Source organism: Nitrosospira multiformis, assembly GCF_900103165.1.
Classification (GTDB): domain Bacteria; phylum Pseudomonadota; class Gammaproteobacteria; order Burkholderiales; family Nitrosomonadaceae; genus Nitrosospira; species Nitrosospira multiformis_D.
Map to the genome: position 1 here is coordinate 749,731 of NZ_FNKY01000001.1, position 230,686 is coordinate 980,416.

Below are 230,686 nucleotides of genomic sequence, written 5' to 3' on the forward strand. Positions count from 1 at the left end.
CGGGAATCAATGCCGCAGGAAATCGGCGCTCGATCCAGTCAAGCGATAGTGTCGGGCAATGGAGGGCGATCCACAACATTGCATTCACGCATGAGCTAAGGTGGCTGAAGAAGTCATGAAGCGGGGGAAAGGTCTGGCGGGCAGGGTGATGTAAATGGGCAAGTCAGTCGGGTTGCCCCTGCGCTTCAGCAAGCGCACGGAAAGCATATGCTGTCGTACTGAACCGAGCAATATTCTTAGCGAGGCTGCGGAGGGTTCGAATTGTGCGCCCGCCGGCCTGAATAAAAAAATCAGGCTGGCGGCAGTCCGCGCAATAATTTGAAGCCTGCGCGTCATTGGCTGGTTTATGCCGGGCAGCCAGCCGATGACAGCCCCAAAGGCGGCACTTTTGATGCCTTGCTCGAGCACCCATAACCGCTCGGCCGGTCTGTCAACGCTGACCATCACAATGCGCCGGCTATCGATATTCAGATTTTCCCACGCATGCATATAGGGAATATGAGGCGGCCCCACCAATAGAATATGCCTGCCATTCCGGGTGACTTGCTCAAGCGAGGGACTCAATAATGTTATTTCTCCCAGCCCTTCCGCCGGCAACAACAATTCCGTCAGACTGTGAAGCGACCATCCTTTTCCCGGCAACGCTTTATCCAGTTCATTGAAGCCACTGGAAATGACCTGATCAGGTGCAAACCCTGATGGGTCGCCCCGCCATATCCGGTCCCGGAATCGGGTTTCGATTTGTAAAAGCGATAGCGGTGCCAAGGGTAAGGATGGAGAAGCAAGCGTTGGCATGGCTAAGGGTGTTCATCTATCAACGATTGGAACCAAGGGGATATCCGGAAGTACGGGCTTTTCGAATGAGGCCCACATACAACCCATAGATTTCCAGTCCCTGCTCAGGCCGGATGGGCGGATAGTCCCGGGCTCGGCTATGGTTGCGCGCTTCGAGGTAATAACCTCTTGTATCCTTGGCCAGGACTTTGAGCGTGAATTCGTTATCCACGATTGCCAATACTACTTGACCGGATGAAGGGGAATTGCCGCGTTCGATAATCACCATATCGCCCTCGAATATTCCCAGATCAATCATCGAATCGCCTTTCACGGGAAACAGGATGGTTTGGGAAGGTTTCTCGATAAGATAATCATCAATGCGCAGCAATTCAGGCTGGACGTCGGCGGCCTGTTGAGGCATTCCTGCCCGTACCGCATGTCCGACTGTTCGCTCGAAAAAGCGGGGTCCGGGACGTGACCGGCCACCTGGCGCATTTTCGAGAAAGCCTTCTTCCTTCAAACGCTGAACGATCTGATGTGTCCAGGAACGCGCCTTTCCGTTCCAAAGCGCAGACAATTCGGTTATTGAAGGGATAACGCTTTCCCTGGCATAGTAATCCTGCAGTTTGCCAAGATAAGAGGAAATATCGAGCTGTTGCATAATAATCAAGTATGAAGAACGATCGCTTTTATTATAGAGAACAACTGTTCTGTATTCAAGCGAACTGAAACGCTGACTATCTATCCGGCGGAAATACCCCGAATCTCGTCACTCGGGGCCTGACCCGGAATCCGGTTCAAGCCGGCAGTAGCGCGTTTTGAACGCCGCTGGATACCGGCTTCCGCCGGTATGATGCCTGTATTGTTTGCCCACCGGATCAATAGTGTGTTGCCAGTATCAAAGAAAACGGCCATCAACTGATGGCCGTTACCTGACAACGAGGTTTTAGAGAATTATTGACCAGGGTTTTGTTGTGCGGGTGTCAACTGTCCCTTCCATTCTTCAGGCAGGTTCTTGACCCAGGTATTGTATACATTGGGGATAGCAAGAACCCCTTGACCACCGTAACCCGGCAGGCTGCTGATGCGATCATCAGTGGGGGTGCTACTATCGCCTACCAGGGAAACCCTGCCCGCTATTTTGGCGTCGGACGGATTGCCGTCATTGTTGGGGTCGGCGTCAACCACGATAAGTTCATTGGAGAACTTGCTCGTAACATAGGCATAGTATCCCCCGCCTTTTTTGGCCCCAAAATTCGCCCCATGGCAACCTGGATCGCAGGGCAACATCTTAACCACCTTATCGGTTTTCGTATCAATGACAATTATCGACGGAGTGCCCATATTCGCGACCACTACGGCGCTGCCATCGGGGGAAACGGGTAACTGGACGGGAAGTACGCCAACGGTGGCCTGTCCGTCTCCATCGCGGTCCACTATAGTGCCGTCAATGGGATCGTAATCCGCGATCAGGTTGATGGTTTTTTCCAGAGTTCCATCCTTGTTGATGACACTCACGCTATGATGCAGCAGATTGGCCGCATAGAATTTGCTGGAGTCCGGCATCATGCCGATAGCGATGGGGTGAGCCCCTGGGGCAGAGTTTCCTGTGGGCGTTCTTTCCAGGACGGTTCCGCTGTCGGTGCTGTAGAATCCTACATCACCGGTAAAGATGTTGGGGGTAATGATCTTACTCCCATCTCCGCTGATCCAATGCCCATGGGGATTGGTAGCAAGCTGACCGGATTTTTGCGTGGGAATCATCTTGCTGACTTCAGTTGTTCCCGCCAGGATGATGGACATGCCATCTTCGCCGTTATTGCTGACCGTGATATCTTCGTTATCAGGGCGAGTCATGACATGAGCGGGCGCCTCGCCCACCTGGATGTTCTTGATCAAAGCTCCCGTCTTTTTATTGATCATCGTAAGTTTATTGTCGAACCATTGGGTCTGGTAAACAATCGATTGATCTTTGTTGGTCCACATATTGTGGGGGTTGTTCATATTGATCTGTGGCAGCGAGATCTTGCGAACAATCTTCCAGGTGGTTGTGTCGATGGCGGTAATGGTTCCGGGCTTGGTCTTGCCAGCGGTTTTTTCAAATTGAGTATCAACCCACACTTCACCCACGCCGGGGATTGACGGAGGCACAGGTGCCGATAAGACCGTATTATTGCCATATCTGGCGATTAAAACCTCCGATAGATTGGCGACCGCTCCGCCAGTGATGCGGACGGGAACACTGGGGTAGGTCAATTTCCAGGGCGTGGGAGGCGTATAATTTTGCCAGTTGTTAGGGGCGGTGGCGATAAAGAAGATCCTCAACAGCCGGGTGGCAAGATCGCTGCTGGTAGGTAGATTTTTCACGCCAGTCGCCAGGTCGATAGTTTCTCCGAGGTCAAGTCCTTCAGTTTCCGGATCATCCACTATTACCGCAGCAAACATGTAAGGATGCACCTTGCAGGTGAATACGTACAAACCCGGTGTTGTCAGCTTGACGAGGCCACCGCCTTTGTAGGCCCTGCTCTGGTCAAAGGGCATGGAGGCATGTTTTGTATGGTCGGTTCCGCGTCCTCTGCTTTTACCTTTACCGTGATGGGGGTGATTCCCATCGCCTGCCTCGCTTGGCCATAACAGGCTGGTCATGGTGTGGACCGTGTTGGTTTCCGCCATGATGAAATTAACGCTGCTGCCAGGGGGAATCACTTCCAGGGACCGGGTGCTGCCGGTAATGCCGAAAATGGTTTCGCTCCGGGCGCTCCGGTACCAGCTTCCCGGCTCATCCGAGATCACGAAAGTGACGAGGCCGGGGTCAGTGCTTGTGCTTCCGTAAATGGCACCATAGGGGGAGGCGCCAGCGATGCTGTGACCCATTCCCTTATTATGACCTTTAGTGGCGTCGACTCTAAAAGTGCTGTGCATGCCCGCTTCCATGTGGGAAAACAGATGGCAGTGGTACTGCCAGTTACCGGCACCGACGCCAGTGCCGGCTTTAACGGTGAAAGTATGGCTGTCGGAAACGTCGTCCATTAACTTGGTATCGATTACGCTTGTGGTTCCGGGTTCCAGCCAGCGATGCGCATGCAGGTGAAAGGTGTGTCCGGGCCCAACTGACAGGATATGAAATCTGACGATGTCATCCTCGACAGCCCCGAGAATCGGGTTGGTCCACAGGGGTGTTTGTGTTCCGGCTTTGGATATTTCTGTTGCCCAGAAGGTCGAGCCGACCATAAACAGCACATACTGCTTGTCCAGTTGTCCCGCTTTGACCGATTTGAGGGCGCCATTGTCGTCGACATACCGTTCTACATTCCCATCCGTTCTATCGACCACAATAGCGCCAAACAAGCCAAGTAATTCCTGTCCATCGCCGTAGTAGGGATAGGCGCCGGTTTTGGTGGCGGTGAAGGTATAGCTCAGTGTTCCTCCATTCGGGGCCGCCTTCGCGGCGCTGCCGGTTGAGAGACCGGGCACCTTGAAACCTGCCGGTTTATCCGTATTGTTGGTGACCGTGACACTGACGGTATCGCCCTGTTTTACGAAAAGGGTGGGTCCCGGGATAACCGCCTGACCATCCCCTCTTTTATAGCCATACTGGCCGTTGGGTAACACCTCCGCCGACAGCGCGAGGTCATGATTTGCCGCCTGGGCCATGGGTGGAGCCAGTAGCAGCATGGCCGCGAGCAGCGCGCATGCTGTCCCTATCGCCGCGGGTATTTTCAGTCCAAAGATATTTTTGCTCATTTAGTTTTATCCTCTTGATCTATCTGCCTGTTCATTAAGGAGCGCCGCTCGTGACATTGAAGCTGCCCCTCATGCCCATTAATTTGCGCGAAAAATTCGCGTTCATATAGTTCGCGCTGCCTAAGGCCTTGATGGTAAAAGCGTGATTCTCAAGAGGGCCGATATCTTTCGCGACAATCAATTTTGTCGTTCCGGGATCGACCCACTGATAGCCTTCGAGCTGAAATCGATTCAGATAGGTGCCCATGGCGATAAGATGGAACCTCACATTGTCACCCCCTTTCGCGGTCAGAATAGGGTTGACCCCAAGCGGGATTTGTTGCTTGCTGGCGCCGTCTATTTCCATTCCCCAGAAAGCATCGTCAGCCAGGTAAAGCACATAGTCTTTTTTAATACTACTAACGGGTAAGCTTGAGATGCTGCTGCCATTGCTTGCGGTCACTGAGCCCGATGCCGGATTAACTATGACGGTACCAAAAAGCCCCCTGTCTTCGGAGCCGTTGTGGGTTTCAAAATTGTGATCGTGGTACGGCCAGGTGCCGGCGGTGCCCGGCGCCACGTCCCAGAGATAGGTATAGAAGCGTCCGCCGTGATCAGGATAGGCGCCCTCATCTTCAACCTTGTTGATAATCTTGAGGGTGCCATCGCTCAAGATGGTGTAATGCACACCGTGCACATGGACGCTGATTTGCTGATCAGGGCTGACGGTAACGCCGTTGCGGATGGTAAGTCTGACCTTGTCGCCTTCCGTGAGAACTATCGTCGGTCCGGGAATGGTGGCCTGCGTACTGTATCGGGAAGTAATGTTAACGCCATCAACCTGATGCTCGACCATGCGGTAGGCAAGCAAACCGTCTTCTGTTTCTTCCGCGATCATTTCAATGTGGTGCTTAGCACCATTCTTTTTATCGGAATCGCGTTCGGCCCCGATGCTTTCCGCGGAAGATAGAAAAAACATCCCAAGAGACAGGATAAGCGCAATCCCTGGCTTGATGAACAAGCACCCAAATCGCCGTACGATTGGAGAGTATTGAGTTTGATCAGAAGCTGTAAAACCCCCCACAGCATAGCTATGTTGATACTTCATTATCGCGAGGCTCCTCTAGGTTATGGCTTGGTCTTGGTAAAGTGAAGTACGGATTACGCGATTTGAGCCACGTCATATCGAGTCGTCAGACTGCAATCAAAACGTTCATGGCTCAATGGATAGGTCTCAATAACTGGGTATTGCCCGCATTCGGGTACGAGTCGCGGTGAAAAGGGTTATCCGTTTCACTTCGATGTCATTATTCCTGACGCTGCGGATTATGAATTAAGACCTGTTCGGGCACTACGGGAGTGTTGTCCTTATTTGGATAAGGATGTGTACCTTGTTTTTATCTGAAATCGGTACATTTGCACCAGATGGCGCGAGGGCTCGGAATTGCCGGGCAAGAGAATGGATGCTGCCCGCAATCAGTTATAAACGGCTTGCGGGAGACTCAGATCGAGCGCATGTCACACTGAACTGATGATGGTGGAGTTTGGCAAACATGAAAAGATCAAAGCGGTTCGTGATCTCCAATTTGCTGAAAATAGACGTCAGATGGTTCCGCAGGGTCTGTTCGCTAATATCCAGCGTGCGCGCGATTTTCTTGTTTGAAGCGCCTGCCTCATTCGCGAAAGCATTGACGATCATGCGTTCTTTGCGCGTAAGCGCAATGATTTTCCCCGTGACGGGGTCGACAGGTGTTTTTTGACCCGCACGTAAAAAGTTGATAAAGACACGTCCGGTAGTCCGCCGGTCAAGCCACAGCTCGCCATCGTGAACCTTCTGGATGGCCTTGAGGATGGTTTGCGTAGGCTCCTTTTTGTACACGACGCCCCGTGCGCCATTGAACAAAGCCACGTCGATAGCGGTCTGGTCGTGAATCTCGGTAAAGATGATGATGTGAAAATGTCTTTCCCGCAACAAATCGGGGATAAGGTCCACGCCCTTTTCTCCGCCAAGGTCAAGGTCGAGTAAAACTATATCGGGTCGACTCTCTCTGGCCAGCCGCCTGGCGTCCGCGCCATTGGTCGCCTTGCCGGCGATTTCCATGCGCGGAGACTCGCTGTTTATGAGTTTTTCCAGTCCCCATAGAACAATCTGATGACTGTCGATCAGCAGGACGCGGATGGGTATGTGAGAGGAGGGGTACATGAATTAGTGTTCTGCCAACCTCTGGAATTGTAAAAAAAGCATAGTACGGTTTTATTGATTATGCAACTCAACCAGCGTGGCCCGCGGAGAGAAAATAAACGCTTCGCTTGACCATATTCGCACAGATTGTTTTATCTTGATACTGCTTGCGACATTATGTGGAGGCATATATGATTCGCACAAATTCATCTATGAACTAGCCTGAGTCCTGTAGCGAGTCCCCCCGAGAAGTGAAGGTAAGTGTGAAAAAAACATTTACAGATCATGATGCTATACGAAAAAATAGGCGATTAACCGCTGGATTCAGGTTCAGGCATTTCATCCATCTCGTCGACTCTGGTAATCTTTTTGTCATGTGAGACCCATACACTCTGTACCATGCAAGTCTATGAACAGATCAAGAAATACTAAAATGAGATATTGGAGTATCCGGCGCCGTGCACAAGCGGAAAATGGATTCACGCTACTTGAGTTGCTGGTCGTCATGGTCATCATTGGACTGCTGGCCGGTTATGTGGCGCCCAAGTATTTTTCCCAAGTGGGCAAGTCCGAAGTCAAAGCAGCTCAGGCGCAAATCGATGCCATAGAAAAGGCGCTGGATCAGTATCGCCTGGATATCGGCCGCTACCCCGCCACCGAGCAAGGGTTGGCCGCACTGGTGACACGTCCGGGCAATGAACTGAGATGGCAGGGGCCTTATCTGAAAAAGGCAGTACCGCCTGATCCATGGGGGCGGCCATATATTTATAAAAATCCGGGCGAACGCTCGGAGTTCGATTTGTACTCCCAGGGCAAGGACGGCCAGCCTGGCGGGACGGGCGACGCGGCGGATATCACGAACTGGTAGACTGAGATGCGTTACGAAGTGAAAGCTGTGCTTACCGGAAAAGGCACGGTATTCCTCGAACTCGATGCGGAGAACGAGGATGACGCTCGTCTCCAGGTAACGTCGCAGGGCGGCATGGTTTTGAATGTGCGCCGAAGGCTTACTGGCTGGATGCCAAAATCCCGGCTGCGTTTTCCGCTGGCGCATTTCAGCCAGGAGTTATTGTCCCTGCTGGAAGCGGGACTCAGCCTGGTGGAGAGTATCGAGACGCTATTGGATAAAGAGCAGGATACCGCCGTGCGAAAAGTTATCGAGGGTCTGCTGGCGCGGCTCTATGAAGGCATCACTTTATCGCGCGCACTGGAGCTATATCCTCAAGCATTTCCCCCCCTGTATGTCGCGACTGCGCGGGCCAGCGAGCGCACCGGCGATCTGCCCGAAGCGCTGACGCGTTTCATCAGCTATCAGACGCAGATGGATCTGGTCCGCAAGAAACTGATCGGCGCTTCCATTTATCCGGTTCTTTTGCTGGTGATCGGGCTGCTGGTGGCAATGTTTCTGCTGGTTTTTGTCGTACCGAAGTTCAGCGCCATTTATGAGGACATGGGCTCCGACCTGCCCTGGCTTTCCGTCATGCTGATTGAATGGGGGCATTTCGTGCATGAACAGGGCGAACTATTGGCAGTCACCGGTACGGCCGCGCTTGGCGTTGTTATTTACGGCATAACGCGGCCATTGTTCAGAGTGTGGCTGGCTCAGCAATTATGGCGTATCCCCGCTATTGGAGAACGTATGCGGGTTTATCAGCTTGCCCGTTTCTATCGGACGCTGGGCATGTTGTTGCGCGGCGGCATTCCGATAACAAAAGCGCTGGAAATGGTCAGCGGCCTGCTGGAGCCGCATTTCCGGCCCAGGGTGAAGGCGGCTGCCGCTCGCATAAGCGAGGGAAAAACAATCTCCAGCGCGATGGAAGCAGAGGGGCTGACCACTGCGGTTGGCGATCGCATGCTGCGGGTCGGAGAAAGAACCGGTCTCATGGGAGAAATGATGGAGCGCATCGGCAACTTTCACGATGAAGAAATTGCACGCTGGGTCGAGTGGATGACGAAGCTGATCGAACCCTTGCTCATGGCAGTGATTGGCGGCGTGATCGGTGGAATTATCATACTCATGTATATGCCGATATTCCAGTTGGCGGGAAGCGTCAATTGAGTCAATTGGCTGAAGCCGCCGTACCGTTACCGTTGGCTGCAACGCTGCCGGTGGATGTGCTTTCCGAAAATATGGCTGACGCGGCGCGTGATCTCGCGTTCCCCTCGGCTGCAACGCCGCTGGTGGATGCGCGTCGGCTTGAGCAGGCGCGCGGAGAGGCTTTGATCCAAGGCGTTTCAGTGATGGCGGTTCTGGAAGAAACCTGCGGCCTTGCGCCCGATCAGCTGATTGCGGAACTCGGCCGTCTATTCCGGATGCCCGTATTGACGATGGAAGGTTTGCGGGCATTTCATCCTGCGTTTGAGACATTGTCTTTTAATGAGGCGGTTACACGGGAATGTGTATTGCTCCGGCGGGAGAAACAATACGTTCTTGCCGTGGGCAATCCATTCTCGCCTAACCTGAGATCGTGGGCGGAAGACCGGTTTGATGTCGCGGCAGCATGGCATCTGGTGCATCCCGCCGACCTGGCCGCTTTTTTTGCGCTGCAGGAAAAGACAATGCGCGCAATGGATAGTGTGCTCCCCGCAACGGAACGCGGGACCACGAAGGCGGGTGAGGAAGATCTTTCACTCAAGACGATTAATGAAGGCAGCAGCCCGGTGGTGCGGCTGGTGCATTCCACGCTGTATGACGCCCATAAGTCGCAGGCAAGCGATATTCACCTCGAAATGGTGACGGGCGCACTATCGATCAAATACCGGATCGATGGTGTGCTGAGCCTGATCGGTGTGGTGCAGGGCCCAGACCTGGCCGAGCAAGTGATTTCCCGGATCAAGGTGATGTCCGATCTGGACATTGCCGAACGCCGCGTACCGCAGGATGGCCGTTTCAAGATCTCGATCCAGGGACGGGAGATCGATTTCCGCGTTTCGATCATGCCGAGTATTTTTGGCGAGGATGCTGTGCTGCGCATTCTCGACCGGCAGGCGCTTGCCGACCATGTCGAGGGACTGACATTGAACCATCTTGGTTTCAATCAGGCTGCCATAGCGAGTTTCCGCCGTCTCAGTTCCGAACCGTATGGCATGTTGCTGGTTACCGGTCCTACCGGCAGCGGTAAGACTACAACACTGTACGCCGCAATTTCGGAAGTCAATGATGGGCAGGACAAAATTATCACTATAGAGGACCCAATCGAATACCAGCTACCCGGTGTGCTGCAGATTCCGGTCAACGAAAAAAAGGGGCTGACTTTTGTACGTGGTTTGCGCTCGATTTTGCGGCACGATCCGGACAAAATCATGGTTGGCGAAATCCGTGACCCCGAAACGGCGCAGATCGCCATACAAGCGGCGTTGACGGGCCATCTTGTATTTACCACGGTGCATGCCAATAACGTGTTCGACGTCATTGGCCGCTTCTCGCATATGGGGGTGGACCCCTATAGTTTTGTCTCCGCCTTGAACGGAATCGCCGCGCAACGGCTGATTCGTCTGCTTTGCTCACATTGCGCGGTGGAAGAACGGCCGGACGAGCAACTGATCACGGAATCCGGCATTACTTCCGAGCAAGCCGGCGAATTCCGGTTCCGCGTCGGCAAAGGTTGCGGCCAGTGCCGGGGGAGCGGTTACCGTGGGCGAAATGCAATCGCGGAAATGCTGGTATTGAACGATGAAATCCGTGAACTCATCATAGCGCGGGAGCCCATACGCCGGATAAAAGAGGCGGCGCGGCGCGGCGGTACCCGTTTCCTGCGTGAAGCGGCGCTGGAGATGGTGAAAACCGGGCAAACAAGTCTGCAGGAGGCCAATCGTGTCACCATTGTGGCGTGATCAGATGCGGATTTTTTTCGCGCCGGGCCGGGTCGAGCTGGTGCGTTCTTGCCGCGGAATAAAGCCGGTGCAGGCTGCCAGGCTGGCGGCGGCTTGCGAGCGCGATCCGGATTCGCCTGCCTGGGAGCAGCCGCTTAGGCAATTGGATCAGATGATCAGGGATGCCGCCGGCGTGGATATGACCATCACGATTTCCAACGACTTTGTGCGATACGCGGTGGTATCACCGCAAGCACAAATCCTGACTCCCGCCGAGTTGTACGCCTACGCGGCTTTTCACATGCGTGAGGTGTACGGAGAGAGAGCCGGGGCATGGACACTGAGCATGAGTGCCTGGGACCCATGCAACGGGGGCGTCTGCGCTGCGATAGAAAGTACCCTGCTTCAACGATTGAACGAACTCGCAACGCAACGCAAAGTCAGGTTAAAAAGTATAGTGCCGTACCTGTCGGGCGCCTTCGATCAATGGTGCAAACGATTCAAGGGGGACCGGATATGGTTTGCTCTCATGGAAACCGGGCGCCTTTGCCTCGTCTCGTTATCGAACGGCGTCTGGCAGGGGATACGCAACCAGCGTATGTTGCATAACGCGGAAGACGAGCTGCTTGCTGCGCTGGATCAGGAAGCGATATTGTTTTCAGCGCGCAAGGAAACCGTCGAGCAGGTCTATCTATTTGCGCCGGAGCATCCGGAATTGGCATTACCGGGAGATTGCGGCTGGCGGATTATTCCATTGCAGACCGAGAGTATGCCTGCACCGCCGCACTATCCGCTCGCTGTCGCGGCTCCAGACGGGAAAAGCTGATGCGTAGCCTGGGTCTGAAATTTCCTGACGGCGGGCAGGAAGCACGAAGTGCCGGATACATCATGCTGGCGCTGGGTATGCTTGCTTTAGCCGGTGTGCTCTATCAATATCAAGGGGCAACGGACGAAGTGGCCTACTGGGATTTGCGCATCGCCTCAATGGATGCACGGACGGGAAGGAAGACGAAGCCACTGGTTTCTCCAGCACAGGGAGGAGGGGAAATAAAGCAGGAAATTAGAAGAGCCAACGCGGTGCTGAGCGAGATCGACTTGCCGTGGGGTGCGCTCTTTGATTCTGTCGAATATGCAACAAGTCCCGAGGTGGCTCTGCTGGCGTTCCAGCCGGATGCCGCCGGCCGAACGATGCGAATGGGAGGTGAAGCAAAGAGTATGGCGGCACTGCTTGACTTCGTCAGCGCCCTGGAGCGCGAACCGGTCCTCAAGGATGCCTATCTGCTTAAGTATGAAATCAAGCAGGACGATCCGCAGCGGCCGATTATTTTTTCTGTTATGGCATCATGGATCGAAGCGTCCTGACAAATACATTGCTGCGGGTACGCTGGCAAACGGAGCGGCTTGGCAGTGCTGGAAAAATCGGCTTCGGGCTGCTGGTTTTCTCGGTTGTGTTTTTCTTTTCGGCGGTATTGCCGCGCCAGGCCGAGTCAAGCGCACTCATGGAGAAAGCCGAAATGATGCGATTGCATTTCCGGGCGGAACCGGTGCGTGTGTCAGGCAGAAAAATGCAAAGCGATCAAGGACTGGGGGATTTCTATGCTTTTTTCCCGAATATTGATTCATCACCGTTCTGGATCAAGGAACTGGTGCAGGTTGCGGAAGCAGCCAACGTGGAGATCAGCGGTAGCGAGTATCGTATGGTGCGCGACAAGGGATGGAAGCTTGCGCGCTATGAAATGATGCTGCCGGTTCGGGGCGGTTATCCGCAAATACGCGCTTTTATCGCCGATGCCTTGCGCGTTGTTCCCGCCATCGCGCTCGTGGATATTGTGATCAAACGTGAAGGCGTGGAGTCCGATTTGCTCGAAGCGAGTCTCAAGTTTCATCTTTATTTGAACGAAGGCAAGAGATGAAGACAACAGGACGGGGGCGCGTAGTGTGGCTGGGAGGCGCGTTGTTGGCGACACTTCTCGCTACCCAGTGGGTGAGCGGTGGAGATGGAGGCACGGATCCGGTAGCCGCCGTTCCCGAACAAAAGGCGCAAAGGGAGATAACAGGGGAGATGAAGGATTTGCGTGCCGCCGAAGATGACACCGCGCAACTGGAACTGGAGCGGCTGGAACGCAGAAAATTCAGTGCACAGGCGGGCGACCTTTTTAGCCGTCAATCGTGGATACCGCCCCCTCCCCCCGCGAAACCCCAGCCGCCCTCCCCGCCGCCCCTTATGTTCAAATATCTCGGCAAGGTGACCGAAGGGGATCAAACACAGGTCTTTCTCGCTTTGGCTGAACGCAACTATGTCGTCAAAGTGGGAGATAAAATAGATAACCAATATCGAGTGGATGAGGTGACCGATCACGCCATCACCCTGACTTATATACCGCTCAATGCCAAGCAGGTGCTTTCGACAGGCGGCGGAGTATAAAGAAACCCGTGATGAAAACTGGAAGGTATATTTTGATCGTGATGATCCCGGCCATATTTGCCGGATGCGCGACAAATAAGGATTTTGACGAGGGCAAGCAGCTTATTGCCCAAGGCAAGATGGATACCGGCCTGGCAAGCCTGGAAAAGGCGGCACGCGAAGAACCGGACAATCTGGAGATTCGCGCGGTGCTCGCGCGTCAGCGCGAGGCGGTAGCGGGACGCTTGCTCATCGAGGCCCAGAATGCCCGGTCCTCGGGCGATCTCGATGCCGCGGAGCAGAAATTTCGCCAAGTACTTGAAGTGAATCAGCGCAATGAACGTGCGCAGGTGGGTTTGGCGGCCATCGACATGGACCGCCGTCATATCGAGGCGTTGAAGCAGGCGGAAGCATTGCTTGAGCGCAATGACTATCCCGCCGCCGAAGCCGGGATCCGGTCGGTATTGCAGGAAAATCCGATGCAAGGGGATGCCCGCCGGCTGATAAGACAGCTTACCGAACTTCAGTTGCGAGACGGGGCGTCCATGGAGCCCACCTTGTTAAAAACAGGTTTCAAGCAACCGATTACCCTCGAGTTTCGCGATACCGGTTTGAAATCGATATTCGAAATCATGGCGCGTACCGCAGGAATCAACTTTGTATTCGACAAGGACGTCAAGCAGGATACCAAAACCACCGTTTTTTTGCGTAATACCCATATTGAGGATGTGTTCAAGCTGCTGCTCATGACAAATCAGCTGACACACAAAGTGCTGAACGAAAATTCAGTATTGATTTATCCCAATACGCCCGCCAAGCAGAAGGAATACCAGGACCTGGCGGTACGCAGTTTCTATGTCGCGAACGTGGATGTGAAACAAATGGTCGCCATGGTCAAGGGTCTGGTCAAAACCAAGGATATCCATGTGGACGAGGCGCTAAACCTCTTCGTCATGAAAGACACGCCGGACGCGATTCGACTCGTCGAGCGGCTGGTTACATTGAATGATCTGGCCGATCCCGAAGTCATGCTGGAAGTCGAGGTACTGGAAATCGGACGTAATAAACTGCAAAATCTTGGTTTACAGTACCCCGACAAGATCAATGTGAACATGCTCACCGCGGGCGGTGTGGCCGCCGGCATTCCTGCAACCTGGACGATTAATAGCACCGGGATCAACGACCTCGGCTGGAGCGCCGAGGGATTAACCGGATTTATTGCCAATCCCGCAGTGATCGTCAACCTCAAGCAGCAGGATGGGATCATCAATGTCCTCGCCAATCCACGCATTCGTGTCAAGAACCGCGAGAAAGCAAAAATTCTCATTGGCGACAAGGTTCCCGTCGTGACCACGACCGCCACCGCCAATGTCGGTGTGGCCTCATCGGTGAGTTATCTTGACGTGGGGCTCAAGCTGGATGTCGAATCCACGGTTTCGCTTCAGGATGAGGTATCCATGAAGGTCAGTCTCGAAGTCAGCAATATTGTCAAGGAAGTGCCCGTGACCGGGGGTGGGCTCGCCTATCAGGTGGGCACCCGTACCGCGGCGACCACGCTGATGCTGAGGGATGGTGAAACCCAGGTTCTGGCGGGATTGATCAGCGACGATGAGCGCATCACCATCACCAAGGTTCCCGGGTTGGGGGATTTGCCCTGGATTGGTAAATTATTTTCGAGTCAGAGTCTTACACGCAACAAGACCGAGATCGCGCTGTTGATAACGCCACGTATTCTGCGCAATATTTCACGGCGGACAAAAACAGATAGTGAGTTCCATTTTGGCACAGAGAACACTGCGGGCATGCTGCCGGTAAGGATCAGCAAGGTTGCGGCGCGATCGCTGGCGATATCATCCACGCCCACGGGAGGCGTGGCGGCGACTCAGAGGGATTTTCTGCGCCCTCCTCTCGATGAGTCTCGGCCGGTCCGTGAGGCCGCCGCGGCCGCCCCTCAAGTCGCGCCGGCGGTGCTATCTTTGAACGTGCCGGAACAGGTTGCGCCTGGCAAGGATTTCACCGTTAGCGTGAATCTTGCCGGTGCGGAAAACCTGCCCGCCGCCGACCTGGAACTGGATTACGACGCGGCCCAGCTTGAAGTGCTGGATGAGGGAGAAAAATCCGGGACACGCCAGTTGAAACTGGGCAAGGGCGGGGGGATGGCGAGTCTGACGTTCAAGATCATTGCGCAAAAATCGGGCACGGCTCAGGTCAGTGTCAGGAGCGTTACATTTCAGGGAGACAGCGAGGGTGCGCCACCCGAAGTTAAATTACCCCCTGCGGCGAATATCGAGATCCGTTGAGTGCATGGCGAAAATAATTCCGGCCGTAGGCCCAGCGGGAAACGGTGGTTTTTCCCTGGTCGAGTTGACAGTCGTGATGGCCATCATGGCGGTTCTGGTCTCCTCGGCCATGCCGTTGTATGAACTCACTGCGCAGCGCGAGAAAGAAAAAGAATTGAGGGTGGGACTAAGGCAGATCCGGGAAGCGCTCGATGCTTATAAAAGGGCGGTGAATGACGGGCGCATCGCTAGAAAAGCGGACGAATCGGACTATCCGCGCAAACTGGAAGATCTGGTCGCCGGGGTACCCGATGCCAAGGATCCGGAAAAGCGCAAGATCTATTTTTTGCGGCGACTGCCTCGTGATCCCATGTCCACCGACCCGGCGCTGCCGGATGCCGAAACCTGGGGCAAGCGTTCTTATGAAAGCCCGCCGGACAATCCGCAGGAGGGTAACGATGTTTTTGATGTGTACTCCCGTTCGCAACAGATTGGCTTGAATGGCATTGCTTACGACAGGTGGTGAGAGATGCGCAAAGCTTATTCCGCCTTCACTTTGAGAATCAGGCAAAGTGCCGGAAAAGCCGGCAGGTTTTCGGCAAAGAATTGGGGGTACTCCGGCTTTACCCTGATCGAATTACTGGTCGTAATGGCTATCATTGCAACCTTATTAAGTATTGTGGTGCCCCGGTATTTTAATTCGCTCGACAGATCCAAAGAAGTGGTGCTGCGGCAGGATCTCCACGTCATGCGCGATGCGATTGATAAATTTTATAGTGATACCGGAAAATACCCGAGCGAACTGAACGAATTGGTGGAGAAGCGATATTTGCGCGCTATTCCGGTCGACCCGCTGACGGAAAGCGCGGCAACATGGGTTGCCGTGCCTCCCCCCCGTGATGGCGGAGGGGTTTATGACGTGCGTAGCGGTTCACCTGAGCAGGCAAAAGATGGCACACTTTACGAGGCGTGGTAAAAAAGGGATCTGAGGCATGGGTGCGGAAAGAGGATTCACCTATATCTGGATACTCTTCACCGTCGCGCTGGCAGGTATTGTTCTGGCTGCCGCGGGACAACTATGGCAAACCGAAGCGCGACGGGAAAAAGAAGTGGAGCTTATGTTCGTGGGAGAACAGTTCAGACAGGCGATCGGGTCATACTACGAGAGTTCTCCGGGCATGCCCAAGCGTTTTCCGGATTCGGAGCAGAAATTGCTTTTCGATGACCGTTTCCCGATACCCAAACGGCATTTGCGCAAAATCTATTTCGATCCCATGACGGGCAGAGCAGAGTGGGGATTGATCAGAAAGCCCGGCATCGGAATTGTCGGAGTCCATAGTTTTTCGACCCGGAAACCATTTAAACGGGCAAATTTTCACGAGCGTTATGCGAAGTTCGCCGACGCAGCGAGTTATCAGGACTGGGCGTTCGTCTATACGCCGGGAGAGGCTGGCGGCATTCCGCAGCAACCGGGATCACAACCCCAATCTCCGTCTCCATCCAAGTCTCAGCCTTCACCTCAATCGCAACCCAAACCCCCATTCCAGCCGCAATCCTCGGCGCAACCGGAAGCATCACCCCCTTCACCCTCACCTGATCCATCGGCCGCGGCGGGTTCAGTTTCCCCGCCGCCCGCTTACTGAACCCACAGCAACTATTCCTCGCAACGGCAAGGGATGTCCCGACCGCGTTACATCCCTATGCGGTGCCGTCCCACTACAGGATCGCGCCATTCCGTTGTTGTATCTTGCCCGATTCAGGTTGAACGATCTTTTGACTCCGGATCTGCGCCGCGGCGCCATGAATGCCCGTATGCCGTCTGACATGATCCTTTCTGCCTGCATCATATTCACGAATTTGACACACGACCTTAATGATTCTGTCATCCAGAGCGCTGAAAATAGCCGGGCTCCGAAGTTGAGTAAGAATACAACTTTACCGATGTTGTGGCCGGGTATGCGACACAAATAAAATCAAGGCATAAGAGGCATCATGGGGGGAACCATTACTCTCACGGAACGAGAAATGGAATATCTGTTCCGGATCATCGACTCATCAACCTGTATTTTCCGGCGCCATCAATTCTTCCTCTGGTCACAAGGCGAGCTACAAAGCCTTTTGCCGCACGGCATGCTCATATGCGTGTTCGATGAGGGGTCCGGCCAATCGATCAGCATCGAAAAATTCAGCCGTACTGAAATAAGCGAGATTCTGTTTTCCGAGCTTTGCCGGCCGGATGGGGGCATCGTATTCCGTGTCATGTCGGCATGGAGCGCGGGCAAGAACCAGCCATTTCTACTTTGCCCTAATAATCCCAATGGCATTGCCTACAAGCATTTTGTGAATGATCTCAAGCGCGGTAATCTGGAGCGCGTCGCGGCGCACGGAATGTTCGATGCCAATGGCCGGACGAGCAGTCTGTTTGCCTTTACGCAAATTTCCGGTGTGTTAACCGAGCGCCACGCATACTTTCTCGAACTGCTGGCGCCTCATATGCATATGGCACTGGTACGAATGCTATTCCATGAACGGCATCACCAGCCCGGCGCCATGGTGGAAAAAAGCAGAAAACTCATCACGGACCGGGAGACGGAAGTTCTGCGCTATGTGCAGATGGGAAAGAGCAATCTTGAAATCGGGAGTTTGCTCAAAATCAGCCCCCTTACCGTTAAAAACCATATTCAAAAAATCCTGCGCAAATTGAATGTCAACAACCGGGCGCATGCGGTGGCCAAGGCGATGGCGTTGAAGATCACGCTCTAGCCGCTAGCGAGTCGTTGAGACATCCGGACACGAGCGGCTGCGTAGTCCGAACGCCTTATGAAAAATTCATCGACCTATCTATTTAACGTCACATCGGGTCTTTAACCTAAGAGGGCAGCATGAAAAAGGATTGATATGGATCAGGTGTCGTTCCGGTACGGAAAAATGAACAGGAAGGACTACAGAAACTACGGTCGAGCTTCATAAGCGCTTAACCATCACTGCATATAGTGGCAAGGGTCCGGCAGAAAGTGCAAGCACTTCACGCCAGACGGGAACAAAGCCAAACCCGTTGCGAGGCGGGGACGGAAAGCCGCGGGCCTAAGCGTTAGCGGAGGTAGCCGGGTTGCTCCAGGATGGCTGATCAGATGGGCCACGAGCCGCATGGGTCAGCCGGTTGAAATCGGATATCAGGCGCAACTCATTTAACTTTTTAGGGAGTATCAGTAATGAAAATGAACTTCAAGCTTAAGGCACTCGCGGTCGCCGCCATCATGGCAGCCTCGGCGCCGGCTTTTGCCGCTATCGACGGTGGCGTGACCGGCAACGGTGAACTCCTGCTCAACGTACGCTATTACGGTGGCGATTCCGCTACCACCGGTGGGGATGATATCTCGGCCTTGTTCGATCTGGGCTTAAAAATGAACGATGCGCTCGCCGCGAACAGCAGCCTGACCGGCCTTACTGGAACGTGGAACCTTAACTCCGGTGCCTACGGCGCTTCCTGGAATCAGCTGGTGAGTTTTGTCGGTGCGGCTAACGTAGGTCAAATCGAATTCAATGTGATTGCGCTGGATGACACCGACCGGAATATCGGCGGCGGTTCGCGTTATTTGACCACGGGCAGCGTGGATGCCTGGCCAAGTCAAGGGAATACGAATGTGAAAGCATTTAACGGCATGGATTCGTATGTCAACGCTAATAACAGCCGCGGCACCCATGCCACCGATGCCAACGGTGCCAGTGTTGCCATGCCGACGGATGCAGTCAGCACTTTCTTTGGCGCAATTGGTAGTGGTGTGCCGTCGCAGGGGGACAATTGGTTGACGAAGACCAGCGTCGACACCACCCAGGTGTTGGGCTCCGAGCAGAACTTCTGGTTCCTGACGACTTCCTCCGCTTCCAATCTTGCCCAGGCCACCAAGACTCCTTTCGGTGTTGATCTGAATCACGACGGCGTTATTGGCGCGGGCGAATTCACAAAAATTACGTTGAGTGATGCCGGTATCCTCAGCATCACCAGCCCGGTGCCGGAAGCCGATACTTGGGCCATGCTGCTGGCTGGGCTCGGCATGCTCGGCGCGATGGTCCGCCGCCGGACAGGCGCCTGAAACCACCGCCACTCGCTTCTTCGATCCGCTTCCGCCTCCCTTTGGGGAGGTGGGACAGGAACAAATACGCTATCAACCAGTTAAAAGGATATCGAGATGAAAATGAAACTGAGTAAAATCGCGCTGGCCATGGCGGCGCTGGGCACGGTCCCGGCCGCGTTCGCCCTCACCCCCGCACAGATTGCTGCCGGCCCCACTACCTACGTATGGTTGTCCGGTGCGTCCGCCCCCAGCAATGCCGTATTCCGCAGTGTGATGTCGCTCTGCAATGGCCTGGCCGGCAACGGCGGCGCCAATGACGCCCACATGTACCTGGAAAGCACCGGCACCGAGCCCGGCAAGAGCAGCGGCGACCGGGTCGCCTATGCCTGCACCATGAGTGCCGCCGCCGGTTCGCTGGCGGGCAAGAAAGTGGTGGTGTACCACACAGTTGAAGCAGGTTCCTTCAACGCCTACGCCCCGCATCTGAGCATGGCGGGCGAGCCCAATCCCAATGGTTACCTGCCGGGCAATATCAAACGCGTCAATAATCTGGCATTGCTGGGCGCTGCCGGTAAATGCGCCGCAGGCGCTGCCGGCAGCACCAACGTCGTCCTGAACGGTGTGTCCTATGCCATCGGCCGTTACAACAACTGTAGCGACACGGTTACCAAGACCTTCACCACCACGCTCAAAGGCGATGCCTCGGGTCTTCCCGGCCAGAGCTATCCCGATGGCGGTTTTTCCGACACCGAGTACACGATCAACAAGCAGAACCTGGAGATCGGACGGGATCTGGCCGCAATCGGTAGCGAGGTGGCAACCAACATCGGCCAGACCTTCGGCGTGGCGGTAAGCTACCCGCTGTACCTCCAGCTGCAAAAGAATGACGTGGCCGACGGTTTGCTGGCCGCGACGTGCGACGATGGCACGCCCACCGCCCCTAATCTCACCCCTGCCTGCCAGCCGAGCATGCCCGTCCAGCGCTATACCGCTGTTGCCGGCCAAGCTACGATTGGCAGCGTGGACGGCAGCATCTTCGGTGGACCTGCCGGTTCCGTGGTCAACCTGGCGCGCCGCGTGCCTACCTCCGGTACCCAGTCCGCTTCCAATATACGCTTCCTGGCCAAGCCTTGCGCCCCGGGCGCGCTGGAACCGGCGCGTGCCACCGACGGCACGTCTACCGCGGTTGTGACCGAGCAGTCCAGCACCGGCGGCGTGAAAACCGCACTGAACACGGCAACCGGCGCGGGCCAATTCGCCCTGGGTGTGGTATCCATGGAAAACACCCCAGCGCCCACCGCCACAGCGGATCGCTGGGCTTTCGTCAAACTGAATCGTGTATCCCCCAACTCCGATGCCCAGCAGCGCGAGGAAGCGATGGATGGGTCTTACGACTTCTGGTATGAAATGGCGGCGTTTACCGCCGGCGGTTCGGTCAGTCCTGCCAGCGCCAGTGGCGCCGCACTGATCGCGGCAGTCACCGGTACCCTGGGGGAGAGCGATCTGAAGGGCATCTTCGCTACACCGGTGGCCGGTTCCAGCGGCCCCACCTCCAAGGGTGCGCGTCTTGGCAACTCCTGCCAGCCTGCGGTCCAGTAGTAATCGCGTTTGACAGGCGGTGCAATGCCGCCGGTAGAGGTAGTGTTCGGGACAACCCTTTCGAGGGTTGTCCCATTTGTACATATGGAAGCCGGGTGGTCAAAGTGGGTTTGGATGTTGCGAATGATTAGGGAACCGCTGAATCAGTCTCCAATTTTGCTGGCAGGCGGTAAGCCTTGGCACAGGGGGACCGGCTACGTCCCCAGTTTTCTTTGGGGTGGGCGGCGTGATTCTACCGCTCTTGCGAGCGGTGCGCGCCGTGGAGGGCTGATTCAGCGGTTCCTTCGTAATGCGCTGCGTACGGGATACCTGGCGTATCTGGTTTGCCTGATGGGATGGATGCCCGCATCCCACGCGCAAGATGCGCGATTCGATATATTTGAATATCGGGTCCAGGGTGCGACATTGTTGCCTGTCACGATGATAGAGCAAGCGGTTTATCCCTACATGGGCGAGAAAAAATCCTTGGAGGAGGTGGAGCAGGCGCGTGATGCGCTGGAACGCGCCTATCATGACTCGGGCTATCTCACGGTTCTGGTGAGCATTCCACAGCAAAAAGTCCAAGATGGAGTTGTCAACCTGACAGTCACCGAAGCGCCGGTGAAACGCCTGCGTGTGGTCGATTCGCGCTATTTCAGCCCGGCTGATATCAAAGCCGCGGTACCGGAGCTGGCGGAGGGGAACGTGCCGAACTTCACTGAGATGCAGAAACAGCTTGCATCCCTGAATCGCACAGCCGATCGCGGGGTCACCCCGGTTTTAAGGGCGGGTAAAACGCCCGGCACGGTGGAAGTCGATCTGAAAGTGAAGGATCAGTTGCCATTGCACGGCAGCATAGAGCTGAACAGCCGGCAGATTCCGAATACGACACTGACGCGGCTCAGTGCGAATGTAAGCTGGGACAATCTGTGGCACAAGCAGCACAGTCTCGGGGTGACCGCACTCATTACGCCGCAGAACCCCGACCAGAGCAAGGTGATTTCAGGCAACTACACCATGCCCATGGCGTTTGGTGGCTTTCTCGCCTTGTATAGCGTCTATTCCGCGTCCGACGTGGCGTCGGTGGGCGCGCTCAATGTGCTGGGCAATGGCTTGATAGTCGGGGGGCGCTACATCCTGCCGCTGCCGGGAGGTCAAACATTCTTCCATACCGCAACGCTGGGGGTGGACTACAAGGATTTTGGCCAGGCAGTGAATCTTCTTGACGGCGGCAGCTTTAATACGCCCATCAGCTATCTGCCCTTTACCGTGGGGTGGGACGGTACCTGGGTAGGAGAAAGGCGTAATACCAAACTTGGACTATCGCTGAATTTCCATGTGCGCGGGCTGGTCGGGGATGAAGCGGAATTTGCCAACAAGCGGTTCAAGGCACACTCCAATTACATGTTTCTGCGCGGTAATTTTTCCCATACCGAAACTTTCCGCCAAGGATGGGGTTTGTATGGGCGCGCCAGCTGGCAGATCGCGGACCAACCGCTTATCAATAATGAGCAGTCCATCGTCGGCGGGATAAGTACCGTGCGCGGCTATTTCGAAGTCGCGGCTTTGGGTGACGACAGTGCCACGGGAGGGCTGGAAGCTTTTACGCCCAATTATGCGAAGCATCTGACCACCGCGCTGGAAGAATTCCATCTGCTGGCTTTCATAGACGGAGGTTATGTGCGGGTGAAGCAACCATTGCCCGGCCAGATCGACCATTTCAATCTGCTCGGTACCGGAACGGGTTTGCGCCTCAAGGCCCGGCACGGTTTTACGGCTGAATTCAGCTGGGCGGTGGCGCTGGAAGATGTGAACAGAACGAAAGCAGGGGATAAGCGTGTGCATTTTCTGGTGCGGCAGGCGTGGTGATGCCGATTGAGACAAAGTTTATTTTTGTCATCGTATGACCGATATCGAAGCCGTATTCAGAAAACCGGCATAAGCGCGCAAGACACTGCATTCGGCCGGATTACAAAAAAAGCGGGGAGAATATGAATCGCAAACTATACAGACTAATTTTCAGCACCGGCCTGAGCATGCTGGTACCCGCGGCGGAAACCGTACGCAGCCGTGGCAAGGCGGGAAGTGGCGCCGCGCTGCTGACAGGGTTGTTACTGGCAGAGTTACTGCTGAGTGCGTCGGCGCAGGCCGAGTTGCCCGTGCCTTGTGCGGGCGGCAGTTGCGGCGGCGGGATACCGGATTTCGTCACCGCCGGGCAGGCAAATTATCATGTCCATGACCACCAGGCCATTGTTAACCAGGTGGGCGACAAGGCCATTCTCAATTGGGAAAGTTTTAATGTCAGCCCCGGCCATTCGGTGCAGTTCCAGCAGGTAGAGAGCCTCGCCGCACAGAATCTGGTGCAGGGCGCGAACTTCACCACGCTCAACCGCGTCTGGGACAATGATCCCAGCGTGATCGCCGGCATCCTCAGCCAGGCAGTTGGGCAGAATGCAAATATCATCCTGGTCAACACCAATGGCATCGCTTTCATGGGTTCCTCGCAGGTGAACCTCGGCAGCTTCACCGCCAGCAGTCTGGATATTGCCGACAGCTTCATCCTTAATTCCTTCCTGACCACGCAGAAGACGACCCCGCAATTTGAGGGCACGGGTGGTTTCATCAAGGTGTTCGAGGGCGCACGCATCACGGCGGGCAGCCAGGGCCGGGTGATGCTGATCGCGCCGACAGTGATCAATAAAGGCACGGTGGCAGCGCCCGACGGACAGGTGATCGCGGCGGCGGGCACCAGGGTGTTTTTGCGTTCGGCTTCGGCTGAACCCAAAGATGTCAATGTGCGCGGCCTGCTGGTGGAAGTGGACAGCCCGGCCGGCCTCGCTGATTTCGAAACGGCCAACACTGGTGTCAAGGATGGCAAGCTGGATGGCCAGACCGTGGCACTGAAAGAGTCTGCCTTGGACAAGCTCGGCCATGTCACCAATCTGGGCGAGCTGAGCACGCCGCGCGGCAACGTCACCATGGTGGGATATGCGGTCAACCAGCAGGGCATCGCACGGGCGACGACCTCGGTAATTGCCAATGGCTCGGTGTACCTGCTGGCGAAGGATGCGGCAACGGGGCAGGACAATTCCACGCGTGGTGGCCGCGCGGTACTCGGCGCCGGCAGCCTGACCGAGGTATTGCCGGACGTATCCGACTCTACTGGCGTGCTGGATGGGCTGACCGGCACCGGACTGGTACTCTCCTCCCAGGTGAAAGTGGTGGGGCAGGATGTGCGGATGGAGGGCGGCGCGGCGATCAATGCGCCGGCGGGTGAAGTGAATTTCATCGCTGTGGACAATCCCAGCTTGCTATTTACCAATGATCCGGTCACGCAGATGTTTGATGCGCCCGTCTCTGATGCTGCCCGTGTTCATATTGCCAGCGGTGCGCGCATCAATGTGGCCGGATTGGAAAATGTGGCTGTTTCCACGGCGCGCAATGGGGTGGAAGTCGAACTGCGGGGGGATGAGCTGAAAGACTCTCCGGTCAATCGCGACGGCCCGCTTCGCAGTCAGAAGGTTTTTGTCGATATCAATCGTGCCCTGGCCAACGCTAACGCGGGTAAACCCACGCTCATCGCCAAGGACAGTCTGCAATCCTATCAGGCGCGCCTGGAACGGAGCGTGGCCGAACGCTCGACCGAGGGGGGGACTGTGCGTGTAAGCTCTCAGGGCGAGGCCATCATCGAATCCGGCGCGGTGATTGACCTGTCGGGCGGCAGCCTGAATTATACTCCGGCCAGCGTGCCTACCACGCTGCTCATGTCCCGTGGCGTATTGACCGACATCGCCAATGCCCGCGCTGATGTGCGTTATGACGGCATTGCCACCCGCTATGTGCAGGACTTCGGCCGCTGGAACATAAAAGAGGTGATCGACCTGGGGCAGAGCTTCAACTATGACCCCGGCTATGCCGAGGGCAAGAATGCCGGCGCACTGGAAGTTATCGGTCTGCGGGCGAGCGTGATGCAGGCTGATATTCAGGGCCGCACCATCGTTGGCGAAGTACAGCGCGACCTTGGCATCATGCCTGCTGGCGCGCGTTTGAGGGTGGGCTACGACCCAGTGGCTGCTCCCCTTCTCGGGGGAAGTATTGAATTCAAACTTAACCAGTTGGTCGAGTTGAGCAGCAGCGGCGCCCTCCTGCCGGCGGGATTCAAGTTTGGCGATGCGTTATCATCCGATCTCATCAATACCCTAAGCCTCAATCCCGCATTGCTAGGCAAGGATAAAGTTGCCAACCTGGAAGTTTTCAGTAACAAGGCGGTGGCAGTGCGTGAAGTTCTGCGTGTCCCGCAGGGAGGCAGCGTGCATATCACGGCGGAGGGTATATCGGTCGGCGCCGATATCGAGGCCCCAAGCGGCTCGATTGTGCTCGATGCACATAGAAACGAGCTACCCGGTCGCTCACCAGATCCATTAAATGTTGTGGTGGCCGATGGCGTGGTGCTGTCGGCACGAGGGGCCTGGGTGAATGAATTACGCGGCGTGCCGACGGGTTCGGGCGAGGTCGCACTGGTGCATGGCGGTAAAATCATGCTTACCGCGGTTGACAATGTTGCGCTGGGACAAAACACGCTGCTGGATGTCACTGGCGGCGGCCGGCTCAGGGTCGATGGCCGCGGCAGTGTCATCGCCGGCGATGGCGGCGAGATCAGCCTGTCGGGCCACGCAGTGTCGGGTGTCACCGAGGAGAATATGCATGGCTACGGCATCGGCAAAGGTGGCATGCTGACTGTTTTCAGCAATAAAATCCGGATCGGCGGCACGCCGGACAGCACTGCCGGCACGGTCAACCTGGGCGCCGGATTTTTTGAGCGTGGCGGGTTTGCCGATGTCAATCTTGCGGGGATTGACAATGTGACCTTATCCGAGGGTGTCCGGATCAAGCCGGCTGTCCTTAGCCTGGAATTGCAGCCTGACTATACCCTGCGCTCCAGCGGCGGCAGGGTGGAGGATTTTACCCGCCAGGTAAAGCTGGATGACCTGGTGCGCCAACCAGCGAATTTGAGCCTGACGGCAAAAAATACCGCGGATGGGACGGGTGATTTGTCGATCGGCACGGGCGCACGCATCGAGGCCGATCCCAGGGCAAACATCACGCTGTCGGCCGGGCGCCTGCTGGATATACAAGGGAGCATCAGCGCGCCCGGCGGCAGCATTGCGGCGACGCTCGATCATGACCAGAGCTTTGATTTCAATGCAAGCAATAGTCTGTGGCTGGGCAAGCAGGCGGTTCTCGATGTATCAGGCGCAGCGCTGACTTTTCTTGACAACAATCGCCTTACACAGGGCGAAGTGCTGAATGGTGGCACCGTTGCTTTGAATGCACAATATGGCTATGTTGTGGCTGAGGCGGGTTCGAGTATCAAGATGGCGGGGGCTGCGCCGGTACGGCTGGATATTCTGAATGAGGCGGGGGGGCTGGGGCAGTGGGTGGGCAGCGACGCGGGTTCGCTCGGTATTATCGCACGCGAGGGAATTCTGCTGGACGGGACCCTGCTGGCGCAGGCGGGTGGTGTATTCAATCGCGGTGGAACGTTTGACCTTGTTCTGGGACTTGAAGATGTGGGTGATGCGCTCACTAAAGGCTTTCCACTTGGAGAGCGCGTGCTGAGTCTGGCACCGGCAGTGGCGCCGCTGGCAGGCGGACTGGCTCCGGGCGCCGCCATCCCCGGCGGGTTGAACGGGCAGGCAAAGGTTGGCACTACAGCGCTGGAAACGGCAGGTTTCGATCGCATCACACTCAAAAGCCGCGACGCTATCCGGCTGGAAGACAATCTGAATCTGGGCGCCAATCGGGCATTATCATTGAAAGAGGTAGTGCTCGACGCGCCGCGTATCGAAACGGCGGGAGGGAATGCCGCACTGAAGGCGGAGACCCTGCGATTGGGAAATTACGACATAAACCGTGTGGATGTGGTCAACACGCCGGTTGCCGGCAGCGGCACACTCAAGGCGGCTGCACAATTGCTGGAACTCGCGGGCAACCTGACCCTGACCGGCATGGCACGCGCCGAACTGAACGGCACCCAGGAAGTCAGGCTGTCGGGGGTAAGCAGCGGCGGCTTGCCGCGTCCGACAGGCACGCTCGCGAGCGCGTCCGATCTGCTTTTCAGCGGTGCGGTGATCGCCCCCACAACCTATAGCCAGATCAACATCCAGGCGCCGGGGCAAACGGTTGCATTCAGCCGCAATACCCTGCCGCCATCACTGCCGCTATCCGCCCTGGGCAGCCTTACGGTTACGGCCGCGAATATCGTGCAGGACGGCAATGTGTGGGCGCCGTTCGGCCAACTCGCTTTCAACGCCACCGATACCTTGACGTTCAAGGAAGGCAGCCTGACCTCGATCTCCGCCACGCCCGGCAGCCTGATTTCGTTTGGCATGCTGGTGAATGGCCGCAGCTGGGTGTACAGGCCCGACTCGAACGAAATCCCGCAGTCTGGCTTGACCGAAAAATCCATACGCACCCAGGCGGCGAATATCGACATGCAGGCTGGCGCAACTCTGGATCTCGCCGGCGGCGGCGACTTGCAGGCCTACGAGTTCAGCGTGGGTCCAGGGGGGTCGCGCGATATCCTGAACGATGCCCATACCTATGCCATCCTGCCGGGCTATGCGAGCGGATTCGCCCCAGGCGACAGGCAGGAGAGCACTGGTTTCGACCGCGCGGCGGGGGATGCCGTGTATCTCTCCGGCATACCGGGTCTGCCGGCAGGTGTGTACACCTTGCTGCCCGCGCACTATGCACTGCTGCCCGGCGCGTATGCGGTAAGGCTGCACACGGACGTGCATAACCTGTTGCCGGGTCAGGCTTACAGCAGGCAGGATGGCACCCAGGTCGTGCCGGGTTATGTCACGGACAGCCGGGCACCGGTAGGGGGGCCGCGTGACGCCTTGTGGAGCGGATTTGAAGTGCTGACCCGTGAGCAGGTTTTGCAGCGGTCGGAAATTACGCTGACCCGTGCTTCGGACTTTTTCGCCGCCAACCCTGTTCGCCCGCAGGACGGTGGGCTTCTCTCCATCGATACCGCGGGCGGGCTGCAGCTGGATGCCCTTTTCAAACTGGGCGCGGCCGGGGGCGGCCGGGGGGCGGCGGTGGATATCAGCGCGTTTAAAATCGCCATCACCAACGGCACGTCGTCCGGAACGCAGGGAATCGATCCGCTGGCCACGCGTATCGCGGCCAGCACGCTCAACGCCATGGGTGCGGCCAGCCTGTTCCTGGGTGGCACGCGCAGCCTCGCCCTGGGTAGCGCCAGCACACTCCTCACGGTTAATGCCGAGGAGGTGATATTGGCCAACGACGCCAATCACGCCCTGAAGGGCGACGAAATCATCCTGGCGGCGAAGGATACCCTGACGCTGAAAGCCGGTAGCGCTATCGAGACGCAAGACCCTACGCCCGGTGCGGGGGGCGATGCGAATAACACAAATCGCTACGAAACCGCCGGCAATGGCGCCCTGGTACGGGTCGCGTCAACGTCCGCCAGCTTTTCGCGTACCGGTAGCCCGGATCGCAGCGTGGGTACGCTGGCGGGTGAAACCGGCAGCACGATCCGTTCGGCAAATTCGATCACGCTGGACGCCACACTGCAGAATGCGTTTACGGGCACCACCCTTTTTGCTGACGATAAGGGTAATCCGGTCGCCGGAAATTTGACAATAGGCGCGACCCGCGTCAATTTTGGCAATGCGTCGGCGGGTGCCGAAGGCCTGATATTCAGCCAGGCGGAACTGGACAGCCTGAACAGCCTGAATTCGTTGACGCTGACAAGTTACACCACCTTTGATCTGTATGGCGATGTCAGCGTGGGCGGTGTGAATGCCGAGGGCAAGCCGACTCTGCAAGCCTTGAATCTGTCGGGTGCCGGGCTGGCCGGGCTGAACAACGGCGGTAAAACCGCAAATCTGCGCGCAACCAGCATCGTACTCTCCAACCCGGCGGCAGCGGTATTCACCGCCGGTAGCACACCCAGCAACGGCGTACTGGCGATCCAGGCGGACAAACTGGTGCTGGGCGAAGGCGCCAAAGCCATCCAGGGATTTTCCCAGGTCGACATCCGCGCCAATGAACTCATCGGGCGCGGCTCGGGCAGCACCGATATCGCCGCCGCAACTGCAAACCTGAATGTCGCGCGCCTCAGTGGCGAGCTGGGGGCCAACCAGACCCTGACCACAACCGGCTCGCTCAGCGTAGCCGACACGGCGGCAGACCGTGCGCTCGCGCCAGTGACTGCGCTGGGGGCGAGATGGGCGCTGTCGGGCACGGATTTGATGTTCGATACCGAGGCCATCTTGCCCTCGGGGCAGCTCCAACTGACAGCGACGTCCGGCAATCTTACGCTGGGCGCGAACGCGGTAGCGAGCGCTGCCGGACGTTCGGTGGCTTTTTTCGACGTCGAGCGCGCCTCGCCCGGCGGTACCGTCGAGCTGGCCAGCGATAACGGAAACGTGGTGGTGCAAACCGGCGCCCAGGTGAATGTCTCCGCGTCGCCGGGCGGCGACGCGGGCAAGGTGATCGTGCGCGCAGCCAATGGTACGGCGGACATAGCAGCCGGCAGTTTGCAGGGCGCGGCCCTGGCGAATGCTGGCGGCGTCCGGGGCGAGGGCGGGCGCTTCGACCTGGATGTGGCTGCGCTGACCGACTTCTCCGCGCTGAACACGGCGCTCAACCAGGGCGTATTCGATGGCGCGAGGACGCTGCGTGTGCGCACCGGCGATGTCAGCCTGGCTGCAACCGATACGGTCAAGGCCAAGGACATCCATATTGCCGTGGATGGCGGCAAGCTCGATGTCGCGGGGCATGTCGATGCCTCGGGTGGCGATGCGGGCAACATCCGTCTTTATGCAAAGAACGATGTAACGGTGCTGGCAAGTGCAAAGCTGGATGCCTACGCCACCGGCAATGGTAAGCATGGCGGTGAAGTGGAAATCGGCACCACCGCAGGGAGGCTGAATCTCGCTGCGGGCAGTACCCTGGACGTGCATGGAGGTAGTGGCGCCCAGGCGAGCGAGGGAGGAGAGGTGTTGCTGCGCGCACCCCGCACCGGCGGCGGCGCAGGCAGCGACGTGGCGGTGGGCAGCATCAACAGCAACATCAGCGGTGCTCGATCAGTAGTGGTCGAAGCGGTCAAGGTCTACGACAATATTACCACCCTTACCGGTAGCGGTGCGAGCAGCGGCACGACGCTGAGCCTGGATACGGTGAACACCGACAACACCAGCTTCGCGTCTCACGCTGCCGCGATAACCTCGCGGCTGGGCAAGGCCGGCGATCCTGTCTTCCATGTGCGCACCGGGGTTGAAGTGCGTTCGGCCGGAGACCTCGCGCTCAGCAATAACTGGAATCTCGCCGCCCGCCCCGCGGGGGAAGAGCCGGGCATGCTGACCCTGCGGGCGGCGGGCAACCTCAATCTCGATAACAATCTGTCGGATGGATTTAATGTGGCGACGCCATTCAGCAGCGGCACCACGCCGGCTACGCTGTTGCCTGGTGATTCCTGGGGTTACCGGCTGGTTGCGGGAGCGGATGCCGAGGCGGCCAATCCGCTGGCGGTCAGGGCGGGCAGCGGTGACGTCACGTTGGCGGCAGGCAAGCTCGTGCGCACCGGCACCGGTGACATCCGCATTGCGGCGGGGCGCGATATCAGGCTGGCTGACGAAAAAGCGGTGATTTATACCGCAGGCCGGATTGCTGATTTGGCTAATGGGTTTGTCGTACCCGCCAATGCGCAGTTCAGCCAGGGCGGCGGCGACGTGAGCCTGGCGGCGGCAGGCGATATCGTGGGCATACCGTCGAAACAGCTCTATTCCAACTGGCTGTTTCGCCAGGGAAAGTTGAATGATGCCACTGGCGAATATACGCTCCAGCCTGCCTGGTGGGTGCGTTTCGACCAGTTCCAGCAGGGGATCGGTGCGCTGGGCGGCGGCAATGTCACGCTCACTGCCGGCGGTAAGGTGGAAAACGTTTCCGCCAGTACGCCGACGCAGGCGCGCATGATGGCGACTGCGCCGGATGCCGGTCAACTGGTGAAAACCGGCGGCGGTGATGTGCGGGTGGAGACCGGTGGCGATTTGCTGGGTGGCCAATATTATGCCGACCGTGGCGGCTTGGTACTGAAGGCGGGTGGCAAGGTGGACAGCGGGCAAGATGTGAGCGGTAGTCCACTTTACACCATCCTGGCGCTGGGTGACGCGCAGGCGCGGGTGCAGGCGCAGGGCGATGTCAATATCCACACGGTGCTGAATCCGCATCTGGTAGTTCAGTCATCTGGCAACAGTGCGGTGTTTAATATTAACAATGCAAACAATCCTGGCTGGAGCCTGTTTTCGACTTACGGCGCGGACAGCGGCGTGGATATGCAAAGCCTGGATGGCAAGGTGGCGCTTCACAATGGTGGAGGGGGAAGTACGGATATTGCGAGTAACCAGGGAGCTTACAGTAAAAACCAAGGTCCCAATGGCCCAGGGCTCAACTTCGGCATCTCCGGTAGCAGATGGCGACCGACGCTGCTTTCCCTTCTGCCGCCCAACCTGTCAGCCACGGCGTTTCAGAATGACATTTTCCTGAACGACGGTAACACCGACATCGTGTTAAGTCCCTCGGCGCGCGCGCAGTTGACGTTGCTGGCGGCAAATTCGATCAATATTCCCGCGAGTATAGTCATGAGCGACCGGGATCCTGCGCTGATACCGGATGCGATCAGGCCCGGCACAGAATACACCCAGTTTCCGACTACTCAACTGAGGCCCGAAGATGTTGTCCTTACTCATGCCGCCGTTCCCGTCCATACTGGTGATACCCAGCCGGCACGGGTCTACGCGGTGGCGGGGGATATCCGGGGCAACCAGGAGGGGCCTCCCAACCTGGACTTGGCCAAGGCAGTTCGGGTACGTGCGGGTCAGGATGTGCGCGATGTGGGCATTCTGGCGCAGCACGCCAATGCCGGCGATCTCAGCCAGGTGGTGGCGGGCAGGGATGTGGCCTTTATTTCGGGAAACGCCCGGACAGATAACGCCAAAATCTGGGTGGGTGGCCTGGGACGGCTGGAGGTGACCGCGGGACGTAATATCGACCTTGGAACATCGGCGGGCATCGTCAGCCGGGGCGACCTCGACAATGCCGAACTGCCCAGGGGCGGTGCCGATATTCATGTGGCGGCAGGGGTGGGTGCGCAGGGAATCGACTATACCGGCGCCGTTGACCGGCTGGCCGCCGAATTGGAAAAAGCAGGTAGCAACCCGGATGATGCCTTGCTATGGCAGGCACGCTGGCTGGTGGGGAACGCCGATTTGAACGGCGCCGATGCACTGGCGGCGGTCCAGGCGGTTCAGGCACTGGATGCGGATACCCAGCGCGGCATGGTGCGCGAGATGGTCTATACCGCCTTGCTGGTCACCGGTCGCGACACGAACAATCCTAACAGTCCGTTCGCGGGAGATTTTGAACGTGGCTATGCGACGCTGGATCTGGTGTTTCCGGGGATGCGCGAGAAGAATGACGATGGCAGCTTCAAGAATTACCAAGGGGAGATCAACCTGTTCGCCAGCCGCATCAAGACCGAGCGTGGCGGCAATATCGAATTCATGGTGCCTGGCGGCGACCTGATCGTCGGTCTCAGCAATACGCCGGCAGTGCTGGTGGATACCGGCAATGATGTCCTGGGTATGCTCACGGTGGCCGACGGTAATGTGCGTGGATTCACCCGCAACAATATCCTGGTCAATCAGTCGCGCATTCTGACCGTGGGCGGGGGGGATGTGCTGCTGTGGTCGAGCGAGGGCGATATCGACGCCGGCAAAGGCAAGAAGACGGCGACCGCGGTGCCGCCGCCGATCATCAAGGTGGATTCGCAGGGCAACGTGACGCAGGAATTGCAGGGCGCCGCTTCCGGCAGCGGGATCGGTGCGCTTTCCAGCGGCGGCAAGGTCGCGGGCGACATCGACCTGATCGCACCCAAGGGAACAGTGAATGCGGGCGACGCCGGCATCCGGGCGAACAACCTCAATATCGCCGCTTCGGTCGTGCTGGGCGCGGACAATATTGCCGTGGCCGGGACTTCCACCGGCACCCCGGTAGCGGATGCCAGCGCGGTCAGTGCCACTACCTCGGGCGCTGCTTCGCAAGGAGATGATGTATCCAAGGCGACGGCGGCTTTGTCTCAGAATCTGTCGGATGCCGCACGGACTGCCGACGCGATGAGAAAAATCAAACCCACCTTTATTTCAGCCGAGGTGATCGGGCGCGGGGAATAGAAGGAATAGGGATAGTATGGAACGCGCTGCTGCCTTGGAAAATCGGCAGCGCGTCACCGCCTCTTTCATTATTCCGGGCTTGACCCTGAATCCAGCCTGAACCTTTATCGGCTTCCGCCGTAGAGCGAATTCGCCAAGACAGAAAGCCTTAGCGAATCATCGCTAATGGAGGACGAGTGGTCAACCGGCGGATTCCGGGTTATTGCTGCTTATTGCGGTCTTACGGCGGCGAGCTGTCCAACCTACAAGGCCCAATCCCGCCAGGAGCATGGCGTATGCCTCCGGTTCCGGGATCGGAGTTGCAAATGTCACGTCGTCGACCACCAGCCCTTGCCCGCTGAACGAAATCGAGCGAATGTCGGCGCTCGTCCGCGTGATGCCGAAGAAGCTCCCTGAATTGAGGCCATCCGGTGTATCCATACTAACGGTATGAGACTCAATGATTTGGTGGTTATCGCCCAAAATACTGATGACTACGGGGCTGCCGTCGTAGCTGTTAAGAAAGGCTCCCGCGGCTTGGGTCAGTCCATTGACGAAGGTGAAATTAAGCGTGCCGATAATATCCGTGCCAGCAAAATGATTGCCCGCGCCCCATATGCCATTGCTCCCCAGATCGGCGATATACGCGCCCAGGATGGAGTTCGGGGTGCCGGTGAAGCTTACGCCGGGTGCGACGATCTCCGGGCCGCTGGTGATAAGGCCGTCAAAATTCTCGAAATCGATGCTTTGCGGATCAAGGATATCGGTGGCGCTTGAGGTGAGTGCGGCATGAGCCGGCAGGGCAAGGCTCATGGTGCAGGCTATGAACAGGGCTTTCAGCTTCATGAGGTTTCTTCCTTTATCGAGACGCGATGATTTTAGCCATTGCGGGGTGAATTAAACGGCTGCTCAAGTGCCAATCACGCCGCCGCCGTCCTTGGTGATGACCACCACCGCGGAGCGTGGCTTGAATGCGGATGGAGAGCCGCTGGCCGTGGTCGGGCCATTGATACCGCTATCGGGCCAGGTGGAGTTCTCGGTGTAATGGGTCTGCCAATCCTCGCCAGGGTGCTGGATGCCGATGAGCAGGGTTTTGCCATCCGGGGTATGGGTGACGCCGGTGACTTCGCAGTTTTTCGGCGCGGTGAGAAACCGGCGGGTTTCTCCAGTAGAGGGGTCGGCGCATAGCATCACGTTTCCGCCGATGTTGGCCCAGTCGCCGGTCGCATTGCCAATCTGGTCGGTCTCGATCCACAAGCGGCCGTCCTGGTCGAACCAGAGGCCATCCGGGGCGCCATAGTCGTCACCGATTATGTTCCCCCTGTGGTGAGGCTGCGAGGCAAGCTTGTCGCCGCATTCGACAAAAATATCCCACTCGAAATCCGTAGCGTCGACCTTACCCATGCTTTCGCGCCAACGAATGATGTGGCCATAGCGGTTGTCCGGTCTCGGATTCGCGGCGTCCACCGGCGGCCGGGCGCTGCCCGCGCCGGTGGTGCCGTCCGGATTGTTGCCGGAGGGAGGGCTGCTGCCACGGCGGTTGTTGTTGGTGAGGGTCATGTAGACTTCGCGCGTGACGGGATGAGAGGCTATCCACTCCGGACGGTCCATCATGGTGGCGCCCAGGCGATCGGCGGCCTGGCGGGTCTTGATCAGCACTTCGGCCTGGTCGGCAAAGCCGTTTTCCGGTACCAGGCCATTCTGGCCCCACGTAAGCGGCAGCCAGAGGCCGCTGCCGCCGGCGTCGAACCGGGCGACGAAAAGCGTGCCGGAATCCAGCAGATCGCGATTGGCGGCGCGGTTCGTGGGGTTGTATTTATTGGCGCAGACAAACTTATAGAGATACTCATTGCGCTCATCGTCACCCATGTATATGGCGACTGTGTTGTCGGCGCCCACCACGCTCCAGGCGTTTTCATGCTTGATGCGGCCCAGCGCGGTGCGCTTGATGGGAGTGCTTTTTGGGTTCCAGGGGTCGATTTCCACCACCCAGCCGAAACGATGCGGCTCATTCGGGTTGAGGTCGGCGCGGAAGCGCTGATCGACCTCGTGCCAGCGGTAGCCGGAGCCTCCCTTGGCTACGCCGTAGCGTGCCTGGCCGGCAAGAATCTGCTGTTTCTGTTGCGGGTCCGATACGCCGACCGCATCCCCGGTCTCATTGGAGAAATAGCCATTCCAGTTTTCCTCGCAGGTGAGGTAGGTGTCCCAGGGGGTATAGCCGTTGGAGCAGTTATTCAGCGTACCGAGCACTTTCGTGCCGCTGGGGTCGGCGGCAGTCTTCATCAAATCGTGGCCGGCGGCCGGACCGCTGAGCTTGCAGGGAGTGTTGCCGGTGATGCGCCGGTTAAAGGCGGAGGGACGCTTGACTTCCCAGATGCCGTCTTTTTTCCATATCTCGACCACGCTTATGCCATGCGCGGCCTGCTGGGCGCGTATCATGTCAAGGGTGATGGCAGCGGCCGCGTAGCCGGATGCGGGAGTGATATTATTGACCAGGGGAGGATCGACGTACTCATGGTTGGTTACCAGCAGACCGCGAGTATTGGCGATGCCGGCTGCGCCCGTGGCGGGGAAAGGGAACAGGTGCATGCCGTCGATATGGGCGCCGAAAGTATGCAACTGTATCGCTTCGGTCATCGCGCCCGAAGAGTCCCAATGCGGCGCATCGGTGAGGGAATCGCCCCAGGCGGCCAGTACCCGGGCAGTGTAGCCGGCGGGTACGGTGACCCTGTCATCCCCCGCCGAAAGATATAAATTGGCGGGCACCGAACTGAAGCCGATGCCGTTCAGAGGGGCGGGTGCCGCATAGGCATACTTGACCAGGCCATCGAACAAAGAACCGCCGAATGCGGCCATCGCCGTGATGCCCAGGGAACCTTGAAGGAAGGTCCGGCGCGATAGTTTGCGCGCTTCGATCAGATCATGGAGGGACGGGTTGTTGGATTCGTTACTGCTGGTACGGCAGGGATTTGTTTTTCTATCGGGGTGCAGGGCGCTGCTCATCATATCTCCTTGCAGGTGTCAGGGGTGTTCGGTGAGTGGCTTGAATTGAACCCACAGTTGTTCTACATGGGTTTATTTTCATATTTTCGTGTTACAAATGTTGTATTGCCATATCGGCTAATGGGCTAATCTTGTTCTGGACAGATCGAACGCCCCGTAGCGGTAGCAGGTCGGATTAGGTCAGTATAATCCGGCAAAAGGCTTCAGACGGGCCTGCCAGATTGCGGTATTCAGTCTTTTTGACCTTGCCGGATCCGCTACCCTAAGTACCCCCTAAGTACTCTGAGGCCGGCCTACCAGTAACCCTCCGCCCCGCGCAACGGCGCCATTTCGCGCCGTTGCGCCTTACTCCGTACCCTGAAAGCCGCGGGATCCGGGAATTATTTGAGTTTCATGCAGTTGGCATAGTAACTCACGGTGGCGGCCCAATCGCTGAATATGCCGCGAATGCCGACATCCCTGGCCAGAACGTCCAGCACTTTCATCATGTCGCCTTCGCGCTTGATGGCGGAATCAAAAGTCTGATAATAAAAGTCGTTGTTGCCATCAGCCAGAATGCCGGAACGCTCCAGGGTCCAGGTGATAATGTCGAGTCCAGCGGCCTTGGCGTGACGGGCATATCGGGAGGCCACAATGTTGCCGTTGCCATCGATATCCAGCAGCGCAAACATGGGTGGGGCGACGATATTGATGCCCTCGGCCTTGTAGGCGGCCAATTGCGCGGCATTGGGCAGTTCAGCTACGATATTGGCGTCGTCAAGGTAAACCGCCTGTTTGCCGAACTGCGGTTCGTTGGCGATCCAATAGCGCACGTCGCGAATGTCGAAGGACTGGGCATACACATTCCGGGGCTTGACGTTCGCCGCCTTGTATTCGTCAATCATCTGTTGAGCATAGTGCGCCTGCGTATAGTCGCCCACACCATCACCATCGCTGTCATAAGGCATCGTCACGCTGGCATTTTTGAGTTCGGGCGTCATTTTCACGCCCAGCGTCTTGAATAGCTGGATACTCTCCTTGTGGGTAAGCAGGGTGCCGCTGGTGGGACCGGCATACAGGTCCGTGCGCCAGTTGGGTGTGCCGCCCAGATACTCCGCAACGCTTGTCGCAGCGGGGTTAAAGGCATCCATTTTGCCTTTAAGGCTCTTGAATTCCTCCACAGTGATATCGCTGGTGCAACACTGTGCCGAAGCCTCCTGAATAATGTTTCCGGCGGCATCCACCTGCGCTGGTGTGAATGGCCTGGTGCATTTTTCAGCCAGTGGTGTAGCAAGAATATTGGTGGTGGTGTGCAGATCGCACTGCGAATGGCGGCAAACCAGTTCCTTGTCCTTGGTGAAGGTCACGTCGCACTCCACAATACCCGCCCCCATGCGAGCGGCCGCTTCGTAAGATTCTTTCGTATGTTCCGGAAACTGCAAAGCGGCACCCCTGTGGCCAATGGAGAAATCGGTCTTACGGAACGGGCCATCGCCGCAATGTTTGAGTCTGTTCTTGAGAGCGCTGGGCTCCATGTCATTGACGAGGAAGAAAGGACGCGGACCGAGCTGGATATTCATACTGTTTCTCGATTCGCCATCATCCCCATCTTCATCGTGCCGGTTTGCGGAAGAGGCAATGTCGATGATGGATAGCGTAGCCAGCAGGGCAAAAGCCGCCAGTGCGAAAGCTGAATTTTTGGCAGACATGTCGGGCTCCCGGTAAATAAAAACTGTGGTAGTGACATTTACGATCGATGGTAGGCTCTGACGCTACCTGCTTTCTTTTTCATTTTGACGTGGCTGTTGTTAATCCAAACGGATCAAAGCGAGAAAATCGTACCCCAAAAAAACCTGCCTGTAACAGCGGGAAATATCTGAACAAGTCCGGCCTGGACGTAGCCCGCAAGCGGGGAATAAAAGCCGGAGCCAACACCAAAGAAATTCTTTCTGCCCCTCTCGCAGGGGCAAAATCCCCCGGACAAAAATCTCCATTTCGATGGGACGACAGTCGCCAGTTCAATGCAAATTCTAATGGGCTGGCTCATCGTCCTATGTTACAAAACCCTATCGATATTGCAGGCTAAGCCTGAGTCAAACAGACTAGACGCGATTAGTCGGGTTCCTGCCCGCGATGGCCGTGGATATTACTTCTCCAACCTTAAACGCGTTCCGTCGTCCAGGGAACAGTCATGATGCGTTCGGATCATTATCGCTACTAATGTCTGTAATCTGGGACGCGCATAATCCTCGCTCGTTTATACCCAGGTTGATAGACCCATGCGTGTCGTTACGTTCCTGCTTGCGTTTGCTTTATGCACCGTTTCTTTATCCAGTCACGCTTGGTGGAATGACGAATGGACCGGCCGCAAGAAAATCACACTGACCAATCCAGCGGGTGAAGTCGCGGATGCGCCGGTACTGATCCGCTTGCACACGGGAAACTTTGATTTTTTCTCGGCCAATGATAACGGCAGCGACCTGCGTCTGATCGCCGGAGATGACAAGACCGAACTGAAATTCCATTTTGAGAAATGGGATGTAGGGAATGAGTTGGCGCTGGTATGGGTTAACGTGCCTAAATTGTTATCGCAGACAGAAATATTCCTTTATTTCGGTAACGAGAAGGCGACCTCCGCAGCGAATCCGAAAGCCACTTACGATGCCGCCAGCGTCGTCTATCATTTTGCGGAGCCGGACGGAAATCCCCAGGACAGCGGAGTAAACAGCCTGCATGCGGTGCAGTCCTCCGTCCAGCGGGTAGCCGCCTCCTTCTCGAACGGTGGTGCCGGATTTAACGGGTCACAAAGCATCACGCTTCCCGCCGTGAATGCAAGCAGCGGATTCAGTTTCGCCGTATGGATCAAGCCAGCTTCGCTGGATGGTGTCATCGTTCAATCCGATGGTCTGCGCGTCTCATTGGAAGGCGGCATGGTCAAGGTGCAATCGGGCGCGTCAAGCCTGGTGTCCAGCACGGCGGTGAGCCTGGGTAAATGGCATCACCTCGGGTTAACGGTATCGAATGCGCTACGCATATATGTGGACGGTAAGCCGGCGGGCGAAGCGCCGGGCGCGGTATTGCCAACCGGCGGCGCAACGCTGGGGACTGGATTTCGGGGTGAGATGGACGAGTTGCAGGTGTCGGGCGTGGCGCGCAATGCTGACTGGATTGCGGTGCAGGCCGCGCAGGGACAGGACGGTAAACTGGTCACCCTGGGCGAGGATGAGGCGGGCGAAGGCGGTGAAGAAGCCTCGCACCTGGGCATTATCCTCAAATCATTGACAGTGGATGGGTGGGTTGCGATCGGTTTCCTGGCGATCATGCTAATGATCGCCATATGGGTGATGTACAGCAAGGCTGTCTACATTAACCGGGTGGATAAGTCCAATCACCGCTTTATGACCAAATTCCGCGAACTATCGACCGATCTCGCGGTGATAGACAAAGCCAAGGGGTTGGGAAAAGAGTTCGAACATTCGTCGATCTACCGTATTTATCATATTGGCGCAGTTGAATTGGCGCATCGCTTCGATGATACCGATGCGACCCATATTGACAAGTCGCTGTCGCCGCAATCGCTTAATGCGATTCGCGCCAGCCTGGACGCCGGGCTGGTGGAAGAAATTCAGCGCATGAACAAATTCATGGTACTGCTCACCATCGCCATCTCCGGCGGGCCCTTCATCGGCCTGCTGGGCACGGTAATGGGGGTCATGATCACGTTTGCGGCGATTGCGGCCGCTGGTGATGTCAATGTCAACGCCATTGCGCCCGGCATCGCGGCGGCCCTGGCGGCGACGGTGGCGGGGATGGGGGTAGCGATCCCCTCACTGTTTGGCTATAACTACCTGGCTTCACGCATCAAGGCCATCGTATCGAGAATGCATATTTTTGTCGATGAGTTTATTACCAAGCTTGCCGAAAATTACAGCCGCTGACAGGGAATGGCATGAAGGTACAGGAAGACAACGAGCTTTACGACGAGATCAATGTGGTGCCCATGCTGGATCTCGCCTACGTGTTGCTGGTGATTTTCATTATCATGACGACGGCATCGGTACAGGGTATAAAAGTCAACCTGCCCAAAGCCAGCAGTTCCCCCAGTCTGGCTAAACCGCAAACCAAAGCGATCACGATCAACGAAAGCGGGCAAATATTTCTGGATGCTTATCCCGTGACGCTGGACGAGCTTCGAACCCGCCTGGGTCAATTGAAAGCGGCTAATCCAGAATTGCCGGTCGTAGTCAAGGGGGATACGGTAGTGCAGTACGGCAAGGTGATGGATGTACTTGAATTACTGGGTCAGCTGGATATCACGCAGTTGGGCTTGGTAACCCAGCGCCTGGTGAAATAATGCCATGGAAGACCCCAAGGAAGAGAAAAAACCAGCCTCCTGGAGGCGTTGGGCAGGTGTTGCGGTTTGTGCAGTTGTCCTGGTCGGATCGGGACTGTGGTTGAAACATTTTCTGGGCGACGATACGCCGCACAAAAAGCCGTCGCTTCAGCAGATTACTTTGATCAAACCGCCGCCTCCCCCGCCGCCACCGGAAAAACCGCCGGAACCGGTGGTGAAGGAAGAAATAAAGCTGGCCGAACCTGAGCCAGAGCCGATGGATCAGGCCGATGAGCCGCCGCCGGGGCCGGATCTGGGTGTCGATGCCGAGGGAACAGGCGCGGGTGACGGATTTGGGCTCGTAGGGAGGAAAGGCGGGGCGGATCTTATCGGCGGCTCCAGAGGAAACCCTTGGGCCTGGTATGACGCCATAGTGAACGACGCGGTGAACTCCGCTTTTCAGGATGCGCTGGCGCGTGAGAACGCGCTCAAAGACAAGACTTACAGGGTGGTGGTGAAAGTATGGATTGACCTTAACGGGAAGGTATCACGAATAGCGGTGGTTGATAAAACAGGTGATCCGAAAGTCGATGAATTGATCCAGGATGTGCTGAAGAACCTGCGGGCCCTGCGTGAGAATCCACCCGCCGACATGCCACAACCGTTGAAGATACGCGTGACCTCGCGTGCCTGATTTTGTATAAGAAAAAAAATTATAATGAATATACGATTGATACTCACTTTTGCCGCCATGACAGCGATATTTGCGGGCGGTGTGCACGCAAAACCCGATGAGCGCGAGAAGGTTGAAGTTCTGTATGAAACCACCTTGAATCTGATCCGGTTGCTGGTGGAGCAAGGCGTGATCAAGCAGGAAGTGGCCGACGAAATGATTAAAAAGGCGGAACTGAAGGCAAGGGCTTCCCTGCAGCAAGCACAGGGGGCCGCGCAACCGGCCACTGGCGAGCCGAAAAAAGGTGAGGTACGGGTTCCTTACATACCCGAGCATGTCAAAAAGGAAATTCGCGATGAGTTACGCCAAGAAGTGGTGGGTCAGGCCAAGCAGGAACGCTGGGGCGACGTGAATGCGGTTCCCGAGTGGGTTAACCGTTTTACGATGGAAGGAGATATACGGCTGCGCGAACAAGCCGACTTCTACGGCAGCAACAACGCTCCCGCAGCCAATTTTCAGGCGAACGGCCAGAATATCGACAATACCACCGAGGACAGCTATCATCGGGAACGGGTGCGCTTCCGGCTCGGCATCAACGCCAACGTCACCCGCGGAGTGGATCTTGGGTTGCGCCTAACCACCGGTAATGTCAATGATCCGCCGCTAACCGGAGATGTATTGGGCCCCCCCCCGATATCCATAGGATCGCCGGTCTCTACCCTGCAGACATTTGGGACTTTTAACAGCAAATTCGCCGTGGTGCTGGATCAGGTTTACCTCAAACTCACGCCCTTAGATTGGGTTACGGTCAGTGCCGGACGTATTCCCAATCCTTTCTTTGTCGGCACAGTCGGAAATATCTACACGGGGACACTCAGGACTGGGCCACATACCGTACCCACGGCCGGAGTCGTACACACCGATCTGTTATGGGACGTTGACCTGAACTTTGAAGGGCTGGCGATCAATCTTCACCCTTGGCTGAAAGAGGAAAGGACCATCAAGCCGTTCCTCAACGCCGGGGTATTTCCATTGCAGCAAATCAATCAGAGCGAGACCGTCAAGGCCAAGGACAAATGGTTCTTCGGGGCTCAGGCCGGATTGGAGTGGGCACCCGAGAATACCGACACCAAGTTCAGGCTGGGAGCCGCCTATTATGACTACCGCAATATTAACGGCGTCCGCAACCCGAACTTTGGCGATACTCTGTTCAATCAGAGCGCCCCGCTGTTCAGGCAAAAAGGTAACAGTCTTTTCAACATCGACAACGATGGTGACCCCACCACTAATCTATGGGCTTTGGCGGCCGATTACCGGCTTGCCAACTTGACCATGGTGGCTGACTATTCCAGATTCAAGCCCATCCATGTTATTGGCACTGCGGACTACGTACGCAACGTGGGTTATGACGAGAATAAAATTTTTGCCCGCACTGGGCAGAACATCAAGCCGGAGATCGATGCTTATCAGCTCCGTCTCACCGTTGGTTACCCAGTAATCGCGGAGCGGCACCAGTGGCAGGTTTTCGGATTTTATCGCCGCTCCGAGCGGGATTCGATGCTGGATGCCTTCACTGATTCCAACTATCTCATGGGCGGAACCAACCACAAGGGCTACACTATCCAGGGCCTGTACGGCGTGGCGCATAACACCTGGCTTGGCCTCCGCTATATGTCATACGATCAAGTCAGCGGCTTGCCTCTGTCCATCGATTCGATCAATCTGGACCTGAATGCCCGGTTCTGACTTTCTGAGCGGGAGTGGGGCCGCGAGTTTCCGGCTGGCAGGGAAATGCGGGATCCAAAAGGTGTGCTTACCACGCACGTATCGTGGTGGTGGGTTCAACGCCCATACCGTTTCCTGTGAGAGACATTAATTGGATAAAAAAACTCTGCTGACAATCGAAAGCTTTTGCATGAATAACCGTAAGAAAATGATTCCACGATGGTTGTGCCAAGGAATCGCCGTCGTATTGCTGGCGGGAGCCTTGTCCCCCCCTTCCCTGGCTGCAAGCGCCGCCGGCAATGCGGATCAAAAAAAAGAGCGGCAGGCATTACGCCGCATGCAGCAGCAATTGAACGAGGTACAGCAGCAGAAATCGGCATTGGATCAGGAAAAAACAGTGCTGGAAGAAACACTGAAAAAAACCAGTAACGAAACGGAATCCCACAAACGATCTGCGGCGAGCGCGGCGGCCAAAGCGTCCCGGCTTGAGCGGGATATCGAAGCGGCGAACAAGGAAACAGCCGAATTGCGCACCCAGCTTGATGGAGCGGGCAAGCGGAATGAAGAACTGTCCGGTCAACGCAAACAATTGGAACAGGATCTGAAGAATATGACAGCTGCTCTTACAAAACAGAATGAGCAAACAAAACTTTGCGAAACGCATAACGGCGAGCTTTATCGGATAGGCCGGGAACTGTCCGATTGGTATACCAGCAAAGGCGCCGTAAACGCCATACTGGAGGCGGAGCCATTTACAGCGATGAAACGCGTCGAAATGGAAAACCTGCTTGAAACCTATCGGGACAAGATTGAGGGTCAGCGTCTAGAACGTTCCATTCATTAAGGATGCTTCGGGTAATCCCTGTGCCTTTCCCGGGGGGGCTTGCCGGGGTTTGAAGCCTCCCCCCTTACCTTCATCCTGTCCCATCTGCCCGGACACCGGGTAATGAGAGATTCACAATCTCTTTCTCGAGCGGATTATTTTTTAATCTTCTGAATCTTCAAATGATACGCTGCTGCGGTGTTGGCGACCGGTCACAATTGCGCCGGGCCCTCTTTTACTTGTGCAGCGTACCAGTTACTTTTTTTGGCTTTGGTTTTGGCCTTGGTTTTGGCGTGCTGTTCGGAAGAAAGGTGGTCAGTTTGATGCTTTTAAAGCATCAGATAAGAGGAGGCGAATGGCGGTCACCGTGTTCTCTACACCCATGTCAAAATGCTCTGAAATATTTGAGTCCAAACACTCCACTCGAATAAGTTCCACTTCTTTCTCAAAATCATTTCGCAAGTTTTTCCGTTTATCGGTTGGCAACGAATTTATGAAGCAAATCAGTAAACAAAGCATAGCGAAATTCTCGCCTTTTGCTTCGCTCAGTCTTGCCAAGGCATCCCTTAAGGTTTCCAAAGTGTCCCCCTCCATAATGAGACAACGTGCGCTTGGGAAAGTCGCGTGATAGCTCTTCGGCACTCGTCTATAAGATAAATAAGATCATACTCGAAACATTATTTTCTGACCGTGAGCAATAAGATCACCTAAGAGCTTAGCAACTATGCGATTAGTTTCTACAGTCATCTCCAACCCGAAGTGGTGTGTACTATTGATTTCAAACCATAGTGTTTCAAAAGCCACCATGGTGGATTATGGGGAGGGAATTCTGACGTGAAGATGGCGAAATTATTACAAATCTGTAATGTTCGGGGAAGGGCTGTACACACCCCATAGTGATATGGAGAATGCTTTGCGAAGCCGGGGGTATGAGCCCTGCTTGTCCGTCGGATAAAGCTATGACGTACGGTTATGCTGGAAAGAAAAGCCGCACTGCCGTGCCTTCGCCGATGACGCTCTGTACAGTGATGTTACCGCCATGCAGGCCGATAATCGATTTGACGATAGCCAGTCCGAGTCCCGCGCCCTCTGCTTCCCCGTTACGCGAAGGGTTGATGCGGTAAAAACGGTCGAATATTTTTGGCAGATGTTCCTGGGCAATGCCTATGCCACTATCGCGGCAGATGATCCCGGTTCCTCGCTCCTGGCTGGAATCTATGGAAAAAATGATGGAACCACCATCAGGGGTGTGATATAGGGCGTTGGCAAGCAGATTACTGATGGCTCTCTGGAAAAGATCTGGATCGACTTTAGTCGTTGCATCTCCTTCGCACAGTACCCTGATACTTTTCTCCGTGGACACCGCCTCATAAAATACGATTATTTTCTCGATTTCCGTGCGCGCGTTAATGAGCGAAAGTGCAATCACGGCCTGCTCGCTGTCTGCTCTAGCCAAGAACAGCAGGCTGTCCAGCATCCGTGACATGCGGTCGTATTCTTCCAGACTGGATGCGAGTATTTCGCGATACTCATGGGCCTCGCGCGGCTTGGATAAAGCCACTTCCGCTTCGCCGCGCAAATTATTGAGCGGGGTGCGCAACTCGTGCGCCAAATCGGCGGAGAATTGCGAAAGACGATTAAATGAATCCTCCAGTCGGCCAAGCATGCTGTCCAATGCTCGTGTCAGTAAAGCCAGTTCCCGGGGCCATGGTGCGCTATTGAGACGTTCGTGCAGTTGGCTGGCAGTAATGCGTTCCGCGGCACCGGTAATATCCGCAAGTGGTTTCATGCTGCGTTGCGTAATCAGAATACCGATGATCACGGATACTAGAATACCAACCAATAATATGTCGAATAAATAATACTCATACCGGGTGATCAGCAGCTCCTCTTCTGTCTCATCCAGGGCTACCTGGATTTGCCGCCGGGAGCCGCTGAGGGAATTGTCTTCTGCCCATGTGGCGATCAGCCAATAGGTTTTATTGGTGTCGGAGCGCCATCTTTTTGCCTTTGGGGGGCGCGTCTCGGGAGAAGGAAATGCGCTGGTGGGGATTTCCTGTTTCATACCACGGGACTCGTGCAGCGTACGACCGGATTCGTCTAATATCCGGCTATGCGTGAGATGCTGGGATCCGGCGAATGCGATGTTTTCCTCGGTGATCTCGCGCTCCAGTACCTGAGTATCTCCCGGCTGTTCCCGCAAAATAGTCTCAAGAATGTTAAGTCGACTGCGCAGAAAATGCTCATCCTCCTGTTCCAACGTCGTGATAAGAACCCAGTACAGGAACCCCGAGGTGAAGAAGAGCATGGCAGAAGCCGATAGTGCATACAGCCATGCCAGCTTCCGGGAAATCGATCCGTGCGTGGAGCCGGTATTCGACTGAAAGAGATTATCGGTTCTCAAGCACGTACCCCACACCACGAATGGTATGGATCAATTTCTGCTCGAAAGGATCATCGACCTTGCTGCGCAACCGGCGTATCGCCACGTCAATGACGTTGGTATCACTGTCGAAATTGATGTCCCAGACCATCTCGGCAATCAGTGTGCGGGATAATACCTCTCCCGTGCGCCGCATTAGCAGCGATAGAAGTGCAAATTCCTTGGGGGTAAGGTCGAGGCGGCTCCCATTGCGTGTGACTTTTTGGCGTCCAAGCACTATTTCCAGATCGGCAATTTTCAGGATTTCACTATACAGGACCGGCGTGCGCCTCAGTAGCCGACGAACTCTTGCCAGCAGTTCGGAAAAAGCAAATGGTTTTATCAGGTAATCGTCGGCACCGAGCTCCAGTCCTTTTACCCGGTCGCTCACAGTATCCCGGGCAGTCAGGAAAAGTACGGGTGTCCGCTTGTCTTCCTTGCAGCGCAGCACCGAAAGTATAGACCAGCCATCCCGCTCCGGCAGCATTACGTCCAGGATAATGAGGTCATAGTCTATGTCAAGCGCAAGAAGCAGACCTTCATCACCATCCTCGGAAGTGTCGACAACATACCCAGCTTCAGACAATCCCTTCTTAAGAAAGGAAGCGGTTTTTTTTTCGTCTTCGATAATTAAAATATGCATTGATATAATTAACGTATAAGCACCTTACGATCACATTCATTGAGAAGGTTTTTTCTGGTATCAGAAATTTTGTAGAGCTTAGACAATAGTTTATACCAGAGCGTGGTAGAGCATAAATTAGATCGAATTTAACCGTACTTTTGTTGCTGGATCAAGCAAATGGGGTGATATCAGCCTACGTAGGGCCGGGATTAAATACTCCCGTCTACCCAAGGAGAACGACTTGTCCTGTTAAGAGATTCAAACCGTTTCGAATCGAGAATCATCTGCGTTGGAAGCCGCTAAAAATAACCACGGCCAGATCCCCATCTGGAACTTCTGGTATATTCTAAAACTAACTAGGAGATAATGACGTATTTGGCTTTGGGTCAAAGCCAGCGGTATCTCAAGAAAAAGCGGGTAATGAGGAACTGACATTGGTTTCTGGACGAATAAAATCAAATAGATAGCGGTGATATGCTGTTGATGATCGATAATTACGATTCCTTTACTTACAACCTGGTGCAATATTTTGGTGAGCTGGGCGAGGAAGTGAGGGTGTTTCGCAACGATGAAATCACGCCTGATGAAGTTGCACGGTTAAGGCCCGCGCGCATTGTCATTTCGCCCGGCCCTTGTACGCCCAGCAAGGCGGGGATATCGATACCGCTGATTGAACTTTACAATAGCCAGGTTCCCATACTGGGGGTCTGCCTCGGCCATCAAAGCATAGGCCAGGCATTTGGTGGCAAGATCGTTCATGCCAGAAAACTCATGCATGGCAAAACTTCGCCCATTTTCCACAAAGGCACAGGTATGTTTCGAGATCTGCCGAGTCCGTTTACGGCGACGCGTTATCATTCCCTTGTCATTGAACGTGAAAGTCTTCCGGATTGTCTTGAAATCACTGCCTGGACGGAGGATGGCGAAATCATGGGCGTACGCCATAAGACTCTGGCGGTTGAAGGTCTCCAGTTTCATCCGGAATCCATCCTGACCGAGCACGGACACAAATTGCTGAAAAACTTTCTGAATCAGTGAGAGCCATGTCTCCGCATCTGGCTGTGCGCTTCAAACGCCGCACAATCCACCCTGGCCAGCCCTTGGATTCGGGATCATGAGCCCGCAGGAGGCGCTGACGCGCATTATCGAGCACCGCGAAATATTTCATGACGAGATGCTTTCGCTCATGCGTCAGATCATGCGGGGAGAGTTGTCGCCAGTGCTCATCGCGGCCATTATCACCGGACTGCGGGTGAAGAAAGAAACCATCGGCGAAATTACCGCCGCGGCACAGGTAATGCGCGAATTTGCCACCCGGGTAGAGGTGGCGGATCATCGGTATCTTGTGGATACATGCGGAACCGGCGGGGATGCCGCGCATACTTTCAATATTTCCACCACCGCCGCTTTTGTCGCCGCCGCTGCTGGAGCGCGTGTCGCCAAACACGGCGGGCGCTCCGTATCCAGCAAATCGGGAAGCGCCGATGTGCTTGAGGCCTTGGGCGTCAACCTTGATCAGACACCCGGACAAATAGCGGAGGATATAAGGGAAATCGGTCTCGGCTTCATGTTCGCTCCCAATTTTCATAGTGCGATGAAGCATGCCGCGCCGGTGCGGCGAGATCTGGGGGTGCGCACATTGTTCAACATCCTGGGGCCATTGACCAATCCCGCCGGGGCGAAAAATCAGGTGCTGGGTGTATTTCATCCCGATCTTGTCGGTATTCTCGCGCGGGTGTTGCAGCGCCTGGGCAGTGATCATGTAATGGTGGTCCATGGCGGGAACGGGCAAGGCGGTCTGGATGAAATCACCATAGCGGGTGAGACTCGTATCGGTGAACTCAGGCGCGGTGAGGTGACCGAATATACTGTCAAACCGGAGGACTTCGGTTTGAAGGCGGCCGCGATTGAAACGATACAGGCGCAAGACAGCGTACAATCCAGGGAAATGTTGATATCGGTGCTGGATAATCAACCAGGCCCCGCGCTTGATGTTGTGCTGCTCAATGCGGGGGCGGCGATTTATGTCGCAGGGGTGGCGAAATCGCTGGTGCAGGGTGTGGAAAAAGCTCGCGCCGCGATAGAAAGCGGTGCGGCCAAGGCAAAGCTGCGGGAGCTGATCAAGTTCTCAAATCGGAATAGCGTCTTGCCAGGTTAGTCATGTCCAATATTCTGCAAGAGATTCTGACCGTCAAAGTACAGGAAATTGCCGCAGCAAGAGCGATCAAACCGCTATCCGCGATGCGTCAGGAAGCGGAAGCGGCCCCGCCGCCGCGTGACTTCACGGGAGCGATCCGCGCTAGAATTGCCGCCGGCCTGCCCGCGGTCATTGCGGAAATCAAGAAAGCCAGCCCTAGCCGGGGCGTGCTGCGTGAGCGCTTCGATCCTGCCACGATCGCCGCGAGTTACGCGTCGCATGGCGCAGCCTGCCTGTCGGTGTTGACCGACAGGCAATTTTTTGGCGGTGGCACGGAATACCTCAAGCAGGCCCGGGCCGCTTGCAACCTGCCGGTGCTGCGCAAAGATTTTATGCTGGACGAATATCAGGTGATCGAAGCCCGTGCGATGGGAGCGGACTGCATTCTGATCATTGTCGCGGTGTTTTGCATGCCTTCGTCTTTGACCGGACAACGCCGCTCAGAAAACGAAATCGTTGCGGGAATGCGCAAGCTCGAATCGCTTGCCCGGGAATTGGGCATGGGGGTATTGATTGAAGTTCACGATCGTGTGGAACTGGAACTCGCGTTACAGTTATATTCCCCCCTGATTGGCATCAACAACCGTAACTTGCGCACGTTCGAGACACAGCTGGATACTACGCTGCAAATGCTTGAGCATATTCCGCCGGCGCGTATCGTGATTACCGAAAGCGGGATTCACGCGCCGGCCGATGTGATATTGATGCGTAATCACCAAGTTGATGCTTTCCTGGTGGGTGAAGCGTTCATGCGCGCCGATGATCCGGGGGTTGAACTGGAACGATTATTCGTGTAGGGTTTAAGTCATTGAAAATGGCCGAACAGGCCTTCTTCTCTAGGTGTATGCGTTGTGAATCGCGGTATAATCAATTTTGTTGCAAAAAAGCAACACAAGTTTCTCCCGTATTCCGAAAGTTTCTTGATTTCCTTGCTACGCGTTGTTGCTTTGGGCACAATCTCTCTCAACCTTCTCACTTTGAGAGGTCCAAGTAGCGGGACGCACTTTACCGAAAATAGGGTCGGTGAGATGGCCCCACCGTTTCAACTTTAAAGGAGATTTTCCACATGAAAAAGAAACTGATTGCACTGGCTGTCGCCGGGGCACTCGCAGCCCCGGTGGTTGCATCCGCTCAGGGGACGAATGTCACGATATTTGGCCGGGTGCAAGCTGAATATAGCCTGGTCGATTTTTCCGGTTCGCCCAGCCAGGGATCGTTGCAGGACAATTCCCGTTCGTCACGTTGGGGTCTGCATATCACCGAAGATCTGGGCAATGGGTTTAAGGCCAATGCCCGTTTGGAACAGGGCTTGAATGCCGGTTCCGGTTCGGCTACCACCCCGCGTGAGCAATGGGTTGGTCTTTCCAGCAATCAATGGGGCGATATCAAATTCGGCCGTGTTCAGTCTCCATTCAAGGACTTCGCGGGCGGCATGACGATTGATCCGTTTGCCTACACCACACTGCAAGCCGGCGGTTCCGGCGGCACCATGACTGCAAGCGCCAATGGTATGGGTTCCGGTGCGAATACGTTCGTCAACAGCGCGATCCGTTACGATTCCGCTAACATAGAAGGTTTCTCCTTCTCAGGTTTATTGATGCCCGGCGACGCAAATACGCTTAATCCTCTCCAACAGGGCGGCATTTTCTCCGGCATAGCCCCCGGCGGCTTGGGTAGCAATGGTAATACCGGCGGTAGAAATGGCGAATTCGATGGCCAGGCCGCTGCCAAATACCATATGGATTACATGGGCATGGGTTTTGATATATTCGGTGGCTATTCCAGGGACAATGCCAACCAGACACAGAAGGCCATAGGTTTGAAGACCGAAGAAGTATGGCGTGTTGGTGCCTCTTGGGCTTTCGAAAACTTCAAGCTTAGCGGTCAATATGAAGACATCAACAATGCTATTGGCGCCGCAACCTGTAGCACTGCTGCTTCCCTGACGGCTAATCCGCTGGATGCTCCTGGAGCCGGTTCAGGACAATGTAATTCCGCCATGAACGCCGGTGGGGACGGAAATATCTGGTTTGCCAGTGCCCAATACAGATGGGGTAATACTACTTTAGTGGCTCAAGGCGGTATGACCAAGGCACATGCGGGTGGCATCAATTCAGCAGCGAAACGCAGCGCTGACAGCTTTACGGTAGGTGCCATCCACAACCTGAGCAAGCGCACCAGTATTTTCGGTGGCTATCAGCACGTGTATGTGACTAACCCCAACGCTGCGTCAGCAAATGATATCGGTGGTATGGTGGCTCCCAGCTATGCAACGGGTAGCCGCGCTACCTACACGGTTGGTGTTCGTCACAACTTTTAATTGAATCAAATCAGTTGAAATGGGGCGCTTCGGCGCCCCATTTTTTTGGCCGGATTTGTGATGAAATATGCTGTGCGGGAACTTCCGGACCAAGGCACAAACAAGACTCGTGCATTAACCCTAAAGTGGCTGTGTGTTTAGTTTATGAGCCATACGTGCTAATATACTGATGCAATAAAATGTCGCCAGGAAGTAACAAAAAAGAGAGATGACATAGGCCGCCAGCGCAGTGTAAAAGATTTTATGAATTTTAGAATAATAAGAAAAGTGATTTCTGTGCGGCTATCAGTCAGTTTATTGAAGTTTTTTGGAGGATTTACTGATGGGAGTTCCTTTACGTCAACAGATAGCTGTCGGTAGCTATCTACTCAAGCAAAAGCTGAAAGGAGTAAAAAAATATCCTTTGGTCCTGATGTTGGAGCCTTTGTTCCGCTGTAACCTGGCCTGTGCGGGTTGCGGCAAGATTGATTATCCGGAAGATGTTCTTGACCAGCGCCTTTCATTTGAGCAATGCATGCAGGCTGTTGATGAATGTGGCGCACCGATGGTATCGATTCCCGGTGGCGAACCACTGATACACAAGGAGATGCCACAAATTATCGCGGGTATCATTGCCCGGAAGAAGTATGTGTATCTCTGCACGAATGCGCTTTTGTTGAAAAAAAGGATTGATGACTATACGCCGTCACCTTTTCTGACTTTCTCCATCCATCTGGATGGCATGAAAGAGAGACATGATGCCTCGGTTTGTCAGGACGGCGTTTTTGATCGTGCGGTTGAGGCAATCAAATTGTGCGTGGCAAAAGGATTTAGAGTTACCGTGAACTGTACCCTGTTTCAGGGTGAAACCCCGGAGGACGTTGCCGAATTCCTGGATTATGCCATGGAGCTAGGCATTGAGGGCGCAACGATTGCACCGGGGTTCAGCTATGAACGTGCGCCGAAACAGGATATCTTTATTAAGGGACAAGATACCAAGAAACTATTTCGGGGTATTTTTGAAATCGGCAAGAAGCGCGACTGGAAATTGAATCATTCCAAGCTTTATCTTGATTTTCTGGCCGGCAATCAGGATTACGAGTGCACCCCATGGGGTAATCCGACGCGTAACATATTCGGCTGGCAGAAACCCTGCTATTTATTACCGGATGAGGGATATGCGGCCAGTTTCCAGGAGTTGCTGGATGATACTCCCTGGGAGAAATACGGGAACAGCAGCAATCCCAAATGTGCGCAATGCATGGCTCACTGCGGTTACGAAGCGACGGCCGTTGAAGATACATTGCAGCATCCGCTGAAGGCATTGCTCGCCTCGCTCAAAGGTCCGAGAACGACCGGTCCAATGGTGGCCGAGCCTACACCTAAATGGGTAACCGAAGAACTGAAAGCTCGCAAAACAATTGGCGGAATTCCTGTCAGGGTGGAGCGATAGAAGATCCAGTCAGCGAGTTGGCGCGGAGCATTCACGTGGGTTCGGTGGCGTGTCAGAGCGCCATCGAATTCGCGAGTTATTGCCAGCGTGTAGTTCCGGCGAGGAATTTCTCTGGGCCATGACAAGGATTTCGGTGCTTCGTTACAGCGCGGTCAGCACATTTGCGGTAAAGGTAGTCAATATGAAAGTCCTGCGTGCAATCAAGTCTGTATTGCAATTCCAGATAATAGTAGCGGCCATGCTGATGGTTACGCCCGTATCCTGGGCCGAGACGATGGATTCCGGCAGCCCGGAGCAGGTCGTCAGTCATCTGCACGAGTCCCTGATCAAGGCAATGCGCGAAGGCGCAAAACTCGGCTATCGAGGCCGTCTCGAACTTCTGACCCCCGTCATCAATCAAACTCACGATCTGGACTTTATCGCACGTACCACTTTGGGTCCCAACTGGACTCAGCTGAGTACCGCTCAGCAGCAGACTTTCACGGATGTTTTCCGGAAGCTCAGCATTGGCACCTATGCGGGGTGGTTTAAAAGTCATGAGGGTGAGCGTTTTGAATTTCTGGAGCGGCAGGTCATGCCGCGAGAGCAGATAATGGTGCGCAGCAGGCTCGTTCCATTGAAGGGCGAGCCTGTACGTTTCGACTATATTTTGCGTCAGGGGAAGGAGGGGTGGCGCATTGTCAATATCCTTGCCGACGGCGTCAGTGACCTTGCGCTCAAGCGTGTTGAATACCGTGCTATCCTTCAGCGTGACGGTTTTCAGACGCTCATCGACATGCTCAAGAAAAAGATCGCCTTGACCGAAGAAGAATAAGAAAATCACGCAGCACCAAGGGCCGATCGCTCCAAATTCTTCCTGAAGGATGACTATTTCCGCCAAAGCTTCTCACAGCCGCATCTATGATATTTTTGCGCGCTGGTCCACCATCTCCTACCGTTACGGCGCCTGGATTCTTTTTGGAGCGTTGTTGACCGCTGTGGCATCCAGCGTCTATGTTTCGCGTAACCTCGGCATGAATACCGATACCACAGACATGCTCTCCGAGCATCTGCCGTTTCGCGTCAACATGAAGCACTACAATAAAACCTTCCCGCAAGACATGGAAACTCTGCTGGTGGTGCTGGATGCGCCCACACCCGAGCAGGCCTATATGGCAGCAGACCGTCTTGTGGCGCGTTTAAAAGAGGACACCACAAACTTTCATGATGTCTATCCCCCAAACGTAAATGACTTCTTCGCGCGCAATGGCTTGCTCTATCAAAACCTCCCGGAACTGGAGCAGATCACTGACAGTCTGGCCGCGGCACAGCCGTTAATAGCGCATATCGTCAGAGATCCCACCCTGCCCGCTTTTGTTTCTGTACTTTCCGGTGCGGTGGACGAATTACGCAAGGGGCGCAGCATGGAGCTTCAACCTGTGCTAAGCGGGTTGAGTACGACTCTGGATGCGCGGCTCGCGAGTGCGCCCAGGGTGTTGTCATGGCAATCCCTATTCCATGGCGAACCCCAGAAAAGCAAATACCAGGAACTAATCGTCGTAAAACCGAGACTGGATTACACCCTGATGTTCCCGGCCGAGCAATCCATCGCAGCGCTGCATGCCGCCGCGAAAGATACTGGCGTAACGAAAGATGGGCCGGTGCGGTTGCGCATCACCGGTGAGGTAGCCCTGGCCGAAGAGGAGCTCAACAGTTCGCTTCGCGGGATGGAATATGCCGGGATGATTACATTTATCCTGGTGGCGGTGGTACTTTATTTCGCGATGCGCACCGCTGGACTGATATTCAACGTGCTACTTTGCCTGACAATGGGTCTGATTCTCACCGCGGCCTTCGCTACTGCTGTAGTCGGTCACCTGAATCTGATTTCCATTGCTTTTGCGGTGTTATACATTGGTTTGGGGGCGGATTTTGCAATCCACTTTCTGCTGCGGTATCGCGAGGTTCTGGAAAATGGTCTTCCGCCCACAGAGGCCGCGCATATATCTGGCGGGGATGCAGGCGCCGCATTGACTGCGTGTACCATCACCAACGCCATTGGGTTCTACGCATTCATGCCCACCGATTATAGCGGAGTAGCGGAGTTGGGGATCATCTCCGGTACCGGCATGATCATCAGTCTGCTGGTCACCCTTACTTTGGGGCCTGCCCTCCTGCGTTATCTGCCGAAACGGCCGCCAAAGACTTCCATCACAAAGGGTTCTGTCGGCAAAGTGCTCGAATGGTCATTAAAATGGCACAAGTTGACCTATGCCGCTACGGCAGTGGCAGCCATTGCCGCGATTGCTCTATTGCCCCAGGTAAGATTTGACTACAATCTGCTGAATATGCAAGATCAGACTGGGGAAGCGGTGCGGACTTTCCGGGAGCTTCTTGCGGATACCGACCATTCACCCTGGCACGCGGTTGTATTGGCCAAAGATCACCAGGAAACGAAACGCCTGGCGCAGCGATTGGCTGAGCTTCCCGAAGTGAGCAAGGTGATCACGATTCTCGATTTCGTGCCGGCGGAGCAAGAGGAGAAACTCCAGCTTGTCGAGGAAATGGCACTGACGATGGGACCGATCTCGGTTTCAAGCAAGGCCCAGGCTACCGGGGAAGATACCTCGCTGCGGCAGCGAAAGGCGCTTGATGAACTGGCCGCCGCATTAGATCGATTCATAGCCGAGCGTCCTGGTCATCCCGCGTCTGGAACCGTACGAACCCTCAAGGCGTCTCTGACTTCGCTGTTCGTCCAGCTCGATGCAGCCAGCACAGACGAAAAACGCAAGCTGCTGAATGCCATTGAGGAAGATCTGCTTGCGACGCTGCCTATTGCTTTGCGGAGTTTGCACACTGCCACGGAAGCCGCTCCATTTAAGGAACAGGATCTGCCCGCATCGCTTGGGGGGCGCTGGCATAGCCAGTCAGGTGAATATCGGCTGGCGGTTTATCCTGCGGAAGATCTCAACGACAATGAGGCATTGCGACGTTTTGTGCGGGCGGTTCAGGAAGTGGCGCCCAATGCAACCGGGGCACCCATAGTGAGTCTTGATGCAGGCGAGGCCGTCGTGAAGGCATTCGTTCAGGCGTTCTTGCTGGCGCTGCTGGGGATTGTCGTCGCATTGCTGATAATACTGCGCAGTGTGAAATACATGTTGCTCGTGCTGACCCCGCTTTTGTTATCCAGTTTGTTCACCGCCGCATTCACCATCCTGTTGAATGTCCCATTCAATTTCGCCAATATTATCGCTCTGCCATTGTTGCTGGGTCTTGGTATCGACAGCAGTCTGCACATGGTGCACCGAAGTCTGAACAATGAAATGGTGAGCGAAGTTTTGATTCACACCAGTACCGCACGCGCCATTTTTTATAGCGCTCTGACCGCTTTGGTGGATTTCGCAAGTCTTATGCTTTCATCGCACCAGGGCACCGCCAGTATTGGAATAATGCTGACGGTGGGACTGACTTTTACTTTGATCTGTACACTCGTTATATTGCCGGCGATACTGCGTACCCCCGTCCGGAGCGCGAATTCCACTTCGCCGTAAGGGCGGTCGGGGAGACATTTCTGTCATTGGCATAAGCCTTCTCCGGCGAACGTCGCATCCATGGAGTTATAATCCGGATGTTTTATGAATTGACGCGCATTCCCGCTGGTCTTTTGTTTCGTATGGAAATTTTGTTCAATCTGGCATATGAATAACTATGCCACTCAATTGCAAAATATCATTACAAAACAATTTTTATTAAATTTTAGCGTGAATTTAAGAAAAATCCGGGAAAGAAAGTTATGCGCCAATTTGACAATAATTGTTTATACTGCGCACCTTGAATTATTATGCTATGTTGCAAAAATGTTACTGCCCCGGGAGATTTACGATTAACAAGGTTGGTTTACGCCTTACTTGATTATGACGCATACACCGGCAACCATTCTATTACTAGTATGTGCGGTGCTGTTTACCGGTTGCGCCACCGTGCGTCCGAACGACACAGGCATGGATTCGATCGATCCCAACGAGAAAACCAATCGCAAGTTTTATGATTTCACCGATATGGTTGACCGGAACGTTCTGGCGCCGGTTGCCGATGTTTATATCAAGTATATTCCCAATCCCATGCAACGTTCGATCGGAAATTTCTATGACAATCTTGCATACCCGAACGTTATTCTGAATGCTTTTTTGCAGGGCAAGGGTCGCCAGGGACTCCAGGACAGTTTGCGTTTTGTGGTTAATACGACCATTGGACTGGGAGGACTTTTTGATATGGCAACGCCCATGGGTCTGGTGCAGCACGACGAAGATTTTGGGCAGACGCTCGGCGTGTGGGGGGTTAATACAGGATCTTATCTGTTTGTTCCCCTGATTGGGCCCAGCAGCTATCGGGATGCGCCCGGCATTCCCGTAAGCGTTTTCAGCAATCTTTTATTTTATGCGGGGACTGTTGCCAGTACCGCCATTGTGGGGCCCGTCACCGTTCTGGGTATTATTGACAAGCGGGCGAGATTATCCGGTCCCATGCGCGTACGCGACCAGGCGGCGCTTGATCCTTATCTATTTGTACGTGAGGGGTTTTTACAACAACGTAAGCATCTGATTTATGACGGTGATCCGCCACCGGAGGTCTACGATGACCCGATCGACGACGATCCCGCCCAGAATAAGCCTACGGTCAAGCCATTACTCTGAAAATTAATTTCAAGCGAGTATAATAGAACATTAGATCGGCATCAGTTCTTTCTGCGATGTGGCAGGCATTCTGGAATGCCGGTTGTCGGCAGGTGGTAGCTCATGGTTCATTCGCAAGGGAAAACCGACCATGCAACCCACTTCCTGCATCGCCGGAGGTTACCATCGGGATTCAATGATGGATATGCCGATGGATCCACGTAGTACGGTAATAGGTAAAAACGAATGAAAAGATTGGAGCGTACCGCCAGATTGTCTTCGCAAGATAGATTCCTGAGTTCAACGGCGCTGGAAGATGGATTGACCGCGGCGCGCGAGGCCATGCTTTCCCTGCAGAAAGAGGATGGCCACTGGTGTTTTCCGTTGGAGGCGGACTGTACAATTCCGGCGGAGTATGTGCTAATGATGCATTTCATGGATGATGTGGACAGGGATCTCGAAGTCAGGCTCGCCCGATTCATCCGTGAAAAACAGGATCCCGCGCATGATGGCTGGCCGTTATACTACGGCGGCCATTTCGATCAAAGCTGTACGGTCAAAGCCTACTACGCCCTGAAGCTTGTGGGCGACTCTCCCGACGCGCCGCACATGATACGCGCACGCGCAGCTATTCTGGAACATGGAGGCGCGGCACGGGCAAACGTATTTACGCGGATACTGCTTGCCATGTATGGCCAGATTCCCTGGCGTGGTGTTCCGTTTGTGCCGGTCGAGATCATATTGTTGCCTCGCTGGTTTCCGTTCCATTTAAGCAAAATCGCGTACTGGTCACGTGCCGTCACGGTACCGTTATCCATTCTTTGCAGCTTGAAAGCGCGTGCCGCGAATCCGCGCAATATCCATATTCAAGAGCTGTTTACAGTGTCTCCGGAAAATGAACGGGGTTACTTTCCGGTACGCACCCGGCTGAATTGGCTATTTCTGATGATTGAGCGTATTGCCTCGCCATTCGAGCGATTTATTCCGTCTTTTCTGCGGCGCATCGCATTAAAGCGGGCGGAGCGCTGGACAGTGGAGCGGCTTAACGGCGAGTGCGGACTGGGAGCGATTTTCCCGGCGATGGTAAATGCCAGCGAGGCGCTGGCATTGCTGGGCTACCCCTATGAGCATCCGTATCGAGAGCAGTGCCGCAACGCACTCAAGGGGTTGCTGGTGGACGAAGGCGAGCGTGTCTGGTGTCAGCCATGCACATCGCCGGTATGGGATACCGTGCTGACAGGCCTTGCACTACAGGAGGGCGCGGGCAGAGATGAGAGGCCCATCCGCAAGGCCCTTGACTGGTTGATTCCCAATCAGATACTTGACGCACCCGCCGACTGGCAGGAAGAGCACCCTGGCCTGGCGGGCGGTGGCTGGGCTTTTCAGTACGCTAATCCCCATTACCCGGATCTGGATGATACTGCCGCGGTGGGATGGGCATTGCATCAGGCGGATCCCGAGGGTTATCGCGAAAGCATTATACGCGCGGCGGACTGGCTCGCCGGCATGCAATCCCGCAACGGCGGTTTTGCGGCTTTCGATAGCGATAATACCTATTACTACCTGAACGAAATTCCGTTTGCCGACCATGGTGCCTTGCTTGATCCCCCCAGCAGCGACGTCACTGCCCGCTGTACCGGTTTTCTGGCATTACACGGCGACCCCAGACATAAGAATGCGGTGGAACGGGGTTTGACTTACCTGTTTCGCGAGCAGGAACCCAGCGGAGCCTGGTTCGGACGCTGGGGGAGCAATTACATATATGGTACCTGGGCGGTATTGGAGGCTTTCCAGCTGGCGCGTGTGGATTACGGTCATCTTGCTATTCGTCGCGCGGTACAGTGGTTAAAGTCCGTGCAGCGTGATGACGGAGGCTGGGGTGAGGGCAACGATTCTTACTCCGAACCACAACAAGCGGGGCGTTTTGAGACGAGCACATCCTTCCAGACAGCGTGGGCGCTACTTGGTCTGATGGCGGCAGGTGAGGGGCAGAGCCATGAAGTATCCCGAGGTATAGCATACCTGCTGCATGAGCAGGATAGCGATGGCCTATGGCATGAGCCCTGGTTTACCGCGCCGGGCTTCCCGCGGGTTTTCTATCTTAAATATCATGGGTACACGAGTTATTTTCCGCTGTGGGCTTTGGCTAGATTTCATGCGCTGACCCGGAAGACCTCTGCGTGAGGGGGGTGGGTATCGTCACCGCAATGCGGGTGGAAGCTCGCTGCGTTACCCCACTTCGCTTGCCGTTTAACAAAAGAATCAGCCTGGGGGAGAGCGCGGCGATATGGCTCTGCGGGATAGGCGCGGAGGCGGCTCGCGAAGCGGCGGAAGGCCTGAAAGCCGGCGGGGCTACCGCTCTGATGAGTTTCGGGCTCGCCGGCGCATTGGACTCCAGCCTGCGGCCGGGCGATCTGGTGTTGCCGGAGTCGATTTACGGCGGTCGCTTGTTGCCAATTGATTTGGGCTGGCGTGCCCGGCTGCGACAGCTTCTTCCTGCCCGCTTACGGGTGGCGGGTGGCATGTTGGCGGCGAGTACGCAGGTGCTGACTTCAGCAACCGCAAAGCGCGAGTTGGCGCAGGCTACCGGAGCTTGCGCAGTGGATATGGAAAGCGGCGCGGTGGCGGAGGCCGCCGCCCATGCCGGGTTGCCATTCCTGACGGTGCGGGCAATCTCGGACCCGGTGGAGTTTTCACCCCCCTCGATTCTGCTTAGCGCGATACGCCGCGACGGCAGTCCCGACATGATGCGTCTGCTGCCATTATTGCTGCGGCGATCCGTGCCGCTCGGCACGCTACTGCGTCTCGGAGTGGACTCCCGTGCTGCGTGCTCCACGTTATCCGCAGTGGTACGCCACGCGGACAGGGAAATGGGGCTTGTCTCGACGCATTCCGCCCATGAAGCGGATTAGTAGCATGGATAAAGATATTGAAATCCCAGGTGGCTTCCTGGCTGCGCAAGTGGGTGATATTTGTACCAAAGAAGATTTTCGTCATGGAAGATCAATAGGCACCAGTTGTTCAAGTCACATCAGCGATAAAATAAAGTCATCATATTACTTGAGAATTCACGCTGTTAAAGAGTAAAATACCGGCCTTTCGTATCAAGCATTTAATGGAGAGCACGCATGCCAATCACAACCGATCAAAAAGCACAAGTGGTGCGCGAGTATCAGCGTGCCACTGGAGATACGGGTTCTCCCGAAGTGCAGGTGGCATTATTGACCACTCGTATCAATGATCTGGCAAATCATTTCAAAGCGCACGTCAAGGATCATCACTCCCGCCGTGGGTTATTGCGTATGGTCAGCCGCCGTCGCAAGCTGCTCGATTATCTCAAGCGCAGCAGCGCTGATAGCTATCGTACGTTGATCGAGCGTCTTGGCTTGCGCAAATAGACTATCGATCCGTAATTACGACGGAAATCTGCGGAGCACATGAAAATTCTTGTCTCTTGCGATAAACGATAGTACGCGTCTCATGCTGGAACGGGTTGATCGCAAATGGACGGGAACGTTTTTTTGAAAAAAAGGGCAGTTAATTGAAATCAATCAAGAAAAGTATTAGCTACGGGCGTCATCAACTAACGCTGGAAACCGGGGAGATAGCAAGACAAGCGCACGGGGCGGTGATGGTTACCATGGACGACACCGTGGTTCTGGTGACTGTGGTGGGTGCAAAAAATGCCAAGCAGGGTCAGGATTTTTTTCCGTTGACGGTGGATTATCAGGAAAGAAGCTATGCCGCCGGTAGAATACCCGGCAGCTTCTTCAAGCGTGAGGGTCGCCCTTCCGAAAAAGAGATCCTTACTTCCCGTCTGATTGATCGTCCTATCCGTCCTCTGTTTCCAGAACGTTTTTACAATGAAGTACAGATCGTGGCCACCGTCCTGTCGTCCGATAATGAAGTGGATGCGGATATACCCGCACTGGTAGGTGCCTCGGCTGCGCTTGTGCTTTCCGGTATCCCCTTCGATGGTCCTGTTGGTGCTGCGCGGGTGGGCTACATCAACGGGGAGTATATCCTGAATCCCACCACGACCGAACTGAAACAAACCCAGTTGAATCTGGTGGTGGCGGGTACTCAGCAAGCTGTGCTGATGGTGGAATCCGAGGCATTGGAATTGTCCGAAGACATCATGCTGGGCGCGGTTATGTACGGTCATCAGCAAATGCAAGCGGTAATCAACGCCATCAATGAATTGGCCGACGAAGCAGGCGTTACTGCATGGGACTGGACACCAGCGGAAACGGATATCGCGCTGACTGAGAAAATCGCCGGTCTGGCGGAAACGGATTTGCGCGATGCATTCCAATTGAGGCAGAAGCAGACTCGATCCGAGGCTATCGACAACATCTGGAGAAAAGTTTTTGCTGAAGTCGGTGTCGACACAGAGGGTGGGCCGGATGGGCAAGTTGTAAAGGAGGTTTGTTTTGCTCTCGAGTCAAAAATAGTACGTTCCCAGATTCTCGATGGCGAGCCTCGCATAGACGGACGTGATACGCGTACCGTTCGTCCCATTACAATCCGCAACGGCTTGTTGCCGCGTACTCACGGCTCCGCCTTGTTTACTCGGGGGGAAACCCAGGCGCTGGTGATTGCAACCCTGGGCACGGGGCGAGACGAACAGAAAATCGATGCCTTGCAGGGAGATTATTCCGAGCGCTTCATGCTCCACTACAATATGCCGCCCTACGCCACCGGCGAAACCGGCCGTGTAGGCACGCCCAAGCGCCGCGAAATCGGACATGGACGTCTGGCCAAAAGGGCTTTGGTTGCGGTATTGCCTTCCGCCGAAGAATTTGGGTATTCGCTAAGGGTCGTATCGGAGATTACCGAATCGAATGGTTCGAGTTCCATGGCCTCGGTCTGTGGCGGCTGCCTTGCATTAATGGATGCGGGCGTACCATTGAAAGCGCATGTGGCGGGTATTGCCATGGGGCTCATTAAAGAGGGCAACCGGTTTGCCGTGCTGACCGATATTCTCGGGGATGAAGATCACTTGGGCGACATGGACTTCAAGGTAGCGGGCACCGAGAAGGGCATTACCGCGCTGCAGATGGATATCAAGATTCAGGGCATCACCAAAGATATTCTGCATGCCGCACTGATACAGGCCAAGGAAGGCCGCATGCACATTCTTCAAATTATGAAGCAGGCGCTGCCTTCAACACGCGAAGATATTTCCGAACATGCGCCGCGCATCATCAAAATTAAAATCAATCCCGAAAAAATTCGTGACGTAATTGGCAAAGGTGGTGCGGTAATCCGTGCACTGACTGAAGAAACCGGGACCACCATCGATATCGCCGACGATGGTACCGTTATGATAGCCTGTATTAACGCCGAAGGCGGCGAAGTGGCGAAAAAACGGATCGAAGACATCACCGCTGAGGTGGAGGTGGGCAGAATATACGACGGGACCGTATTGAAACTTCTGGATTTCGGCGCGATTGTTAGCGTTCTTCCAGGCAAAGATGGTTTGTTGCATATCTCGCAAATCGCCAACGAGCGCGTCAATAGTGTCGCCGATCATCTCAAGGAAGGTCAGGCAGTGCGGGTCAAGGTCCTGGAGGCGGACGACAAGGGACGGCTACGTCTAAGTATGAAAGCCGTTACCGTGGAGGGTGTTGACAACACTGTTTCATAAGCTTTAGCCGAGAAAATACGACTTTATGTTGTCATTTCTTTACGGTTGATTATAAAAAAGCCCCTATCGCGCGATAGGGGCTTTTTTACGGGAAGAAACAAGTTTGCGACAACAGGCAGATGCAAATAGGCCTGCGGAAAACACATCAATTTCACTTAGCTACCTGTTTTTCCCTTATCTCGTCAAGAGTCTTGCAGTCTATGCAGAGAGTGGCAGTGGGCCGGGCTTCAAGGCGCTTCAGGCCAATTTCAATGCCGCAACTATCGCAATAACCATAATCGCCAGTGTCTATTTTGGCAATGGTCTCATCAATTTTCTTGATTAATTTACGCTCGCGGTCACGATTGCGTAATTCCAGCGCCATGTCTGACTCCTGGCTGGCACGATCGTTAGGATCGGCGAAAATCGTCGCTTCATCCTGCATGGTATGCACCGTGCGATCGATATCCTGCCCTAATTCAATTTTAATACCTTCCAGTATGTTGCGAAAATGCATAAGCTGCCTGGAACTCATGTAGCTTTCCCCCTTCTTCAGCTTATAAGGGGTCGCTGGTTTACGCAGTTCTTGCGGCATTTTTAATATCCCTTTTATATTTCAGGTGACGTATAAAGGTACTTTTACAGAAAAGAATATTATACAGCAATACGCTTGCTATTCGTCCGCCGCGACATGCGGCTAAAGTCAATTCTAACCCATATAAGAGTTTGTAGATAACTTCGGAGTCAGTCAGTTTGCATGAACCCCACCCGCACGAAAGCACGAATTTTTGCAGAATTCCTATTGCTTGGATACCCCTGGAATAAAATAAATGCCACATTTCTCAAAATCGTCCATAAACGATGACCATCGCTATGAGTATTCTTCTCGTGGTTACCGCGCCGTGACCGGCCAGGTGCGACAATTTGTCGCACCTGGCCGAAAATTGTGCTATGTTACTTATGGCCATTATTTGCTCTGCCGGGTGCTTCAATAATGGTTGAGATTGTTTAGGGTATCCGCGCGCGTCGAGACCTGGTTGCAGAAGAAAGAGAGCAAGTTTGTGGGTTGCTACGACAAGTGCGGTTTTCTATCAGAGTGCAACGCAACATCCCCCTATATATACAGGAGAAGAAAATCATGTCTAACAGAAAATCCGTTATTTCCATAGCCGTTGGTTCTGCTTTCGTTGCTAGCCTTGGTGGTGCACCGGTCGTTTCCGCGGCTGACAGCCCCTTTGCCGTGCAATCTCTCGACAGGGGCTACATGGTAGCCGATGCGCATAAATATGGCGAAAAGAAGGGTGGAGAAGGTAAATGCGGTGGTCAGGGTGCATGTGGCGAAGGGAGGTGTGGCGCGGCTATGGCGGATGCAAACAATGATGGTAAGATCAGCAAAGAAGAATGGACCACGCATCACAACGCCATGTTCGAAAATATGGATGCCAATAAAGACGGCTTTGTCAGCAAAGATGAGATAAAGGGGAAAACGAAAGACGGCAAGTGTGGAGGCAGCAAGTAAGAGATAATTTTTCGAGCTGGGGGCGATTTTTCTGAGCGCGGTTTTCACACGGGAAGTCGACCCCTAGCTAAGCCCGTCCTCCAATCTCCAATTCCTCTTGAATTGTGACATAATATTTCATCCAAAATTTAGGAGAAAATATCATGCGCAATAAGAAAACCATGATTTCCCTGGCTGTGGGTTCCGCTTTTGCAGCTACGCTCGGTGCGGCGCCACTCGCCTCGGCGACTGATAATCCTTTCATCGCGCAATCCCTGGATAAAGGCATCATGCTCGCGTATGCCGATAAAGTGGATCCCAATAAATATGGGGGTGGAGCAAAATCCGGTGAAGGCCGATGCGGCATGTCGATGGTGGACACCAACAAGGATGGCAAAGTCACGAAGCAGGAATTCCTGAAACATCACGAGGTCATATTTGACAGGATGGATACCAACAAGGATGGCGCTGTCGATCAGCCTGAGGCTGACAGCTATGGAGGAGCCAAACCCGCCGCACCCCATGCGCCCGGCGCACCCAGTACAGCGCCCCATGGCGGGATGAAGAAGTAATTCCCGATCCGTGGTGGAATCCCTGTGCCGTGCCAGCGTAGGGCTGGGCTTTCGGCGGGAATTAATTCCTGAGCTAGAAAAGTGTGTTCCCGCCGCTATCGACTTCTTTGAAATCGCGCCGGAAAACTGGATCGATTTCGGTGGTGTGACGGGGCGGGATTTGCGCCGCTTCACGGAGCGTTACCCCTTTGTCTGTCATGGACTCTCACTCTCCATTGGTAGCCCGGCGCCGTTGGATGAGGAGTTGCTGCACAAGATCCGGCAATTCCTGGATCAGCATCAGATTTCCCTTTATACAGAACATCTCTCGTACTGTTCCGATGATGGTCATCTCTATGATTTGCTTCCCATACCCTTTACCGAAGAAGCAGTGAAATATGTTGCCGCACGCATTCGCCGTGCTCAAGATATCCTGGGGCGTCGCATTGCGCTGGAAAATGCCTCGTTTTACGTGCGATCGCCTATTACCGAAATGAGTGAAGCAGACTTTATCCGCGCTGTATTAACCGAAGCGGATTGCGACCTGCATCTTGACATCAACAACGTGTACGTCAACAGCGTTAATCATGCTTATGATCCCATCGAATTTATCTGCGCGATGCCTACGGAACGCATTGTCTACATGCATATGGCCGGACATTACCATGAAGCGGAAAATCTGATTATCGACACTCATGGCGCGGACGTAATCGATCCGGTATGGTCATTGCTGGATCAAACTTACCGCATTCACGGCATAGCGCCCACGTTGCTGGAGCGTGACTTCAATATTCCCCCCCTGCATGAACTGATGCATGAGGTCGAGCGCATCGGTCTGGCTCAGACTCGATATGCGGGTGCGAACCATGTCCGCGCCGCTTCCTGAATTTCAGCGCTTCCAGTACGCCTTTACCGCACATATCCGTGACCCTAAGGCGAACGCTTGTCCGCGTGGCGTTGAAGCAGCGCGTATGCGGATATATAGAAGGCTGGTTTACAACAACGTTGAGAGCTTCCTGTTGACCTGCTTTCCCGTACTCAGAAAAGTACTTGGAACGCGTCGTTGGAGGAGGCTCGTGCGTGCGTTCCTTGCCATGCATCGCAGCCGCTCGCCTTTTTTCAGGGAAATACCTGATGAGTTTATTCAGTTCCTGCAAACGGAATGGACGTCACCGGCGGATTATCCGGAATTCATGCTGGAACTTGCGCATTATGAATGGGTGGAACTGGTGCTATCCGTCTCAACGGATACTCCGGATTGGGACCGCATCGATCCCGGCGGCAGCCTGCTGGAACAATGTCCCGCTCTAAACCCGGCACTCGCCAATCTTTGTTACCGGTGGCCCGTGCATCGTATCAGCCCGCGCGCACGAACCATGCCAATAGAAACCTATTTACTGGTATTCCGCGATAACAGCGATCAGATTCGATTCACCGAAATCAACGCATTTACCTCGCGGCTAATGAGCCTGTTAGAAACCGCCGAGCATACAGGTCAAACGGCACTCGAAATTGTTGCCACGGAAAGTCATCATCCCTCGCCTGAAGTCGTGATTCAGGGAGGGCTGGCAATTATGCGTGATTTACAGGCGCGGGGCGCGCTGCTGGGTGTTCTGCGTTAGGGGACACAATGTAATGCGCCGGGTTTCTCCGTAACTCGAAGCGAGTTTCCCGCATTCCCGGGCAGTATGAATACCCCCAACGCGGAAATCAGAGACCTCCCGCCGAACACCGGAGTTTGCATCTCTGAGCATCGTATTTCTCTCGTTTCTGCAAATTGGGGTATGAGATATGACAAAAACTTGATCATTATGACGGCACATACGAACATCACATGAAGCTCGACCCGCTGGACCTGAAGAATATTTCTTCCCTTACGCTCGCCCACTACAACGAGCACGCTGAGCATTTCTGGGAAGGAACGAAAGATCATGACGTCGGCCAGAATATCGCGGCGTTGCTGAAATACATCGAGGGTAAATCACCTTATACCATACTGGATTTTGGCTGCGGACCGGGCCGTGATCTCAAGGTATTTACCGAACTCGGCCATATCGCGATCGGACTTGAGGGTGCACCGCGCTTCGTTGAGATGGCTCGCAGTCATACCGGCTGTGAAGTGTGGCACCAGGATTTTCTCGGACTCGATTTGCCGCATGAATACTTCGACGGCATATTCGCTAATGCTTCGCTGTTTCATGTTCCCGGCAGTGAGCTGCCACGTGTGCTGACGGAGTTGTGTAACACGCTGAAACCGGGCGGCGTGCTGTTCAGTTCCAACCCGCGCGGGAACGACGAAGAGGGCTGGACCCACGGGCGTTATGGCGTATATCATGATATTGAAAGGTGGCGAGGCTATATGGCCGCTGCCGAATTCGTCGAAATTACCCACTATTACCGTCCCGTCGGCCGGCCGTGCGCGCAGCAGCCGTGGTTTGCCAGCGTATGGCGCAAGGTGGGGGAGTAGCACCTGCCGGATCCAGTTCAGTTACATCGAATGAAAATAAAAAAGGATGTAATAGTGATAGGCGCTGGAGCGGCCGGGATGATGTGCGCGATCGAGGCCGGTAAGCGCGGACGCTCGGTCATGCTGTTGGATCATGCATCGAAGCTTGCGGAAAAAATTCGTATTTCCGGTGGGGGACGGTGTAATTTCACCAATCGCCACACCAGGCCGGAAAATTTCCTGTCACACAATCCGCATTTCTGCCGATCCGCGTTGGCACGCTTCACCCCGCAAAACTTTATCACGCTGGTGGAGAAGCATGGCATCCATTATCACGAAAAGAAACTGGGGCAATTATTTTGCGACAGCAGCTCGCAGCAAATAATTGACTTGTTGCGGCATGAGTGCGATGCGGCGGGCGTCGAATGGCAAATGCCATGTCGAGTGAACAACATAAGCCGCATCCATGCCGGTACAGCCCCCGGCAGATTCATGCTGGAAACCGACCGCGGCATCTTGATGGCCGATTCATTGGTCATCGCAACAGGGGGCTTGTCCATCCCACAAATCGGTGCAAGCCCCTTTGGCTATCGTGTCGCCGGGCAATTTGGCATTACTGTTACGCCGCTGCAGCCAGCACTTGTTCCACTGACTTTCGCGCAGGGTCAGCTAGCCAGCAGCGTCGCAGGGCTTCCAGGTGTCGCAATTGACGCGGCGGTGAGTTGTAATGGGGCCTGCTTTCGGGAGAATCTATTACTCACACACCGCGGTTTGAGCGGTCCCGCAATATTGCAGATTTCTTCCTATTGGCAACCGGGAATCCCAATTCATATCAATCTGCTGCCGGATCTCGACGCGGCGGCGTGGCTGCTCGATCACAGGCACAGCACGGGACTGCTATCCAAGCTGATAACGCAATATCTACCCAGACGCTTTGCACAGGCCTGGTGCGACGATATTATGCGGGATCAGCCTGCCCAGCCGATAAACCGGTACAGTGAAACCGGATTGAGGCAGATTGCCGCGCAATTGCATAATTGGCAAATCACACCCAGCGGCACCGCGGGATATAAAAAAGCGGAAGTGACACTGGGCGGGGTGGACACCCGTGAATTGTCATCCAAGACGATGGAAGCAAGAAAAATACCCGGATTATATTTTATCGGCGAAGTCGTGGATGTGACGGGACATCTGGGTGGATTCAATTTTCAGTGGGCTTGGGCGTCTGGTCATGCGGCGGGTCAGTTCGTGTAATTCAGACGCTGGCTGCCATCGTGCCTTGCATCACATTGTAACGAGAACAAATCGGATTAACGGCCACGCCCGCCCGAACGATGCAGCGTGGGTATGCGACCCGCAGCGGGTTTTGCGGGTATCCTGACTGCTGGTGGTTTGGTACCTGGCTGGCTCTTTCGTTGGGTACGGCCATGCCGTCCCGGTAGCCCGGGTGGTGTGCGGCGTTGCCCGCCGTTGCTCCCATTCATAATCGGTTCGGCTTTAATGCGCGGGTCGGGCTCGAAACCCGCGATGATCTGTTGAGATAATTCTCGCTTGATCAGCCTTTCAATGTCAGTCAACAGTTTAAATTCATCCACACAGACCAGCGACACGGCATCGCCGTCAGACCCGGCACGGCCGGTGCGTCCGATGCGATGGACGTAATCCTCCGGCACGTTAGGCAACTCGAAGTTGACCACATGGGGTAGTTCGGAAATATCTATTCCACGCGCCGCGATGTCGGTTGCCACCAGCACCTGCAGGCTACCCGTCTTGAATTCAGCCAGTGCGCGGGTGCGCGCCGATTGGCTTTTGTTGCCATGTATGGCAAGTGACGGGATACCGCTTTTGATCAGATACTCCGCCAGCTTGTTGGCGCCATGCTTGGTGCGGGTAAACACGAGCACCTGCGACCAATGGTGCTTCTTAATGAGGTAGGCAAGCAGATCACGCTTTCTTTCACGGTCTACCGGATGGACCGCATGCGTTACATTGTCGGCAGTGGCGTTGCGGCGCGCCGCTTCAATTTTCACCGGCTTGTTCAGCAAACTGGTAGCCAGCGTCTGGATTTCGTCGGAGAAAGTTGCCGAGAAAAGCAGACTCTGCCGCTGTTTAGGCAGTAGCGCGAGTATTTTTCTGATTTCGCGAATGAAGCCCATGTCGAGCATACGGTCCGCTTCATCCAGTACCAGGATTTCAACACGTGACAAGTCGACAGTTCGTTGCTGCACATGATCCAGCAAGCGCCCCGGAGTGGCTACAAGAATGTCCACACGGCTCTTCAGGCGAGTAATCTGGGGATTAATACTGACCCCGCCGATCATCGTCATCGAATTCAGCTTCAAGTATTTGCCGTACTCCCGGATGCTTTCCTCCACCTGTGCCGCCAGTTCGCGCGTGGGAACGAGAATGAGTGCACGTATCGGCGGACGGCCGCTGGATGGTCCTTTCACGCTTTTATCGGACAAACGATGCAGGATGGGCAAGGTGAAGCCGGCGGTTTTGCCAGTGCCGGTTTGAGCCCCGGCCATTAAGTCGCCGCCAGCGAGCACGGCGGGGATCGCTTGCAGCTGAATGGGTGTTGGGTCGGTATAGCCGCATTCAGTCACGGCACGAATGATTTCATCGGACAGGCCGAAGATAGAGAAAGACATAAAACTCCTGGGGTAACATCGGCCTGTCGCCCGGGTAACGAGGCGCCAGTCTTAGGCAGACGGATATAGTTTGAAAAACAGAGTGGGCGGCGTGAAGACTTGGAGCAAACGCCGCAGGTTGGGATTGTAACAGATCACACCCTGGCGCGCGCTGTTTGGCTGAGATGCGCGAAGCCAGGATCAAGAGCTACCGAATAAATCCCGAATTTATGAAACGTCCGGGTTAAAGTACGTAGCGGGCTAAATCTTCGCTTTGGGATAGGCTATTGAGTCGTACATCCACGTATGCGGCATCAATGACGACGGTATCGCCGCTATGTTTCTCGGCATCAAAGGAAACGTCTTCCAGAAGTTTTTCCATCACGGTGTAAAGACGTCTCGCGCCGATATTCTCGGTTTTTTCGTTAACCGCAAAAGCGATTTCCGCCAGGCGTTTAACCGCATCGGGTGTAAATTCCAGCTTGATTCCCTCAGTTTCCAGCAGTGCCTCATATTGGCGTGTCAGACAGGCATCGGTATTGGTGAGGATTTGTACAAAGTCTTGAGCGCTAAGACTGGCCAGTTCGACGCGAATGGGGAAACGGCCCTGCAATTCGGGAATCAGATCGGAAGGCTTGGCGAGATGGAATGCGCCGCTGGCGATGAACAGGATATGATCAGTTTTGATCATGCCGTATTTCGTGGAAACCGTGGTGCCCTCCACCAGCGGCAACAGGTCCCGTTGTACGCCCTGGCGCGATACATCCGCTCCGGAAGTCTCCGAGCGGCTGGTGATCTTGTCGATTTCGTCGAGGAACACAATACCGTTCTGTTCAACATTCTGCACTGAGCGAAGTTTCAACTCCTCATCATTGACGAGTTTGGAGGCTTCTTCATCGGTAATAAGTTTCATTGCCTCACGGATTCTCAGCTTACGGGTTTTTTTTCTTTCCCCGCCCAGATTCTGGAACATACCTTGAATTTGCGTGGTCAGCTCTTCCATTCCCGGCGGCGCAAAAATTTCCATGTGGGCATGCGCCGCTGAAATTTCGATTTCAATTTCTTTGTCGTTGAGTTCGCCTTCGCGCAGTTTCTTGCGGAATTTCTGCCGGGTGGTATTGTCGCCTTCATCCGCTTCCATTTGAGAACCCATCTCTCTCGCCGCTGGCAGCAACGCGTCGAGGATACGCTCTTCAGCATGGTCTTCCGCGCGAGCCCTCATCTTCTGGGTTTCCTGTTCGCGGGATTGCTTGATGGCGGATTCCACCAGATCGCGAATGATGGAGTCCACATCGCGCCCTACATAACCGACTTCAGTGAACTTGGTGGCTTCCACCTTGATGAATGGCGCATCGGCGAGTTTCGCGAGACGGCGTGCGATCTCGGTCTTGCCGACTCCAGTAGGACCGATCATCAAAATATTTTTCGGCGTGATTTCCTGCCGTAGAGGATCCATTACCTGCTGCCTGCGCCAGCGATTTCTGAGCGCAATGGCCACCGAGCGCTTGGCGGCATCTTGGCCGATAATGTGCTTGTCCAGTTCATGGACGATTTCCTGCGGAGTCAGTTGGGACATGGTTTCAGGGTATCAGTGATAAAGTGGCGGGATAGGTGAAACCTAAGATGAGAAGCAGGTTTAAGCGGATATACGGGAGTAAAGGATGCTTCGCCGGAGGCGTTCGGTAAAAGATACCGTATCTACTCTTGTATTCACTACGTCTCACCGTTTGTGTTGAGCTTGCACATTACTCCAGAACTTCGATTATATGGTTCTGATTAGTATAGATACACAAGTCGCCCGCTATGGTAAGCGACTTCTTGACGATTTCCAGCGGCATCAGGCTGGTGTTTTCCAGGAGCGCGCGCGCCGCGGAGTGAGCGTAAGAGCCTCCGCTGCCGATCGCAGCAAGCCCCAGTTCGGGCTCAATCACATCACCCGATCCCGTAATGATCAGTGTGGTTTCGGGATCCGCAACAACCAGCATTGCTTCCAGCCGGCGTAAAATGCGGTCAGTGCGCCAATCCTTCGCCAGTTCCACCGCCGAACGCATGAGATGTCCCTGATGTTTCTCAAGCTTGCCTTCAAACCGTTCGAACAAGGTAAAAGCGTCGGCTGTGCCACCCGCAAATCCCGCAAGAATTTTGTCATGGTAGAGTCTGCGCACCTTGCGAGCGCTGGCCTTGGCTACGATGGCGCCCAAGGTTACCTGGCCATCGCCTCCGAGCGCCACTTGCGTGCCGCGCCGCGCCGAAAGTATGGTGGTACCGCGAAGTTCTGGCATGTATTAGCGCAATATGAGTGAGAGCGCAGATTATACCTAAATCCGGTGGTTGATCGCTCATTTTTAAGCCATTTCTCAGTTTAAGCGCTATGACTAGGTGGACTATCAGGATCCGCGCTACCTCTCCAGGTTCAACCTTTCTCTTTCTTCTTCCTGGCACGCGGATGCGCCGCATCGTAGACTTTCGCCAAATGCTGGAAATCAAGATGGGTATAAATTTGCGTGGTGCTGATACTGGCGTGTCCCAGCATCTCCTGCACTGCGCGCAAGTCGCCGCTGGATTGCAGCAGATGGGAGGCAAATGAATGCCGCAGAACGTGGGGATGAATATTGGTGCCGATTCCCTGCCGCGCCGCCTGAATTTTTAACCGCTGACCGATGGATCGCGGACTGATGTTTCTTCCGTACCGCGACAAGAATAGCGCGGTCGCGCCGGGTTTGATCAGCACTTCGCGCAATTTCAGCCATTCGCGCAGGATGCGCGCCGCCTGGCTGCCTATGGGCACTATACGGATCTTGCCGCCTTTGCCGGTAACGCGCGCTGCGCCGTCGGAAAAACTCACATCCCTGGGCTGCAGGCCAGTAAGCTCCGCCAGCCGGAGTCCCGAGGAATAACACAGCTCAAACATGGCCTTGTCTCGTAATGCCATGGGGTCATTATCAACAGGGAAGTCCAGCAGCTTCGCGGCCTCGTCGGGTGAAAGCGTATGGGGCAAGCTTCGGGGCGATTTTGGGGCGTGGACCCCGGCGCACGGATTGCAAGCATAGCCGTAATCACGTGCCAGGTAGCGGTAAAAGCCACGCCATGCTGATAGCATTCTGGCCAGACTTTTTCCGGAAAATCCTTTTCCATGGCGTTGCGCGACAAAGCGGCGAATATGATGAATTCGCAATTGATCGAGCGATGTTTCATGCGCGAAGTTGAGCAGGACGGCAATATCACGCGCATAACTTTCGCAAGTGAGCGATGACAAGCGCCGTTCATTGACAAGATGGGAAAGATAGGCGGCGGCTAGCGCAGCCTGGTTATCTCCGGACGTCATAGTGGCCATTATGCCGGCGTTATTTTCGGATATTCATACGTTTTTTCGATTTCTAGAATTGTCCAGCGGGTCTGTATCGGACCAATGCGGCGCTTACCAGTTCGCCAAGCTGTGTCAGATACAGAGTTCCCATTTCCGGATAAAAGCGCTGGGGGTCTTCGCTTCCCATTACCAGCAGACCGATGGTTTGCTCCGCTCGCAGAGGCATCATCGCAAACGAACGCAGGCGAACAGCGCTTTCCCCGAACCAATCTTTGATTTCATCCAGTACATGGGGGCCGCAATAAGGATGCAGCAGACTCTCCACCACGATGTGAACATCAGCACTCGTTTGAGTAAATTCCGGAAGCGCCGGATCTTCGGCGGTTATATTCCATAATCTTAGCGCCATATGAGGTATGGAGAAATCCTCCCGCAGATTAAAATTCAGTCGATGTAGTAAATCATTCAGACACGTGAAAGTAAGCAGCATGACGGCGAGACGATGCATTTTTTGATTGATGGCGCTATTTTCCTCGCCAAATCTGATCAATTCACCTAACTTGCTCTGCAGGATGTGGTTTTTATCCCGTAGTGCGACGATTTGCCGCTCGCTGATGGGAATGGCTCTGCCATCATGCGCGTAAGGAACCTGAATATCCGCCAGCATGCCGGCATACTCGTCAAAAAATTGGGGGTATTCCCGTAGATATTGGGCGACTTCTTCCGAGCTGAGTTTCATGTTTTCCCCTGGTTAAACTTTAAGGAACCCCTATATATCCTCGCGCTTCCGGCGGACTTATTCAGCGATCCCCAAATTGATCTCTCCGTCAAACACGGTAATAGCGGGACCCGTCATCCAGACCGGTTGATTCTCGCCTTCCCAGCGGATGAATAAATCGCCGCTGCGAAAACTGACTGTAACCGCTGATTCCAGTAACCCGCGTTGAATACCCGTCACCACGGCGGCGCAAGCTCCTGTGCCGCAAGCCAGTGTTTCACCCGCACCGCGCTCATACACTCGTAACCGGATATGACCGCGATCTATCACCTGCATATATCCGGCGTTGACCCGCCTGGGGAAACGGGGATGGCGCTCAATCAGCACACCTTCAGTCAATACTGGAGCATGATCCACGTCTGCTACCCATTGCACTGCGTGAGGGTTACCCATGGAAACGGCGCTGATTTCTATCTGCCTGCCGCCGATATCGAGTGGATAAGTCAGTGCGCGTTTTTCGGCGATAAAGGGAATTTCCTCTGGTTCAAACCTCGGTGTGCCCATATTGACGGTAACTTCGCCGTTGGCCTCCAACCGGGGAACGATCAGGCCGCCATGTGTTTCCACGCGAATTTCATTTTTATTTGTCAGCCCCCGGTCATGCACATAGCGAACGAAGCAGCGCGCGCCGTTACCGCATTGTTCCACCTCGCCGCCATCAGCATTGAAAATGCGATAGCGAAAATCAGCGTCGCCTTCAGCAGCCTCTATCAACAGAATCTGATCACAGCCGATGCCAAAATGACGATCGGCGAGCAGCCGCAATTGCTCCGGCTTCAGAAATGGGGATTGATTTATCCCGTCAATAACGACAAAATCATTGCCCAGCCCATGCATTTTAGTAAACTTGAGTTTCATTAATAAGCCGCCGGTTTCATTGGACGATTCATCGATTCTCAGCGGAAAGCCAACGAATATATATTCCCCAGCGTGAGTTTGTTACAGGAAGATACCCCTGTCAATCGGCTGCTGCGCTGGCACTATCAATTCCTTCGCTATAAATCCGGTTGAGGATGAAGTGCGGTCAGCGGAGTGGGTGTGTTGCGCGGCGGGGATGCGGAAAGAGAAAGATCGAGTATACAATTTAAGCTTGGCAAGGACCGTGGCTACCTATACTGTACGAAAGAGAAGTTCAACACTGCGCGGATATGCGGGAAGAGCAGCCCCGTGGGTTGTACTATAGTCTGTCTTCTTAATATGCACGTAATTTGGTATCCTACAGTCCCTTTATAAAACTATATGCGGCTGGACAATATGAGTGAATATCTTTTTACCTCCGAATCCGTGTCTGAAGGTCATCCCGACAAGGTGGCCGATCAGATTTCCGACTCAATCCTGGATGCCATCCTGGCCCAGGATGCCAATGCCCGAGTAGCTTGCGAGACCCTGTGCAGCACGGGTCTGATCGTTATGTCGGGTGAAATTACCACTGAAGCCAACGTCGATTATATGCAAGTCGCGCGCGCGGCCGTCAAGCGTATCGGTTACAACAGCTCCGATATCGGATTTGACTATCATACTTGTGCTGTATTGACTGCCTTCAACAAACAGTCCGCTGATATTGCGCAAGGGGTAAATCGCACCAAAGAAGAAGAAATGGATCAGGGGGCGGGCGATCAGGGATTGATGTTTGGCTACGCATGCGACGAGACGCCGCAACTGATGCCGATGCCGATTTACTATGCTCATCGCCTGATGGAACGGCAAGCAGAACTGAGAAAAGATGGGCGTCTGCCATGGCTGCGTCCGGATGCCAAGTCGCAGGTGTCAGTGCGCTATCTGAACGGGAAGCCGCAACGCATCGAAACTGTGGTGATATCCACCCAGCACAATCCGGACATTCCCCACGCGGAACTGAGTGAAGCGGTCATCGAGGAAATCATTAAACCGGTACTTCCGAAAGATATGCTGAATAGCCAGACCCGTTACCTGGTCAACCCTACCGGCCGCTTCGTCGTGGGGGGACCGATGGGCGACTGCGGATTGACTGGCCGCAAGATTATCGTCGACAGCTATGGTGGGACAGCCCATCATGGCGGCGGCGCTTTCTCAGGTAAGGATCCCTCCAAGGTGGATCGCTCCGCGGCCTATGCCGGGCGTTATGTAGCCAAGAATATCGTTGCCGCAGGGATCGCCAGCAGGTGCGAAGTACAGATAGCCTATGCTATTGGTGTGGCGCGCCCGGTTTCGCTAATGGTTGATACTTACGGAACCGGCAAAATTTCCGACGATAAAATCGTCAAGCTGATCGAACGGCATTTCGATTTGCGTCCGCGTGCTATTATTCATACGCTCAATCTGCTGCGGCCAATTTACCAGAAAACAGCTGCCTATGGCCACTTTGGTCGGGATGAACCGGAATTCACCTGGGAGGCTACCGACAAAGCCGCGCAACTTCGCACCGATGCGGGGATCGAGATAGCGGTTGAAGCATAAGCAATAGGTTCACGTCAGTTTAAATCCCTCCCCGGTTGAGGAGCGCTGCAGCGGGCAGAGTCCCGTGAGGCTCGGCGGGGGAGGATCGCAATAACGGCGCTCGTTCATTTTTCAGGAGATTATTCCATGAACGCTGTGCTCAGTCCATCTACACCTATACCCGCTTCTACGCTTACCAATAGCGAATTTACCGATTATAAAGTCGCCGATATGTCCCTGGCGGGATGGGGGCGCAAGGAAATAGCCATCGCCGAAACCGAAATGCCCGGTCTGATGGCGCTACGTGAAGAGTATGCCGATGCGAAACCTCTGGCAGGTGCGCGTATTGCCGGTTCCCTCCATATGACTATTCAGACGGCGGTACTGATCGAGACCCTGATCAGGTTGGGTGCGGAAGTGCGCTGGGCTTCGTGCAATATTTTTTCCACCCAGGATCATGCAGCGGCGGCGATCGCAGCGGAAGGCATTCCGGTGTTTGCCTACAAGGGTGAGTCGCTGGATGACTATTGGGAATATACCCACCGTATCTTTGAATGGTCCGGTGACGGGAAATCGAGTGTGAACAGTACGCCCAATATGATTCTGGACGATGGTGGCGATGCAACGCTGCTGATCATTCTCGGCAGCAGGGCGGAAAAAGACCCGTCGGTCATCGCTAATCCCGCCAATGAAGAAGAACACGCATTGTTCGCGGCAATCCGGAAAAGGCTGGATACTCAGCCTGGCTGGTATTCCAGCAGACTCGCCAATATTCGTGGTGTGACGGAGGAAACCACTACTGGCGTTCACCGTTTGTACGAAATGCAAAAGAAAGGCGAACTGCCATTTCCGGCATTCAACGTCAACGATTCGGTCACCAAGTCCAAGTTCGATAATCTTTATGGTTGCCGTGAGTCGCTGGTGGACGGTATCAAGCGTGCTACCGATGTAATGATTGCCGGCAAGATTGCGCTGGTGTGTGGCTATGGGGATGTGGGTAAAGGCTGCGCTCAATCCCTGCGTGGTTTGGGGGCGACCGTGTGGATTACCGAGATTGATCCGATTTGCGCGCTGCAAGCCGCCATGGAAGGTTATCGTGTCGTCACCATGGACGAAGTTTGCGATCAGGCTGACATTTTCGTTACTGCCACGGGCAATCTGCGCGTCATTACCCATGATCACATGCTGAGAATGAAAGACCAGGCCATCGTTTGCAATATCGGCCATTTCGATTCTGAAATAGACATTGCCTCCGTCCAGAAATACCAATGGGAAAACATCAAGCCGCAAGTGGATCATGTCATTTTCCCAACAGGCCGGCGTATTATCGTGTTGGCGCAGGGACGTCTGGTGAATCTGGGTTGCGCCACCGGCCACCCCTCATTTGTCATGTCCAGTTCATTTACCAATCAAGTGCTCGCACAAATGGAGCTTTGGCAAAATGGCGCCAACTACCAAAAGAATGTCTATGTGCTGCCCAAGCACCTGGATGAAAAGGTGGCGCGACTGCACATCAAGAAGCTGGGAGTCAGACTTACCGAACTGACTGACGAACAGGCAAAATACTTGAATCTGGATAAAAACGGACCCTATAAGCCGGCAATGTACCGGTATTGATTTTAGGGCAAAATCGCGCGCCCCTGCTGGCAAGCAGGGGCTTATCCGGTTTTCTGGGTTATGAAGCGTACGGAGCTGATGAGGGATAGATAATCTCTATCTTTCACCTTTTATCATCTCTATGTCTTTGCATCGCCGCAACTGACAAACAATGGAATCACAAAAAAAATTCGCTCCCACTTTCAGTTTCGAGTTTTTCCCACCGCAAACGCGGGAGGGGATAGAGAAGCTGCGTGCTACGCGCAAACAATTGGCGCAACTTAACCCAAAGTTTTTTTCGGTGACATTTGGCGCGGGAGGTTCGACCCGGGACCGCACCCTTGAAACAGTGCTGGAAATTCAGGCGGAAGGATATGCGGCCGCCCCCCATCTTTCCTGCATCGGTTCGACCAGAGAGAATATTCGTACCATGTTGCAAAAATATCGAGACGGGGGTATTCGTCATATTGTCGCCTTGCGTGGCGACTTGCCCTCAGGCATGGCGCAGTGGGGAGAATTTCGCTACGCAGATGAACTGGTGAGCTTCATCCGTAAGGAATTTGGTAATGCGTTTCATATCGAAGTGGCTTCATATCCGGAATGTCATCCTCAGGCGGACTCGGCACAGGATGACTTGCTGAACTTCAAGCGCAAGGTGGAGGCAGGAGCGGATTCCGTTATCACCCAGTATTTCTACAATGCCGATGCCTACTTCAATTTCATTGAAGCGTGTGAAGAGATGGGTATCGGCGTTCCAATCGTGCCCGGTATCATGCCAATCAATAAATTTTCCCAGCTGGCGAGATTCTCGGATTCCTGCGGTGCGGAGATCCCGCGCTGGATCAGGAAAAAACTGGAAGGATATGGAGATGACAGTGCATCAATACGCGCGTTCGGGCTGGATGTCGTGACCGACTTATGCGACAGGCTGCTTAGCGCAGGCGCGCCGGGATTGCACTTTTATACGTTGAATTCAGCGGGGTTGACAACTACCATCTGGCAACGCTTGGGATTGTAACGCCAAATTGAGCAGACAACATCTCTCCCTCTTATTGCGTAGGGAGGGAGAAATGGGTCTGTCTGGCCTGGTATTATTAATCAAGCCACCGCTACAGCTTTTACCGGAGCGGCCTGCCGAGGCAGGGGATTGGCCGCATAAGCGTAATGCGCCGCCGACTCGGCTGTACCGTATTCAATTTTCTTACCCATGTCAGAGAATACCGTTTCCAGCGCGTTCAGGCATAGCATCACGTTTTCCATTTTGCTCGAGTAGCCCATCAGACCGAAACGCCAGATCTTTCCGGCGAGGTCGCCCAGCCCCGCGCCGATTTCCAGACTATAATCTGCGAGCAACCGGCGGCGTACTTCCTTCTCATCGATGCCGTCCGGCACGTAGACCGAATTGAGCTGGGGCAGGCGGGATTTCTCTTCCACCAGATACTCGATACCGAGCGTTTCCAGCCCCGCTTTCAGCGCCGTGTGGTTACGCTGATGACGCGCCCAGGAATGTTCCAGCCCTTCCTCATACAGCATGACCAGAGCCTCATGCAATGCATAGAGCGCATTGGTGGGAGCGGTGTGATGGTAAGTGCGGGTGGTGCCCCAGTAACCGAGCAACAGGTTCAAATCCATAAACCAGCTTTGTACTTTACCCTTGCGATTCTTGACCAGTTCCACCACACGCTCCGAAAAGCTTACAGGCGATAAACCTGGCGGGCATGACAGGCATTTCTGGCTGCCGGAATAAATGGCGTCGATCTTCCATTCGTCAACCTTGAGGGGGGAACCGGCCAGCGAGGTGACGGTATCCACAATGGTGAGGCAATTATGGCGATGCGCAATTTCGCATAGTAATTTCGCATCCGACAGCGCGCCGGTGGATGTTTCAGCATGAACGAAAGCAACGATCTTCGTATCGGGATTCTGTTTCAGTGCATCTTCCACTTTTTGCGGATCAACCGGGGCTCCCCACTTGTCTTCCACCACCACTGCGATACCGCCGCAGCGTTGCACGTTCTCGATCATGCGCCCGCCAAATACGCCGTTGCGGCACACAATCACCTTATCGCCGGGGTTGACCATGTTGACGAAACACATTTCCATCCCGACCGAGCCCGGACCGGAAACCGGAAAAGTCAGTAAATTAGAGGTCTGAAAGGTATAACGCAGCAGGCTCTTCAATTCCTCCATCATATCCGTGAACACCGGATCAAGGTGACCCAGTGTCGGGCGGGCCATGGCGGATAATACGCGGGGATGGGTATCCGACGGTCCCGGCCCCATCAAAACACGTTGGGGGGGATAGAACGTGCTAACTTTTTTGGCGGGATAAAAATGTTTGGCGGTCATGAATGATCCTGATGTAGTGGTGAGCTGAATTGGTTGGAGAAGAATCTTGATTTTATCAAGTGACGGGAGATTTTGCTATCGGCAAATGAAGCCAGACCGGCATCGGTTTTTTTCCTAAACACAAAGGTGCGGGTCCGTGATGTAAAAAATTATTACAGGACATAGTGTTAAACTGAAAGATGCACGGTTAACAGCCGGATTTAGGTCCAAGCTTTGGTACTGCCGGGTTAATAAAAGGAATCGGACGTGGCGCTACCGGCCAACGCATGAAACTTGGTGTTTCTCGGCCATTCTGTTTACGCAAGATTTCTGGATATGAGCTATGCTTAAAATGAAAGGACGGCATATTCCTGATGATCGATCAGGATTATCAACTTTTTATCAAGAGAGCTATGATACGGTAGTCATGGAACATCTTTCAGTTTGGTGCGTATGGCATATAGTCGTCTTGCAGGAGTATTTCTTTGATTAAGAGGCCCGACCTTACCAGTAATTTGCTCAGCGTGCTCGTCATCAGCCTGCTAATCGCGGGTAGTCTGTGGGTGATGGAGCCATTTTTGCCCGCGGCGATCTGGGCGACCATGATAGTCGTGGCAACGTGGCCGATCATGATTATGGTGCAGCGGCGTTTGGGTGGGCGGCGGGGTCCAGCGGTGGCGGTAATGGTATTGGCCATGACAGTGATTATTGGACTGCCTTTAGCCATGGCGATCAGCACGATCATTGATAATGCCGTCAACGTGGCCAATCTGGTAAAAAACTTGCCGAACTATCATTTGCCGGTTCCACCAGACTGGTTGCGTGGCATTCCGCTAGTGGGCGAGCGCCTCTGGAATGAATGGCAAGCCATCTCGAATGCGGGTGCCGCCAGCCTTACCGACAAAATCCAGCCTTATGCCAGCAGAATTGCCAACTGGGCGCTAAGCCAGATGAATAGTGTGGCCATGCTGTTTATTCACCTGCTACTCACTTTAATAGTTTCTGCTATTTTTTATGCCCGCGGTGAAATAGCAGTTGCCGGTGTCGCCCGCTTTGCCAGGCGTCTGGCTGGTCCACGCGGTGAGGATGCGGTTCAACTCGCCGGTCAATCCATTCGCGCCGTCGCATTAGGTATCGTTTTCACCGCCATTGCTCAGTCGGCGCTGGGCGGCCTTGGCCTATGGACTGCCGGGGTGCCGTTTGCCGGTGTGCTGACTGCCATTATGCTGTTCTTTTGTATTATCCAGGTAGGCCCGGGCATACCATTACTGGGCGGGGTTATCTGGCTGTTTTATCAAGGCGATCAAACATGGGGTTTCATACTGCTGGTGTGGGCCATTCTTGTCGGCTTGATGGACAATGTCTTGCGCCCTGTCTTGATCAGACGGGGTGCCAATTTGCCGATACTTCTGATTCTGATAGGCGTGCTGGGTGGCATCCTTACCTTCGGCATCATTGGTCTGTTTATTGGTCCGGTCATTCTTGCGGTAACTTACACGCTGACGAATGCCTGGATCGCTGATGGAGAGGCGAAGGAAGCGGAGGCGGAACTGCCGCCGAGTAGCCTATGACCACTGCTCAGCAGTACCCGGGGCGAACCAAATATAAATTTCCTGCCGCTGACATGATCATACGTCAACGTTAAAGAACATGTCCTTAACGTGTGGCAGGTTGTGTTCCCAAGACCTCCGAGTCAAACAGGCGGCTTGGATTAATTGGATGGCAAGGCGGCGGGAAATTACAGTTAATCCCCCTTTGCCTTTTCGTTTTCCAGCGCCTTGGCGGTAATTTCATGGTACATGTGTATCACTTGACAAACCAGGGGTTCGTATTCCGGATGCTTGCCGACCATCGTCCTGATGTTGGCGAATTCTCTAAAAATCGTTTCAAGGAATGTAATATCGAACTCATCGAGTAATCCACCTTGATCAATTCTTTCTTTGATTGCAAGCGCTCGTGGAAGCCTTTGCGTTTGGAATCTCTCCAGCAGAGCCAGTACGACCCCCTTTTCTTCCGTCGATTCATCCATGGTCTAATCCTCCTCGGTTGAATGAATTATCCTGAATCCTGAACTTTCTGAAACGTTCTTCAATTTTTGACTGGCACCGCTTGCTTCGATACCTGGTCGGCCTCGGCTACCCATCCCCCGCCAAGTACCATGTAGAGATTGATGAGTGAACCGAATACCGTGCCCTGAATTTGCGCGAAGCTGGTTTCGGCCTCGAACAGGCTGCGCTCGGAATCAAGCACCTCGATATAACTGGTATAGCCTTCGTCGTAGCGTAACCGAGCCATCTCGTTATAATCACGTAGCGCGTCGACCCGGCGACCCTGAGGAGTGAGCTGCTCACGTGTTTTCTGCACGGATATGAGTGCATCCTCCACTTCTTTAAATGCAACCAGGATTGCTTGCTCATACTGCAACAGTGCTTGTTGATGCCGTCCTTCAGCTTGCTTTACCTGGCCGGCGATACCGCCAGCGGTAAAAATCGGTATCGAAGTCATTACGCCAAAAGCGGCAATGCGCGCAGGACTGGAAAACATGCCTGAAAGATGGTTGCTCGCTACGCCGAGTAGACCTGTCAGGGAAATTCTCGGCAAGTATAGTGCGCGCGCCGCGCCAATTTCCGCGTTGGCTGCGATCAATTTCTGTTCTGCTTGCTGAAGGTCAGGGCGGCGCACGAGCAATTCGGAGGGCAACCCTGCCGACACCACCGGCAGACTGAGTTCCTTGAGCTCCCTTCCGCGCGGGATCGGGCCGGGAGGACGGCCGAGCAACACCGAGAGTGCGTTTTCCTGCTGCGCGATCTGGGATTCAAGCGGGGGAATCGCAGCTGCGGCCACTTCGTATTGCGACCGGATTTGTGAAAGCTCCATCTGCGAAATGACGCCACCGGCAAAACGCAGCTCGAACACCTCCACCGATTGCGCACGGCTCACCGCCGTCCTTTTTGCGATATCGAGCTGCCGATCCAGCGCCAGCAGATTGATATAAGACGACGCGACCGAAGAGACAAGCGTCAATATGGTCGCACGGCGACCTTCTTCCGAAGCAAGCAGCTGCGCACGCGCAGCCTCGCTCAGCCGTCGTATGCGCCCCCAGATATCGAGTTCCCAGCTCGCGTTGATCGATACGGTGTAAAGATTCCATGATCGAGTGATATCGGATGCGAGGGGGGGAGGCAGCGTAAGCGAGTTGATATTGTTGTGCCTCGCGCCAACTTGTCCGCCAATCTGCGGAAACAGTTCCGAGCGTGTGGCGCCGTAGTGGCCCTGAAATTCCATGATGCGCGCGGCGGCGACCCCTACGTTCTTGTTTTCCGCAAGCGCTGCCTTGATCAGATCGTTCATGACGGGATCCTGGAATTGCTCCCACCACATGGTATCGGCAATATCCTGTGTTTGCTTGTTGTCGAAACGGAATGTCTTCGGTATCTCAGTTTCGGGGCGCCGGTAGTCAGGCCCAAACATGCAACCGCCAAGCATGAGCATGAGTGTCAGGCAGAGCAGGCGTGTACGCGAAAAGACGGGAGTCGGCATTCAGTCTCCCTCACTCGTATTCTTTGGAACGGCTTCAGGAGCCATTACAGGAGCTGGGCTGCCTGTAGCTGAGGCTTTCCGCTTGCTACCCATTTTTTCGGACAGCGTTTCAATCGCCCAGTAGAACATCGGGATGAAGAATACCGCGATCACCGTGGCACCCAGCATACCGCCAATGACCCCGGTCCCAATTGAATGCTTGCTGTTGGCGGAGACGCCCATTGAGATCGCCAGCGGCACGCAACCCAGGATGAAGGCGAGCGAGGTCATCACGATTGGCCGTAGCCGGTCCCGCGCCGAGTTGATGGCGGAATCATAGATTGATTGGCCCGCTTCGCGGTTCATCACCGCATATTCGAAGATCAGGATCGCATTCTTGGCCGCAAGCGCGACCAGCATCGTCAGCCCGATCTGGAAGTAGATGTCATTGTTAAGGCCGCGCAGCAGGATCGCAAGCAATGCTCCGAACAACGCGAAGGGGACCGCGGTCAGCACACCCAGCGGCAACGACCATTTCTCGTATTGTGCCGCAAGGATCAGGAATACCATGATCAGGCCAAACACGAACACTATAGACGAGGCACCGCCAGATTTCTTTTCTTCATAGGTTTGGCCGCTCCACTCGCTACCAAATTCAAGGGGCAAGACCTCCGCCGCGGTTTCTTCCATTGCCGCAATAGCCTGTCCCGAACTGAAGCCTGGCGCGGGCTCGGCTGTAATTTTTACCGCTGGAAAGTTGTTGAAGCGCGTGACCATATCCGGTCCCGTGATGAAATGCGTGGTGGCGACCGCGCTGAGGGGCACCATGCTGCCATCTTTGCTGCGCACATAGATACGGTCGATATCCTTTGCCGTCAAGCGGTAAGCAGGCGCTCCCTGGATAATCACCTGAAACAGGCGGCTGAATTTGGCGAATTGCGATACGTAGAGTGAGCCGAACATTGTCTGCATCGCGGTATAAACATCCTGTACCGGCACACCCAGCGTTTCTGCCTTTTCACGATCGACATCGACGCGCAACTGTTGCGCGAATGCGTTGTAAGTCGAGGCAACTTTGGTCAATTCCGGGCGCTCCTTGGCCTTGGCCAGGTATTTCTGTACGATCTCCGCGATCTGGGCGCTATTGGCATCGCCCTTGCTCAGGATATACATTTCCATGCCGCCGGTTGTGCCCAGCCCCGGGATCGAAGGCGGGTTGATCGGTAGGATAAGCCCCTCCTTGACGCCTGAGAAAGTTTTGAAAGCATCCATCATCACGGCACGCGCGTTCTGGGTGCGGATGTTATCGGACGAGTAACGTTCTTCAAAATCCTTGAAACCCACAAAAAATACCGCGGCGTTGCTTTTATTCTGACTATCGAGCAGGCTAAAGCCATCTATGACCACGATGGATTTGGTCGCCGGGCTCTTCATGAAGTAGTCGGTTGCGTGTCGACTGACGTTGCTGGTGCGGTCGAGGCCCGCGGCATCGGGCATGATAACCGCCCCGAGTAAGTACCCCTGATCCTCCGGCGGCAAAAACGAACCCGGAATGTGTTTTATCAGCCCGAAGGCAATGGCGAGCATGCCGGCGAACAGCATGAGTGCCAGGCTGACGCGTTTAATCATAAAACGCACGCCGTGAACGTAGCCTTCAGTCATACGCGCGAATTTGGCATCGAACCATTTAAAAAAACGATTCTTTTCGCCGTGGCCAGGTTTGAGCAGCAGCGTCGCGAGGGCGGGCGACAGTGTCAGCGCCACGATGCCGGATAGCACCACTGAAATCGCGATCGTGATCGCGAACTGCTTGTAGAGTTGGCCGGTAATGCCGGGTATGAACGCAACAGGAATGAACACGGCACACAATACCAGCACGATTGCGATCAGCGCGCCACCGACTTCGTCCATCGCCTTTCTTGCCGCATCACGCGGAGACAAGCCATACTTGGCCATGTTGTGTTCGACCGCCTCGATGACCACGATCGCATCGTCGACGACAATACCGATTGCAAGCACCATGCCAAACAACGTAAGCATATTGATCGAAAAACCCAACGCGGTCATTCCGATCGCCGTGCCGATGATGGAGATCGGTACCGCGATAACCGGAATCAGGGTGGCGCGCAGGTTTTGCAGGAACAGGAACACCACCATCACGACGAGTACCAGCGCTTCGAAGAAAGTATGGATCACGGATTCGATCGACGCGCGCGTGAACGCGGTAGTGTCCATGATGATTTCATACTCGATACCTTGAGGGAACGAGCTTTCCATCCCTTTCAGCGTCGCGCGTACCGCCTTTGAGACGTCGAGCGCGTTGGCGCCTGGCTGCTGGTAGACAGCAATCGCCGTTGCAGGCCTGCCCTGGCGAGTGGTGCGCAGGGAGTAATCTTTTTGGCCAAGCTCCGCGTGGCCGACATCTTTCAACCGCACAATCGCAGCGCCTCCACTGGCGGCACGGATGATGATATTGTCGAATTCGGCCGGCGTGCTCAAACGGCCTTCGGTGGTGATGGCGAACGATTGCTCGACCGCACCCTTGGTCGGCGACTGGCCGATGCTGCCGACCGCGAATTGCTCGTTCTGATTGGCAACCGCCTGCTGTACATCGGTGGCGGTGACACCCAATGCGGCCATGCGGTCCGGCTTGAGCCAGATGCGCATCGCATAGTCGGGCATGCCGAAGATGGAAGCCTGACCAGCGCCGGGGATGCGTTTTATGGCATCGAGCACATAAATACTTGCATAATTTGCGATGTAACCCGGATCGTAGCGCTCGTCGGGGGAGTAGACCGCAATCACCATCATGAATGCAGAAGATTTCTTCTGCACCGAGACACCTTGAGCCTGCACCGAGGAGGGAAGCTGCGGCAATGCCAGGTTCACACGGTTTTGTACATCCACCTGCGCGAGCGATGGATCAACGTCAATCTCAAAAAAAGCGGACAACGTCATGAGGCCGGCCGACGAACTCGTCGACGACATGTACAGTAGTTTGTCTGCGCCATTGACCTGCTGTTCGATCGGAGCCGCGACATTCTGTGCGGCTACTTCGGCTGATGCCCCAGGATAGGTAGCCGTCACTGAAATCTGTACCGGCGTGATGTCCGGATACTGCGCAACCGGCAGGTTGTACAATGCCACCGCGCCCGCCAGTGTAATGACGATCGAAATGACCGATGCGAATATCGGCCGGTCGATGCAATAGTGCGAGATGCTCATCTAGTACGCTCGCTTATTCCGCCGGTTTCTCACTGGAGGACGGCGGTTTAGGTTGGGACTCTTCCTGTTCCGGCGATGAACTGAGCGTTTCATTGGGTGAGCTCTTTACCGCATCAGCGGGTATCGTGGCGCCCGTAGTGGCGGGCGTGACAACCACCTTGAGCGTGGCACCCGGTGAAACCCTGATCGCGCCGTCGACCACGATGCGCTCCCCAGCGTTCAGACCCTGACTGATGAACCAGTCATCTCCCTGCCAGTCCCCGGCCTCAACTTCACGTTTTTCAGCCTTGCCATCCTTGTCTATGATCCATACGTAATGGCCTTTCGCACCTTGCAGCACCGCGCGCTGCGGGATCAGAATGCCGTTGGGCCGTATCGCGCCTTTGACGTGAGCACGCACAAACTGTCCTGGACGTAATTCGCCCTTGGAATTGGCAAGCTCCGTGCGTACCAGGAAAGTACCCGTTTCCTTGGAAAACGATGGCTCGGCAAAACTGATGCGCCCGAGATTCGGAAACACCGAACCGTCGGCCAGAGTTACCTCAACTTCGAAAAGACTGCGAGGGGGAAACTTGAGCCGTCCTTTGGCGATTTCATCACGCAACTTGAGCATTTCATTCTCGGAGATGCTGAAGTTGACCCATATTGGGTCGAGTTGCGCTACATACGTCAGCAACCCACCCTCACCGGGGGTCAAAAAGCTGCCTTCCTGTTTTTTGGTGAAGCTCGATAGTCCGGTGAGTGGAGAAGAGAGCGTGGTATAACTCAAATTCAGTTGTGCGGTTTGTACTTCTCCCTGCGCCGCGAATACCGCCGCTTTTGCCTGTTGCTCGTTACCCACCGCGTCGTCAAGGTCCTTTTTACTGAGTGCGTTTTTCTCAGTCAACGGTCTTACCCGTGCGAGGGTTGCTTCAGCCACACTCAGCCGTGCCTGTTGTTGTGCCAGTTGACCTTTGGCCGACTGCAGCGCGGCCTCGAACGGTTTACGGTCCATCTGGAACATTTTCTGTCCCGCCTTCACCAGTTCGCCCTCAGTATACAGACGCTTTTCGAGGAAGCCCTCAACCCGGGCGCGAATCTCGACTTCGCGCGAACTCTGCGTTTGCGCCACGAATTCAAACTCGACCGGAGTATCCCGTGGCGCGACAGTGACGGCGGTTACCTCTACCGATGGCGGGCTGGCCGGGGGTGGCGGCTTGCTGCAACCCGTAAACAGCGTAAAAATCATGCCAGCCAGCAGTAGCGAAGTGCCGTGCGGCGAACATGGATGGAGAGTGCGTCGCTCTAACGGAAGGATGTTCATAAAGTGGACCCCTCGATCAAGACAATATCAAGCCCAGTTTAAGAGGGAAACCGATCACGCGCAGCGGAATGGCGCTGCCCCGGTGTTGCTCTTTTCTTTTCTTCTCGCCTACCGAGACTTTACTGAATTCATAGGTTTCCGCCGCTTGCTGTCCATTACCTTCACTTCTTGCCGCCGAGCATGCCGCTAACGTTAAGCCATTATCAGAAAATGGGCTTACTATACTGATATTTTTATGAAGTAACAATGCATCAAGCTCAAGCATATCCGGACTTGGCTCTCCCCCCATCGCCCCGCCCTGCTTGGAATCCCGTCAGAATTTCTCAGGTATATAGCGATAAGGATGTTGCGAGGGCTGGTAACCATCCGATTTTTGTCGCGGCGGCAATTTTACTTTCTTTTGCGGTAAATCCTTGTAGGGGATCAGGCTTAACAGATGAGAAATGCAATTAAGCCGTGCACGCCGCTTGTTGTCCGATTTAACTACGTGCCAGGGAGCATGTTCACTGTCGGTGGCGGCAAACATCTCATCGCGTGCACGGGAAAAATCGTACCAGCGGCGGTGTGCCTCCAGATCCATCGGCGACAGCTTCCACGGCTTGCGTGGATCCTCGATTCGTTGTTTGAAGCGCCGGGTCTGTTCTTCCATCCCCACCTCAAACCAGTACTTCACCAGGATGATACCAGCATCAACGATGTACTTTTCGAATGTGGGTACCAGTTCGAGAAAACGTTTGCACTTGGCTTCGCTGGTGAACCCCATGACGCGCTCGACGCCGGCCCGGTTGTACCAGCTGCGATCAAAGATCACTATCTCGCCTCCGGCGGGATAATGTGCAAGGTAGCGCTGCATGTACATCTGGGTCTTTTCGCGCTCGGTTGGCGCTGGCAGCGCTACCGTACGAAATATGCGCGGATTCACGCGTTCAGTGATTCGCTTGATAACTCCGCCCTTGCCGGCGGCATCGCGCCCCTCGAATATTACGATCACCCGTGCGCCGGTTTCCTGTGCCCAGAATTGTAGTTTGACCAATTCGGCGTGAAGCTTGAACATCTCCTGCTCATATTCCTTGAGCTTGATCTTTTTGGTTGTGCCGCCGGGTCCACCGGTTACAGTTTGTGCTTGTTTTTTGTCCTTCTTCGTTTTCTTGTCCATGGCAATTCCTTTCATTCAGGTTGATGATGAGGTGGAAGTAGGTGCTGCTGCAACGGGACTACTATTAAGAAAAGCTTGTACTGCGCTCCGGATTGAGGGAAAGATGTGATTGCTGCCGATCCGGTCAGCCAGGCCGGATCGTTTCAGCATGCTCAGGAATCGACCGCGCGGACGGGCGATAGCAAATGTAATCCCATGCTCAGCGAGTTCAGCGCGCAGCGATTCCAAGGACTCCACGCCGGTCACATCAAGGAAATTCGCTGGCTCAGCCACATAAAGAAACCAGCGCAAATCCGGACCCGCTTCGGCCACCCGAGCGCGGACACGGCGCTTCAGGTAATCCGCGTTAAAGAAAAGCGGCGCCCCGTCGAACCGGTATATGAGAAGGCCAGGGATGGTTTCCGCACCCGCTTGCCCGGTGATTTCGTTATAGCCATCGAGTCCCGGTACTCGGCCAATAATAGCTTCATTGGGGCGCGAAGCCGCCTGCAATAACTTTGCTATGGCCAGGCTGATTGCCAGCAGAATGCCCGGCACGATACCCAGCGCAATCACAGCTACAGTGGTCACGATGGAATGCCAGAATTCGAATCGGCTGAGAAAATAGACTTTCCGCAGGCTGCGGATATCCAGAAGCTTGAAGCCGGCAACGAGCAACACCGCACCCAGGGCCGCTACAGGAACAAAAGCCAGCGGCGCAGTAAGAAAAAGCAGCACCAATGCGGTGCATCCTGCTGCAACCAGGCTCGTTATCTGGGTCTTGCCACCCACCAGGTCATTTACCGCAGTGCGCGAGTCAGCGCCGCTGATGACAAATCCATGTGACAGGCCAGTCATGACATTGGCAGCGCCGAGCGCGACAAGGTCACGGTTGGCATCGATTACATAGTGGTTTTTGGCTGCAAAAATACGGGCTGTCAGCACTGCGCTACAGAAGCTTACAACCGCTATACCGAGCGCCCCGCTCAGGAGTGCTTCGATTTCGTCTAGACCGGCTGCTGGCAGTGATAAGGATGGCAATCCAGCAGGCACTGATCCTACTAGTTTCAAGTCGTACGCACCAAGGTTCAGCAGATAAACCGCCAGTCCGCCGAAAACAATACCTGCAAGCGGTCCCGGTACCCGCGGCGCCTTCTTCCCCAGTAACAGAATCAGCGCCAGGACTCCACCGCCGAGCGCCAGCGTCGGTAAGTGCGTTTCCCGCAAGCGGGACGCAAACTCCAGAATGATAAGAGAAAATCGGTGTGCCTCTGCGGAGAACCCCAGAACCTTTCCCAGTTGGCCTACGATAATACTTAAAGCGATTCCGTTCATTAAGCCGGTCAGAACCGGCCGAGATAGGAAGTCCGCAAGAAAACCCAGCCGTGTTATGCCCCCCAGAATGCAGAGCCCGCCTACAAGTAGTCCTAAAATAGCAGAGAAGACAGCATATTTTTCCGGATCGCCTGCGGCGAGCGGCACCAGTACCGCTGCTACGATGGCGCAAGTCGCGGCATCCGGACCGACGATCAGTTGCCGCGAGCTGCCAAACAATGCGTAGGCGACTAACGGCAGCATACTTGCGTACAGTCCTACCTCAGGCCCGAAACCAGCAAGCTGGGCGTAGGCGATAGCGGTAGGTATCTGAATTGCTGCCACCGACATTCCCGCTACAAAGTCATTACGCAGCCATTCAACGCGATAAGTACGAACAGTATGAAGGAGTGGCACCCAGTATTCGAGCTTTGCTAATAACATCAAGCTACCCCGCTACAGGTTCTACCTGGATCTTGACGGAATCTGCTTTTATATCAAATTCAATGCAACATCAATTACACCCTGCTATTCGTTGGCAGGAACTGATGAGCGGATAGCTATTATTAAAGAAGACTTCTTTCGAAAAATCAAGGTTGGTGCAAATTCTATCGTTTCATCCATCGCATAAATTCCTGGTGCCGATAACGGGGAGAACTGCCTCCTTCGAGCCCATCATGATTATGTCGTGCAGGCCAATAGACCGGAGCGATCTTAGTTCGGGGTGTTGTCTATAGTCGGGGTGAGTCCCTATCCAACCCAGTTGACTATATTCGAGCGGCTCAGGGTAGTGCAGGCTGAATGATGCGAAGAATGTATGGCGGATAGATTATGTTTCCGGGTGACTCATGAAATAGATGAGTCACACATGGGAATTTATCGTACCAGCAACATCGGTTTGATGGAGAGCGTCTGGGCAATTTTATCGGCCGCCTGCCTGGCTAGCAGTCGATCGGAATAAGGGCCGGCATGGACTTTGAACAAGCCATCTTTCGCAATGATGCCCAGGATGTTGGTCAAGGAAGGAAGCTCTGCGCGCATGTGCGTGAGGAAATTATCCGCATTGTCGTAGGCGCTGAATGCGCCCAATTGCAGGTAGATCCCGCTTACATCGTTAGCGGTAGCGACGGGAGAAGTATCGGAAGCAGCTGCATCCGCATAGGCGGGTACGGGGATTGCTCTCGGCAAGTCTGGTTTGGCTTCGCTATTTCGTTTCTCTGTAACAAACGAAAGTTGAGGAGATACTTTCTCACGAGCAGTGACCGGCGCCAGCGCATCAACGGGAGCCGGAGTAATCCGCGCAATTGATTCCGTGTTAGGAAGGATGCTTTCCACTTCCACCCAGGCGCTACCACCATCCAGCACGCCGAGTTTGTGAGCCGCAGTATAGGAAAGATCGATCAGGCGATCAGAATGAAACGGTCCACGGTCATTGATGCGCACGATCACGGATTTTCCGCTCTGGATGTTGGTGACGCGGGCGTAGCTGGGTAACGGCAACGTGGGGTGAGCGGCAGTCATGGTGTACATATCGTAGACTTCGCCGGATGCTGTTTTCTGTCCGTGGTAACGGCGGCCATACCAGGACGCCACCCCGCGTTTCCGGTACGATTCCCGGGTGGTCATCGGCGTGTAGGATTTCCCTAGCGCCACGTAAGGCCGCATGTTGGCTGGGCGCAGAGGCTCATCCCGCGGCACGGCGTCGGGAATGGAAGCAAGGTCGGCTGGTGGATTGTCGCCGGGGCCGTCATCCAGATAATAGCCGCCCTTTCTCGCCGCAACACTCGATTTTGCCGAGGTGGCGGAAGGTGTTTTTTCCACGGTATCACGTTTCAAGGCACTGCTGCAGCCCGCAATGAAAACGATCATGGCTACCGCGATAATCCTCAAAATCTGTTCTTGACCCGTCATTTTTTCGCTTTGATTCTTCAAGTCCGGCGGACTGCCAGAATAGTGAACGACACGCTTCTTGATCCCGAATCGCTATTCCTCACGTTTTCACCAGCTTAGGATGCGTCTGTATGCTCATCAAAATACCAAATCCCAGTAACATTGTCACCATTGACGTGCCGCCGTAGCTGATCAGCGGCAGCGGTACGCCCACCACGGGCAGAATACCGATAACCATCCCGATATTGACGAAAATATACGTGAAGAAAGTCAGCGTGATCGAGCCGGCGATAAGACGCGTAAACTGGGTCGGGGCATTGGCGGCAATAATCATGCCGCGCCCTATTACCAATAGATATAGCAGCAACAGCAATGAATTACCGATCAGGCCGAATTCCTCCGAGAATACCGCGAAGATGAAATCGGTACTTTTCTCGGGGAGAAAATCGAGATGGGTCTGAGTTCCGTTCTGCCAGCCTTTGCCAAGGACACCCCCGGATCCTATGGCAATGGTGGACTGGATGGTATGGTAGCCGGCTCCCAGCGCATCCTGCGTCGGATCGAGCAGTGTCATGACACGCCGGCGCTGGTAATCGTGCATCATTGACCACAGGATTGGCAGACTCCCGGCGCCGGCGATCACCAGGGCGGCCATAATGCGCCACGACAACCCGGTCAGGAACAGAACGTAGAAACCGCTGGAGGCGATCAGCAATGCGGTACCCAGATCTGGTTGACGCATGATCATCACGACCGGGATCAGCAGCAGCAACGTAGCGACCGCGTAATCCCTCAGCCGCAGGGTGGCTTCATGTTTGTCAAAATACCACGCCATCATCAGCGGCACCGCTATTTTCATCAATTCGGAAGGCTGGATACGCGTCACACCAATGTTCAGCCAGCGCCGCGCACCGTTGTTGATTTCACCGAATAGCGCCACGCCAAGCAACAGGAAAAGACCGGCTATGTATATCGGGAGAGCGATACGCATGATATGCTGCAACGGAATATTCGCGATCAGCCACATGATGCCAAGCGCCACCAGCATGTTGATCGCCTGATTAGTGACGCGACTCAGGTTTGCGTCGGTGGCGCTATACAGCGTGGCGAGGCCAGTCAGCATCAGCAGCAGAATCCCGCTCAGCAAGAAACCATCTACATAGCGCGTGAGGTAGTGCCATAAGCGCAATGGCTTAATCATGCGCGCCTTCCTCATCTTCGGGAATGGTCTTTGCCGCGGCTTCTTCCGGCAACTTGCCGAGCAGATGGTAATCCATTACCAGCCTGGCGACGGGTGCGGCGGTAGCGCCGCCGTGACCGCCGTTTTCCACCAGCACCGCCAGCGCTATTCTGGGGTTTTCCGTGGGGGCGTAGGCAACGAACAGCGCATGGTCGCGATGGCGTTCCTGAACCTTGCTTTCCACATATTTCTCCCCTTGCTTCATGCCGACCACTTGCGATGTACCCGTCTTCCCCGCAAAGGTATAGGCGGCATCCGCGCCGGCGAGTGCCGCGGTGCCACCGGGCCGGGTCACCGCTATCAGCGCGTTTTGAACGTGCGTCAGATTAGCGGGATTGAGGTTGAGGGTGTATAGAGGTTGCGTGACGATTTCCCGGACCTCTCCATTCTTGTTATTGTGAACCTGCTTTACCAGATGCGGACGGAAGGCGGTACCCTTGCTGGCGAGGATCGCAGTCGCGAAAGCCAGCTGCAGGGGGGTGGTCAGATTGTAGCCTTGGCCGATACCCACGGAAATAGTGTCACCCGCGTACCATTTCTGCTTGTATCGTTTCATTTTCCATTCTTGCGAGGGCAATAATCCACTGGCTTCGCCGTCGATATCGATCCCGGTTTTCTTCCCCAACCCGAACTGACCGGTAAAATTGAAAATGTTGTCTATACCGAGGTCATTGGCAAGCCCGTAATAATAGGTGTCACACGACACGACCAGGGATTTGTGCAGATCCACATAGCCATGGCCACCCGCCTTCCAGTCACGGAAGCGGTGGGTGCTGCCAGGCAGGCTGAAGTATCCGGGATCACTGATTCCTTGCTGGGGAGTGCGTTTCTTCAGCTCCAGGCCGGCCAGCGCCATGAAGGGCTTGAACGTGGAACCTGGGGGATACAATCCGCGCAAAGCCCGGTTGTTCAGCGGCCTGTCGATGGAGTTATTCAGTAAATCCCAGTTCTCGGAGTCGATACCATCGACAAACAGATTGGGATCGAAGCCCGGCTTGCTGACGAACGCCAGTACATCGCCCGTGGCGGGATCAATCGCTACCAGCGCGCCGCGCCGGTTTCCAAATGCTTTTTCCGCAACCTCCTGCAACTTGATATCGAGCGATAACGTCAGATTATTGCCCGAGATTGGCGGGGTACGGGATATGACCCTTATTACCCGGCCAGCCGCGTCGGTTTCCATTTCCTCGAAGCCGGTAATACCGTGCAGTTCCTTCTCGTAGCTTTGTTCGATGCCGATTTTGCCCATATACAGCGAGCCGCGATAGTTGGCCAGATTTTCGTTAGCCTCCAGCTGCTCCAGATTTTTGTCGTTGATGCGGCCAATATAACCCACCACATGTGACGCAATTTCCCCTTTTGGATACTGGCGGAACAAGCGCGCTTTAATTTCCACTCCCGGAAAACGATAGCGGTTGGCGGCGAAGCGCGCGACTTCCACATCCGATAAACGAGTCCGAATGGGCAGGCTTTCAAACCGCTTGCTTTCGTCCATCAGTTTCTTGAACCGCTTGCGGTCTCTCGCTGCTATCTCGATTACGGTGGACAGCTCATTGATGAGAGCTTCCAGATCGGTCACCTTGCTTGGCACGATCTCGAGCGTATAGGCTGAGTAGTTATGTGCTAATACCTCGCCATTACGGTCGAAAATCAACCCCCTGTTAGGGACGATAGGTGCGATGGATATCCGGTTGGCTTCCGCCAGAGTGTGATAGTGGTCGCGCTGCGATACCTGCAAGTAAAAGAATCGGGAAAATAGCAGAAGGAACAGCAGCAGCACGAACACGGCGCCAATGGCAAGCCGTACCCGGAAATGATGCAGTTCACGGGGGTGATTACGAAGCTCTACCGTTCGCTTCATAACATATTGGAATCAGACTTGGGCCTTTGGGGTATTCTCAATAACGAGGAGAGCAGCGGCCACAATGCGGTGCCGGTAGCGCTGGCAAGAAAGAAATTCCAACCGGGAAAATCCGCCCCATCCAGTAGCCAGGTCAGAAGCATGACAGATTGCCCCATGAGCAATATCAGGCCCATCTGGGGGGCCTGCTTCAGCAGACCAAAATTATATAAGCGCCGCTGGAATAGCAACGCGGCAAAAGCCATGATGCTGTATGCCAGGGCATGCTGGCCGAGTGTCCCGGCATTGCCGATATCCATTAACAGGCCCATGCCAAAAGCGGTACTCATGCCAACCCGCTGCGGTTGATTGATACACCAGTAAAGTATCGTCAGTGCGGTGAAATCAGGCCATAACGTCAGTAGTGCATCCTTGAGCGGCAACAGATTCAGCAGCAGCGCTGCCATCAAGCTGAGGAAGATGAATGAGCCTTTGACAGGCCGCAGAATTTCCTGCCTGGGATGGTCAGCGAATGCCAACTTTTTCCCTCTTCTTGCTCTCGAGTTTGGGCTTGGTTTCGAATACGTCCACCGGATTTTCCATAGCGGGTGTCATCGCGGACAATATCAGCAGTTGCCGGTGACGGCCCACTCCAGCGGCGGGTGTGCAGATAACACGTGCAAAGATATAAGTCGGATTGCGCTCGATTTTCGATACTACCGCCACGGGAAGACCGGGCGGATAAACACCATCTATACCGGAAGTCACCAGCATATCGCCCTCTTCGATATCGGTGTTGACCGCTACATAACGCAGTTCCAGCGTTCCATCCTTGCCTGTGCCGGATACCACCGAGCGTAAGCCGTTACGGACGATCTGCACCGGCACTGAGTGATCCTTATCGGTAATGAGCGTGACTTCGGACAACCATGGAGAGTTGCGAGTAATCTGTCCCACCACGCCTGCATCGTCCACCACTACCTGGCCTGGCTGAATACCGCTCTGACTGCCTTTATCAAGTATGACCTTGCGGTTGAATGGATCGCGCGGGACGTGCAGAATTTCGGCCATGACAGCTTTACTTTCCATACGTTGTGCGGCTTCCAGCAGTTTACGCAGCTGTGTGTTCTCGGCCTCCAGTGCCTGTAGCTGCTGGAGTTGTCCACGGTCGGCAAGGTACCGCTGCTTGAGATATTCGTTTTCGTCTGTCAGATGCTGACTGACGAAAAATTCCGTGCCCGTGTCATAGATTGTTGCGGGTACATTGGCCAGTTTTTGTAATGGATAAATCACTACGCTGAACGCCTGGCGAATTTCGGAGAGATATTTAAACCGGGTATCAGCCGCCATCAGCAGCAAGGACAGTAATACAAAAAACCCCAGTCGAGCCAGCAAACTGGGGCCTTGCCTGAAAAACTGCGGGGCCGTTTCCATTACGTCTCAGTTTCGGGGGTTCCCAATACAGAGTGCGTTCCGCCAGGGGTTGAAGGGGATGCGCCGACCCATTTAATCACTGGCAAATATACCAACCAAATGGTCCATATTCTCCAGCGCGACGCCCGATCCGCGCACGACGCAGGTAAGCGGGTCTTCCGCAATGATTACCGACAAGCCGGTTTCTTCCATCAGCAGGCGATCGATATCACGCAGCAATGCGCCACCGCCGGTTAGCACCATACCTTTTTCAGCGATATCCGCTCCGAGCTCGGGCAGCGTGTGTTCCAGCGCGGATTTGACCGCACTGACGATACTATTCAGGGGATCGGTCAGTGCTTCAAGGATTTCGTTGCTGGAAATGGCAAAGCTGCGTGGAATCCCTTCCGCAAGATTGCGCCCCTTGACTTCCATTTCACGTACTTCCGATCCCGGGAAGGCGGAGCCAATCTCTTTTTTGATCAATTCGGCGGTGACTTCACCGATCAGCATGCCATAGTTGCGGCGAATGTAATTGATAATAGCCTCGTCGAACTTGTCGCCTCCAACGCGTACCGAGTTCGAATAAACGATGCCGCCGAGTGATATCACACCCACTTCCGTAGTGCCGCCGCCAATATCGACCACCATCGAGCCGGTGGCCTCCTCGACCGGCAAGTTGGCACCGATAGCGGCAGCCATCGGTTCTTCGATCAATTCCACTTTGCGCGCACCGGCACCATAAGCCGCTTCGCGGATGGCGCGGCGCTCCACCTGGGTGGAGCCGAAAGGAACGCAAATGACAATGCGTGGATTGGCGGAAAACAGTCGAGGCGGGTTTACCTTCTTGATAAAGTGCTTCAGCATCTGTTCGGTAACGGTGAAGTCGGCAATTACGCCATCCTTCATGGGGCGGATCGCAGTGATATTGCCGGGTGTGCGTCCCAGCATCTGCTTGGCCGCCAGTCCTACCTGCTGAATTATTTTCTTGCCGTTGGGACCGCCATCCTGACGTATTGCCACCACCGAGGGCTCGTTGAGCACGATGCCCTGACCACGAACGTAAATCAGGGTATTGGCGGTACCCAGATCAATCGCCATGTCAGTAGAAAAATAGCCCTTCAGTATGTTGTTGTTTATAAAATTAAGCATGTAAACGAAATCCGTTGGAGATGACAGTGATAAAAAGCGCGCGAAAAGAATGCGTCGGTCAGGTCGGCTATGATACTCTATTAGCTATTTGAATATAAGGGTTTTGGCGGTAATGTCACTGTCTCTGGATGATGTAAAACGCGTCGCAAACTTGGCCCGCATTGAGGTGAGCGAGGATGAGGCACGCACTGTGCTGGCGCAATTATCGGATATCTTCGGTCTGATCCAGGAAATGCAGGCAGTGAATACGTCTGCGATAAAACCTGTGTCTCATGCTCAGGATGTTATGCAGCGCCTCCGCGCGGATGTGGTGACCGAGATCGATCAGCGTGAATTGTTCCAGTCAATAGCGCCCAAGGTAGAGGCAGGGCTTTACCTGGTGCCGAAAGTCATCGAGTGATTCTGAACAAGTCTCCGGGATCGCCAGCGACGCGCTTCACGGAGGATTTATTCGGAGGCCCTTTTAGCATACCCCGGAACCCTCCTGTCATCTTTCCATGATCTGCTTCGTTCCAAAAATACCATGTTGAACTTCGGTCTTACGCAACTTTCCGCCTTGCTTGCGGCAAAAAAAATTTCCAGCGCTGAACTGACCGCCGAGTTTCTTGGGCGCTCGAAGTCACTGAATCCGGACTACAACGCTTTCATTACAACCGATGAAGAAACAAGCCTTGCCCAGGCACGAGCCGCCGATGCCATGATCGCGGCCGGTCAGGCGCACCCATTGACCGGTATTCCTATCGCCCAGAAGGATATTTTCTGTACCAAGGGATGGGTTACCACCTGTGGATCGAGGATGCTGTCGAACTTCATTTCGCCTTACGATGCTCATGTGATCGAGCGTTTCAATGCGGCCGGGGCGGTGAATATCGGCAAAACCAATATGGATGAGTTCGCCATGGGGTCGAGCAACGAAACTTCCTTTTATGGGCCGGTAAAAAATCCATGGGACATTACGGCCGTACCGGGAGGCAGTTCGGGCGGCTCCGCCTGCGCGGTCGCTGCGCGCATGGCTCCCGCCGCGACCGGCACCGATACAGGCGGTTCAATCCGCCAGCCCGCAGCGCTATGCGGAATCTCAGGCATCAAGCCCACTTACGGACTGGTATCGCGCTACGGCATGATCGCGTTTGCTTCCAGCCTCGACCAGGGTGGGCCAATGGCGAAATCAGCGGATGATCTGGCATTGATGCTGAACGTCATGGCAGGATTCGATGCGCGTGATTCAACCAGTCTACAGCGTGAACCCGAAGACTACGCGCGCGATCTGGAAAAGCCGCTGGAGGGCCTGCGTATCGGTCTGCCGAAGGAATACTTCGTCAAGGAAATAAACGATGACGTGGCGCGTGCCGTGGAAGCGGCTATCGCGGAATACCGCAAGCTGGGTGCCAAAACGGTGGAAGTGTCGCTGCCCGCTACGAAACTTTCAGTGCCAGTTTATTACGTATTGGCCCCGGCGGAGGCGTCGAGTAACCTCTCTCGTTTCGACGGCGTGCGTTACGGTTACCGCGCTCCGGAATATATCGACCTCAACGACATGTACCGTAAAAGCCGCGCCCAGGGTTTCGGCGCGGAAGTGAAGCGCCGCATTCTGATTGGCACTTACGTGCTATCGCACGGGTACTACGACGCATACTACATCCAGGCACAGAAACTGCGCCGTCTGATCGCACAGGATTTTATCGAGGCATTCAAACAATGCGACATTATCATGGGGCCGACTTCACCCACGGTTGCATTCAATCTGGGAGAGAAAAGCAGCGATCCGGTGCAGATGTATTTGTCCGATGCCTACACCATCGCGGTTAACCTCGCCGGGTTGCCGGCCATGTCCATTCCTGCGGGTTTTGGCAACAAAAACAGGCCGGTGGGATTGCATATTATCGGTAATTATTTTGCGGAAGCGCAAATGCTGAATGTGGCTCATCAATACCAGCGGGCAACTGACTGGCATATTCGGATGCCCATTCCGCTATAGGCTTGATCTGTCACCCCAGACCCCGCGAATAATCCGATGATTGTTCCAGTTTTCTCCGGGTGTCGGGGTTAGAGTTGTTGGATAAGAAAAGGATACTCGCAATGCAATGGGAAATCGTTGTCGGTCTTGAAGTGCATACCCAGCTCTCGACCCAATCAAAAATATTCTCCGGCGCCTCGACCGCATTTGGCGCGGCGCCCAACACCGAGGCTTGCGCGGTCGATCTCGCGTTGCCGGGTGTGCTGCCGGTATTGAATCGCGGCGCGGTGGAGCGGGCGATCAAACTGGGTCTGGCGGTGGGTGGCAAAATCAGTTCACCCTCAATTTTTGCCCGTAAGAATTATTTCTATCCCGATTTGCCCAAAGGTTACCAGATCAGCCAGTACGAATTACCGGTGGTTGAAGGCGGCAGCATCACGATTCAATCTGGCGAGGTTGAAAGAGTCATTCGCCTCACCCGCGCACACCTGGAAGAGGATGCGGGCAAGTCACTCCATGAGGATTTTCATGGCATGACCGGCATCGATCTGAACCGTGCCGGCACCCCCCTGCTGGAGATCGTTTCCGAGCCGGATATGCGCAGCAGCGCGGAAGCGGTGGTGTATGCCAAAACACTGCATTCGCTGGTGCGCTGGATCGGCATCTGCGACGGCAACATGCAGGAAGGATCGTTCCGGTGCGACGCCAATGTATCCGTTCGTCCCCAGGGATCGGACAAACTTGGCACCCGCTGCGAGATAAAAAACCTCAACTCGTTCCGGTTTCTTGAGAAAGCGATTGATTACGAGGCCAGACGGCAGGTAGAAATCCTTGAAGATGGCGGAACCATACAACAGCAAACCCGGCTCTACGATTCGGATAAGGATGAAACCCGTGCCATGCGCAGCAAAGAAGACGCGCAGGATTACCGCTACTTCCCTGATCCGGATTTGTTGCCACTGGAAATCGGGGAAGACTGGATTGCGGAAGTGCGGCGTGGGTTACCCGAATTGCCGCAGCAAATGCGAGCCCGCCTTGAACGCGACCATGGGCTTTCCACCTATGACGCGGCGGCTCTGACCGGCGATCGGGAAATTGCAGAGTACTACGAAGCGGTTATCGAAAAGCTCCCTTCCGACCCCAAACTTTGCGCAAACTGGGTAATGGGCGATATCTCCGCCTATCTGAATGACGAAGGAAAGTTTTTTGATAGTTGCCCGCTATCTCCGGAGCAACTTGCACAGCTTCTGGCGCGTATCAAGGATGGCACTATCTCCGGCAAGATTGCGAAGGAGGTATTCAAACAGATGTGGGTCAAGGTGAGCGCGCAGCCGGTGACCTGGAAGCGCCACGATCCGGGGTTGGGTACGAATCTCGCCGACCAGATCATCGAATCGCAGGGTTTGAAGCAGATCTCCGACTCAGGCGAACTGGAAAAATTGGTCGACGAAGTGATCGCCGCGAATACGAAATCCGTCGAAGAATTTAAAGCCGGCAAGGAGAAAGCCTTTAATGCTCTGGTTGGCCAGATAATGAAGGCCGCCAAAGGCAAGGCCAACCCGGCGCAGGTGAATGAGATATTGAAGAAGAAGCTGATGGAATAAGTGTAGGTTGGGGTAAGGCACGCACTCCAACATATCATGGCATTGGAAATAAACGTTGGGGTTCCTTCGTCACCCCAACCTACATTTATTACAGATTCACGCTGCGTCCACCATCCACCGCGATGATCTGACCGGTGATATACGGTGCGTCGGCAATCAGGAAAGCCACCGTTCTGGCGATGTCATCCGGCTCACCCGTACGTTTCAGGAGCGTCCTCTCGATAATATGCTCGCGTGCTGCTTCCTCCTTCCATTCGCCATTTTCCGGCCACAGAATGGGACCGGGTGAGATGCCGTTTACGCGGATTTCCGGCCCCAGCTCCTGGGCCAGTGATCGGGTAAGCGCCGCCAGGCCGCCTTTGGCGGCGTTGTATACCACGTATCTTTTCAGCGGCCACTCTGCATGGATATCGACGATATTGACGATGCAGCCATGCTGTTTTCTGAGTTCTGGTGTTGCTGCCTGAGACAGGAATAGAGGGGCCTTCAGGTTGCTGCCGATGAGGTCGTCCCACATCTTTTCCGTGATTTCTCCCAGTGGTGTGGGGAAAAAGCTGGAGGCATTATTGACCAGGGCATCGAGTTTTCCAAAATGAGTCACGGTTTCGTCAATCAGGCCGGGTAGCTGTGCGATATCGAGCAGATCGGCTTGCACCAGTGCCACCGAGCCGGGACGGATTTGATTCAGTTCAGCCTGCAACGCCTGTGCTTCCCCCGCTGATGCCCGATAATGCACGATCAGATCTGCGCCTCGCGCGTGCAGCCTGCGGCAGGTCGCAGCACCTACCCGCTTAGCTCCGCCGGTGATGAGTATCACTTTTCCTTGCATCGGTATCTCCCCTACACTTGTCCCTGTACACTTGCGCAACAATCATTAATTTAACACAGCGCCAATGCAGCCACTACCGCCACTACCTGTTCCGAGCGAAGCAGCCCTTCAGCATAGCCGCGCCGTAAAGGAACTCATTGATGCTGAGCTCACTGCCGCTGGTGGCTGGATTTCGTTTGCACATTATATGAAGTTGGCGTTATACGCGCCGGGATTGGGTTACTACAGCGGCGGTGCAGCTAAGTTCGGGCAGGAAGGAGATTTTGTCACCGCGCCGGAAATCTCACCGCTGTTCGGCCGGGCGGTGGCGCGACAGGCGGTGCAAGTGCTGGAACTCACGGATGGCGCTGGCGATATTCTGGAATTCGGGGCAGGCACCGGCAAGCTCGCGTTCGATTTGCTGCTTGAACTGGAAAGACTCGGTCGCTTGCCAAGGCTGTATTTTATTCTTGAGGTCAGTGCGGAACTGCAACAGCGGCAACGTCAATTATTTGAACGATACGCACCACATCTCTTGTTGCGGGTTGTATGGCTGGAATGTTTGCCCGCCAAGTTTAATGGGCTGATACTGGCCAATGAGGTCCTTGATGCAATGCCGGTACATCTGGTAGCGTGGCGCAATGCCGGTCTATTCGAGCGCGGTGTGACGTCGAGTGTATCGAGTGGCGATGAATTCGAGTGGAGCGAACGCCCGCTCGGGGAAGGAGAACTTTTCGAGGCTGCGCGCGAATTGACTCCCAGGATTGCATCCGGCAACGGCAATATCGGCAACGGCAATATCGGCAACGATGTGGATGAATACGTCAGCGAAATCAGTTTGGCCACACGGGGGTTTATGGCCAGCCTCGCGAATATTTTGGAGCGGGGAGCCATAGTGCTGATCGACTACGGTTTCGGGCGCGGGGAGTACTACCATCCCCAGCGCAGCCATGGAACACTGATGTGCCATTATCGTCACCACGCGCATGACAATCCGTTTTATCTGCCGGGCTTGCAGGACATTACCAGTCATGTGGACTTCAGCGCCATTGCCGAAGCGGGTACAAACGCCGGATTGGATCTGCTGGGTTATACCACTCAGGCATATCTCCTTATCAACTGCGGGATAACTGAAATTCTGGCGCGAATGCCGGTGGAGAACGTAAAAGAATATTTGCCGCTGGCAAATCAGCTACAGAAGCTGGTGAGTCCCGCTGAAATGGGTGAACTTTTCAAGGCCATTGCTTTCGGCAAGAATATTTCTCAACCACTTTTCGGATTCACCAATGGCGATAAAAGCCGTCTTTTGTAAAAATGTGGCAGGTGCCGTGGCAATGCTGCTTCCATAGACATACCTATGGGGACAAGCTGCCCAAGTTTTTTCTTTGCCGTGTTATGATTGAATGAGCTTGATCAGCAAGTTTTCGGATATTTTAAACTGAAGCGTGGGGAATGGTGCCATGGCGACTGTAAGGCAATTACTGCAAGGCAAGGGATACGAAGTTGCGAGCGTCAAGCCGGATAAATCAGTGTACGATGCGATGCAATTGATGGCCGCCAAGAACATTGGCGCACTGCTGGTGCTGGAGAATGGAAAATTGGCCGGTATTTTTACTGAAAGAGATTATTCGCGTAAGGCGTACCTGCTGGATAAATCCGCGAAGGACATTCAGGTAAAAGAACTGATGACCGCACAGGTAGCGTACGTAAGTCCCGACTATACAGCCGAGGATTGCATGGCATTGGTCACGGAGATGCGGGTACGCCACTTGCCGGTGCTTGAAAACAATGAAGTAGCCGGCATTATTTCCATCGGCGATCTGGTCAAGGACGCGATTTCCGGCCAGGAATTCATCATCAACCAACTCGAACGTTATATCCACGGCATCCGCTGACTGAAATAAGCTCCGCTATCAGTGTTCGCGGCTCACGATTTGGCGCTATCAATAGGGCCCCGCGCCGCCAGACAGCGACCAGACGCCCATCAGCAAGAATGAGGCCGCCGCGAACCATCGTACCCACTTCATGTTGATACGGTCAGCAAGTGCCTCGCCGATCCAGACAGCGGGCGCGTTGGCGAGCATCATGCCGAGTGTGGTTCCCAGTACGACCGCCGTCAGCGCATCATAGCGCGCTGCCAGTGCCACCGTCGCAAACTGTGTCTTGTCTCCCATTTCCGCCACGAAGAAAGCGATCAGCGTGGTTATGAACACACCGGCACTGAAAATGCGCGGATTTTCATCGAGCGTGTCGGGCTTCAGCACCCACAAACCGAAACCGATGAACGACAGTCCGACGATCCAGTTGAGCGATTGCGGAGAGATCAGGCTTGCCAGCCAGGCGCCGACCGAAGCCGCCAACGCGTGATTAAGCAAAGTGGCAACGAAAATACCCGCCATGATGGGATAAGGCCGCCGTAGTTTGGCAGCCAGAACAAATGAAAGAAGCTGGGTCTTGTCGCCGATTTCGGCAAGAGCAACCAGCAGGGTGGAGGTAAAAAAGGCTTCCAAGATTGAAGGTGTGGAGAGAAGAACGGTCGGGGAATTGTAGCGCGATTCTGCTGTCACATATCGTTCCTTGATTCAATAAGTGATTCAAATGATCGATATTGCATGCCCATAAGTTGTCCGATGATGATATCGGATCTATTCTGTACCTTGATTCCGCGATGCCGGTGAAGAGTCCCTTTGTCTTTGCAGGTGTTAGGGGGTAGACTCTTCGAATGTGCTGCGGTTCTAACAAAAGCGGGTCTACGATCGTTCTGTTCAGCGGAGATGATCATCAAGCCTTCTGATCTTCCACCCGATTTTTCTGTCGATACACTCATCGCTGAAGCTAATCGCTGCGTCGCATGCGGGCTTTGTCTGCCGCATTGTCCGACGTACCGTATCACACAGTCTGAAGCTGACTCGCCCCGCGGACGCATTGCCCTGATGAGCGGCGTCGCCAGCAATCGCATTCCGATGAATGCGCGCTTTGTTTTGCACATAGACCGCTGCCTTACCTGCCGCGCTTGCGAGGCAGTGTGCCCGAACCACGTCAGCTACGGGAAACTGGTGGACGGAACCCGCGCCATGATTTCGTCATCATTCCTGGATCTTCCAAGCGAGAAAACAGCGACGCGAAAATCCCGGTTTCGGCGATGGGTGGAGAATGAAATACTCGCCAAATCCAGCCGTCTGGACGCATTACGCCCGCTCCTGCGTTTTTATGAAAGATCAGGCTTGCAAAAGATCGTTCGAAGATCCGGCGTGCTTGGGAAAACAAGGCTCGCCGTGTTGGAGGGGCAATTGCCGCCCGTCGGCACACCTTGCTCCTTATCCGGTAGAGGCGGCGTGGCCAATACATGGCAAGCCGTTTATCCCGCAATCGGGAATCCGCGCGGCGAAGTCGGGCTGTTTCTCGGCTGTGTCGCGCGGTTGACGGATGTCGCAACGCTCAATTCGACAATATTCGTGCTTAACCATCTGGGTTACACGGTACATGTGCCGTCCACGCAGACATGTTGCGGTGCCTTGCATCAACATGGCGGGGACAGGCAAACGGCAACGCAACTGGCGCGACAGAATATGAGGGCTTTTGAGGGACTGGGACTGAATTTGCACGCAATCATCAGCACTGCGTCGGGTTGCGGCGTGCAATTGACGGAATACCCTTCTCATAATGTATCAGAAACGCCGCAACAGTCGATTCTTCAATCATTGCATGCGGAAGAGGAAGCCGGGAAATTTTCCGCTAAAATCATGGATATCAGTGCATTTCTGGCAAAGGCGGAGGGATGGGGCAACATAAAGCCCCAGCCATTGCCGCATAAAATCGCGGTGCATGAGCCATGCAGTCTGCGCAATGTCTTGCGCGGTTCGGCACATCCCTATGCGTTGCTGGCGCGCATTCCGGACGCGCAGATTACTCCGCTGGCGGGAAACGATCAGTGCTGCGGTGCGGCGGGAACCTATTTTCTGGATCAAGCAGAGATGGCGCAGGTGTTGCTGCGTGATAAAATAACCATGCTGGATGCAAGCGGCGCGCGTTACCTTGCCACATCCAATGTGGGTTGCGCCATGCACATTGCCGGCGCGTTGCGTGAGGCAGGCTCGCAGATCGAGGTGCTGCATCCGGTAACACTGCTGGCGCGGCAGATGGGTATGCCAACATAATCTACGTTTACTGGGAAATTATGCCGAATCTGGATAAATTCATCATCGGTTTCGATCATGCACTGCGCACATTGTTGACGCCTGCGCAAACATTGCGTCCGGTTCCAGGGACTGAGTTACCAGAGGTGGGGCTGAGCGATTCAGAGAAAAGTGAATCCACCGCACTGATGCGCGTCAACCATGTCGGTGAAATTTGCGCACAAGCGCTATATCAGGGACAGGCGCTTACCGCGCGTAACGCGGAGGTGCAGCACACTCTGAAGCAATCAGCGCGTGAGGAAGTCGAGCATCTTGCCTGGACCGAGCGGCGCATCGCAGAACTGAATGGGCGCAAGAGTCTCCTGAATCCCCTGTGGTACAGCGGATCATTCGCCATTGGCGCATTTGCGGGCATGCTGGGTGACAAATGGAATCTGGGTTTTCTCGCGGAGACCGAACGCCAGGTAGAAGTCCATCTGGCAGGGCATTTGAAGCGCTTGCCGCATCACGACGAGAAAAGCCGTGCTATCGTCGCACAGATGCAGGTGGATGAAGCCGGGCATGCTACAGCCGCCATGTCCCATGGCGGCGTGGAATTACCCATGCCCGTGAAGCTGGCGATGAAGCTGGGATCAAAAGTCATGACAAAAACCGCATATTGGGTTTGACGAAAGATTTCATGCCTCCACGATTTTGAAGTCGTGGGTTAATTCTGCCGTTTTCCCCAGCATGATCGAGGCTGAGCAATATTTTTCCGCAGAGAGTTTGATTGCCCGTTCCACTTGTTCGGGCTTCAGTTGCTTTCCGGTCACGATAAAATGAAAATGAATGCGGGTGAATACCTTGGGCTCTTCCGGTGCCCGTTCCGCTTCGATTTCCACCACGCAATCGCTGATATCCTGACGGCTTTTTTTAAGAATCAATACCACGTCAAAAGCTGCACAACCGCCGGTTCCCATCAGCAACATTTCCATAGGGCGTGGCCCCCGATTCTTACCGCCCGCTTCCGGCGGCCCGTCCATCAGCACACTGTGGCCGCTGCCGGACTCACCCAGAAAGCTCATTCCTTCCTTCCATTCGATGCGTGCTTTCATGCGATCCCTTTCCGAAGAGTCCAAAAATGTTATTTTAATCCGGTTCGGGCGGATAGAGAATGACATCACGAAGTGGTGGGGGCCGGGCTCAGTCGATACCACCACATTCCAATGACTTCATGCAAGAACAGCCAACTCTTTTGCAGTGCGCCAGCGGTGGGAATGAATGAGAAGACATCCGTCCTATATCGTGTGGTGTATGCAGTGGCAGCAGGAACAACCTTAAATCCGGCCTGTTCGAACTCTCTGAATGCTCTCGGCATGTGCCAGGCGTGAGTGACTAGCGCGATATGGCTGACCCCATCCTTTTTGAGTATTGCAAAGCTCTTGTAAGCATTCTCACGGGTGTTGCGCGAGCCCTCTTCCATCCATTTAACCGGAACCTCAAATTCCTTTTCGAGCACCGCCTTCATTTGCGTTGCCTCAGAAGAATTGCTCCCGAGGGGAAATCCGCCTGCCGCCAACATAGGCTTACCCGTGAGCCGATATAGTCGCGCGGCATAACGGATGCGCTCCAGGCCGAGCCGGTTCACGGTGTTACCGTCATATTCTGGCGCGTTGAAATAGGTACCCGCACCCAGTACTACAATAGCCTGAATGCTATCGAGGGAATGGAGTGTAGATGGAGTCTCCAGTTTTTGCAGTGCGGTTTCAGCGACAAATGGAGTGGATAGCAGATAAAGCAGAGTCAGCGCGAACATCACCAAGAGCTTGCCTGTTCTCGGGTGGCGCTTGAGAAGGAAAACCCCTATCGCCCCCAACAGGATAAGATTTAATGGAGGAAGCAGAAATGCACTTACCAGGTTAGTCGTGAACCAGCCCATGATTAATTGGTGAACAAGAGCTCAATCTCCAGTTATTGATGTAGCATAGGTACGCGCGATATTTACATTGCTCTTTCCCTAGACTACTCTGCGATGGAGAAATAAAAAAGCCGGCGCATTGATGCGCCGGCTTTTTCCATAAACAAAATCCGGTTTACTTGAGGGATAGAATAAACGATACCAGGGTTTTGATATTGGCGTCACTGACATTGGAATTCGGTGGCATCGCAATCGGTCCCCATACGCCCGTGCTGCCTTTCTTCACTTTCTCTTCCAACTTGGCTTGGGCACCTGCGTCATCCTTATACTTGGCCGCGATATCCTTTAATGCGGGCCCGACCAGTTTTTTGTCAACTGTGTGACAGTTCATGCAACCGCTGGCTTTCGCCAAGTCCGCGTTCGCTTGCGCGGTACCCACCATCAGCAAGGCTGATGCCGCAACCACTCCCATCCAGGCAGCTTTCATGCTTACTCCTTTTATCCGTTAATTATAGAAGAACCAATCTTACCTTGAATTTCACAGACGCGCAGCAATTCCTGCAAGTCGGAGATCTCCGGTAGGCATTTAACGCCTTGGCAGACCCAGGCGTTGACGGTGTTATCCCTTGCCGCCGGTTTATTCAGACCCGGCGGCAGCCCAAGAAGTTCCAACGGTACAGCAAATACCAAGGTGTACGGGGACCCGCACCCCAATGCTTTTTTCCATTCCGTCAAAGCAGGCGCCTGACCACGAAGTATAACAATTTGCGGGGGCGCGAGCGATTGTTCGAGGGTTACCAACAAACTGCAGCAGGCGCTGGCGTAGCGGGATAAGGTGGGGTAGAACAACCCCAAAGCACGTTCGGCGGCCTGTAAATAGCGAAATTCCCCGAGCAGATGCCCCAGCCGCTGAAGTGCATAAGCCGCCACGCCGTTACCCGAAGGCGTGGCGTTATCAAGACCCGGCTTGGGGCGATGTATCAATCTTTCATGGTCGTGGCTGGTAAAGAAAAACCCCCCTGCCTGTTTGTCCTCGAATTGCTCCAGCAGCACATCGGCCAGTGCAACGGCAAAATCCAGATCAACTTGACGAAACTCCGCCTGCATCAGTTCCAGCAAACCATCCAGCAGGAAGGCATAATCGTCCAGATAGGCATTGAGATGCGCCTTGCCATCCTTGCAGGTTGCCAACAGGCGGTTATTTTTCCATAGCGTGGAACGAATAAAATCCACCGCAAGGGCTGCCGATTGAACCCAGTCGCCGCGTTCGAAGACACGGCCAGCGCGTGCCATTCCCTTGATCATGAGCCCGTTCCAGCTGGTAAGAATTTTCTCGTCGCGGCCCGGATGTACGCGTAATTCGCGTTCAATAAAAAGTTTTCTGCGTGCTGATGCAAGTTTTTGCTGTGCTTCCTCATGCTGGATGCCGATAGCCACAGCAGCTTCCGCAAGCGGCTGGGTGATCTCCAGATTCCAGTGTTTTTGCTCGAAGTTTGGAGTACGCAGGAGTCCGTAATAGGGTGCAACCACGGCATATTCTTCGGGTGGCAGAATCTGTGCTATTTGAGCGCGATCCCATACATAGAACTTGCCTTCCTCCTCTTCGGAATCGGCATCCAGTGTCGAGTAATAACCGCCCCCGCCTCGCATGTCTGTGCTTGCACTCACCGATGGTTGCATTTCCCGCATCACCCATTCAGCCGTTTCCTCCACCACCCGTTTGAATAATGGGTCTTCGGTGGCAAGCCAGGCATCGGTGTAGAGTCGCAGCAACGGCCCGTTGTCATAAAGCATTTTTTCGAAATGTGGAATGCTCCAGTGCTGATCCGTGCTGTAGCGGCAGAAACCGCCGCCTAACTGATCGTAGATGCCGCCCTCTGCCATTTTCTTCAGGGTGTGCACCACCATGTGCAACGTCTCCGCATTGCCTGTGGCAAAGTAGCGGCGCACACAGAACTCCAGTTCCGTGGGATGAAGGAATTTCGGCACATCGCCGAAACCGCCGTTTACGGAGTCAAACCGGTCCTCTAACTCGGTCAGTGCCTGATCAAGCGGCTGTTCCGAAAACGCCGGGGTTGCCAGGCTCGCCGACGGCAGCATATTGGCGAATGATCGCAATAGTGAGGCGCTCTGCCGCTCGATTTCTTCACCGCGGGCATAATAAGCCTCGGCGACGCGTGGCAATAGATCCAGGAAACCCGGTAAACCGTGGCGGGGTGCTTTAGGAAAATATGTGCCGCCGAAAAATGGTTTCTGGTCAGGTGTCAGAAACAGCGTCAGCGGCCAGCCGCCATGGCGCTGGGTTAGCATGTGAAGTGCGGTTTGATAAATCTGATCGAGATCAGGGCGTTCTTCGCGATCCACCTTGATATTGATGAAATGCTGGTTCATCGCTGTGGCAACTTCCGCATCTTCAAAAGATTCGTGTGCCATGACATGGCACCAGTGACAGGCCGAGTAACCAATGGAAAGCAATATCGGCTTATTCCCGGTGCGGGCCAGCGTCAGTGCCTCATCTCCCCAAGGATACCAGTCCACCGGGTTTTCCACATGTTGAAGCAGGTATGGACTGGTTTCGCCGGAGAGATGATTAGGCATGGGTTCCTGGTCAAGATAGGTTGCGATTAATCCGTCACCGCTCCCTGACTGGCTGTGGAAACCAATTTTGCGTATTTCGCCAGCACGCCCCGCGTATAACGCGGTTGGGGCTGCTTCCATTTGGCGCGGCGCTGCGCAATTTCTTCCTCTGAAACATTGAGTTGCAGCAGGCGCTGTTCGGCGTCTATGGTAACGGAATCTCCTTCCTGCACCAGCGCGATAGTTCCTCCCACAAACGCTTCGGGTGAGACATGGCCCACCACCATTCCGTAAGTGCCGCCCGAGAAGCGTCCGTCGGTGATAAGTCCCACCGAATCCCCGAGGCCTTCGCCGATGAGGGCGGAAGTGGGCGAAAGCATTTCACGCATGCCAGGGCCTCCCCTGGGTCCTTCATAGCGTATGACAACCACGTCACCGGGCTGGATTTGCCGCGCAAGTATTGCCGCCATGCAGGTTTCTTCCGACTCGAATACGCGTGCCGGGCCAGTGATTTTAGGCGTTTTCACGCCGGTAATCTTGGCGACGCAACCCTCAGTTGAGAGATTGCCTTTGAGTATGGCGAGGTGACCCTGCGCATACATGGGATTTTCCCATTGCCGGATGACATCCTGATCCTCGCGCGGCGTTGCGGGAATGTCATGCAATACTTCCGCCACAGTCTGGCCGCTGATGGTGATGCAATCGCCATGCAGCAGACCATGTTCAAGCAGCATCTTCATTACCTGGGGAACGCCTCCTGCCTTGTGCAGATCGGTAGCCACGTAGCGGCCCGATGGCTTTAAATCACACAACACCGGTACTTTGCCGCGCATCCGTTCAAAATCATCGATAGTAAGATCCACCTCCGCCGCGTGGGCGATGGCGAGGAAATGCAATACCGCATTGGTCGAACCGCCGACCGCCATGATCACGGCAATCGCATTCTCAATGGATTTTCGGGTGATGACGTCACGCGGACGGATCTGCGCCCTGATCGCATCGACCAGTACTTCCGCGGAGCGAGCGGCACTCACACGCTTCTCGTCATCCTCCGCCGCCATGGTGGAAGAGTAAGGCAGACTCATCCCGATCGCTTCAAATGCCGACGACATGGTATTGGCGGTAAACATGCCGCCGCAAGAGCCAGCTCCCGGACAGGCATGGCGTTCTACCTCAAGTAATTCCTGTTCGTCGATCTTGTGCGCCGTATACTGACCGACCGCTTCGAAGGCACTGACAATGGTCAGATCTCTTCCCTTATAGCGGCCAGGCTTGATGGTGCCGCCGTAGACGAAAATGGCCGGGACATTCATTCGTGCCATCGCGATCATCGCACCCGGCATGTTCTTGTCACAGCCACCGATCGCAATGACCCCGTCCATACTTTCCCCTTGCACCGCGGTTTCAATCGAATCTGCAATCACTTCGCGAGACACCAGCGAATACTTCATGCCTTCCGTACCCATCGAGATGCCGTCGGATATGGTGATGGTGCCAAACATCTGTGGCATTGCACCCGATTCCTTCAATGCGCTCTCGGCACTTATGGCCAGCTCATTCAATCCCTTATTGCAGGGTGTGATAGTGGAGAAACCATTGGCCACGCCGACGATGGGTTTGTCGAAATCCTTGTCACTGAAACCCACCGCCCGCAGCATGGCACGATTGGGGGAACGCTGCGCGCCCTGGGTGATGGCCTGGCTGCGTTTGTTGTCTGGCATGAAAACTCCTAGAGAAAGTTGAAAAACCGGAAAATCTTTAAATCACAGGGCACGCAGCGGCGCCTCGAGTTTTGAACCGTAATATCAGAAAGAAGGAAAGACGAGACTAGTGCAAATTATATCTTTGTTCGATTTTCTTACATGAACGGCATGAAGGAATCTCTCTGTCGAGCCCGCGTGGAACTTATTCAGAGGTTCCTTAACGTATAATCCATCATTTTACCGCAAAAAAGCCGAACCCTATGCTCGTTCACCCGCAGTTCGACCCTGTCGCCATCTACCTTGGGCCCCTTGCCGTCCGATGGTACGGGCTCATGTACCTCCTGGGATTTGCGCAGTTCATACTGCTGGGGCGTTATCGTATCAAGCGCCACCCTGAGAGGGCATTCACCAACAGCATGCTCGACGATATGCTGTTTTTTGGTGTCCTGGGCGTCATACTGGGCGGCCGCCTGGGGTATGTGATATTTTATCAGCCCAGCTACTTCCTGGCGCATCCGCTGGAAATCTTTGCTGTGTGGCAAGGGGGGATGTCGTTTCACGGCGGTTTTCTTGGCGTGATAACCGCGATGGCGCTGATAGCCAGAAAATATAAACTGCGCTGGCTGGCTGTCACCGATTTTATCGCGCCGCTGGTACCGTTGGGGCTGGGGGCGGGCCGTCTCGGTAATTTCATCAATGCGGAGTTGTGGGGACGCCCCACCGACGTGCCCTGGGGCGTGATTTTTCCTCATGTGGACGAACTTTCCCGCCATCCTTCCCAGCTCTATGAGTTTGCGCTGGAAGGACTGGCATTCTTTGCATTGATGTGGATTTATTCCGCCAAACCGCGGCCGGTAGCCGCAGTTTCCGGTATGTTCCTGATCGGATATGGAGTGTTTCGTTCGTTTGCAGAGTTTTATCGTGAACCGGATAATGGCTTTCTGGGTGTGCTGACGCTGGGTATCAGCATGGGGCAATGGCTGTCGCTACCGATGATTGTGGCAGGTGCCGGTATGCTGGTTTGGGCTTACCGGGCGCAGCGAAGCATGCCGCCCGGTTTGGAGCCGGCGGCTAAACCAGTTAGGCCAGATAAGCCGGATAAATCGAATAAGCTGGAGCGAAAGAAGGGCGGACGAAGCCTGAAGTAAGATTCTCATGTCCCTGCGTCATTCCTACACGATTATTGCTCCACTTTATGACGCTTTGCTCGAGACGGCGGGTACGGGAGTGCGCGCGGCAAGCCTCGGTCAACTGCCGCAACAAGGCGATCTCAATGTCCTCATCAGTGGCATCGGCTCCGGCCTGGATTTGCCTTATCTCCCCTCATGCCATCGTTATACAGGCCTGGATCTGACCGCCGCCATGTTGCGCCGCGCAAAATCCCGCACCGGAAGCCTGCGCATGAACCTGATTCAGGGCAACAGTATGTCACTGCCGTTTGGGGACGGGTACTTCGATCACGTGGTGCTGCATCTGATTCTCGCCATCGTTCCCGATGCATCTGCCTGTTTGCGCGAAAGCGCCCGTGTGCTGAAACCCGGCGGAAGCGTACTGATACTCGACAAATTCCTCAAGCCGGGTGAAACCGCGTGGATCAGACGAACATTGAATCTGCTGTCACAGCATATCGTTACCCGGCTGGATGTGGTGTTCGAGGAGGTGCTGGCGGGCGTTCCGGAGCTGAAAGTGGAAGCGGATATGCCGGTGCTGGCCGGTGGATGGTTCCGTAATATCCGCTTGATCAAAAACTGATCTGGAATGCAGAATAGAAGTAGAATTCTTAACCCGGTGTTAAAATCATCAACCAGATATTTATCGAAAATCCCATGCGTTTCCTCGCCATTTCCGTTATCGTTGCCCTATTTGCTGCTTCATCCGTGCAGGCACTTGACATGAAAAGCCCTGGAGCGGATTGGACCGAAGCCTATCGCAAGGGCGAGCTTGTCATCTTTACCAAGGATGTGGAAGCGGGACGCAGAATTGTGGCAATTGCGGAAGTGAGTGCTCCGCCAGAGGTTGTTTTCAACGTCCTCACCGACTTTGATCACTACCCGGATTTCATGCCTTACGTGAAGGAATCAAAGGTGCTAAGCCGCATGGGGGATAGCGAGGTTGTCACTTACGCACGCATTGCACCGCCGTTCGTGAGCGAGCGCGACTACCCCCTCAAGGTCAGGATGACGCGTGGCACACCGATGAATGGGGGTATGTTCAAGGTCGAATGGACTGCGAGTCCCGAAGCCCGGCCAGAAGTCGAGGGTGTCGTGCGCGTCAAACTCAACGAAGGCTCGTGGTTGGTTGAACCGCTTCAGGATGGCAAGTATACGCGGCTCACCTACACGTTGCTCACGAATCCTGGGGGCCTGATTCCGGCCGTTGTCGTGAATATGTCAAATACAATCGCAATCCCGGAGCTCTTTAAGGCTGTGGCAATACGCTCGGCCGAAAAAGCGGCTGCGGAGAAGTAAACGACTGTGCCAATTGGCGTTAGGTATTGCCTACGTTTCAGAGAGCCTGCAATTCCTGTGTATGGGTCATTAATAAGAGGTGATTCATGGCAAATAATACAGTGAAAGTCGTAGCAAGAATAACCGCACAGCCTGATAAGATTGAGGAAGTAAAATCCCTCCTGCTGGGTCTGGTGGGAGACACACGCAAGGAAAATGGCTGTATCAGCTATCAGCTTCTCCAAAATAAAGCTGACCCCGGCGATTTTACCTTCGTGGAAGAATGGGAAAGCGATTCCGCTATCGATACTCATTTTATAACACCGCATATGCGAAATGCTTTTTTAAAGGCTGAGCCACTGCTCGCAAAAGAGCCCGATATACGCAGGTATCTTGTTATAAGCAGCGTGGAAAGCTGACAAAGAAACGTGTTTGAGTTAAAAACCCTTTTTCTTTTCATGGCTACCGCGATCGCCGAAATCGTCGGTTGCTATTTGCCTTATCTCTGGCTCAAGCAGGGCCAGAGCGCGTGGCTTCTTATCCCTGCTGCCGCGAGTCTCGCGTTGTTTGCATGGCTGCTCACACTCCATCCCACAGCCGCGGGCCGGACTTACGCCGCGTACGGGGGTGTCTACATTTTCGTGGCGGTGCTCTGGCTCTGGTCCGTCGAGGGTGTTAGGCCCACGGCGTGGGATTTGGCGGGTTCTCTGGTTGCGCTGGTGGGGATGGCCATTATCATGTTTGGTCCAAGACATGCATAGGGGAGTAAGCGAGTGCATTAATGTATTTGCCACCCCATAGATGTCGTAGTAGTCTGGCTGGGACCATCCATTTTGCCAAGCCTGTCTTATGACAATTGGCTGACATGGTTGACATGATTGACTTGAGCGCTTGAAACCGTAGAGTCCTCTTGGCATCCACCTTTTAAACGAAACATGGAAGGTTTTCATAGGAGAGAGATAGATGGTCGCGAAAATGACTGCTGCATTGTCAGTACTTCTTCTTGTTGGCTGTTCGGCGACTTCAACAACGCGGGAAGGAAAAGCCGTTGAACTTGTGACTGTGAAACCCTCCGGTAACTGCAAGCCGCTTGGCGACGTCGTTGGCTCCCAGGGTAATTGGATTACAGGCGACTACACGTCCAATAAAAATCTGCTCATCGGAGCCAGAAACGACCTGCGCAACCAGGCGGCCGAAATGGGAGGAAACTTCGTGTGGGTACAAGATTCGAATAATACCAACGCATGGGGTAGTACAGGCACTACAAACACCACCGTCCTGGGTGTTGTCTATCGCTGTGAGTAAATATCTGCCTGAGACTTGCGTTTAAACCATTTAGGTTTATGGTTCCATCTGAATTGAATATGCGAGAACCGCAATATGTCCAGCAAGGTTTACTACAACAGCGCATGCCCGGTTTGCAATGCGGGAATCAAAGATCAGCGCCAACGCATGGAAGCGTGCGGCATTAAGGATATCGAGTGGGTCGATGTGGACGCGCATCCAGAGGCCGTGTCGGAGGTAGGCGCTTCCTTGGAACAAGTACGGGAGCGGTTGTATGTCAAAGACGCCGATGGCGAGCTCAATATCGGAGTGGATGCATTCACGCAGCTATGGTCAGAAACACCCAGCCAGCGCTGGCTGGCAAGCCTGTTGCGATTACCCGTCCTCAAGCAGCTTACGCATCTGGCGTACAACGTCTTTGCCCGGCTACTTTACCAGTGGAATCGCGCCAAGAGACACTGGTAACGTTTACACTTGATCAAGTGCTTCGCGAAGCGCGCGCTGTCAACGTGGCAAGAATCGTAGACGTAAATAACAGGACGGTGTGGCGCTTCCTGTTCACTCCTATCAGGTGCAAAGAATCTCGAGCAGGTCGTCGCCGTAGCTCTCCAGTTTACGTACACCCATACCGGGTATCTGACGCAGTTCGTTTTTTGTCCGCGGATGCAGGCGCACCAGTTCCGCCAGCGTTGCATCATGAAACACGACATAAGCGGGAACGCCGTGCTTCTTTGCAACCTCAGTGCGCCATGCGCGCAGGCGTGCCCATAGTGCACGAGCCGCCGGATCAAGCATGGCAAGCTTGTCCTCGCGCGCGACCGTAGTCTTGGCTGTGGTCTTTTTGCGCTCCGGCTGCAGGCGCAGAGACACCGTTTGACTTCCGTTCAGTACTGCGCGGCTGGCTGCGGTGAGGCACAGCGAACCATGACCCTCACTGTCCGCGGTGAGCAAGCCGAGCGCCGCCAGTTGGCGGAATACCGCGCGCCAGGCCTTATCGTCCAATTCCTTGCCAATACCGAAGGTACTGACCTTGGTGTGACCCCACTGCGTCACGCGCCCGGTCTCATTGCCGCGCAGCACGTCGATCAGATGCCCGGCACCGAAGCGCTGACCAGTACGGAAGGCGCAAGACAACGCCTTTTGTGCCGCTACCGTGCCGTCCCACACTTGCGGCGGATTAAGACAGACATCGCAATTACCGCAAGCGATACCGGCTGCGGCTTCGCCAAAATACTCCAGCAGGCGCGCGCGGCGGCAGGTGGTGGCCTCGCACAGCGCCAGCAGCGCATCGAGTTTGGTTGAGGCTACCCGTTTAAACTGCGCGTCCGCCTCGGAACCTTCAATCATGCGTCGTTGCTGTACCACATCACCCAAACCATAAGCCATCCATGCGTTGGCCGCTTGACCGTCGCGGCCGGCGCGGCCGGTTTCCTGGTAATAGCCTTCCACACTTTTGGGCAGGTCGAGATGCGCGACGAAGCGTACGTCCGGCTTGTCTATGCCCATACCGAACGCGATAGTGGCGACCATTACAATGCCATCTTCGCGCAGAAATTTTTCCTGGTTACGGCTGCGATCTTCCGTGCTCATGCCGGCGTGATACGCAAGCGCGCATACGCCTTTTTCGACCAGCCATGCCGCTGTTTCTTCGACTTTCTTGCGCGATAGACAATAAACAATACCGGCGTCGCCATCATGTTCCGCATGGATAAAAGTAAGCAATTGCACCTTTCCGTTCACCTTGTCCACGATCTGGTAACGAATATTGGGACGGTCGAAACTGGAAATGAAAATCTGCGCGCCATTGAGGCCAAGGCGCTCAACGATTTCCCTCCGCGTCACGCTATCCGCAGTCGCCGTCAATGCGATGCGCGGTACACGGGGAAATCGCTCATGCAGAATCGAGAGCTGGATGTATTCGGGGCGGAAGTCATGCCCCCATTGCGACACGCAGTGCGCCTCATCAATGGCGAACAGCGAAAGCGGTGTGCGCGCCAGAAGATCGAGAAAGCGCGGCGTCAGCAATCTCTCGGGTGCCACATACACCAGATCGTATGCACCCGAAAGCATGCCGCGTTCGACGGCCGTGGCTTCCATTTGTGACAAGGAAGAATTGAGAAATGCAGCGCGCACCCCGGCTTCATGTAACGCCGCGACCTGATTCTGCATGAGCGCAATCAGCGGCGAAACCACCACTGCGACGCCGTCACGCAATAACGCCGGAATCTGGTAACACAACGATTTGCCACCCCCGGTCGGCATCAGCACCAGGCAATCGCCACCCCCGGCCACATGCGTGATTACCTCAGCCTGCCGTCCGCGAAAAGCAGGATAGCCGAAGATGTCTTTGAGAAGAGCTAGAGCATGGGACATCTCAAGGAATTTGAAAAATTGTCACGCTAAATCCAGAATGAGTTGACAGAAAGGTTGAAGTTACCCTGCTCGGGTGTCATACGATACATCAATCCATTATTTTCCAGGCCAGGCTTTCCCCCGCCCGTAATGGAATCAGTATGTCATCCGCAAATTCCAGATTTGCCGGTACGGACCAATTTTCTTTTTTCAGCGTAATGCGCTCCTTGTTGCGAGGCAGCTGATAGAAATCGGCACCATGAAAACTGGCAAAGGCTTCAAGTTTATCCAGTGCATCGGCTTGTTCAAAAGCTTCCGCATACAGTTCAATCGCCGCGTGTGCGGTATAAATGCCTGCGCAGCCGCAGGCCGTTTCCTTGGTGGATCGGGAATGCGGCGCGCTGTCGGTGCCGAGAAAAAATTTCGGGTTGCCGCTGGTGGCGGCCTCGAGCAACATACGGCGATGCGTTTCGCGCTTCAGTACCGGAAGGCAATAGTGGTGCGGCCGGATACCTCCCTGAAATAGCGCGTTGCGATTGAGCAGCAGGTGATGGGCAGTAATGGTGGCGGCAATATAACTTGAAGCGTCCCTGACGAATTCCACCGCTTCCCGCGTGGTGATGTGCTCGAATACGATCCGCAATCGCGGGAAGCGTTGCGTGAGGGGGATCAGCACCCGTTCCAGAAATATTTTTTCCTTGTCGAACACATCCACTTCAGGATCAGTGACTTCACCATGCACCAGCAGCGGCATGCCCACCTGTTCCATCGTTTCAAGCGTAGTGTAGCACTTGGCAATATCGGTAACACCCGCCGCGGAATTTGTGGTGGCGCCAGCGGGATAATACTTTACGGCCTGTATTGCCCCGCTTCTCCTGGCCTCGATAATTTCCGCGGGCACGGTATTATCGGTAAGGTATAGCGTCATCAGCGGCTCGAAGCGCATTCCTTGAGGCAAAGCGGCAAGAATACGCTCACGGTATGCCAATGCCATATCGGTCGTCACTGCCGGTGGCTTGAGGTTTGGCATGACGATGGCACGGGCGAAGCGCCGCGCGGTGTCCGGCAGCACTGCGCGCATCTGCTCTCCGTCGCGCAGGTGGAGGTGCCAGTCGTCCGGGCGAATGAGGGTTAACGTTATCAAGGGGATGTGTGGCAGGGTTGTCGCCCAATGACTCTTCAAGTCCCGCAGGCTGCTAGTCCGTAATTCTTCCCTCCAGCGTCGCGCGCGAGTGCGTGGCTTTTTCCGCAATTAACTGGGTGGCGGCGGCAACTTGTCCCCACGTATTCCAGAGCAGGACACCGCGCACCTGCTCATCGCGTAAATAGTAAATCACGCCTTTGCGGAAGGGTTCTTTCCAGTCTTCGATAATATCGAGGCTGGCATCCAGCTCTCCCACCGCTTCGTAACCCAGGTCAAACAGATCGGAATAAAAGAAAGGCTGGTGACGATAGCTGCCCGATTGTCCCGCCATGTTTCTGCCTGCCATCTCGCCCATGACATTAGCGTTGTCCTCATGTTCCACGCGTACACGTTTATCCAACACGGCGCTATGGAAGTTCGCCACATCGCCTGCCGCATAGATGTCGGGATTGCTCGTGCGCAGTTGCTCGTCCACGACGATGCCGTTGTCCACTGCAAGTCCGGCCTGAACGGCCAAGTCGGTGTTAGGCAGAATGCCCAGCCCGGCCACAACTCCATCGGCGGAAATCTCCGTGCCATTCCCTGTGATCACAATAGTCTTGTCACCCGCAGTCCGCACAGATTTGACGGTTTCCGATGCGAGTATGGTGATCCCTTTTTCGCGATAATAGGAATTTATGAATTCAACCAGAGGCCTCGGATAAACGCGCGCGCCGATACCATTTTCCGGGAAAATCATTGTGACCCGTTTGCCGTTCATTCCCAGCGCCGCGCCGATTTCGGAACCGATGAAACCCCCGCCGATCACAACAAAATCCGAACCCCGTTCACTCAATTCACGCAGCTTGCGATAGTCGTCGGCAGTTCTGAAATAGATGATGCTCTCGCCGAAATCGGGAAAGCGCCGTACCGAACCCCCGGTGGCGAGTAAAAGCTTTTCATAGGTATAAACGTTACCGGCATCGTCGGTCGCCGTTTTTTTTGATGGATCGAGAGCGACAATTCTTTTGCTCACATGTACTGCGACATTGAGGCCATGGGCGTTACGCCAAATGGATTCATACGGCGTATCCTTCCACAGCGACTTGGAAAGGGGTGGACGATCATAAGGCAGATGACGCTCCTCGCAAATCATGGCAATGGCGCCATCTTGATCGACTTTGCGGATACCGTGAACAGCGGAATCGGCGGTCATGCCGCCACCGACGATTAGGTACTTATGATGTTTCATGACAGTTTCCCTTTAGAGATACGCATCAGCGCATATTGAAGATTGACCAAATTATAATATTGCGAAGTTTTTCCCATGTCTGATTTGTGAAAAATGTTAAGGCGTTATCGCGGAACATCTGGCTCTAGCTATCAAACAGTGCGGAATGGAACCGAAAATTCGCGCCATTGCGGTCAAAGCGCTATCGCCACACTGGACGACTCAGTTTTTTTCAACGGGCCCTATACCAGTATAGCCAGTATATAATGGGTTCCTCTACAAATTCAAAGTTAGGGCCGGGCATAGCCCCATAATTACGACAATGAATGACACGAAAACTGACGCGGAAACGACTGGGATTGATATCTGCGTACAACATGCGCGAGAGATACTGGCTTCCCAGCTTGCAATAATTAAGGACAAGGGATATGACTTTGCGCCGCAGTTCAGACAAATGACAATTCAGCTGTACCTGCTGGGTGTCATGTGGCGCCGGGGCGAGAGTCTCAGCTTATCAACCAATGCACGTGACCATGCTTTCGCAGCACTTCAAGCAATGCTTATCAGCGACGGCATGAGCAAAAAGCAGGCTCAACAGCGAATCGTATTTCTGAAAAACATGTCTCGGACAGAAGATGGTGTCGACGCGCATGCCTTAACCATGGGCTACAAGGCTGAGCCGAATGATGATAGTCTGGCACTGGTTTTTGATGGGTATCGGGACGAGATAAGGGTTTCTGGCTCACTGTGGCGTTTTTACGAGCGTGGCAAAAAAATCATGTTTATCGGTGGTGCGGCAGCAGCCTTTGTAACGGTTTGGGCAGTGACGATCTTCCTTCCAAAAACTGATGGAATTGATGTGCTGGCGGCAGGACTCTTGGCGGCTACCCTGGTTGTTATTCCGACATTCTTGATTGGATTATTGATTTATAAGTCGAAAATTAAAAAATCAGAACTGACTAGTTCGCCTCCCCCGTGATCGCGGAGAACGCCCCGACTATGGGATTGCTCGTGGTTTACTCGTGGTCAGCGCCGCAGTTTGGTCGCTGTTTGCATGTGCATCCCTAGACGCCGTCATGATAAGTCGTTCGGAGGGTGAAGGCCTCAAGCGGACAACGTATAATCGTCCTTGTATCAATCCCGCAATATTGTTGATTCGAGCAGATAATGAGTGCCACAATCATGGATGGCAATGCGTTAGCCAGAGAAGTGCGGGCCGAATGGAAGATTCGGGCCGAGCGCTTAACGGAAAATGGCGTGCAGCCGGGGTTGGCTGTGGTCATTGTGGGCGACAATCCGGCTTCGAGCATCTATGTGCGAAACAAGGCCAAGGCTTGCAGCGAGACTGGAATCTATTCGGAAATACATGCATTCCCGGAAAGGGCGAGCCAGGACGAGGTGATACAGCGCATTCAGGAACTGAACAGGAGCCCGAAGATCCACGGTATTCTGGTGCAACTGCCGCTACCTCGGCATTTCGAGAGCAGCAAGATCATTGCATCCATCGCGGTGGAAAAAGATGCGGATGGATTCCATCTTTACAATGTCGGCGCATTGGTTACCGGCAATACGGTTTTTCCGCCTTGTACTCCCTATGGTGTAATGAAAATGCTGGAAAAATGTGGCATTCCGGTTGAGGGCAAGCATGCGGTGGTGGTTGGCCGCAGCAACATCGTCGGTAAGCCGATGGCGCTTATGCTGTTGCAACACGGGGCAACCGTCACCATCTGCACGTCAAAGACACTTGATCTGACCGAGCACACGAAACGGGCCGACATTCTGGTGGTGGCCGTTGGAAAGCCGCGCATGATCACCGCCGGCATGGTGAAGTCAGGTGCAACGATAATAGATGTCGGCATCAATCGCATGCCTGACGGTAAGCTTGCGGGTGATGTGGATTTTGAAACGGTCAAGGAGAAAGTGGGTCACATCACGCCTGTGCCGGGCGGAGTGGGGCCAATGACCATCACCATGTTGCTGTGTAATACCATAGCGGCTGCGGAACGCGCCCAAACCATTCAGGCAAGGGTTTAGCCGCAGCGTAATACGGTAAAGCCTCCAACATATGCGAGATGAAACATGGAACCCATACCAGACATAGATCCAACTGAAACAAAGGAATGGCTCGACGCGCTGGAATCCGTACTCACACACGAGGGGACGGAACGGGCGCATTATCTGCTGGAAAGACTGGTGGAGAAGGCCCGCCGTTCCGGCGCATATCTTCCTTATAGCGCCACCACCGCCTATATCAACACGATTCCCCCCGGCAAGGAGGACCGCTCGCCCGGTAATCATGCGCTGGAGCACCGTATCCGTTCCTATGTGCGCTGGAACTCCCTGGCGATGGTGCTGCGCGCCAACAAACATTCCAATGTTGGCGGCCATATTGCCAGCTTTGCATCTGCCGCGACACTCTACGACGTAGGCTACAATCACTTCTGGCATGCACGCTCCAAGGATCATGGTGGTGACCTGATATTCGCCCAGGGGCATTCCTCCCCCGGTCTTTATGCCTATGCTTTTCTGCTGGGGGAATTGTCGGAGGAACAACTCGATAATTTCCGCCAGGAGGTTGACGGGAAGGGCATATCCTCTTATCCGCATCCATGGCTGATGCCTGATTTCTGGCAGTTCCCGACGGTTTCAATGGGGCTGGGGCCATTAATGGCAATCTATCAGGCGCGTTTCATGAAATATCTGGACAGCCGGGGGCTGGTCCAGACCAAGGGACGCAAGGTCTGGGCTTTTCTGGGCGACGGTGAAATGGATGAACCGGAATCCCTGGGCGCGATTTCGCTGGCTTCGCGGGAAAATCTGGACAATCTGATTTTTGTCGTCAACTGCAATCTTCAGCGCCTTGATGGCCCGGTGCGTGGCAATGGCAAGATTATCCAGGAGCTGGAAGCTGCTTTTCGCGGTTCCGGCTGGAACGTCATCAAGGTAATCTGGGGTTCCTACTGGGATTCCTTGTTGGCCAAGGATACCAAAGGCCTGTTGCAGCAACGCATGATGGAATGCGTGGATGGTGAATACCAGAATTTCAAGTCCCGAGACGGTGCTTACGTGCGCGAACACTTCTTCGGCAAATATCCGGAATTGCTGGAAATGGTCGCTAACATGTCGGACGATGATATCTGGCGTTTGAACCGCGGGGGTCACGATCCGCATAAGGTCTACGCTGCTTACACCGCCGCCGCCAGGCACACTGGACAGCCGACTGTGATACTTGCCAAAACCATCAAGGGTTATGGTATGGGTGAGGCGGGCGAAGCGCAGAACATCACCCATCAGCAGAAAAAAATGGGCACGACGTCGCTGAAAGCATTTCGTAACCGTTTCGGGTTGCCCATTGCGGATGACAAGATAGACGACGTACCGTATCTGAAATTTGACAAAGACTCCCCCGAGTTCGTCTATATGCAGCAGCGGCGGCAGGCGCTGGGTGGATTCATCCATCGCCGCCAGCGCAAAGCCGAGGCGCTGCTGATACCGCCGTTATCCGCGTTCGATACATTGCTCAAGGCAAGCGGCGAGGGAAGGGAATCCTCCACGACCATGGCGTTTGTGCGTATCCTCAATATTCTCGTGAAAGACAAGAATATAGGCAAACATGTGGTACCGATCGTTGCGGATGAGTCGCGTACTTTTGGCATGGAAGGCATGTTCCGGCAGCTGGGCATCTGGTCGTCAACAGGACAGCTCTACACGCCGCAAGATGCCGATCAGTTGATGTATTACAAAGAAGACAAGAGCGGTCAGATTCTGCAGGAAGGCATCAATGAAGCAGGTGCCATGTCATCATGGATGGCCGTCGCTACGGCCTACAGCACTCACGGTGTGCAGATGATCCCGTTCTACATTTTCTACTCCATGTTCGGCTTTCAGCGCATCGGTGACCTGGCCTGGGCAGCGGGAGATATGCGCTGCCGTGGATTTTTATTGGGAGGCACGGCCGGACGCACAACACTGAATGGAGAGGGATTGCAGCATGAAGACGGTCATAGCCATCTGTCCGCATCGACCATTCCCAATTGTGTATCCTACGATCCCACATTTGCGTATGAGCTCGCGGTTATTATCCAGGATGGGTTGCGCCGCATGTATGACACGCAGGAAGACGTTTATTACTACATTACCGTGATGAACGAAAATTACCCGCATCCGGAAATGCCGGTGAATGCGGAACAAGGTATATTGAAAGGCATGTACCTGTTCCGGACAGGGAATCGGACAGAGGGGGAGTATTCCGGGTTGCGGGTGCAATTGCTCGGTTCCGGCACCATTTTGCGCGAAGTTATCGCGGCGGCAGAAATACTGGAGAAGGAGTATGGCATTGCCGCCGACATTTGGAGTGTTACCAGCTTTAACGAATTGAGGCGTGAAGCGCTGGATGTAACGCGCTGGAACATGCTGCATCCCGCCGAGCCGGTAAAGTTATCTTATGTGGGATCATGTTTCAAAGATCATGAAGGACCTGTGGTGGCGGCCACGGACTATATGAAAATATTCGCCGATCAGATACGTGAATTTGTGCCGGGGTGCTATAAAGTGTTGGGTACGGACGGTTTTGGCCGTTCCGATACACGTGAGAAACTGCGCCGATTCTTCGAAGTGGATCGCTATTACGTCACCGTGGCTGCGCTCAAGGCATTGGCCGAGGAAGGTAAAATACCGGCGAAAGAGGTGGCGCGAGCGATAGGCAAGTTCGGCATTGATCCGGACAAGCCAAACCCGGTGACTGTATGAGCGAACGTATGCGTGAATGGACGCTTGCCCCAAGACACATAGAGGTGCGTACCTCGGTCGGCCGTGATTTATTATCGGTGCGGGTGACGAAATTGCTGGATTGCGCGCCGCCAGCCCTTATTTCCAAATCGGGATTAATGTAAACACGAAGGAAAGAAGCGTGGCAGAGACTAAACAGGTATTGATTCCGGACATCGGTGACTTTAAAGACGTTCCCGTGATAGAAGTGCTGGTGAAAGCCGGCGACTCGATCAAGGTGGAGGACTCGCTGATCGTGCTGGAATCGGATAAGGCGACAATAGAGGTGCCCTCCCCTTTTGCGGGTGTAGCCGGGGAAGTACTTGTAAAAGTGGGTGATAAGGTCTCTGAAGGTATGCCCATTTTAGTGATGCAAGTCGCTGAAACGGACAATTCGGTGAAAACTTCTCAAACCGCGCCATCATCAGGCACAGCTTCACAGCAGGCTTCCGAGCCGCAATCTCTTTCCGCACCTGTCCGGCACGCCGATTCTTCGGCAAATTCAGAGGCGGAGACCTCTCGATCGGCGCAGGCCTCAATTCCGCAGGCAACCCATCAATCCTCTACACGTCCACCGATAGACGAAGCCGCCTTCGTAAAGGCCCATGCGAGTCCCTCGGTGCGGCGAGTTGCGCGCGAACTGGGCGTGAATCTGGGATTGATAAGCGGCAGCGGCCCGAAACAGCGCATACTCAGGGAAGACGTACAGGCCTATGTCAAGGCTGAATTATCAAAACCACGCGGTGGCAATGGCGCGGAACTCAATCTGCTGCCTTGGCCGCAAGTAAATTTTGCGAAATTCGGTCCGGTGGAGTTGAAGCCGTTGTCGCGTATCAAAAAAATATCCGGAGCGAATCTGCACCGTAACTGGGTAATGATTCCACATGTGACACAATTCGACGAGGCTGACATTACGGAATTGGAAGCCCTGCGCAAGGAGTCCAATGAGGCGTCAAAAAAAGATGGCGTAAAGGTCACGATACTTGCCTTTTTGATGCGAGCATCGATAGCAGCATTAAAGAAATTTCCTGAATTCAATGCCTCACTGGATAGTGCTTCGCTTGACAGTGCTGGCGGCGAAATAAATCTGGTAATGAAGCACTATTACCACCTTGGTTTTGCGGCGGATACGCCAAATGGGCTAGTGGTGCCGGTCATTCGCGATGTTGATCAGAAAGGTGTGATCGACATCGGTAAGGAAATGGCCAATCTTGCGGTACTGGCTCGCGAAGGTAAGCTGAAGCCCACTGAAATGCAGGGCGCAAGCTTCACTATCTCGAGTCTGGGAGGTATCGGCGGCACCGCATTCACGCCCATCATCAACGCGCCGGAGGTGGCAATTCTCGGCGTATCCCGTGCCAGCATAAAACCTGTTTATCGCGATGGCCAGCTTGTTCCCCGTTTAATGCTGCCGTTATCCCTGTCTTATGACCATCGCGTAATCGATGGCGCAACCGCCGCGCGCTTCACTGCACACCTGGTCGAGGTGCTGGCCGATATGCGCCGGGTACTGTTGTGAGAAAGAGTTCGCCGCAGCGAAATGCCAGAATAAAGAATTTCAATCCAACTCCCGCCAAACCGAGAAATGAGCGATCAACTACCGGATTCAGGTCGACAGGAAACTGTTTCCGCACTCCCTCATCTCGGGTCTTTTCAGTCAATGAGATCCGAGTTTCCGCTCATTGGTATTTTTGGCGGTACCTTCGATCCGATTCATTACGGCCACCTGCGTGTGGCTGAAGAAATTGCCGAGACGATCAGCCTGCGAGAACTGCGCTTCGTACCCGCCGGTGTTCCGCGGTTGCGTTGTGCTCCCGCCGCATCGCTTCAACACCGTGCCGCGATCGTGCGTATTGCGATTAGGGGCAATTCCAGATTTGTACTGGACGAGCGCGAAGTTCGCCGTCATGGTGTAAGTTACAGTGTGGAATCGCTGCGCGAGCTTAGGCGGGAGATGAGGGAGCGCGCCATACTATGTTTCGTCATCGGGGCGGACGCGTTCATGAAACTCGCCGAGTGGCATAGCTGGCGTGAACTGTTCGGGTTATGCCATTTCATCATTGTGGCTCGACCGGGTTATGCGTTAGCATCGAATCTGCCGCAAGAATTGGAAGAGGAGTGCGCGCAACGCTGGGTATCCAGCGCGGATAGCCTTAAATATACATCCAGTGGACTGGTTTTTATCGCGCCGACGACTTTACTCGATATTTCCGCAACGACCATTCGTGCGCATATCGCCGCTGGAAAAAGCGTCCGTTACCTGATGCCCGACGAGGCTCTCGATTATATTGCAGCGAATCACTTGTATTCAGGAGAAGGATGACACTCGCTAAATTGGTCAAAATAGTTGTTGCCGCGCTGGAAGAAATAAAAGCGCACGATATCGAAGCGCTGGATGTAACCCGGATAACCACTTTGTTCGACCGCATGATTATCGCAAGTGGGGATTCCAATCGCCACACCAGGGCTATTGCGAACAATGTGGTGGAGAAAGTCAAAACCGGTGGCGGTACGGTTTATGGCATGGAGGGTGAGCAAACCGGAGAATGGGTACTGGTGGATTTGGGAGACGTGCTGGTACACATCATGCAAACCACGGTGCGTGCCCACTACAATCTGGAAGAATTATGGGCAGAAGCGAAAAAGAAAAAGATAAGCAAGGCAAAGGCCGGTGCCGGTGAAAGCAAGGTTCTTCTTGAACCTCTTGTTGTCAAGTCATCGACTGCCAAGCCATCGACTGCCAAACCACGCAAAGCCTCTGCTAAATTGGCTTCACCGATCAGGAAAAAATCTCCCAAGCCTAGCGACGCTAGCTAAATCTGAGCATTTCGTATGAAATTTCTTGTTTGTGCGGTGGGTCACAAAATGCCGCAGTGGATTTCGGCGGGTTTTGAAGAGTACACCAGGCGCATGCCACATGAAGTCACCATTGAATTGCTGGAAATCAAGCCGGAAAAGCGTAGCGGGAAGAAACTGGAACAGCTGCTGGCTGCCGAGGCTGTTCGCATCCTGGCGGCCCTACCCCCCAGGTGCCGGATGGTGGCGATGGATGAACGTGGTAAACAATTGACTACTGCCAAGCTGGCGGATTCCATTACGGAATGGATGAGAAATGGCGGTGATACCGCCTTTATCGTGGGTGGAGCGGACGGGTTGGACGCCGGTATCAAGAGTTCGGCGGATGAGGTTTTGGCGCTATCCGCACTGACACTGCCGCATGGTTTGGCGCGGATACTGCTGGCGGAACAACTGTATCGCGCGGTATCCCTTATCAAGGGGCATCCTTACCACCGGGTGTAGCAGGCACAGGCCGTAAACATTTGAACCCAAATCCGGCAGTCGACCGCTCATTGAGTAGATCAGTATTATGATTAATGACAATATTTCGTATTATTTGACGCCCATCATTCAGGTGAGCCCGCTCCAATTGCCGAATTTGGATTGAATAGAGTATTCACAGAAAATATGACTCTACCGGAGAATCGCATTTATCTTGCTTCCCGCAGCCCCCGCCGGCGGGAGCTGTTGAAACAGATCGGAGTAAATTTCGCAACGCTATTACTGCGTGAAGCCTTACCCCGCATGGCGGATGTTGATGAGACTTCAATGCCGGATGAGGCGCCGGAAATTTACACCTCCCGTATCGCCCGGACCAAGGCCGGGACAGGGTGGATGCAGATTATGCAGCGCAAGCTGCCACAGCTCCCGGTGCTCGCTGCCGACACGATAGTGGTCCTGAAGGGCCGTGTTTTTGGCAAGCCGGAGAGCGCTGCCCATGCGCAAGAGATGCTCCGTGCGCTTTCGGGCCAGACTCATCAGGTATTGACCGCGGTCGCGGTAGCTGCGCAAAACGGAATACATGTGCGCACCTCCGCTTCCACGGTACGATTCCGCCACATCAGCGAACGCGAAATTCGACTGTACCTTGCCAGCGACGAACCGCATGACAAAGCCGGCGGCTATGCGATTCAAGGGATAGCGGCAGTTTTTGTAGCGGAGATTTCCGGCAGCTATAGTGGCGTGATGGGGCTGCCGCTGTTCGAGACCGGGCAACTGCTGGAAGAATCGGGTATAAAAATATTTCCCTAGGGCCTGTTAACACTTATTTCGCATCCGCGTTTTTTGTGCGCAACCCGAAGGGACGGGACGGATTCCATCCAGCCCTTCGTTACTCGCCGCTTACGGAGGCCTGCTCCGCTGCGCGGCTCATGCCTCGTGCTGGATGAAATCCGTCGCCGTCGCGGGTGCAAAATAAGTGTTAACAGGCCCTAGGTAAAAAGGTAAAGATTTATTGACGAAAAGAGACCCTGCGGTTCATGGCGCTCCACTGAATAACGAGCTAATCAATGAACAGTCAACTGCCGGATTCAGGATTAATGACTAGCGAAATTCTTGTCAATGTCACGCCGCAAGAGACCCGTGTTGCCGTAATGGAGCACGGTGCGGTGCAAGAACTGCATATAGAGCGTACCAGCAGCCGCGGAATTGTCGGCAACATTTACAATGGGCGCGTCACACGGGTACTGCCGGGGATGCAATCGGCTTTCGTGGATATCGGTCTGGATCGCGCCGCCTTTCTCCATCTGGCCGATATTTGGAGGCTGCGCCAAAGCGAGGATGCCGATAAGCCCATTGAAAGACTACTGTACGAGGGAAAAAATATTCTCGTCCAGGTCATCAAGGATTCCATTAGCACCAAGGGTGCGCGATTGTCCACTCAAGTGAGTATTGCCGGGCGGATGCTGGTATATCTGCCGCAGGTGTCCCATATCGGGATTTCACAGCGTATCGAGGATGAAACCGAGCGCAAGCTATTACGCGAAAAGTTGAAACACCTGCTGCTGCCAGGCGAAAAAGGTGGCTTTATCGTTCGCACCATGGCGGAAGCCGCCAGTGAGCAAGATTTGCAGACAGATATCGATTACCTGTACAAGCTATGGCACGACATTGAAGAGAAATCCTCAACCGGTATGCCCGGACTACTTTACCAGGATTTGAATCTTAGCCATCGTGTATTGCGCGATTTCGTGGATGACGGCACGGCGCGTATTCTGGTGGATTCACGCGAAACCTTTCAGAAAATGATTGTTTTTGCGCGAGACTATATGGCGAATGTGACGGAACGAGTCGATCACTATGCCGGAGAGCGCCCCTTATTCGATCTGTATGGCGTCGAAGATGAGATTGAAAAATGTTTGGCGCGACGGGTAAACCTTAAATCCGGTGGCTACCTCATCATTGATCAGACCGAGGCGCTCACCACCGTGGATGTCAACACCGGCGGGTTTGTCGGCGTGCGGAGCTTCGACGACACCATTTTCAAAACCAACCTGGAAGCGGCGCAGGTCATCGCACGCCAGTTGCGCCTGCGAAATCTGGGCGGCATTATCATTATTGATTTTATCGATATGGAAAGCGCGGAGCATAAAAATGCCGTGCTCACCGAATTCAAAAAGTCGCTGATGAAAGACCGTACGCGCATGACCGTCAATGGCTTCACCGCGCTCGGGTTGGTGGAAATGACGCGCAAACGCACACGAGAAAGCCTTGCCCATATTCTGTGCGAAACATGTCCTACCTGCCAGGGGCGCAGCGAGGTCAGAACCGCGCAAACGATGTGTTACGAAATCCTGCGCGAATTATTGCGCGAATCCCGTCAATTTGATGCCCGCGAGTTCCGTATTCTGGCTTCACAACAGGTCATCGATCTATTCCTTGACGAGGAATCCCAAAGCCTGGCCCAACTTGGCGATTTTATCGCCAAGCCCATCAGCCTGCAGGTAGAAGCCGCTTATACACAGGAACAATATGATGTCATTCTGATGTAGCGGTTGTCCATGCTACCGAAAATTCAGCAGCCATCCGTTCCGCTTCCTGGCATCGTTTATTCAAGATTCCTCAGGTTCGTATCTCGATTTAGTGTCCCCCTCCCATACCCTTGATTTCAGGAGGTGCGACATGAGTGAATTCCTCACTGTCCTCGTAGGCTAGATGTGTCGTCCCTGTGGCTTTGATCGCTGCACCGGCGATGAGTCCGGCAACGAAGGCGAACACTACGCTGAAAGTAATACCAATGAGCTGAGATGCCGCGATACCCGGCACTACCATGATGGCAATCAATGCACCTAACAATCCGGGCATCCCATGCAGATTATGGACGCCGCAGGTATCAACGATTTTGAAGCGTCTTTCCAATGCTGGTTGAATGAATACATACCCGATGACGCTGACAGCACCCGCCAACAGACCAATTGCGAAAGCGCCTGAAGGAGATACGATATTGCATGTCGATCCAATGGCTACTCCCCCGGCCAGCGCCGCATTCGCCATGTCGACCATCGATGTCTTGCCTTTGTGGAAATACGTACTCAGGAAATAGGTGCTGAGTGTCGCTCCGCAAAGCGCCAGCACAGTGTTGACGACCGTTTGCGGCATCTGCTCGAAAGGTACGATAGCAGTGGCGAAACTGGGCCAGAAAAGCCACAGTACCATTGAACCAATCATCGCGAAGCGATCAGAAGTCTCGTCGGATTCAATCGGTTGACTACGTTGTCGGGAGGTGGTCAAAGCAAGGGATAACCCCAAGCCAAAATAGGCGCCAAAGGCGTGAATAATGACCGACCCGGCAGTGTCCTGATACCCCTCCGTCAGGCCCATCCCGTTGTCCAGCACCAGGTATTCGTTCATCAGATAGGCGGGAACCAGGAAAAGTGCCAGTAATGCATACTGGAAAACCCGTAAGCGACCCAGCACGGCTCCCATGGCAATCAATGCTGTCGCCACCGCGAATTCGGCGAAAAGCAAAGCCTTTACGGTGTTTGGCGCAATTTCGTGGCCCAGGATTCCGTTGGCGCGCAGCAGCATGTAAAGGGGAAGACCCACTGCCACTACTAGATAGGTGCCGGTTGTGGCGCCAAATCCATATCTTCGTACAAACACCATGAGGAAACCGAAGCCTACCAGCAACATCGCCAGGATATGAATCACGTAGTTATACTGAGCCACTTGCCGTGCCTCGCTGAGCTCGGAGCCAGCGCTCTCACTCGCCCAGGCACTGAAACATAGAAGAAACAGACTGGCCGCACCACACAGCGTCAAGCAGAAGCTTTTTCTCATTTGACTCTCCCTGTTTTTTTGCAGTTTATTGAGCCCTACCCATGCATGAGTGTGAACCTCAATAGCCTTAAATACAATAGGGATATGGAGTCTCATTGAGAGGTGTAACTTATTGCTGCAAAAAGACATGCGATAGAGTGACACCAGCCGCGGGAGTCTGCTGGAAAGCTGTAATGAAGCTTGATTGGACGTAGGGCAGGGTTGTGGTTTTAAGATACGCGGGGCGAAGTCATACAAGCCTCGTATATGTCCTATTCCATAAGCTTTTGTTTGAAGTCATTCGCAAAGAGTTTGTCATGGTGTGCCGTCTTCTACATCTGCTGCGATGGTGCGGTAAAGCGAACGAAACATGCGTCGCATATTATTGATGATGCCGCTGATACTCATCATTGAGGGTATACGTTTACCGTGATGCTCAACCGGGCTTCCGATGGTTTGAATCTTGACACCCAGTTTCCCAAAATGAGCCGCCTGGCGTTCCTCTGTCAAAACGAACAGGGTATCAATTCCATTCAGGCGCGCCAATTCGATAGTGCCGATGTAAAGACCGATCGGAATGTAGGGAAAGCGCGGGAGATCGGGTGTCCCGAAATCCTCATCCGAAATGCCGACGGTTTTAGTGGCTTCGCCTTTACGCCTGCGGTAGCGCGAAATAACTGCGAGCCGTGACACTTCGGCAATGCTCTGACGCGGCAATTTCGCCGGATCGACGATCGAAAGGTCCAGTGCATTGGTACAGGCTATCTCGAAAGGCAGGGAATGCTGGTGATTTTCCGGATCGGTGCGGACAATGCGGGTACAACCGATGAATTCATGTGTACTTACGTTGCGTATCAGGAGGTGCAGCGAACAAGCGTCATATTCATCGATTTCACGCCCATCCAGCCGCATCGGCTCAAATTTCAGATCTTCGCAATAAACCTGATGCCGCACGCGATATACTTCATCTTTCAATGCTTCCGAATAAGCCGGTACAATTTCAAAATACTGTTTGAAGGCATTGCCCAGATCAAATATTTTTGGTAAAAACATGGCGAGCGCGCTCCTGAAACACTGTTATTCGTAGTAATTCCAACTTTTTCAAGCTTCTAATATGCATGTTGCAATCAATCAGTCATTCTGTGTTCTTTTGCAAAGTTAGCTTGCCAGACATCACACATTTTTGTGAGCATAGCCCGGCTTGAGCATATTTACAAACGCTATAGCCCGGCGAGCGGGAGATCCAAGCGCGCTAAAGTATTTCGATGAGTTCCAAAGATGGTGCTTCCTTCGCTGCGATTGACCGGGCGCTGGTGACGCAACCCAATGCTATGTTAGCGGGTGAGTTGACCGCCACCTGATCAAAAAGTGAACATTCAAGCATTCTGCAGCCTGATGAAAGATATGAACGGCGATTTCAAGGCGAACTTTATTTTTTCAGCCCCGCTTACTTATCAGGGCGATATCGGTCGATGGGTGCATAACGAGCCGGCCGAATCGGAAACCAGGGGTCGAGGTGCACGAGAAATCAGTCACGAATGGTTGGGTTGTTTTTCATTAAATTGGTCACGCTACGGTTGAATGTGTTAGTGCGCGGCTGGCTTCGCGGCGCATGAGTCGCATCCTAAGTTGGTTACTCTGGAGATACAGACAATGAAGACTCAATTCGAAACAACCACGGATTTACAGAGCCTGCCGCTGCCGCCTGGAATTCCCATACTCGGAAACCTGCTGCAGCTTGAGGCAACGCGCCTTCATTTGATCCTTGAAGATTGGTCCCGGAGGTATGGTGATTTTTACCGGTTAAAGGTGGCGGCCCGCACCGCGCTGGTGGTCTCCGACTGGCGGGCGGTTTCCGAGATTCTCCGGGCGCGGCCGGAAACGTTCCGCCGTTTTTCCTCAATCGAGACCGTCTTTGGAGACATGGGAATTTCAGGCGTATTATCGGCGGAGGGTGAGCAATGGTATCGGCAGCGAAAACTGACAATGCGCGCGTTTGACCCCGGCCATCTGCGTAACTATTTTCCAAGCCTCGTAAAGATTACCGAACGGCTACGGCAACGCTGGCTACGGGCGGCGGAGCAGGGAGAATCCATTGACATTCTGGCGGATCTGATGTGCTACTCCCTCGATGTTACCGCTGGTTTGGCATTTGGTAGTGAGATCAATACTATAGACGGGAAGGATGCCGCACTTCAAAAATCTTTGGATATGATCTTCCCGGCTATCAATCGCCGGCTTAACACACCTTTTCCTTACTGGCGCTATTTCAAGTTACCATCGGATCATGCACTTGATAACAATCTCCGTACATTGCGCGACAAAGTTGATACTTTTATAGTACAAACAAGGGTTCGTATGAATGCCGACTCTTCGCTGTTCGACCAGCCGCGCAATCTGATTGAAGCATTTGTTGCCGTACGCGATCAGCCGGATTCAGAGTTCACGGATGAGGATGTTTATGGCAACGTCTTCACGACTCTGCTCGTTGGAGCGGATAGCACAGCGAATGTATTCGCGTGGATCAGTTACTTTCTTTGCGAGGATTATGATGTTCAAGCCGCGGTGCAGGCTGAAGCCGCCGCCGTGCTTGAGGATCAGACCGTACTACAGGATTTTGGCCGCATCTCATCGCTCCGGTATATCGAAGCAGTGGCGCAGGAGGCGATGCGTTTGAAACCGTCGGGACCGGTTGTCTTTCTTGAAGCGAAATGCGACACCATGGTGGGTCATGTCAGCGTAGCTCAAGGCACGCCGATCCTCGCTCTCATGCGACTTGGGGGGCTAGATTCACAAAACTTCCCTGACCCGCAACGATTTGATCCAAAGCGATGGGATGGGACAAGCAATCACGCCGAGATGGGGGCATCGGCTAAGCGGATTGTAATGCCGTTTGGGGCAGGACCACGTTTATGCCCTGGCCGCTATCTGGCGTTGCTTCAGATCAAAATGCTGGCTTCTATGCTAGGTCGAAACTTTATTATGGAGCGGGTGGACCAGGTATCAATCGAAGAAAGATTCAAATTCACGATGGAACCCGTGAACCTTAAGGTTAAATTGACAAAACGATAAACCTCGCACAGACTGAAAACTCACTTCGCATCAATCCACATTGACCCCGGATCTATCCTGAAATAAAGAAGGTTGCGATTTTAATACACGCCGCCGGAAGAAGTCACCATACCCATATAACACACTTTCTTTATGTACAAGCCCAGCCTCCATGTACATACGATGTACAAGGGGCAAAGTTGAGAACGACAGGCCGGGATACATATGATGGTAATGGTGCAAGGTAAAATTCAGGTTGGGCAAGAGCGCACGTTCCCACCATGAAAGCTCAATCAGGTGTGTGGAGTCATTGAGTTCTGTCGAATTGACATTGTATTTATGTTCGCTTAGCGCCCCAAGGCGCACCAGGCACTGAGCAACCGTAAGAAGCGGCAAAATCCAGTATAAAAGAAAGTAAGACCAGCCTCCGCTTAAGGATAACGCGGCTGCGACTATCATCCAGAATGCGAAGCGTACCCACTTTGGTGTCGGGTTTCGCCGCCGGAATTCATCACGCATACCGGCGGCTTCGGGCCGCTTTCCACGAATCAAGCGCCAAATGTTGAGCCCAAAGATGTCACCAAAAAATAGACGCATGAGTTGCCGCCGTGACATCGGAATGCTCCATTCAGGTCCGGATTTACGGGCAAAGTCAGGATCCTTGTCTGTATAGAAGTACTTGTGATGCGCCAAATGTACTTGGGCATAACCCTCAACCGATAGCACGAGCAATGGGTAAGCGGCAAATAAATTAGTGATCAGATCGCCATAGCGTCCGCGCGATCCTAGTCTATGAACTTGCTCATGCACAAGTAGGCCCAGCAAATTCTGGCGGGTACCCACCAGAAAAATAGCAAGCAGACTCACCCATATACTCTCTGCCCAGATCGCGAGTGTGATCGCGGCGGCGATCACACACCATGCGCTAAACAACTGCCATATGAATAAAAGAGGACGCGCTCCTACTAGGCTTCTGATATGGGTTTTTATCTCGGCTTCTCGTATTCGATCACCTGATTTTATTATAGGAGGTAGAGCCTCTCTGTTAATAAGGGATATATCCATACCACTTGAGCTCCTTGGATACCGAAGGCGCTTTTTAGAAAGAAGAGCCTGTCGTAATGCGATCAGCGTTTGTCCAGTCCAGGTTTACTGTTTATCCGTGCCAAGCTTAAAGGCTAACACCGATCGCAGGTTTTTATCGCTAAAAATTATTGCTCCCAGGATCAAGCAAATGATCATCAATATGGAGCTTGTCTAAGAACAAAAGAAAAACCAGGAAACCATTAAAAGATTTTTCTGGCTAGTATTAATATATACGCTGGATATTCCGGCTCTAATTGGGATAATACCCGGAATTCCGGCTCTATTTTCTCAATTGCTCCATGTGCGGACGTGCTAGGGGTGTGAAATTTGATGGCGTCTGTAGCGAGCAATTTATTGAACAGACGGCATCGAACGATGCCATCCTTTCCGCTGACTATATATTGTAATACTTAAAGATGGAGTGCGTCTATGATCCTTCCAGCTTATTTGGGGCCTCACCGTGGAGTCTTCAGAAATTTTGCCATAGTACTTCTGTCATAGTACTTCTCTAAGGGAGTGTATAGCTATCTCGACGCCTTACTGGTAGAGTCTCCAAGTATACTCGCCAAACATGATCACCCAGTTTTAACTTCAGTCCAGAAACAAGGATTGTTCGATCATGCGTGTATCCGTGTCAGTATCTACCGTCTGCAGTCGCGAGAGAATTTCCGAGCCCGGATTCGTTTTGGATTTCACGTTTTCATCCATCATCATCAGCCCACTGCGAGGATTCCGCCAGTTGCTGCCTACATGAGAAGTAGACGCTGCGTGTCGTTGCACCTGTCTGATGGCCCGTAAAATATTGCTATTTCAGCATCGATTTCTCTGGAGACAATTTTTATGGATCGCGAAAGTCAATACAAATTATTCCTTGAGAGGGTGGCTGACGAACTCGGATCGGATCGGGTGTTCGGCCAGTTAGCGGCCGAAGTCAAATATAGTGTTTGCACTACCGGTGTACACCGGACTATCCCGGGAGCCGTTTGTCCTGTGTCCCAAGGACAGATTAAGGTCATCATCAAAGCATCACGAGAGCTAGGGGTACCGCTGTACCCTGTCAGTACGGGTAATAATTGGGGTTATGGCAGCGCAAATCCGGCTATCGATGGGTGTGTAATTGTTGATCTTTCAGGTATGACTGGCATTACGCTGGATGTCGAAACCGGACTGGCCACGCTTGAACCGGGTGTCACCCAGCGACTTCTGCAGAAGTATCTTGATGAAAACTCACTCAGATTTCTTTGTCCAGTCACTGGTGCCGGTCCTGATTGCAGTCTGGTTGGAAACGCGCTTGAACGCGGTTATGGCATGGTCCCGCATGCTGACCACTTTCTATCGGTGACGTCTCTTGAGGCGGTACTTTCCGATGGCAGAATTTACAAGCCTCCGCTTGCCGAACTGGGCTGCGTTGAAGTAGACAGGGCCTTCAAATGGGGAATTGGACCATTTCTCGATGGCATCTTCTCTCAGGGCGCATTTGGTATCGTCACGCAGATGACAATTGCGCTTGCACCGGTTCCCGAGCGGGTGGAGGCTTTCTTCTTTGGATTGCCACACGATGCCGACATCGAACGCGCGGTGGAAGCCGTGCGTGCTTTATTAAGCGAAGTTGGCGGGTCGCTTGGTTTAATCAACCTGCTGAATACACGCAGGGTGTTATCGATGATGGAGCCCTACCCCCGCGATCAGCTTGATCAAAATGGTCTCATTGACGAACAGTATCTTTTAAAAATGGCTCGCCGAAATCAGGTCATGCCCTGGATGGGGACGGGCGCAATATATGGTAATGCCAGCGTGGTTCGCGCCGTCAAGTCCGTGATAAAAAAAAGGCTCTCCGGTATCGTCAAGAAATTGGTTTTTTTCACACCGGAGTCGGTAGGCAATCTTAAACGGCTAAGTCGTCTTATCCCTGGTGAATCGGGCTTGGGGCTGCAAAACATGTTTGGTCTGCTTGACAAGACCTTGCAGGCACTATCGGGCAAGCCTAGCGAGATTGCCCTTCCTTTGGCTTACTGGGTTTCGGGTAAGCGGCCGGAAGATAACACTCCGATGAACCCGGCGCGGGATGGTTGCGGCTTGATATGGTATTCGCCCCTGGTGCCCATGCGTGCGGACAGGGTTCGGGAGTATACGAAGATGGTGCACGAGGTCTGCATTGCGCATCGTCTTGAACCTCTCATCACGCTGACCAGTCTATCCGATCGCTGCTTCAATAGCACAGTGCCATTGCTCTTCGATCGCGCCAGTGAAGAAGCAATAGAGCGCGCCAGGCAATGTTATAACGCACTATTCGAGGCGGGACGCGCAATCGGCTGTATTCCGTATCGCGCCACCGTGGATTCGATGCAGCATTTTATAGACCCTGAAACGCCTTATTGGCAGACTGTCGCCGCCCTCAAACGAGAGCTCGACCCTCACGGATTGATAGCGCCGGGGAGATATTCGCAGAGTTGAGTCTGTAGAAGTCTTATTGTCGTGGCAAAAAAAACGCACCCACATAGTGAGCGCGTTTTTTTAGTGGCCAAGCTATTACTGCGGTATTGCCGCTGATCAGGCCTTGCGGCGACGAGCTGCTGAACCCAATCCGAGAAGACCGATGCCGACTAGTGCGAGTATGCCGGGTTCGGGGATCTGGGTGTCGCCACGCAGATTTGCCGTTCCTTGAAAGCACCACGCTCCTGCCACAGCCGTTCCATTCTGGCAACCGTTGGCAAAACCATGCAACTGATCGAAAGGATTCAGGACCCTATTGTTAAATGAACTGGTCAGCACGATGTCTGTGGGATTACCCGCAGCATCTAACACACCATTCGCGTTGAGATATGAGATTACCGAAGCATCTCCGGGGCCTGATACATCAAATAAGCCAAAACCCGTACCGCTTGCGGTTGCGCCAGTCAAGACGCCGCCACCATTCACTACCGCCAGAGGATCGGCGATACCACCGAGATTGCCGTGACCTGTCAGCGTTACCCAGGGATTCCCACCGTTAAGTGCCAGGATTGTCGCGAGATTGGTCGGCGAGTCATGATTCAGCAAGTTGAAAGGTGAGGTATCGCTTAGAAAAACCGAAACCGTTGCGCTGGTGAACTCTACGTAAGAGGAACTGAAGTTCTGTGAATTGTTGAAGTTCGCAACATAAAACAACCCGCAATTACCGCTTCCATCGGCGCAATAGCTACTATCTCCATTAAGAGTAGTGATGTAACCGTAAGCGGTAGCGTTCTGCCCGTTTCCATTGATAAAGGTTTGGGCCAGAGTGGCGGTTTCCAGGTGTATGTTGATAGGATTTGCCCCCAATGCTCCGAAATCAACACCGCCGACAATAATCGCCGATGCTGGAGCCGATGCCGCGATGCCTATTGCGGCAAGAAGCGTTGTTATAGTTTTGTTCATCATGTGATCCTTAAAAGGTTATAGAAGTAACATTATTTTGGTTCCAACCCCACTGGGGAATTTGAATTTCACTGAACCTTTTGAGCTGCTACTAACTTATAAGCAATCTCCGTGCCCGATATAAAATTATTTATTATCTTATTGATATATAACAAATAAGTCATATATATGGAGTAGTTCGGTGAGATCTCATCTGTCAGAGTGTCAAAACCTGTGACAGAAGTACTGAATTTTGATAGTACTTTGGTACAGGTGAAATAGCCGCGCAGATGACCGTTGGTGTTTGCACCTGGTCCTCGGTGGTTGGCGCGGATCGCGCGCGTACCGAACAAATCGGGGTGGATTTTCCCACTCCGGTCGACAGCACCAAGTTCGCCGGCATGGCATCGTGCTTCATTTGAGCGGGGGCAAAGCCCACGGTTGGCGGATAGCAGGATTGGTCGTAGCAGCCGTGGAGTTTGCGGGCAGTTCCTAACCGTCATGCGACGGCGCGCCAGAAGCACCATCTTTGGACTCTGGTGGCCGGGGGCTCCAAGTGTTGGGCGAGACGAACTGTTCAATCGGTTGCCGAAGTTGATGTCGGCATCCATTGAAAGTTGCTTCGATAATCCGGCATTCAAGACGCCAAATCCTATTTGGCGAGCGGGCGTATTTCGGCATCGGTGCAACAGCGCCTCCAAAATTGCCGAAAGCTCGATTCTACGAAGTTGTGCACGCTGCGCTGGAATGGGGGGCTGGAGATCCACCTAGCGCAGCCGTTACGAAGCTCACCAGGCAATGCTACAAAGCATTATTTGCGTGCGGGGGTAAGATCGCTGTATTCCGTATCGAGCCATTGTAGATTCAATACAGCCTCTTATAAAGCCTGAGACGCCTTACGGTAGGCTGTCACCACACACTCAAAAACAGGAGCTGGATCCTAGCGGATTAACGGATGTTTTCATAAATTCGCTTGATTATTGCGCAGGATTTCGTGTTATAGGGGATTTTGTAAAAAAGTGGCGTAGCTATTCATGCGCGCCCGACTGAACAAAATTTCCATACGAAACAAAGACCAGAGAGGATCTCTGAATTTATGAACATTCGGATTATTAGTGCCAAGGAGATTCTCGCAGGGTTGAATCTGCTGAAACTGTGGTGGTGGCGCATAAAAAAACGCGCCCACCATAGTGGGCGCGTTTATCTTTGGTTATAAAAGTTCGTTACTTCGACATAGCGACTAATCAGGCTTTCCGGCGGCGAACTGCTGCGCCCAATCCGAGAAGACCAATACCGACCAGCCCGAGTATGCCGGGTTCCGGAATCTGAGTGTCTCCGCGTATATTTGATGTGCCTTGAAAGCACCAGGCTCCTGGCGCGGCTGTCCCATCCTGGCAACCATTGGCAAAACCGTTCGCCACGTCGAAAGAATTCAGCACGGTGTTACTAAATGAACTGGTCAGCACAATGTCTGTTGTACCACCCGCGGCATCCAGCACACCGTTTGCATTGAGGAAAGAGATCACCGATGCGTCGCCGGGACCCGATACATCAAATAAGCCGAAACCCGTACCGCCTACGGTTGCACCGGTCAAGATACCACCACCATTAACAACCGCCAAGGGATCGGCGATACCGCCGAGATTGCCGTGGCCCGTCAGCGTTACCCAGGGATTTCCGCCATTAAGCGCCTGAATTGTCGCGATATTGGTTGGCGAGTCCTGATTCAGTAAATTGATAGGTGCGGCATTGCTAAAAAAAACCGAAATGGTTGCACTGGTGAATTCAACGTAAGAGGAACTGAAGTTCTGCGAGTTATTAAAGGTCGCGGTATAAAACAGTCCGCAATTTCCGCTTCCGTCGGCGCAATAGGTGTTATCGCCATTGACGGTGGTGATGAACCCGTAGATAGATGCATTTTGCCCGTTACCATTTATGAAGGTTTGGGCAAGGGTGGCTGTCTCGATGTGAGTCCGGGTCGGATCTGCCCCCAATACCCCGAAATCAATACCGCCGACGATAACCGCAGATGCCGGAGCAGATGCTGCAATGCCGATTGCGGCAAGAACCGAAGTTATAGTTTTATTCATGATGTGACCCTCAAAAGATTAAAAGTAATTGCTTGGTTCCCAGCTCCGCTTGGGAGTTTGAATTTCCCGAGCCTTGATGCTCACTTTTATATAAGCAAACCTCGTACCTAAAATGTATAACATTTCTTAACTAGCTAATATTAATATGAAAGATGGTATCTTTTAAACAATTCAGTGAGATCCTTTTTATTAAACTATTAAAATTCTCGACAGAAGTACTGAATCTCGACTCTTCCAGAGTGTTGACTTGCATTGAACCCCATGGCCGTCAGCCCATGCCGCTGAAGAGCATGTTGCGCCTCTATTGCATGCATCTACCGTGGCCTGGTGAAGCTGTACTTGCTGTGTGTGGCAGCGGTTGATGGTCGCCTAAAGGGTGAAAGTACGTCCGCAGCACCCCAAAGCGGACAATGAAGCAGAAAAAAAAACTCGGCGACGAACGCACCGAAGAATGGGCTGCCGGTCGATCTGTATTCAAAAAACCGGCAGTAGTACCCAAGAATCTGGAAGCCACTCTTTGTTCAGCGCTTCCTTAATTAAAGTTGTAGCCATCATACAAACAGACGCGCCCACTCTAAGTGGGCGCGTCTGTTTGTGTAAAGCTTGTTACCGCGGTATTGCGGCTGATCAGGCTTTGCGGCGGCGGGCTGCTGCGCCCAATCCAAGAAGACCGATGCCGACCAACCCGAGTATGCCGGGTTCGGGGATTTGAGTGTCGCCACGCAAATTTGCCGTCCCTTGAAAGCACCAGGCGCCCACCGCAGCTGTCCCATTCTGGCAACCGGTGGCAAAACCATTCGCTACGTCGAAAGCATTCAGCACTGCGTTGTTAAATGAGCTGGTCAGCGCAATGTCCGTTGCACCACCCACGGCGTCCAGCACGCCGTTTGCGTTGAGGAATGAAATCACCGAAGCATCGCCTGGACCTGTCACATCAAACAGGCCAAAACCCGTACCACTCAAAGTTCCACCGGTCAAGATACCGCCGCCATTCACTACCGCCAAAGGATCGGCGATACCGCCGAGATTGCCGTGACCCGTCAGCGTCACCCAGGGATTTCCGCCATTAAGTCCGTTAATAAATGCAACATTGGTCGGCGAGTCCTGAGTCAGCAAATTGAGAGGGGAGACATTGCTATAAAAAACCGAAACGGTTGCACTGGTGAATTCGACGTAGGACGAGCTGAAGTTTTGCGAACCGCTAAAGGTCGCGGTATAGAACAGCCCGCAATTACCGCTTCCGTCAGCGCAATAGGTATTATCGCCATTGACGGTCGTAATGTACCCATAGACAGTATTACTTTGCCCATTACCATTTACGAAGGTTTGGGCAAGCGTGGCGGTCTCCAGATGTGTACGGGTGGGATCTCCCCCCAACACCCCGAAATCAATGCCACCGACGATGATCGCCGATGCCGGAGCCGATGCTGCAAGGCCGATTGCGGCGAGAACCGAAGTTATAGTTTTATTCATGATGTGACCCTCAAAAGATTAAAAATAATTATTGGTTTCAACCCTGCTGTGGGAATTCAAATTCCCCGAACCTTTGTACCCATCTTCATATAAGCAAACCTTGTGCCTGAGATAGCTATCTTTCAATAAGTTAATGATTTATATATGAATAAAAAATTGCCATAAACAATCCTGGGGTGATTTTTTTATCGAAGTGTAAAAATACTCGACAAAATTCTGAACTTTTCGCAGTGGCTATCTTATAAGAATGCCTTATGTTAATAATGAAAGGATTTTATAAGTATATGATATTACAATGGTAACATTGATTTTTAAATGAAATACCCCGCAGATCTCTCATATCCTGGTGTAAAAATATGCGACAAGAAGAATCGGGAAGCCGCTGCAGCAGTATTCAGGGGTTTGTTAAGAATTTCAGCGAATGGGTAGCTTGATTTATCAAATTGCCCATTACGGGATTTCTTACATGAAGAGCGTTCCTAAAACAACGTTTTCCTGAAATCCCCGTTTTTCCAGTACCTTGATTTTCAATCATAATCCTGATCGACACATGAGGTCTGGTGAGAAGTAATCACTACATACTGCTATTGCTGTAAGCAGATTATGGTTTGGGTTGCAAACTTTTAAACATGGCTCGCCCATAGTGATTATGGATAAAAGTCGTGGGATGCATCAAATCCCAGAAAGCGAAAGGTTGTGCCAAGTCGGCAGTCACGTCAACATCCGGACAGGTTGCGGGGTTAATGAAAAAGCAACTGGCGGCACCGGTTCCGCCAGGAAGCGTTTCAACGGCGGGCGGAGTGGTGACGATGGGATTTTCGCTTTCATTCAGCAGGTCTTGTGATACCTGAAACAGGTCGACGAAGAAAATCTTGATGCCCGGTAGCCGGGGAGCAAGTCCATTTAGCGCTTGAACCAATAAGGCGTTATGGCTTTGGGTAAGCAGCAGGAATTCTGCTCCCAGCCCTTTTTCCTGCATAAAAGGAGTTAAGCCCAGATCAGGGAGGTTCGGTACGACGAAATGACGTGCACCAAGGGAATGGAGTGTTTTTATAGCCTGGGTGATATTTGCCACGACCTCTCCGGGCGGCGGCGGGCTCGCTCCCTCTTCCAGGAGCAGAAGATAGTCGTTCGCTCCCGTCCAAACCGTGTATAGCGCGGTGGCTTTGGCCCGCTTGCCTTTTAATGCTTTGCGAAATAATTCTATTTGACCGAGCGCTCCCGGCACATAAATCCCGCCGGGCATCTGGTTCAAATAGTCTGACTTTGATCCGCCAAATGCAAAGTTGATGCCTCCTTGTGCGGGAAGATTAATATTGGCAAGAAAAGGGTTAAGCGACACACTATTGTTACCCCGCAACAGGCGCCATAAGTACTCGACCGCAACCGGACCATTGGAGAAACGGCCATTATAGTAGGTTCGGTGAGGACTCTCCGAAGGGGGTATAGGGGGCTTAATTCTCTGAATTCTGGTGAGAATAAGGTCATTACCGGTGTCAGACAAGCTATCGCCAAACACGTAAAGCGAGTCGTATTTGGGTGGCTCAGCCGATGCGACAGGTAGAACGAATACGGTTATCAGCAGTAAACATACGCCGAGTATCTTTCTCATTCCACGCTCCAGTATGATTTTTCTGCTCTGGAGGGTTATTGTATAGACGTCGAATGAAGGCAGCAATCAAAACTATCTACCAGGTCACAATCGGGCGAATTTCGATTTCCGGTTATATTCTAGCTCTAAGACCCCGCACAGTAGCGGGTCAGTTATTATGCCACTGAAGCCTTCTGGCTAACCCTGCTTCCTCATGCCGGGAAAAGAAATAAGGATAGAGAGATCTTTCGCCGGATTTGTATGAGCCTGCCAGGGAAGCAATCTGGGTATCCACGTATCCCAGTTCCAAGTGCATGAGTACCGCTGGTGCCTGGACGCGCCGGCAGGTTCGTTCCTCTCCGATCTGGTGGAGTCCCAGCATGCGCTTGTAGAATCCGGCATGACGCGGATTAACCTCGATAAATAAATCCGTCGCTTTGTGGATATTGCGACCGAAGATATAAGCGAGGTGGAAAAGTGACGCCAGCATTTCTTTTGAACTGTACTCGGAATCTATAGCGAGCTTCGAGAGTTCGCAGACCTTTTTACCTTTCCCACGAAAACTATTGATTTCCCGTGCATAAAGTTCATCAGCGAGCAGACCCTCTTCGGAGTCCATGCCCAGTGTTAACGTCCCAAAGATCTGATGTTCGCTGGATGCCTCGAGCGTAAGTCGGTTGATATTACCCGGCATCGCCGCCGCAGCGGTGTCTGTGTGGTAACCTCGCCATGAGTACATGCGCTCAATGAGCATGCCGGCCCTGATGCGTTGTCTGGGCGTATCCACCAGACGAATATTGTAACCGCTGCGCTTCAGCACGAATTCTTCATCGGGGGTTTCATCAAGAAGCCAGTCAATCGACAAAGGGTGCGGCGCGGGATAGTTCTCGTTAACCCTCGCTGGGAAGTGTGAGCGGTTGGGGTAGGGATATTCCTTCGTATTTAATTGCATGGCAGAGAGTCCAGAGATTTAGTCGGAGTCATTCACATCCGGGATGCAATACCTCAGACGTATTAGATTAGGTATGCACACAAATTTCAGTATGGCCGCCATTTCCCTGATAAATAGATCGCACAAAAAATAACCAGGTTGTACTCATCATGGAAGGGGCGCTTGTTTGGGTACGCCACACAGCGTAGAAAATTCTTGTGTTGGGCTAACCGAATCAATTGCACTACAAATAAGCACAATCCATGCCATTAAATTTAGTGGTTAATAATCATCGAGTTATAGGTTATGCTATATGAATTTTGTCGCCATATCCTATAAACTCATTTATATTTTTTATTAACTTGCTGTTTATTAATATATTTTTTTGTCGTCGAAAGGAGACAGTTTTTATCCGGTTGCTTATAAAAAGCAGCTACTAATAGGGAACGAATGTTCAGGGAGGGGAAGCTGATTGAAATGCGGCAGAAAATAATCGACTTCTGCTTGATTTCATAGATGCCCGGTTGGGAAGGCCCTAGACTTGCGTTTGAAGAAAAGGAGTTGATTTACCGATGCGCTCGCACCCAATCTCGCCATTGTAGGAAAAGGCCTTGATCAAGTGCAGCGATGACCGGGCGTTGCCAGAGCGGTTCCGCCCAGAAATCATCTTGCTCGAAACCGCACATGTGTCCTCCCGCCTCTTCCAGGATAAGGCAACCGGCGGCGTAATCCCACAGTTTCTGTCCGCCGTGCAGGGAGAGATCAAATCGTCCGGCGGCGGTGTAACACCATTCCAGCGCGCACGACCCATAATTACGCTGAGAAGAGAAAGGCCGCTCAGTGCAGACTCCTGCCGCAAGTTTGGCGCTAAGCCGTTTTAAATCGACGTTCGCCATCGCACTTCTGAGTAGCGGGACATGTTCCTTGATGGGTAGTTTCTCGCCATTGAGATAGGCTCCGCTGCCTTGCTCCGCGTAGAACATTTCGTCCGCAACCGGGTTATAGACGACACCAAGAATGCTTCTTCCCTGCCGCATCAGTGCCACCGACACCGCAAAATAGGGCAGGCCATTGACGAAATTGGAGGTTCCATCTATCGGGTCCATGCACCACAGCCCCGCATCTCCAGCAAGCCATTGGTCAATCTGGTCCTGTTCCGTCATTTCTTCCCCCACCACGGCGCCAGGGCAAATTTTTCGCAACTCGCGCGACAGCGCTTCCTGCGTGGCAAGATCTGCTTCGGTAATCAGGCTGCCATCAGTCTTGCGCTGACGCGTAACTCTTAGATAGCGTGGTATGATCTCCTGTTGCGCAACCGCCCTGACTGCGGCAATGACTGCATCGAGCACCTGTTATTCCGTCCGCCATTTGATCGAACAGCCGATGCTGGGGATCTGCTCATCAGGCCCATGACCGGTTTCCGCAACCTGAAGCATACCCTCGAACAGGTCGCGGCGCGCGTCAGTGGGGGCGGCCTCTTTGCGCGAGGCATCCAACCGGCCGCGGTACTGCAATTCAAGCTTGTCGTTAAAACCAAAGAAATCTGGCGTACACACCGCACCATACGTCTTCGCGACCTGCTGGGTTTCGTCCCACACGTAGGGGAAAGGAAAATTGTATTCCCTTGCTACCTGTGCCATGTTATCGAATGAGTCCTCGGGATAATCCGCCGGATCGTTGGACATGATGGCGATGGCTCCTATACCGTATTTCCGTAATTCTTTCACGTCGCGGATAATGCGATCCCGTATCGCTTTTACATAAGGGCAGTGGTTGCAGATAAACATCACCAGCAACCCTTTTTCGCCTATTATGGATGTTAAGTTGTAGCGCTTTCCATCCACTCCCGGTAAATCAAAATCCACCGCCTTCCAGCCGAAATTACAAACAGGCGTTTCCAGACTGGCCATGTTTTCCCTCCTGAATAAATAACAAAATGCTTTTACACGTCCATCGCAAGCCAAAAATCCCAGGCAGGAATCAGCATGAATAATAAGCCCACCATATATAATCCTGAATCCGGCAGTCGACCGCTCAGTGCTTGAATGGCATCATTTGGACAAAATTCAGGCTTGCTAGGATACCGTTATATTATCATGAGAGACGATCATTAATTGCTGCGCCCCGGAAACGATGGCACTTCCCCGTTTTTACTGTCCTGAGCCAATGACTGCCGGCCAGATCATCGAGTTGCCTGCCAGCGTCGCGCACCATGCTTTACGCGTATTGAGACTGGAACAAGGCGACGAATTGATTTTATTCGATGGCAATACGGGCGAATTCCAGGCGACTATCGGGCGTATCGGAAAACATGGCGCGGCAGCGGTAATTGCAAAGTATCTGGATATTGAAAGAGAGTCGCCACTTGCCATCACACTCGCGCAGGCGGTATGCGCCAGCGAAAAAATGGACTGGATTTTACAAAAAGCGGTGGAACTGGGCGTTTCCCGCATTCAGCCCCTCATCGCAAAGTTGAGCACGGTGAAGCTCTCAGGCGAGCGAGTGGAACGACGTATGAAGCACTGGCAACAAGTTGTTATTTCCGCCTGCGAGCAGTGCGGCAGAAATCGCGTTCCCCAAGTGCTGCCGTTGATATCGCTGCCTCACTGGCTTGGCTCGCAGATCGATGAGTGGAAGAATTCAAGCGATGGAGGCGCCCCTCCCAATCCATGCTTTATGCTCTCACCCTCCGCACAGAAGGGATTGCATGATTTTCGCGAACCCTCCGCTACCGCTGCCATCACTCTATTGGTGGGGCCGGAAGGTGGTTTTGCGCCGGAGGAAGAGGCCGCCGCTCTGGTGGCTGGATTTATTCCGCTGCGTCTGGGGGGGCGCATACTCCGCACTGAGAGCGCCGCATTGGCGGCAATCGCGGCGATGCAAGCGCTATGGGGAGATTATTGACTCACCATGTCCGGGGCGGACATGACGTAAAGCCTCTGTATAGTCTCCCTAGCGGGGATTGGCAGCTATAAACTAGAATTGCATGGACATTCCATTCCATTTGCCATAATACTGGCATAAATCGACAAAATTTTTTCAACCCGGATAATCCACTAGGACGCAAGATGACCGTCAGCACTTGGGTAGGCTCGGAGAGCCGCCTAATAGATTATCCGGGCTCACTATATTAAAACGTAAGCATGAAGCCGCACACCGATTTTGTAACCTGGTTCCGTTCAGTGGCACCTTATATCAACGCGTTCCGTGGCAAGACGTTTGTCGTTGCTTTCGGCGGCGAAGTGGTGGCCGATGGAAAGTTTGTCGAGCTTGTCCATGATCTCAATTTGCTGGCGAGCCTCGGTGTGCGGCTGGTACTGGTGCATGGTGCACGCCCGCAGATCGAAGCGCGGTTGAACGAGCGCCGGTTGCAGACCATATATGTCAGGGGAATGCGCGTTACCGATGCCGCCACGTTGCAATGCGTGAAGGAATCCATAGGGCGGGTCCGCGTCGAAATCGAGGCCCTGCTGTCGATGGGATTGCCAAACTCGCCCATGGCCAACGCTGACATCCGCGTCGCCAGCGGAAACTTCGTCACCGCTCGTCCGGTGGGCGTGATAGAGGGTATTGATCTGATGCATACCGGCGAGGTGCGCAAGATGGATATCGCGGCAATCCGCTCCCGTCTGGAACAGGGTGAGGTTGCGCTGCTTTCGCCGCTGGGATACTCACCCACCGGCGAGATCTTTAATCTGACCCTTGAAAATGTTGCGGCTGAAGCGGCGATTGCGCTCAAAGCCGAGAAGCTTGTTTTTTTGATGGATACCGCGGGCATAGAAAAGGAATGCCCCGATAGCTCTGAGCCATCGCTGTTGCGCGAACTGACCGTGGCCGAGGGCAAGGCGCTGCTCGTGAAACTTGCAAACAAGACCACCAAACTTTCCGATGATGCCCAGTTGTATCTGCCCTTCGCCGTAAGGGCCTGTGAAGGTGGCGTATCGCGTGTTCATCTTATCAGCCGTCATGTGGATGGCGCGATGCTACAGGAATTGTTCACTCACAGCGGTATCGGAAGCATGATATCGGAGGGTCCGTTGCAAAACCTGCGGAAAGCGGGAATAGAGGACGTGGGCAGCATCCTGCAATTAATCGAGCCGCTTGAAATCGATGGAACACTGGTACGGCGGAACCGCGAATTGCTGGAAATGGAAATAGATCGCTTTGTCGTGGTCGAGCATGACGGCATGATAGTAGGGTGCGCGGCTCTTTACCCTTTTCCCGACGACAATGCGGGCGAGCTTGCCTGCCTCACCGTGCACTCCGATTATCGTAGCGCCGGATGTGGTGATGCGTTGCTCAGGAATATTGAGACCAAGGCCCGGTCTCAAGGCGGTAAAAAATTATTTGTCCTCACCACCCGGACTGCCCACTGGTTTGTCGAGCGAGGTTTTATCGAAACCGATGTAGATGAATTACCAAAAGCGAAGCAGGGACTCTACAATTATCAGCGCCGTTCCAAGGTATTTGTAAAGGAAATATAATCACACCGGTTGATTGGCTGCTCAGGGCAATTCTTCGTTTGGACGCACCCCGGCTTCGTTGATGGACGGCTGGCTATGCATGCTGTGGTTTACGTGACCGGACGAAATAGCCATAATGCATCCGCAATTTCTTTTTTGGAGGCAATCAATGGCAAGGCTTGTTAAATGCGTTAAACTCGGGCGGGAAGCGGAAGGGCTGGATTTCCAGCCTTATCCGGGCGAGCTGGGGAAGCGTATTGTCGATAATGTATCGAAAGAGGCATGGTCCGGGTGGATCAAACACCAGACCATGCTGGTCAATGAAAATCGCTTGAATCTCGCGGAGATCAAAGCCCGCAAATATCTGAGCGAACAGATGGAGGCATATTTTTTTGGAGCCGGGGCGGAACAGCCTGCAGGCTATGTGCCGCCCACGAAATGAAAAATGGCAGGGAGAATGGCCGCATCTTTCGCGCGTGAAGGCAGTATGCCTGCCATTACTGTCTATCCATAACTGAATTCGTTTAGAACGAACTCCTTTTCATGCCAAATTCCTCAATCGGCAGTCAATTTATCAATCGCGAACTCGGTCAGATCGAATTTAACCGGCGAGTCCTTGCGCAGGCCGACAATAAGAACAATCCTCTTCTGGAGCGGCTGAAATTTCTTTGCATCGTCAGCAGTAATCTCGATGAGTTTTTCGAGGTTCGCGTCGCCGGATTAAAGGAGCAGATCACTCTGGATACGCATGGTTTCGGACCAGACGGCATGTTGCCGCAGCAGGTATTCAAGCTGGTCGCTGAGCAAGCTCATTCGCTGGTGGCGCGTCAATACCGGTTGTTGAATCAAGATGTCTTGCCCGGACTTGCAAATGAGGGTATCCGCTTCCTGCGCCGCGCCGCCTGGAATGACGCTCAGCGCGAGTGGATTAAGGCTTTTTTCTTTCGTGAACTGATGCCGGTACTTACTCCCATCGGCCTTGATATCTCGCATCCTTTTCCGCGTGTACTCAACAAGAGTTTGAATTTTGCAATCGAACTGGAAGGAAAGGACGCTTTTGGGCGCAGTTCGGGAACGGCTATCGTGCAAGCGCCGCGGGTATTGCCGCGCGTAATTCTTCTGCCGGGTGAAATCAGTACCAGCGAATATAACTTCGTATTTCTATCATCGATTCTGCATGCCCACGTGGGTGAATTATTCTCCGGCATGAGTGTGCTGGGCTGCTACCAATTCCGCGCAACCCGGAATAGCGACTTGTTCGTGGACGAGGAGGAGGTTAAAAACCTGCGCGTCGCGCTGCAGGGAGAATTGCCTCAGCGCCATTTCGGCAACGCGGTACGGCTGGAAGTGGCGGACAATTGCCCGCAACACATGGCGGATTTCTTGCTGGAGCAACTGGGTCTCACCCGTGATGACTTCTATCAGGTGGAAGGACCGGTGAATCTTGTGCGGCTGATGCAGGTTCCTGATCGTATTGACCGTCCCGATCTGAAATATCCGCCATTCATTCCCGGTCTTCCGCTTACGTTGCAAAAGAAAAAGGCCGTCGACATTTTTCAGATAATTCGCAAGAATGATGTTCTCCTGCATCACCCTTATCAATCGTTCCAGCCAGTGATTCACTTCATTCAACAGGCGTCGACGGACCCCGACGTGGTGGCAATCAAGCAAACCGTATATCGTACGGGAACGGATTCGCTGGTAATGACCGCGCTCATAGCCGCGGCGAGCAGTGGTAAAGAAGTCACGGTAGTGGTGGAATTATTGGCACGTTTCGATGAGGAAGCCAACATAAACTGGGCCAGCCGTCTGGAGGAAGTCGGTGCGCACGTGGTATATGGCGTTGTGGGCCACAAGACTCACGCCAAGATGGCGATGGTGGTGCGGCGCGAAGAAGGCAAACTGCGGCGTTATGTGCATGTGGGTACCGGTAATTATCATCCCAGTACCGCCCGGTTCTATACCGATTTCGGGTTGTTTACCTGCAACGAGGAAGTTTGCGCCGACGTGAATGAAGTCTTCATGCAACTAACCGGCCTCGGCAAGGCGGGAAAATTAAAACATCTATGGCAATCTCCATTCAGCTTTCACAGTCAGACGCTGATCGCTATCGGTAACGAAGCGCAGAACGCCAAAGCGGGAAAACCGACGCGCATCATCGCCAAAATGAATGCATTACTTGAGCCGGAAGTTATTAAAGCGCTCTATGCTGCTTCAGGTGCCGGGGTGAAAATCGATCTCATCGTTCGCGGCGTGTGCGCCTTGCGCCCCGGCATTGCGGGGTTATCAGAAAATATCCGGGTACGTTCGATAATTGGCCGTTTCCTTGAACACACCCGGATTTTCTATTTCCGTAGTGGTGGCACCCACGCCATGTATCTCTCCAGCGCTGACTGGATGGATCGGAATTTCTTCCGCCGTATTGAAATATGTTTTCCTGTGCTGGACCCCAGATTGAAAAAACGTGTGCTCGTCGAAGGTTTGAATACTTACCTCAGGGACAATACACAGGCATGGGAAATGGATAGCAACGGTAATTATCGTCTCAGGTCTGCCCGTGCCAGCAAGAAACTCTGTGCTCAGGAGGCGCTGCTTGCGGAGCTCGCGGTAGCGAGGCAGCCTGAGGGACAGTAGCGGGTCCGCAGCCACGAAGCAATGCCTACCGAGATCGAACTCAAGTTGCGCTTGCCACCGGACGCTATCGCCCGATTGCAGCATAACTCATTGCTGAAATCGTTAAGTCTATCAAATTCCGTCACGCGAAAACTTTACAGCATTTACTATGACACGCCTGATTTTGATCTCAGGCGTAATGGTGTCGCATTCCGGTTGCGCCGTGAGGGTAAACGGTGGATGCAGTCCATCAAAGGTGGAGGTAGCGTCGCGACGGGACTGCATCAGCGTGACGAATGGGAAGCGCCGGTACTGAAAGCACAACCCGATTTTACCAAAATCTCCGATCCTTCGCTTGTTAGACTGTTTAGCACCGCCAGCCTGCGTGAGCAACTGCGACCATTGTTTACTACCGTATTCAACCGTAGCACGCGCACACTGCGCCTGCCCGGTGGCAGCGAAGCAGAATTTTGTCTTGATCGGGGAGAAATTATTGCCGGGGGTGCCAGTGTGCCCATTTGCGAAATTGAACTGGAATTGAAATCGGGCAGTCCGTTGCCATTATTTCAGTTTGCGCAGGATCTGCTGCACAATATTCCCGTCAGGCTGGAAAATGTGAGTAAGGCAGAGCGTGGTTATGCGCTTGCTTCCGGCTCCAGATCCCCGCCGCTCAAAGCCCGGCCGGTCCCGCTTGTGGCGGAAATGGGTGTCAGTGAAGCATTCAAGGCGATAACATGGAATTGCCTCGGTCATTTGCACAGCAACGAAGCCGGCATGCTGGAAGGATGCGACATTGAATATCTGCATCAAATGCGTGTTGCTTTGCGCAGGCAACGTTCGGCCTTGAGTATTTTTTCCAAGGCGTTTTCCAAGGCGGCGTTTACTCCGACAGCACAGGAATTGAAGTGGCTGGCCGGGCAATTTGGCCCGGCGCGGGATTGGGACGTATTCGTCACGGAAACATTGGCTACGGTTCACCTTGCCTTTCCCGATCATCAGGGGATGTCGGCGCTACGGGAAAAGTGTGAGCAGCTACGCCGCAATCACAATGAAGCAGCGCGCAACGCTGTGGAATCCGGGCACTATACGGAGTTGATGCTGAGGCTGGGCGCGTGGCTATGCGCAGAACCCTGGCTTGCCCAGCCAGATTTGCCAGTGTCGGACGATTCCCCCGGAGCCGGATCTGGCATGACAGTGAAAGAATTTGCCGGAACGCTGCTGGCGCGCCGCCATCGTCAACTCAAAAAATATGACGGAAAACTGGCGAATCTCAGCGTGCCGGAATTACACGCTCTGCGCATCGTCGCCAAGAAACAACGCTACGCCGTTGAGTTTTTTACCGGGTTTTATCCGCATAAGGCGACGAAACGTTACATTCAGTCTTTATCTACTCTTCAAGATATTCTGGGTACGATGAACGACACTGCCATTGCTGAACGTCTGCTGAGCGAAGTACCTATCGCTAAAGATGAAAGTGATCAGCATGAAGCCGCCGGTATCATCCGGGGTTGGGGTGTGAGCCTGGCACTGATCAAGAAGCTGGAACTGAATAATGCCTGGAGGCATTTCAATAGAAATGACCCATTCTGGTAAAAGTTTTACTTGATGGTCCTTTTGGGCTGCCCCGTGCAGCCCGCCAATAAAATGCACGCAGCTTGCCCACCGGCAGACTTGTATTGCCGGCAAACAAAAAGGCGATCAATGCTGAGCGCCTTTTTGTATATCCGGACCCCTGTCACCTTTCATGTCCCGAAGGAGAAGTGCGACTTGGGCCAGTCATTCACTTCATTTATTTGATAACGGCTTTCAATTCACCCTTGGCATATTTGTTTGCCATGTTGTCCAGCATGACGGGTTTGATCTTGCCAGCCTGACCGGCGCAGCCAAATGCCTCAAAGCGTGCCTTGCAAATATCCTTCGCGGCTGCAGTCGCATCCTTGAGAAATTTGCGCGGGTCGAATTCGCTCTTGTTTTTGGCAAGATGACGGCGGATTGCACCCGTCATGGCGAGGCGGATGTCGGTATCGATATTGATCTTGCGCACGCCATGCTTAATGCCTTCCTGGATTTCCTCCACCGGCACGCCATACGTTTCCTTCATTTCTCCACCATATTCGCGGATGATGTCAAGCCATTCCTGCGGCACGGAACTGGAGCCGTGCATCACCAGGTGCGTATTGGGAATACGCTGATGAATTTCCTTGACGCGCTCGATTGCGAGAATGTCGCCAGTTGGTTTACGCGTGAATTTGTACGCGCCATGGGAGGTTCCGATAGCGATAGCCAGCGCATCCACGCCTGTTTGTTTGACGAAGTCGGCGGCCTGCTCCGGATCGGTCAGCAGTTGATCATGAGATAGCTTTCCTTCGGCTCCGTGCCCGTCTTCCGCTTCACCCATGCCGGATTCGAGCGAACCCAGGCAGCCCAGCTCGCCTTCGACGGAAACGCCGACTGCATGCGCCATCTCCACCACCTTGGCAGTGACCTCGACGTTGTATTCATAGGATGATGGCGTCTTGGCGTCCGCCTCCAGCGAGCCATCCATCATCACACTGGAAAAACCGCTGCGGATGGCGTTAATACATACCGCCGGGGATGCACCGTGATCTTGATGCATGACGATGGGGATATGCGGATAAGACTCCACCGCCGCTGCAATCAGGTGGCGTAAAAAGGCTTCCCCCGCATATTTGCGCGCACCCGCAGAACCCTGCATGATGACCGGACTGTTGCATTCATCGGCCGCTTGCATGATGGCCTGAATCTGCTCCAGATTATTTACATTGAAAGCGGGCAGACCATAGCCATTTTCCGCCGCATGATCCAAAAGTTGACGCAATGATACGAGTGCCATTTGAGCCTCCTCCAAGTTAGAATCTGTGTAGAGTGAATCGTATAAGGTGAGCCGTTAGTGTAAGTCAGAAATAGCGCTGCCTTGAAATGACATGGCAAGCAGTGTTCCTGTTACTCAGATTTCAGGCTTCGCCGAAGCCTTTCTGTATTCTCCCACCTTGACAATTTTCATGGTATTGGTACCGCCCGCCTTGCCCACCGGTTCGCCGATAGTCATGATAATCAGATCGCCGTTGCGCACCACTCCTCGCTTGAGAAGCTCGTTTTCCGCATGATTCAGGATGATCTCGGGATCATTCGAGCCCCCACCGAATTTTATCGGGTAAACACCGCGAAACAAGGTCATTTTGCGGCGGGTATCCTCTTGCGGGCTTAAAGCAAATATGGGCACATTGGAGCTTCTGCGTGACATCAGCAATACCGTTCTGCCGCTTTGCGTAAGCGCGGCAATGGCACGGAGTTTCAGACCGCCGGCGGTAAACATGGTGGCGCGGGCGATCGCTTCCTCGATGGTGTCCGGAATGCCACCCTGAAGCCGACGGAGTTCGCTGCTCGCCAGATATTCCTTTTCCGCCTCGAGGCAAACCCTGGCCATGGCCGCAACGGCTTCGACAGGGTATTGGCCCGCGGCGGATTCCGCGGACAGCATGACCGCATCGGTGCCATCCAGCACCGCATTCGCGACATCGGATACTTCGGCACGGGTGGGCACCGGACTGGTGACCATTGACTCCATCATCTGCGTGGCGGTTACCACCAGTTTATTGTTGGCGCGCGCCGTGCGGATCATACGTTTCTGCAGCGCCGGCACTACCGCGTCGCCTACTTCTACCGCAAGATCACCGCGCGCCACCATAATGGCGTCGGATGCCTGCAGAATATCATCCAGCGCCAGAATTGCCTCGGATCGCTCAATTTTCGCCATCAACAAACTCTTGCCACCGGCTTCGTGCATCACTTCACGCGCCCAGCGCATATCGTCTCCGGAGCGCGGGAAGGATACTGCGAGGTAATCCGCCTTGAGCGCCGCGGCAGTCCTGATGTCTTCCACGTCCTTACTGGTCAATGCAGGAGCGCTGAGTCCGCCGCCTTTGCGGTTGATACCTTTGTTGTTGGATAGCACGCCGCCCTGTTCAACCACGCAATACACCCGGGACCCTTGGACATCGGAGACGCCGAGCACGATACGGCCATCATCCAGGATCAGTGTCGCACCCGTTTCGACATCATTGGGCAGCTCTTTATAATCCAGTCCTACTCGTTCCTGGTCGCCCAACGCACATTCGGCGTCGAGTATAAATTTGTCACCGGTCTTGAGTGCGATTTTTCCTTTTTCAAATTTGCCAATCCGGATCTTCGGGCCTTGTAAATCCGCCAGCACCCCCACGGCATGGCCTGCGGCACGTGCCAGCGAACGGGTCAGCTCGGCACACTCGATGTGCTCCTCCCGTGTGCCATGAGAAAAATTGATGCGTACCACGTCCACTCCGGCATTTATCATGCGCTCCAGAATTTTGGGATCCCTGGATGCGGGGCCGAGCGTAGCGACGATCTTCGTTCTTCGAATCATTCTAAATCCGGTAGTTGTAGCAAACCCACTAAAGAGGTAAGGGTCGCACGATGCGAAAATACTTTGTCAATCATAGTGCCGGACTTAAAAGATGAGCGAAAAATGAACCACTAATCGCTGGATTCAGGATCATTTCCAGGTAGATGGGCCGCATCGGTTAACCGTACAAAAATCAGCGTGCACGCTGCTCGAGTATATCCACGGCCGGCAGTTTCTTGCCTTCCAGAAACTCCAGGAAGGCACCGCCAGCGGTGGAAATGTACGATATCTTGTCATAAATACCATATTTCTGGATTGCGGCGATGGTGTCGCCACCACCAGCCAGGGTAAATGCTTTGGTATCGGCAATTGCCATGGCGATGGTTTTGGTTCCGGCGCCAAATTGATCGAACTCGAATACGCCAACGGGGCCATTCCATACCACCGTGCCGGCTTTCATGATGATATCCGCCAACTCTTGCGCGCTCTTCGGGCCAATATCAAAAATCATTTCGTCATCGGCCACCGAATCGGCGTCTTTCAATATCGCCGGTTCGCTTGCCTCGAATTTCTTTCCCACCACGACATCCACCGCGATAGGGATGGAAGCGTTGCGCCTCGCCATCTTATCCATCAGTGTCTTCGCGGTAGGAACCAGGTCATTTTCGCATAAAGACTTTCCGGTATTCTTGCCGGCAGCTTTGAGGAAGGTATTGGCGATACCGCCGCCAACCACCATCTGGTCCACTTTTTCGGAGAGGGACTCAAGCACGGTAAGCTTGGTCGACACCTTGGAACCGCCGACGATGGCGACCATGGGGCGCGCCGGATTCAGCAGGGCCTTGGTCAGCGCGTCCAGTTCCTCCGTCAGCAGAATACCGGCGCAAGCAATCGGCGCATACTTGGCAATACCATGGGTGGAGGCTTCGGCACGATGTGCGGTGCCGAAGGCGTCCATGACAAATACATCGCACAGCTTGGCATACTTCTGTGCAGTCTCATCAACATTCTTCTTTTCGCCTTTGTTGATACGGCAGTTTTCCAGAACGACCAATTCACCTTCCGCGACCTCGAATCCGTTTTCTACCCAATCTTTGATCAGGCGCACGGGCTTGCCCAGACGGGCAGCGATATTTTCGGCAACCGGCCTGAGTGAATTCTCCTCAGACCATACGCCTTCCTCGGGACGGCCCAGATGCGAAGTCACCATCACTTTAGCCCCCTGTTTCAGGCAGTGATTGATGGTAGCCATGGAAGCGGTAATACGCGCATCAGATGTAACCTTGCCATCTTTAACGGGTACATTCAAATCGGCACGAATGAATACACGCTTGCCTTTAAGATCGAGATCGATGAGTTTAATGACGGACACGGGAAGCTCCAGATTTATGCGGCATAAGGAACGGCTTGCGGCCTATTCCTTATGCCCGGTCGAAGTAGAAAATGAAGGTGAAAAGCGGATCAGACAGACTTCTTTATGTCCCGGCGATTCTCAACCCCTCACCGCCCATTACTTGGCGGCGGCAACGCGGACCATTTCCAGAATCTTGCTGGAATAACCCCATTCGTTGTCGTACCAGGAAACAACCTTTACGAAACTGCCATCCAAAGACATGCCAGCCTCCGCATCAAAGATGGAGGTGCAACTGTCCCCGCGAAAATCAGTGGAAACGACCTTTTCATCCGTATAGCCGAGCACCCCCTTCATCGATCCCTCCGATGCTTTCTTCATGGCGGCGCAGATTTCCTCGTAGGTGGCATCCTTATTCAACTCGACGGTGAGGTCGACCACCGATACGTCGGAAGTCGGCACGCGGAAGGCCATGCCGGTGAGTTTCTTGTTCAGTTCCGGAATAACCACGCCAACTGCTTTGGCGGCGCCGGTCGAGGATGGAATGATGTTTTCAAGAATACCGCGTCCTCCGCGCCAATCCTTGTTGGAAGGGCCATCGACCGTCTTCTGTGTGGCGGTGGCGGCATGTACGGTAGTCATCAAGCCGCGCTTGATACCGAAGGTGTCGTTCAATACCTTGGCGACAGGGGCAAGACAGTTGGTGGTACACGACGCATTGGAAATAATAGACTGTCCAGCATACGTTTTATCATTCACGCCATAAACAAACATGGGCGTGTCATCCTTGGAAGGTGCTGACATGATGACTTTTTTAGCACCGGCCGTAATGTGTTTCTGGCAGGTTTCCTTAGTCAGAAAAAGACCCGTAGACTCAACGACAACATCGGCACCTACCTCGTTCCACTTCAGTTCAGCCGGATCCTTGATGGCGGTCAGGCGGATCTTCTTGCCATTGACGACCAGGGTGTCGTCACCCTCGATAGAGACATCTCCCTTGAAGCGGCCATGCACGGAGTCGTGTTGCAGCATATAAGCCAGGTAGTCTGGTTCGAGCAGATCATTAATCGCGACGACTTCGATGTCTTCGAAATTTTGTATTGCCGCACGAAACACCATGCGTCCAATACGGCCAAACCCATTGATACCGACTTTGATTGTCATATTTTGAACTCCTTGGATAAAAAAATCGAACCGTAGCGCAAAGAAATCCCCATACCGCAAGTTCTCCCGAGGGAATTAAATAACGCTATTCACCGCTTTTATCACATTCTCGACGGTGAAGCCGAAATGCTTGAACAGATCGCTGGCAGGCGCTGATTCGCCAAATGTATCCATGCCGACCACCGCGCCTTCAAGTCCAACATATTTGCGCCAGTAATCGGTGACACCCGCCTCCACCGCTACGCGCCCAATACCTTTGGGTAATACGCTATCCCTATAAGCCGGGTCCTGGCGGTCAAACAGGTTTGTACAAGGCATTGAAACCACGCGCACGTGGACACCTGTTTCAGCAAGTGCCTTTTGTGCCATTATTGCCAGTCCCACTTCAGAACCGGTGGCGATAATGATGGCTTGTGGCTTGTCGTCCGCGGCCTCGGAGAGGATATAACCGCCCTTGTCGATCAGTTTGACAGTGGCGGCGTCGCGTTTCTGGAATGGCAGATTCTGGCGGCTGAAAATCAGTGTTGAAGGGCCGTCCTTGCGTTCAATTGCGCGTGCCCAGGCGACCGTGGATTCAACGGTATCACAGGGCCGCCATACATACATATTGGGAATGTAACGTAACGTCGCGGTCTGTTCCACCGCTTGATGTGTCGGACCATCTTCGCCCAAGCCGATCGAATCATGGGTAAACACGAATAAAGTGCGGATTTTCATCAGCGCGGCCATGCGCAAGGCATTGCGGGCATATTCCGAAAACATCAGAAAGGTCGCGCCGTACGGGATGATGCCACCATGCAGGGACAGCCCGTTCATCATTGCGCTCATGCCGAATTCACGCACGCCGTAATAAATATAGTTGCCTCCGTTCTCCCGGTTGTAGCCTTTTGACCCAGACCAGAGGGTAAGATTGGACCCCGCCAGATCCGCGGAACCGCCGACCAGCTCCGGCAATGCTGATGCCAGGCCTTCAATGGCGTTTTGTGAAGCTTTGCGGGTGGCAATCGTTTCCTGCTTGGCATCGACGCGGCCGATCAAGCCATCCACGTGCTCGCGCCAGCCGTCCGGCAATTCTCCCGACATACGCCGCGTGAACTCGGCGGCCTCGGCGGGATACTTCTCGCTATACTCGGCGAACTTGCGGTTCCACTCGCTCTCCAGTTTTTCGCCTTTTGCGCGGCCATCCCACATTGCATAGACATCGTTGGGGATTTCGAATGGCAAATGATGCCAGCCGATATGTGGCCGGGTAGCGGCTATCTCCGCGTCACCCAGCGCGGCACCATGGACTTCATGAGTATCGGCCTTGTTGGGAGAGCCCATGCCGATGACGGTTTTGCAGCAGATCATCGAAGGTTTTCCGCCAGCTTGCTTGGCCGCCTCGATCGCCGCCTCGATTGCTACCGGGTCATGCCCGTTGACATTGGGAACGACATGCCAGCCATAAGCCTCGAAACGCTTGGGTGTGTCGTCTGTGAACCAGCCTTCCACATGACCGTCGATGGAAATGCCGTTGTCGTCGTAAAAACAGATCAGCTTACCGAGCCCCAGCGTACCCGCCAGCGAACAGGCCTCATGAGAAATTCCTTCCATAAGACAGCCATCGCCAAGAAATACGTAGGTGTAATGATTGACAATATCAAAGCCGGGCCGGTTAAAATCCGCGGCGAGTATTTTTTCGGCCAGCGCCATGCCTACCGCGTTGGCGAGTCCCTGTCCCAAGGGGCCGGTGGTGGTTTCCACGCCTGGCGTGTAACCATATTCAGGATGGCCAGGCGTCTTGGAATGAAGCTGACGGAAGCGTTTGATTTCCTCCATCGGCAAATCGTAGCCGGTAAGATGCAACAAGGCATAAATCAACATCGAGCCATGTCCGTTGGACAATACGAACCGGTCGCGGTCCATCCATTTGGGGTTGGCAGGGTTGTGGCGTAAATGATGAATCCATAATACTTCGGCTATCTCCGCCATACCCATCGGCATACCGGGGTGACCCGAATTGGCTTTTTGCACAGCGTCCATAGCCAGCGCGCGGATAGCGCTGGTAAGATTCTTGAACACCGGCGCATCAAAATCTCTAAATGTTCCCATGGACACAAACTCCCTCGTTCAATGGATATTATTGCAATAAAAATACCACCCCCTAACCTGAGTAAGGGTGCGGGTCGGCAAAAACCATTATTATCGCTTAAGATACGATGTCAGACAACTTTGCGTTGATACTAATGCAAGATTTCAAATGTGGCGAATTGCAGTTAACGCTAAAAGCGCTATGGGAGCCACCGACGCGAATGGTCGTGAACTCATATCTATTAACAGGCCCTAGATGGTCCCGATAACTTCTGGGCGTGATATAAACGGAAAATTTCTTCCCGTTTAGTGATTGCGCAGCTTGATTCCCAGCAGTTTAAGCTTGCGGTAAAGATGAGTGCGCTCTAACCCGGCCCGCTCCGCCACACGAGTCATGTTGCTGTTTTCCTGATCAATGAGCTGTTCAAAATAAATTTTCTCAAACATGTCGCGTGCCTCGCGTAGTGGAATATTAAGCGGAACACCTGCCACCGCTTGGGTCGGAGATGAGGAGACCAGTATCTGCTTTACATCATCCGCCGATATCTCATCGCCAGCGCAGGTAAGCGCCAGAGAGTGAACCGCGCCGGTAAGTTGCGCAAGGTTGCCGGGCCAGTCATGATTCCGCAAGCCGTTAAGCGCGGCGGTACTGAATTGTCGCAGGGGTACTTCGCCTGACTCAATGCAGCGCGACAGAATCTGGCTGGCCAGTTCGGGAATATCTTCCCGATGCTCCCTCAGCGCGGGAACATTGATGCAAAGACCACTCAAAATTTCATATAACCTCTGATCATAGGCGCCTTGAGCAGTCAGTCCTGCTAACGGCATGGAGGTGGCGCATACCAGCCGTACACTGTATTTTTCCAGTTTGCCCAACAGCAACAGCAGGCCTTTTTGTGCCAATCTGTTGAGATCCCCGATCTCCTTGAGAAACAGCAAGCCACCTTTTGCACGTTCAAGTAGATCAAACGGGGCATTCGTAAGGGCAGCAAGGGTGTCCGGCTCCACCCAGGGAGTGTTTGGGCGGTGTAGAAAGCGTGCACACAAATCCGCCCCGGTTCCTGGTTCGCCGGTGAGCAATAACGGCGTTCTAAGATTGGCTACCTGTTCCAGCCGTTTCTTCAGGTCGGCGATCAATGGGCCTCTGCCCAGGCTGGCGAGCGGAAGTATCGTGAGTGGTTTGCCTTGCCCCCCACGTAGTGCGCGCCCTACCGTATTCAATAATTTTTGCAGCGGAACCGGTTTTTCCAGATAGCCGGATGCGCCCATCCGTGTTGCCTCTACTGCGGTGTCTATGGTCCCATGTCCCGACATCATCACCACCGGCATGGTGAGCAGTCCGCCACTTGCCCATTCTTTCAGAAGCGTGATACCGTCAGTATCCGGCATCCAGATGTCGAGTAATACCAGGTCGGGTCGCGCTTGCTTACGCCAGTTGCGTGCCTGCCCGGCATTTTCCGCAAGGGCCACTTGATAACCTTCATCACGCAAGATCTCGGACAATAGCTCACGTATGCCGACTTCGTCATCAACGACAAGTATCGTATTGTTGCTCATAATTTAGCTGAATTCGTGAGTTGGACAGAGTACGATCCGTCCTGTAGCGAATTCACCAGAAAGATGGAGATCAAGTTGGGTGGAAAGTCATTACAGATCATAGTGCTTAGCTAAGAAGTCCTAAAAAATGAATAGTCAATTGCCGGGTTCAGGTGCCAGAGCCGGATCTCTTTTGCAAACACAGGGGAATCCACCCTGCTAGTGGGGACTGAGTGCGAATTATCAAAGCGGGTGCTTCCCAAGATGGAAGATACATTCATAGTGGATAGTGGTTATGTATTTTTATGATAAACCGTCAAATTGCTTGCCTGGCCGGAAAGGTAATTGAAACTCGCGCGCCGCGAGGCTGGATATTCTCTATTTCAATCACACCGCTGTGTTCCTCAACGATTTTTTTAACAATGGGTAGTCCGAGTCCCGTACCTCTGGACTTGGTGGTAACGTAGGGTTCGAACACCCGGGCTCGGACTTGTTCGGGGAATCCCGCACCGTTATCACTCACGCTAAATCGCATTCCATTTGACACAATTTCGGTTCGAACCATGATAGCGGGTTCCGGGACGCCCATCAGTGTATCCTGAGCATTCTGCAAGAGATTGTGAATAACCTGTCGTAACCGCGCGGAGTCACCCCTCACCGCCGGCAGATCTGAAGCCAGGGCCAAATCGATGTGAGGCTGCCGATCTCCAGGCACCCCTGTGCTCGCAGCCTCATATAATGCAAGCACTTCCCGCACCAGGCCGTTGAAATCCAGCATATGAAATTCCAGTTCGGGTGCCCGCGCATATTCACTGAATTCATTGACCATTTTTTTAAGTGCTTCGACCTGATTGACGATCGTTTCGGTGGACCGCCGCAAGATATGGGCATCCTGCGTACTTAATTTCTCCGCGAGCTTGTGCTGCATACGCTCGGCCGAAAGCTGTATCGGTGTGAGCGGATTTTTGATTTCGTGGGCCAGGCGCCGTGCCACCTCGCCCCAGGCGGCGGTACGCTGAGCCTGCAATAAACTGGTAATATCATCAAACACCACGACACCGCCGCTGCCCGATACGTGCGGCAGACGTGTCCCGCGAAGCAGCAATACCTGATTGGTGCCATCCCTCGTGCGTTCCACCTGACACTGCCATTCGCCCCTTTTACCAGAATGAAATCCTTCAAGAATTTCCGCCTTGAAAGAATTCAGTTGAGGTTCGCGCACTGCGCATTCTTCAATGGTTAATCCCTGGAGACCCATCAGTGGAACCTTCAGGATTTGCTCGGCGCTAAGATTAGCGGTGCGCATACGCAGGTTTTCGTCAAATACCAGAACGCCGGATGAGAGGTTGGCCAGTATGTTTTCCAGATAAGCCCGGGCGCTTTCCACCTCTTGCTGATTGCGCTCGGCTGTAACGCGAGCTTCCTCCAACTGCTGAGTCATGAGATTAAATGATTCGGTCAGCACGCCCAGCTCATCGCGGCTCTGGACGGGATGGCGCCTGCTGAAGTCGCCTTGTGCTACGGCTCGGGTACCTTCGGCCAGCATGCCCAATGGTGCGCTCAGCCGCTCACTGATAAGGAACGCCGCCGCCAGCGCGGAAAAAAGCGAAAGCAACAACGCGAGTGTGAGCGTCACGCCATACAATCCCTTCAGTCCTTCGCGCGAGAGCAGCAATTCCTGATAGTCGCGATACGCCGCCTGCACTATTTCCGCATCTTCGGTTAGCTGCTTCGGTACCGGTTGCAATAATTGCAACATCCACCCATCACCTTTCATGCCTGTTGCATCGATAGGCGCCACCACCCTTAAATACAAACCTTTGTCGGGAATGGATTCAACCGTACTGTAGATATTCTCTGTTCTCACCTGTCGCATTACCGCAGCACTGAGCGTGTCCGGGAATAATCTCGTGTCATGTAAGCCAGCAAATACCATTTGCTTTCCATTCTGATCAAACAACGTGGCTTCCTGGATTTGGGATTGATTCAGCAACTGCTCCAGCATCGGTAGCGGCGAGGCGGACTCTTCAGCCAGGGTAAGGGTGACAGACTGAGCTTTGTTGCGCAGTTCCACCAGGAGATTGTCGAGAATGGTACGTCCGAGGTTCAATCCTCCCTCGAGCGCACGATCCACTTTGACATCAAACCAGGATTCGATACTTTTCCCGAGGAACTGCACAGAGACGCCATACACCAGCGCACCCGGGAGAATCGCCATCAGGGAGAAGATCAGCAACAGGCGTAGCGCCAGCCTGGAACCGAATACGCCGGCCTTGAGCCTGCGTTTGAGTCTCCACAGCAAATATCCCACCACCGCCATGAGAAACAACACGAAGCCGACATTGACCCGGATCAGAAGTCTATATTTTCGTTCAAAGAGCCCTGTGTCGGCACCCGCGGTGGCGAGCAGAAACAGCATGACCGCACCCAGTCCCGCACCGATGATGATGACGTATTTCACGGCCGGGTATTATCTTGAAGCTTTGGCAACGGCAACCTTGTGCTCCACTGGAGTGTGCCAGTGCTGAGATCCCATTCCCTGGAGCCAAGCGTTTCCACCTGAAAAGGTTTAGGCAATGCCGAGATATCAAGTCGCATCCGCAATTCCACCGTGTATTCCATATCCGGTTTTAGCTCGGAACTTGCGATAAGAGGACGGTCGCGCACCCGGCTAAGCGCCTGTAGCGCTTCCTTAAGTGTGTTGAAGTTCTGCGACAGCGTTCCGCGACTCAAACGGTACTGACGAGTCAGCGCGTAATAGCTCAATCCTTCACGTACTCTGCTTTGTGCAACTCTTTCACCCAGCCAGTACCAACGGAATTTCATCAGATTGAGTTCAGTAACGAAATAAAGCACGATACCTTTCTCAAGTGCGCGTTCCAGCTTGGGGTTAAGCGCGATCTCGAAATCAGCGTCAAACTGATAACCTTCGTCCGTCGCATCGATCACGATGGATTTTATCTGTATGCTTTCCGCATGCACGGTAGTGCTCAGCGGCAGTGCCATACTCAGCAGTATTACTGCCGCCGCCTGCAGCACGCGCGCAAAGGAATCAGGCCTTGTGCAGCAGAGCATAAAAGAAACCGTCATGATGAGAGTTCGGCAATAGTTGCCCATCGATTGTTTCAACCTGGGACAGAGGCAACAGACGGGCGTCTGAATGATGGCGCAGAAACTTCTCCACTTGCAGCTTGTTTTCCTCGGCGAATACCGAACAGGTGGCATAGAGCAATTTACCATCTCTGGTCAGGATCTGCCACAAGGCATCCAGGATTTTGCGCTGCTTTTCACCAAACCGGGAGAGGTCACTTTCACGTCTCAGCCATTTGATGTCGGGGTGGCGGCACACCACGCCCGAGGCGGAGCAGGGCACATCGGCTAAAATACGATCGAATTTCCTGCCATCCCACCATTCCGCCGGGTGCGCGGCATCTCCGCAAATGATGCGGTGGATATCGAGTTCCAGACGAGAGAGATTTTCTGTTATGCGGGCGACCCGTACGCTGTCATTATCCAACGCGGTTAATTCCACTTTCGCTAATTCCAGCAAATGCGCGCTTTTGCCTCCGGGCGCGGCGCAAGCATCCAGGACACGCATGCCGTCGTGCGCGTCCAGCAATGGTGCGGCAAGTTGGGCGCCCGCATCCTGTACCGACACCAGCCCTTGTGTGAATCCCAGGAGCCTGTCAATTGCGACCGGTTGTGCCAGCTCGAGCGCGTCATTCCACAATCGCTGCGTATCCATGCCGTTTTGGTTGAGACGTTTCTCGTATTCCGCCACGCTGATTTTGCGCCGGTTGACCCTCAACGTCATGGGTGGATGCTGATTGCCGGCCTCCAATATTGCCTGATAGCTTTGCGGGTAGTGTACGTGAAGTTTGTCTATCCACCACTGTGGATGAGAATACCGTCCCACCTCGTTTTCAGCCGCCCGTTCCAGAAGATATGCGCGCTGTCGCACAAAGTTGCGCAATACCGCGTTGACCAGTCCTTGGGCACCTTTGTTACCATTCATCACTTGAGTAGCGGATACGGCATGATCCACAATTGCATGCACGGAAGCTTTGCTGTATCCCAGTTGATACAGGCCCACCAATAATAAATAACGTATATTCCGGTCCCGCAATGGCTTGTTCAGTAATAAGCCAAGCAACCTGTCGAGTTGACCATAAAAACGTAGTACACCGTAGCTTAAATCCTGAATGGCTCCGCGTTGCTGGCCAGAAAGGTCAACGTGGGTACGCCAGACCTCCTGCAATACCTCGGTCAGGCTCGCGCCAGCCAGTACTTTACCCACCGTTGCGGCGGCCAAACACTGAGTTTTAATCATTCCGGCATTCAACCTAAATCCGGCAGTTGTAGCGGGTTTATCAAGAAGCTGAAATTCGAGTGTGACAAAAAATCATTATGGATCATGGCATTGAGCAGTAAAATAAAAGATCAACCGCTAAGTTTGGGTTCAAACCGGTCGCCCGGCCGCAATGGATGCCCCGAGAGAAATTCTGCCGCACTCATCTTTTTTCCATCAGATCTCTGCAAGACTTCCAGTATGAGCGCCCCTTCGCCACAGACCACCACGATTCCGTCGCGTCCTGTTGCCACAATTTCTCCCGGTTGGCCAGCGGCATCCGCAGTGACCCTTGTCTGCCATATTTTCATAGCGATTCCACGTACCCGCGAATAAGCGCCGGGGCGAGGATTGAACGCCCGTACTACACGGTTGATGTTCTCCGCGCTTAGTTGCCAGTCAATTTCCGCTTCATTTTTTTCCAGTTTCGGTGCGTAAGTCGCGGCAATTTCATTCTGAGGAACTCCGGAAAGCATATCTTCACGCAAATGCGCCAATGCTTCCACGATGCAAACTGCTCCCAATAAGGCAAGCCTATCATGCAGAGTTTGCGCGGTGTCATCCTCTGCAATTGCGTCGCTTCGCTGCAACAGCATTGCGCCCGTATCCAGGCCGCGATCCATTTGTATGATGGTGATCCCGGTCTCCCGGTCTCCCGCTAATATTGCCCGCTGGATTGGGGCGGCTCCCCGCCAGCGGGGCAGCAAGGAAGCATGGATGTTAAGACAACCCAGGCGGGGGATGCTCAAAACAGCTGAAGGCAGAATCAGTCCATAGGCGACAACCACCATGACATCCGCACCGATGGCAGCGAGTTGCGCGTGCAACTCCGGTTGTTTAAGCGAATAGGGCTGCAGCAAGGTAAATGTGCGTTGTTGTGCCAGCAATTTGATCGCGCTTGCGGTGGGCTTCATGCCCCGTCCGGAAGGGCGGTCTGGCTGGGTCAGCACCAATGCAATCTCATGCCCGGCATTTGCCAAGGCTTCAAGCGCGGGAACGGAGAATGGCGGGGTGCCCGCAAAAATAATTTTCAACCTAAATCCGGCAGTTGGGTGAAGTGGAATAGGTACAGGGCAAGGCGTTGCAGCGCGGCCGTGTGCCGCAAGAACCGTGTAACCCATCCTTTAGCGAACTCGCCCGGAAGGTGAAGGTCAAGGGAGGCAAAAAGTTATTACGGGTCATGGTGCCTAGTTGGCAAAGGAGCTAAAGAATGAGCGGTCAACTGCCGGATTCAGGTTCATATAGAACGCGGTTTAGCCAGGAGCGTACACGAAGAAGACCCGCCGAAGAGGCGTGGCCGCCTCCCATCAGGACCGCTGGGCAAATACCTTGCAGGTGCACCTCGCGCGATGCGTCTTGGCGTCGTAGATCAAGCCCGCGTCGTACGTCCTGTGATTTCCGTTTTTGCCAGCAACGCACTTGACAACCCGCCGGATCTATTCAGATGCCTCTCAAATTCAGCGGTCAATGATTCACACTTGCCGGTGGCCGGGAAACCGGCCCTCACATTACTTTGCGCTGCTGCTTTTTAAACTTGGTTTGAATGCGCGATTGTTTCATCCGCGACCAGTATTCAACAAACACTTTGCCTACCAAATGATCCATCTCGTGTTGAATGCATACTGCCAGCAAGCCATCGGCATCGAGCACGAACGGATTGCCATCGCGATCCCATGCCTCGACCGTGACCCGCTCCGCGCGTTCCACCTTTCCGAATATTCCCGGTACGGACAGACAGCCTTCTTCATAGTCAGATTCACCGCTGCGGGCGGTGATTTCAGGGTTGATCAACACATGCAGCTGGTTACGGGTATCGGAGATGTCGATTACGATGACACGCTGATGCACGTCAACCTGGGTTGCCGCCAGTCCAATTCCAGGAGCGGAATACATGGTTTCCGCCATATCGTCCACCAAAGCACGAGTCTCGTCAGTAACCTTCGGTACTCGGTCTGCCACGGTGTGCAGCCGTTCATCCGGGTATTGTAGTATCTTCAGGAGTGCCATAAAAAGACTTGCGCATTTAATAATCTAAATGCAAAATTTAAACCGTATCATTATGATATTCCGTTTGATCCCTATCTTGGGTCTATGTCTGGGGTCTCTTGCCGGTAATTCTCCAAGCATAGGTCCATTATATCCTGATTTGGGCCGGAGGCTTGAGTCCGGCCAGCCCGTCGAAGACACCGATACGAAATCTCGGACAGTCTGACTGCCAATTTGTTGATCCAGACAATCGCTTAGAGGCCTCGCCGCGAGCTTTCTGAAAGAATCAATGGGTTCCTCTCGGTAATCAAAAAATGTTGTGAACTTGGGCCATTACGCAGTGCGATCACCGTACCATCCATTTGCACCTAAATCCGGCAGTTGGCCGCCCATTCATCAATCTGGAATTATGATCCGTAGAGAATTTTTGTGCCATTTTTGATTCTTGCTTCCTGGGTGCGTTCGCCCCGTCCAACTACCGGATTTAGGTTAAATCCATCTAAGTTAACTCACCAAAGCGAAGGTCAAGTGATGCAAAAAATTATTCCGGGTTATGGCGCCTGGAAATGGGCTGGAAAATGAGCGATCAAACTGCCGGATTCATGGATCGACTAAAATGAAGCCAATAGAGGATATCGAATCCTGGCTTGCACTTGGCTTGATTGATGGTCTTGGTGATGAGTCAATCCGGCGATTGCTGGTGGCTTTCGGCAGTCCCGCCGGTATTTTTTCCGCAAAAGCTGCCGCACTTGAGCGCCTGGTGAAGAAAAAGATAGCGGACAGCATTGTACAAGGGGGGGACAGAAAAAAAGTTGCGGTAACGCTTAAATGGCTCGAAGATCCTGCAAACTCGATTATGACGCTGGCTGATCCCGATTATTCTTCGATGCTGCTCAATATCGCGGATCCTCCTCCGCTTCTCTATCTCAAGGGGAAACGGGAGTTGCTGAGCTCACCCGCACTTGCTGTGGTCGGTAGCCGCAATGCCACACCTCAAGGGCTTTCCAACGCGGAAGCTTTTGCCGAGGCTGCAAGTCACGCGGGACTTTGCATTGTGAGTGGAATGGCGCTCGGTGTGGATGCCGCGGCTCATCGTGGGGGTCTGCGTGGCGCAGCAGCCAGCATCGCGGTAGTGGGGACTGGCCTGGACGTCGTTTATCCCGCACGCAATCGCGATCTTGCCCATGAGCTGGCGGAAAAGGGAGTGCTTGTTTCCGAGTTTCCATTGGGCACCCCCGCCGTAGGTAGCAATTTTCCGCGCCGCAACCGCATCATTAGCGGCATGAGCCGGGGTTGCCTGGTGGTGGAAGCCGCGCTGCAAAGTGGTTCTCTTATTACCGCCCGGCAGGCGCTGGAGCAGGGACGGGACGTATTTGCCATTCCCGGTTCGATTCATTCCCCCTTATCAAAGGGTTGTCACGCACTTATCAAACAAGGAGCGAAACTGGTTGAAAGCGCCGAAGATATTCTGGATGAGCTGGGATATCAGTTAGTACGAAGTACGGTCAACGACACGGATGAACCTGTCGCAGAAGAATCGCTGCTGCTGAAATATCTCGGCCATGACGTCGCCAACATCGATACACTGTGCACCCGTAGTGGCTTGACGGCGGAAACAGTATCAGCGATGCTATTATCGCTTGAACTGGATGGCGTGGTCGCCACGCTGCCGGGTGGATGCTACCAGCGGCTGCGGTAGTTATCACGGCGGATAGTCCAATCGTTCTCGCCATCCGTGTAATCCCGAAAAGGCAATTGAGCGTAAAGTAATTGTAATGCTTACGTAAATTGGACTGCGCCGCCCGATAATCGGGTGTGTGCTTTCTCAGAACTGCACCCCAACCACGGAATGTTCACAGGAGTTTCATGGGAAAAACCTTAATCATCGCCGAGAAGCCTTCCGTTGCCGCCGATATCGCGCGGGTATTAGGGGGTTTTACCAAGCACACCGATTACTTCGAGAGTGATCAGTATGTGTTGTCATCGGCTGTCGGCCATTTGCTTGAGCTTGCGGTACCGGAGCAATACGAAGTCAAACGCGGGAAATGGAGTTTTTCCAATTTACCGGTAATTCCACCGTACTTTGACCTTAATCCCATCGAGAAAACAGAGTCGCGCCTGAAGCTTTTAACCAAGCTCATCAAACGCAAGGACGTGAACGAGCTTATCAATGCCTGTGACGCGGGACGGGAAGGGGAATTGATTTTTCGTTACATTGCGCGTCACGCGGGAACCACGAAACCGGTGAAACGGCTTTGGCTGCAATCCATGACCCCTGCCTCAATTCGCGAGGGATTTACCAAATTGCTTGATGATGCTGCTGTTCAGCCGCTGGCGGAAGCAGCTGTGAGCCGCTCGGAAGCCGACTGGCTCGTGGGTATAAATGGCACTCGCGCCATGACCGCGTTCAATTCTCAGGAAGGCGGATTTCATAAGACCACTGTGGGACGAGTGCAAACCCCGACTCTGGCAATCCTGATTGAGCGGGAAGACACGATCAGGAAATTTGTTCCCCGCAATTACTGGGAAGTACACGGCACGTTTGCCGCTAAAGCAGGCATGTATAACGGACGCTGGTTCGACGAAAAGTTTTCAAAAGACAAAAAGGATAGCGAACAAAAAGCCGAGCGATTGTGGGATCAGGGCAAGGCTGAGGCTATCCGCGCCAAATGTCAGGATAAACCCGGTACCGTCAGCGAAGAAAGCAAGCCCACCACGGAAATCTGCCCGCTACTGTATGACCTTACCAGTTTGCAGCGCGATGCTAATGGGCGCTTTGGTTTCTCCGCCAAAACAACGTTAGGGCTGGCCCAGGCGTTATATGAGAAGCATAAGGCGTTAACCTACCCGCGCACAGACTCGCGTGCGCTACCGGAAGATTATATTGGAACCGTCAAGGATACCCTCAATTCATTGGAACAGACCCGTTACAGTATATTTGCCAAACAGATTCTCAAAGCGGACTGGGTCAAACCCAATAAGCGGGTGTTTAACAACGCAAAGATTTCCGATCACTTCGCCATTATTCCAACCTCGCTTGAACCCAAGGGTCTGAACGATGCGGAAGCGAAACTTTATGATCTCGTGACCAAGCGGTTCTTGGCCATTTTTTATCCTGCCGCCGAATTTCTTGTTACGACTCGAATCACCCGTGTGGAGAACGAGCCATTCAAAACCGAAGGTAAGGTAATGGTCAATCCTGGCTGGCAGGCGGTCTACGGCAAGGAAATTCATGCCGAGAGCGCAAATGCTGACTCGACTCTGGTTGCGGTGAATCCGGATGAACCGGTGCTTGCCAGGGAAGTTAACGTCGTCGCCAGTAAGACCCGGCCCCCCGCCAGATTCAATGAAGCCACGTTGCTGTCGGCCATGGAAGGCGCGGGTAAACTGGTGGAAGACGAAGATCTTCGGGAAGCCATGAGTGCGAAAGGACTGGGCACGCCCGCCACTCGGGCTTCGATTATCGAAGGCCTGGTGTTCGAAAACTATATGCAACGCGTGGGACGGGAATTGCAGCCTACCGCCAAGGCATTTTCACTGATTACATTATTGCGTGGACTGAAGGTGCCTGAATTGACCTCACCGGAATTAACGGGTGACTGGGAATTCAAACTCCGTCAGATCGAGCAGGGCAAACTCGAACGCCACAAATTCATGGAAGAAATCGCCGGCATGACGAATCATATGGTGACACAGGCGAAAAGTCATCGCGGTGAAACCATAAGCGGAGATTTTTCCACGCTTAAGTCCCCTTGCCCCAAATGCAGTGGCATCGTGCAGGAGACTTACAAGAAATTTCAGTGTCAGAAATGCGATTTTGCGTTATGGAAAATTCTGGCCGGGCGGCAATTCGAAACTGAGGAAATGGAGCAACTGATCACCCGGCGCGAAGTGGGTCCGTTGCAAGGCTTTCGTAGCAAAATGGGGCGGCTGTTTAATGCTAACATCAAGCTTACCGACGAATTTGAAATGAAATTTGATTTTGGTAGCGACAATGAGGAAAGCGCCGAAATTATCGACTTTTCCGGCCAGGAATCACTGGGGAAATGTCCTCGCTGCGGTGGCAGGGTATTCGATCATGGTATGAGCTACACGTGTGAGAAAGCTGTCGGTTCGGCGCGCACCTGCAATTTCAAAATTGGAAAAATAATCCTTATGCGTCCTCTTGAACGCGAGCAGGTCGAAAAACTGTTACGTACCGGTAAAACCGATTTGTTGCCAAAATTCATATCCAAGAAAGGAAGGCCATTCTCAGCTTATCTGGTGGCGGGTGCCGAGGGAAAAGTGGGATTCGAGTTTGAGCCCAGGGAATCAAAAACAAAAACAACAGCGGCAACCACAGTAACTAAGGCGGCAAGACCAAAATCCAGGACATCCGCCGTTAAGAAAACTACTGTCCGGAAATCATGATAGTTTCGATAGGCTACGCTGGAACGCTGCAAATGCTTGTTGGGTGCCTCATTCCTCGGTAGACGGTACCTGATTTTTTTCAATATAGGACACAATATCTCCGACGCAGGTAAATCCTTTCGCTTCTTCGCTATCAAAATTAATACCGAATGTATCTTCCGCATCGAACAAAAGTTGAATCGTATCCATGGAGTCAAGTCCGAGGTCTTCAAATTTCGAAGACCTGTTTATGGTGGAAGCATCCAGGTTCTCCACTTTCGTCGCGATAAACTGTATTACCTTTGCTTCAATATCCACTGTATCCATAGTCTGGTTCCGTTCCTTCATTCAAGGGTTGTGAAGATAATACTTGCATTGTTGCCGCCAAATCCAAAAGCATTACATAGGGCGCTCCGTGGGTTCCTCTGTTGTGCGCGGTTGGGTATGTAATCAAGATCGCATTCCGGATCAGCCTCATCAAGATTGATAGTCGGATGTACCGTACCGGTATGAAGAGCCATGATAGCAGCGATGCTGCCGATGGCAGCCGATGCGCCGATAGAATGTCCAACCATGGATTTGGTGGCACTGATGGCAATATCTCCGGCCCGGTCGCCAAAGAGATTTTTAATGGCACGGGTTTCCACGGTATCTCCAAGGGGGGTGGATGTCGCGTGTGCATTGATATGGTCGATGGAGTCGGTGTTCATGCCGGCGTCCATAACTGCCGCCCGCATTGCGGTTATCTGGCCTTCCATGTCCGGCATTACGATATGCGTCGCATCGCATGCCTGTCCATAGCCAGCCAGGCAGGCATATATTTTTGCCCCTCGATGTTGGGCCTGTTCTTCCCTCTCCAGGATAAGTACGCCCGCGCCTTCCGCCATAACGAATCCATCCCGGCCCTTGGCGAAAGGCCGGGATGCTCGTGCTGGATCAGTGTTGGAGCCGATAGTCAGCGCATGCAATGCTTCGAAACCCGTCATGGTCAGCGGTAATACGCAACCTTCCGCGCCCCCGGCAATCACGGCGTCGGCTCTTCCCGTCCGTAAAAGGTCAAGAGCCATGCCGATTGCGTTGGCTCCGGAAGAGCATGCCGTGCTGCAGGTCAGATTCACCCCTTTCAATTGATGTTTGATCGCGATCCAGGCAGCCGCGGAATTTGCCATGGTTCGAGGTACCGTGAACGGCGGTATAGGCTGATTTCGAAACTTGCGCATGGCGGAAGATTCAAAGGTGGCGAATCCGCCCATTCCTGAACCTATGCTTACGGCCAAACGCTGCGGTGCATACGCATCCAGGCCACCCGCGTCTTCCAGCGCGAGTTTGGTGGCCAGTAGCGCCAGTTGGGTGAATCTGTCCGTTTGCTCCATATACTTGGCTGTCAGAAAACTGGCGGGATCGAACCCCGGGATCTCTCCCGCCACTCGAGAGCGCTGACTGGATGCATCGAAACCCGTAATCTTTCGGATACCACTGACACCATTGACAGCCGCTGTCCAAAATTGGTCAACGCCTATGCCAATTGGCGAAACAATACCCATTCCCGTAACGACTATGCGCATACACAACCAGGATTAGTCATCAAATTCGAAAAACAGCGCAAGAAAGAAATAAAGTGGACAGTTTTGCGCGACAAAATCAGCGATTCTATCTGTCGCAGTTCTGAAATTAAAAGGACTATTTGATCTTCGAGCCTGCTATCGGGTTTCTTGAAATCGCGAATTACTGCGCATTAAATATGACGGGGAACAGGTACCTCAATACAGCCCCCATGATCCAGATAATAAGTATTAGACTACCGATAACGGCCAATCCCTCGGCAATTGCCGATATGAGCGTTGCACCAAGGCTGTCGAATTCCTGATCCCCGGATTCGTTACGCCGGCGGACTCGACGGTGTCTCACCCACATCTGCAACATAAAGACGACAGGGATAAGAGCCAGAGAAATTAACAGGCTATATTCAGGACTATCCATCAATCATTAACCTCTTTGTAAAGTATGGCCAGGGAATTTTAACTATTTTTCTTGTGGCCTGTAAGGCTGTTAATAATCACTTTCCCTCTATTTTTCACTTGCGGGTAACTACTCAGCATTGTATTTGTTAAGTAGAAGGAACAGCGCTTCTTTTGAAGATTCAGACGAGGCGTTATCGCCCCTGACCTGCATACTCGCGAATTAAGCGCCTTTGTCACAAGTAAATGATATCGCAAATGCCCCAATGGTAAAATTAACAAAAGTATGAATTTCAATGCCCAATCTTGGCCCGATGAGCAATAGAAGGTTTGTTGAAATCCGGTTTGCCGTTAATCAGTAATTATAATAGCACACGTCATCAATGTGCCATCGAGTTAACGCACCGGGCGTCAAACGGACGTTGATAATGGGTAAGGCCGAATGAACGAAACTCAATAGCCGATTAAGTTTGCCTGGGCTCTAACCGGATACTGTGGTCTTTGACATACGATATTTTAGCGTAATGGTTTCCTTGATTATTCATATTCCGTCATGAATGAAAAGCCTGGTCTGCCAATAGGCGGTGCTGTAGTCGTACGCCCGGTCACAAGTTATCGTGAGATGGGGATATTTATCGATATTCCCTGGCGCATATATGCGGATGACCCGATGTGGGTACCCCCTCTGCGCCTGGAGCGGCGACTGCATTTCTCCCGATTCAATCCATTTTTCAAACACGGAGAATGGCAAGCATGGATTGCATACCGGAACAATCAGCCGGTGGGGAGGATCTGTGCCCAAATTGATCAACTGCACCGGCAGCGCTATGGTGAGGATACGGGTCATTTTGGTTCGCTGGAAGGGATGGATGACACGGAGGTATTCGCTGCGCTTCTACATACTGCTGAGGAGTGGCTGACTGCCCGGCATACCCGGCATGTCAGCGGACCATTCAATTTATCCATCAATCAGGAGTGCGGCATCCTGGTGGAGGGTTTCGATACGCCGCCGATGGTGATGATGCCGCATTCCCGCGTATGGTACGGTCGATTACTCGAAGAGCAAGGCTATCAACCGTTGCGGGATCTGCTTGCCTATTGGGCGGAGGTTGACCATAAGATGCCCCGATTGATGAATACCGTGATTGAAAGATTTTCCGGACAGGTACGGTTACGTACACTACGCCGCGACAAATTTGGCGAAGAGATGGAAATATTGCGTGATATATTCAATGATGCCTGGTCGGAGAATTGGGGCTTCGTTCCTTTTACCAAAGCCGAATTTGCCGAGCTTGGCAGCAGTCTTCGTCTGCTTGTGCCCGATGAGTTCATTCAGATTGCCGAAGTTGAGGGTCACCCGGCGGCATTTATGGTCGGATTGCCCAACCTTAACGAAATATTCGCCGAGCTTAATGGCAGTTTGTTTCCATTCGGCTGGATGCGAATGATCAACTACCTTAAATCCAGAGGGGTTTGTACCGGCCGGATACCGTTGATGGGAGTACGCAAGCAATTTCAGAGCTCCCCGATCGGCATGGCGCTGGCGATTATGATAATCGATGCGCCGCGGCAGGCAGCGCTTTCCAGAGGGATCCAGGCGGTTGAACTGTCATGGATACTTGAGGATAACAAGGCAATGCGTGCAATCCTTGATTACCTGGGTTGCCGGCAGTACAAGCGTTACCGGATTTTTGGCAAGACGTTGTAATCGATAGTTGACGAACAAGATGGTGTCAGAGTGAGAATCAAAGCGTGCGATGAATAAAACTGATCAATTTACCGCCATCGTGCTGGCCGCGGACCGCGCAGCGGGTGACCCGGTGGCGGCTAAAACGGGCATGGCCTGCAAGGCGTTTGCACCGATCTATGGAACACCGATGATCATTCGCGTGCTGGATGCGCTGGAAGCCAGTAATATGGTGAAGACGATCATCATATGTGGACCGCCCAAGTCCGCAATCCCCGGTTGTCCCGAGCTGGAAAGGCGAATCGCAAGCGGGCGGGTCATCTGGCTGCCGAACCTGGATTCCCCCAGCCGCAGCGCCGATAGCGGACTCATGCACATCGATCAGAACGCTCCGGTATTACTGACGACAGCCGATCATGCTTTATTGACGCCTTCAATTGTGCGCTACTTCTTAGGTGAGTCGCAAAAGGCGGATAGCGACGCCACGGTGGGGGTGGTTAAATATGAAGATGTCGCCGCTGCATTTCCCGGCGTAAAGCGAACCGTCATACGTCTGCGGGATGGCGGCGTCTGCGGCTGCAATCTTTATGCATTTCTTAATCCTCGTGGCCGTGGTTTGGTGTCGTTCTGGCAGCGGGCGGAAGACCTGCGCAAACATCCGGGAAAATTGATCGCACAGACTTTCGGCCTTACGCCTGTATTCCTGTACCTATTTGGGTTATTGACGCTCGACCGCGGGTTAAAAGCTGTTTTGGCCAAAACCGGGATCAAGGTACAGCCGGTATTTTTACCTTTTCCCCAGGCCGGCGTTGATGTCGACAAGGTGGAGGACATGCTGCTTGTGGAGTCCGTCCTGGCGGGAGCAGTGACGCTTGCTCAAAAGAAAACAGACTCGCCTGACCAGTTTCCATAGCATATGGCCGTTTCAGCACCACCTGGCGAGAAGAATCCGTGAAAATAATAGAACGATATATTACGCGTGAATTGTTGATACCGTTTACGGTAGTGATCATCATTTTGGCGGCATTATTCTCAAGTTTCAGCAGTGCTCGTTTTCTGTCAGCTGCTGTCACAGAATCGCTGGGTATTGCCGCCATGCTGAAGCTGATACTGCTGCGGACGCTGATTGCCCTGGAAGTACTGATGCCGATCGCTCTTTACGTCGCTATTGTCATGGGTCTTGGGCGGCTGCACAGGGATCAGGAAATTAATGTATTACGTTCCGCCGGTGTCAGCGATAACCGCATAATTTATGCTGTACTCATCGTTGCCATTCCCGTGGGAATTATCAGTGGTGTACTTTCTATCTTCGTACGTCCATGGGCCTATGAAGAAAGCTATATCCTGAATGCGCAGGCGGAGGCTGAATTAAATATGGATCGATTCCAGGCCGGGCGTTTCTATGGAAGCGAAGGCAGCGGCAGAGTCATCTATCTTCAGACCAAGGATAGCACCGGCAAGGAGATGAAGAATGTATTTCATTACATCAGAAAGAAAGACAGCAGCGAGATTATTGTAGCCAAAGAGGCTCATCCGCAGGAGCCGGCAGCCGGCCAACGCCCTCAAATTAATTTGCTTGATGGCGCTACTTACCGGCTGATGCATTCCGAAACGAGAGATATGGTGGTCCGGTTCGAGAAGCTGGTATATTTTACCGATAGCGGCAATGTGCTGGATTACAAACGCAAGGCCGCCACCACCATGGTGTTGCAGAAATCTGATCAGCCACGCGATATTGCGGAATTCCAGTGGCGGCTTTCACGTCCCATTGCCACCATTCTGCTGGCACTTATTGCCATCCCATTCAGCCGCGCCTCACCTCGCCAGGATAAGGGTGAAAAAACTTATTATGTTGCAGCTTTGGTTTTTGCGATTTACTACATCCTGAATGGATTGGCTCAAACATGGGTGGAGCAGGGAGCCATCGGCAGAGTACCGGGTGTCTGGTGGCTTTACGTCTTGATGTCCATGGTTGCGTTCAGCTTGCTATCGCCCGGTTTCTGGCGGAAGCTATTCCGGCGCCAATGAAAATAATTAATCGCTACCTTGCCCTACAGGTTTTAATGGGGCTGGGCATCGCTACCGCGGTACTCTTGCCGTTATTCAGCTTTCTCGACCTGTTGGATCAGCTGGACGATGTAGGAAAAGGGACTTATCGCATCCAGGATGCGTTCCTGCATACCGCGCTATTGCTGCCACGCAGGTTTGTCCAACTTGCACCTTTTATTGCGCTGCTGGGCAATGTGATTGCGTTGGGACGGCTGGCTGTTAACTCCGAACTGACCGCATTACGGGTAGCGGGTGTTTCTCCCATTCGTATCAGTCTCGCTCCACTGGGAGTTGGACTGATTCTCTTATTATTCATGGCCGTACTGGAACAATTTGTCGCGCCGCAACTTCAGCAGAGGGCTATTTCGTCCCGTGCGGTTGCGCTTGACAAGAGCGCGGCTCTTGGCAAGAATTTGGGCATCTGGACCCGGGATGAGCGGAATATATTACGTATCGGTGAGATGCTGCATGCAAAAAAGGCTGCGGATATCGAGGTAATGCATTTTGACGATAACGGGTTCCTGCTCACCTATACCTATGCCAAGTATGCGGATATCATCGCTGATCATCTATGGGAATTAAGCGACGTCACCATCAAGACATTTACTGAACAACGCATCGAGTCCGCGAGTACAAAATCGATGAACTGGAGATCATTTCTGAATCCGGATGATATTTCGACACTGACCAAGTCACCTGAGAGTCTTTCTCCCATCGAGTTGTTTCTGCATGTGCGTTTCTTGCGCGCGACCGGTCAGGAGGCGGATGCCTATGCACTGGCTTTGTGGCGGAAGGCGGGCGGAGCATTGACAACCATTGCAATGTTGTTGCTTTCCATTCCCTTTGTTTTCGGATCGGTACGGACGGGCCTTGGCAATAAGCTGGTGCTCGCATCCATGCTTGGAATCAGTGTTTACCTGTTTGATCAGGTTATCGCGAATGTGGGTTTATTGCTGCATTTGAATCCTGCGCTAACTGCTCTCGGTCCTGGGCTACTGTTGATTGCCCTTGCTAATTTCTGGTTGCGGCGGGTTTTTTAGCCGCTTGCTTATTATTTCCCATTAGAGTAAAAGGATTCGGCACTCGTTCCGGATGGCGTATTGCCGTGGCAGTGAGACGGCATATATTTCGATCTGTGCGTCCCTCCACACGACCAGCAGCCACTACGAACATAGCAGGTCATTCAATGATTTCAAATCCAGACACAGACAACGACCCGGAATATCCCAGTGATAACCTACATCTATATCCTCGGAGATAGTGAGACGAATATCTGGGGCCTGAGTGGCCGCGAGCGACTGCAACGGATGTTAAAGGCATTTAAGCAGACCAGAGTGATCGATAGTCCCGAGCAGATTCCAGCACGTGCGCCAGCATTATTCTTACGGGCAGATCATTTGTTTGATGCCAGAGTCCTGATGGCGTTAGTTAACACGCAAGTGAACCTGGTGCTTAGCAGTGACGCAGGCCAGCCGGTCGCAATCCGGATTACTGATGGAGATATGCACCATGCGCTGGCGAGTTTCATGGACGGGGGGAAAGGAGAGTCTTTCTCCACCTTGCCTCGTTATACCCTAAGAGATTTGAATCTGTTGGGTCTTCAGCAAACTCTCAAGAAAAGGGATCTGCCCTACCTATTACCTATCAGTAGAGATAACTGCCGGCGGCTGGAGTCAGAACTCTTTGCCCGATCGTACAAAGGCGTGACCGACCTCGTGACGAAATGGCTCTGGCCCATACCCGCATCCTGGGCTGTTCGCGTTTGTGTGCGCTTCGGTATACGGCCAAACCAGGTTACGCTGCTCAGTCTTGTGTTTGCAGTGCTGGCTGGGGTTGCCTTCTGGTACGGCCACTATGGCATAGGTCTGGTGATGGGATGGCTGATGACCTTTATGGATACGGTCGATGGGAAGCTGGCGCGAGTAACCGTCACCTCAAGCCGTGTTGGAGATGTGCTCGATCACGGCCTGGATATTATTCATCCACCGCTATGGTATATGGCCTGGGGTGTAGGCTTGACAGCAGCACTAACGCAGACAGCCGACTTGCCAATGATGTTCTCGTTGATACTCATCGGTTATGTGGGTGGCCGATTGTGTGAAGGAGTTTTCCAGTTTTGGATCGCATCATTTGATATTTTTATCTGGCGCCCACTGGATTCATTTAACCGGCTCATTACCGCACGGCGTAATCCTAACCTGATCCTGTTGACATTCGGCTGGTTTATAGACCGGCCGGACATCGGGCTCTGGTTGGTAATTATCTGGCATCTTCTCTCCACCCTCTTTCTTGCTGTTCGGGTAATGATGGGTTGGCAAGCACGGCGGGCGCACGGGCCTTTACGATCATGGTTTGAGGACATTGTACCTGGCGAGGATGAAGGGAAACTGGCGGTTCGTATTTTTGCACCCTTGGCAGTTAGGAAAAATGATAGAAAATTCACGGATAGATAGATTGAGATCTGGGGGGGCTATGATCGGATTGCTTTTCAATCCTCTCAGCGGACGTATTCGCAAGCGCAAGGATGCAATAAGGCGGGTACTCGCCGAGATTCCGGGTGCAACCTGCAGTGAAGTCACGAACGAACCTGAGATTAACGCATCGGTGGATGCTTTTGTACGGGCAGATGTTGATTTGCTGGTAATTATTGGTGGAGATGGTACCGTACAGGGAGTCTTGTGTCATTTGTTTGCAACGCAACCACTCGCAAGATGGCCTGCACTAACGATTATCCCGGGCGGTACCACCAACATGACAGCGCTGGATCTGGGTATCTGCGGTAAACCGGAATTTATTCTCCAGCAATTGAAGGGGGATCTGCTGAAGCAAATCCCCCCGGTATTTTTACAGCGCCATGTGCTGTGCATTGAACAAGCCGGGGTGGCAAAGGTTTATGGAATGTTTTTTGGTGTCGGATTGATTGCCCGCGCTGTGATATTTTCTCAGAGCAAGATAAAACAGTTGGGCATTACCGGAGAAATTTATTCAGGTCTTATTACAGTTGTTTATCTTATTGGCCTGATTTTCGGGCGTCGTCACGGAGCCTGGGCACCGGTCCGGATGTCAATTATCGAGAGGAATATTGAGCTGCATCATGGAACCTATGCATTTCTCTTCGCCAGCACCCTGGATCGCTTGTTGTTTGGCATGCGTCCGTACTGGGGAAAAGAGGAGGAACCGCTTCATATAACATTTGTTCGGCAGAAACCGAATCGTCCCTTACGTTCGCTATTGGCGCTACTTTCAGGCCACGGAGGCTCCCTTAAAGAGCAAGACGGTTATCATAGTTGCAATACCGGGGCGCTGGAGCTGTTGATCGATGACGATTACATCGTCGATGGCGAATCCTACCGGGCATCAAGCGAGAATGGACCATTGCGTATTACAGCAGCCGGTCCAATTACCTTCTTGGGAGCCGGTAAGGTAAACTCACAGTCATGACAGACCACGCCTCGATATTTGATCAACCCATTCCCAACAATCTAGTCGCCGAGATTGCTTCGCTGAGCTCAAGGGCTGTATCAGCGGATTTTCTTGTTCTGGTTGAAGCATTGAAATCACGGTTCGGCTCATCGCTGGAGGCCGTTCTCCTTTATGGATCCTGCCTGCGGTCCGATGATCTTGGTGATGGCGTCGTGGATTTCTACGCTATCGTAAACAGCTACGGTAAAGCTTACCCAGAGCGTTATCTTGGATACCTTAATGCGTGGTTGGCACCCAATGTGTTTTATCTCGAGGTATCCGCACCGGGACATACGCAGGAAAAGAAATTCCGCGCCAAATACGCCGTAGTCTCAATGACAGATTTCGAGCAAGGCACTTGGCGCTGGTTTCATCCGTATCTGTGGGCACGCTTTGCCCAACCTTCCCGATTGTTGTACGTGCGTGACGAGACCATCCGCAAGCATATTTACACTGCGCTGGCCCGCGCTGTCGTGACATTTCTGAAATCCAGTCTTCCCATGCTGAACTCGTCCGTGGCGAACGTTGAAGCAATCTGGGTCAACGGTTTGACGCAGACCTATGCAGCCGAACTGCGGCCCGAACGTGCGACGCGAGCGCAACAGCTTGCCCAGATCAATCTGGATGATTACACACGGTTGACCGAGCATGCGGCGCCGGTATTAGTGGGCATGCTGGAGATGTTGCCGGACGGGGACTATCGATGCCTGATCAATGCAGCGGACCGTCGGCGTGCGCAATGGCGCTGGCGATTACGCCGCTGGCAGGGCACGGTCCTGTCGGTGCTACGGCTGACAAAGGCGGCATTTACCTTCAGCGACAGCATTAGTTATGCTGCATGGAAGATCGAACGCCATACTGGAGTGCGCGTTGAGGTGACGCCCATGTTACGGCGGCATCCGGTGCTATGGGGTTTTAAGGTTTCGTGGCAATTGTTGCGGCGTGGAGTAATACGCTGATGTAGCTGTTATCTACAAGCAACTACTATTAAGGATTTTTACCCAAATACCCCTGTGCAATGCGGTAATATATCCGCCGCAATGGTTTGCCGTCAGGTGTGGCTACTCGCTGTTCCTGTATCGGTCCAGGCTGTACGAGCATCCGGCCAATGTCAGGGATTCTTCGGGTACGCTCGAGCTCGTGGTCCCTCATTCCCACCAGGATGATTGGCAGGGACGTGGGCGGCTCCGATGGATACCAGAAATCGTACATGGCGCCGCTGTCGCCAAACATATTGCGCGAGCGTATCTCCATTGGTTTGCCGCTGCGATTGTAAAAGGAAAGGGAGGCGGCCACCGACCATTTACTCATTCCTACCACAATGGGCTCTTGCCCCGTTCGTTGTCGAACTTCCGCTACAACCTGCTCGATTTCCCTAGTGGCCTCCCGCCAGAAATAGTGTTCCGACAAAAAGTTATAGGGGATGCCGGGGATGCCGAGCACCACGTAGTGCAGTACAAATGCGTAGAGAAAGATGCAAACTGCAATGGTAGGTTTCCAGGCCGCTTTCACACGGCGTGCGAGGGTACTGAAATCGCCCGCCTGACCCATCAACCAAGCCATGGTTGGCAGCAGCGCAAGCCATGCCGGTCCAGTCCAGTGAAACCGCTGCGACTCGGAAATACTGAGAACGAAGAACACTGCCAGCGGCACGCCGGCGAATACTCGTACGAATAGTCGGCGCCTGCGTGCATAGGTGCTGGAGTCGCGCTCGGTTCGCGGCCAGACCGCCATGATTGCGGCAAGCAAGCCCACCGGCGTCAACAGGACCATAAGATGGAGAAATAATAGATGTGCCGCAAATTGATCTTCACTTCCTCCCTTGACCCGGTTTGACTGGAACATGATCGACGCCCAATTATTGTCCATATTCCAGATAATGACGGGCGAGAACATCAGAAGGGCAAGCGCGGCGGCGAGGTATGGCTGCGGACGGCGTAGCCAGCGGCGTGAGGCGGGGTCTAGAATCACGAACAACAGCGCCGCCGGTCCCAGCAGGCCCAGCGTATACTTGGACAGTATCCCCAGGCCGAATGCAATGCCCATACCCAGCCAGGCTGAACGTTGATCAGCGATCAATGCCCGTTCCATGTAGTACAGTGTCGCGGCCCAGGCGGCCACCAGCGGCGCATCCGTTGTCATCACCATGCCGGTGGAAAAATAAAACGGCAGTATGGCCAACAGCAGCACTGCGCGCATGCCGGTGGATTTGTCGTACAGGTTGCGTGCCAGCGCATATAGGTAGCCCATTGTTATCAGGCCGCAGATGAATGCACCGATGCGAACGCCGAACTCCGTATCGCCGAAGATGGCGGTGCCCAGCCAGATCAGCCACGCCACCATGGGTGGGTGATCGTAAAAGCTCAGTTCCATGTGCTGGGCATAATTCCAGTAGTAGGCCTCATCGGGAATCAGCTGTGCCTGGCCCAGGTAGATCAGGCGCAGCAATACGGCAAAGGCGACAATGCCGAGCGAGGCTACCCGCCAGCGCACATCCGCCGAGGGAAGGTCCTGCTGGACAGGGAACACGTAGAAGGCGCTACCGAGATACTGGAGGGCGGCCGTGACTGCGACAGCGGGAAATATCGCCAGCATGGGGGCCATATGCCAGCCATAGACCAGCCATGCCAGGACCCCGCCGCGCATCAGCAAGGTGAATAGCCCCATCGTCAGGAAACGGCCAAAATGAGACCATCGCGGATAGCCTGCGGGGGGAGGCTGGAACGTCCATTTCGAGTTGAGCGGGTAATTCACCGCGGCGGCGGCGAAGAAACTCACGATGTGCGCCAGCGCGAGGCCGGCACCCCGGCTCATGAGCCACTGGAACAGGAGGATGTCGATAACGAGACCCAACAGCCCCACCGCCGCAAACCGGCCGGTGCTGCCGAAGGAAACCGTGCCGCCAGCCAGTGTCACCAGGCGTTTCAGATCAATCCATTGGGAATGGAACGATAGCCTGGCGGTGCCATGTGTGCGCTGCTGAAAGCAAACAGGCACTTCCACGACTCTAAGCTTGCCCTGGCCGGCCATGAGCAGTTCGAGCAGGGTTTTATATCCGCGAGCGCGTTCGGTGAGAGTGGCGGCCAGTTCCCGGCGGAAGGCAAAGAATCCCGAAGTGGTGTCACTCACATCACAGAGAGAGCGGGCACACCAGTCCCCCAGGCGCGACAGCCATTGGCGGTGTGGCCATCCCCCGGTGCCGCCGCCTGGCACATGGCGGCTCCCGACAGCCACGTCATGGCTGCCGTCCAGCAGCGGGGCCACCAGAGCGGGCAGTCGCTCAGGCGGATGACTCGGATCCATCACGACGATGACATCACTCTGCGCCAGCGCCACACCCGCCAGAATCGATCCTGCCAGGTCCGGCTGCTCATGCCGCTCGATCAATCTCACGTTCGCCTGCGCCTCCCAGGCGCGCACCCGGCTGGGAGTTCCATCGCGCGAACCATCATCGACAAAAATGACTTCAAAACTACCCGATGCCAGATCCAGTGCAAACAGACGCGTCAGTAATGGATCTATGTGGTCTGCTTCGTCAAGCGTGGGAATCACCACGGAAAATCGTGTCAAGAATACCTCTGAAGATTGAGCAACAGACCTGCCTGCCTGCAAGGTGGCAACATTATGCCGGGTGAAATACTGCATGCCTTGCTACACATTTCAGGCATGATACCGTTTGGCTTCCGAAGTAAGCTTGTTAATCCAATTCAAATTTTTGACGAACACGGCTAGGCGGCTTGCGACCGTTGAAACACACCGGGATTTATGTTCGGCACCTATCGCTATTCCGGCTATCGCCTGTTACCGGGAAGGCCAGAGCATAGAGCTTCCAGGAAAGCTAAGCTTGGTACTGAACATGTGACTACGCGGACTGGCGATCAGCATAGTAATGCTGAACAGGACCCAGTTCATGATCAAGGTTGTATACCAACGGACGTCCCGTTGCTATGGATAATTTCATGAGTTGGGAAACGGACAATCCATCCAACTGCATCATCAATGAGCGTAAGACGTGCCGGTGAGATACGACGAGAACCCGCTTCCCACGCAGGATCTCGGGTACGATGGTTTCCTGCCAATAAGGCAAGACCCGTGAATGAGTCTGCTGCATGCTCTCCGCAAGCGGCAATTCATTCTTGTCAACATCTGAATAACGGAGCTGATTTCCTGGACAACGGGCATCATCGGGACCCAGTGGGGGAGGTACTGCAGTAAACCGCAACTGGGGGCTCAGGACGGGCCATATGCCAAATTTCCCGATAGCATTAATACGATGAACTCCCTCCAGCGCGCCATAGTGGCGCTCATTCAAGCGCCAGCTCTGCCGTGTGGTCAATCCGTCAAGCCCCATCGCCGACAATACGATACGCGATGTGTCAGTGGCTCGTCTAAGTTCCGAAGTAAAACATATGTCGAACTCACAGCCCGCCTCTTTGAGCAGCCGACCGGCCTGCTCCGCCTGATGCTCACCCCGGTGACTCAATGCGACATCGTTCCAGCCGGTAAAATACCCATCCCGGTTCGAGATGCTTTCCCCATGTCGCAACAAAACAAGTTGTATCATCGTTGACTCATTTCACAAATCATATCGGTGGTGTCCCGTTAAAGGTTTAACAAATTTAATTGGTTGTTAACTGGTTGTTGAAGCCGGTCTGTCCGGGAATGTCGCCAGTGGCTGTGAAGACTTACTGTAGCCGGGTTCTCTCGAATACAAAGATCCGCAGGATTTGCAGCAATGTGTAGAGCGAAGCATCAACTGGAAGTTCCTTTTCGACGATAGCAAATCAGTACGCAGGCTGCGCGAACATAGCATTACCCGAATTCATAAGCAACCCTGAAGAATTAATTTCGGAAAATTATTCGAAAATGAATCAATTTACTTTAAATCGGCACCAAGATAACCTGCTTGAGAATCCTCGCCAGCGCTTGATCTCCACGTACTCACTGCTGTTTTAACCGGATACCATTGAAATCAATTGTTGTTTGTTAGCGGCCTCGAGTTGCAAATCCAGCAAACCATAAAATCGCAATAGACTTGTGCGCTCCCCGCCATATAAATCCCGACTTGCCTGAAATGTTTGTTTTTATCGAGTTTAGGCTCTTTTCCCCTATCACGGTGGCGTGACGCTTATGTCCAGCGGGGCAAAATGTAATCGATGATATGCTGGTTAGTTTCAGCATTGGTTTCATTTGGCCGATGGAAATCAGGCGCTCCAGGCCAACCGAAGTCGATAAACTCCAGGCCATGAAAATTCTTTGCCTTTGCGTAACGCGGAATAACATGGAAATGTACGTCTGGATCAACCATCATGAGCATCAGATAATTAAGTTTGTCGTAATTAAACGCTTTTGCTAAAGCAGGTTCCAGCTGCGCTGTTATTTTGTGAAGCTCGGTAAAGCTCTCTTGACTAAGCTTGGAGAATTTATGAACCGGCTCATGAGCGACCAGAACCAGGGAACCAAGCGTTAACTGCACTGGCCGGAGCATGACGCTCCAGTATTGATATTGATGAATGATTGTTTGGGGTGCCCCAAACTTTCGCATTGTTGCGTTAAAGATCGGGGCATCCGGCGGCGGCGAACTAACCATTCAAAAATCCCTATACTTTGCGAGGAACTCGTAACGCGCTGGCAAATTAGAAGTGACTAACCTGTGCAAAGACGGTTATGCAGCACTTTATCTTGATTTATTTTGCTAAAAAGTGCCTCCGCCTTTTCCAGGTCCCCGGCAAAATCAATTTCACATGAGAAGTGCTCGGACACAAAACACGTATTCACTAATTGCTTGGCTGCCAGAGCATCTATGATGGAGAGATACCAGAATTTAAGCTTTTCTTGATCCCGCAGTGCCTCTTCGACCGCATTGCGAAACAGTTGTGGCCCGTGCTCCCGAAAAAAAATAAGTCCGATGGACTCGCAGTCGATTTGATTCGCGGATAAGCTCTTACTTACATGCTTGACCCATCCCCTCTTGTCCAACTGAACCTTCATGTCGTCTGCATCGTAGATGGGTTTGTGACTTACGCTGAGGGTAATGGGTGCGGAGGCCGAGTTCAACACCTGCATCAGTAGCGCCTTATCAAAAATAGTATCTCCATTCATGAGCAGAAAATCACGATCCATGACAGAGCGTGCAATCCAGCAACTGGCCAGATTGTCCGCAACCTCGAAGAACGGATTAAAAATCGTATGAATCCGTGCTCGATTTTCATAGCTTTGCAACAGGGCTTCAACCAGACTGGATTTAAAACCGGTGACGACAGCGATGTCATGAATTCCGGCAGCGAGTAACGCATCAATCTGCCATTCAATAATTGGCCTGCCCCCGATTGGTAACAAACACTTTGGAATGTTTTCAGTTAGCGGCAGCAATCGCCGCCCCTGACCCGCGCTGAGAATAATCGCTTTGATAGGGCTTTTTTCTTTGTTGCCAGTCATATCCGGTAGCCCTCTGAATATTCAAAAATGCCACAAACTATGCGTACTGAATCATTTTCCGCGTCATCCATGCAAGTCTGGGGCCAGCCTGCATTCCTTAACGCTTCACGCCCAGATTAAACTGGGGTTGGTTTAAAGGCATCATTCACCCCGTAGCGGCTTCACCCAAAGAATGAAAGTCAAAATGGTACGAAATATTGTTATTTATCATAACACTGATCTATCAAATGAGCGATAATTACCGGATTTAGTTGGATCTATTATAATCAATAACTGACTGATCATAATAGATTAATTGTTGAATTGTGGCGGCTGGATGTGCCGGTTCCTGATAAAATCGGTGTAATTTCTTGCAAATATAGCGAGGGTTACATGGGCCCAAAGCCGAATACGCCGCGAGTAATGACTTGTTCCGCCAGCGGTTGGATGAACTGGTTAACCCGAGGCACCCTCTGGCGCAGCTCGCGCAGTACATCGACTGGCGCATGGTATGGAGTGGTTACTGGCCTAGATCATCAGGGCGGCCGCATCGGCCCGACGACACACAAGGAAGGGCTGATGTCGGCATGCGTACCATTAGAACAGCAGCAGATTGATTTTTCTCAGGTGAGCAATGGACTCAGATCGGGTAACGTATTGACCTCTGCCGGAAAGGGGTTGTCATCCCCTGGGCGTACTCTTCCCAGAAATGCTATCTTGTTCGCCTGCGCACTCTGATAATCAATCAGCGCATCCCCTATCATCAGTACCCGTTCAGGAGAAAGGGCGTGGGACGACAGAATATCCGCGATGAGCATTTGTTTTGGCGTAGGGGAACCGCGCACCGCGGTGAAATAGGGTGCCAGGCCGCGACGCATAACAATCGTCTTAAGCTCTGCTTCCGGCGTACCGGATGCGATAAATAAAGGTATTCTTGCGGCCTCTTTACGAATCAACTCGGCTGCACCAGGGACGGTCTCGCTGGCAATGACCGCCTCGACCACCAATTCGGAGAAACGTTGATCCAGTAGCTGCTCTTCATCTGGTGTCAGCGGAGGTTTCTTCAATAAGTGTTGTTGAAAATAATGAAATTTCTGGTAACGGGACATTCCGCCGTTTGCGCTGTGATACTGCATCACCGCGGTCATTACCGTTTCACCATAGGTCCGATAGAGATTGCCGAAGGCTTGTGTCTTGATGTTTCCAGACTCAACCACCACACCATCGAAGTCGAAAATGATGGCTTGCCAGTGCGCTGTCTTCATGCCTTATTGTCGGATGCCAAAGGTGTGGCCTCGTCATCTTCGCTGGAGTGATGCATGGCTTTGTGAATGTCCCTGAGGCAATCAAGCAGGCCTTGGCCAAGATCGACATGCTCATTAAGCACCAATTTGCGACCGATGCGGGGTTGAAACGCGTAGGGAGTCACCTCATAGTGATGCACTGCACTGCCCTCGTCGAAATTCAATGCTATTTCCCAGGGCATGATCTCCGAGATCATCTTCATGACGTCCCTGATCCGTAGTCTTTCCTGTCCGGTCAGGATCAAATGGCGATTGGCAAACTCCGGTGCCAGCACCTGTACACTCATGCGCGCCGCGTCTTCCACATGGATGTATTCGCGAAGCGCTTCACCCGTACCATGGTAGGTTATCGAATGCCGTTCAACGGCTTCATGCAGCATCCGGTAGATCCCGTTGCGGGCATCGGCACGCCTGCCGTACAGAGATCCATAGCGCAAAATACTATAGTCCAGTCCATAGCGCTCATGGTAGGTTTCTATAAAACGCTCCGCCGCCTGCTTACTGGCACGGTAAAACGAACCAGACTCGGAATAAACATAAATCGTGCTGGCGAAGACGAAGCGGCGAGCTCCAGCAAGACGAGCAGCTTCCAGCGCATGCATATTACCCAATACATTGATCGTGGCGGTAGCCAGCGGCTTGTCATGAGCTTCATCGATATCCGCGATCGCGGCAAAATTATAGACGACGTCCGCGCCCTTGGCCGCTTCCGTCACCTGATCAAGATCCATGATGTCGCCAATGATCATTTCCTGATCGTGACCCTGATAGCGTGATGGGCACCGGTCAAACAGGCGTACCCGGTAGCCGGCGGCGGATAATGCGTCAGCAACATGGCTGCCAAGAAAACCACTGGCGCCATACACGATAGCGATTTCGTTAGCCATTCCTGTATTACCCGTCTTTCATTAAACCAGCTTTAATCAGGCCTTGCCACAGATTCTCCGCCGCCTCGATTTCCATGCGCAGACGCGATTCCCTGGCAAGCGAACCAATATGTGAGGTGAGAATAGCGTTGTCACATTTGATCAATGGACCGTGATAAGGTTCCTGCTCGAAAACGTCGAGTGCGGCCGCACCTAGCTGCCCGGAAGTCAGAGCCTCAGCCAGGGCGGTTTCGTCAATAAGGCCGCCACGGGCCGTGTTTATTATCACGGCGCCGGGTTTCATGCGTGCGAAAGTCTCCCCATTCAGCAAATGGTGAGTGTCGGCGTCATAAGTCAGGTGCAGGCTCACGATATCCGACTCTGCCAGAAGCTTCTCTAGCGGTACCAGCTCTATTCCTTGCGGCGACTGGTTTACATAGGAATCATGCGCCATAACCCTGGCATCAAAAGCCTGGCATAAACGGGCAACCCGCCGGCCGACGCGCCCCAAGCCAATGATGCCTACCGACTGGGCAGCGAGCAGCTGGCCCTGAGTCCTTGGCCATTCTCCCGCGCGCAGTTGTCGATCAATCTGGCATATCCGACGCAACGCAGCCAATATCAAACTCATGGTAAGTTCAGCCACCGCCTGGGCTGGCGCCTCCGGGGTATTAAGCACCGCGATCCCGTAGCGTTTCGCCGCCGCCAGATCGACACTATCCAGGCCGCTCCCGCAGCGGGAGACCACTTTCAGTTTTTTTGCGGATGCGAAAACACGTTCCGTCAGAGGCTCTATGCCAGCTATCATCCCGACAGTCTCCGTACCCAGCAATTCAATAGTTTCATCTTCGGTCAGCTTGCGTTTATAGGGATTACCGGCAATATGCATTCCCTCGTTTTGCAAATGCTGGATATGGGGATTGTTGTCCACATCAAACGATGAGGTGGAAATAACAAGCTTGTTCATAATGATGCCCTTATATTCTGCATATGACCGCGGCAAAGTGTGTCGAGGATGCGAATGTCCAAACCATAGCCAAGAAAGTTGAAACCAGCGTCAATATTGCGCCGCAATGCCTCCGGGTCCGGCTCGACCACGTGAATGCCTCCAGGTTTGCCTAATCGGCGTCCAGCCTCCCTGACTTTTTCTATCGCAGATTGAACGTCCGGATAATCGAGCTCGCCCGGCCGTCCCATGGAACCCGACAAATCGTAAGGGCCGATGATATAGGCATCAATGCCGGGAACGGAAAGAATGGAATCAATGTCATTGACCGCATCTATATGTTCAATCATGGCCACGATGATGGCGTTATCTTCCAACCAGTGACGGTATTCTTGAAATCTTGCACCATAACCTTGAGCGCGCGCCAGGCCGACTCCGCGCCGGCCTCGGGGCGGATAATAAACAGCTTGTACCGCAGCCTCGGCGTCAGCGGCGGTTTTGACCATGGGCACCATCACACCCGCTGCGCCGGCGTCCATAACCCGCTTGATCTGGTCAGGGTGATTCGACGTCAGTCGTACGATCGCCGGGCACTGTTGACCGTCGAGCACCTGGATCAGCATTTGAACTTCGCTGAGCTCCAGAACACTGTGCTCCATATCCAGTACCAGCCAATCAAACCCTGCGGCAGCCATGATTTCGGCAATTGCCGGATGTCCTAACGTAACCCATGAGCCGATGGTTAGGGCATTCCGGGCCAGTTTTGATTTTAATTGCATAGGTATTCCTTATGGTAACTACTTGAACGCGTGTTGGGAGAGTACCTGGTTCAATACGAGCTTAGCAGAGGATCGGCTGCCATCAATCCGGCTACACGTTCCAGATCGGCCTGCGTGTCCACCGCCTGAGTATTGAAGCTCGTTCTCACCATCTTCACGCGATAGCCATGCTCCAGCAGTCGTAGCATGTCCACGGACTCCAATTGTTCTAATGGAGTGGGCGGCAACCGGGAGAACTCGATCAATGTTTCACGCCGGAATGGGATAATGCAAACTTGTTTATAGGCGCAGGTATGCACAAAATTTGATTGAGCAAGTTGAGCGGAAGCAGGAGCGGTCGGTATCGGCTGCCGTGACATATATATGGCATCACCCTGTTGATTCATCACTACTTTAATGGTGTTGACGTCATAGAAGTCAGCCTTGTTATCGATACTGCGCACCAGGTTGACACAGCCCAGTTGCGGATCATGGCGGAATGGCTCCACCGCGGTGTCGATCATTTCCGGATGGGTCATCGGTTCATCGCCCTGTACCATAACAATCAGTTCTGCATCAATCCCGGCGGCAGCCTCGGCAACCCGATCACTGGCGCGTTCATGGGTGTCAGCGGTCATTATCACGGGGGCGCCAAAATCCTGCGCCGCTTGCCGGATTTCCTCGTCGCAAGTGGCTATGTAAGTAGCATCGAGAGAGTTACTCAGGGCAACGCGCTTGTAAACATGTTCCAGCATGGTCCGGCCTAATAGCCTTGAGAGCGGTTTGCCGGGAAAACGTGACGAACCCATCCGGGCCGGTATTACAGCGATTGTTTTCATTGGTTATTTCACATTCTATTGGAGTTTGTATTTGTAGAGATGCCCTTCTCCATCTGACCGCCAATTGTTTAGCCTTGTGCGTCAGTGGTAATGGAGTTCGCGTGCCCTGGTCGCTATCCTACCATCAGAGGAGATACTCTGTAATAATTTGAAAAAGTTTCCACCTTATGGAATTGCTGAATATGCCTTCCATGGAGCGGATATCGGGAGATTTTTTTGCCAGTTGGATACAGAATTGCAAAACAGTGATCAAAGTGCCGTTATGCTCATTACGCGTTGTGGCCTATGACTAAAATATGCGTATCCATGCGCCTCGATCGATGCCCATTCAGTCATGATTGTGCCACCGAATATGGCTTAGGTTGATTATATAGCCATACTTCCGACACCATTCAGACGCCTGTACTGGTAAACGAATATCCGCGAGTGTACAATTACGCCCTTTTCGCCACTCAAGATTTATCTGATTATTCAATTAAATGATGGATATACTGTCTGTCCTTAACATCCCGGAGCTAAACGTCCGGGTATGAAAGCTCTTTTTTTTCTCCGTCATTATAACGACATTGATCATATTACCCCGGTCATCTACAAGTGGGTTGATTCGGGTCATACGTGCGATATTGTGCTGATAGGCAAGTCGCGGTTTCGCAATGACTACCGCATTGAATTTCTGCGCAAGCTCGATGGCGTGCGCATGGCCCACATCAGAGACCTGTTGCCGCCGGTTGAATTTGTCCGCTGGTTTCTGCAGACGCTGATACTGATCCGCAACGTGCGCCGCCCTTACCTGGCGCCGATAACGGCAGCCCTGGCGAAGTCATATGATGCCGGACGGCGCGCACCGGTGTGGCACAGCACTGCCCAGCGCCTGCTGAAGCGCAGCTTCGGCGGGCCCCATGAAGGTGCCTCCGAAGGCGTGGTGGTATTTGACTGGATAGAAAGGAACTCCTCCATCTGCGTGGAATGGGTAGCGGTCATGCTCTCGACAGCACGCGCCATGGGACTTGGCACCGTATCGCTGCCGCATGGAGACAGCCCGCATGCGAGCCAGCTGATCCGGCGGCGAGAACTGCGCCTGGAGCCTGATACCACCTTTGCCAATGCGGGGATATTCGACAAAGTGGTAGTGCCGAATGAACTGTGCTCGGTGCGTTTCCGGCCCTTCATGGACAACCGGAAGCTGGCCGTCCTGGGCTCGCCGCGCTACTGCGACGAATGGCTCGCCAAGCTGGCCACCCTGATGCCGCCCTCGCCGCTGACCCGCTCCGATAGCCGGCTCAAAGTCGTCATCTTCCTGAGAAAGAGCAACTTTTCCACATTCTGGGAAGAAGTGGGTGAAGTGGTACGCATCGTGGCCGGCTTCCCGGGCGTAGAACTGATCATCAAACCGCACACTCGCGGCGGCTTGCAGCAATCCCTGACCAAGGACGCCTCTCTGCGGCGTTTGCCGAACGTGAGCGTGGCCGGTGACATCCACTCCATCTACCTCATGAACTGGGCGGACGTCATCATCGACCTGGCCACCTCGGTGGTATTTGAAGCGGTCAAAGCCAAGAGACCGGTGCTGGCGGGGGATTACCTGCATGCGGGACGCTCCGCGCTGGCGGAATATCTGCCCGAGACGGAACTGCGCTGCCGGGATGATGTTTACCGGCAGATCGAAGGATTTCTTAGCCACGGCTGCGACAATTTTTACATTGAAGCGCACCACCAGCGCTTTGTGAAGGAAATGATCGATGTGGGAGACCCGGACGTACTATCCCGCTATGTGGCGTTGCTGGAAGGGCAAGGGCGGCCACCAGCCAGCCAGGATCAGTCTTGTCCGGACGAACGTGCCGTGAATCTCGCCGTTGGATGACCTCATGACTTGGCAGGGTCTTTTTCAAGGAAATTACTAAGCGTCATGCCGATCCCGTCGTCGGTTATGCCTTTGTCCAACCCCTCCATTGACGTGGTAATCCCGGTCTATAACGCGCCCGAACTGACGCGGTGCTGCATTGATTCCGTCGTGACTTGCCTCGGCCGGTCCATAGAATATATTTATATTCAGGATGATGCATCCGACCCTGAAACACATCAGATGCTTGATAGCTTGCCTTATGAGCATATCCATGTCCACCACGCGCCAAAAAACCAGGGCTTTGGCGCATCTGTAAACGAAGCGATTAAACGATCCAGCGCATCCTGTGTGCTGGTGCTCAACTCGGATGTCGAAGTCAGCGAAAATTTTCTGCCGCTGTTGTATACGGCGCTAGCGACTGACCCGCAGCTTGCGGTGATCATTCCCGCCGGCAACGACTACGCCAAGCATGATCTGGAGCAATATTTGCGCAGGCCCGGTGGCTACATTCCAACGCAGCGCCTGCAAGGCCACGCGTTTCTGGTTCGGCGCGACGTTTTTCTGGAGATCGGTGGTTTCGACCCGGCATTCGGTCGAGGATATTATGAGGACATAGACCTCGGCCGGCGGCTAGACCTGGGAGGGTGGCGCCTCGGCGTGCATCCCGATGCTCATATATACCATAAAGGCGGCGGGTCGTTCGGACGCGGGCGCGCATTCAGGGAACTGGCACGCCGCAACCGCAATCTTTACTACTCGCGTTATCCCAATGCACGGCGCAATGTGCTGCTTCTCTCAGGTAATTCCATACCGGCGCATTTCCCCCCGAATCTCATGGATGCAATCGAGAACGTGTTTCACGCAGGAGGATACGTTCATTGGCTTGCGCCAATGCGCCCCGCGCGATTGATTCCGTGTTTACAAATGCGGCATGGTTTCAGTATAGAGCTCATGCTGCGAGGCTGGCGTGCCGACAAGCGCGTCGCCGAAGTCTGGGTTTTATCGGATGCTCCACGCGTGTGGCGTGCTTTGCTCGATTTTTGGGCACGCATCCACGGCCTTAAAGTACTATTATGGGAAGAGATCGCTTCAACGGAGGTTTAGGCACGTTAATCTTTAACCTGCATCGGGTCGTGACAAGCTGATTGGAAGGTGAAAATCAAACGATGCAGAAAATCTTTGTAGAGCATAGCGCCGAACTTGAGAATGAGTGAAAAATAAGCGTTTAACTGCCGGGTTTGGTTTCAATCTTTAGCAGGTAATCTAAAAGGATCGGGGGGTAAAATGCGCATAACCATACTTGGATGCACCGGCGGTGTGGCGGCGGATTTAAGAAGCACTTGCCTGATGCTGGACGATGACATTCTGGTTGATGTGGGTACTGGCGCGGGTGATTTAACGGTGAGCCAGATGCTGCAGATTGATACGGTATTTCTTACCCACTCCCATCTTGACCATGTAGCACTGCTGCCGATGCTGGCTGACGTTGTGGGGCCGCGCCGGGATATGCCACTCACGGTTTATGCCCTACCTCAAACAATCGCCATACTCAAGCAAGATATGTTCAATTTTCGGCTTTGGCCGGATTACACCATCCTGCCTTCGCCGGAGAAACCCTATGTCGTGTTCGAGCCCATCGTGGTAGGACAGATAGTGGAGTTATCAGGAAGAAAAATCACTCCACTGCCGGTGCGGCATGCTGTGCCTGGTGTGGCCTATCAACTTGACAGCGGCAAGGCAAGCTTTGTCTTCAGTGGTGATACAACCTACCATGAGCCGTTCTGGAATGCGCTGAATGCAATCAGCAATCTGCGCTACCTGATGATCGAGGCAACGTTTCTCAACTACAACACGGCGGGCGCGGAGGCCTCCGGCCATATGCGCCCGGAACTGCTGGCAAAGGGTTTAGATCAACTCAATAAAACGGTACGTCTTTTGATTACGCATATGGAACCCGGCAATGAGGATGCCACGATGGCGGAAATTGAGACAGTGGCAGGAGAATTCAAACCGGAAAGATTGAAGCGCGGGCAGGTATTCGAGCTTTAACGAACTTCTGACCAAGCTTTCCGCTCTGGGCGGGTGACACGTTCCGCGAGGATCTATTCAACGGTTTCCAAGTTTGGGCCGCTCACTTTGCTACAACCATTTCTTCCAGCGAAACAAGGCCAGCATTCCCACGCTGATTGTGACCATAACCCCCAGCACCACAAAAAACCCCCACTCCCATTCGAGTCCCGGCAGGTGCCTGAAGTTCATGCCGTAGATGCCGGCAATCAATGTCAGCGGCATGAATATGGTGGTGATAACGGTGAGAACTTTCATCACTATACTGATGCGGTAGCTCACGCTGGACACGTAGATATCGAGCATGCCTGCTGTCAAGTCGCGCAAGGACTCGACCGACTCGATAATGTGAATGATGTGATCGTATACGTCCCGCAGATAAAGTAATGTATTGCGGGTGAACAGCGGCGAATCCCCCCGTTGCAATGAACTGATGACTTCACGTAGCGGCCACAGCGATTTTCGCAGGAAAACCCCTTCACGCTTCAGGCGGTAAATTGAATGCAGGGTACTGGGTTGAGGGTGGGTTATCAACTCTGTCTCCAGCACTTCAGTTTTCTCGTCGAACTGCTCAAGAGTGACGAAGTAGCTGTCAACAATGGAATCAATCAGGCTATACATCAGAAAATCCGCGCCTGACTGCCTGATCTGGCCTTTGCCGGCACGTAATCGCTCACGCACCGCCCCGAAGTGGGTATCATCCGTTTCAAGAAACGATAGTACGAAATTTTTTCCCAGTACCAGGCTGATCTGATCTGAATCTATTCTTTCTTCCGTTCCGTTGTATTCACAACTAAAGATTTTCAGCACCACGTAGAGATAATCGCCGTAATCCTCCAGCTTGGAACGCTGGTCGGTGTTGAATATGTCCTCCAGCACCAATGGATGGAGGTCAAAACAAGCACCGATTTGTTCCATCATGCGGGTATCACCCAATCCATGAACGTTGATCCACTGGATACCGTGCGCAAATCTGGTTTTATCAGCCAGATCCGCAGTGGTTATCTCTGACTCGCGTACACCATTGTCGTCATAGTCGAGCAAAATGATGCGGGGGGTGACATTTTTCTTTTTGCCAATATGCACCAGTGTGCCCGGCGGCAATCCTGCTTTAGTGGATCTCTTTTTTGAATGGGATGCCATCAACCTTATCCGGGCTATACACCGATTGTGCTTCTGACTGTTTTACAGCCCATGTTTCCTTCCAGCCGCTCCTTGATACGGAAATTAAAGCCAAGAGTCGCCCATTCTTCGATTTCGGCGGACAGCGCGGTATCGGTTAACGGATTGCGTTGCAGCCATCCCTGCTCGGTAATCAGCTCGAATTCCGTATTGTCCATACGCACATTGAGCTGAGGCAACTCGATATCGCAGCGGCTGCGGTGAAATAATGTTGCCAGACGCAGCGCGAACAGCAGGGCAAAATCCAGCGGTTCGACAACAACCCCCCGCACTTTGCCGATAAGGCCCCGATGAGCAAGCGTAAGCAGACTCAGGCGCTCCTGCTCCATCCGTGAGAAGCCGGGCATATCCGCGTTACCGAGGATATATGCCGAGTGTTTGTGATAGCCGGAATGAGCCACTGAAATACCGACTTCATGTAGCCGTGCCGCCCATGACAGGCTTTGGAGCATTTCTTCCATGTCATCAGGGAAAGCCGTCAGCAATTGCGTTCCCAGCAGTAGCGCCGACGTTTCCACCCGCCTCGCTTGAGCGGAATCCACCCGGTAACGTTGCATGAATTGTCTCACGGTCATTTCGCGCATATCCTGATTATGGAAACGTCCCAGCAAATCATAGAGTACGCCTTGGCGCAATGCTCCCATAGCCTGTGACATGCGGCGAATGCCTAGCTCGGAGAACGCGGCGGACATGATGGCGAACCCGCCAGGGATGACAGGCGCCCGGTCAGTACGCAATCCGGCAATTTCCAGCTTTTTAATATCGCCAGCCCTGAGCAGATAGTCGCGAAAATTGTCCAGCCCTTCCGGGGTGATGTCACCATCGCTACCGCTTGCATCGAGATTGTTCAGTTCTATTATTTCACCCAGTGCGCGCGCGGTGCCGGATGAGCCGAATGCATCCTGCCAATGGGTACTGGAGAATTCGGCGGCGATAGCCTGTACTTCGCTTCGCGCCGCGAGTTCAGCCCGCTTCATCGCACCTTTGGTGATCTTGCCATCCGGAAAAAAAAGCAGGCTGTAACTGACACAGCCCATATAGAGACTTTCCAGTTTAACGGGCTTCAGCCGTCTGCCGATGATAAATTCGGTAGAGCCCCCGCCGATGTCCATAACCAGACGATTGCTGGTGGAGGCTGGCAGGCTGTGCGCGACGCCCAGGTAGATGAGCCGTGCTTCCTCGCGCCCCGCGATAACTTCGATCGGGAATCCGAGGGCAGCTTCCGCTTTTTTTAGAAAAGCCGATCCATTCTTCGCGACTCTTAGCGTATTTGTTCCGACTGCTCGAACGGAGTGCGGTGGAAAACCACGCAGACGCTCACCAAAGCGTTTCAAGCAATCCAATGCGCGTGCCTGGGAATCTTCGTCCAGCCGCTTGTCGGCAGTCAGGCCGGCGGCAAGCCGTACCATTTCGCGTAAGCTGTCCAGCGGATAGATCTGTTTGCCTACCACCCGCGCTACCTGCAAACGAAAGCTGTTTGAGCCAAGGTCTACTGCCGCAAGGGTGGAATATTCGAGCATGGCTTTCCAATTCAGAATTATTGCTAGGGCCTGTTAACACTTATTTTGCACCCGCGACGGCGACGGATTTCATCCAGCACGAGGCATGAGCCGCGCGGCGGAGCAGGCCTCCGTAAGCGGCGAATAACGACGGGCTGGATGAAATCCGTCCCGTCCCTTCGGGTTGCGCACAAAAAACGCGGATGCGAAATAAGTGTTAACAGGCCCTAGACAGATTTACTCTCTGACTTCACGTTCAATCTCTTCAACCGTCACATGCCGCACATCCTTGCCCTTAACCATATAGATTACGTACTCCGCCATATTTTTGGCGTGATCGCCAATGCGTTCAATCGCTTTTGCCACAAACAGGATTTCCAGCGCGGTGGAAATTTTGCGTGGATCTTCCATCATGAAGGTAATGAGCTGGCGCATGATGGAGCGGAATTCCTCATCGACCTGTTCATCCTGGCGCACGACACGGGCGGCCGCCGCCAGATCCAGGCGAGCGAATGCATCCAGGGATTTGTGCAGCATGTCCATCGCGATATTGGCGACATGCCTGATCTCGACAAACCGTGGCATATGCATGCGATCAGCTGCGTAAATCAGCTTGGCCATGCGTGCAATCTTTTCCGCTTCATCACCAATGCGTTCCAGATCGGTAATGGTTTTGATGACCGTCATAATCATGCGTAAATCGCCGGCGGCGGGTTGGCGGCGTGCGATGATCTGGCTGCAAATTTCGTCTATTGCCACTTCCATCGCATTCACCCGATGGTCATCGGCAACAATATTCTCGATCAGGCCTTCGTTACCGCTGGTAAGCGCCTCAATGGCTTTTTCGATCTGTTCTTCCACAAACCCACCCATATGCAGCACACGCGTGCGCACCGCCTCAAGATCAGTGTCGAACTGCTTGGATGTATGTTCACTGCTTGCCATGGCGTAACCTGACTGGTTAGAAGAGACGAAAAATGATACTCGCAAGTTGTGACAGTTTTGTTGCTTTCCGTATTACATCAGATCAGGTAACGATCGTCCGGGTGCCGGTATCGAGGCCCAGCAGCAACACATCGGCGCCGCGCTTCGCGAAAAGACCATTGGTCACCACACCCGTTATCTGATTCAGTGCTGTCTCCAGTTCGACAGGGTTCAGAATTTGTAAACCATGCACATCCAGGATTATATTGCCGTTGTCCGTGATAAATCCCTGGCGCAGTACCGGTTCCCCTCCCAGTCGCGTGATCTCGCGTGCCACATAGCCGCGGGCCATAGGGATCACTTCCACCGGGAGCGGAAATTTGCCGAGCACTGGTACGAGCTTACCCTGGTCCGCTATGCAGATAAATTTTTTAGCCACAGCGGCGACAATTTTCTCGCGTGTCAACGCGCCGCCGCCCCCTTTTATCATGGCCAGATGCTCGGTAATTTCGTCTGTGCCGTCTACATATACCGGGAGTGCATCAATACTGTTCAGATCAATCACTTCGATGCCGTGTCCCCTCAGGCGCTGGGCTGTTGCTTCGGAGCTTGCCACCGCACCGTCGATCTTATGCTTGATATTGGACAGTTCATCTATGAAGTAATTTGCGGTGGAGCCGGTGCCCACTCCAACCACGCAACCAGTGGGGATATGCTGGATAGCGGCTTGGGCGGCCGCGCGTTTCTGTTCGTCTTGCGTCATGATGTATTGTGTGAGTGAAAATAAGTTTTAGGATAATCCTATCCGTCAAATATAACAACGTGGCGGGCTGTCCAGCAGCCTGCCGGACTTAACGAAAATCGGCCGCAAGGTTTCCGGCCGGTTCATATTTCGCCACTTTTTCGGCTAATAGAACAATTATGAGCCTCAAAGCCGTCAAAATCTGTTCTCGCCGAATCTTTTTTTGCTTCGATTCTTCAAGTCGGACTGGCTGCTAGAGCGCCCTCGGCATGCTAAAATCCGCAGTTTCCGACTTTGCGAACATAAGCAGCGATGAAAAACGATTATCTCGAAAGAATTCTCACTTCTCAGGTTTATGATGTGGCGGAAGAGACCCCAATGGAGCTGGCATCCAATCTGTCTGCGCGCATTCACAACTCCCTATTCCTGAAGCGCGAGGACATGCAGCCGGTGTTTTCATTCAAAGTGCGCGGGGCCTACAATAAAATGGTCAAACTTTCTCCTGCGATGCTCAAGCGTGGCGTGGTGACCGCTTCCGCCGGCAATCATGCACAGGGGGTGGCGCTCGCGGCGCAGCGGCTTCATTGCCGGGCAACCATTGTGATGCCTGTTACCACACCACAAATCAAAATGCAGGCAGTAGAGGCGCGTGGCGCGACCGTGATTACCCATGGCGATTCCTACGATGAGGCCTATGCTCACGCATTGAAGTTTGCAACAGAGAAACGCGTGACTTTTGTGCATCCCTACGATGATCCTGATGTCATTGCAGGACAAGGTACCGTTGGAATGGAGATCCTGCGCCAACATAGCGGTCCTATTCACGCCATATTTGCACCGATAGGCGGCGGCGGCCTTATTTCCGGCATTGCCGCCTATGTGAAAAGACTGCGTCCGGAAATCAAGATTATCGGCGTCGAGCCTGTGGATGCGGATACCATGTACCAGTCGTTGCGTGCCGGGCGCCGAATCAAACTTGCCCAGGTGGGGCTATTCGCGGATGGCGTGGCGGTGAAGCAAGTGGGCGTGGAAACCTTCCGCTTGTGTCGTGAACTATTGGACGAAATCATCCTGGTGGATACCGACACCATTTGCGCTGCGATCAAGGACGTGTTCGAGGATACTCGAACTGTCCTGGAGCCGTCGGGGGCACTTTCGATCGCTGGCGCGAAAATTTATGCCAAGCGAGAAAATATTCGCGATAAAAGTCTGATTGCGATTGCCTCGGGTGCAAATATGAATTTCGATCGGCTGCGTCATATTTCCGAGCGAGCGGAACTGGGCGAACAGCGGGAGGCGGTGATGGCGGTTACCATTCCCGAGCAGCCAGGTAGCTTCAGGAAATTTTGTGCCATGCTGGGTACAAAAAGTATTACTGAATTCAACTATCGTTACGCTGACCCGAAAGAAGCGCACGTATTTGTGGCGGTATCGGTACGCAACCGCGATGAAGCGACAAAATTGATCAGGAGTCTGGAGAAAAGCGGCCTGCGCACGGAAGATTTAACCGACAATGAAATGGCAAAACTGCATATACGCCATCTGGTGGGAGGGCGTGCCCGGGAAGTGAAAAATGAGCTCCTCTACCGCTTTGAATTTCCCGATCGCCCAGGAGCGCTGATGAAATTTCTGAACAGCATGGGTCATCACTGGAATATCAGCCTGTTCCACTATCGCAATCATGGTGCCGACTACGGCCGGGTACTGGTGGGTATGGAAGTGCCTCCAGAAGAGAAAGCCGAGTTCAAGGCATTTCTCAAGGGGATGGATAATCATTACTGGGATGAAAGCAGCAATCCGGCGTATAAATTGTTTCTTGCATAGGGATGCTACGATTCCTTTTAATTTCGGTAAGCCGGGATCCGGATGGACGGTTCCGGCGGAACGGCAGTTTATGAATGAATGTATTTTTATGTTTGAAAGAAGTAGTGGTGGATTAGTATTGTGTAATAGCGCACCCTAAAAATAATAATGATTTCTTTTTTTATCAGGTCCTTATGTCTAGGGAACTAAGGAAATTCACAAATGAAATGTCTGCCCAAATGCAGAAGCCGAATGGTATTTGCCATAGCAGGCAGTCTGTTATCAATTGTTATGACGGTCAGCAGTGCTTACGCGAATAACACTTATGCTAATAACCTGGTCAATTTTTTCAGAGACAGCGGCATAAAGGTAGGAGGCTGGATCAACGCCGGAGCGACTTTCAATCCAAATTTTCCGGGCAATGGCTACAATGGCCCCGTCACTTTCGCTGACCGGGCGAATCGTTTTCAACTGAATCAGTTTAATATATTCATACAGCGTACCGTGTTAACCGAAGGTAAGTCGTTTGATATCGGGGGCCGCTTTGATTTCATGTTTGGTACCGATGCTATTTATACCCAGGCTTTCGGTATTCCTCCCTTTGATGTAAATTCCGGGCAACCATTGAACAGGGGAAACTGGGATCTGGATTTGTGCTGTTCTTCGACTCGTACCTACGGTATCGCACTCCCGCAGGCTTATGCGGAGGTCTACGTTCCAGTTGGTAACGGCCTGAACCTCAAGGTAGGCCATTTTTACTCGCCAACCGGTTATGAGACTGTCGCCGCGCCTGACAACTTCTTTTATACTCACGCCTATACCTTTAATAATGGTGAACCGTTTACCCATACCGGGTTGATGGGTAATTACTCAATCAATAAGAATTGGTCGCTTATGGGTGGCGCAACCACTGGCAGCGCAACCGGTGGATGGGACGGGGGTTTTAACAAGCAGTTGGGTAACTGGGGGGGTTAGGCGGGATTACCTGGACCAGTAATGATATGAGAAGCTCGATTAATGTCACGGGCACCTACGCCGAGACCTCCACACGGAGCAATCAGCCCTGGGGTATGTACAGCGTCGTGCTGCAACATAGGGTCACGACCAAAACACACTTTGTTTTGCACCACACACACGGTTATGCCGGGGGCGTTTTGTTGAATGGCTCACCTAAAAATGCGGAATGGTATGGTATCAGCACGCATTTGTATTATGACTTACTGGAAGATTTGTCTATAGGTGTCCGTGGAGAATGGTTTCATGACAGGGATGGTTTCCGTGTCTTTTCACCATTCCGGGTACTTGCCGCTACCAATCACACGGGATTCAGTTTTGCGGGTGCTTTTGCGCCCACCGCGGTGCCTGCTGATTATTATGCAGTCACCCTGGGCATGAATTGGAAACCGGCAAAAAGACTCAAAGTTGACTGGAAACCGATGCAAAAATTGAATATCCGTCCCAACATTCGTTATGACAGGGCAGATGGCATCGATCAGTCCTATCGGCCTTTCGATAGCAGAAAGGATCAATTCCTGTTTTCCGTGGACGCCACCATTCCGTTCTGAACATTGATTGAGAGGCGAAAGTCGCGGTTTCTCATCATTTTAGGCGTGCTCTTAGGCAATCATTCATCACGCGCGGCGTAATTATGTTGCGCTGCTTCCAGCGCCATTTGTCGATGAACAGCCGCTTCCTTCACGTGGGCTTCTGCGGTTTCCTCATATTTGCGTGCTAGCGCCCACGTATGAGATTTTAAATCCTGGGCCCGTCGGCCATAGAGATAACTTTTCTCCTCATAGTGCTCTAGTAATTTCTTTTGCTCCTCGGCCTTTATTTGCATTTGCCTTGCGGCACCTTCAAAGTGATTCGTCAGCGCGTCATGATCGCTACGCGTTCTGGCATTCTGCACAGCCTTACGAATATTTGCATTCTGAATAACCTCGTGAGGGGTTATCTGAGCGCAGGCAGCCAATAAACCGAGGGAGAAAGCTGCGAAACAGGTTTTTAGTTTCATAACGGCTTCTCCTATAAATCTGAGCAATTTGCGCAAGATTCGTTATTTATTAAAATCCATTTTAATAGACTAATGACACTTTGTCAATTATTTTATGTTATAAGTATTATTGAATCGTATTGTGTTGATACTTATGTTGTATTATGTTATCAATGAGCTTTAATTATTTAAAAGCGCAGGACGACTGATATGGGTGAACGACAGAAACAATTGCTTAAATTGCTGCGTGGCAGCAAGCCAGGTTTGAGTGTGGATGAGCTTTCAAAAGGGCTGGAGATTACGCGAAACGCGGTGCGGCAGCATCTTGCCTCCCTGGAAGCTGCGGGATTGGTGACGATCGGCACGACGCGTCCCTCCGGAGGAGGGCGACCGCAGCAGCTTTATATCCTGACCGAGCTTGGTAAGGAAATGTCTCCGCGTCAATATTCCTGGCTTGCACAGCTGGTGGTGGCGTCGGTTCGGCGCGAAGAAGGTATGGAAAATATGGGTAAGCGCATGAATGAGATTGGTGCGAATGTTGCGCAGCAGATACGCAGCCAGTATCCTTACTTGACCACGCACAAAGAGAAGGTTGAGAAGCTCACCGAGGTAATGGACCAGCTTGGGTATAACGCAAGGAATACGACAGTGTCTGGGGGTGAGGCGGTAATCGAAGCCGATAACTGCGTATTTCACACCATGGCTAAAAAGGATCTCGAGATTTGCCATCTGGATAGAGGGTTGATGGAAAACTTTACCGACAGCAAGGTTGAGCAGGATGAATGTATGGCGCGTGGCGGAAACGTGTGCCGGTTCAAGCTTACGTCCAACGTGGGCTAATCCGTTCAAGTCGGTTTTCTTTCCCTGAATGTAATTTTCATCATACGGAATTTCACACAGCCGCATCGATCCATGCAGATTTGGAGTACCAATGGGCATAAATTATCGGCCTTCAAGAAATCCTCAAAAGCCGTCCCTTGCCCGCCCATTTCTTCGCTGCAATCCTATAATCCCCGCAGGCTGCCACAGAATCGAATCATTCATTCCACCTGCTTCTCGCAATATTGCGTACTGCGACGAGGGAATAATCACCCACCGCAACATAAAAAAAGAAACAAGGTAATCGAATCGGGGTCATCAGGAAAATTTCATGAAATGTGTTCTACCATTTCACCGAGGGATAATAAACAGTTAACGCCATACATACATGCTAGTTCAGATAAACACGACGATAATCATGCGCTGACCAAGTAATTTGCCCATGCCAGATGTTCATTCTCATCCCGATGCTACTAAATCTCAAAATTTCACAATTTCCTCACAATTTTTTCACAAGAAATTAATATATATCATGTTACGTTTCGAAGACAATACCAATTCTAACTGTAGTGTCTCTTCCGGGGGGATCCAACATGACATGCCTGCCAGAACGCAGAGTCCAGATGCGGGTTGCCTTTATAGTAGGTAGCTTGTTTGCAACGGCCATGCATTTGCCCGAAGCCCATGCTAATCCTGCAGCTTATATTGCCGCCAATACCGCGGCTGATAACGCTGCAGCCGCCAATATCGCAGCCGCTCCCGCAGCCGATACCGGATCTAACTCCGTAGTGGATTTCTTTAAAAAAAGCGGCATAAGGGTAGGCGGATGGATCAACGGCGGGGCGACTTTCAATCCAAGCCATATTGACGGGTTCAATGGTCCGGTTACTTTTGGTGATCAAGCCAATCGATTTCAGTTGAATCAGTTTAATGTATTCTTGGAGCGCGCAGTGGTAGCGCAAGGCAGCAAGTGGGATTTCGGCGGACGTTTCGATGTCCTGTTTGGCACGGATGCCATTTTTACGCAGGCGTATGGCGTTCCCGCATTTGATGTGAATTCCGGACAGCCTCTGGCAAGAAGCAATTGGGATCTTGATTTGTGCTGTGCCTCGACGCGCTACTATGGGATCGCGATCCCGCAGGCTTATGTGGAAGCTTATGTGCCAGTCGGTAATGGGCTGAACGTCAAGGTTGGCCATTTCTATACGCCAATCGGTTATGAGTCGGTTCCGGCCCCCAACAATTTCTTCTATTCCCATGCCTACACCATGCAGTATGGTGAACCCTTTACCCATACCGGGGCGTTGGGTAACTATTATATCAACAAGAACTGGATGCTTATGGGAGGCACGACCACCGGCAGCGCTACCGGTGGGTGGGATGGCGGTTTTGATAAACAGCTGGGTAATTGGGGCGGTCTGGCTGGTATCACCTGGACCAGCGATGACCTGGGGAGCTCAGCCAATATCAGCGGGAGTTACGCCCAGACTTCCACACGAAGCAACGAGCCGTGGGGGATGTACAGCATCGTGCTGAAACACCGGATCACGCCCAACACAAATTTCGTCTTGCAACACGACCATGGTTATGCCGGAGGGGTTTTGGTGAACGGGGTGGTCCAGAATGCCGAGTGGTATGGCATCAACACGCACACGTACTATGACATCACGCCTGATCTATCGATAGGCGTCCGTGCCGAGTGGTTTCGCGATAGAGACGGTTTCCGTGTTTTTTCTCCCGGTCGCGTAAGTGCTGCCACCAACAATCAAGGACTGAGCTATGCGCTGGGATCGGGCCGGTTCGGCAACGCCACCAGTGCTCCCGCCGATTATTACGCGGTTACCCTGGGCATGAACTGGAAGGCAGCAAGAACGCTGAAGATGGACTGGAAGGCGATGAAACAATTTAACGTTCGCCCGAACGTCCGGTATGATGCGGCAGATGGCTTACATGGTGTAGACTACCGGCCTTTTGGCGGACATAAGGATCAGGTCGTCTTATCGCTCGATTTCATGTTGCCGTTCTGATGCCGATTTAGTTGCGTATCAATCCGGGCAGCTTTGGGCAAAAGCGGTAAAATGTTATTTCCAAGAAGATACTTCGGTTCTATCCAATCAAGCAGACTTAGGATAACCATAAGCTCATTCTTATGTGGGGGATTCCCGCATCCATGAACTCCTTTCCGGCCATCTGGAAGCCGAATTTGGCATAAAATCCGGAGGCGTATTGCTGCGCATTCAAGGTCACCTGCTGAATTTCCTTTTTTCTTGCTTCTTCCAGTAGCCGCAGCAATAGGGCGCCGCCTACGCCCCTGCCGCGCCACTTCCTAAGCACGGCCATGCGTCCAATAACGCCGTCTGGTAACAGGCGACCCGTGCCGATAGCATTTTTCGCCGAATCCACCGCAAGCAAATGCAGGCAATTCATGTCGAGCCCATCCCATTCCAATTCCACAGGGACATGCTGTTCGTAAACAAACACCGTTTCGCGCACCCCACGCAGTGCCAAGCCATCATCTTGCCAATTTGCTATGCGTATGGTGTAGGCGCTCATCCAAATCGTATTGTAGGGTGATGCAAGGTCGGCTTCGCCACTAAACGGATCTAAAAGGCGGTCTGGCATACAGATACCCGCTATAGAATAGCGTTTGATCCGTAGTGAAGGACCGGGTTACGATACCGGCTATAACAGTTATTATTCAAATGGATGCCGCAACACAATCGTTTCTTCCCGGTCTGGCCCGGTTGATATCATGTCTATCGGAACCTCACATACCTCTTCCATGCGCTTGAGGTAATTTCGCGCCGCTTTGGGCAGCCGCTCCAAATTTTTAATTCCCACGGTACAGTCGCTCCATCCTGGCATCTCCTCGTAGACCGGTTCGCAATAGGCCAGTTCATCCGCGCCTACCGGCAGGATACTGCTGAATCTTTCGCCTTCGCCATTGCCAATCACCTTATAGCCCACACCGAGCCGCAGCGTCTCCACGCCATCCAGAACGTCCAGCTTGGTAACACATAACCCTGATACCCCATTAATTTGAATGGAGCGCTTTAACGCGGCGGCATCGAACCAGCCGCAACGGCGAGGGCGTCCCGTGGTTGCGCCAAACTCCTTGCCACGCTTAGCCAGATACTTGCCCACATCGTCGTCCAATTCCGTAGGAAAGGGTCCGGCACCCACCCGTGTCGTGTACGCCTTGGTGATGCCCAATACGTAATGCAGCATTTGCGGGCCAATTCCGCTCCCGGTCGTTGCCGCACCGGCAATGCAATTACTCGATGTAACAAAAGGGTAAGTACCGTGATCCACATCAAGCAATGTTCCCTGCGCACCTTCAAACAGCAGGCTATTGCCGGCCTTGTTGGCTTCGAACAGAAGTCGCGGCACATCCGCCATCATTGGTTTGATGCGTTCCGCCAACATTAGCGTGTCATCCACGGTTTGCTGAAAATCCACCATCGGCGCGTGAAAATAATTCTTCAGCACGAAGTTATGATAATCCAGCATCTCCCCCAGTTTGGCGGCGAAGCGGTCGCGGTGAAACAAGTCCTGCAAGCGCACTGCGCGCCGCGCCACCTTGTCCTCGTAAGCGGGCCCGATACCGCGGCCGGTGGTACCAATTTTACCCGTTCCCCTGGCGGCCTCGCGGGCGCTATCAAGCGCAACGTGACACGGAAGAATAAGCGGACATGCTTCACTTATGCGGAGCCTCCCCTGTACGTCGATCCCTGCCTGCTCAAGCATACTAACTTCATCCAGCAACGCCTGTGGAGACACCACTACCCCATTGCCGATATAGCAGGCAACATCACCGCGCAATATTCCGGAAGGGATCAGATGCAGAACGGTTTGTTTACCGGCAATGACCAGCGTATGTCCGGCATTATGCCCTCCCTGGAAACGAACCACGCCTTGGGCGTGATCGGTAAGCCAGTCCACCACCTTGCCTTTGCCCTCATCACCCCACTGAGTACCAATGACGACCACATTTTTTGTCATGTTGTAAAATTTTAAATTAGCTTACAATTAAGTCGGGATGATATGAAAACCACGGCTCTCCGAGCAGGCATTCTCAAATCAACATGCTCGGAATTCAAGTCAGATGCCGATTACGGTCCAGCCCTGATCTTGCAGCACCAATTTCCTGTCACAGTTAAACGTACCCTGTCCGTTTTCATGCCCGGGCAACTCGACCACGACTATCTGTCCTTCACTGCGGAGCTGCGCGATTCTCTCTTCCAGTGCTCTGTTACCCTGGGCATAAGGTGCCAGGACTCCCTTGGGATAGAGATCAGATCTTACCAACCCAGCCAATTCCCGCAAGTCCATACTAAAGCCCGTGGCTGGGCGCGCTCTTCCAAATGCCTTGCCGATCTCGTCATAACGTCCACCCAGGGCGATCGCATTGGGGCAATTGGCGGTATAAGCGGCAAATACCATGCCGCTATGATAGTGATAGCCACGCAAGTCCGCCAGATCAAATGCCAGCGTATCCACCATGGGCTTCAATTGCAACGCCACTGTTTCCAACCCATCCAGCGCACATAGGATCTCAGGGTATTCCGGCAGCGATTTACGCGCAAGGGCCAGTATCTTGTCGTCGCCATATAATTCCGGCAACAGCAACAACGCCTGCCGCGCATGTGCGTCCACATTCTTACCCAACCCGGAGCAGAGCTCCTTCAATCCACAGATATCCTTTGCTTGCAGTACACCAAATAACTCTGTCTCCAGTTCGGCAGGAATTCCCGCGCCCCTGACCAGGCCGCGAAATACGGCGACATGGCCAAGATCGAGATGAATACCGCCTATACCGGCAATTGCCAATGTCTGCAGCATGAGCCGCTGCACTTCCAGATCGCTTTCCAGTCCGGTATGGCCATAAAGCTCCGCACCAATCTGGAGCGGCTCGCGGGTCCGCGTCAACCCCGACGGCAGGGCATGCAGCACACTTCCCGCGTAACATAGGCGGGTAATCCCCTTGCGGTTCAGTAAATGGGCATCAATACGCGCAGTCTGGGGTGTCATGTCCGCGCGCAGCCCCATCATGCGCCCACTTAATTGATCCACAACTTTGAACATACGTAGATCCGTGTCGCCACCACTGCCCGAGAGCAAGGATTCCACATATTCCAACAGGGGCGGACCTACCAATTCATAGCCGTGCACCAAGAGCCAGTCGATAATACGACGGCGCATCATCTCGATGCGCAGCGCTTCGGCTGGCAGGATATCCTCGACGTATTCGGGAAGAATCCACTTACGCATGTTAATGATTCAATTAGGTTTGAACAGAAGTGTGATGGTGCAGGAGCCTTAGCAGGCTGTCTGACTCAGTGGAAGTCTGCTGGAATGATCGTTAAAACTTATCTTCATCCAGCCATTCTGTCTTGGATATTTCAAACCCGGTACATTTCCTAGTTCACGAAATAAAGCAGCAGTAGTCCCGCCAGCATGGAAGTTAGACCAATGAAGCGTATCTGGCCGTCGCCAGCCTCGATCAGTTTCCTGAATGTCTCGCGCCAGACACCCGGCATCAGGAAAGGAAGAACCCCTTCTATCACCAGCATCAGCGCGAATGCAAGCAACAAAGTGTCCCACATGTCGCCACAACCTTAGTAGACACCTCGATAAATTCACAACGCTATATGAGCTTTTTTGCCACCCGAAAACAAGAATGCGACAATAAGGCGATAGCATGTGGCAATTTGTTGTTCAATAGATCTGTCACGAACATCAGAGTACAACGGCAAGCTGTCCAGGAACCGGAATAGTGGAATCACCCATATGCTATCTAGGGCTGCGGCCCGAATTTTTCAAATACTTGAAAAACTCTGAATTAGGCTCCAGAACCATCATATCCCCTTTGTTCTTGAAACTCTGCTTGTACGCTTCCAGGCTACGGTAAAAAGCATAGAATTCCGGATTCGGCTGGAATGCCTCAGCGTAAATTGCAGAAGCTTTGGCGTCACCCGCGCCCTTTACTTCCTGGGCTTGCCGATAAGCTTCCGCAAGGATAACTTCGCGTTGACGGTCGGCGTCGGCACGAATCTTCTCGGACTCCGCCGCACCAGTCGAACGCAACTCATTCGCCACACGTTTCCGTTCCGCTTCCATGCGGCGATAGACCGATTCGCTTACTTCCTGCGGTAGGTCTACTCGCTTCAGTCGCACGTCCACGACTTCCACTCCAATCTTACGGGCATCGGCATCCGCTTTCTGGCGCATGATTTCCATAATCTTGTCGCGTTCTCCGGAAACGACATCGTGCACCGTGCGATTACCGAATTCGTCACGCAAGCTGGAATTCACCGTTTGTGACAGCCGGGTCTGCGCCAGTATTTCGTCTCCGCGAACACTAACATAATACTGCTTGACATCGACAATACGCCACTTCACGAACAAATCCACCAGTACATTCTTTTTTTCCGACGTGATGAAACGTTCCGGCTCGGCTGTATCCATGGTCAGGATACGAGAATCAAAATAGCGTACGTTCTGCGCCAGAGGAATCTTGAAATAAAGACCCGGCGAAGTCTTGACGTCGACCACTTCACCCAGCTGAAACAGGATCGCCTGCTGACGTTGATCTACGATATACAGTGATGAGCTGGCAAGAAGAAACAGGGCAACAATGGCGCCCAATATCATCGAGGTATAGTTTTTCACTTATCTTGTCTCCCGTTCACGGCCGCGAAATGCCTCACGCGTACGAGCGGCGTCAGGGGCTGCCTCCGGCGCCGCCGAGGGCATCGCATCGGGCGCTAAAGTAGTGGGTGATGAAGGTCCGCTCATCTGGATCAGCTTATCCAGCGGCAGATAAAGTAAATTATTGCCATTTTTCTGATCGACAAGAATTTTGCTCGTACTGGAAAGCACTTGCTGCATCATATCCAGATAAAGGCGATCCCGGGTTACACCAGGCGCCTTGTTATATTCGACGAGAACCTGTTTAAAGCGGCTGGCATCACCCTCGGAACTGACAATCACCCGTTGCTTGTATCCTTCGGACTCTTCCAGCAGACGGGCAGCGTTACCCTTGGCTTTCGGAATAACGTCATTCGCATAGGCCTGGCCTTCATTTTTCTGCCGCTCTCTATCCTGGCCCGCCTTGACGGCGTCGTCGAATGCCGCCTGCACCTGCTCAGGTGGCTGCGCATTCTGCATGGTGACTTTGCTGATGGCAATCCCTATTTTGTAACGATCGAGAATCCCCTGCATCAGCTGGGTCGCCTTTGCCGCTACCTGCTCGCGGCCTTCGTATAGCACGAAGTCCATCTTGCTTTTGCCGATAATTTCACGAATGGCGGTTTCAGCCGCCTGCAGCACCGCGTTTTCCGGCTCCCGGTTGTTAAACAGGAATTCCTCGGGATTCTTGAGGATATATTGCACGGCAAACTGAATATCAATGATGTTCTCATCGTCAGTCAACATCAGCGATTCCTTCAACACTTTGCTTCTCACATTGTTGCGATAGCCGATTTCCACCGTGCGAACCTGGCTTACATTAACGGTTTCCACTATTTCTACCGGATATGGCATATGCCAGCGCAAGCCCGCCTGGGTAGTTTCAACATACTTGCCGAAACGCAGAACAAGACCGCGCTGGCCTTCGTTGATAATGTAAAATCCGCTGGCTATCCACATCAGCAAGAGCATTCCGATCAGCATTCCAATGCTACCGCCATACCGCCTCGGCGTGCCGCCACCAGATCCTTCGCCACCGCCCGACCCGTTACCGGCACCGCCCTTACGTTTAAAAAGATTATTGAGTTTTTTATTAAAATTGCGCCACAATTGATCCAGATCAGGTGGACCGGAATTACCTTTTTTTCTCCCCCACTGAGGATCGTTCAATCCCATGATGATTCCTATATTCTGTTTAATAGATACAACCATCAAACCCGCATCGGTAAAAAAACTGAATTCCATCTATCGTGGAACTAAAGACCGGATTGCCTGCGTTTACTCAATAGAGTAGTTAAGCGCGGCGTATCCGCCAATTAAGCTTCCGGTTTCTGATGAACCTTCACACCGCTGCAAAATGCGCCGTTGCATTGCTTCCGATAGCGCCAGCTTAATGAATTCCACTCCCTCGCCGGTTTTCGCGCTCAATCGAATTTGCATGATTCTACCACACTCGTCGCGCCCATACCCCGTCGCGCCCGCTGATAAACTCATCAAATCTATCTTGTTTAGTACCAATATCTGCGGAATCGAATCGGCGCCGATTTCCTTCAGTACTTTATTCACCTCGGCAATCTGTTCATCCCGATTGGAACTGCCCGCATCCACGATGTGAAGTAATATATCGGCCTGCACCGTTTCCTCCAGCGTCGCACGGAATGCGGCAACGAGCGTATGTGGCAAGTCGCGAATGAAGCCTACCGTGTCCGAAATCACGAGTGAGTCGTGATCCGGAATAAATAGTTTGCGAGTGGTGGCATCCAGAGTGGCGAATAATTGATCGGCGACGTAGGTATGCGCACGGGTTAGCCGATTGAACAAGGTGGATTTTCCGGCGTTGGTATAGCCGACAATGGAAACCGACATCATCTGGGCGCGTTGCCTGGAACGGCGCTGCAACTCGCGCTGGTGCTGCAATTTTGCGAGTTTCTCCTTAAGCAGTTTGACCCGTTTGCCGAGTAAACGCCGATCGGTTTCCAATTGGGTTTCGCCGGGACCGCGCAAACCGATACCACCCTTTTGCCGCTCAAGGTGCGTCCACCCGCGTACGAGGCGAGTGGAGAGATGTTCAAGTTGCGCCAGTTCCACCTGCAATTTGCCCTCATGGCTTTTGGCGCGCTGGGCAAATATATCTAAAATCAGACTGGTGCGGTCAATCACACGGCATCCAAGGTGCCGCTCCAGATTACGTTGCTGGGCGGGAGATAGATCGTGATTGAAAATCACCAGTGATGCGCCGGTTTGTTCCAATGCCACCGTAATCTCGCCAACCTTGCCGCTGCCTGCGAATGTAGCGGGATCAGGCCGGGAGCGCCCTCCCTTGATTACTGCGCGGATTGCGAGTGCATCACTCGCGGCTAATTGCCGTAGTTCCTCCAGATTTTCGGCGTAATCGCCATCGTTAAAATCGAGGCTAACCAGTACAGCGGCGTTAGCTTCGGATGTGTTACCCGCGGGACGATCAAGCATCAGGTATAGCGGGCGCCTCAAATGGAATGGTGACTGCCCTGGCGGGGACAACGGTAGAGATTGCGTGCTTGTACACCATCTGCGTGACGGTATTCTTCAGCAACACCACATACTGGTCAAACGAGTCAATATGACCTTGCAGCTTGATACCGTTTACCAGATAAATCGACACTGGAATATGTTCCTTTCGCAATGTATTCAGAAATGGGTCTTGTAACAATTGCCCTTTTGCGCTCATGGGAGACTCCATATTTTAATTATTCAAAAAGTAACTCTACTTGATTTTCAGGAGTAAATCCATATTCCTGTTCGAAAGGTAAAATAAAGAACATTCAATAAATTGAATCAGCCCGACGGACAATAATTTGCTTAACGTTAATTCGTAAAAATTGAATTAATGGAGGCTAAAAACAATACAGGAAAAATGACTGTTACTTTTACAAGCAGTCACGGCAATAATTGCCTGTTAGCGTGTAACTCGAAATCGAAGGTATTGAATTATCTGCTGCTTGAACTTGCCCAGGCCGCACTTCTCAGCCTGGACAAGTTTTAGAAATTATACCCGCAAAGCAGGAAACGCTACGACGAGTATCACCCCTGTGCTAATTACCCAAAGGGCTTGGGCCTTGGTGTTTCATTGGTGGAAGGTGGAAGGATGGGTAGTTTGAACTCGGGCTGTTTTCCGGTCAGTGTCTTCAAGAACGCCACGATTTTGGCATTTTCTTCCTTGCTGAAAGTGCGGCCCAGCTGTAGCCGGCCCATGGTGTCTACCGCTTCTTCCAGGGTCGCGGCAGCGCCGTCATGAAAATAGGGGTAAGTTAATTCCACGTTTCGCAGGGTCGGAACTTTGAACATGAAGCGGTCGGCGTCCTTGCCGGTCACTGCAAACCGGCCTTCGGCCTTGCTCGTCGTTTTGTAGGGTTCATGAACGCCAAATTTCTGGAATGAGCCGCCACCCACCGCAGCGCCATTATGGCAACCCGTGCACCCACTCTCCTTGAATAGCTTGTAACCCTCCAACTCCGCTTGATTCAGGGCTTTTTTGTCACCTTTGAGCCATTTATCGAAACGAGAGTCAGGTGTCACCAGAGTCTCTTCGAATGCCGCAATCGCATCGGTTACCATGCCGATATCGATCTTATCGGAGCGAAACAATTGCTTGAAACGGGTCCGGTACTCTGGAATTGAGCGTAATACATCCACTGCCAGTTCATGGGTGAATCCCATCTCACCAGGGTTTGCGATGGGTCCGCCTGCCTGTTCTTTCAGGTCCTTGGCGCGGCCGTCCCAGAATTGCGCCAGATTCATGCTGGAGTTCAATACCGTGGGCGCGCTGATCGGTCCCTCGTGCCACTTGTGGCCGATGGAGGTTGGCAGATTATCTGTACCACCCATGCTCAGGTTGTGACAAGAGTTACAGGAAATGAACCCAGATTTCGATAGGCGCGGATCGAAAAAGAGCATCTTGCCCAGTTCCACCATATCTGCATTCTTTGGTTTCGCGGCTTCGATTGGCTGGATGGGTTCATTGGCAGCCAGCGCGGTGGCTGGGGCGGCAATGGCTCCAATGGATAGCAGCGATATGATTAATGTCCGCATTATCATCGGTAATCTCCTAAAAACGCGGCTGTAGTGGCGCAGCCGATTACGCCTACAAACTATCCGTCAGGGCACCTCTTGGCGATAATGGGCGCCTCTAAAAATTCAACGCTACAGGCAAGCTCGTTTTTTCATATTGGGATGAGAGCAAAAAAATCTAACCCGGTGTCCATATCGATATATGAGAAAAATATTTCTCATTCGGCAATTGAGGAGCGGTGAGAGAGGCGGCAGACGGGATGAGCAAGCAATCCATGAAGTGGATGCTCACAAAATTCAGAATTCTGAAGGAGCCCATCAGTGCCTTAACAGGCTGGAGATAACGTCGCACAATGTGCTTTTATTAAATTTTGTCATTTTTATCTACTCGCTCCGCTTAGCGGGAGCGATCGCAGCCTGTTCCCTGCCGCCAGGATGAATGGATCCATCGTAACCGCTGCCATCAAACGGAGTGCGATTGAGCAGGCGAGCCAACTCGGTCAGTGCCTGCCGATAGACCTGGCGTTTGAATTCAACCACGGATTCCAATTCCACCCAATATTGATTCCAGCGCCAGGCGTCGAATTCCGGGCGAACGCTTGTACGCAGCGAAACGTCACAATCACGTCCGACCAGGCGCAGAAGATACCAGATTTGCTTCTGCCCTTTGTAATTTCCTCGCCAGTCGCGCCTTATCCACTGATCCGGTACTTCATAGCGCAGCCAGTCGCGTGTGCGGCCAATGATCTCGACATGCCGGGGGTGTAAGCCTACTTCTTCCGTCAGTTCCCGATACATCGCCTGTTCCGGACTTTCACCCGGCTTGATACCCCCCTGGGGAAACTGCCAGGAGTCCTGCCTGATGCGCTTGCCCCAAAAGACCTCATTCTTCGAGTTCAGTAGAATAATACCGACATTGGAGCGATATCCGTTGCGGTCGATCATGCAATCACCCGTTTGATCCGTCACAAGAGGACAAATTTTTTCATATTTTATCCTAGATTGAAAGCTGTCACGAGATTAATAAACTTCATATTTAGCTAGTGCTTGCTTTTTGAGTTTATTGCGCTCCCTTGCCAGCCCTGTACCCACTCAACCACTATAGGCTTAACGCAGTTTGGGGTTGAACAAGCAGTCCTCTCCAGTGCGGCTTCACGTTGCTTGTCCCTCTTTGGAATCTGCGCCGAGAAACAATAGGCTTCACTAACCGGGATTGCGGTTTTTCAGAGTAGAATTATCCTAAATCCGGTAGTTGGACAGGGTGGAGTGTGCGGTTTTTGGGGTGCGGGGCAAGGCGCAACAACGCGAAATGGTTATTCCATTTCAAGGCGTTGCAACGCCGCCATGCGCCATAAAAACCGTGCGATCCGCCCTGTAGCGGACTCACCCAAAAGGTGAGCCTCAAATAACACAGGAAATCTTTATGAATCATAGAACTAAACTCGTGAATGAGTGGTCAACTACCGGATTTAGGATTATTGTAATTCAATTGTTATAACGGAACGCACATGCGGGTATCAGGTTTTTTTATTTCTACCCTTAAGGAAGCGCCCGCCGAAGCGGAATTGGTGAGCCACAAGCTGATGTTGCGTGCTGGGCTCATAAAGCGCCTGGGAAGCGGCCTTTATACATGGATGCCGCTGGGGTTGAGAGTCCTGCGCAAGGTTGAAAATATAGTGCGGGAGGAAATGGACAAGAGCGGGGCGGTAGAACTTCTGATGCCCGCGGTGCAGCCCGCCGAACTATGGCAGGAAACCGGGCGCTGGGATGTATTCGGTCCACAGATGTTGAAAATCAAGGACAGGCATCAGCGCGATTTCTGCTTTGGTCCTACGCATGAAGAAGTTATTACCGACATTGCGCGGCGAGAGATCAAGAGCTATCGCCAATTGCCGTTTACTTTTTATCAGATTCAAACCAAGTTCCGCGATGAGATCCGGCCTCGATTCGGTGTGATGAGGGCACGTGAATTTATCATGAAAGATGCCTATTCATTCCATGCCGGGATTGACAGCCTGGAGAAGACTTACAGAATAATGCACGATGCCTACCAACGGATATTCACCCGCATGGGATTGAGATTTCGTGCAGTCACCGCGGATACCGGAGCGATAGGTGGAAGCGGTTCGCAAGAATTTCATGTTCTGGCGGATTCGGGCGAGGATGCCATCGTTTTCTGTCCGGATTCCGACTATGCCGCCAATATCGAAATGGCCGAGTCGCTGCGGCCGGCGCAGTCACGCGAAGCGGCGGATGGCATCATGCGGAAAGTCGAAACGACCGGCATAAAAACCTGTCAGGAGGTTGCGGCGTTTCTCAACCTCCCTGTCGAATACACGGTAAAAACCCTGGCGGTGATTGCGAATGACAGGATGTATTTATTGCTGCTGCGCGGCGATCATCATCTTAACGAGACGAAGGTCCGCAAAATTCCTTTCCTGACCGATTTCCGATTGGCGACCGAGGCGGAGATTCTTGCGGGAACCGATTCTCCCCCCGGATACATAGGACCTGTCGGCCTAAAGCTTCCGGTTATCGCGGACTACTCCGTGAGGGAAATGAGCAATTTTGTTTGTGGTGCAAACGAAGAGAACTATCATCTTACTCACGTTAATTTCGACCGTGATGCGAAAGAGCCTGATTATACGCTGGACATCCGCAACGTGGTTTCCGGAGATCTGTCTCCGGATGGCGGAGGGCGGCTGGAGATCTGCCGCGGCATAGAAGTGGGGCATATTTTCCAGTTACGCACCAAATATTCGGAAGCGATGAAAGCCGGCTATCTCGATGAATCCGGCCAATCAAAGCCAATGGAGATGGGATGCTACGGTATTGGCGTCTCGCGTATCGTGGCCGCGGCCATCGAGCAGAGCCATGACGAACGCGGCATTGTTTTTTCGGACGCAATAGCGCCATTTCAGGTCGCCATTGTTCCCATCGGACTGAAGAAGAATACGCAGGTGAGAGTTGAGACGGAGAAGCTATACACGGAAATCGTTAATGCCGGCATTGATGTTCTGCTTGATGATCGTGACGAACGTCCTGGCGTAATGTTTGCCGATATGGAATTGATCGGCATTCCTCATCGCATTGTGATCGGTGAGCGGGGCTTGAAGGAGGGAAATGTCGAGTATCAGGGACGACAGGATGAGAAGTCTCAGGCTGTCCCTTTGCAGGATATTATTGATTTCCTAAAAAAAGAGATAACTAAAGCCTGACGTGTATATTCCACTTTTTTCCCATTTTGTTCAATTCTCTCTTCAGATTGGCGACCCTTAAACTGGTGCATGCTTAATTCCCATGAATCTATTTGCGCTTTCGTTGACTGGTCTCATCAGGACGCTGACTCTGAGAATCTGGGGAATTTTCCCGCATGAATTCCTCAATGCTTTCTCGCGAAATTAGCCCCACCTTATAGGCTGCCGGCTGACCGGCGGGATCGAATAAATAGGTGGTGGGCAGCATCGACACGGGACCGATTTGAGCGGCAATTTTTCTGTCACCCAGCACGATGGGGTAGGAAATCGAGAGTGAGTCAACGAATTTCAGGACTGTCTTCGGATTTTGGTAGTCCATCGCGATGCCGATGACCATTACATCCTTGCGGCTCTCATAGAGCGACACGAGATCAGGAATTTCCTTGAGGCAAGGCGGGCACCAGGTGGCCCAGAAATTTATCAGGACCCACTTGCCTTTATAGTCGGCGAGAGTGAGCTTCTTGCCTGTGGAATCCGTAAACACGAAACCCTTCGCCTGGGCGCCGGGCGACAGGGAAAGCAGCACACAGAACAAGACGGCGAGTGTGCGTTGCATCATTTTACTGGGTGATTCCAGGTGAGGCGACGTTTTGGGCGAGGATGCTGTCCGGTTGTGGTGTCGAATTTCCGGACGCTTCTTCCGCAAAAAGTAGCGATAGCGGCACATTCATTTTCTCATTCATGCCGGTTGAGATGCCATCGAGCAACCGCTCCAGTTTTGCATCACCTGCCGCGGCGGGACGCACTGCCTCGGGACGAAATGTAAACAGCCGATAAATATCTGCAACCATAATTTTATCGGGATCAATTATCTGAACCCATCCTCCCGTTTTTACCTGCCGAACCAGATCGGCACGGCTCATCAGGTCAAGTATTTGTTCCATTTCTTCAAAACTTAACATGAGTTGCTTATGAAGGCTAGCGTACGTTTCAACCTTTCCGCTCCTGAGAGCCTCTCCGAGCGCCCGCAATAAACGCAGTGCGTCGAGGAATCGCCTACCGTGCGCTGCCGGACCATGTCGCCATTCGGAAAAATGCCAACTCGAGAGCGAAGCGGCAATCACCGCACCCAGCAACACCATCAGCCAGGAGAGATATACCCACAACAGAAAAATCGGGACGGTGGCGAACGCGCCATAGACTGCCTGATATGTGGGAAAGTGGGTAATGTAAAACGCAAACCCTTGTTTCATTATCTCGAATCCCACCGCCGCGGCTACGCCGCCGGCAATCGCATGACGCCATGCGACCTGGCGGTTGGGCACAATGAGATAGGGAATTGAAAAGGCGATACTTGTCAGTAGCAATGGAGCCAGTTGCAGAAGCGCGACTTTGATGCCGGGAATATCCTCGGTTAGCCCCATGGATATTCTTATTAGCCAGGAAGTCAGCGACAGGCTCGCACCGATTAATAGCGGTCCGATGGTCAGCGTGGCCCAGTAAATAAGCAGGCGATGGAGGAACGGACGCAATCGGGTTACACGCCAAATGGCATTCAGCGCTTTATCGATAGTCAGCATCAGAGCAAGCGCCGTCGCACCCAGAAAAGCCGTGCCGATGGCAGTCAGTTGTACCGCATTATCGGCAAACTGCTGCATGTATACGGCGATGACCCGGTTCGCCGCTTCCGGCACCATGGTGGTGAGAATGAATATTTTTATTTGGGTAGAATATTCCGCAAACGCCGGGAATGCGGCCACCACGGATAATCCGATAGCGATCAATGGCACCAGCGAAAGCAGCGTAGTGAAGGTAAGACTGGCCGCGACTTGGGTGCAGTTATGCTGGAAGAAGCGGACAAGGACATAATGTGCGAAATCCGGAAATTGGGAGGATTTCATGAGCGGAAATGCCGGCTGACAGGATTGAGGGAAAAGCCCAATGTGCACTGAAGCAAAGTAGTTGATCTCTCCATCTGTTTTACGATGAGCTATTCTGCTCCGCCAGTTTTGCCGCTAAACCTGTGGGTGAGCCCGTTCCAGCTTGCTATGCAGCTTGTTGAGCGCACTGAGATAAGCCTTGGCGGAAGCCACCACGATGTCGGTGTCCGCACCGTTTCCGTTGACGATGCGCCCCGATTTTTGCAACCGCACCGTCACTTCACCTTGTGAATCGGTGCCGCTGGTGATGGCGTTAACCGAAAACAGCTGCAAGTCGGCACCGCTGGCCAGAATTTTCTCGATTGCGCGGAAAGTAGCATCTACCGGCCCGCTGCCATCCGACTCGGCGCGCGACTCCTTGCCATCTTCGGCAATCACTATGCTGGCATACGGTGTTTCGCCTGTTTCGCTATGCGCAATCAGCGACAAAAGCTTGTAGTGTTCATGTAAGGTGATGGCATCTTCCGAAACCAGGGCGTGCAGGTCTTCATCGAAGATATCATGCTTCTTGTCGGCCAGTTCCTTGAAGCGCATGAATGTGGCATTAAGCACTTCTTCCGATTCCAGTTCGATACCGAGTTCCGCTAAACGGCTGCGAAAGGCATTGCGCCCCGAATGTTTGCCCAGCAGTAACTTATTTGCACCCCAGCCGACATCCTCGGCGCGCATGATTTCGTATGTTTCACGATGCTTTAGCACGCCATCCTGATGTATGCCGGATTCATGGGCGAACGCATTTGCGCCGACTATAGCCTTGTTCGGCTGTACCGGAAAGCCGGTAATGCCTGATACCAGCTTGCTTGCTGGTACGATATGAGTGGCGTCTATGCGCGTCTCGCAGGGAAAGAAATCCTGACGCGTGCGTACCGCCATCACGATTTCCTCCAATGAGGCATTGCCTGCCCGCTCGCCCAGCCCGTTTATAGTGCACTCCACTTGCCGAGCGCCGTTCATTACCGCCGACAATGAGTTAGCCACGGCCAGTCCAAGATCATTGTGGCAATGCACGGAGAACACCACCTTATCGGAATTGGGGATGCGCTCGCGCAGCGTATGGATGAGTCCGCCAAATTGTTCCGGCATGGTGTAGCCAACGGTATCGGGAATATTCAGGGTTTTTGCACCCGCATTAATGACGGCTTCCAGAATACGGCAGAGGAATGTAATGTCCGAGCGGCCCGCGTCCTCAGGGGAGAACTCCACATCGTCCGTGTATTGGCGCGCCCATTTCACGGCTTTCACCGCCTGTTCTATCACCTGGTCTGGAGACATGCGCAGTTTCTTTTCCATGTGAATCGGAGAGGTCGCAATAAAAGTATGGATACGCGCTGAATTGGCTCCTTGCAAGGCTTCGCCGGCGCGTTTGATATCGGCTTCGGTTGCCCGTGCCAGGCCACACACGGTGCTGTCCTTAATCGCGTCAGCCACCGCCTTTACCGCATCGAAATCACCGTTGGATGCGGCAGGAAAACCGGCTTCGATTATATCCACCCGCATGCGCTCCAGTTGTCGCGCGATGCGCACCTTTTCTTCCCTGGTCATGGATGCACCGGGACTCTGCTCACCATCGCGCAGCGTGGTGTCAAAAATAATCAAATGATCTTTCACTGGCTTCTCCGTTTCAGAAAGAATAATTACGTTGTGATACAGAATCCGGGAACAGATTCCACAGGGGGTAAAAACTTGGAGGAGGGGGGGTTAGTAGTTAGCGCGCAAAGCGCAGCAGTGGTCTCGCCAGAAGCGGCGGATGGCATAAAAAACGGAGCGGGAGAGTGGAGTAGGTCTGTTTCATGTGAGAAATATAAAGGGTTTCCCGAATTCGTGCAATAGTTTCCAGGAGTAAGGTAGGTGCTGGCCATTGTTATGAACCCTCACCTGTCAAGCCGTTGCAATCTCGATGGATCTCACAAATTCTTGAGATTATTGCGACGCTTTTTTCACATGACTTGTGCTAGCTTGCCTTGGATGCCTTATCTCTAGCGGGTTCGTTTTTTCAGACTCTGCACAATCGAATTGATTACGTTTGAATGAATTTGAGGTGAGGGATAACGAAGGGAGCGCAAGCCGATGCAAACGAGTTTTGGATCGATGAAAATGGAAGCGTGCGCGGGGGCTGATAGCGTGTTGATGAAAGCACACGCGCTGATTGACTGGGAGGGGCTTCGTGACCGGTTTGCGGGACTCAACAAATGTGATGCCAGCCGGATGGGAGGACAAGAGGTCATAGATCCATTAGTCATGTTCAAAGCAGTGTTGCTGGGGCAGTGGCACAACTTATCGGACTCGGAACTGGGAGAAGCGTTGCGCGTGCGTATTGATTTCATGCATTTCTGCGGCATGGATTTCTCTGACAATGCGCCGGATGAAGCCACGCTGCGCCGTTTTCGCAATCATTTGATCGAATCGGGCAGGCTCGCTGGATTACTCGCTGGCGTGAATTCAGCGTTGCAGACCCATGGCTTCTCGGTCGAGTGTGCCCAAGGTGCAATCATTGATGTCACGCTGGTATGGACTGCCGCTCGTCCCAGGCGTGACGAAACCATTGAGCTGGATGCCACAGGCGCGCCCAAATTTCATGAAGACGGCACGCCGTGCAGCACGGCAATGACATCGCCTAAACAGGCCAATTATACTGGAACCCGGAGTACTGACCCGGACGCGACCTGGGTCAGGAAAGGCAAAAAAAATCCCTTTGGCTATAATCTATAACCGTTGCGTAAACGTGGCAGGCCCCATCTTAATCTTGCCGACTCATCACTCAATACGCAGAAGACACTAAATCGCGAAGGCATCCGCGGGAGGAAAAATGAGCGGATGTAATGACCCGGGCCAGCCTCGCCGGCCCGGGAGATCAAATGAATAGAAAGAGAAATACCTGTTAGAAAGCAATCTGATATTGCAAGACGAATTGATTTCTATTGGCAATCGTATTTCCGGCGGTATTGAATATCGGCCTATTTTGCCAATCGAAAGTAACCTTGCTGTTGTGGCCTTTTATCAGCCAGTTAAGTCCCAAGTTAAATACATTCATTTGATCACGCAAAGCCTCCCAATTCGCACTTGTTATCGAAGCGTAGGGTTGAAGCTGGCCATTCTTTCCCCCCAGCCAATCTATGGGTAGCAAATACCCTATCTGCGCATACCAGAGATCACCTGTACCAAACATCGGGAAGGTGTTGCCTGCTCCATTCAAGCTGCCGCCCGGACCGACCCCGTTAGCCGAGTTCTGGCCATTGCCGTTCATGCGAAGATAATTCGGCCCATAATTCAGACTGGTGTATCCAATATAAGCGGAGATGGCTGTTTCCCTCACCTTATCCACCGGCGCATCCAGATAGCCCGCGACTGACCAGTGTGTCATATCATGAAATCGAGCGTCCGCAGCAGAAGTGCCCGTCCACATGGCGTCTTTCTGTGTGGCAAAGCCGGCTTCAAGATTCAGTATGCTTTTCTTGCCCAGATAGGTTCCCTGCATATAAGGGTTGGTATTCGGTTCCGTCTCCCAGAAATTCCAGTAGAACATTCCCGTAAAATTCTTTTTATGGCCAACTTGGGCAAAATTGGAAACTGTGGGGGAAATAGCGCCGTCATTCGTTATTCCGTCGGTTGTTATCGGAAACGAATCATTAGCCGCTACGATATAGCGAAACTTGCTGATCTGGCCGCGAAGATAGACGCCCAGCTGCCTATTAAACAAGGACGTCCGTTCCGTGGTGTACTGAAGACCAACCGGGACATCCATTGTCATAATGGTACTGACGCTAGGGGCACTGAAGCGGGTGAGGCCATTAAACATGCCGAGCCCCCCCCCAAAAACCATTTGATGCCCCTCAGTCAACCGCAATTCACCGAAGGCGTCATGAAAATAGGCTTCAATATGTCGATTCCCGTTCATTTGAGACAGGAAGTTGAAATTATTCATCCCGTATTGGGTATAGAAGTATACCCGATCAGTGATTTGTCCTTGCAGGACGAGACGAGTCCGGCGCAGTCCGATGTCGGTCGAATCATCCACGGGCTGGCCTTGTATCAATGATCCCGGATTATTTTGCTCATACCGTAACTGGACCTGGTTAAGAAAGCCAAATTTAAGATACTGGCTACCGTCTCCATTCAGATTCCACTTGAATGGGTCTTTCTCTTTCCAATCTGCGAAGCCAAACCCTCCTTTCGCCGTCTCTGCGACCACGCCTTTTGATTTGTCCGCAGGAGTTGCGCTTACCGGCGCACCTTGAGGAGCTTGGGCCACTCCGGCGTCCTTGCCAGTGGCCGGTGCTTGACCCGAATCCGCGCTGGAGGGTGGTTTCGCGGGTGTGTCAGGCACTTTTTCGAAAGAACCCATGCGTACACGCCCAGCCCCGGGCTCGGAATAGATCTGTTTGGTTTTGGTATCCACATACAAATCGATAGCCTGAGCATATAGCGAGGTTGAAAATACACAACAGGACAGAAAAGTTAATGTAAGACTAGGTTTCATCACATGCTCCGGATTTCAGAATTGAATATGGCTAGGTTTTTAAGATTGCGAGCCTTGTAATTATGTCGTTGCAATAATTTTTATCGATGAGTTTCGATATTTGAAAGAAACTCATGTTCGTAGGAAAAATAGCATGGCGCGTGTCAAAGAAATGTCACGCAGATGTGAAAAATGCCGGAACATTCGTTAAAAGAATGTCAAATGGAAGTGAAGAACCTGTCAAGAAATGCTGGTGTAATCAGACCATCCCTGCTTTTGCCAGAATTCAGCGATGGATGGATGTGATTGCAAGACCATACCGGCAAAAGGGTTGCCGATAGTTGAATGTAGCGTTTTATGGAAGAGGTAAGCCGGTCACAGTTATGGTAGCCGTTGCAGCTAAGGCAGGTGTATGGCTGGATTGAGTATTTATCCTGGAGATCAGTGCTTTCAATTGCAGGCCTGCCGGGACCTCGCAGTAAATATTTTTACATCATTAATTTTCTTCTGGGGGTTGATCTAAATGGTTTTTCGGATGGACTTGACCGGTATGGATATATCCGATCAGCATTATGACATCAGTGTTATCCAATAAAGTTTGGTGAATGGGCCGCGATGGAAACATTCACCTGATTCTTTGCCGCGTGCTTTGTTTTGCCAGGCGTGCGTTATCCTCCCCCTGCCCCCCCTGCGGAAATATTGGTGTCCACATCCCGGTTCGGTCCGGGGGGCGAGTCTCGTCCGAAGAATATCGTGATAATCTTTTGGAAAAGACTCTTCGGTTTAGGGGGAAGGTGCTCGTCCAAGCCGGTTTCCTGATCTGAAGGTAACGAGACGGATGGAGAGCCGGACTGATCGGGCGTGCCCTGCCCGGGCGTGGTGCTATCTTTTTTTAGCAGCGAACCTTCCTGACCTGACGCGGCGTCTTCCTGTCCGGATGGCGGCTGTTCTGCTGCCCCGCCGCCCTGGGCATAGATAGTCGTCATGGCGAAAATCGTGAGACCAGCAAGTACCACCAACTGAATCGCGGCGTTTCTCAAAATGGAATAACGTACCATGACAATTCCTCTTTCTATTTTTCCGCTAATCCAGCGAAATAGCGAAACGAATGCTGCACAGATCTACGAACTTATCTGGATGTCCGCATCCGATTCAATGCGGAGATGATTGTTTCATCTGATCAATGCGACGCTGTCGACACTCCACAAGCTGGAATATGGATCCTAGCCTCCCGCGCCTCCCGCCGAGATATTACTATCCATATCCTGGTTCGGTCCCCAGGAGTCGCGGCCATAGAAGATTCTTCTCATCTTGCAAAAAAAACTTTCTTGTTCCGGTGTGGCGTACCTGCACGAGCCAGACCCAGGCGCTTGTTCCACGGATGACCAGCTTGATGAAGAGTTTGCCTGATTGGGTGTGCCGGGTGTGGAGGCAGCGCTTGCGCTTTCGGGCGGCAAATCTTTTTGACCTGTCGCGGCGTCTCCCCATCTTTGTGAGAGCTGCGCTACGATCAAGGTACCCCGTACAGACATAGGACCAGACGGTGCCGCCTTGTTAGTCTGTGCATGAGATACGCTCATCAAGCCGAAAATAATGATGCCGGCAAGCGCCGCGAACCTGGCCATGGCATTATCCAGAGTGAACTTGTGCTTCATGGTACTCCTCCTTATCCGGCTCAGAAAGATAGACAAATGAAATGTCTTGCCAAATCTTAGCAGTCTGTCGGGCTTAAAGGAAATCGGCTGCAGAAGCCTTGTAAACACATTGGGGCCGATCTCTATTGCGCCGCTTTTCTGGCTAATAGAACACCTATTGGCCTTAAAAATCGTCA

General features: G+C 53.3%; 191 protein-coding genes, 2 pseudogenes and 2 riboswitches (1 of these 195 cut by a window edge). Of the genes and pseudogenes, 96 read left to right on the forward strand and 97 right to left on the reverse strand.

Going from position 1 to position 230,686, the window contains the following annotated elements:
• The 6 genes from BLR00_RS03470 to BLR00_RS03495 form a co-directional block, all read right to left on the reverse strand.
• Window positions 1–79: the 5' end (the start) of a Y-family DNA polymerase gene (locus BLR00_RS03470; protein ID WP_074630821.1), read on the reverse strand. The gene continues 1,433 nt to the left of window position 1, outside the view; 79 of the gene's 1,512 nt are visible here — the first part of the coding sequence; the start codon lies at window positions 77–79; its stop codon lies off the left edge, out of view.
• A 5-nt stretch (window positions 80–84) separates the two neighbouring features.
• Window positions 85–795 carry a translesion DNA synthesis-associated protein ImuA gene (gene imuA / locus BLR00_RS03475; protein WP_074630822.1) on the reverse strand — a complete coding sequence of 237 codons (711 nt, stop codon included), beginning with the start codon at window positions 793–795 and terminating at the stop codon, window positions 85–87.
• Between the two features lie 19 nt (window positions 796–814).
• The gene (locus BLR00_RS03480) at window positions 815–1,438 is read right to left on the reverse strand and encodes a LexA family protein (protein ID WP_074630823.1); all 624 of its coding nucleotides are present in this window, start codon (window positions 1,436–1,438) and stop codon (window positions 815–817) included.
• A gap of 293 nt (window positions 1,439–1,731) precedes the next feature.
• The gene (locus tag BLR00_RS03485) at window positions 1,732–4,521 is read right to left on the reverse strand and encodes a multicopper oxidase domain-containing protein (protein WP_074630824.1); all 2,790 of its coding nucleotides are present in this window, start codon (window positions 4,519–4,521) and stop codon (window positions 1,732–1,734) included.
• Window positions 4,522–4,555: 34 nt separating this feature from the next.
• Entirely contained in the window at window positions 4,556–5,608 is a 1,053-nt protein-coding gene (locus tag BLR00_RS03490; protein WP_074630825.1) for a multicopper oxidase domain-containing protein, read from the reverse strand.
• Window positions 5,609–5,980: 372 nt separating this feature from the next.
• Window positions 5,981–6,703, reverse strand: a complete 723-nt coding sequence (locus BLR00_RS03495) for a response regulator (protein WP_081346629.1) — start codon at window positions 6,701–6,703, stop codon at window positions 5,981–5,983.
• A 412-nt stretch (window positions 6,704–7,115) separates the two neighbouring features.
• Between BLR00_RS03495 and gspG the strand changes: the two genes are divergently transcribed.
• The 16 genes from gspG (at window position 7,116) to BLR00_RS03575 (ending at window position 33,095) form a co-directional block, all read left to right on the forward strand.
• Window positions 7,116–7,550, forward strand: coding sequence for a type II secretion system major pseudopilin GspG (gene gspG, locus BLR00_RS03500; protein ID WP_074630826.1), 435 nt, complete (start codon window positions 7,116–7,118; stop codon window positions 7,548–7,550).
• Window positions 7,551–7,556: 6 nt separating this feature from the next.
• The gene (locus BLR00_RS03505) at window positions 7,557–8,741 is read left to right on the forward strand and encodes a type II secretion system F family protein (protein WP_074630827.1); all 1,185 of its coding nucleotides are present in this window, start codon (window positions 7,557–7,559) and stop codon (window positions 8,739–8,741) included.
• Between the two features lie 71 nt (window positions 8,742–8,812).
• Window positions 8,813–10,516: a GspE/PulE family protein gene (locus BLR00_RS03510; RefSeq protein ID WP_074634112.1), complete on the forward strand. Its 1,704-nt coding sequence runs from the start codon at window positions 8,813–8,815 to the stop codon at window positions 10,514–10,516.
• Window positions 10,497–11,321 (forward strand): hypothetical protein, encoded by an 825-nt coding sequence (locus tag BLR00_RS03515; RefSeq protein WP_074630828.1) that lies wholly within the window; start codon window positions 10,497–10,499, stop codon window positions 11,319–11,321. Before BLR00_RS03510 ends, BLR00_RS03515 begins: the two co-directional genes overlap by 20 nt.
• Entirely contained in the window at window positions 11,321–11,857 is a 537-nt protein-coding gene (locus BLR00_RS03520) for a fimbrial assembly protein (RefSeq protein WP_074630829.1), read from the forward strand. The genes BLR00_RS03515 and BLR00_RS03520 overlap by 1 nt, the downstream gene beginning before the upstream one ends.
• Complete coding sequence (locus BLR00_RS03525) at window positions 11,839–12,408, forward strand: hypothetical protein (RefSeq protein ID WP_074630830.1); 570 nt, start codon at window positions 11,839–11,841, stop codon at window positions 12,406–12,408. Before BLR00_RS03520 ends, BLR00_RS03525 begins: the two co-directional genes overlap by 19 nt.
• Window positions 12,405–12,920 (forward strand): secretion system X translation initiation factor, encoded by a 516-nt coding sequence (locus BLR00_RS03530; RefSeq protein WP_074630831.1) that lies wholly within the window; start codon window positions 12,405–12,407, stop codon window positions 12,918–12,920. The genes BLR00_RS03525 and BLR00_RS03530 overlap by 4 nt, the downstream gene beginning before the upstream one ends.
• Before the next feature lie 11 nt (window positions 12,921–12,931).
• Window positions 12,932–15,199, forward strand: a complete 2,268-nt coding sequence (locus BLR00_RS03535; RefSeq protein ID WP_074630832.1) for a secretin and TonB N-terminal domain-containing protein — start codon at window positions 12,932–12,934, stop codon at window positions 15,197–15,199.
• A 4-nt stretch (window positions 15,200–15,203) separates the two neighbouring features.
• Entirely contained in the window at window positions 15,204–15,704 is a 501-nt protein-coding gene (locus tag BLR00_RS03540) for a type II secretion system protein (RefSeq protein ID WP_074630833.1), read from the forward strand.
• A gap of 3 nt (window positions 15,705–15,707) precedes the next feature.
• Window positions 15,708–16,154, forward strand: a complete 447-nt coding sequence (locus tag BLR00_RS03545) for a type II secretion system protein (RefSeq protein WP_176759928.1) — start codon at window positions 15,708–15,710, stop codon at window positions 16,152–16,154.
• Window positions 16,155–16,170: 16 nt separating this feature from the next.
• Window positions 16,171–16,821: a type II secretion system protein gene (locus tag BLR00_RS03550; protein WP_074630834.1), complete on the forward strand. Its 651-nt coding sequence runs from the start codon at window positions 16,171–16,173 to the stop codon at window positions 16,819–16,821.
• 349 nt (window positions 16,822–17,170) lie between these two features.
• The gene (gene epsA / locus BLR00_RS03555) at window positions 17,171–17,941 is read left to right on the forward strand and encodes an XrtB/PEP-CTERM-associated transcriptional regulator EpsA (protein WP_256324037.1); all 771 of its coding nucleotides are present in this window, start codon (window positions 17,171–17,173) and stop codon (window positions 17,939–17,941) included.
• A gap of 272 nt (window positions 17,942–18,213) precedes the next feature.
• A riboswitch (cyclic di-GMP riboswitch) is annotated at window positions 18,214–18,295 on the forward strand.
• A 95-nt stretch (window positions 18,296–18,390) separates the two neighbouring features.
• On the forward strand, window positions 18,391–19,272 hold the full coding sequence (locus BLR00_RS03560; RefSeq protein ID WP_074630836.1) for a PEP-CTERM sorting domain-containing protein: 882 nt from the start codon (window positions 18,391–18,393) through the stop codon (window positions 19,270–19,272).
• A 96-nt stretch (window positions 19,273–19,368) separates the two neighbouring features.
• The gene (locus BLR00_RS03565; RefSeq protein WP_074630837.1) at window positions 19,369–20,853 is read left to right on the forward strand and encodes a hypothetical protein; all 1,485 of its coding nucleotides are present in this window, start codon (window positions 19,369–19,371) and stop codon (window positions 20,851–20,853) included.
• A 123-nt stretch (window positions 20,854–20,976) separates the two neighbouring features.
• On the forward strand, window positions 20,977–22,701 hold the full coding sequence (locus BLR00_RS03570; protein ID WP_074630838.1) for a ShlB/FhaC/HecB family hemolysin secretion/activation protein: 1,725 nt from the start codon (window positions 20,977–20,979) through the stop codon (window positions 22,699–22,701).
• 122 nt (window positions 22,702–22,823) lie between these two features.
• Window positions 22,824–33,095 (forward strand): filamentous haemagglutinin family protein, encoded by a 10,272-nt coding sequence (locus BLR00_RS03575; RefSeq protein WP_074630839.1) that lies wholly within the window; start codon window positions 22,824–22,826, stop codon window positions 33,093–33,095.
• Between the two features lie 180 nt (window positions 33,096–33,275).
• Here the strand turns inward: BLR00_RS03575 and BLR00_RS03580 are convergent, their stop codons facing one another.
• The 3 genes from BLR00_RS03580 to BLR00_RS03590 all read right to left on the reverse strand — a co-directional run bounded on the left by BLR00_RS03580 (window position 33,276) and on the right by BLR00_RS03590 (window position 37,765).
• Entirely contained in the window at window positions 33,276–33,920 is a 645-nt protein-coding gene (locus BLR00_RS03580; protein WP_074630840.1) for a PEP-CTERM sorting domain-containing protein, read from the reverse strand.
• A gap of 63 nt (window positions 33,921–33,983) precedes the next feature.
• On the reverse strand, window positions 33,984–36,077 hold the full coding sequence (locus BLR00_RS03585) for a PhoX family protein (protein ID WP_074630841.1): 2,094 nt from the start codon (window positions 36,075–36,077) through the stop codon (window positions 33,984–33,986).
• A gap of 380 nt (window positions 36,078–36,457) precedes the next feature.
• Window positions 36,458–37,765, reverse strand: a complete 1,308-nt coding sequence (locus BLR00_RS03590) for a glycerophosphodiester phosphodiesterase family protein (protein ID WP_074630842.1) — start codon at window positions 37,763–37,765, stop codon at window positions 36,458–36,460.
• Window positions 37,766–37,812: 47 nt separating this feature from the next.
• Here BLR00_RS03590 and BLR00_RS16180 point away from each other — a divergent pair, with 47 nt between their 5' ends.
• The 6 genes from BLR00_RS16180 to BLR00_RS03615 all read left to right on the forward strand — a co-directional run bounded on the left by BLR00_RS16180 (window position 37,813) and on the right by BLR00_RS03615 (window position 43,631).
• The gene (locus BLR00_RS16180; protein ID WP_143007622.1) at window positions 37,813–38,142 is read left to right on the forward strand and encodes a hypothetical protein; all 330 of its coding nucleotides are present in this window, start codon (window positions 37,813–37,815) and stop codon (window positions 38,140–38,142) included.
• 193 nt (window positions 38,143–38,335) lie between these two features.
• The gene (locus BLR00_RS03595) at window positions 38,336–39,994 is read left to right on the forward strand and encodes a DUF2341 domain-containing protein (RefSeq protein WP_074630843.1); all 1,659 of its coding nucleotides are present in this window, start codon (window positions 38,336–38,338) and stop codon (window positions 39,992–39,994) included.
• 11 nt (window positions 39,995–40,005) lie between these two features.
• Entirely contained in the window at window positions 40,006–40,410 is a 405-nt protein-coding gene (locus BLR00_RS03600; RefSeq protein ID WP_074630844.1) for an ExbD/TolR family protein, read from the forward strand.
• Window positions 40,411–40,414: 4 nt separating this feature from the next.
• Window positions 40,415–41,083, forward strand: coding sequence for a TonB C-terminal domain-containing protein (locus tag BLR00_RS03605; protein WP_074630845.1), 669 nt, complete (start codon window positions 40,415–40,417; stop codon window positions 41,081–41,083).
• A gap of 24 nt (window positions 41,084–41,107) precedes the next feature.
• Complete coding sequence (locus BLR00_RS03610; RefSeq protein WP_074630846.1) at window positions 41,108–42,808, forward strand: putative porin; 1,701 nt, start codon at window positions 41,108–41,110, stop codon at window positions 42,806–42,808.
• Between the two features lie 169 nt (window positions 42,809–42,977).
• A complete protein-coding gene (locus BLR00_RS03615; RefSeq protein ID WP_074630847.1) occupies window positions 42,978–43,631 on the forward strand; it encodes a DNA repair protein in 654 nt (217 codons plus the stop codon).
• Between the two features lie 294 nt (window positions 43,632–43,925).
• On the opposite strand, the gene BLR00_RS03620 is transcribed toward BLR00_RS03615, so the two are convergent.
• The 3 genes from BLR00_RS03620 to BLR00_RS03630 form a co-directional block, all read right to left on the reverse strand.
• Window positions 43,926–44,189, reverse strand: coding sequence for a hypothetical protein (locus BLR00_RS03620; protein ID WP_107797683.1), 264 nt, complete (start codon window positions 44,187–44,189; stop codon window positions 43,926–43,928).
• Window positions 44,190–44,580: 391 nt separating this feature from the next.
• Entirely contained in the window at window positions 44,581–46,014 is a 1,434-nt protein-coding gene (locus tag BLR00_RS03625) for a heavy metal sensor histidine kinase (protein WP_074630849.1), read from the reverse strand.
• Entirely contained in the window at window positions 46,001–46,675 is a 675-nt protein-coding gene (locus BLR00_RS03630) for a heavy metal response regulator transcription factor (RefSeq protein WP_074630850.1), read from the reverse strand. The genes BLR00_RS03625 and BLR00_RS03630 overlap by 14 nt, the downstream gene beginning before the upstream one ends.
• A 456-nt stretch (window positions 46,676–47,131) precedes the next feature.
• Between BLR00_RS03630 and BLR00_RS03635 the strand changes: the two genes are divergently transcribed.
• The 13 genes from BLR00_RS03635 (at window position 47,132) to pnp (ending at window position 62,908) form a co-directional block, all read left to right on the forward strand.
• On the forward strand, window positions 47,132–47,695 hold the full coding sequence (locus BLR00_RS03635; protein WP_074630851.1) for an anthranilate synthase component II: 564 nt from the start codon (window positions 47,132–47,134) through the stop codon (window positions 47,693–47,695).
• A 76-nt stretch (window positions 47,696–47,771) separates the two neighbouring features.
• Window positions 47,772–48,815 carry an anthranilate phosphoribosyltransferase gene (trpD, locus tag BLR00_RS03640; RefSeq protein WP_074630852.1) on the forward strand — a complete coding sequence of 348 codons (1,044 nt, stop codon included), beginning with the start codon at window positions 47,772–47,774 and terminating at the stop codon, window positions 48,813–48,815.
• 2 nt (window positions 48,816–48,817) lie between these two features.
• Window positions 48,818–49,651, forward strand: a complete 834-nt coding sequence (trpC, locus tag BLR00_RS03645; RefSeq protein WP_074630853.1) for an indole-3-glycerol phosphate synthase TrpC — start codon at window positions 48,818–48,820, stop codon at window positions 49,649–49,651.
• A gap of 269 nt (window positions 49,652–49,920) precedes the next feature.
• A complete protein-coding gene (locus tag BLR00_RS03650) occupies window positions 49,921–51,174 on the forward strand; it encodes a porin (protein WP_074630854.1) in 1,254 nt (417 codons plus the stop codon).
• Window positions 51,175–51,496: 322 nt separating this feature from the next.
• Window positions 51,497–52,606 (forward strand): adenosyl-hopene transferase HpnH, encoded by a 1,110-nt coding sequence (hpnH, locus tag BLR00_RS03655; RefSeq protein WP_074630855.1) that lies wholly within the window; start codon window positions 51,497–51,499, stop codon window positions 52,604–52,606.
• 118 nt (window positions 52,607–52,724) lie between these two features.
• Window positions 52,725–53,420 carry an HpnM family protein gene (locus BLR00_RS03660; protein WP_256324038.1) on the forward strand — a complete coding sequence of 232 codons (696 nt, stop codon included), beginning with the start codon at window positions 52,725–52,727 and terminating at the stop codon, window positions 53,418–53,420.
• 49 nt (window positions 53,421–53,469) lie between these two features.
• Complete coding sequence (locus tag BLR00_RS03665; RefSeq protein ID WP_074630856.1) at window positions 53,470–56,136, forward strand: MMPL family transporter; 2,667 nt, start codon at window positions 53,470–53,472, stop codon at window positions 56,134–56,136.
• Window positions 56,137–56,499: 363 nt separating this feature from the next.
• On the forward strand, window positions 56,500–57,279 hold the full coding sequence (locus BLR00_RS03675) for an MlaA family lipoprotein (protein ID WP_074634115.1): 780 nt from the start codon (window positions 56,500–56,502) through the stop codon (window positions 57,277–57,279).
• A 225-nt stretch (window positions 57,280–57,504) separates the two neighbouring features.
• The gene (shc, locus tag BLR00_RS03680; RefSeq protein ID WP_074630858.1) at window positions 57,505–59,442 is read left to right on the forward strand and encodes a squalene--hopene cyclase; all 1,938 of its coding nucleotides are present in this window, start codon (window positions 57,505–57,507) and stop codon (window positions 59,440–59,442) included.
• Window positions 59,439–60,170 carry a phosphorylase family protein gene (locus tag BLR00_RS03685; protein WP_074630859.1) on the forward strand — a complete coding sequence of 244 codons (732 nt, stop codon included), beginning with the start codon at window positions 59,439–59,441 and terminating at the stop codon, window positions 60,168–60,170. The genes shc and BLR00_RS03685 overlap by 4 nt, the downstream gene beginning before the upstream one ends.
• 4 nt (window positions 60,171–60,174) lie before the next feature.
• Complete coding sequence (locus tag BLR00_RS16585) at window positions 60,175–60,345, forward strand: hypothetical protein (protein ID WP_176759929.1); 171 nt, start codon at window positions 60,175–60,177, stop codon at window positions 60,343–60,345.
• A 41-nt stretch (window positions 60,346–60,386) separates the two neighbouring features.
• Window positions 60,387–60,656 carry a 30S ribosomal protein S15 gene (gene rpsO / locus BLR00_RS03690; RefSeq protein WP_074630860.1) on the forward strand — a complete coding sequence of 90 codons (270 nt, stop codon included), beginning with the start codon at window positions 60,387–60,389 and terminating at the stop codon, window positions 60,654–60,656.
• Between the two features lie 143 nt (window positions 60,657–60,799).
• Window positions 60,800–62,908: a polyribonucleotide nucleotidyltransferase gene (gene pnp / locus BLR00_RS03695; protein ID WP_074630861.1), complete on the forward strand. Its 2,109-nt coding sequence runs from the start codon at window positions 60,800–60,802 to the stop codon at window positions 62,906–62,908.
• 151 nt (window positions 62,909–63,059) lie between these two features.
• On the opposite strand, the gene dksA is transcribed toward pnp, so the two are convergent.
• Window positions 63,060–63,482 (reverse strand): RNA polymerase-binding protein DksA, encoded by a 423-nt coding sequence (dksA, locus tag BLR00_RS03700; RefSeq protein WP_074630862.1) that lies wholly within the window; start codon window positions 63,480–63,482, stop codon window positions 63,060–63,062.
• A 543-nt stretch (window positions 63,483–64,025) separates the two neighbouring features.
• On the opposite strand from dksA, the gene BLR00_RS03705 reads away from it, so the two are divergent.
• From BLR00_RS03705 to BLR00_RS03730, 6 genes are all read left to right on the forward strand, one after another.
• Entirely contained in the window at window positions 64,026–64,406 is a 381-nt protein-coding gene (locus BLR00_RS03705) for a CREC-EF hand family protein (RefSeq protein ID WP_074630863.1), read from the forward strand.
• Between the two features lie 143 nt (window positions 64,407–64,549).
• Window positions 64,550–64,957, forward strand: a complete 408-nt coding sequence (locus BLR00_RS03710; RefSeq protein ID WP_074630864.1) for an EF-hand domain-containing protein — start codon at window positions 64,550–64,552, stop codon at window positions 64,955–64,957.
• 13 nt (window positions 64,958–64,970) lie between these two features.
• On the forward strand, window positions 64,971–65,822 hold the full coding sequence (locus BLR00_RS03715) for an HvfB family MNIO-type RiPP peptide maturase (RefSeq protein ID WP_074634116.1): 852 nt from the start codon (window positions 64,971–64,973) through the stop codon (window positions 65,820–65,822).
• Window positions 65,803–66,558, forward strand: a complete 756-nt coding sequence (locus BLR00_RS03720; protein ID WP_074630865.1) for an HvfC family RiPP maturation protein — start codon at window positions 65,803–65,805, stop codon at window positions 66,556–66,558. The genes BLR00_RS03715 and BLR00_RS03720 overlap by 20 nt, the downstream gene beginning before the upstream one ends.
• Window positions 66,559–66,770: 212 nt before the next feature.
• On the forward strand, window positions 66,771–67,403 hold the full coding sequence (locus BLR00_RS03725) for a class I SAM-dependent methyltransferase (RefSeq protein ID WP_074630866.1): 633 nt from the start codon (window positions 66,771–66,773) through the stop codon (window positions 67,401–67,403).
• 30 nt (window positions 67,404–67,433) lie between these two features.
• Window positions 67,434–68,636, forward strand: coding sequence for a BaiN/RdsA family NAD(P)/FAD-dependent oxidoreductase (locus BLR00_RS03730; RefSeq protein WP_074630867.1), 1,203 nt, complete (start codon window positions 67,434–67,436; stop codon window positions 68,634–68,636).
• Window positions 68,637–68,692: 56 nt separating this feature from the next.
• On the opposite strand, the gene BLR00_RS03735 is transcribed toward BLR00_RS03730, so the two are convergent.
• The 6 genes from BLR00_RS03735 to dapF form a co-directional block, all read right to left on the reverse strand.
• Complete coding sequence (locus BLR00_RS03735) at window positions 68,693–70,033, reverse strand: DEAD/DEAH box helicase (protein ID WP_074630868.1); 1,341 nt, start codon at window positions 70,031–70,033, stop codon at window positions 68,693–68,695.
• Between the two features lie 223 nt (window positions 70,034–70,256).
• A complete protein-coding gene (hslU, locus tag BLR00_RS03740) occupies window positions 70,257–71,588 on the reverse strand; it encodes an ATP-dependent protease ATPase subunit HslU (RefSeq protein WP_074630869.1) in 1,332 nt (443 codons plus the stop codon).
• A 169-nt stretch (window positions 71,589–71,757) separates the two neighbouring features.
• Window positions 71,758–72,294, reverse strand: a complete 537-nt coding sequence (hslV, locus tag BLR00_RS03745; protein ID WP_074630870.1) for an ATP-dependent protease subunit HslV — start codon at window positions 72,292–72,294, stop codon at window positions 71,758–71,760.
• A gap of 131 nt (window positions 72,295–72,425) precedes the next feature.
• A complete protein-coding gene (gene xerC / locus BLR00_RS03750; protein WP_074630871.1) occupies window positions 72,426–73,337 on the reverse strand; it encodes a tyrosine recombinase XerC in 912 nt (303 codons plus the stop codon).
• Window positions 73,338–73,389: 52 nt separating this feature from the next.
• A complete protein-coding gene (locus tag BLR00_RS03755) occupies window positions 73,390–74,058 on the reverse strand; it encodes a DUF484 family protein (protein ID WP_074630872.1) in 669 nt (222 codons plus the stop codon).
• 57 nt (window positions 74,059–74,115) lie between these two features.
• Complete coding sequence (gene dapF / locus BLR00_RS03760; protein ID WP_074630873.1) at window positions 74,116–74,955, reverse strand: diaminopimelate epimerase; 840 nt, start codon at window positions 74,953–74,955, stop codon at window positions 74,116–74,118.
• A 396-nt stretch (window positions 74,956–75,351) separates the two neighbouring features.
• Between dapF and metK the strand changes: the two genes are divergently transcribed.
• From metK to metF, 3 genes are all read left to right on the forward strand, one after another.
• Window positions 75,352–76,533 carry a methionine adenosyltransferase gene (gene metK / locus BLR00_RS03765; protein ID WP_074634117.1) on the forward strand — a complete coding sequence of 394 codons (1,182 nt, stop codon included), beginning with the start codon at window positions 75,352–75,354 and terminating at the stop codon, window positions 76,531–76,533.
• A gap of 31 nt (window positions 76,534–76,564) precedes the next feature.
• Window positions 76,565–76,642, forward strand: a riboswitch (S-adenosyl-L-homocysteine riboswitch).
• Between the two features lie 17 nt (window positions 76,643–76,659).
• On the forward strand, window positions 76,660–78,129 hold the full coding sequence (gene ahcY / locus BLR00_RS03770; protein ID WP_074630874.1) for an adenosylhomocysteinase: 1,470 nt from the start codon (window positions 76,660–76,662) through the stop codon (window positions 78,127–78,129).
• A 151-nt stretch (window positions 78,130–78,280) separates the two neighbouring features.
• Window positions 78,281–79,126, forward strand: a complete 846-nt coding sequence (gene metF / locus BLR00_RS03775) for a methylenetetrahydrofolate reductase [NAD(P)H] (RefSeq protein WP_074630875.1) — start codon at window positions 78,281–78,283, stop codon at window positions 79,124–79,126.
• 80 nt (window positions 79,127–79,206) lie between these two features.
• Here metF and BLR00_RS03780 read toward each other — a convergent pair whose 3' ends face one another.
• Window positions 79,207–80,457 (reverse strand): pyridoxal-phosphate-dependent aminotransferase family protein, encoded by a 1,251-nt coding sequence (locus tag BLR00_RS03780; protein ID WP_074630876.1) that lies wholly within the window; start codon window positions 80,455–80,457, stop codon window positions 79,207–79,209.
• A gap of 464 nt (window positions 80,458–80,921) precedes the next feature.
• On the opposite strand from BLR00_RS03780, the gene ydiK reads away from it, so the two are divergent.
• On the forward strand, window positions 80,922–82,007 hold the full coding sequence (gene ydiK, locus BLR00_RS03785; protein ID WP_218124306.1) for an AI-2E family transporter YdiK: 1,086 nt from the start codon (window positions 80,922–80,924) through the stop codon (window positions 82,005–82,007).
• 173 nt (window positions 82,008–82,180) lie between these two features.
• On the opposite strand, the gene BLR00_RS03790 is transcribed toward ydiK, so the two are convergent.
• The 13 genes from BLR00_RS03790 to BLR00_RS03850 form a co-directional block, all read right to left on the reverse strand.
• A complete protein-coding gene (locus tag BLR00_RS03790) occupies window positions 82,181–82,465 on the reverse strand; it encodes a hypothetical protein (protein WP_074630878.1) in 285 nt (94 codons plus the stop codon).
• A 59-nt stretch (window positions 82,466–82,524) separates the two neighbouring features.
• Window positions 82,525–83,976 (reverse strand): efflux transporter outer membrane subunit, encoded by a 1,452-nt coding sequence (locus BLR00_RS03795; protein ID WP_074630879.1) that lies wholly within the window; start codon window positions 83,974–83,976, stop codon window positions 82,525–82,527.
• Window positions 83,977–87,180, reverse strand: a complete 3,204-nt coding sequence (locus BLR00_RS03800) for an efflux RND transporter permease subunit (RefSeq protein ID WP_074630880.1) — start codon at window positions 87,178–87,180, stop codon at window positions 83,977–83,979.
• Window positions 87,181–87,193: 13 nt separating this feature from the next.
• Window positions 87,194–88,483 (reverse strand): efflux RND transporter periplasmic adaptor subunit, encoded by a 1,290-nt coding sequence (locus BLR00_RS03805; RefSeq protein WP_081346632.1) that lies wholly within the window; start codon window positions 88,481–88,483, stop codon window positions 87,194–87,196.
• 16 nt (window positions 88,484–88,499) lie between these two features.
• A complete protein-coding gene (locus BLR00_RS03810) occupies window positions 88,500–88,748 on the reverse strand; it encodes a hypothetical protein (protein ID WP_074630881.1) in 249 nt (82 codons plus the stop codon).
• A 48-nt stretch (window positions 88,749–88,796) separates the two neighbouring features.
• Window positions 88,797–89,639, reverse strand: coding sequence for a polyphosphate kinase 2 (ppk2, locus tag BLR00_RS03815; RefSeq protein ID WP_081346633.1), 843 nt, complete (start codon window positions 89,637–89,639; stop codon window positions 88,797–88,799).
• 15 nt (window positions 89,640–89,654) lie between these two features.
• Complete coding sequence (locus BLR00_RS03820) at window positions 89,655–91,376, reverse strand: SulP family inorganic anion transporter (RefSeq protein WP_074630883.1); 1,722 nt, start codon at window positions 91,374–91,376, stop codon at window positions 89,655–89,657.
• Window positions 91,377–91,808: 432 nt separating this feature from the next.
• A complete protein-coding gene (locus BLR00_RS03825) occupies window positions 91,809–92,843 on the reverse strand; it encodes a septal ring lytic transglycosylase RlpA family protein (RefSeq protein WP_074630884.1) in 1,035 nt (344 codons plus the stop codon).
• A 79-nt stretch (window positions 92,844–92,922) separates the two neighbouring features.
• Complete coding sequence (rodA, locus tag BLR00_RS03830) at window positions 92,923–94,023, reverse strand: rod shape-determining protein RodA (protein ID WP_074630885.1); 1,101 nt, start codon at window positions 94,021–94,023, stop codon at window positions 92,923–92,925.
• On the reverse strand, window positions 94,016–95,923 hold the full coding sequence (gene mrdA, locus BLR00_RS03835; protein WP_074630886.1) for a penicillin-binding protein 2: 1,908 nt from the start codon (window positions 95,921–95,923) through the stop codon (window positions 94,016–94,018). Before mrdA ends, rodA begins: the two co-directional genes overlap by 8 nt.
• Window positions 95,920–96,441 carry a rod shape-determining protein MreD gene (gene mreD, locus BLR00_RS03840; RefSeq protein WP_074630887.1) on the reverse strand — a complete coding sequence of 174 codons (522 nt, stop codon included), beginning with the start codon at window positions 96,439–96,441 and terminating at the stop codon, window positions 95,920–95,922. The genes mrdA and mreD overlap by 4 nt, the downstream gene beginning before the upstream one ends.
• Entirely contained in the window at window positions 96,428–97,336 is a 909-nt protein-coding gene (gene mreC / locus BLR00_RS03845) for a rod shape-determining protein MreC (protein ID WP_074630888.1), read from the reverse strand. Before mreC ends, mreD begins: the two co-directional genes overlap by 14 nt.
• 72 nt (window positions 97,337–97,408) lie before the next feature.
• Window positions 97,409–98,467, reverse strand: coding sequence for a rod shape-determining protein (locus BLR00_RS03850; protein WP_004176601.1), 1,059 nt, complete (start codon window positions 98,465–98,467; stop codon window positions 97,409–97,411).
• 112 nt (window positions 98,468–98,579) lie between these two features.
• Here BLR00_RS03850 and gatC point away from each other — a divergent pair, with 112 nt between their 5' ends.
• The 3 genes from gatC (at window position 98,580) to gatB (ending at window position 102,028) form a co-directional block, all read left to right on the forward strand.
• Entirely contained in the window at window positions 98,580–98,867 is a 288-nt protein-coding gene (gene gatC / locus BLR00_RS03855) for an Asp-tRNA(Asn)/Glu-tRNA(Gln) amidotransferase subunit GatC (RefSeq protein WP_074630889.1), read from the forward strand.
• 123 nt (window positions 98,868–98,990) lie between these two features.
• Window positions 98,991–100,445: an Asp-tRNA(Asn)/Glu-tRNA(Gln) amidotransferase subunit GatA gene (gene gatA, locus BLR00_RS03860; protein ID WP_074630890.1), complete on the forward strand. Its 1,455-nt coding sequence runs from the start codon at window positions 98,991–98,993 to the stop codon at window positions 100,443–100,445.
• A 101-nt stretch (window positions 100,446–100,546) separates the two neighbouring features.
• Complete coding sequence (gatB, locus tag BLR00_RS03865; protein WP_074630891.1) at window positions 100,547–102,028, forward strand: Asp-tRNA(Asn)/Glu-tRNA(Gln) amidotransferase subunit GatB; 1,482 nt, start codon at window positions 100,547–100,549, stop codon at window positions 102,026–102,028.
• A gap of 88 nt (window positions 102,029–102,116) precedes the next feature.
• On the opposite strand, the gene BLR00_RS03870 is transcribed toward gatB, so the two are convergent.
• Window positions 102,117–102,857, reverse strand: a complete 741-nt coding sequence (locus BLR00_RS03870) for a pteridine reductase (protein ID WP_074630892.1) — start codon at window positions 102,855–102,857, stop codon at window positions 102,117–102,119.
• 64 nt (window positions 102,858–102,921) lie between these two features.
• Between BLR00_RS03870 and BLR00_RS03875 the strand changes: the two genes are divergently transcribed.
• Together BLR00_RS03875 and BLR00_RS03880 are read left to right on the forward strand one after the other, a co-directional pair.
• Window positions 102,922–104,148 (forward strand): class I SAM-dependent methyltransferase, encoded by a 1,227-nt coding sequence (locus tag BLR00_RS03875; RefSeq protein ID WP_074630893.1) that lies wholly within the window; start codon window positions 102,922–102,924, stop codon window positions 104,146–104,148.
• A gap of 148 nt (window positions 104,149–104,296) precedes the next feature.
• Entirely contained in the window at window positions 104,297–104,731 is a 435-nt protein-coding gene (locus BLR00_RS03880) for a CBS domain-containing protein (protein WP_074630894.1), read from the forward strand.
• Window positions 104,732–104,779: 48 nt separating this feature from the next.
• Here BLR00_RS03880 and BLR00_RS03885 read toward each other — a convergent pair whose 3' ends face one another.
• The gene (locus BLR00_RS03885) at window positions 104,780–105,403 is read right to left on the reverse strand and encodes a TMEM165/GDT1 family protein (RefSeq protein ID WP_442512575.1); all 624 of its coding nucleotides are present in this window, start codon (window positions 105,401–105,403) and stop codon (window positions 104,780–104,782) included.
• 207 nt (window positions 105,404–105,610) lie between these two features.
• Here BLR00_RS03885 and BLR00_RS03895 point away from each other — a divergent pair, with 207 nt between their 5' ends.
• Complete coding sequence (locus BLR00_RS03895; RefSeq protein WP_176759930.1) at window positions 105,611–106,993, forward strand: (Fe-S)-binding protein; 1,383 nt, start codon at window positions 105,611–105,613, stop codon at window positions 106,991–106,993.
• Between the two features lie 20 nt (window positions 106,994–107,013).
• Window positions 107,014–107,640, forward strand: coding sequence for a 2-polyprenyl-3-methyl-6-methoxy-1,4-benzoquinone monooxygenase (gene coq7 / locus BLR00_RS03900; RefSeq protein ID WP_074630896.1), 627 nt, complete (start codon window positions 107,014–107,016; stop codon window positions 107,638–107,640).
• Window positions 107,641–107,649: 9 nt separating this feature from the next.
• Here the strand turns inward: coq7 and BLR00_RS03905 are convergent, their stop codons facing one another.
• From BLR00_RS03905 to ilvD, 5 genes are all read right to left on the reverse strand, one after another.
• Window positions 107,650–108,066 carry an OsmC family protein gene (locus BLR00_RS03905; RefSeq protein ID WP_074630897.1) on the reverse strand — a complete coding sequence of 139 codons (417 nt, stop codon included), beginning with the start codon at window positions 108,064–108,066 and terminating at the stop codon, window positions 107,650–107,652.
• Between the two features lie 65 nt (window positions 108,067–108,131).
• The gene (locus tag BLR00_RS03910; RefSeq protein WP_074630898.1) at window positions 108,132–108,890 is read right to left on the reverse strand and encodes a YdcF family protein; all 759 of its coding nucleotides are present in this window, start codon (window positions 108,888–108,890) and stop codon (window positions 108,132–108,134) included.
• A gap of 154 nt (window positions 108,891–109,044) precedes the next feature.
• Window positions 109,045–109,356 (reverse strand): c-type cytochrome, encoded by a 312-nt coding sequence (locus BLR00_RS03915; protein ID WP_074630899.1) that lies wholly within the window; start codon window positions 109,354–109,356, stop codon window positions 109,045–109,047.
• A gap of 11 nt (window positions 109,357–109,367) precedes the next feature.
• The gene (locus BLR00_RS03920; RefSeq protein ID WP_074630900.1) at window positions 109,368–111,467 is read right to left on the reverse strand and encodes a thioredoxin domain-containing protein; all 2,100 of its coding nucleotides are present in this window, start codon (window positions 111,465–111,467) and stop codon (window positions 109,368–109,370) included.
• A gap of 26 nt (window positions 111,468–111,493) precedes the next feature.
• The gene (gene ilvD / locus BLR00_RS03925) at window positions 111,494–113,167 is read right to left on the reverse strand and encodes a dihydroxy-acid dehydratase (protein WP_074630901.1); all 1,674 of its coding nucleotides are present in this window, start codon (window positions 113,165–113,167) and stop codon (window positions 111,494–111,496) included.
• Between the two features lie 242 nt (window positions 113,168–113,409).
• Here ilvD and lgt point away from each other — a divergent pair, with 242 nt between their 5' ends.
• The 7 genes from lgt to BLR00_RS03960 all read left to right on the forward strand — a co-directional run bounded on the left by lgt (window position 113,410) and on the right by BLR00_RS03960 (window position 117,345).
• The gene (gene lgt, locus BLR00_RS03930; RefSeq protein ID WP_074630902.1) at window positions 113,410–114,297 is read left to right on the forward strand and encodes a prolipoprotein diacylglyceryl transferase; all 888 of its coding nucleotides are present in this window, start codon (window positions 113,410–113,412) and stop codon (window positions 114,295–114,297) included.
• Between the two features lie 7 nt (window positions 114,298–114,304).
• Entirely contained in the window at window positions 114,305–114,901 is a 597-nt protein-coding gene (locus BLR00_RS03935) for a class I SAM-dependent methyltransferase (RefSeq protein ID WP_074630903.1), read from the forward strand.
• 74 nt (window positions 114,902–114,975) lie between these two features.
• Window positions 114,976–115,617 carry an START domain-containing protein gene (locus tag BLR00_RS03940; RefSeq protein ID WP_074630904.1) on the forward strand — a complete coding sequence of 214 codons (642 nt, stop codon included), beginning with the start codon at window positions 114,976–114,978 and terminating at the stop codon, window positions 115,615–115,617.
• 86 nt (window positions 115,618–115,703) lie between these two features.
• Window positions 115,704–116,015 (forward strand): putative quinol monooxygenase, encoded by a 312-nt coding sequence (locus tag BLR00_RS03945; protein WP_074630905.1) that lies wholly within the window; start codon window positions 115,704–115,706, stop codon window positions 116,013–116,015.
• 9 nt (window positions 116,016–116,024) lie between these two features.
• A complete protein-coding gene (locus BLR00_RS03950) occupies window positions 116,025–116,357 on the forward strand; it encodes a YnfA family protein (RefSeq protein WP_074630906.1) in 333 nt (110 codons plus the stop codon).
• A gap of 202 nt (window positions 116,358–116,559) precedes the next feature.
• Window positions 116,560–116,901, forward strand: a complete 342-nt coding sequence (locus tag BLR00_RS03955) for a DUF4156 domain-containing protein (RefSeq protein ID WP_074630907.1) — start codon at window positions 116,560–116,562, stop codon at window positions 116,899–116,901.
• 75 nt (window positions 116,902–116,976) lie between these two features.
• Window positions 116,977–117,345 carry a thiol-disulfide oxidoreductase DCC family protein gene (locus BLR00_RS03960; protein WP_074630908.1) on the forward strand — a complete coding sequence of 123 codons (369 nt, stop codon included), beginning with the start codon at window positions 116,977–116,979 and terminating at the stop codon, window positions 117,343–117,345.
• A gap of 102 nt (window positions 117,346–117,447) precedes the next feature.
• On the opposite strand, the gene recQ is transcribed toward BLR00_RS03960, so the two are convergent.
• The 3 genes from recQ to BLR00_RS03975 form a co-directional block, all read right to left on the reverse strand.
• Window positions 117,448–119,253 (reverse strand): DNA helicase RecQ, encoded by a 1,806-nt coding sequence (recQ, locus tag BLR00_RS03965; protein WP_074630909.1) that lies wholly within the window; start codon window positions 119,251–119,253, stop codon window positions 117,448–117,450.
• A gap of 88 nt (window positions 119,254–119,341) precedes the next feature.
• Entirely contained in the window at window positions 119,342–120,376 is a 1,035-nt protein-coding gene (pyrC, locus tag BLR00_RS03970; protein WP_081346634.1) for a dihydroorotase, read from the reverse strand.
• A gap of 52 nt (window positions 120,377–120,428) precedes the next feature.
• A complete protein-coding gene (locus tag BLR00_RS03975; RefSeq protein ID WP_074630910.1) occupies window positions 120,429–121,607 on the reverse strand; it encodes an NAD(P)/FAD-dependent oxidoreductase in 1,179 nt (392 codons plus the stop codon).
• A 301-nt stretch (window positions 121,608–121,908) separates the two neighbouring features.
• Here BLR00_RS03975 and BLR00_RS03980 point away from each other — a divergent pair, with 301 nt between their 5' ends.
• The 10 genes from BLR00_RS03980 (at window position 121,909) to rng (ending at window position 132,181) form a co-directional block, all read left to right on the forward strand.
• The gene (locus tag BLR00_RS03980) at window positions 121,909–122,565 is read left to right on the forward strand and encodes a hypothetical protein (RefSeq protein ID WP_074630911.1); all 657 of its coding nucleotides are present in this window, start codon (window positions 121,909–121,911) and stop codon (window positions 122,563–122,565) included.
• A 188-nt stretch (window positions 122,566–122,753) separates the two neighbouring features.
• Window positions 122,754–123,620, forward strand: coding sequence for a bifunctional methylenetetrahydrofolate dehydrogenase/methenyltetrahydrofolate cyclohydrolase FolD (gene folD / locus BLR00_RS03985; RefSeq protein WP_074630912.1), 867 nt, complete (start codon window positions 122,754–122,756; stop codon window positions 123,618–123,620).
• A 45-nt stretch (window positions 123,621–123,665) separates the two neighbouring features.
• The gene (gene aceE / locus BLR00_RS03990; RefSeq protein WP_074630913.1) at window positions 123,666–126,335 is read left to right on the forward strand and encodes a pyruvate dehydrogenase (acetyl-transferring), homodimeric type; all 2,670 of its coding nucleotides are present in this window, start codon (window positions 123,666–123,668) and stop codon (window positions 126,333–126,335) included.
• Window positions 126,332–126,478 carry a hypothetical protein gene (locus BLR00_RS16590; protein ID WP_176759931.1) on the forward strand — a complete coding sequence of 49 codons (147 nt, stop codon included), beginning with the start codon at window positions 126,332–126,334 and terminating at the stop codon, window positions 126,476–126,478. The genes aceE and BLR00_RS16590 overlap by 4 nt, the downstream gene beginning before the upstream one ends.
• Window positions 126,479–126,495: 17 nt before the next feature.
• Window positions 126,496–127,872 (forward strand): dihydrolipoyllysine-residue acetyltransferase, encoded by a 1,377-nt coding sequence (gene aceF / locus BLR00_RS03995; protein WP_074630914.1) that lies wholly within the window; start codon window positions 126,496–126,498, stop codon window positions 127,870–127,872.
• A gap of 66 nt (window positions 127,873–127,938) precedes the next feature.
• Window positions 127,939–128,676 carry a nicotinate-nucleotide adenylyltransferase gene (nadD, locus tag BLR00_RS04000; RefSeq protein ID WP_081346635.1) on the forward strand — a complete coding sequence of 246 codons (738 nt, stop codon included), beginning with the start codon at window positions 127,939–127,941 and terminating at the stop codon, window positions 128,674–128,676.
• On the forward strand, window positions 128,673–129,170 hold the full coding sequence (gene rsfS / locus BLR00_RS04005) for a ribosome silencing factor (protein ID WP_074630916.1): 498 nt from the start codon (window positions 128,673–128,675) through the stop codon (window positions 129,168–129,170). Before nadD ends, rsfS begins: the two co-directional genes overlap by 4 nt.
• A gap of 15 nt (window positions 129,171–129,185) precedes the next feature.
• Window positions 129,186–129,653, forward strand: coding sequence for a 23S rRNA (pseudouridine(1915)-N(3))-methyltransferase RlmH (gene rlmH, locus BLR00_RS04010; RefSeq protein ID WP_074630917.1), 468 nt, complete (start codon window positions 129,186–129,188; stop codon window positions 129,651–129,653).
• 165 nt (window positions 129,654–129,818) lie between these two features.
• A complete protein-coding gene (locus BLR00_RS04015; protein WP_074630919.1) occupies window positions 129,819–130,442 on the forward strand; it encodes a Maf family protein in 624 nt (207 codons plus the stop codon).
• 287 nt (window positions 130,443–130,729) lie between these two features.
• Window positions 130,730–132,181: a ribonuclease G gene (rng, locus tag BLR00_RS04020; protein WP_074630921.1), complete on the forward strand. Its 1,452-nt coding sequence runs from the start codon at window positions 130,730–130,732 to the stop codon at window positions 132,179–132,181.
• Between the two features lie 88 nt (window positions 132,182–132,269).
• Here rng and BLR00_RS04025 read toward each other — a convergent pair whose 3' ends face one another.
• Together BLR00_RS04025 and BLR00_RS04030 are read right to left on the reverse strand one after the other, a co-directional pair.
• A complete protein-coding gene (locus BLR00_RS04025; RefSeq protein ID WP_074630923.1) occupies window positions 132,270–133,469 on the reverse strand; it encodes an ammonium transporter in 1,200 nt (399 codons plus the stop codon).
• 294 nt (window positions 133,470–133,763) lie between these two features.
• Window positions 133,764–134,501, reverse strand: coding sequence for a PEP-CTERM/exosortase system-associated acyltransferase (locus BLR00_RS04030; protein ID WP_074630925.1), 738 nt, complete (start codon window positions 134,499–134,501; stop codon window positions 133,764–133,766).
• A 600-nt stretch (window positions 134,502–135,101) separates the two neighbouring features.
• On the opposite strand from BLR00_RS04030, the gene BLR00_RS04040 reads away from it, so the two are divergent.
• Window positions 135,102–136,520 (forward strand): cytochrome P450, encoded by a 1,419-nt coding sequence (locus BLR00_RS04040; protein WP_074630930.1) that lies wholly within the window; start codon window positions 135,102–135,104, stop codon window positions 136,518–136,520.
• A 30-nt stretch (window positions 136,521–136,550) separates the two neighbouring features.
• On the opposite strand, the gene BLR00_RS04045 is transcribed toward BLR00_RS04040, so the two are convergent.
• Window positions 136,551–137,414, reverse strand: coding sequence for a fatty acid desaturase (locus BLR00_RS04045; protein WP_074630932.1), 864 nt, complete (start codon window positions 137,412–137,414; stop codon window positions 136,551–136,553).
• Between the two features lie 1,011 nt (window positions 137,415–138,425).
• On the opposite strand from BLR00_RS04045, the gene BLR00_RS04050 reads away from it, so the two are divergent.
• Window positions 138,426–140,039 carry an FAD-binding oxidoreductase gene (locus BLR00_RS04050; protein WP_074630935.1) on the forward strand — a complete coding sequence of 538 codons (1,614 nt, stop codon included), beginning with the start codon at window positions 138,426–138,428 and terminating at the stop codon, window positions 140,037–140,039.
• 96 nt (window positions 140,040–140,135) lie between these two features.
• Here BLR00_RS04050 and BLR00_RS04055 read toward each other — a convergent pair whose 3' ends face one another.
• The 8 genes from BLR00_RS04055 to BLR00_RS04085 form a co-directional block, all read right to left on the reverse strand.
• Window positions 140,136–140,984, reverse strand: a complete 849-nt coding sequence (locus tag BLR00_RS04055) for a PEP-CTERM sorting domain-containing protein (RefSeq protein WP_081346637.1) — start codon at window positions 140,982–140,984, stop codon at window positions 140,136–140,138.
• Window positions 140,985–141,049: 65 nt separating this feature from the next.
• Window positions 141,050–141,601: a hypothetical protein gene (locus BLR00_RS16185; RefSeq protein WP_143007623.1), complete on the reverse strand. Its 552-nt coding sequence runs from the start codon at window positions 141,599–141,601 to the stop codon at window positions 141,050–141,052.
• Between the two features lie 603 nt (window positions 141,602–142,204).
• Window positions 142,205–143,050 (reverse strand): PEP-CTERM sorting domain-containing protein, encoded by an 846-nt coding sequence (locus tag BLR00_RS04060; RefSeq protein ID WP_074630938.1) that lies wholly within the window; start codon window positions 143,048–143,050, stop codon window positions 142,205–142,207.
• A gap of 627 nt (window positions 143,051–143,677) precedes the next feature.
• Window positions 143,678–144,523: a PEP-CTERM sorting domain-containing protein gene (locus BLR00_RS04065; protein ID WP_074630940.1), complete on the reverse strand. Its 846-nt coding sequence runs from the start codon at window positions 144,521–144,523 to the stop codon at window positions 143,678–143,680.
• Window positions 144,524–145,124: 601 nt separating this feature from the next.
• Window positions 145,125–146,135, reverse strand: coding sequence for an SGNH/GDSL hydrolase family protein (locus tag BLR00_RS04070; RefSeq protein ID WP_074630943.1), 1,011 nt, complete (start codon window positions 146,133–146,135; stop codon window positions 145,125–145,127).
• A gap of 148 nt (window positions 146,136–146,283) precedes the next feature.
• On the reverse strand, window positions 146,284–147,066 hold the full coding sequence (locus BLR00_RS04075; protein ID WP_218124307.1) for an N-acyl amino acid synthase FeeM domain-containing protein: 783 nt from the start codon (window positions 147,064–147,066) through the stop codon (window positions 146,284–146,286).
• 545 nt (window positions 147,067–147,611) lie between these two features.
• Window positions 147,612–148,394 (reverse strand): inositol monophosphatase family protein, encoded by a 783-nt coding sequence (locus BLR00_RS04080; protein WP_074630944.1) that lies wholly within the window; start codon window positions 148,392–148,394, stop codon window positions 147,612–147,614.
• Between the two features lie 3 nt (window positions 148,395–148,397).
• Window positions 148,398–148,955 carry a thioredoxin family protein gene (locus BLR00_RS04085; RefSeq protein ID WP_074630945.1) on the reverse strand — a complete coding sequence of 186 codons (558 nt, stop codon included), beginning with the start codon at window positions 148,953–148,955 and terminating at the stop codon, window positions 148,398–148,400.
• Between the two features lie 223 nt (window positions 148,956–149,178).
• On the opposite strand from BLR00_RS04085, the gene BLR00_RS04090 reads away from it, so the two are divergent.
• From BLR00_RS04090 to BLR00_RS04110, 5 genes are all read left to right on the forward strand, one after another.
• Window positions 149,179–149,949 carry a 16S rRNA (uracil(1498)-N(3))-methyltransferase gene (locus BLR00_RS04090; protein WP_074630947.1) on the forward strand — a complete coding sequence of 257 codons (771 nt, stop codon included), beginning with the start codon at window positions 149,179–149,181 and terminating at the stop codon, window positions 149,947–149,949.
• A 239-nt stretch (window positions 149,950–150,188) separates the two neighbouring features.
• Window positions 150,189–151,529: an amino-acid N-acetyltransferase gene (argA, locus tag BLR00_RS04095; RefSeq protein WP_074630948.1), complete on the forward strand. Its 1,341-nt coding sequence runs from the start codon at window positions 150,189–150,191 to the stop codon at window positions 151,527–151,529.
• A gap of 148 nt (window positions 151,530–151,677) precedes the next feature.
• Entirely contained in the window at window positions 151,678–151,950 is a 273-nt protein-coding gene (locus tag BLR00_RS04100; RefSeq protein WP_074630950.1) for an oxidative damage protection protein, read from the forward strand.
• A 101-nt stretch (window positions 151,951–152,051) separates the two neighbouring features.
• Complete coding sequence (ppk1, locus tag BLR00_RS04105; RefSeq protein ID WP_074630951.1) at window positions 152,052–154,142, forward strand: polyphosphate kinase 1; 2,091 nt, start codon at window positions 152,052–152,054, stop codon at window positions 154,140–154,142.
• Between the two features lie 21 nt (window positions 154,143–154,163).
• Window positions 154,164–155,714: a CYTH and CHAD domain-containing protein gene (locus tag BLR00_RS04110; protein ID WP_074630953.1), complete on the forward strand. Its 1,551-nt coding sequence runs from the start codon at window positions 154,164–154,166 to the stop codon at window positions 155,712–155,714.
• 196 nt (window positions 155,715–155,910) lie between these two features.
• On the opposite strand, the gene fba is transcribed toward BLR00_RS04110, so the two are convergent.
• From fba to def, 11 genes are all read right to left on the reverse strand, one after another.
• Window positions 155,911–156,975 (reverse strand): class II fructose-bisphosphate aldolase, encoded by a 1,065-nt coding sequence (gene fba, locus BLR00_RS04115; RefSeq protein WP_074630955.1) that lies wholly within the window; start codon window positions 156,973–156,975, stop codon window positions 155,911–155,913.
• Between the two features lie 114 nt (window positions 156,976–157,089).
• Window positions 157,090–158,544, reverse strand: coding sequence for a pyruvate kinase (gene pyk, locus BLR00_RS04120; protein WP_074630957.1), 1,455 nt, complete (start codon window positions 158,542–158,544; stop codon window positions 157,090–157,092).
• A 172-nt stretch (window positions 158,545–158,716) separates the two neighbouring features.
• The gene (locus BLR00_RS04125) at window positions 158,717–159,895 is read right to left on the reverse strand and encodes a phosphoglycerate kinase (protein WP_074630959.1); all 1,179 of its coding nucleotides are present in this window, start codon (window positions 159,893–159,895) and stop codon (window positions 158,717–158,719) included.
• 138 nt (window positions 159,896–160,033) lie between these two features.
• A complete protein-coding gene (gap, locus tag BLR00_RS04130; RefSeq protein WP_074630961.1) occupies window positions 160,034–161,038 on the reverse strand; it encodes a type I glyceraldehyde-3-phosphate dehydrogenase in 1,005 nt (334 codons plus the stop codon).
• 75 nt (window positions 161,039–161,113) lie between these two features.
• Window positions 161,114–163,129 (reverse strand): transketolase, encoded by a 2,016-nt coding sequence (gene tkt / locus BLR00_RS04135; RefSeq protein WP_074630963.1) that lies wholly within the window; start codon window positions 163,127–163,129, stop codon window positions 161,114–161,116.
• 285 nt (window positions 163,130–163,414) lie between these two features.
• Complete coding sequence (locus BLR00_RS04140) at window positions 163,415–164,665, reverse strand: sigma-54-dependent transcriptional regulator (RefSeq protein ID WP_074630965.1); 1,251 nt, start codon at window positions 164,663–164,665, stop codon at window positions 163,415–163,417.
• Window positions 164,666–164,960: 295 nt separating this feature from the next.
• Window positions 164,961–167,105 carry a sensor histidine kinase gene (locus BLR00_RS04145; protein WP_074630967.1) on the reverse strand — a complete coding sequence of 715 codons (2,145 nt, stop codon included), beginning with the start codon at window positions 167,103–167,105 and terminating at the stop codon, window positions 164,961–164,963.
• Window positions 167,102–167,719, reverse strand: coding sequence for a DUF4390 domain-containing protein (locus BLR00_RS04150; RefSeq protein WP_081346638.1), 618 nt, complete (start codon window positions 167,717–167,719; stop codon window positions 167,102–167,104). The genes BLR00_RS04145 and BLR00_RS04150 overlap by 4 nt, the downstream gene beginning before the upstream one ends.
• On the reverse strand, window positions 167,697–168,974 hold the full coding sequence (gene rsmB, locus BLR00_RS04155; RefSeq protein WP_074634122.1) for a 16S rRNA (cytosine(967)-C(5))-methyltransferase RsmB: 1,278 nt from the start codon (window positions 168,972–168,974) through the stop codon (window positions 167,697–167,699). The genes BLR00_RS04150 and rsmB overlap by 23 nt, the downstream gene beginning before the upstream one ends.
• 110 nt (window positions 168,975–169,084) lie before the next feature.
• The gene (gene fmt, locus BLR00_RS04160) at window positions 169,085–170,026 is read right to left on the reverse strand and encodes a methionyl-tRNA formyltransferase (protein WP_074630973.1); all 942 of its coding nucleotides are present in this window, start codon (window positions 170,024–170,026) and stop codon (window positions 169,085–169,087) included.
• A gap of 469 nt (window positions 170,027–170,495) precedes the next feature.
• Window positions 170,496–170,999: a peptide deformylase gene (gene def, locus BLR00_RS04165; protein ID WP_074630975.1), complete on the reverse strand. Its 504-nt coding sequence runs from the start codon at window positions 170,997–170,999 to the stop codon at window positions 170,496–170,498.
• 595 nt (window positions 171,000–171,594) lie between these two features.
• On the opposite strand from def, the gene dprA reads away from it, so the two are divergent.
• Together dprA and BLR00_RS04175 are read left to right on the forward strand one after the other, a co-directional pair.
• Entirely contained in the window at window positions 171,595–172,677 is a 1,083-nt protein-coding gene (dprA, locus tag BLR00_RS04170) for a DNA-processing protein DprA (protein WP_074630976.1), read from the forward strand.
• A gap of 167 nt (window positions 172,678–172,844) precedes the next feature.
• Window positions 172,845–175,388, forward strand: a complete 2,544-nt coding sequence (locus tag BLR00_RS04175; protein WP_074630977.1) for a DNA topoisomerase III — start codon at window positions 172,845–172,847, stop codon at window positions 175,386–175,388.
• 48 nt (window positions 175,389–175,436) lie between these two features.
• On the opposite strand, the gene BLR00_RS04180 is transcribed toward BLR00_RS04175, so the two are convergent.
• On the reverse strand, window positions 175,437–175,694 hold the full coding sequence (locus BLR00_RS04180) for an acyl carrier protein (RefSeq protein ID WP_074630978.1): 258 nt from the start codon (window positions 175,692–175,694) through the stop codon (window positions 175,437–175,439).
• A 17-nt stretch (window positions 175,695–175,711) separates the two neighbouring features.
• Window positions 175,712–176,932: a beta-ketoacyl-ACP synthase II gene (gene fabF, locus BLR00_RS04185; RefSeq protein ID WP_074630979.1), complete on the reverse strand. Its 1,221-nt coding sequence runs from the start codon at window positions 176,930–176,932 to the stop codon at window positions 175,712–175,714.
• Window positions 176,933–177,878: 946 nt separating this feature from the next.
• On the opposite strand from fabF, the gene BLR00_RS04195 reads away from it, so the two are divergent.
• The 7 genes from BLR00_RS04195 (at window position 177,879) to BLR00_RS16890 (ending at window position 185,482) form a co-directional block, all read left to right on the forward strand.
• The gene (locus tag BLR00_RS04195) at window positions 177,879–179,033 is read left to right on the forward strand and encodes an N-acetyltransferase (protein WP_176759932.1); all 1,155 of its coding nucleotides are present in this window, start codon (window positions 177,879–177,881) and stop codon (window positions 179,031–179,033) included.
• Between the two features lie 49 nt (window positions 179,034–179,082).
• Complete coding sequence (locus tag BLR00_RS04200) at window positions 179,083–179,925, forward strand: nucleotidyltransferase family protein (protein WP_074630981.1); 843 nt, start codon at window positions 179,083–179,085, stop codon at window positions 179,923–179,925.
• 38 nt (window positions 179,926–179,963) lie between these two features.
• Window positions 179,964–181,040: an LPS export ABC transporter permease LptF gene (lptF, locus tag BLR00_RS04205; protein ID WP_074630982.1), complete on the forward strand. Its 1,077-nt coding sequence runs from the start codon at window positions 179,964–179,966 to the stop codon at window positions 181,038–181,040.
• The gene (gene lptG, locus BLR00_RS04210; RefSeq protein ID WP_074630983.1) at window positions 181,037–182,101 is read left to right on the forward strand and encodes an LPS export ABC transporter permease LptG; all 1,065 of its coding nucleotides are present in this window, start codon (window positions 181,037–181,039) and stop codon (window positions 182,099–182,101) included. The genes lptF and lptG overlap by 4 nt, the downstream gene beginning before the upstream one ends.
• A gap of 189 nt (window positions 182,102–182,290) precedes the next feature.
• Window positions 182,291–183,514 (forward strand): CDP-alcohol phosphatidyltransferase family protein, encoded by a 1,224-nt coding sequence (locus BLR00_RS04215; protein ID WP_308811298.1) that lies wholly within the window; start codon window positions 182,291–182,293, stop codon window positions 183,512–183,514.
• Between the two features lie 19 nt (window positions 183,515–183,533).
• Window positions 183,534–184,502, forward strand: a complete 969-nt coding sequence (locus tag BLR00_RS16885; protein WP_256324039.1) for a diacylglycerol/lipid kinase family protein — start codon at window positions 183,534–183,536, stop codon at window positions 184,500–184,502.
• Entirely contained in the window at window positions 184,499–185,482 is a 984-nt protein-coding gene (locus BLR00_RS16890) for a hypothetical protein (RefSeq protein ID WP_074630986.1), read from the forward strand. Before BLR00_RS16885 ends, BLR00_RS16890 begins: the two co-directional genes overlap by 4 nt.
• Window positions 185,483–185,510: 28 nt before the next feature.
• On the opposite strand, the gene BLR00_RS04230 is transcribed toward BLR00_RS16890, so the two are convergent.
• The 4 genes from BLR00_RS04230 to BLR00_RS04245 form a co-directional block, all read right to left on the reverse strand.
• Complete coding sequence (locus BLR00_RS04230) at window positions 185,511–188,168, reverse strand: glycosyltransferase family 39 protein (protein WP_176759933.1); 2,658 nt, start codon at window positions 188,166–188,168, stop codon at window positions 185,511–185,513.
• 217 nt (window positions 188,169–188,385) lie between these two features.
• Window positions 188,386–189,087, reverse strand: coding sequence for a 2,3-bisphosphoglycerate-dependent phosphoglycerate mutase (locus tag BLR00_RS04235; protein WP_074630987.1), 702 nt, complete (start codon window positions 189,085–189,087; stop codon window positions 188,386–188,388).
• Window positions 189,088–189,651: 564 nt separating this feature from the next.
• A complete protein-coding gene (locus BLR00_RS04240) occupies window positions 189,652–190,113 on the reverse strand; it encodes an HIT family protein (protein WP_074630988.1) in 462 nt (153 codons plus the stop codon).
• A 56-nt stretch (window positions 190,114–190,169) separates the two neighbouring features.
• Window positions 190,170–190,961: a phosphocholine cytidylyltransferase family protein gene (locus tag BLR00_RS04245; protein WP_074630989.1), complete on the reverse strand. Its 792-nt coding sequence runs from the start codon at window positions 190,959–190,961 to the stop codon at window positions 190,170–190,172.
• A gap of 372 nt (window positions 190,962–191,333) precedes the next feature.
• Here BLR00_RS04245 and BLR00_RS16895 point away from each other — a divergent pair.
• A pseudogene (locus tag BLR00_RS16895) lies at window positions 191,334–191,488 on the forward strand (IS5/IS1182 family transposase); the annotation flags it as partial.
• A 75-nt stretch (window positions 191,489–191,563) separates the two neighbouring features.
• Here BLR00_RS16895 and BLR00_RS04250 read toward each other — a convergent pair.
• Genes BLR00_RS04250 through BLR00_RS04270 form a run of 5 tightly spaced genes read right to left on the reverse strand, consistent with a single transcriptional unit; the run spans window position 191,564 to window position 195,653 of the window.
• Window positions 191,564–192,205 (reverse strand): HAD family hydrolase, encoded by a 642-nt coding sequence (locus BLR00_RS04250; protein WP_074630990.1) that lies wholly within the window; start codon window positions 192,203–192,205, stop codon window positions 191,564–191,566.
• Complete coding sequence (locus BLR00_RS04255) at window positions 192,202–193,131, reverse strand: NAD-dependent epimerase/dehydratase family protein (protein WP_074630991.1); 930 nt, start codon at window positions 193,129–193,131, stop codon at window positions 192,202–192,204. Before BLR00_RS04255 ends, BLR00_RS04250 begins: the two co-directional genes overlap by 4 nt.
• Window positions 193,132–193,138: 7 nt before the next feature.
• Window positions 193,139–194,077 (reverse strand): phosphoglycerate dehydrogenase, encoded by a 939-nt coding sequence (locus BLR00_RS04260; protein ID WP_074630992.1) that lies wholly within the window; start codon window positions 194,075–194,077, stop codon window positions 193,139–193,141.
• Window positions 194,074–194,835: an HpcH/HpaI aldolase family protein gene (locus BLR00_RS04265; protein WP_074630993.1), complete on the reverse strand. Its 762-nt coding sequence runs from the start codon at window positions 194,833–194,835 to the stop codon at window positions 194,074–194,076. Before BLR00_RS04265 ends, BLR00_RS04260 begins: the two co-directional genes overlap by 4 nt.
• A 50-nt stretch (window positions 194,836–194,885) precedes the next feature.
• Entirely contained in the window at window positions 194,886–195,653 is a 768-nt protein-coding gene (locus tag BLR00_RS04270) for a 3-deoxy-manno-octulosonate cytidylyltransferase (protein WP_074630994.1), read from the reverse strand.
• Between the two features lie 529 nt (window positions 195,654–196,182).
• On the opposite strand from BLR00_RS04270, the gene BLR00_RS04275 reads away from it, so the two are divergent.
• The 3 genes from BLR00_RS04275 (at window position 196,183) to BLR00_RS04285 (ending at window position 199,545) form a co-directional block, all read left to right on the forward strand.
• The gene (locus BLR00_RS04275; protein ID WP_074630995.1) at window positions 196,183–197,514 is read left to right on the forward strand and encodes a hypothetical protein; all 1,332 of its coding nucleotides are present in this window, start codon (window positions 196,183–196,185) and stop codon (window positions 197,512–197,514) included.
• 45 nt (window positions 197,515–197,559) lie between these two features.
• Entirely contained in the window at window positions 197,560–198,600 is a 1,041-nt protein-coding gene (locus BLR00_RS04280; RefSeq protein ID WP_256324040.1) for a glycosyltransferase family 2 protein, read from the forward strand.
• 180 nt (window positions 198,601–198,780) lie between these two features.
• Window positions 198,781–199,545, forward strand: a complete 765-nt coding sequence (locus BLR00_RS04285; protein WP_074630997.1) for a 3',5'-cyclic-nucleotide phosphodiesterase — start codon at window positions 198,781–198,783, stop codon at window positions 199,543–199,545.
• 90 nt (window positions 199,546–199,635) lie between these two features.
• On the opposite strand, the gene corA is transcribed toward BLR00_RS04285, so the two are convergent.
• The 4 genes from corA to rpiA form a co-directional block, all read right to left on the reverse strand.
• Complete coding sequence (corA, locus tag BLR00_RS04290) at window positions 199,636–200,706, reverse strand: magnesium/cobalt transporter CorA (protein WP_074630998.1); 1,071 nt, start codon at window positions 200,704–200,706, stop codon at window positions 199,636–199,638.
• A gap of 14 nt (window positions 200,707–200,720) precedes the next feature.
• Window positions 200,721–202,265 carry an exopolyphosphatase gene (gene ppx / locus BLR00_RS04295; protein ID WP_074630999.1) on the reverse strand — a complete coding sequence of 515 codons (1,545 nt, stop codon included), beginning with the start codon at window positions 202,263–202,265 and terminating at the stop codon, window positions 200,721–200,723.
• Between the two features lie 216 nt (window positions 202,266–202,481).
• Window positions 202,482–203,189 (reverse strand): phosphate signaling complex protein PhoU, encoded by a 708-nt coding sequence (gene phoU, locus BLR00_RS04300; protein WP_074631000.1) that lies wholly within the window; start codon window positions 203,187–203,189, stop codon window positions 202,482–202,484.
• An 82-nt stretch (window positions 203,190–203,271) separates the two neighbouring features.
• Window positions 203,272–203,931, reverse strand: a complete 660-nt coding sequence (gene rpiA, locus BLR00_RS04305) for a ribose-5-phosphate isomerase RpiA (RefSeq protein ID WP_176759934.1) — start codon at window positions 203,929–203,931, stop codon at window positions 203,272–203,274.
• Between the two features lie 291 nt (window positions 203,932–204,222).
• On the opposite strand from rpiA, the gene ilvA reads away from it, so the two are divergent.
• Together ilvA and BLR00_RS04315 are read left to right on the forward strand one after the other, a co-directional pair.
• Window positions 204,223–205,734: a threonine ammonia-lyase, biosynthetic gene (ilvA, locus tag BLR00_RS04310; protein ID WP_074631002.1), complete on the forward strand. Its 1,512-nt coding sequence runs from the start codon at window positions 204,223–204,225 to the stop codon at window positions 205,732–205,734.
• Between the two features lie 201 nt (window positions 205,735–205,935).
• Window positions 205,936–207,278, forward strand: a pseudogene (locus BLR00_RS04315) (porin).
• 59 nt (window positions 207,279–207,337) lie between these two features.
• Here the strand turns inward: BLR00_RS04315 and BLR00_RS04320 are convergent.
• Window positions 207,338–207,727, reverse strand: coding sequence for a hypothetical protein (locus tag BLR00_RS04320; RefSeq protein ID WP_074631003.1), 390 nt, complete (start codon window positions 207,725–207,727; stop codon window positions 207,338–207,340).
• A 189-nt stretch (window positions 207,728–207,916) separates the two neighbouring features.
• Between BLR00_RS04320 and BLR00_RS04325 the strand changes: the two genes are divergently transcribed.
• Both BLR00_RS04325 and BLR00_RS04330 read left to right on the forward strand, forming a co-directional pair.
• The gene (locus BLR00_RS04325) at window positions 207,917–208,546 is read left to right on the forward strand and encodes a helix-turn-helix transcriptional regulator (protein WP_074631004.1); all 630 of its coding nucleotides are present in this window, start codon (window positions 207,917–207,919) and stop codon (window positions 208,544–208,546) included.
• Between the two features lie 602 nt (window positions 208,547–209,148).
• Window positions 209,149–210,552: a porin gene (locus BLR00_RS04330; RefSeq protein ID WP_256324041.1), complete on the forward strand. Its 1,404-nt coding sequence runs from the start codon at window positions 209,149–209,151 to the stop codon at window positions 210,550–210,552.
• Window positions 210,553–210,649: 97 nt separating this feature from the next.
• Here BLR00_RS04330 and BLR00_RS04335 read toward each other — a convergent pair whose 3' ends face one another.
• The 8 genes from BLR00_RS04335 to hfq all read right to left on the reverse strand — a co-directional run bounded on the left by BLR00_RS04335 (window position 210,650) and on the right by hfq (window position 217,922).
• On the reverse strand, window positions 210,650–211,147 hold the full coding sequence (locus BLR00_RS04335; RefSeq protein ID WP_256324042.1) for a GNAT family N-acetyltransferase: 498 nt from the start codon (window positions 211,145–211,147) through the stop codon (window positions 210,650–210,652).
• A gap of 72 nt (window positions 211,148–211,219) precedes the next feature.
• Window positions 211,220–212,527 carry an adenylosuccinate synthase gene (locus BLR00_RS04340; RefSeq protein ID WP_074631006.1) on the reverse strand — a complete coding sequence of 436 codons (1,308 nt, stop codon included), beginning with the start codon at window positions 212,525–212,527 and terminating at the stop codon, window positions 211,220–211,222.
• A gap of 99 nt (window positions 212,528–212,626) precedes the next feature.
• Window positions 212,627–213,796, reverse strand: coding sequence for an ATP phosphoribosyltransferase regulatory subunit (locus BLR00_RS04345; protein ID WP_074631007.1), 1,170 nt, complete (start codon window positions 213,794–213,796; stop codon window positions 212,627–212,629).
• Window positions 213,797–213,945: 149 nt separating this feature from the next.
• Entirely contained in the window at window positions 213,946–214,131 is a 186-nt protein-coding gene (locus BLR00_RS04350; protein ID WP_074631008.1) for a DUF2065 domain-containing protein, read from the reverse strand.
• 187 nt (window positions 214,132–214,318) lie between these two features.
• Window positions 214,319–215,179: a protease modulator HflC gene (hflC, locus tag BLR00_RS04355; RefSeq protein ID WP_074634126.1), complete on the reverse strand. Its 861-nt coding sequence runs from the start codon at window positions 215,177–215,179 to the stop codon at window positions 214,319–214,321.
• 18 nt (window positions 215,180–215,197) lie between these two features.
• A complete protein-coding gene (gene hflK / locus BLR00_RS04360; protein ID WP_074634127.1) occupies window positions 215,198–216,391 on the reverse strand; it encodes an FtsH protease activity modulator HflK in 1,194 nt (397 codons plus the stop codon).
• Window positions 216,392–216,493: 102 nt separating this feature from the next.
• Window positions 216,494–217,684 (reverse strand): GTPase HflX, encoded by a 1,191-nt coding sequence (gene hflX, locus BLR00_RS04365; RefSeq protein ID WP_074631009.1) that lies wholly within the window; start codon window positions 217,682–217,684, stop codon window positions 216,494–216,496.
• A complete protein-coding gene (gene hfq, locus BLR00_RS04370; RefSeq protein WP_041512373.1) occupies window positions 217,677–217,922 on the reverse strand; it encodes an RNA chaperone Hfq in 246 nt (81 codons plus the stop codon). The genes hflX and hfq overlap by 8 nt, the downstream gene beginning before the upstream one ends.
• Window positions 217,923–218,108: 186 nt before the next feature.
• Here hfq and BLR00_RS16900 point away from each other — a divergent pair, with 186 nt between their 5' ends.
• The gene (locus BLR00_RS16900; protein ID WP_256324043.1) at window positions 218,109–218,237 is read left to right on the forward strand and encodes a hypothetical protein; all 129 of its coding nucleotides are present in this window, start codon (window positions 218,109–218,111) and stop codon (window positions 218,235–218,237) included.
• A 53-nt stretch (window positions 218,238–218,290) separates the two neighbouring features.
• Here the strand turns inward: BLR00_RS16900 and BLR00_RS04375 are convergent, their stop codons facing one another.
• Both BLR00_RS04375 and BLR00_RS04380 read right to left on the reverse strand, forming a co-directional pair.
• Window positions 218,291–219,289, reverse strand: coding sequence for a cytochrome-c peroxidase (locus tag BLR00_RS04375; protein ID WP_074631010.1), 999 nt, complete (start codon window positions 219,287–219,289; stop codon window positions 218,291–218,293).
• 357 nt (window positions 219,290–219,646) lie between these two features.
• Window positions 219,647–220,207: an RNA pyrophosphohydrolase gene (locus BLR00_RS04380; RefSeq protein WP_074631011.1), complete on the reverse strand. Its 561-nt coding sequence runs from the start codon at window positions 220,205–220,207 to the stop codon at window positions 219,647–219,649.
• A gap of 563 nt (window positions 220,208–220,770) precedes the next feature.
• Here BLR00_RS04380 and BLR00_RS04385 point away from each other — a divergent pair.
• Window positions 220,771–222,480, forward strand: a complete 1,710-nt coding sequence (locus BLR00_RS04385; protein ID WP_074631012.1) for a proline--tRNA ligase — start codon at window positions 220,771–220,773, stop codon at window positions 222,478–222,480.
• Window positions 222,481–222,568: 88 nt separating this feature from the next.
• Here the strand turns inward: BLR00_RS04385 and BLR00_RS04390 are convergent, their stop codons facing one another.
• The 3 genes from BLR00_RS04390 to BLR00_RS04400 form a co-directional block, all read right to left on the reverse strand.
• On the reverse strand, window positions 222,569–223,075 hold the full coding sequence (locus BLR00_RS04390) for a TlpA family protein disulfide reductase (protein ID WP_081346819.1): 507 nt from the start codon (window positions 223,073–223,075) through the stop codon (window positions 222,569–222,571).
• A 4-nt stretch (window positions 223,076–223,079) separates the two neighbouring features.
• Window positions 223,080–224,360 (reverse strand): YihY family inner membrane protein, encoded by a 1,281-nt coding sequence (locus BLR00_RS04395; RefSeq protein ID WP_074631014.1) that lies wholly within the window; start codon window positions 224,358–224,360, stop codon window positions 223,080–223,082.
• A gap of 114 nt (window positions 224,361–224,474) precedes the next feature.
• Window positions 224,475–226,007, reverse strand: a complete 1,533-nt coding sequence (locus BLR00_RS04400; protein ID WP_074631015.1) for a 2-isopropylmalate synthase — start codon at window positions 226,005–226,007, stop codon at window positions 224,475–224,477.
• A gap of 459 nt (window positions 226,008–226,466) precedes the next feature.
• On the opposite strand from BLR00_RS04400, the gene BLR00_RS04410 reads away from it, so the two are divergent.
• On the forward strand, window positions 226,467–227,108 hold the full coding sequence (locus tag BLR00_RS04410) for a transposase (protein WP_074631017.1): 642 nt from the start codon (window positions 226,467–226,469) through the stop codon (window positions 227,106–227,108).
• Between the two features lie 169 nt (window positions 227,109–227,277).
• Here the strand turns inward: BLR00_RS04410 and BLR00_RS04415 are convergent, their stop codons facing one another.
• The 3 genes from BLR00_RS04415 to BLR00_RS04425 form a co-directional block, all read right to left on the reverse strand.
• Window positions 227,278–228,876 (reverse strand): hypothetical protein, encoded by a 1,599-nt coding sequence (locus BLR00_RS04415; protein WP_074631018.1) that lies wholly within the window; start codon window positions 228,874–228,876, stop codon window positions 227,278–227,280.
• Between the two features lie 647 nt (window positions 228,877–229,523).
• On the reverse strand, window positions 229,524–229,913 hold the full coding sequence (locus BLR00_RS04420; RefSeq protein WP_074631019.1) for a hypothetical protein: 390 nt from the start codon (window positions 229,911–229,913) through the stop codon (window positions 229,524–229,526).
• Window positions 229,914–230,078: 165 nt separating this feature from the next.
• A complete protein-coding gene (locus BLR00_RS04425; protein ID WP_074631020.1) occupies window positions 230,079–230,510 on the reverse strand; it encodes a hypothetical protein in 432 nt (143 codons plus the stop codon).
• Window positions 230,511–230,686 lie beyond the last annotated feature (176 nt).

Excerpts from the sequence above, each read along its gene's own strand:
- imuA (WP_074630822.1), bottom strand. The coding sequence starts at position 795 with ATGCCAACGCTTGCTTCTCCATCCTTACCCTTGGCACCGCTATCGCTT.
- BLR00_RS03480 (WP_074630823.1), bottom strand. The coding sequence starts at position 1,438 with ATGCAACAGCTCGATATTTCCTCTTATCTTGGCAAACTGCAGGATTAC.
- BLR00_RS03485 (WP_074630824.1), bottom strand. The coding sequence starts at position 4,521 with ATGAGCAAAAATATCTTTGGACTGAAAATACCCGCGGCGATAGGGACA.
- BLR00_RS03490 (WP_074630825.1), bottom strand. The coding sequence starts at position 5,608 with ATGAAGTATCAACATAGCTATGCTGTGGGGGGTTTTACAGCTTCTGAT.
- BLR00_RS03495 (WP_081346629.1), bottom strand. The coding sequence starts at position 6,703 with ATGTACCCCTCCTCTCACATACCCATCCGCGTCCTGCTGATCGACAGT.
- gspG (WP_074630826.1), top strand. The coding sequence starts at position 7,116 with ATGAGATATTGGAGTATCCGGCGCCGTGCACAAGCGGAAAATGGATTC.
- BLR00_RS03505 (WP_074630827.1), top strand. The coding sequence starts at position 7,557 with ATGCGTTACGAAGTGAAAGCTGTGCTTACCGGAAAAGGCACGGTATTC.
- BLR00_RS03510 (WP_074634112.1), top strand. The coding sequence starts at position 8,813 with ATGGCTGACGCGGCGCGTGATCTCGCGTTCCCCTCGGCTGCAACGCCG.
- BLR00_RS03520 (WP_074630829.1), top strand. The coding sequence starts at position 11,321 with ATGCGTAGCCTGGGTCTGAAATTTCCTGACGGCGGGCAGGAAGCACGA.
- BLR00_RS03525 (WP_074630830.1), top strand. The coding sequence starts at position 11,839 with ATGGATCGAAGCGTCCTGACAAATACATTGCTGCGGGTACGCTGGCAA.
- BLR00_RS03530 (WP_074630831.1), top strand. The coding sequence starts at position 12,405 with ATGAAGACAACAGGACGGGGGCGCGTAGTGTGGCTGGGAGGCGCGTTG.
- BLR00_RS03535 (WP_074630832.1), top strand. The coding sequence starts at position 12,932 with ATGAAAACTGGAAGGTATATTTTGATCGTGATGATCCCGGCCATATTT.
- BLR00_RS03540 (WP_074630833.1), top strand. The coding sequence starts at position 15,204 with ATGGCGAAAATAATTCCGGCCGTAGGCCCAGCGGGAAACGGTGGTTTT.
- BLR00_RS03545 (WP_176759928.1), top strand. The coding sequence starts at position 15,708 with ATGCGCAAAGCTTATTCCGCCTTCACTTTGAGAATCAGGCAAAGTGCC.
- BLR00_RS03550 (WP_074630834.1), top strand. The coding sequence starts at position 16,171 with ATGGGTGCGGAAAGAGGATTCACCTATATCTGGATACTCTTCACCGTC.
- epsA (WP_256324037.1), top strand. The coding sequence starts at position 17,171 with ATGGGGGGAACCATTACTCTCACGGAACGAGAAATGGAATATCTGTTC.
- BLR00_RS03560 (WP_074630836.1), top strand. The coding sequence starts at position 18,391 with ATGAAAATGAACTTCAAGCTTAAGGCACTCGCGGTCGCCGCCATCATG.
- BLR00_RS03565 (WP_074630837.1), top strand. The coding sequence starts at position 19,369 with ATGAAAATGAAACTGAGTAAAATCGCGCTGGCCATGGCGGCGCTGGGC.
- BLR00_RS03570 (WP_074630838.1), top strand. The coding sequence starts at position 20,977 with ATGATTAGGGAACCGCTGAATCAGTCTCCAATTTTGCTGGCAGGCGGT.
- BLR00_RS03575 (WP_074630839.1), top strand. The coding sequence starts at position 22,824 with ATGAATCGCAAACTATACAGACTAATTTTCAGCACCGGCCTGAGCATG.
- BLR00_RS03580 (WP_074630840.1), bottom strand. The coding sequence starts at position 33,920 with ATGAAGCTGAAAGCCCTGTTCATAGCCTGCACCATGAGCCTTGCCCTG.
- BLR00_RS03585 (WP_074630841.1), bottom strand. The coding sequence starts at position 36,077 with ATGAGCAGCGCCCTGCACCCCGATAGAAAAACAAATCCCTGCCGTACC.
- BLR00_RS03590 (WP_074630842.1), bottom strand. The coding sequence starts at position 37,765 with ATGTCTGCCAAAAATTCAGCTTTCGCACTGGCGGCTTTTGCCCTGCTG.
- BLR00_RS16180 (WP_143007622.1), top strand. The coding sequence starts at position 37,813 with ATGGTAGGCTCTGACGCTACCTGCTTTCTTTTTCATTTTGACGTGGCT.
- BLR00_RS03595 (WP_074630843.1), top strand. The coding sequence starts at position 38,336 with ATGCGTGTCGTTACGTTCCTGCTTGCGTTTGCTTTATGCACCGTTTCT.
- BLR00_RS03600 (WP_074630844.1), top strand. The coding sequence starts at position 40,006 with ATGAAGGTACAGGAAGACAACGAGCTTTACGACGAGATCAATGTGGTG.
- BLR00_RS03605 (WP_074630845.1), top strand. The coding sequence starts at position 40,415 with ATGGAAGACCCCAAGGAAGAGAAAAAACCAGCCTCCTGGAGGCGTTGG.
- BLR00_RS03610 (WP_074630846.1), top strand. The coding sequence starts at position 41,108 with ATGAATATACGATTGATACTCACTTTTGCCGCCATGACAGCGATATTT.
- BLR00_RS03615 (WP_074630847.1), top strand. The coding sequence starts at position 42,978 with ATGAATAACCGTAAGAAAATGATTCCACGATGGTTGTGCCAAGGAATC.
- BLR00_RS03630 (WP_074630850.1), bottom strand. The coding sequence starts at position 46,675 with ATGCATATTTTAATTATCGAAGACGAAAAAAAAACCGCTTCCTTTCTT.
- BLR00_RS03635 (WP_074630851.1), top strand. The coding sequence starts at position 47,132 with ATGCTGTTGATGATCGATAATTACGATTCCTTTACTTACAACCTGGTG.
- trpD (WP_074630852.1), top strand. The coding sequence starts at position 47,772 with ATGAGCCCGCAGGAGGCGCTGACGCGCATTATCGAGCACCGCGAAATA.
- trpC (WP_074630853.1), top strand. The coding sequence starts at position 48,818 with ATGTCCAATATTCTGCAAGAGATTCTGACCGTCAAAGTACAGGAAATT.
- BLR00_RS03650 (WP_074630854.1), top strand. The coding sequence starts at position 49,921 with ATGAAAAAGAAACTGATTGCACTGGCTGTCGCCGGGGCACTCGCAGCC.
- hpnH (WP_074630855.1), top strand. The coding sequence starts at position 51,497 with ATGGGAGTTCCTTTACGTCAACAGATAGCTGTCGGTAGCTATCTACTC.
- BLR00_RS03660 (WP_256324038.1), top strand. The coding sequence starts at position 52,725 with ATGACAAGGATTTCGGTGCTTCGTTACAGCGCGGTCAGCACATTTGCG.
- BLR00_RS03665 (WP_074630856.1), top strand. The coding sequence starts at position 53,470 with ATGACTATTTCCGCCAAAGCTTCTCACAGCCGCATCTATGATATTTTT.
- BLR00_RS03675 (WP_074634115.1), top strand. The coding sequence starts at position 56,500 with ATGACGCATACACCGGCAACCATTCTATTACTAGTATGTGCGGTGCTG.
- shc (WP_074630858.1), top strand. The coding sequence starts at position 57,505 with ATGAAAAGATTGGAGCGTACCGCCAGATTGTCTTCGCAAGATAGATTC.
- BLR00_RS16585 (WP_176759929.1), top strand. The coding sequence starts at position 60,175 with ATGGATAAAGATATTGAAATCCCAGGTGGCTTCCTGGCTGCGCAAGTG.
- rpsO (WP_074630860.1), top strand. The coding sequence starts at position 60,387 with ATGCCAATCACAACCGATCAAAAAGCACAAGTGGTGCGCGAGTATCAG.
- dksA (WP_074630862.1), bottom strand. The coding sequence starts at position 63,482 with ATGCCGCAAGAACTGCGTAAACCAGCGACCCCTTATAAGCTGAAGAAG.
- BLR00_RS03705 (WP_074630863.1), top strand. The coding sequence starts at position 64,026 with ATGTCTAACAGAAAATCCGTTATTTCCATAGCCGTTGGTTCTGCTTTC.
- BLR00_RS03710 (WP_074630864.1), top strand. The coding sequence starts at position 64,550 with ATGCGCAATAAGAAAACCATGATTTCCCTGGCTGTGGGTTCCGCTTTT.
- BLR00_RS03720 (WP_074630865.1), top strand. The coding sequence starts at position 65,803 with ATGTCCGCGCCGCTTCCTGAATTTCAGCGCTTCCAGTACGCCTTTACC.
- BLR00_RS03725 (WP_074630866.1), top strand. The coding sequence starts at position 66,771 with ATGAAGCTCGACCCGCTGGACCTGAAGAATATTTCTTCCCTTACGCTC.
- BLR00_RS03730 (WP_074630867.1), top strand. The coding sequence starts at position 67,434 with ATGAAAATAAAAAAGGATGTAATAGTGATAGGCGCTGGAGCGGCCGGG.
- BLR00_RS03735 (WP_074630868.1), bottom strand. The coding sequence starts at position 70,033 with ATGTCTTTCTCTATCTTCGGCCTGTCCGATGAAATCATTCGTGCCGTG.
- hslU (WP_074630869.1), bottom strand. The coding sequence starts at position 71,588 with ATGTCCCAACTGACTCCGCAGGAAATCGTCCATGAACTGGACAAGCAC.
- hslV (WP_074630870.1), bottom strand. The coding sequence starts at position 72,294 with ATGCCAGAACTTCGCGGTACCACCATACTTTCGGCGCGGCGCGGCACG.
- xerC (WP_074630871.1), bottom strand. The coding sequence starts at position 73,337 with ATGACGTCCGGAGATAACCAGGCTGCGCTAGCCGCCGCCTATCTTTCC.
- BLR00_RS03755 (WP_074630872.1), bottom strand. The coding sequence starts at position 74,058 with ATGAAACTCAGCTCGGAAGAAGTCGCCCAATATCTACGGGAATACCCC.
- dapF (WP_074630873.1), bottom strand. The coding sequence starts at position 74,955 with ATGAAACTCAAGTTTACTAAAATGCATGGGCTGGGCAATGATTTTGTC.
- metK (WP_074634117.1), top strand. The coding sequence starts at position 75,352 with ATGAGTGAATATCTTTTTACCTCCGAATCCGTGTCTGAAGGTCATCCC.
- ahcY (WP_074630874.1), top strand. The coding sequence starts at position 76,660 with ATGAACGCTGTGCTCAGTCCATCTACACCTATACCCGCTTCTACGCTT.
- metF (WP_074630875.1), top strand. The coding sequence starts at position 78,281 with ATGGAATCACAAAAAAAATTCGCTCCCACTTTCAGTTTCGAGTTTTTC.
- BLR00_RS03780 (WP_074630876.1), bottom strand. The coding sequence starts at position 80,457 with ATGACCGCCAAACATTTTTATCCCGCCAAAAAAGTTAGCACGTTCTAT.
- BLR00_RS03790 (WP_074630878.1), bottom strand. The coding sequence starts at position 82,465 with ATGGATGAATCGACGGAAGAAAAGGGGGTCGTACTGGCTCTGCTGGAG.
- BLR00_RS03795 (WP_074630879.1), bottom strand. The coding sequence starts at position 83,976 with ATGCCGACTCCCGTCTTTTCGCGTACACGCCTGCTCTGCCTGACACTC.
- BLR00_RS03800 (WP_074630880.1), bottom strand. The coding sequence starts at position 87,180 with ATGAGCATCTCGCACTATTGCATCGACCGGCCGATATTCGCATCGGTC.
- BLR00_RS03805 (WP_081346632.1), bottom strand. The coding sequence starts at position 88,483 with ATGAACATCCTTCCGTTAGAGCGACGCACTCTCCATCCATGTTCGCCG.
- BLR00_RS03810 (WP_074630881.1), bottom strand. The coding sequence starts at position 88,748 with ATGCTTGAGCTTGATGCATTGTTACTTCATAAAAATATCAGTATAGTA.
- ppk2 (WP_081346633.1), bottom strand. The coding sequence starts at position 89,639 with ATGGACAAGAAAACGAAGAAGGACAAAAAACAAGCACAAACTGTAACC.
- BLR00_RS03820 (WP_074630883.1), bottom strand. The coding sequence starts at position 91,376 with ATGTTATTAGCAAAGCTCGAATACTGGGTGCCACTCCTTCATACTGTT.
- BLR00_RS03825 (WP_074630884.1), bottom strand. The coding sequence starts at position 92,843 with ATGACGGGTCAAGAACAGATTTTGAGGATTATCGCGGTAGCCATGATC.
- rodA (WP_074630885.1), bottom strand. The coding sequence starts at position 94,023 with ATGATTAAGCCATTGCGCTTATGGCACTACCTCACGCGCTATGTAGAT.
- mrdA (WP_074630886.1), bottom strand. The coding sequence starts at position 95,923 with ATGAAGCGAACGGTAGAGCTTCGTAATCACCCCCGTGAACTGCATCAT.
- mreC (WP_074630888.1), bottom strand. The coding sequence starts at position 97,336 with ATGGAAACGGCCCCGCAGTTTTTCAGGCAAGGCCCCAGTTTGCTGGCT.
- BLR00_RS03850 (WP_004176601.1), bottom strand. The coding sequence starts at position 98,467 with ATGCTTAATTTTATAAACAACAACATACTGAAGGGCTATTTTTCTACT.
- gatC (WP_074630889.1), top strand. The coding sequence starts at position 98,580 with ATGTCACTGTCTCTGGATGATGTAAAACGCGTCGCAAACTTGGCCCGC.
- gatA (WP_074630890.1), top strand. The coding sequence starts at position 98,991 with ATGTTGAACTTCGGTCTTACGCAACTTTCCGCCTTGCTTGCGGCAAAA.
- gatB (WP_074630891.1), top strand. The coding sequence starts at position 100,547 with ATGCAATGGGAAATCGTTGTCGGTCTTGAAGTGCATACCCAGCTCTCG.
- BLR00_RS03870 (WP_074630892.1), bottom strand. The coding sequence starts at position 102,857 with ATGCAAGGAAAAGTGATACTCATCACCGGCGGAGCTAAGCGGGTAGGT.
- BLR00_RS03875 (WP_074630893.1), top strand. The coding sequence starts at position 102,922 with ATGCAGCCACTACCGCCACTACCTGTTCCGAGCGAAGCAGCCCTTCAG.
- BLR00_RS03880 (WP_074630894.1), top strand. The coding sequence starts at position 104,297 with ATGGCGACTGTAAGGCAATTACTGCAAGGCAAGGGATACGAAGTTGCG.
- BLR00_RS03895 (WP_176759930.1), top strand. The coding sequence starts at position 105,611 with ATGATCATCAAGCCTTCTGATCTTCCACCCGATTTTTCTGTCGATACA.
- coq7 (WP_074630896.1), top strand. The coding sequence starts at position 107,014 with ATGCCGAATCTGGATAAATTCATCATCGGTTTCGATCATGCACTGCGC.
- BLR00_RS03905 (WP_074630897.1), bottom strand. The coding sequence starts at position 108,066 with ATGAAAGCACGCATCGAATGGAAGGAAGGAATGAGCTTTCTGGGTGAG.
- BLR00_RS03910 (WP_074630898.1), bottom strand. The coding sequence starts at position 108,890 with ATGGGCTGGTTCACGACTAACCTGGTAAGTGCATTTCTGCTTCCTCCA.
- BLR00_RS03915 (WP_074630899.1), bottom strand. The coding sequence starts at position 109,356 with ATGAAAGCTGCCTGGATGGGAGTGGTTGCGGCATCAGCCTTGCTGATG.
- BLR00_RS03920 (WP_074630900.1), bottom strand. The coding sequence starts at position 111,467 with ATGCCTAATCATCTCTCCGGCGAAACCAGTCCATACCTGCTTCAACAT.
- ilvD (WP_074630901.1), bottom strand. The coding sequence starts at position 113,167 with ATGCCAGACAACAAACGCAGCCAGGCCATCACCCAGGGCGCGCAGCGT.
- lgt (WP_074630902.1), top strand. The coding sequence starts at position 113,410 with ATGCTCGTTCACCCGCAGTTCGACCCTGTCGCCATCTACCTTGGGCCC.
- BLR00_RS03935 (WP_074630903.1), top strand. The coding sequence starts at position 114,305 with ATGTCCCTGCGTCATTCCTACACGATTATTGCTCCACTTTATGACGCT.
- BLR00_RS03940 (WP_074630904.1), top strand. The coding sequence starts at position 114,976 with ATGCGTTTCCTCGCCATTTCCGTTATCGTTGCCCTATTTGCTGCTTCA.
- BLR00_RS03945 (WP_074630905.1), top strand. The coding sequence starts at position 115,704 with ATGGCAAATAATACAGTGAAAGTCGTAGCAAGAATAACCGCACAGCCT.
- BLR00_RS03955 (WP_074630907.1), top strand. The coding sequence starts at position 116,560 with ATGGTCGCGAAAATGACTGCTGCATTGTCAGTACTTCTTCTTGTTGGC.
- BLR00_RS03960 (WP_074630908.1), top strand. The coding sequence starts at position 116,977 with ATGTCCAGCAAGGTTTACTACAACAGCGCATGCCCGGTTTGCAATGCG.
- recQ (WP_074630909.1), bottom strand. The coding sequence starts at position 119,253 with ATGTCCCATGCTCTAGCTCTTCTCAAAGACATCTTCGGCTATCCTGCT.
- BLR00_RS03975 (WP_074630910.1), bottom strand. The coding sequence starts at position 121,607 with ATGAAACATCATAAGTACCTAATCGTCGGTGGCGGCATGACCGCCGAT.
- BLR00_RS03980 (WP_074630911.1), top strand. The coding sequence starts at position 121,909 with ATGAATGACACGAAAACTGACGCGGAAACGACTGGGATTGATATCTGC.
- folD (WP_074630912.1), top strand. The coding sequence starts at position 122,754 with ATGAGTGCCACAATCATGGATGGCAATGCGTTAGCCAGAGAAGTGCGG.
- aceE (WP_074630913.1), top strand. The coding sequence starts at position 123,666 with ATGGAACCCATACCAGACATAGATCCAACTGAAACAAAGGAATGGCTC.
- BLR00_RS16590 (WP_176759931.1), top strand. The coding sequence starts at position 126,332 with ATGAGCGAACGTATGCGTGAATGGACGCTTGCCCCAAGACACATAGAG.
- nadD (WP_081346635.1), top strand. The coding sequence starts at position 127,939 with ATGAGCGATCAACTACCGGATTCAGGTCGACAGGAAACTGTTTCCGCA.
- rsfS (WP_074630916.1), top strand. The coding sequence starts at position 128,673 with ATGACACTCGCTAAATTGGTCAAAATAGTTGTTGCCGCGCTGGAAGAA.
- rlmH (WP_074630917.1), top strand. The coding sequence starts at position 129,186 with ATGAAATTTCTTGTTTGTGCGGTGGGTCACAAAATGCCGCAGTGGATT.
- BLR00_RS04015 (WP_074630919.1), top strand. The coding sequence starts at position 129,819 with ATGACTCTACCGGAGAATCGCATTTATCTTGCTTCCCGCAGCCCCCGC.
- rng (WP_074630921.1), top strand. The coding sequence starts at position 130,730 with ATGACTAGCGAAATTCTTGTCAATGTCACGCCGCAAGAGACCCGTGTT.
- BLR00_RS04025 (WP_074630923.1), bottom strand. The coding sequence starts at position 133,469 with ATGAGAAAAAGCTTCTGCTTGACGCTGTGTGGTGCGGCCAGTCTGTTT.
- BLR00_RS04030 (WP_074630925.1), bottom strand. The coding sequence starts at position 134,501 with ATGTTTTTACCAAAAATATTTGATCTGGGCAATGCCTTCAAACAGTAT.
- BLR00_RS04040 (WP_074630930.1), top strand. The coding sequence starts at position 135,102 with ATGAAGACTCAATTCGAAACAACCACGGATTTACAGAGCCTGCCGCTG.
- BLR00_RS04050 (WP_074630935.1), top strand. The coding sequence starts at position 138,426 with ATGGATCGCGAAAGTCAATACAAATTATTCCTTGAGAGGGTGGCTGAC.
- BLR00_RS04055 (WP_081346637.1), bottom strand. The coding sequence starts at position 140,984 with ATGATGAACAAAACTATAACAACGCTTCTTGCCGCAATAGGCATCGCG.
- BLR00_RS04060 (WP_074630938.1), bottom strand. The coding sequence starts at position 143,050 with ATGAATAAAACTATAACTTCGGTTCTTGCCGCAATCGGCATTGCAGCA.
- BLR00_RS04065 (WP_074630940.1), bottom strand. The coding sequence starts at position 144,523 with ATGAATAAAACTATAACTTCGGTTCTCGCCGCAATCGGCCTTGCAGCA.
- BLR00_RS04070 (WP_074630943.1), bottom strand. The coding sequence starts at position 146,135 with ATGAGAAAGATACTCGGCGTATGTTTACTGCTGATAACCGTATTCGTT.
- BLR00_RS04075 (WP_218124307.1), bottom strand. The coding sequence starts at position 147,066 with ATGCAATTAAATACGAAGGAATATCCCTACCCCAACCGCTCACACTTC.
- BLR00_RS04085 (WP_074630945.1), bottom strand. The coding sequence starts at position 148,955 with ATGGCCAGTCTGGAAACGCCTGTTTGTAATTTCGGCTGGAAGGCGGTG.
- BLR00_RS04090 (WP_074630947.1), top strand. The coding sequence starts at position 149,179 with ATGGCACTTCCCCGTTTTTACTGTCCTGAGCCAATGACTGCCGGCCAG.
- argA (WP_074630948.1), top strand. The coding sequence starts at position 150,189 with ATGAAGCCGCACACCGATTTTGTAACCTGGTTCCGTTCAGTGGCACCT.
- BLR00_RS04100 (WP_074630950.1), top strand. The coding sequence starts at position 151,678 with ATGGCAAGGCTTGTTAAATGCGTTAAACTCGGGCGGGAAGCGGAAGGG.
- ppk1 (WP_074630951.1), top strand. The coding sequence starts at position 152,052 with ATGCCAAATTCCTCAATCGGCAGTCAATTTATCAATCGCGAACTCGGT.
- BLR00_RS04110 (WP_074630953.1), top strand. The coding sequence starts at position 154,164 with ATGCCTACCGAGATCGAACTCAAGTTGCGCTTGCCACCGGACGCTATC.
- fba (WP_074630955.1), bottom strand. The coding sequence starts at position 156,975 with ATGGCACTCGTATCATTGCGTCAACTTTTGGATCATGCGGCGGAAAAT.
- pyk (WP_074630957.1), bottom strand. The coding sequence starts at position 158,544 with ATGATTCGAAGAACGAAGATCGTCGCTACGCTCGGCCCCGCATCCAGG.
- gap (WP_074630961.1), bottom strand. The coding sequence starts at position 161,038 with ATGACAATCAAAGTCGGTATCAATGGGTTTGGCCGTATTGGACGCATG.
- tkt (WP_074630963.1), bottom strand. The coding sequence starts at position 163,129 with ATGGGAACATTTAGAGATTTTGATGCGCCGGTGTTCAAGAATCTTACC.
- BLR00_RS04140 (WP_074630965.1), bottom strand. The coding sequence starts at position 164,665 with ATGAGCAACAATACGATACTTGTCGTTGATGACGAAGTCGGCATACGT.
- BLR00_RS04150 (WP_081346638.1), bottom strand. The coding sequence starts at position 167,719 with ATGCTCTGCTGCACAAGGCCTGATTCCTTTGCGCGCGTGCTGCAGGCG.
- rsmB (WP_074634122.1), bottom strand. The coding sequence starts at position 168,974 with ATGATTAAAACTCAGTGTTTGGCCGCCGCAACGGTGGGTAAAGTACTG.
- def (WP_074630975.1), bottom strand. The coding sequence starts at position 170,999 with ATGGCACTCCTGAAGATACTACAATACCCGGATGAACGGCTGCACACC.
- dprA (WP_074630976.1), top strand. The coding sequence starts at position 171,595 with ATGAAGCCAATAGAGGATATCGAATCCTGGCTTGCACTTGGCTTGATT.
- BLR00_RS04175 (WP_074630977.1), top strand. The coding sequence starts at position 172,845 with ATGGGAAAAACCTTAATCATCGCCGAGAAGCCTTCCGTTGCCGCCGAT.
- BLR00_RS04180 (WP_074630978.1), bottom strand. The coding sequence starts at position 175,694 with ATGGATACAGTGGATATTGAAGCAAAGGTAATACAGTTTATCGCGACG.
- fabF (WP_074630979.1), bottom strand. The coding sequence starts at position 176,932 with ATGCGCATAGTCGTTACGGGAATGGGTATTGTTTCGCCAATTGGCATA.
- BLR00_RS04195 (WP_176759932.1), top strand. The coding sequence starts at position 177,879 with ATGAATGAAAAGCCTGGTCTGCCAATAGGCGGTGCTGTAGTCGTACGC.
- BLR00_RS04200 (WP_074630981.1), top strand. The coding sequence starts at position 179,083 with ATGAATAAAACTGATCAATTTACCGCCATCGTGCTGGCCGCGGACCGC.
- lptG (WP_074630983.1), top strand. The coding sequence starts at position 181,037 with ATGAAAATAATTAATCGCTACCTTGCCCTACAGGTTTTAATGGGGCTG.
- BLR00_RS16885 (WP_256324039.1), top strand. The coding sequence starts at position 183,534 with ATGATCGGATTGCTTTTCAATCCTCTCAGCGGACGTATTCGCAAGCGC.
- BLR00_RS16890 (WP_074630986.1), top strand. The coding sequence starts at position 184,499 with ATGACAGACCACGCCTCGATATTTGATCAACCCATTCCCAACAATCTA.
- BLR00_RS04230 (WP_176759933.1), bottom strand. The coding sequence starts at position 188,168 with ATGCAGTATTTCACCCGGCATAATGTTGCCACCTTGCAGGCAGGCAGG.
- BLR00_RS04235 (WP_074630987.1), bottom strand. The coding sequence starts at position 189,087 with ATGATACAACTTGTTTTGTTGCGACATGGGGAAAGCATCTCGAACCGG.
- BLR00_RS04240 (WP_074630988.1), bottom strand. The coding sequence starts at position 190,113 with ATGGTTAGTTCGCCGCCGCCGGATGCCCCGATCTTTAACGCAACAATG.
- BLR00_RS04245 (WP_074630989.1), bottom strand. The coding sequence starts at position 190,961 with ATGACTGGCAACAAAGAAAAAAGCCCTATCAAAGCGATTATTCTCAGC.
- BLR00_RS04250 (WP_074630990.1), bottom strand. The coding sequence starts at position 192,205 with ATGAAGACAGCGCACTGGCAAGCCATCATTTTCGACTTCGATGGTGTG.
- BLR00_RS04255 (WP_074630991.1), bottom strand. The coding sequence starts at position 193,131 with ATGGCTAACGAAATCGCTATCGTGTATGGCGCCAGTGGTTTTCTTGGC.
- BLR00_RS04260 (WP_074630992.1), bottom strand. The coding sequence starts at position 194,077 with ATGAACAAGCTTGTTATTTCCACCTCATCGTTTGATGTGGACAACAAT.
- BLR00_RS04265 (WP_074630993.1), bottom strand. The coding sequence starts at position 194,835 with ATGCAATTAAAATCAAAACTGGCCCGGAATGCCCTAACCATCGGCTCA.
- BLR00_RS04270 (WP_074630994.1), bottom strand. The coding sequence starts at position 195,653 with ATGAAAACAATCGCTGTAATACCGGCCCGGATGGGTTCGTCACGTTTT.
- BLR00_RS04275 (WP_074630995.1), top strand. The coding sequence starts at position 196,183 with ATGAAAGCTCTTTTTTTTCTCCGTCATTATAACGACATTGATCATATT.
- BLR00_RS04280 (WP_256324040.1), top strand. The coding sequence starts at position 197,560 with ATGCCGATCCCGTCGTCGGTTATGCCTTTGTCCAACCCCTCCATTGAC.
- BLR00_RS04285 (WP_074630997.1), top strand. The coding sequence starts at position 198,781 with ATGCGCATAACCATACTTGGATGCACCGGCGGTGTGGCGGCGGATTTA.
- corA (WP_074630998.1), bottom strand. The coding sequence starts at position 200,706 with ATGGCATCCCATTCAAAAAAGAGATCCACTAAAGCAGGATTGCCGCCG.
- ppx (WP_074630999.1), bottom strand. The coding sequence starts at position 202,265 with ATGCTCGAATATTCCACCCTTGCGGCAGTAGACCTTGGCTCAAACAGC.
- phoU (WP_074631000.1), bottom strand. The coding sequence starts at position 203,189 with ATGGCAAGCAGTGAACATACATCCAAGCAGTTCGACACTGATCTTGAG.
- rpiA (WP_176759934.1), bottom strand. The coding sequence starts at position 203,931 with ATGACGCAAGACGAACAGAAACGCGCGGCCGCCCAAGCCGCTATCCAG.
- ilvA (WP_074631002.1), top strand. The coding sequence starts at position 204,223 with ATGAAAAACGATTATCTCGAAAGAATTCTCACTTCTCAGGTTTATGAT.
- BLR00_RS04320 (WP_074631003.1), bottom strand. The coding sequence starts at position 207,727 with ATGAAACTAAAAACCTGTTTCGCAGCTTTCTCCCTCGGTTTATTGGCT.
- BLR00_RS04325 (WP_074631004.1), top strand. The coding sequence starts at position 207,917 with ATGGGTGAACGACAGAAACAATTGCTTAAATTGCTGCGTGGCAGCAAG.
- BLR00_RS04330 (WP_256324041.1), top strand. The coding sequence starts at position 209,149 with ATGCGGGTTGCCTTTATAGTAGGTAGCTTGTTTGCAACGGCCATGCAT.
- BLR00_RS04335 (WP_256324042.1), bottom strand. The coding sequence starts at position 211,147 with ATGCCAGACCGCCTTTTAGATCCGTTTAGTGGCGAAGCCGACCTTGCA.
- BLR00_RS04340 (WP_074631006.1), bottom strand. The coding sequence starts at position 212,527 with ATGACAAAAAATGTGGTCGTCATTGGTACTCAGTGGGGTGATGAGGGC.
- BLR00_RS04345 (WP_074631007.1), bottom strand. The coding sequence starts at position 213,796 with ATGCGTAAGTGGATTCTTCCCGAATACGTCGAGGATATCCTGCCAGCC.
- BLR00_RS04350 (WP_074631008.1), bottom strand. The coding sequence starts at position 214,131 with ATGTGGGACACTTTGTTGCTTGCATTCGCGCTGATGCTGGTGATAGAA.
- hflC (WP_074634126.1), bottom strand. The coding sequence starts at position 215,179 with ATGATATTGGGCGCCATTGTTGCCCTGTTTCTTCTTGCCAGCTCATCA.
- hflK (WP_074634127.1), bottom strand. The coding sequence starts at position 216,391 with ATGGGATTGAACGATCCTCAGTGGGGGAGAAAAAAAGGTAATTCCGGT.
- hflX (WP_074631009.1), bottom strand. The coding sequence starts at position 217,684 with ATGCTTGATCGTCCCGCGGGTAACACATCCGAAGCTAACGCCGCTGTA.
- hfq (WP_041512373.1), bottom strand. The coding sequence starts at position 217,922 with ATGAGCGCAAAAGGGCAATTGTTACAAGACCCATTTCTGAATACATTG.
- BLR00_RS16900 (WP_256324043.1), top strand. The coding sequence starts at position 218,109 with ATGACTGTTACTTTTACAAGCAGTCACGGCAATAATTGCCTGTTAGCG.
- BLR00_RS04375 (WP_074631010.1), bottom strand. The coding sequence starts at position 219,289 with ATGATAATGCGGACATTAATCATATCGCTGCTATCCATTGGAGCCATT.
- BLR00_RS04380 (WP_074631011.1), bottom strand. The coding sequence starts at position 220,207 with ATGATCGACCGCAACGGATATCGCTCCAATGTCGGTATTATTCTACTG.
- BLR00_RS04385 (WP_074631012.1), top strand. The coding sequence starts at position 220,771 with ATGCGGGTATCAGGTTTTTTTATTTCTACCCTTAAGGAAGCGCCCGCC.
- BLR00_RS04390 (WP_081346819.1), bottom strand. The coding sequence starts at position 223,075 with ATGCAACGCACACTCGCCGTCTTGTTCTGTGTGCTGCTTTCCCTGTCG.
- BLR00_RS04395 (WP_074631014.1), bottom strand. The coding sequence starts at position 224,360 with ATGAAATCCTCCCAATTTCCGGATTTCGCACATTATGTCCTTGTCCGC.
- BLR00_RS04410 (WP_074631017.1), top strand. The coding sequence starts at position 226,467 with ATGCAAACGAGTTTTGGATCGATGAAAATGGAAGCGTGCGCGGGGGCT.
- BLR00_RS04415 (WP_074631018.1), bottom strand. The coding sequence starts at position 228,876 with ATGAAACCTAGTCTTACATTAACTTTTCTGTCCTGTTGTGTATTTTCA.
- BLR00_RS04420 (WP_074631019.1), bottom strand. The coding sequence starts at position 229,913 with ATGGTACGTTATTCCATTTTGAGAAACGCCGCGATTCAGTTGGTGGTA.
- BLR00_RS04425 (WP_074631020.1), bottom strand. The coding sequence starts at position 230,510 with ATGAAGCACAAGTTCACTCTGGATAATGCCATGGCCAGGTTCGCGGCG.